Source organism: Mesorhizobium sp. M0174 (assembly GCF_040322275.1).
GTDB lineage: Bacteria > Pseudomonadota > Alphaproteobacteria > Rhizobiales > Rhizobiaceae > Mesorhizobium.
On sequence record NZ_JAMYTB010000008.1, the window covers coordinates 1 to 220,361 of the forward strand.

Genomic DNA, 220,361 nt, shown 5'->3' on the forward strand with positions numbered 1-220,361 from the left:
ACTTGGTGATCGCCGCCGTCAGCGACGTCTTGCCATGGTCGACGTGACCAATCGTGCCAATGTTCACATGAGGCTTAGTGCGCTCGAATTTACCTTTTGCCATAGTCTCTTTCCTTGGACGGCCTGGGACGGCCTGGACCTTCAGTTCAGTCGAATGCGGGGCGATTAGCGACTAAGGCCGAAAAACACAAGTGCCTTGTCGCCGAGCGCGCTCGCCCGCCCGAACGCGTGATCCGGTTTCGGAGAATGTGGCGCGGATATAGGAACGAACAAGGGCAAATGGAATGGTTACGGCGGCGGCTGACGGCTTTGACGGATTTACAGACGGATCTGGCCCATTGCCGCTTTGGCGCCGGTCTGATTTCGTGGGCCGATGCATTTCATCCCGACTGCCATACGAGGCCCGCTGTTCATGGTCGTTTCGACCGGGTCCTACATCGTCAACGATACGATGATGAAGCTCGCAACCGCGGGACTGCCGCCCTATGAGGTGCTGTTCCTGCGCGGCGCGGCGGCAACGTTGTGGGGCATTCCGCTGCTGTTCGTGCTGGGCTATGGCAAGCACATCCCGCTAATCCTCGACGCCAAGGTTTTGCGTAGGAACCTGCTCGAACTGGGTGCGATCCTTTGCTACGTGGTGGCGCTCGCCAACATGCAGATCGCCGATTCCACCGCGCTCGGACAGATCACGCCCTTGCTGATGCTGGTCGGCTCCTCGATGCTGTTTGGCGAACGGATCGGCGGGGTTCGCCTGGCGCTGATCGGGCTCGGCTTTGTCGGCGCGGTGATGGTGGCACAACCGACGATGCAGGGGATTTCGGTTTACGCCCTGCTGGCGCTCGGCAATGCAGCCCTGTCCGCGGCGCGCGATCTGGCCGGGCGCAAGGTCGCTGCCGACGTGCCGGGAATGGTCGTGGCTATTTCCGCGGTGATTGTGGTGCTGGCCGGCGCCGGCGTTGCGCATCTGGTTTCCGAGCGCTGGGTGGTGCCTGAAACCCGTCACCTGCTGCTGATGGGCGGCGCCGGACTGTTCCTGATCTTCGGCCACTTCTTCATCTTCATGGCCTATCGCGTCGGGCCGACCAGCGTGGTGGCGCCGTTCTACTATTGCTTTACCGTCTGGGCGGTGATTTCAGGCCTGGTGGTTTTCCGGCAGCTCCCGAATGCGCTGGCCATCTGCGGTATCCTGCTGGTGGTGGCCAGCGGGTTGACCATCGTCTCGCTCGACGAGCGCAAGCGCCGGTTAACCGTAGTCGCCTAGAGCTGGAGAGGGTGTAGGGACGATCGCCTGAGTGGAGAAGCGTATGGCAAGCCCGGAGAACGGAAACAACCAGAATGCAAGCAACCGCATGCTCGCCGGAAAATGCCTGTGCGGCGCCGTTCAGTACGCGGTGGCGGACGCGTTCGTCTATGCCGCGAACTGCCACTGCTCGAACTGCCGGCGTACCACCGGTTCGGCCTTCAAGCCGTTCGCCGGCATCGAGCGGGACAGGCTGAGCCTGACGAGGGGCGAGGACAATCTCACGATCTTCGGCGACGAAACCGGCCATGACGCGCACTGCAAGACTTGCGGCTCGTTGCTCTATTCGGTGGTCCGCGACGGTGCCTTCGTGCATGTCGCCATGGGAAGCCTCGTCGACGAGCCAACCATCCGCCCGACGCAGCACATCTTCGTCGGCTCCAAGGCGAAGTGGTTCACGATCACTGACGATCTGCCGCAATACAGAGAACACGCGGTCGCCGAAGATGCCGGCGAATAGCTGACCGTTAGAAACGCTCAACCAAACTATCGTTTCGTTTTCGCGTCCGCCGCCAAGGAAATTATACTGTGCTGCGTCACTGAACTTATGTCGCGGAGATTTCTGTGGCATTGCCGCCCGACTGGTTGCCCAATGTTGCGATGAAGCGCGTCGTTTGCCATTGGACGGCAGGCTCGCATTCGGCCGGCGATACCGATAGGGATGCGTATCACATACTGGTCGAGGGGAATGGCCGTTTGGTCAGGGGCCGGCCTTCGATCGCGCTCAATTCGGGTCGGGTAAAACCGGGATATGCCGCGCACACGCTCAACTGCAATGGCGGCTCGATCGGGGTTTCGCTCTGCTGCATGGCCGGGGCGGAGGAAGGCCGTTCGATGCCGGCCGCTATCCGATGACCAAGGCGCAGTGGAACGCGATGACCGCGGTTGTCGCCGAACTCTGCAAATATTGCCGCATCAAGGTCACGCCCAAAACGGTGCTGTCGCATGCAGAAGTCGAGAGCAATCTCGGCATCGAGCAGCGCGGAAAATGGGATTTTACCCGGCTGCCCTTCGATCCGACGATCAGCGGCGCAAGCGCCTGTGGCGAGCGGCTGCGTCGCGATGTGACGGCGGCAATGGGCGCGATGCCCAATCTGCCGGTGAGGATTGGGCGCGATGCCGTATGGCAGCGATTGCTGGAGGAACTATGGCCGATCATGGTGAGAGGGCTGGAAGCCGGCCTCAACACGCTGATCCGCCAGATCCTCAAAAGGGTTAGATAGGCGCTCGGCATTCGGGTGAATGCCGACGCAACTGCCGGTCTGCCCGTTTCTAAAGAGCCCGCCTGCCGGTAAACTGGTGATAAGCCCACAGGACAACTATCGCGCCTATCACGGCCACTATCAGACTATAGATGTTCAGCCCCGTAACGCCCGACGCACCAAAGGCGCTGAAGATCAGTCCGCCGACGATGGCGCCGACGATCCCAAGCACGATATCGAGCACCAGGCCCTGCCCGCTTTTATTGACGATCTTGCTGCCTATGAAGCCGGCGATGACGCCGAGAATAATCCAGCTTAATATTGACATTTTTCCTCTCCGTTCCCCGCACCGGATTACTTCCACATTATTAAGCAAAGCTCAAGCCAACTTGAAAATCATGATTACGGAAAGCTCAAACTGGCTTGAAATTCGCCATGAATGCGTCATTGTCGGAGACGGGCGGGCAATTTGACATGGAGATCCACAATGGGACTGTTTGACAATGCCGTTCCCGGCGGCAACGTCGCCAAGCCGCTGATGATCGCGCTCGGCGCACTTTTGGTGGGAAAAATGCTGAGCAGTGGAAGTTCCGCCCAGCCGGAGGCAGCGCAGAGCCCTGCCCCCGTCCCGCCTGATACAACCGCATCCGCCGACGGCGGACTGCTTGGCGGTCTGGGCGGCCTGCTCGACAAACTGAAGGACGCCGGCCACGGCAACGTCGCCAATTCGTGGGTCGGCACCGGTCAGAACCAGCCGATCAACCCCAACGATCTGGGCAGCGCTCTCGGGCCGCAAATCATTCAGGAGATCGCGCAAAGGACGGGCCTGAATCAGCAGGAATTGCTCCAGCAATTGTCCGCGGCCTTGCCGGGACTTGTCGACCAGCTGACGCCGAACGGGCAAGTGCCGCAGCAGAACCAGCTCGCCTCCATTTTCAGCAAATTCGCGAGCTGACGCCTGTCGCCCAACGCCGCCTGCGGTTCGGGACAACGATATGCGTAAAACACAGATTAAGATGCGCGTCCTTCTGGACGCGCATTGAACGCTCTGAACTATCGGCAACGCGCTTCGCTTGGCGCTGCCTGCTTCGGGATCGTGCGCGAGGTGCGCCGTGGCCTTGGGGAAAATCTGGAGCGGGTAGCGGGAATCGAACCCGCATATTCAGCTTGGAAGGCTGCTGCTCTACCACTGAGCTATACCCGCGCCTTTCAGTCAAGCATCGGATCCGCTCCGACGCTCGCGCTGCGTTTCAGGGCTTCCGGGCCGGCAGTGGTGGAGAGGGTTGGATTTGAACCAACGTAGGCATAGCCAACGGATTTACAGTCCGTCCCCTTTAACCACTCGGGCACCTCTCCAGTCTACCGCCGGAGCCATGCAACGAGGCATCGACGCGTCGCGGCCGCCAAAGCAGCCTTTCCGCGCAGCGCCTTATGGCGGGAGCGTCCAAAACTGTCAACCGCAACAGCCCGGCAAAAAGCGCTGAATTTCACACCTCGCCCGACAAGCAGCTTGTGCGGCTGTATCCATGACCGGACGACACGGCTATAGAACCGGCCATGAGCAACGACAACAAGCCCAAGACCCCTAAAGACACCCACTACGCCAAGCTGCGCCGTGCGCATCGCGACGAGAAGAGCGGCGGCGCGCCGGCGTTCAGGCCGCGCCAGCCGGTGCCGCCCGGCGAGAACCCGGCGGATGGGCTGGTGCGGCTCTACGGGCTGCACACGGTGCGGGCGGCGCTCGACAATCCGCGCCGCAAGATCAAAAAAATGCTGGTGACGCGCAACGCTGCCGAGCGGCTGGCAATCGCCGATCTTGCCGCTTTGCCCTTCAAGGCGGAACTGGTCGAGCCGAAGGACATCGACAAGGTCAGCGGCTCGGATGCCGTGCATCAGGGCGTGCTGATCGAGGCCGAGCCGCTAAAACCCAAGCGCCTCGATGCGCTTGGCGACACCAGGCTGGTGCTGGTGCTCGATCAGATCACCGATCCGCACAATGTCGGCGCGATCCTGCGCTCGGCGGTCGCTTTCGGCGCCGGCGCGCTGATCACCACGGCGCGCCACAGCCCACAGGAATCCGGCGTGCTGGCGAAGTCGGCTTCCGGCGCGCTGGAGCACATCGATCAGATCGAGGTGAAGAACCTCGCCGACGCACTCGGCCAACTGCACGAGGCCGGGTTTCAGACGATAGGGCTGGATTCGGACGGTCCGGCGGAGCTCGAAAAGAGTTTTTCGGGAGAAAAGATCGCATTGGTGCTTGGCGCCGAGGGCAAAGGCCTGCGCCAGAAAACGCGCGAAACGGTGGCGACGCTCGCCCGGCTAGACATGCCCGGCGCCATCCGCTCGCTCAACGTGTCGAATGCGGCGGCGGTGAGCCTTTATGCGGCAAGGAAATTTTTGAAAGAGTGAATGGTGAGACTGCACGTAGGTCGTGACCAAACTCATTACCAACTACTCACTGCTACTTACTATTTACTGCTCACTACTCACTATTCACCCCACTTCACATCCCGCCATCCGCTCCAGCGCCCTGACCAGCGCCGAGTGATCTTCTTTGGCCCCGCCATTCGCCGCGCAGGAGTTGAACAGTTGCTGTGTCGTCGAGGTGTTGGGCAGCGCGACGCCGAGCGCCTTGGCGCCTTCGAGAGCGAGATTAAGATCCTTCTGGTGCAGTTCGATGCGGAAGCCGGGCGCGAAGCTGCGCTTTATCATGCGCTCGCCATGCACTTCGAGGATGCGCGAGGCGGCCAATCCGCCCATCAGCGCTTGCCTGACCTTGGCCGGATCGGCGCCGGCTTTTGAAGCAAAGACAAGCGCTTCGGCGACGGCCTCGATGGTCAGGGCGACGACGATCTGATTGGCGACTTTGGTTGTCTGGCCGACGCCGTTCGGTCCGACCAGCGTGATGTTCTTGCCCATCTTTTCGAACACCGGCCTGGCGCGTTCGAAGGCCCTTTCCTCGCCGCCGACCATGATGGTCAGCGACGCCGCCTTGGCACCGACCTCGCCGCCCGACACCGGCGCATCGAGGTAATCGCAGCCGAGATCGTTGATCTTTTTTGCGAATTCCTTGGTCTCGATCGGCGAGATCGAGCTCATGTCGATGACCAGCTTGCCCCTTGTCAGCCCGGACGCGACGCCGTTTTCGCCGAACAGCACATCGGCGACCTGCGGCGTATCCGGCACCATGGTGATGATGATGTCGGCCATTTTCGCGACGGCGCTGTGGCCAGAGACGGTCTTCAGACCCCTGGCGACGAGATCGGCCGGCGGCTTCGAGCGATGATCGCTGGCGACGACGGTGTAGCCGGCGTCGAGCAGATGCCCCGCCATCGGCGCACCCATGATGCCGAGGCCGATAAAGCCGATGGTTTCCATGTCTTTCTCCGTTTTTTGTAAGGCGGCGATGCGTAGCGTCTATGCCGCCGCCTGCCCGGCCAACTCCCGAAGCCATCCCAGTCCGGCTTCCGTCCCACCCTTCGGCTTGTATTCCGCGCCAACCCAGCCGGAATAGCCGATGCGGTCGATGTGGCTGTACAGGAAGTGAAAATTGATCTCGCCCGTCCCCGGCTCATGACGGCCGGGATTGTCCGCAAGCTGGATATGCGCGATGCGGTCGAGGTTTGCCTCGATGGTACGGGCGAGATCCCCCTCCATGATCTGCATGTGATAGATGTCGTATTGCAGGAACAGGTTCTTCGAGCCGACGCGGTCGATCAGCGCCAGGGCCTGATCCGAGTAATTCAGGAAGAAGCCCGGAATGTCGCGGGTGTTGATCGGCTCGATCAGCAGCCTGATGCCGGCCTGCTCCAGCTTTTCCGCCGCGAAAGCCAGGTTTTCGGTGAACACGTCTTCCAGCACGGAGCGATCGACGCTCTGCGGCGCGATGCCGGCGAGGCAATTGACCTGCTCGCAGCCCAGGGCGTGCGCATAGGTGACGACCTTGGCAATACCTTGCCGGAACTCCGGGATGCGGTCCGGCAGGATCGCAATGCCGCGCTCGCCCTTGGCCCAGTCGCCGGCAGGCAGGTTGAACAGGACCTGCGTCAACCCGTTCTTCTTCAACCTGGCCGCGACGACATCCGGCGCATGGTCATAGGGACCGATATACTCGACGCCCTTGAAGCCGGCGCGGGCAGCGGCATCGAAGCGGTCGAGAAAGTCATGCTCGCCAAAGAGCATCGAAAGATTGGCTGAAAACCGTGGCATGGCAGTAGTTCCTCATATGCGGCTTAATCGAGCATGACGATCGCCGTGGGGGCATCTTCATTGCGCTCGGCAAGCTCCTCGAATTCGGTGATCTTGTCGATTTCGGTGCCCATCGAAACGTTGGTGACGCGCTCGAGGATGAATTCGAGCACCACCGGAACCTGGTGCTCGTCCATCAGGCGCTTTGCCTCTTCGAAGACACCGGCGAATTCCTCCGGCCGGCGCACCCTGACTGCCTTGCAGCCCATCGCCTCGGCAACGGCGACGTGGTCGACGCCATAGCCAGCTTCGGCATCGCCCTGTCGATTAACGTTCTCGAAGGCCAGGCTGACTTCGAAATCCATCGAAAAGCCGCGCTGCGCCTGGCGGATCAGCCCGAGATAGGCGTTGTTCACCACGACATGGATGTAGGGCAATCTGTGCTGCGCGCCGGCCGCCAGTTCCTCGATCATGAACTGGAAATCATAGTCGCCGGACAATGCCACAATGGTGCGGTCCGGATCGGCGGCGCGAACGCCGAGCGCTGCCGGCAATGTCCAGCCGAGCGGCCCGGCCTGGCCGCAATTGATCCAGTTGCGCGGCTTATAGACATGCAGGAATTGTGCCCCGGCGATCTGCGACAGGCCGATCGTGGTGACATAGGTGGTGTCGCGGCCGAACGCCCTGTTCATCTCCTCATAGACGCGCTGCGGCTTCAGCGGCACCTGGTCGAAATGGGTCTTGCGCTTCATCGTCTTCTTGCGCTGCCGGCATTCGCCGGCCCAGCCCGACCAGTCGCGCAATTTCCCGGCGGTCCTCCATTCGGTGGCGACGTCGAGCAGCATTTTAAGCGCCGCACCGGCATCCGAGACGACGCCAAGGTCCGGTGCGAAGACGCGGCCGATCTGCGTCGGCTCGATATCGACGTGGATGAACTTCTTGCCCTTGGTGTAGACATCGACCGAACCGGTGTGGCGGTTGGCCCAGCGGTTGCCGATGCCGAAAACGAAATCGGCCTCGAGCATCGTCGCATTGCCGTAGCGATGCGAGGTCTGCAGTCCGCACATGCCGGCCATCAGGCGGTGGTCGTCGGGGATCGCGCCCCAGCCCATCAGCGTCGGAATGACAGGCACGCCGGTGACTTCGGCGAATTCTATCAACAGGTCCGACGCATCGGCGTTGATAATGCCGCCGCCGGCGACGATCACAGGCTTTTCCGCCGCGTCGAGCATCGTCAGCGCCTTCTCCGCCTGAGCGCGCGACATTGCCGGCTTGAACGGCACCAGCGGCTCGTAGGCATCGATATCGAACTCGATCTCCGCCAGTTGCACATCGACCGGCAGGTCGACCAGCACCGGCCCCGGCCGCGACGAGCGCATCAGATGGAACGCCTTCTGCAGCGCCATCGGCACCAGATAGGGCTCCATGACGGTAACAGCCCATTTGGCGACGGGTGCGGCGATCGCGGCGATGTCGACGGCTTGAAAATCCTCCTTGTTGAGACGTGCCCGCGGCGCCTGCCCGGTGATGCAGAGGATGGGAATAGAATCGGCGGCGGCCGAATAGAGGCCGGTGATCATGTCGGTGCCGGCCGGACCCGAAGTGCCGATGCACAGACCGATATTGCCCGATCTGGCGCGGGTAAACCCTTCGGCCATATGCGAGGCCGCCTCGACGTGCCGCGCAAGGATGTGGCGGATGCTGCCCCTTGCCTTCAGCGCCGAATAAAGCGGGTTGATCGCCGCACCCGGCACGCCGAAGGCACAGGAGATGCCTTCCTTTTCAAGAACGAGAACGGCTGCGTCGACTGCGCGCATCTTGGCCATGTCAGCCTCCACGGAATTGTTGATGGCTGATGATGCCAGTGCGTCGATTATTTTTCAATTTTTTCAGAATATTTTTTCATTTCCAGGGAACGGCTCTTGCTGCTTGAATTGATTGGCCTCCCTGTTTTCCATAAATTCGCTTCGCCGGCCGGTGAAAAACTTTTTCATTGCTTGTTGGGCGAACAGAGCGAAGAATGGCCCGATGGAAACCACCGAAAAACGCCAGCGCGGCCCGCCGCGCGCTTTCAACGGGCCGTCCGAGGCGGCCTCGGTGCAGTCGCTGGACCGGGCGCTGCGCATCCTGGCAATCGTCGCCGATGGCAGCGGCCTGTCGTTGAGCGAGATCGCCGCCAGTTCCGGCCTGCCGGCATCCACCGCCTACCGCATGCTGACGACGCTGGAGAACCATGGCATGGTCGAGTTCGAAGGCACCGACCAGCTGTGGTCGATCGGCGTCGAGACCTATCGCATGGGCGCAGCGTTCCTGCGCCGCCGTAAGCTGGTCGACCGCGCCCGCATCGTCATGCAGGAATTGATGGAGAAGACCGGCGAGACCGCCAATCTCGGCGTCGCCGAGGACGATTGCGTCGTCTTCGTCAGCCAGGTCGAGACGCACCAGGCGATCCGCGCCTTCTTCCGGCCGGGCACGCGCAGTTCCTTCCATGCCTCGGGCATCGGCAAGGCGGTGCTGGCGCATCTCGAGCCGGAACGGGTAGCCACCATACTGCGCCGGGCCGGGCTGGAGCGCTTCACCGAAAACACGTTGTCCGACATCTCGGCGCTCGCCCGCGATCTGGTGACGATCAAGCTGCGCGGCTGGTCGGTCGATGACGAGGAGCGGCATCCAGGTATGCGCTGTGTCGCCGCCGCCATCTTCAACGAATTCGGCGAACCGATCGGCGGCGTCTCGGTCTCCGGGCCGACGGTACGGGTCACACCGGAGCGGCTGGCCGAAATCGGCCCGCTGGTGCGCGATGCAGCAGCGCAGGTGACGAGGATGATCGGCGGCCTGCCGACCCCTCCCGGCCTTGGCAGCGAACCGAGCGCATGGCAGCGCTGACCAGCGCCGAATGGTGCGACATCTGCCAGGATGGCCAGAGCTAGCCCCCGGGCACCGCGCTCTTGGTCGATAGGTCGTAGAAATCAAGCAGCATCGCCAGCCCAACTCCGCAGGCGGTGAAGATGAGGCCGGCAATGAAGATACGATTGGCGCGTTCATAAACGCGCCGTTGTAGAGACGTTATGTCGAGCAGCAACCGCAGCGCTCGTATCTGCAGGGCAATGCCGATCAAAATCGGCACGACGGCGGCCAGGTGATAGATTTCCCATGGTATCGGGTTGGCGGCCCAATGCGTGATGAAGCCCAGCGAGAACGCCAGCAGGATGCCGACGGTGGTGATTGTGCCGTTGCGGAAAACCGTCTCGATCGGCTCTTCGTTCGGATCGTGCTCGCCCAAGCGCCCTCTCTCCCTGTTTCGGCTCGGCAGTAGATTAGGCTGTCGGGAAATCCCTGTACATCGGCAAGAGTGTTGGCGAATGCTGAAGCGGCATCCGATCTCGCCTTAAGCGATGTTCGACAGGACAGAGAGGCTGACGGAGCGCGACTTTATTCCAGCTTGGGTTCCTCGCCCACGGAAGTGGGGAGAGGTGGCGCGGCGAAGCCGCGACGAAGAGTGGACCGCGCCCTACGAAGGCTCCTTTCCGGCCGCGTCGCGGCCACCTCTCCCCGCTTCGGCGGGCGAGGAACCCAGGTCCTAAGAGGTTCGGAGGAACAACCCCTCTGCCCTGCCACTCAGACACGCAGAAAAAGGGGGCAGTCGGGTGCCAGTCTGATACTGTCAGCCGCGACCACGAACGGTCGCGCTGGTCGACAATCCACCGGAACAATCGGCAGGCCTCAGCCCATGCCGGTGATATGGCGAAGCCAGAACGCGAGCGCGATGAAGCCGATGATGGTGGTGACGCCTGTCCAGTCGATATTGGCGCGCTTCAGGTCCTTGACGAGTTTCACCAGGAGAACCCAGGCCACGACGACGAGCGGGAGAATGATGACAAACCTGATCATGCGACTGCCTCGCTGATGCGATTGCACCTTGCATCAATATAGGGAGCGAATTGGCCGTTTTCAGGACGCCCTGGGCGGCAGAACCGGCGCGGTCGCCGGGAACCGAAAAACGGAGTTTTGTCTTTACTGGCGCAGCAAATATGCTAACCGGAGCGCCGTGCCCTTGTAGCTCAGCTGGTAGAGCAGCGGTTTTGTAAACCGAAGGTCGGCGGTTCGATCCCGTCCGGGGGCACCAGCACGGGCTTCTTGAGACCTCCGGGGCGCTTGATATCTGCTCATCCCCGATATCCACAGGCCGGGGCCGTCGGGATCGGTAGCACATCAGCTTCAACGCATATATTCCCTAGCGGAAACCATAGTTCCCTAGCGGAAAACCTAGGAGTCTTCGTTGGAGCAGAAACGCACGACCGCCCCCTTCGTCAGCGGCATGTTTGGTGGCGTTGTCGTCTTCGCCTTGGCGTTCGGCTGCCGTTTCCTGGTAAGTCCCGATCCTGACCCTGCATCACGAGCAACGACAAGCCTGTCAGTCCTGGCCTTCGCCATTTGCTTCGGCGCGGCATTCCTTCGCGAGCATCGGCGCCAGATTGCCGCCGCCAGAGAATTCTTAAGCCGCCCAAGATCGTATTAGGCTGCGGACTCATAAGCGAAGCGACGATCTGATGATCGCCAAGGCCATGCTCGACAAGAAGGCGCCGCTGGCACTTTCATCGGTATTGACGGGCTTTGGCGGCAGCGGCCTGGCGGAGAAACTCTACGAACATTTCAATATGTCGCAAAGGCGATAGTGAAGGCAGCTTGGAGGCAACGCCTCGCGCAGGCGAGGACAATCGCCAGCGCCGAATGTCGGAATTGGGCGCCAGCTCGACGCATTTCATGGCGCCTCCCTCACGCCCAGGCATGAAGCTGTCCTTGTTGGCTCAAGGAGAATTTGCATGCGCGGTCATTGCTTATGTGGCGCTATTGCCTTTGCAGTCGATGGCCCGGCACAGGCCTGCGTGGTCTGTCATTGTGAAAGTTGTCGGCGGCAATGTTCTGCGCCGATGACCACCTATATTGGCGTCTTGAACGGCCAATGGCGATGGCTGGGCAAGCTACCGAAGGTATTCAACTCTTCTCCCGGTGTGGAAAGAACATTTTGCGATCACTGTGGCACGCCGCTGTCCTTCCGCTCAAAGAACATGTCTGATGTCATGCATTTTTTTGCGGCGGCGATGGAGGAGCCAGAAAAATTTGCACCTACGCTGCATGTCGCTTTTGAGGAGAAGCTCCCTTGGTTGAAATTCGCCGACAACCTGCCGACCCGTTTTGGGCCTGACTATACGAAAGATTAGGACGGTACGTACCGGAAGCGTCGGGATCGCCAGAAAGTTCCCGTGAAATTGCCGGCTTAGCCTGAACCAGATCGGGCTCAAGCATCTCCTACCAAGAGACGCCGAGCTCATTCCTGTCTTGCTTTTTGCTGGGCCATAGGTTCGTCCCGCCTCCCGACGGCCACTTAACAGCATTCGATTAAATTGCTCCAGTGTATATTAGCACTCGCTCAATTAAGCGCGCCGACAATGGCCGTGCGGCGGGCCAAAAACCAAAGGGTGTTGTCATGCGAAGTGATTTCGCCGCGGCACGCGAACTTTTGGAATGCGCACAAAACCGCCTCTACGGCGCGGATGAAACGAGCCGACGCGTCAACGAGGCCCTCGACGCGCTGATTGAAGAAATAGCCATCGCGGAATTCCGCAATGCGCCACTGACGGTCGTGCCGTTTCCGCGAGCGCGGCCGCCAAAGCATGTCCGGTAGAGCGCTGATCGCCCGCGTTGACGAAGAGCCGGCAACTAGTGTTTCCGCAATCGCCCGTTCGAGCGTCGTTGAACGACCAACCCTTTGACGATAACTTGCCGGGCCCTGGTGGTCTGAAACTCCGGAGCCGATCCAGGTCACGCTGTGGAGATGTCTACGAGAACAAGGTGACCGGCGAATATGCCGTCATCCTGCGTGGCACCGAAGACCGCGGCCAGGGACCTGGCATCGCTCATCTGACCGCCCGACCGGGAGCCGCAGTGGTGGGCGAGCACTACCACCCGAACCTGACGGAACGGTTTGCCGTCCTCGGCGGCCGGCTCGACGCTCGCATCGCCGGGAAGACTTTGTCCCTGGGGCCAGGCCAATCCGCCACGGTCGAAGCAGGCGTCGCACATGATTGGTGGAACAGCAGCAAAACCGAAGAAGCGCATGTGCTGGTCGAAGTCGACCGGGCGCCAGGTGCAGACAATGTCGACCCGAACCGTTTCGAGCTGCTGATCGGCATGCTCTTCGGCCTGGCCAATGCCGGCAAGGTGGACAGAAAAGGCAGGCCTTCGCCGCTTCAGGCAGCGGTCATCGCCAGGGAATTTGCCGACGTGATCGTCTTCACGCACCCGCCACCTGCTATTCAGCGAGTGGCGCTGGGGATCCTGGCGCCACTCGGCCATCTGCTTGGCTATCGCGCGATCGACCCCGGCTACTGCAAGCCGCACGGGCATGTCACGCCGGCTCCTGAAATCCTCGCTCGAGCAGGCCTACAGGCCGGGTAATCTGGGTCGATGCAGCGCGCCCGGCATTTTTGTCGGCTGCCATACATAGGGCTCGCGGCAAGCTCTATGAAGCACTCGCGACCTGACCGGATATCGCGGCCCGGTCGAACGTGTTTCTCACCCTGACCGACTTGTAGACGTAGGCGACCCAGATCCCGGTCAGGACAAAAGAAACTGCGGGCATTACCAGCGCATCCCCTGCAAGCACCAAGCTCACAGGAGCGCTCATAACCGCTGAGATCCATGTCGTGTCCAGAATAAACACGATTGGTATTGCAAACCACTGATACAGGAACAGCTGCTTGAAACGGGAACTCCGCCGGAGCATTGCAACGAACACAACCAGCTGGAGCACCAGAAACGCCAGCAACAGGGCGACCTCGCCGTAGACCGCCAAGGCGCCGTTGGGGAGCGTCATTAGCTGTCGATAGCCCCCGCTCGAAGAGAACAGCTCAGCCAGCGTGCGGAAAGGTGCCAAGCACTGTCCAATCGCCAGCAGCATAAGCCAGCCTCCAAAACCTACGAGAGCCGAAGGATCCTGTAATGGCTTTGCGGCTGACCGAACGGCAAAGAAAACAGGCACGCCGATCAGCAGCAGCAGTATAGCCCAATGCCAGATGGAAATCCGCATCCAATCCCTCCTTTGATGCCCGTTCAGGTTGTAACAGATTTCAACCTCAACTCAAGAGGCAATATCGAGTGGAAGCGCTGCTTGCAAGATCCGTCAACACTATATTTCTGGCACGACACTTTCCGGCAGGATGCCATGTCGCGAACTCTGATCGTCGTTGGTCTCAGCATAGTCGCCATAGGCCTGCTGTGGCCTTGGTTGGCCCGCTCCGGCCTTGGCAGGCTGCCCGGCGATATCGTGATCGAGCGTGAGAACTTCAGGCTTTATGTCCCTATCACCACGGCGATACTGGTCAGCATCGTGCTCTCGGCCATTCTATGGCTGATCAACCGTTAGGCGATACTCCGGCTGCGGCGATTTGTGTTGCTGGTCCTACTCGCCCTTGATCGTCTTACACCCCAATCGCCGCCACCAATATCCGGTTCTGCCTGCGTATCGCCGTGCGCAATTCTGCAATCCTCGCCTCCTCGCGCTTCACGAACTCGATGAACATCATGTTCATGTTGTTGAAGATGAGTTCGCCGAGCGCGGGACCATCGATGTCGCGGCGCACCAGGCCGAGCGCCTGTAGCCTGGCGATCAGCGCGCGAATCTGCTCGGTCAGTGCCCGGTCGAGCGCCGTGTAGGCCTGGCCGAACGGGCTGTCCGGCAGTTGCGTCGAGATCGCCATCGCCTGCCGCCACATCTCCTTGCTGAGATAATGCAGCGAATGTTCGATATAGATGCCGAGCAGCGTATCGAGAGCGTCGCCGACATTGGCTGGCGGGTTGGCGACGACGCCGCGCCCGGCATTCAGCACCTCGTTGACCTCCATCGAAACGATCGCGCCGAGGATGTCGCCCTTGTTCTGGTAGTAGTTGTAGATCGTGCCGACCGAGACTTCGGCCTGCGCGGCGATAGTTTCGATCTTGGCGCCTTCATAGCCGGCATCGCGGAAAAGCGCCGCCGCCGCCTCGATGATGCGGCGGTGCCGATCCGCCTTCTGCCTTGCCCGCAATCCGCTCATAGCGGCTGTTTGCCACAAAAACAGAATTGACTCAATTTTAGAATTGGTTCAATTTTTTGCTACAAGCCAAAAAGGCAAGGGAGAACACTCGATGTCCGTCAATCCAAAGACCCCCAATCCAACCGTCAGGAATCCGCTTTCCGTTCTGAAGAGCCAGGGCGCGTGTGCCGCGGCAGCACTGCTACTGGCGGCGGGCAGCCTCGCTCAGGCGCAGGACCTCAACGCGCTGATCTGGTGCGATCACGCCGATCCGGCGCTGTTGCAGCCGTTCGAGGAGGCGAACGGCGTCAAGGTCAATGTCAAGGAGTTCGAAGGCACCGGCGCCGGCCTGGCGATCGTCGAACAGTCGCAGCCGGGCGACTGGGACGTGATGGTGATCGACAGCATCGACATACCGCGGGGCGTCGAAAAAGGCCTGTTCGAACCGCTACCGGAAGATAAGCTGCCGCTGGCCGATCTGTTTCCGCAGGTGAAGATGGATAGCTCCACCGTCGTCGACGGCAAGCGTTACGGCATCACCGAAAAGTTCGGCTACAACACGATCGGCTACAACAAGACCAAGGTCGACCCGGCCGACATGCAGTCGCTTGCCGCGCTGACCGGCGACAAATACAAGGGCAAGATCGCCATCTACGATTATTACCTGCCGGTCATCGGCATGGCCGCACTGGCGATCGGTAAGAAGACTGCGGAACTGACGGAAGCCGACCTTCCTGCCATCAAGGAAGAGCTGCTCAAAATGAAGGCCAACGCCAAGCTGGTCGGCGAAGTGACCGCCAGCCAGACGGCGCTGGCGACAGGCGAGGTCGACATACTGGTCGGCGGCGGCGAATGGGTGACGGCTGGGCTGGCCAAGGAAAACCCTGCCCTCGACTTCTCTATTCCGAAAGAAGGCGCGGTGCTGTGGTCGCAGTCGCTGGCAATGTTCAAGGATTCCAAGAACAAGGATCTGGCGCTTAAATTCATCCAGTACATTATGAGCCCCGAAGGGCAGGCGCGGCTCGCCACCTCGTCCTGCTATTGGGGCATGCCGGCCAACAGCAAGGCGGCCCTGAGCGACGAGCAGAAGAAGATCCTGCGCTTCGACGAGCAGCCGGAATTCCTCGCCCGCGCCCAGGCCTATCCGGCGCCGAATGCCGATCTCGACAAGAAGATGCAGGACGTCTGGACCGAAATGCTGCAGGCGCAATGACCGGCTGCCGGTCGTGAACGCCGCCAACAGCGGGCGCGCCCTGCCCTGGGCGCTGGTCACGCCGGCGCTCGGCTGGACGTTGCTGTTCTTCGTGCTGCCCTTCGTCGCCATGGCGGTATCTAGCCTGACGGCGCACGAAGGCGGCGGCTTCACGCTGTCCAACTACAGCCAATTCTTTGCCAATCAGTCCTACTGGCAGGCGATGGTGAACTCGCTACAGGTCACAGCGATCGTCACCATTATCTCGGTGCTGCTTGCCTATCCCTTTGCCTGGATTCTGGCCGAACAGGTGCCGGAGCGCTGGCAGCGGCTGGCGCTGATGCTGGCGGTGCTGCCCTTCTGGACCTCCTATGTCGTGCGCTCCTATTCGTGGCTGCTGGTGCTGGCACAGAACGGCGTCGTCAACCGCGCGTTGACCGGCTCCGGCCTGTTCGGCGAACCGCTGCAACTCGCCAATACGCGTTTGGCCACCATCACCGGCTTCGTGCATTTCTTCGTCATGCTGTTGACGCTGACGATCTTCGCCAATCTGAAGCAGCTCAGCCCCAGCTACCGCAAGGCCGCCGCCGACCTCGGCGCCGGGCCGCTGCGGACTTTCCTGCATGTCGTTCTGCCGCTGACCTTGCCTGGCATCATGGTCGGTGCCTTCCTCACCTTTGTGCTGTGCATCGGCGACTACATCACGCCGCAGATCCTCGGCGGCAACAACGAGCTTTTGATGCCGCAGCTCGTCATGATGCAGATCGGCCGGCGCGGCGACTTTCCGCTCGCCTCGGCGCTGTCGATCATCCTGATGGCGGTGGTCACCATCGCCTACCTCGCCTGCGCCCGCTGGCTGAAGATCGAGCGGGCCTGACCATGCGCGCTTTCATCCGCCTCGTCTCCGGCCTTTACGCCATCGCAATCTACGGCTTCATATTTCTGCCGGTCGTCGTTCTGGTGCTGTTTTCGCTGCAGGCAACCTCGTTTCCGATCCCGCCCTTCACCGGGCCGTCGCTGCGCTGGTACGAGGCCGTGCTCGCCGACACGCGGCTGACTTCGGCGCTGGTCAATTCGCTGCTGGTGGCGGTCGTCTCCTCGGCTGTCGCCGTCACGCTCGGCTTTCTCTCCGCCTGGGGTTTTGCGCGCTTCGCCTTGCCGGGCTCGGGCCTGATGCGCGGGCTGATCACCTTGCCCTTGACCGTCAGCTATCTCATCATCGGCATGGGGCTGCTGGTGCTGTTCAACTGGACCGGCATACCGAAATCGCTACTTGCCGCCGGCATCGGCCATGTCGTGATCAACCTGCCGCTCTGCTTTGCCATCATCTACAGCCAGATGGGCGACCACCAGATCAATATCGAGCGCGCCGCGCGCGATCTCGGCGCCGCCGAATGGAAGGTGCTGCTTTTGATTACCGTACCCGTTATGGCGCCGGCGATCTTCGCCGGCTTCTTCCTGTCGATGACCTTCTCCTGGGACGAATTCGTCATCTCGTTCCTGCTGACGCGCTTCGACACGACGCTGCCGGTCGAGATCTGGAACCTGCTGCGCTCCGGCCTCAATCCCAAGACCAACGCCGTCGGCTCGCTGGTCTTCGCCGTCTCCATCGTACTGGTGGTATTGTTCGAGCTGATGCTGTTGCGGAGGAAGCCGGCATGAGTGCGCCACTGGTCGATATAAGCTCGGTCTCGCATCGCTTCGGCCAGCTCACCGTGCTGAAGAACGTCTCGCTGACGATCGAGCCGGGCAGCTACACGATCCTGCTCGGGCCATCCGGCTCCGGCAAGACGACGCTTCTGTCCATCCTCGGCGGCTTCGTCACACCGAGCGAAGGCAAGGTGCTGATCCGCGGCGAGGACTGCACCGCAGTGCCACCGGCGAAGCGGCCGACGACGACCGTGTTCCAGGATTATGCGCTGTTCCCGCACATGAGCGTCGGCAGCAATGTCGGCTTCGGTCTGCGCATGCAGGGCGTCGATGGCGCAACCCGGGCAGCAAGGGCACGCGAGGCGCTGGCGCTGGTTGGCCTCGCCACCGCCTTCGACAAGAAGCCGCATCAGCTTTCCGGCGGCCAGCGGCAGCGCGTGGCGCTGGCGCGCGCCCTGGTGGTCGAGCCGGCGGTGCTGTTGCTCGACGAGCCGCTCGGCGCGCTCGACCTGAAATTGCGCCGGCAGATGCAGGACGAGTTGAAGGCGATCCAGAAACGCGTCGGCACCGCCTTCATCCACGTCACCCACGACCAGGAAGAGGCGATGGCGCTGGCCGATCATTGCGTGGTGATGAATGACGGGCGCATCGAGGACGAAGGACCGCCCGAGCGTGTCTATGCACGGCCGGCGACGCGCTTTTCCGCGACCTTCATGGGCGAAAGCACGCTGATATCGGGAACGGTGACGGAGGCGAAGAGCGGCAAGCTCACCGTCACCACGAAGCTTGGGTCGCTCTCCGTGCCTGGCACATTGCCGGCCGGCTCGACCGTTGCGCTGGCCGTCCGGCCGGAGCATCTTATCCTCGGCGCAACCAGTGGCGGCGTGGCGCTTGGCACGGTCAAGGTGAGCGATGTCGTCTTTCAGGGCAGCTTCAAGCGTGTTCTGGGGACCTCCGCGACCGACCCGGCGCTGCATTTCATCGCCAAGGTTCCCTCGGCATCGGCCGTCCAGCCGGGCGACGTGGTCGCGGTATCGTGCGATGCTGGCGACATCATCCTGCTTGCGGACTGAACATGAGCACGCTTCCAACCATCGACGCCGGCCACTGGTACGAAACGATCCGCATGGGAGATGACGTGACGCTGATCCACGAGCCGTGGATCAAGCCGTTCTTCCGCTGCAACATCTGGCATGTGCGCGGCCGCGACAGCGATCTTCTGTTCGACACCGGCCTCGGCCATTTCAGCTTGCGGCGCCACGTGCCGCTGCTGACGGAGCGCAAGCTCACCTGCGTGGCCAGCCACACGCATTTCGACCATATCGGCTGCCATCACGAATTTCCCGACCGCTGCGTGCACCCGGCCGAGGCCGGGATCCTCGCCGACCCGCGCAACGAATGGACGGTTGCCGACCGCTATGCCACCGACGAGATGTTCGACGGCATGCCGCAAGGCTGGGACACGAAGCGCTACCGGATCCTGCCCGCACCGGCCGACCGGTTGCTCGAGCAAGGCGATATCCTCGATCTCGGCGACCGTGCCTTCGAGGTGATCCACACGCCCGGTCATTCACCCGGCGGCGTTGCGCTCTACGAAAACAGGACGGGCATCCTGTTTTCCGGCGACATCATCTATGACGGCCCGCTGATCGACGACGTCTATCACTCCGATATCGACGACTATGTCGAAACGCTGCTGCGCCTGCGCGATTTCGATGTCTCGGTCGTGCATGGCGGCCATTTCCCGAGCTTCGGGAGAGTCCGCTATCGCCAGCTTGTCGACGAGTATCTCGCGCAAAAGCGCCAGGCCGGCTGTCATCTGCTCGCCCGTTAAGGACCAGCGTAGTAACGTCAAAGCGCCCTTTGCGGACAGGGTGTCCCCGCCGCGTCGCCGCAGCGTGAGGCGGTGGGCTGCGGTCTAAAACTCTTCTCTTCCGACTGGCGCACCAGTTCCGCGAAAGCCAGGGCAAAACTTGCCAGCATCAGGAAGACGATAATCAAGCGTGCCAGCGGCAATAGATCGGCCTCGACTGGTTAGCCCCCACGCCGCCCGTCCGCTGCCGGCTAACATGATCGATCCGGCTTTACGAGGGCTTAAGGCGGGCCTTAACCATCACATCATTTTGTCCTCCGACACGATGCGCGAGTGCGCCATGTTCGGCCGCCATATCAAGACACCTCCCGCCCTTTGCAGAAATGCCCACCCATGCTAACCCGGCGCTGGCGCGGCCCAGCAACCGGTCGCCGCCAATCGGTCGCCAAACGGTCGTCGCCAATCGGTTGTCGTTGAGAGCCATGAGCAAAACCGCCAACCGTTTCGCCTTCGTCTCATCCGGTACAGCCGACGCCAATGCGGCGCTGGAAAGCCTTTCTGCGCGTTACGGCCAGGCATCCGTCGAAGAAGCTGGGATCGTCGTGGCGCTCGGCGGCGACGGCTTTCTGCTGCAGACCCTGCGTGAGACGATGAGCACGGGAAAGAAGGTCTACGGCATGAACCGTGGCACCATCGGTTTCCTGATGAACGAATACCGCGCCAGCGGCTTGACCGGGCGCATCGCGGCGGCCGTTGCCGAAACGATCCGTCCGCTGGAGATGCAGGCAGTTACGGCGGAGGGCGAGACGATTTCGGCGCTGGCGATCAACGAGGTCGCGCTTTGGCGCCAGTCCTACCAGACCGCCAAGATCCGCATCACCGTGGATGGGCAAGAGCGGCTGGAGGAATTGCACTGCGACGGCGTGATGATTGCGACGCCGGCCGGCTCGACCGCGTACAATCTGTCCGCGCACGGGCCGATCCTGCCGCTCGACGCTCCGCTGCTGGCGCTGACCCCGGTCAGCCCGTTTCGTCCGCGCCGCTGGCGCGGCGCGCTGCTCTCCAACAAGGCGAGCGTGCGTTTCGACATTCTGGAGCCGGAAAAGCGGCCGGTGAACGCCGCCGCCGACCACACCGAGGTCAAGGCGGTGACGACGGTCACGGTAAGGGAATCGCCGACGGCAACGGCGACGCTGCTGTTCGATCCCAATCATTCGTGGAACGAGCGCATTCTCGCCGAACAGTTCAGGTATTGAGCGGGCGCGGCAGCCACTGCGTAAATTAAGCATCGCGATTAAGGTTACGACTTCACAATCGTGCCAATGCCGCCCGTTTGTGTTGACAAATCGTGGGCTTGCGCCTACCTGCAATACCAATCTTGCAGGCGCGCGGCGCTTGCCGCGACTGCTTACGTTGCGCCCCCGAACCAGCCAAAGACCGCCAAACTTGTCCTCAGACACCCAGATCGCTCAAGAAGCGTTGACCTTCGCAGACCTCGGCCTGTCGCCGAAGGTCCTTTCCGCAGTTACCGATGCCGGCTACACCGAGCCGACGCCGATCCAGGCTGGTGCTATCCCGCACGCCTTGCTCGGCAAGGATGTGCTGGGCATTGCCCAGACCGGCACCGGCAAGACGGCGTCCTTCGTCCTGCCGATGCTCACCCGGCTGGAAAAGGGCCGCGCCCGCGCCCGCATGCCGCGCACGCTGATCCTCGAGCCGACGCGCGAGCTCGCCGCGCAGGTCGAGGAAAACTTCGTCAAATACGGCAAGAACCACAAGCTCAACATCGCGCTGCTGATCGGCGGCGTGTCCTTCGACGAGCAGGACAAGAAGCTCGAGCGCGGCGCCGACGTGCTGATCGCGACGCCAGGCCGCCTGCTCGACCATCGCGAACGCGGCAAGCTCCTGCTCAACGGCGTCGAGATCCTCGTCATCGACGAGGCCGATCGCATGCTCGACATGGGCTTCATTCCCGATATCGAGCGCATCTGCGAAATGATCCCGTTCACCAGGCAGACGCTGTTCTTCTCGGCGACGATGCCACCGGAAATCACCAAGCTCACCGAGAAATTCCTGCACGCGCCGGTGCGCGTCGAAGTGTCGAAGGCAGCATCGGCCGCCACCAACATCACCCAGCGGCTGGTGAAATCCGGGCCAAAACCCTGGGACAAGCGCGAGACGCTGCGCAATCTGATGAAGGCCGAGGATGCCGAGCTGAAGAACGCCATCATCTTCTGCAACCGCAAGGTCGAGGTGTCGGAGCTGTTCCGTTCGCTGCTCAAATATGATTTCGACGCCGGCGCTCTGCACGGCGACATGGACCAGCGCGCGCGCATGCAGATGCTGGCCAATTTCCGTGACGGCAAGCTGCGGTACCTCGTCGCTTCGGACGTCGCGGCGCGCGGCCTCGACATTCCCGACGTCAGCCATGTCTTCAACTACGACGTGCCGATCCACGCCGAGGATTATGTCCACCGCATCGGCCGCACCGGCCGCGCCGGACGCTCCGGCAAATCCTTCACCATCGCGACCAAATCGGACACCAAATACATCGACGCCATCGAACGGCTGATCGGCACCAAGATCGAGTGGCATGACGGCGACCTGTCGACAGTCGTCGCCAGCGAGGGCGGCGAGGACGAGGCCCCGCGCCGTGGCCGTGGTGCGCCACGCCGCGCCGGGCGTAAGGACGACGCCAAGGACAGGGGCGAGCGCAAGCCGCGTGAACGCCACGCCAAGCGCAGCGAAGAAGCAGCGCCGGAAGCGGTTAGCGAGGAACAGCCGGTCGTGGCCGAAGCCGCCGTCGCCGATATTGGCGAGCGGCGTACCCGCAAGGAGGCGATCCGCTCGGAAAACAGCGAGCGCCAGGCTTCACCTGAACGGAAGGCTTCCCCCGATCGCAACGAACGGCGCGCGCCCGAACGCGGCGACACCAGGCCGCAGCGCGAGCGCCCTGCCCGCCAGCGCCAGGAAGACAATGACGCGACCGTCGGCTTCGGCGACGACATGCCGGCCTTCATGCGGATCGTCGCCAAGGTCTGATATCCAGCTTGCGCGTCCCACGGCCGCGCGAAGCGTTGCCGCGAGTCAGTCCGGCAGGCCAGCCTTGCGAAGACCTTCGATATATCTGCTGCGATCGTCCGGTCGATAAAACGGCGGCAGCACCTCGGCGAGATTCGAGAGCCGCAGCGAGGGATCGACCTCGCACACCCGGGCCATAGTCTGCTGCGCTTCCGACAGGCGTCCCGCCAGGGCATGACTCGCCGCCACTACACGCATCGCGCTCACGTAGTTCGGTTGGTACCGTAGCGACTTTCCCGCCCAAGCGGCGGCGTCATCGTAGTGGCCGGCACAAAAATGAGCGAGCCCGGTGTTGAATTGCCAAGCGAACAGACGTGGATCCAATGGGCTTAGGCGCATGGCAAGCGCGGCGTGCTCGACGGCCTTGCCTGGCTCGCCAAAGCAAGCCTTGACCCAGCTGCTTAGGCCCCACGCGGCCGCTAGATTCGGGTTGAGAACGAGCGCGCGATCGATGCAAGCCGCACTGTCGTCAAGGTCGCCACCTACGTAGCCGAGGACGTATCCACCGAAGGAAAGCGCAATCGCATCGTCCCTTCCGAGTTCGACCGCTCTCCTGGCCAGTCGAGTAGCCTCGGCATTCTCTTTCGCGCGGTCTGTCATCCAGCCGTTGCTTTTTCGGGTGGCGTAGCACCGCGCCGCCCGCGCATAGGCTGCGGCAAACTCCGGGTCACGGTCGATCGCTTTCATGAAGAGGCGCAAGGCATCGTCGATGGCCGATCTACTAGTGATCGTCCGGTCAAAGGCCGCCAGCCCGCGGAGGTAGTAATCATAAGCGTCGAGGCTTTCTGTCGGCTTGCGTTTGGCACGCTCGATCTCAGCCTCCTCCATTTTCGGTGTGATTGCGCCGACAATACTCGAGGCGACCTGGTCCTGCAGATCGAAGACTTCGGCGAGCGTCCCGTCAAAACGGTCGGCCCAGAGATAGGCCTCCGTCGAGGTGTCGATGAGCTGCCCGGCGATGCGCAGGCGGTCGCCCGCCCGGCGAACACTTCCCTCGACCACATAGCGCACGCCCAGCTCACGCCCGACCTGCTTTATGTCTATGGACCGTCCCCTGTAGGTGAAGCTCGAATTCCGTGCGACTACGAACAGGTGCCGAAAGTGAGCCAAGGCGGTGACAATGTCTTCCACCATGCCGTCGGCAAAATATTCCTGCTCGATATCACCGCTTAGGTTCTGAAACGGCAGCACCGCAATCGATGGCTGGTCGTCGCGCCTCGTCGGGACTGCCAGAACCGGCGCCAGTGATGCGGCGCCAGAGCTTGGCTCCGGCCGCTGATGTTCAGGTCGTTCACGGGACTGCAGGGAAGCCGCCAGCGAGCTTGTCTGCTCTTCAGGCTCGGCGTTCAGATGTTTCCTTAAAGCTGCCCGACACAGCTCGAACTGACGCAAGGCCGCGTTTTCGTGGCCTCGATGAGCATGGATGCGGATCAGCGCCCGATGGGCTGCCTCCGCCGTCGGATCCGAGGCGAGCAATCGCTCCGCGAGCCCTTCGCAGGCCGTCTCTTCGGCTGAGCCGGGTGCGGGCAGCGCCAGGCTCAGCCGGTCGACCAATTGCAGCGCCTTGCGCTGATACTTGCTCAGATACGGTCCAAACCACTCGTCCAGTTCGTCAGGGATGGCTTGCCCGGCAAGCAGCTCACCGCGGTAGAGATCGGCGGCGAAGGCGAGATCGGCGGTTCGGCCCTGCTCCAATTTCCGGTCGAAGATCGAGATGTCCGCCTCATCCGGACCGGCAATAAGCGCAACGGTTTCCTGATCCCCATAGATGTAGACGGCTGCATCCGAGCTGGCGGGGAACGTGCGCCTGATGTCGACCAGCGCTTGCCGCAAACTATTGCGGGCCTGCCCGTTGCTTCGCCCCGGCCAAAAGGCTTCGGAAAGCTGCTCGCGACCATGGCCGCGGCGGCCCGCGAGAACCAGGGCAGCAAAAAGGAGCGAAGTCTTGCGTGTGGCGAACCGGACAGGCCGGTGCTCCGGGGAAGTAACCTCCAGGCCACCAAGCAACCGGATGCGCACAAATCGTCTCCAGACTTTGACCGCGGCGACAGAATAGCATCTCGGTGGATCGATTTAACACCGATTTAACGGCGGATCGCCGGACTTCTCCCAGTTGTTCACGCCCAGCCGAACAGGCCGAAAACGTCTGCGTGGCACGCTCCCATGCGCAAACTCGAAATGGGAGACCAAAACAATGGCTCACTCGGAAACTCGCGCCGCCCGCAGCATGTCCAAACGCTTGCTTGGGTCTAGCTTGAAAGGCGCAGCAATGATGATCGCTGCCTTCACGGGATGGCGGCGGACCGCCGCAAGACGGAGGGCACTGGCAGATTTGACGACCGATCAGTTGAAGGACATCGGTCATTCGGAGGTCCATCAACCCGCACTCGATGCCGCCACGGCTGTTCTAGTCACGAACTTGATGTCAATGAGGTAAGCTCGGCGTTGAGTTTGGTCTGCGCCTAAAGGTTCTTGAGTTCCAGGCGGGATGCCAACAGGTCCAGAAAAGCGCGGACTTTGGCCGAGGATGATCTGCCTTCCGGCCACACGGCGTGTATCGGCACCGGCACTGGCTCGAATTCGGTCAGAGCCAGTTCCAGGCGGCCGTCGTCCACCAGGTGTTTTACCTGCCAAAGCGGCGAGTAGCCCAAACCCAATCCGTGAACCGCGGCTGCATAGATCGATATCATCAAATTTGACCGGAAGGTGCCCGCGACCTTCACCGGCCGGGGCTTGCCTTCTATCTGAAACATCCATTCGCCTGGGCGGCCGTCATCGGTTCGTACGATGCATTCATGCTCGCGCAATTCGAGCGGATGGGCCGGTCGGCCGTGTTGCTGGAAGTAGGCAGGTGCGCCGAACACCACGCGCCGCAGTGCGCCCAGGCGCTTCGCACGTAAATTGGAATCCGGCAAATTGCCGATCCTTACCGCCAGATCGAGACCCTCGGCATCGAGATCGACAAATTCATCGGAAAGCTGGAGGTCAACCTCGACCCGGGGATATGTCCGCATATAGTCGGCGATAACCGGCACGAGGAAGTCCGGGCCGAACAGAACCGGGGCGCTCATGCGCAGGATGCCGGACGGCTCCGACCGTCGATTGGCCGCCTGAAGCCTGGCTTCGTTAATTTCCTCGACGGCGGGTTTGATGCGCTGGAAAAAGGCCGCTCCGGCTTCGCTCGGCGTCGAGCGGCGTGTCGTCCTGTGCAGAAGCTCGACCCCGATTGATTCCTCCAATGTCGCCAGGGCCCGGCTGACCGACTGCAGCGAGCGGTTCAGCCGGCGTGCGGCAGCCGTCAGGCTGCCATGCTCGACAATGGCAATGAAGGCTTCGAAATCATCTATCCGGCTCATCGCTCATTCTCCCGAAAATCGGGAGAAACTATCGCAAATTCGATTAATTGTAACGCAGTTCGCTAGATTTTATCTTCCCTGCACAGGCCGAAAGGCAGACTCGAGGGAAGGAGATCGTCATGCGAACGTCCAGTCCAACCATCCTGGTCGTAGGCGCCGCAGGCCGCGTTGCCGGTTTGGTAGTGCCTGAACTCGTCGGCCGCAATGCCAGGATTCGGGCGCTTGTTCGTGACGCCGCGAGTGCCGAAAAAGCCCGGAAAGCCGGCGCATCCGAGATCGCGATCGGAGATCTGCGCAACCATCAGAGCCTTGAGCAGGCCGTGAAAGGTGTCGACGGTGTCTTTCACATCGGACCGGCCTTTGCTCCCGACGAAGCCGCCATGGGGGTTGCCATGGTTGAGGCGGCGGCGCGAGCAGGCGTTCGGAAATTCGTTTTTTCGTCGGTGATCCAGCCCACCAACACGAGGCTGGAAAACCATGCAAGCAAGGTACCCGTCGAAGCTGCCCTCTATTCGACGAACATGGAATACACCGTTCTGCACCCGGCCAATTTCATGCAGAATATCGCGGCGGCCTGGCCCTCTGTCGTCGAGCATGGCGTTTTCGCCGAGCCGTTTCCAAAGACGGCGAAGCTCGCCCGCGTCGACTACCGCGATGTCGCTGAAGTGGCAGCGATCGCACTGACCGAAGCGCGTTTGTCCTATGCGACCCTCGAGCTGTGCGCCGACGGTATGCACAGCCGCGAAGAGGTCGTCGCCATGATGAGCGAAGAGCTTGGCCGGCCGGTTTCGGCGGGCGAGCCGACATTTCAGGACTGGGCGGCGAAGGCCCGCCTTCCCTATACCGACCGGCAGTTGCAGATGCTGGCCAAAGTACACAGCTACTACGCCAAATACGGCCTCGGCGGGAACAGCCTGACGTTGCGTGCCGTGCTTGGCCGCGAGCCGCGTTCGCTGCGAAGCTTCATTCGAGAATTGGCGCTGCAGACGGCATATGCCGCCTGATCGTCCTCACAATAACGCCTACGCATATTTTCTGATTAGGAGACTTCGATGCAAGCATCACCGGACCAAGCCTTCAAATTGAGAAAGCTGCCGCCCTCCTACGGCGCGGTGGTGATGCCGTTGGTTCTTTCGATTCTGATGTCGTCGATTGTCTCGGCGGTTTCGACGGCAATCGGCGCAGGCTGGACGAACGGGTTTATAGCGGCCTGGAGCTATGCATGGGGCGCTTCATGGCTTGTCGCGTTTCCCAGTCTGCTGATTGTGCTTCCGATCGTGCGCCGGATCGTTGCCGCGATTGTCGATCAACCGGCCCGGTCCTGACATCACGAATGAAGGGTGCCGGCGGCCATAGGGCCGGCATAGCCATTAGAGCGGCCCCTTGCGAGGCCGCTCTAGGTTTGTGCGCTTGCCTCAGGTAAGCGGCGACAGCTGGATCTCGACGCGGCGGTTCTGAGCCCGGCCGGCAGCGGTCGCGTTGGAGGCGATCGGACGCGTCTTGCCGAAGCCGGTGACGGCGAAGCGGCGGGAATCGACGCCCTGTCCGGACAGATAGTTGGCGACCGCCAAAGCACGGCGCTGCGACAGGTCGAAATTGTGCTCGTCGCTGCCGGTCGAGTCGGTGTGGCCGAACACGTCGACCGTGGTCTGGCGGAACTTTTTCAGCACAAGGGCCACTGAATTCAGCACCGGATAGAAACCGGCCTTCACCGCGTCCTGGTCGACGTTGAAGGTAATGTCGGACGGCATATTGAGGATGATCTGGTCGCCGGTGCGTGTGACGCTGACGCCGGTGCCCTGAAGCTGTCGGCGCAGTTCGGCCTCGTTCTGGTCCATGGTGGCACCGATGGCACCGCCGGCAAGCGCGCCGATGCCCGCGCCGATCAGCGCGTTGCGGCGGTCGTTACCGCCGGCTAGCATGCCGAGCCCGGCACCCGCCAAAGCACCGAGACCGGCGCCGGCAGCGGTGTTGGAAACCTTCTGTTCCCCGGTGTAGGGATCGGTGGTGCATGCGCTCACGAGCACAGCCGTCGCCACGACGGCGAGCACAATCTTTTTCATATGGTGGTCCCTCTCCATTCCACGGCCGCGCAACGGCGCACCGCATCAGCCCTTCCAGCGACTTGTAACATGAAATGCGGCGAAAAGCGGACCAGCAAAAGCCGTTGCCGCGGCTTTTCCCGGCCCAATTCCACACGCCTGCGGCGGCTCGTGCGACCACCGCAATTCGACCGGCTACCAGAGATTCTTGCCGTCGATGACCACCACTTCGACCGTGTCGAGATCGAAATCGTCGAACAGCCGCGAGTTCACGCTGATCTTGGGATTGTCGAAATTCGGCTCGCCTGTCGACCAGTCCGGCGTCTCGGTGAAGGTGCCACAGCCGCAGGTGGCGCAAAAACCGTGTTTTATGGTTTTCGATCCCCACTGGTAGAACGAAACATTCTCCGGCGGGCTGGTGAGTCTGAATTGCGATGGGGTGTAATAGGCCCACAACGAACCGCGTTTCGAACAGAAGGAACAGGTGCATCGCGTCACCGTCTGCGGCGCTTGCGAAACCTCGAACGTCGTCGCCTTGCAGTGGCAGCTTGCCTTGATGGTCATGAATTGGTCCCTCACAATGCCGCCGTACGGCAAAGGCAGCATAAAGAAACGCTCCTGACAACTGCCAGTCAGCAGGCCTGTGAGCCTGCGATGCACAGGTTAACAGTGCTAGAGTGCCGATCGAAGGCTCATCGAGCCAACGCCGCCGCACACCCTCGGGTCACCCCGTCGGCAAGCTTTGGGCGTCATGCGCTAATAGGACGATGGCGGCACGAACAGGCAGATGGTCTTTCCGTCATTGGCACCGGCAACGGAGCACCAATGATATTCGCCGTCGGGCGAATTCTTGATCCGCTTGTCGCTATAGGCCACGACCTCCCCGGTTCCTTTGATGACATAGCCCTCCGGACGTTCGCTGATCGATGTCTGAGAGACCTCGCGGCAATCATAGCCCGAGCAGCAAGAGAACGGATAGCTCCAGCCTTGCGGCATGGCCGCGGTCGGTTTGGCATCATGCGCCAGAGCAGGCGCCGCAAATGGAATGGCGGCAGCAATCAAAACCACTGCCGCGACAAGTGAATTCAGGAGTCGGCGCGCCGTGCGGGCGACTGAGGCCGGTCTGGTTGTGAGAGCAGGCATGAGCGCAGTTCCTATCAACGGTTGTCAAGCATCTCGCTTGCCCGTTCCCGGAACGTGTCTTCCCAGTGGCCGGATCGTCAGGTCGCAGATACGCCGCGTCCGGCCATAAATGCTTTTTTCCTCCCCAGCGCATGAATGCTGGGCTGATTCCTTGGTTGGCGCAAGCAATTGCTGTCGCAACCGGACGCCGACCTCTGCAGTCGGAACCAACCTGCCGCCCTGATTGACGAAACCTGGTCAAGCCCGGCAACGGGATCGCCAATAACGGGATTTGGCTCGCGCTGGTTCCAGGCTTGGCACCGGCGGCCCGAGACATCCGCGTCAAAAGCGGAAATCGATTTTGAAGAATCCGATGAAAAACAAAGTTGTAGAACGACAGGTAAGTGCGAATTGAGAGCTCGTCACTCTCGCGCGATGGCCGTAACGCTCGCGTGATGAACCCATATTCCTGCCGGATTGGTGCCCGGCGGCCTCAGTCGATATCGGCCACCGTTTCGCCGGCGCCACCCTCGATCCGCTGCGACAGCGAGGCTTCCATGAAATCGTCGAGGTCGCCGTCGAGCACGCTCGACGGGCTGGTGCTCTCGACGCCGGTGCGCAGATCTTTCACCAGCTGATAGGGCTGCAGCACGTAGGACCGTATCTGGTGGCCCCAGCCAATATCGCTCTTCGACGCTTCGGTGGCGTTCGCCACCGCTTCGCGCTTCTTCAGCTCTTCCTCGTAAAGCCGCGAGCGCAGCATTTCCCAGGCCTTGGCCTTGTTCTTGTGCTGGGAGCGCTCGGCCTGGCAGGCAACCGCGATGCCGGTGGCGAGATGGGTTATGCGCACCGCCGAATCGGTGGTGTTGACGTGCTGGCCGCCCGATCCCGACGACCGATAGGTGTCGATACGGACGTCGGATTCGGAAACGTCGATGTCGATCGTATCGTCGATGACGGGATAGACCCAGACGCTGGCGAAGGAGGTGTGGCGGCGCGCATTGCTGTCATAGGGTGAAATCCGCACGAGACGATGCACGCCCGACTCCGTCTTCAGCCAGCCATAGGCGTTGTGGCCCTTGATCAGCAGCGTGGCGGACTTGATGCCGGCTTCCTCGCCGTCATGCACTTCAAGCACCTCGACCTTGAAGCGCCGGCGCTCGGCCCAGCGCGTATACATGCGCAGAAGCATCGAGGCCCAGTCCTGGCTTTCGGTGCCGCCGGCGCCGGCATGGACTTCCAAATAGCTATCGTTGGCGTCAGCCTCGCCCGACAGCAGCGTTTCGATCTGGCGCGCCTTGGCCTCGCCGCGCATCGAGCGGATCGCCGCTTCGGCCTCCGCGATGACGCCCTCGTCGCCCTCTTCCTCGCCAAGCTCGATGAGGCCGATATTGTCTTCCAGGGCCTGGGTGAGGCCTTTGACCGCGGCAATGCCTTCCTCGAGGCCCTGACGCTCGCGCATCAGCTTTTGCGCTTCCAGCGGCTCGTTCCAGAGGCTCGAATCCTCGGCACGGACGTTCAGGTACTCAAGCCGCTTTATGGCTTGGTCCCAGTCAAAGATGCCTCCTCAGCAGGGTGATTGCCTGCCTGATCTCGTCGACAATGTTTTGCGTTTCCGCGCGCATGGCTGGCTGTTCTGTCCTGTTGCTGGATGGCGGTTTGGTGGCGCGATACATAGGGACGGCACGGTCTCCTGTAAAGCGCCGGCCCTGTAATGTACCGGCCCCTGTAAAGCGGAATGGACCGGCTCGACCATCATCGTCAAGCCGGCCCGACCCGATGCAGCGATTGTCAGTAGAGCCCGCCGCCGCCCGACTGGATGGCCTGGTTGGCCTGCGGCGACAGCGCCCCGCCGGTGGCGTTGGAGCCGTCCGCACCCATGCCGATCACCCAATAACTGTCGGCGGGACCGGTACCCGGCTTGAAGGCTTCGATGATGGTTCCGGCGTCGCCCGCGTTGGCTCGCATGCCGGTCTTGCGATTGATCGCAATCAGCTTCATGCCTTCCGGAACCTTGAAGTCGACATTGGGCGTGCCGTCCAGCGCCACGCGCATGAAATCCTTGAAGATCGGCGCGGCAAGGCCGCCGCCGGTCGCGCCCTTGCCAAGGCCTTTCGGCTGATCGTAGCCCATATAAAGGCCGACAACGAGGTTCGGCGTATAGCCGATGAACCAGGCATCCTTTTCGTCGTTGGTCGTTCCGGTCTTGCCGGCGATGTGACGGCCGAGCTCGTTGATGGTGGCGCCGGTGCCGCGTTGCACGACGCCCTCCATCATCGATGTGATCTGGTAGGCGGTCATCGGATCGAGCACCTGCTCGGAATTGTCGACCAGCTCCGGCTCTGGCTGGTTCTGCCACTCGGCGGCGTTGCAGTTCGAGCATCCGCGTTCGTCCTGCCTAAAGACGGTCTTGCCGTAGCGGTCCTGGATGCGGTCGATCAGCGACGGCTTGATCGACTTGCCGCCATTGGCCATGATCGAATAGGCCGACACCATGCGCATCACCGTCGTCTCGCCTGATCCCAGCGCCATCGGCAGATACGGCGCCAGATGGTCGTAGACGCCGAAACGCTCGGCATACTCCACGACCAGCTTCATGCCCATGTCGTTGGCAAGCCGCACCGTCATCAGATTGCGCGATTTCTCGATACCGGAGCGCAAGGTCGCCGGGCCGGCAACCGTTCCGTCGTAATTCTTGGGCGTCCAGGTCGTGTTGCCGCTCTGGATGGTGATCGGCCCGTCCATGATCACGGAGGCGGGCGTATAGCCATTGTCGAGGGCGGCCGAATAGACGATCGGCTTGAACGACGATCCGGGCTGGCGCATGGCCTGCGTCGCCCGGTTGAACTCCGACTGCGCGTAGGAGAAACCGCCGACCATGGCCAGGACGCGTCCGGTATGCGGATCCATGGCGATCAGGCCGCCTTCCACTTCGGGAACCTGGCGCAAGCTGTAGCTGTTGTCCGAGCCCTCGTTCTTCTGCACGAAAATCACGTCGCCCGGCTTCAGCACGTCGGCCGGCGACTTCGCCTTGACGGTCCTGCCATCGACGACGTGGCGCATGGCGAAGCTCATGTCTTCCTTGCTGACGGTGCCTTCGACGCGGTCCTTGACGATTTCACCGGAGATCTGGCGCGTCGGCTGCAGGCCGATGGACAGGCCGGTGGCAGAGCTGTCGAGCACGACGGCGAGCGACCATTCCGGCACGTCCTCCAATCGCTTGACGTTGCCGAGCGGCACGCCCCAGTCGCCGGAAATGTCGATGCTCGTGACCGGCCCGCGGTAGCCGCGCAACGTGTCGAACTTCATGAGACCGTTCTGCATGGCCTTGCGGGCAATCAGCTGCATCTTCGGATCGAGCGTCGTGCGGACGGAAAGGCCGCCTTCGTAGAGCGCATTCTCGCCATAGCGCGCGATGATCTGGCGACGCACTTCCTCGGTGAAATACTCCCCGGCGAAGAGATAGTTGCCGGTGCGGCGCGGCGTGACGCCGAGCGGCTCGGCCTTGGCCTTCTCGCCTTCTTCATGCGTGACGTAGCCGTTCTCGACCATCTGGTCGATGACCCAGTTGCGGCGCTCCAAGGCGCGATCGGCATGCTTGAAGGGATGGTAGTTGTTCGGCCCCTTTGGCAGGGAGGCGAGATAGGCGGCTTCGGCAACGGTGAGCTCATTCACCGATTTGTCGAAATAGGTGAGTGCAGCACCGGCGACGCCATAGGCGCCGAAGCCGAAGAAAATCTCGTTGAGATAGAGCTCGAGAATGCGATCCTTCGAATAGGCCTGCTCGATGCGGAAGGCGAGGATCATCTCCTTGATCTTACGCTCGTAGGTCTGATCCGAAGACAACAGGAAGTTTTTTGCCACCTGCTGGGTAATCGTCGAGGCGCCGACCTGGCGCTTTCCCGAGCCAACATTCTGCAGGTTGACGACAATGGCGCGGCCAAGGCCGGTCACGTCGATGCCGGGGTGATTGTAAAAATTCTTGTCCTCGGCCGACAGGAAGGCCGCCTTGACACGATCCGGGATCGCCTGAATCGGCAGATAAAGCCGCCGCTCACGCGCATATTCGGCCATCAGCGCGCCATCCGACGCGTGGATGCGGGTCGTCACCGGCGGCTCGTATTTGGCCAGCACCTCATAATCGGGCAGGTCCTTCGACAAATGGCCGATATAGATCGCCACGCCCGCCGCGACCAAAAGGGCCAGCGTCGTGCCGATGCCGAAGAAATAGCCAATGAGACGAATCATACCCGCTCCAGTCCTTGGTTCGGGAATTTCCTAAACGAAGCCGCCCTTCACGCAAGCTTTCGGGACGATCCCAAACCGTAATCGCAAAATCCATGTCGCGACCATGTGGGCAAAATACGGCGGCGCGGGATTTCGGTTTCGAATGCCGGAAATAAAAGCACAGGGTGTTGTCGCCGTGCAACGCTGCTTCAGGTTGTGGGCGCCGGTGGGCATTTCAGCCTCCGGCCCCCGTTCCGCTTCTGGCCGAAGCAAACAGGGCAACGGCATTGGTTATGCTCTGGGTCGCCTTGTTGCGCCAATCGGCGCTGAGCAACTGCGCTTCGTCCTTGGCGTTCGACAGATAGCCGAGTTCGACCAGCACGGATGGAACGTCCGGCGCCTTCAGCACCTTGAAGCCGGCAGAACGCTGCGGGTTGTTGATCAGACCGACGCTGGTGGAAAGCTGGCCGACGAGAGTATGGGCGAAGCTCATCGAAAAATTATGCGTCTCGCGGCGGATCAGGTCGATCAGGATATCGGTCACTTCCTTGCTGTCGTCCTTGATCTCCATGCCGGCGAACTGGTCGGAAAGATTTTCACGGTCGGCAAGCGCCTGCGCCTCGGGATCGGAAGCCTTGTCGGACACGGTGTAGACGGTTGCACCGCGAATGCCCTTGAGGCTGATCGTGTCCGCATGGATCGAGATGAGCAGGTCGGCCTCATGCTGGCGGGCAATGCGCACGCGGTCGTCGAGCCGCAGGAACTCGTCCGTTTCGCGCGTCAGGAACACGTCGTATTTGCCGCTGGCGGCGAGCTTGTCGCGCAGTTCCATGGCAAAGGCGAGCGTCACGTTCTTTTCGACCGTACCGTTCAGGCCCTCGGCACCGCCGTCGATGCCGCCATGGCCGGGATCGACGACGACGGTGAAACGATGGCCCGGATTGGAGACCGGCCCGGTACCGACCCTGCCGGCCTTGTCGGCGGAGACCGTCGAGCCGGTCGTCAGCGCCTGATTGGCGAGCGCTGCGTCGAATTCTCGCTGCGACGCTGCCGACATGTCGATGGCGATGCGGTAGCCGTTGCCGTCACCGTTCTTGAGCACGTCGAGATTGTCGACGGCGAACGGTCCCTTGCCGGTGAGAATCAGCCGCGATTTCCCCTCGCCGAGCTCGCCGTAACGCACGGCGCGGACAAGCCCGCGCGGCTTTACGTCCTTGGCATTGAGGGCGAATCTCGTGGCCGGCAGATCGATGACCAGGCGATCGGGGCCGCGCAGCAGGAACCATTTGATGTCGGGCTCGCGGTCGAAATTGATGACGATGCGCATCTTGGTGGCATCGCCGGCCATCTTGTAGCTTGTGGCAGCAAGCGGTGCGTCGGCAGCACGCGAAAGCGGCGAAAAGACCAGGCAAGCCAGGATCAGCGACAGCAGGCAGGCGGTGCGGAAGAACCAGCCTCCATGATGACGGCCCTTGTCTGCGAAGCTTGCCAGTCCCATCTTTCTACCAGTCGCTCCCGTTTTGGCGTCATGCCCGACCGCTTGTCGAAGTGCCCTGTTGCTTGTCAAAGTGCCGGCAGGCCGCGAACTCGATTAACGATTGGTATCCAGAGAAGGTTAACCAAGCCTTTTCATGGAAGGCTTGGGACCTGTGCTTCCGCTGCGGAACGGCTTTTTGCCGGCATCGGGAATCGGGGTTGCCTTCCAACCCGCCAAATCATAAAAGCGATGGTGGATCACTGCAATCCTGGAACCGTCCTCCTCCGCAGCTTCCTGCTACAGGTCAGACGCAAGACGGCTCCTTTCGCTTCAGGCGAAGAAGGCATCGGTGATCGCGACGATTTTCGCAGGCGTGCTCCCGTGGCGGGGGAATCGCCTGCGTGAGCAAAACGGCCGGGATTGTCCCGTGCCGGCTCTGTATGAGCAAACAAGCTGGTCCGGTTTTTCCCGGGCTTTGGTTCAAAAGGTTCTGCTGGTGACGATGGCTTCAAGCGCAATCATGGAAAGGTCCGCAACAAACCGCGCCACTACGGCTGCGGGCGGCACCGCCATGGCGCTCAGGCAGCGGCCGGCGGACGTTCAATTGTCCGGCACTCATGTTCCAGGTCCACGGCAGCGGGCATTGCCCCGCAAGCTGCGGCAGACGGCTGCCGGGAGGAAACGAAATAATGCCCAACAAAATGCTGATAGACGCCTCCCACCCGGAGGAAACACGCGTTGTCGTCGTTCGCGGTAACCGAATTGAAGAATTCGACTTTGAATCCCAGGACAAGAAGCAGCTCAAAGGAAATATCTATCTCGCCCGCGTAACGCGCGTCGAACCTTCCCTGCAGGCAGCCTTTGTCGAATATGGCGGCAACCGTCACGGTTTCCTCGCCTTCAGTGAAATACATCCCGACTACTACCAGATTCCGGTCGCCGACCGTCAGGCGCTGCTGCGTGCGGAAGCACAGGAAGCCCAGGACGAAGAGGACGAGGAAGCCGCCGAAGGCGAGGACCGCCAGAGCCGCGACCGTGGCAAGCGCGGACGCCGGCGCGGCGGCAAGAGCCGTGACCGCGGCGAGCACAGGCACGAGGCAGGCGCGTCCGACGGCGAGAACGGCGAAGGTGCCGTCGCAGAAAAGCTGGATGCCGCCACCGACAACGAAATCATGTCCGACGTTGCTGGACAGAGCGAGGGTGCAGCCGGACAGAGCGATGAAGTCGCTGATCGCGGCGAGACCGAGCCGTCCGAAGGCGGTTCCAGTTCCATCGCTGCCAGCGTCGATGCCGACGTAATCTCGGAAGCCGTCCCGCAAGTCGAGACAAGCGAAGCCGAGACGGGCGGGGCCGAGACAAGCGGCGAGGCAACCTCCGAAGACAATGATCGCGGCATGCTGGAAGAGGTGCAATCCTCGCATTCGGACGATCACGAGGTCGAATCGGTCGGCGCCGAAGACGCGCTGGAAGAAGTGCGCAACCGCCGCAAGCCGGTGCGCCGCCAGTACAAGATCCAGGAAGTGATCAAGCGCCGGCAGATCCTGCTGGTGCAGGTCGTCAAGGAAGAGCGCGGCAACAAGGGCGCGGCGCTGACCACCTATCTGTCGCTGGCCGGCCGCTATTCGGTGCTGATGCCGAACACGGCGCGCGGCGGCGGCATTTCGCGCAAGATCACCAATGCGCAGGACCGCAAGCGGCTGAAGGAAGTGGTCGCCGATCTCGAAGTGCCGCAGGGCATGGGTGTCATCCTGCGTACGGCCGGCGAAAGCCGCACCAAGGCAGAGATCAAGCGCGACTACGAATATTTGATGCGGCTTTGGGAAAACGTCCGCAATCTGACGCTGCAATCCACGGCCCCTGCCCTGGTTTACGAGGAAGGCAGCCTGATCAAGCGCTCGGTGCGCGACCTTTACAACAAGGATATCGACGAGATCCTGGTTTCCGGCGAAGAAGGCTACCGCGAGGCCAAGGACTTCATGCGCATGCTGATGCCGAGCCACGCCAAGGTGGTTCAGCCGTTCCGCGACACGACGCCGATCTTTGTGCGCAACGGCATCGAAGCGCAGCTCGACCGCATGCTGCAGCCGCAGGTGACGCTGAAGAGCGGCGGCTACATCATCATCAACCAGACGGAAGCGCTGGTCGCCATCGACGTCAATTCGGGCCGTTCCACCAAGGAGCACTCGATCGAGGACACCGCACTTCACACCAATCTGGAAGCTGCCGAGGAAGTCGCCCGGCAATTGAGGCTGCGCGATCTCGCCGGCCTCATCGTCATCGACTTCATCGACATGGAGGAGAACCGCAACAACCGCTCCGTCGAGAAGCGGCTGAAGGATCACCTCAAGAACGATCGTGCCCGCATCCAGGTCGGCCGCATCTCGCATTTCGGCCTGATGGAGATGTCGCGCCAGCGCATCCGTGCCAGCGTGCTGGAATCGACGATGAAGCCTTGCCCGCATTGCGGCGGCACCGGCCATGTGCGCTCCGATTCGTCGGTCGCGCTGATGGTGGTGCGGGCAATCGAGGAATTCCTGCTCAAGGATTCGCGCAGCCACATCACGGTGCGGACGCCGGCAGCGACCGCACTCTATGTGCTCAATCACAAGCGCGGCACGCTGGTGGAATTCGAGCACCGCTTCGGTGTCACCATCACCATCGAAGCCGATGATACGGTCGGTGCACAACACTATGCCATCTTCCGCGGTGCGCTGGCCGAAAAGCCGGAAGGCTTCGTCGAGGCGCGCACCTTCCCGGCCTATGTCGAGCCGGAAGAACCCGAGGACGAGATCGTCATCGAGGAGGAAGACGAGGCACCGGTGCAGGCCGAGCAGCCACGCCTTGCGCAGCAGCCGCAGCAGCCAAGGTCCGGCGAGGACGGCGAAGGCCGCGATCGCAAGCGCCGCAAGCGCCGCAGACGGCGGGGCGGCAAGGATCGTGAACACGGGGATCGTGAACACGGGGATCGTGACCACCGGGACCGCGAACATGGCGCTGCTGTGGAAGGTGCTTCCGTTTCGGCGCCGACAGACGATGCGTTGGTAGCCGCCGGCGACCAAGGCGCCGAAGCGGGCCGTGAAGCGCCGGCCGGTGTTGCCGAAACGGCGGAAGCGGCGGACGACGGTCACGGCAAGAAGCGCCGGCGCGGCAAGCGCGGCGGCAAGCGCAATCGCCGTGAAGACGGCGAGGACAGCGTCGAAGCCAGCGCCGGCGAGCCAGCCGCTATGACGGAAGGTGCCGTGTCGGAAGCAGAGCCCGTGACCGGCGAACCGGAAGGTGCCCCGCCGGCCGAAGAGCTTGCGGTGCTTGCTCCGGCGAACGACGACATGCCGAGCGCCGAAAAGCCGAAGAAGCCGCGCCGCGCCGCCAAGCCGAAGAAGGTTGCGGCGGAAGCAGTTGCCGAGATTGCGGGCGCCGAGACATCGGCTGCCGAGGCCGCCTTCGTGGCTTCCGGCGAGACCCCCGCGCCGGTGTCGCCGGAGACCGAAGTGGCGGCTGCCGAGGAAACGCCGAAGGTCCGGCCGTCGCGGCGCAAGCCCGTACCGGTGGATGCTCCGGTCGTCCCGGTCGTCTCCTCGATCGTTCCCGACGAGGCAAAGACCGAGGAAGCAAAGGCCGAGGACAAGCCAAAGCGTGCCGGCTGGTGGCAGCGGAAGGGTTTTTTCTAAGCCTTTCCGTGCATTAGCCAGACTTTCTGATTAGAAAAGTCCCGCGTCGCCGATCGGCTGCGCGGGATTTTTTTGCCCCAATTGCAGGCGACGACACTATGGTGCGAAGATCGACCAGTTCATTATCTTCGCCAGTTTTTCCAGCGCGGTCGAGCCCAGCCTGGAATTGCCGTTGGCATTGAGGCCAGGCGACCAGACGGCAAGCGAGGCGACGCCCGGCACGATTCCCAATATGCCGCCGCCAACGCCGCTCTTGCCGGGAATGCCGACGCGGAAAGCGAAGTCGCCGGAGCCGTCATAGTGGCCGCAGGTCAGCATCATCGCGCCGATGCGGCGCGCGCGCTCGGCCGAGACGACGGAATGCCCGGTCGCCGGGTTCTTGCCGCCATTGGCGAGGAAGCGGCCGGCCAGGGCCAGTTGCCGGCAGCTCATGGCGATAGCGCAATGGTGAAAGTAAACGCCCAGCGCCAGTTCCGGCGCATGGTGGAGATTGCCGAACGATTTCATGTAATTGGCGAGCGCGAAATTGCGAAAGCCGGTGGCGCGTTCGGACGCCGCGACCTCGCGGTCGACGATAATCGTGTCGTCATCGGCCAGGAACTGGATGAAGCGCAGGATCTCGCCGATCGCCTCGCGCGGCTGATGGCCGGCAAGCAGGATGTCTGAGACCACGATGGCGCCGGCATTGATGAATGGATTGCGCGGAATGCCGTTCTCGTGCTCGAGCTGGACGATCGAGTTGAACGGATTGCCCGAAGGTTCGCGCCCAACCCGCTGCCACAGCGCGTCGCCGACATTGCCGAGCGCCAGCGTCAGCGTGAACACCTTTGAGATGCTCTGGATTGAAAACGCCTCGTCGGCGTCACCCGCGGTCAGCACGCGGCCGTCATTGGTCACCGCGGCGATGCCGAATTTTTTCGGATCGATCTCGCCGAGCTGGGGAATATAGCTGGCGACGTCGCCGCGATCGGTACGCTCCGCCATTTCGGTGGCGACCTCGCGCAAGGCCTGTTCAAGCTGGGGCGCCTGTTCAAGTTGAGACGCCTGTTCAAGCTCCGGCATCGTCGCCCCCGCTACTTCAGCCAGCGTTCGATGCGCGCCATCGCCTCGACCATGTCGTCGTGGCTACCGGCGTAGGAAAAGCGCATCGTGCGATGGCCCTGCAGCGGATCGAAATCGCGGCCGGGCGTCGCTGCCACATGCGCCTCGGCCAGCATCCGGCGCGCAAACGCCATGCTGTCATTGGTGTGCCTGGTGACGTCGCAGAAGGCGTAGAACGCGCCGTCCATGGGCGCGGCCAAAGCAAAGCCGAGCTCCGGCAGGCGTTGCATCAGGAGCTCGCGGTTCCAGGCATAGCGCGCCTTCACCGCTTCCAGCTCTGGCGTCGCCTTGAACGCCTCGATCGCGGCAATCTGGGACAGCTCGGGCGGCGAGATATAGAGGCTCTGGGCGATGCGCTCGACCGGCCGCACCAGTTCCTGCGGCAGCACCATCCAGCCGATGCGCCAGCCGGTCATGCAATAATATTTCGAGAAGGAATTGATCACCGTCACATCCGCGCCGAAAGAAAGCGCGGTCGTGTCTGGCGCCGCATAGGCCAGCCGGTGATAGATTTCGTCCGAGATTACGGCGATGCCGAGCTCTTGGGCCGTCTTGACCAGCGCCTCGAGATCGCTGGCGGGAATGACCGCGCCGGTCGGGTTGGCCGGGCTGGCGAACAGCACGCCCTTCAGAGGTTTTTCGCGATGCGCGGCTTGCAGGTGCTCGGCATGGAGGTAGGCGGCGCCGTCCAACTCGATCTCGGCGATGTCGATGCCGAGCGCGGCCATGATGTTGCGATAGGCCGGATAGCCGGGGGCGGCGATGGCGACGCGATCGCCTGGATCGAACATCGCCAGAAAAGCAAGGTTGAAGGCAGCCGACGATCCGGTGGTGACGGCTATCCGCTCGGGCGAAACGTCAAGCCCGTAATGCTCGCCATAGTGCGCCGCGATCGCCTTGCGCAGACCGGCGAGGCCCAGCGCGTCGGTATAGCCGATGCGGCCTGCTTTCAAGGCATTGGCCGCCGCTACGCGAACCCCGGCCGGCGCCGGATCGGAAGGCTGGCCGACGGCCATGGATACGACCGGCAGGCCGTTGGCTTTCAGCCGATTCGCCTCGGCCAGGATGTCCATGGCGTGGAACGGTTCGACCGCGCCGCGGCGCGAAAGCGAAACAACCATTTTTCAATCCACCACACTTGTCCGCGCGTGCCGGCCATGCTGGCCGCGCCGCACAAATGCCCGATTGGTGTGGGGATCACAAGTTCGGTAAGTTTAGGCTGCTGACTTTTCATCCTTCGCCCACTCGTCTACCAGTGGACCTGCCATGTTGAGCCGACCCAAATCGACGATCGCCAGGACAGCGCGCGCTTTCGCGACGCTTGCGCTTGCCGCGGTGGTCGCCATGGCCGGCTCGGTCGATGCATTTGCGCAGAATGTGCCGGTGGTGCGCGATGCCGAGATCGAAGCGCTGGTACGCGACTACGCGCGGCCGATCTTCAAGGCGGCCGGTCTATCGGGCGACGCCATCAACATCGTGCTGGTCAACGATCAGAGCTTCAACGCCTTTGTTGCCGGGCGCCGCATGTTCATCAATACCGGCGCGCTGATGACGGCCGAAACGCCCAACGAGATTATCGGCGTCATCGCCCACGAGGCCGGCCATATCGCCGGCGGGCATCAGCAGAAACTGCGGGAGCAACTCGAGCGTGCCAAGACGATGGCAATACTGGCGACGCTGCTTGGCGCCGGCGCCATGGTTGCCGGCGCCACCAGCAACAGCCGCGGCCTCGCTGGGGCCGGCATGGGCGTGATGGCCGGCGGCGGCGAGATGGCGCAACGCAGTATCCTAGCCTATCAGCGCACCGAAGAGATGACCGCCGACCGCTCGGCGATAGCTTATCTCAATGCTACCGGCCAGTCCGGCATGGGCATGCTGAAGACGTTCGGCCGTTTCCAGAACGCATTGTCGCTCTCTGGCGCGCAAGTCGATCCCTATCGCATCAGCCATCCGATGCCGCAGGAGCGTATCGCCAATCTCGAAGTGCTGGTGAAGCAGAGCCCTTACGTCGACAAGGTCGACCCGCCGGCACTGCAGCAGCGCCACGATATGATGCGCATCAAGATCGCCGCCTACATGCAAGGCCAGGCGGCGGCGTCACGATTGATGCGCAAGAACCCCGGCAGCCTCGCCTCGCGCTATGGCGACGCGCAGATGACCTATCTTTTCGGCAATCTTGCTTCGGCGCTCACCAAGACCAACGCGCTGATCAAGGAACAGCCGAAAAATCCGTATTTCCAGGAATTGCGCGGCGACATCCTGATGAAGGCGAACCGGCCGAAGGATGCTGCCGACGCCTATGCCAAGGCGGTCAGCCTCGATCCGGCGCGATCCGGGCTGCTGCCGGTCTCTTACGGCCAGGCGCTGATGGCCATCGGCACGGAGGATTCGCTGAAGAAGGCGGTGGCGCAGATCAACACCGGCCTCGGACGGGATCGCGAAAACGCCGACGGATACCGCTATCTGGCACAGGCTTACGGGGAACTCGGGAGCATCCCGGCCGCCGAGCTTGCAACCGCCGAAGGGCATTTCTATTCCGGCGACTACAAGAATGCGAAGATCTTCGCCATGCGGGCGCAGCAGAGCATGAAGCGGGGCGAGCCGGGCTGGCTTCGCGCGCAGGACATTATAAACTACGCACCATTAGGTAAGAAGAAGTGAACCTTTCGGACGCAGGCTGCGACACAGCCAAAGCGAGCGGACCGGAACACGGGCAAGAGGATCGAGGATCATGACCAAGGCAATTCTGCTGGGCACTACCGGAGTGGCAGCGGCTCTCGCCATGCTGGCGTTCGGCTTCGTCGCCGGCAATCCGCAGACGGCGAAGGCCGGCACGGCGCAGCTTGCCCAGACGGCGTCCTCGGGTACCAAGCTCGACCGCACCGAAGTCGAAGGCATCGTCCGCGACTATCTCCTGAAGAACCCGGAAGTGCTTCTGGAAGCACAGCAGGCACTCGAGGCCAAGCAGAAGGAAGAACAGCGCGTCGCCAGTCTCGGCGTCATCAAAGACGCCAAGGACCAGATCTTCAATTCCTCCTTTGACGGCGTTGTCGGCAATCCCAACGGCAAGGTCACTATCGTCGAATTCTATGATTATAATTGCGGCTACTGCAAACGCGCCATCGACGACATGCGCGCGCTGACCAAGGCCGATCCGGACCTGCGCTTCGTGCTCAAGGAATTCCCGATCCTCGGCCCGGATTCGCAGAAGGCGAGCGTCGTCTCGATGGCCTTCCACTTGCTGAAGCCCGAGAAATACGGCGAATTCCATAATGCGCTGCTCGGCGGCCAGGGGCGCGCCACCGAGGCGGCGGCAATCAAGGTGGCGCTGTCGCTCGGCGCCGACGAGACGACGCTGCGCGAAAAGATGAAGGACCCGAGCATCACCGAGGCCTTCTCTAAGACCTATGATCTCGCCACCAAGCTCGCCATCACCGGAACGCCGTCCTACGTGGTCGGCAACGAGGTTGTGTTCGGCGCGCTTGGCCAGGAAGTGCTGGCCGAAAAGATCGAGGCGGCGAAGGCGGCGCTCTGATTAGCGTTCGGGTTTCGATTGGGGCTGCGGGTTTCCGGCGCGGGCCGTTTTCCGGCTGTTGTGGACGGCGAAAGAACGCACTTGCGCTCTTTTCGCCAGCGTCTATGCCCATTATAGAGGGTCCGGCGCGCCGGCTTAGCCGCGCCGGGAAAGGTCGGCATTTTTTGAAAACGGTTTTCGTCCTGAACGGCCCCAATCTCAACGCGCTCGGCAAGCGCGAGCCTGGTATCTATGGCGGCAAGACGCTTGCCGCGATCGCCGACGACTGCAAGCAGGCAGGTGCCGCACTTGGGCTGGAGATCGATTTCCGCCAGTCGAACCATGAGGGCGACCTCGTCGACTGGATCCAGGAGGCCGCCGACAAGGCCGCCGCAATCGTCATCAATCCGGGCGCCTACGGCCATACCTCGATCGCCATTCACGATGCCATCCGCGCCGTCGCGCCGCTGCCGGTAGCTGAGGTGCATCTTTCCAACATCCATGCGCGGGAACCATTCCGCCACGTCTCCATGGTCGCGCCGGTCGCCGTCGGCATGATCTGCGGGTTCGGGCCGCTCGGCTACACGCTGGCGCTGCAGGCGCTGGCTGCACGCCTATGACCGGCCAACAAACAGAAGGCTCGAAAATGTCGATAAAGAAGAACGGTGTTGACCAGCAGCTGATCCGCGATCTGGCGGGCATACTGAACGACACCAACCTGACCGAGATCGAGGTCGAGCTGGGCGATCTGAAGGTGCGCGTCTCGCGGCAGGCGCCGGCCGTCCATGCTGTCGCCGCAGCGCAGCCGGCCCACGCGCCGGCAGCCGCGCAGCCCGCGGCAGCCGCCGTGCCGGCGGCGCCCGACGTGTCGAAGAACGCCGTCGCCTCGCCGATGGTCGGCACAGCCTATCTGGCGCCGTCGCCCGACGCCAAGGCGTTCATCGAGGTCGGACAGAAGGTCAAGGAAGGCCAGACGCTGCTGATCATCGAGGCGATGAAGACGATGAACCAGATCCCCTCGCCGCGCGCCGGCACGGTGACGGCGATCCTGTTCGAAGACGCGCAACCGGTCGAATATGGCATGCCGCTCGTTGTGATCGAGTAGAGCCGGGAACAGGCGAAAGATGTTCCAGAAAATCCTCATCGCCAATCGCGGCGAAATCGCCCTCAGGGTGCTGCGCGCCTGCAAGGAGCTCGGCATCCAGACGGTGGTGGTGCATTCGACCGCCGACGCCGACGCCATGCATGTGCGTCTCGCCGACGAGAGCGTCTGCATCGGCCCGCCGCCGTCGCGCGACAGCTATCTCAACATCCACCAGATCGTCGCCGCCTGCGAGATCACCGGCGCCGACGCAGTGCATCCCGGCTACGGTTTTCTGTCGGAGAACGCCAAGTTCGCCGACATCCTCGCCGCGCACAACATCACCTTCATCGGCCCGACCGGCGACCATATCCGCATTATGGGTGACAAGATCGAGGCCAAGCGCACGGCAAAGCGCCTCGGCATCCCCGTGGTGCCCGGCTCCGACGGCGCGGTCACCGAGGACAAGGAAGCCAAGCGCATTGCCGCCGCGATCGGCTACCCTGTGATCATCAAGGCGTCGGCCGGCGGCGGCGGGCGCGGCATGAAAGTGGCGCATAGCGAGGCCGACCTCGAGGTGGCGCTGCAGACGGCACGCTCGGAGGCGGGTGCGGCCTTCGGCGACGACGCCGTCTACATCGAGAAATATCTGCAGAAGCCGCGCCATATCGAAGTGCAGGTGTTCGGCGATGGCGCCGGGCGCGGCGTGCATTTCGGCGAGCGCGACTGCTCGCTGCAGCGCCGCCACCAGAAGGTCTGGGAAGAAGCGCCCTCGCCGGCGCTCAATGCCGAGGAGCGCGCGCATATTGGCGGCGTCTGCGCCAGGGCCATCGCCGATCTCGGCTATTCCGGCGCCGGCACCATCGAATTCCTCTATGAGGACGGCGAGTTCTATTTCATCGAGATGAACACGCGCCTGCAGGTCGAACATCCGGTGACCGAGGCGATCACCGGCATCGATCTCGTGCACGAGCAGATCCGCGTCGCCTCGGGCGGCGGGCTTTCGGTGCGCCAGGAGGATATCCGCTTCCACGGCCATGCCATCGAATGCCGCATCAACGCCGAGGATCCGCGCACCTTCACCCCCTCGCCAGGCACCATCACCCACTTTCACACGCCGGGCGGCCTCGGTATCCGCGTCGATTCCGGCGTCTATTCGGGCTACAAGATCCCACCCTACTACGACAGCCTGATCGGCAAGCTGATCGTGCACGGCCGCAACCGCGTCGAGTGCATGATGCGGCTGCGGCGCGCGCTCGACGAATTCGTCGTCGACGGCATCAAAACGACGCTGCCGCTGTTTCGCGACCTCGTTGGCAACGCCGACATCGCCAATGGCGACTACGACATCCACTGGCTGGAAAAATACCTGGCCGAAGGCGAGTGATACAGGGGCGAAGCGATGACCCGTCCCTACGCACCCGGTTATCGCATCCCGACCGACCTTTTGCTCAAAGCCTATGCCTCCGGCGTCTTCCCGATGGCCGAAAGCGCCAATGACCCCGAAGTATTCTGGGTGCGGCCGGAGACGCGCGGCATCATTCCGCTCGACGGGTTCCACATACCGAAAAGCCTGAGAAAGACGATCCGCAAGAACCTGTTCGAGTTCCGTATCGATTTCGACTTCGAGGCGACGATCGAGGCCTGCGCCGAAAGGCGCGAGGAACGTCGGTCGACCTGGATCAACGCGCCGATCCGCGAAGCCTATATCGAGCTGCATCGGATGGGCCATTGCCATTCGGTCGAGGCCTGGCACGACGACCGGTTGGTCGGCGGGCTCTACGGCGTATCGCTCGGCCGCGTGTTTTTCGGCGAGAGCATGTTCGCCAGGGAGACCGACGCGTCAAAGGCCTGCCTGGTTCACCTCGTCGAACGCCTGAAGGCGCGCGGCTTTGCACTGCTCGACACGCAGTTCACCACCGAGCATCTCAAACGCTTCGGCGCAATCGACGTGCCGCGCGGCAAGTACGAGAAGATGCTGGCCGAGGCGCTGAAGGGCGAGGCGGTGTTTTTTCCATAACCTGGAGAATGGTTCATCGTTTTTCACAGAATTCCGGACGGAAACCGTTCACTTTTCGTGGAATTGCTCTAGCGGCCAGTCAGCTTTTTGCTGCCGTCACAGCGGCGTCTGTGCGTGGAACATCATCTTCCAGCCATTGACGCGGTGGACATAGCCAGTGCTGACCAGCGCCGCATAGGCTTCGCCATTTTGCCGGGTCGCACGCGCCTCGTAGGTCAGCATGACGATGTCGCTGCCCGGCTCGATGATGCCCTTGAGGTCGATGTCGAGATCGCGCCAGCGGTTCTGGTCCGTGGCGGTTTCGGCCAGATCGGAATTGCTCATCACCCGCGCCATCTGCGGGAAGGCCACCAGGCATTCGGTATCGGCATTGGCCTTGAAGTAGTCGGCGTCGCCGCTCCAGAATCCCCTTTCGATGTCGAGAAGTTCGTTCTTGTTGGCCATCATCATGGCAACCTCCTCCGTAGAGAGGCACCAACGCTCGGGGAACGCGGCGGTTCCGCGGGGCGCGGTATCCGCCGCGCGCTGACAGATTCTAGTTGGTTTTGGGGGCGGCGGGTGCCGGCACGTCGGACTTCTGCTTGCAGCCCTTCAGCCAGATATCATAGACGGCATGCTCGACGGCGTTGATCCCGGGGCTTTCGGCAAACATCCAGCCGGTGAAGATACGGCGTATCTTCCGGTCGAGCGTGATCTCGTCGACCTCGACGAACGAATCCGTCTTCGGCTCTTCGTTTTCGGGCCGCGAATAGCAGATGCGCGGCGTCACCTGCAAAGCGCCGAACTGCACCGTCTCGTCGATATAGACATCGAAGGTGATGATCCGGCCGGTGATCTTGTCGATGCCGGCGAATTCAGCGACGGGATTGGTGAGGCGTTCGGATACTGCCGGTGCTGCAGGCGCTACCGACGCGTCCGGCGCAGGCGGCGCCAATTCCTGCGCAGCGGCAAGCGCCACCATGGAAGCGAGAACGACCGCGGTTAATCCGCCCGTCAAAATTCGGCTGAACATGCTCATGCAAGGTCCGGTGATTTGCGCCCGGGTGATTCTCTTAACGCCAAGGCTAGTTGCTGCTGTCGGATCAGCAAACAGCTAAACAGTAATTGTGGCGACAAAGGACCGCCCGCGTGGGGACCGCCTCCGTGGGGGACCGCGGCCTGTCGCGGCGATCGATCACGAACCGGGCGTCCAGGCGTCGTAGTCGCCCGTCACCTGCGGACGATGCCGGTTGGTCAGCACCGACCCCTTCGGCCGATAGGCTGCGGGGCTGCCGGTGAGGTTCGGCACATGCGGCTTTTGCCAGTCGCGTGGCTTGTAGTCTTCGCTTGGCGGCGGAACGTCTACACGGTGATGGATCCAGCCATGCCAGCCGGGCGGAATCGCCGAGGCTTCCGAATAGTCGCGGTAGATGACCCAGCGGCGGGTGCGGCCTTCCGAATCGACGCCGCCCTCATAGTAGACGTTGCCGACCTCGTCCTGCCCGACCTTCTTGCCATGCCGCCAGGTGTGAAAGCGCGTTCCCAATGTCTGGCTGTTCCACCAGGTGAAAAACTGCAGAAGGAAAGTCTTCATCCAAATCCTCGTGGCAAGTCCTTGTGGCAAGTCCTCGCGGCGGCTGCGGCGCCTGTACCTGCTTATGGCGTCACGGCATTGCGAAGGCAAGGGTCTTGCCGCAACCGGCGAGCAAATGGCTGACGGAAAAGCGATACGTTCATGCTATTTTCGCGGCCGTCCGAAGCAGATGAAATAAGTTGTTGGCAACCTTACGCAGCGTTATTCTAACAGTTGATGCTTCGTTGCCTAGGACGGCAAATGAGAGGGGTTTATGTCATCGCTGGCGGGCACGGCCGGTCGCGCATTGCCGCAGGTCGTTGAGGCGATCTACGATTCGATTGCCGACGTCGACCGCTGGCAGGCGACACTCGAGGCCATCTGCAATCTGGCGGAAGGCCGGCTTGCCATGCTCGCCGTCATCGACACGATCAGCAGCTCTGCGCGGTTTTCGGTATCCTGCGGCGATCCCGCAGTTCTTGAGCCGTTGAAGCATGACTACGGCTCGCAAGTACCGTTCTATGCGGCGGTTCCCAAGATGGAGATCGACGTGCCCTTCACCGTCGATTCGATCTACGCCCTGCAAGGCCCGGATACACGACAGAGATGGCTCGAAAGCCGCATCGTGCGCGAATGGGTACAACCCAACCGGCTGGACGATTTCTTCTGGGTGGCGTTGATGAAGCGGCCGACCCGGATCGGTACGCTAATGGTGGTGACCGACAAGGACAGACGCCAGATTTCCCGCGAGGATCTCGAGCTTGTCTGCCTGCTGGCGCCGCATGTGCGGCGCGCGGTGACCATCGGCGACCTGTTCGAGGCCGAGCGGCGCAAGGCCGAAATCTTCCGCTCCATCATCGAAAGCCTCGACCATCCGGTGCTGATCGTCGCCGAAGACATGACCATCATCTTCGCCAACCCGTCAGCCGAAGCGCTGCTCGCCGAAAACATTTCGGTCGCTTGCGTGCGCGGACAGCTGTCCTTCACCTATGCCAACGCCAACGCCGCGATCGGCCGTGCCGTCCAGCTCGGCACGCGCGACGAATTCGCACTCGGACCTTGCGGCATCAACATTCCCCTGGCCAAGACGGCCGTTCCGGCGGTGGCCCATGTTATGCCGCTGGCGCGGCGTGAAATCTCGGCGCGCATCTCGCAGCGGGCCGCCGCAGCGATCTTCATCGCCGCGGCCGGTTCGACACCGACCCCGGCGCTGGACGCCATTGCGGCGCTGTTCGGACTGACCGCGGCAGAAAGGCGAGTCGCCGGTCACGTTGCCGCCGGCCTGACGCGAAAGGAAATCGCCGCGGCCGGCGGCGTCTCGGACGGCACCGTCAAGTCGCAGCTGGCGACGATCTTCGACAAGACCGGCACCGGCGATCAGCGCGAGCTCGAACTCTTGATGCGCGAATTGTCACCGCCGTTGCGCTCCAGTTGATTTGCGCAGATTCTCGAACCGGCGGTGGTCCAAATGACTCGGCCGGTAAGTTTTTCAACCTTTGCCACCATCGTCCGCAAAATCTGGGAAACGAAACCGGCATCGTTGCAATTCGGCCAAAATCGTGGTGCGGTCGTTCGCGGTCCAGAAACGCAGCACTCTGCTCGGCTGGAAAGAAAATGGTTTCTGGCGCGGATCTCAATCTTTGACACCGACATCTACCAAGCGGCTGCTCCCCTACCTCTTTTTGCTTGGGCTGATCGTAATCGCAGTCGCTTTCCGGCCACTGCTGCCCGTCGACGAAACGCGATATCTCAGCGTCACCTGGGAAATGTATCTGAGCGGACAGATCTTCGTCCCGACGATGAATTTCGCGCCCTATCTGCAGAAGCCGCCTCTGCTGTTTTGGCTTATCGACCTTGTCTGGAAGATTTTCGGCGCCAGCCGGCCGGCCGCGATGCTGGTCATCTTCGCCGCCTCCTCGCTCGTCATCTGGCTGACGACGGCTTTGGCAAAGACCCTGTTTCCGGGCCGCGACGACATCGCACGGCGCATCCCCTGGCTGGTTGCTGGAAGCTGCGTGTTCGTCATCTATTCGACGCTGATCCTATTCGACCTGTTGCTGACGGTCTTTGTGCTCGCCGCGCTGTTGTCGTTGATTGCCTTTGCCCGGAGCGGCAATCGCTGGCAGGCCGTTCTGGCCGGGCTGTTCATCGGCATGGGCGTGCTGACGAAAGGCCCGGTGGTGCTGATCCATATCGGCGCGCCCATCCTGTTCTACCCGTTCTGGCGCGACCGACGGGCGGGACTGACGACACCGAACTTCCTCGCTGGAGTGGGCCTGGCAGTGCTTGCCGCGCTGATTCCGGTGGCGATCTGGCTGGTGCCGGCGACGATCCTGACAAAGGGCAGTTTCGTCTATGATCTGGTCTGGAACCAATCGGCGGGGCGCGTCACCGGCAATTTGCGCAATTCGCACGGCCGGCCGTTCTATTTCTATCTGCTGCTGCTGCCGGTCATGTTCATACCGTGGATCTTCATACCCGAGGTCTGGCGGTTGAAGCTGCGCACGCGGATACGCAGCCTGATCGAGACGAAGTCGCCGGATCTGCGCGCCTTGCGCCTGCTGTCGTTCTCGTTCGTTGCCGTGTTGCTGGCGTTCAGCGCGATATCCGGCAAGCAGCCTCACTATGTCGTGCCGATGTTGCCGTTCGTGACCATCCTGTTCGGCTATTTCATGGCGGAGATCCCGCTCGCCAGGCTGAAAAGCTCGGCCGTCGTCATGCTTGTCATTTTCGGCATCGGCCACGCGGTGGCATCGGCAACCGCGTTCAAACGCTATGACCTGACGCCGCTCGCCAACTTCATCGACGAGCGAAAGGATGCGGACTGGGCCGTGGCTTTCGACTATCAAGGCGAAGTCGGCTTCCTGGCCGGGTTGCAAAGGCCGTTCGAAAGCACCGACAAACCGGAAGAATGGCTTGGCTCGCATCCCAGCGGCTATGTTATTGACAAGGTTTCCAAGGATCCCGGCACTGCAGGGCAAATCGCGTTCCGGCTTCGCGTCGAACGCGGCTATCTCGTCGTGCTGAAGGGACAGCATTGACGATCGTCACCGGTATGCGAGTTCGTCCCCCGCGCGGGAGATGAAGGCGTTGCTGCTTCGTGGTTCCATCGCTCGATAGAACCGGGAGGTATTCATGCGCAAACTCATCTCGACGACGCTTTTTGCCTTATCGCTCGCTGTGGCCGGCCTTGCCGCCGGTCCGGCATGGAGCTTCAAATGTCAGTCCGGAACGATCGGGCAAGGCAGTTGCTCCTGCTCCGGGACCGCCGACTGCACCGATATGCGGCATTCCAAAATGTGCAAGGGCGACCTGAACTGCGGTTCGGGCAAGTGCTCCTGCACGGCTGCATTGGTAGTCGACCCCGGCCCGAAAACCCCCAAGCCCAAGGTCGTCGCGCCGAAGGCGACAACCAAAGGCGTCGTGAAGCAGTAGATGTCCGACCCGAAAGGACGGCGGCTCGACGTCGCTGGGCCGGCCCGATGTTTCGCGGTTCATCCCCCGTGCGGGCGATGAACCGCTATCGAAGAAGTGCTGGCGTCTAGCCGGAGGGTGGTTTCCAACCAGAGAGCGAGGATACCATGTTGAAAACCTGCATGATGCTGTTCTTCTGCCTGATGGCGGCCACCGCGGCCGCCCAGCCGCCGCCTTCGGGGCCGCCGGTTCCTAGTGCGGCACTTGCCCCATGCAACGCCACACAATCGAACAGGCCCTGCAAAGCCGAACTCGGCGTGTTCCTGATCACCAACACCGTCCGCAACCTGGCGCAAGCCAAGGTCGACGCCACCAACGCACAGCTGGCCGCCCAGGGACGATCGTCGCGCGCATCGATCGAATCGCTGAAGCAATGGCGGCCGTCGCGCTTTGCGACGCAGATGCTGAACCAGCCGAACAGCTGGTTTATCAAAGTTCCTTACATCCTGACCATCAAAGTCTCGATCCCTGTGACCTCCGACCGCCACATCGGCATTCCCATAGACGTCAACGTCTTCTGCAGCGGCTGGCAGACCGATTCCAGCCAGGTCATCATCCGCTCGCAACCCGGCCCGGCGAGCTTCGAGGGCGGCAACATCCTCGAGGACGTTTTCAACGTCGGCAATTACATCGACGCGCAGGTACGCAACTCGTTTTCGGCACCCCTACCGGTGACGACGCCGGTTCCAAATTCGAAATGCTCGGCAATAGACGGCTCCGATGCCGGCACGCAGGCTACCGGCGATGATCTCATCTTCTGGACGGTGCCGCGGCGCAACCTGGTGGTGACGGACGCCATAGCCAAGCCGACGGTTGAAGTCACCTTCGACAGCCTCACACGCCTGTCAGCCCGCGACTTCCACAACAATGTCGTCTATGCGGAATCCGAGGCTATAAACCTCAACCTCTACGCCAATGAGGACGGCCTTCAGAAGGCGCTGACCATGCGCGAAGGCGACGCGGCTGCGCTGAACCTTCCCGCAGTACGGCTCGACGCGCGAAAATACGATTCGCTGGTCGTCATCGGCAATGTCGACCAGCCGCCGAACGATCCCAGAGACAGCGCCTTCGCAGTAGCGGCCAAGACTGCGGGATTCGATGCCGGTTCCAAGATCATGCTGATCCCGAAGTGGTATTCGAGGCCGCCGGACCAGTTCAATCCCAAGCCTACATGGATCAGAGTTCCCGCCTATGAGCTGCACTATACGGTGCGCTATCTCAACAGCGGCGAGCTGGCCGTCGATGGTGGAACCAGTACGGTCCGGCCCCCAAAAGTCGCCGTTCCGATAAAGACGCTCATCAAGCCGAAAACGCCCTGACGCGGCCGCTCGCGGATGGCGGCGGCGGTTCAGACCGCTGCCGCCATCCCCCGCGCGGCAGATGCGGCAGCGCTGGCTTCATGGCCTGATCTTGCGGGAACAAACCCGCCGCTGCGCCACGAGCGAGCGGCGCCATCGATGGAGGTGCACGATGCTGCACTTTCCCCACACCATGCCCGCCGTCCGGATCATTGCGGCAATCTCGCTGCTTGCCTTCCCGAACTTCCTGCCGCCGGTCACGATCCCGGCGAACGCGCTGCCGGTCAGCCAATCCTGCCGGATCACCACCTATTACAAGACGGCGGCAAAGGCGACGGAGGTTGGCGTGCGCTCGACGTGCCAGGGCGTTAAAAAATGGGGCGTCACCTCGAAATATTACGAGGTCGAAAAGATCGAAGCCGCTACGCCCCCGCACACGTCGGGCGGCGGCGGCAGCCTGCCGTGCGAGTTTCTCGCCGCCGGCTGCTTCAACCTGCCCGTGAAACGCAACTGAGCGCCAGGCGAACGAGCTAGCCGATCGCCTTCTCCAAAACCAGCGCCGGCAATCCTGAGGCGCCGCCGCAATCGGCCGTGTTGCCGGCGGGCGTGAACCCTCTCGAGCGGTAAAAGGCAACGGCCGGAGCACTTGCTTCCTCGACCTCGACGCGCAGCGTTCGGGCCTCCGGAAAGCTGGCCTCGATCTCGTCCAGCAGGGCCTGGCCGATGCCTTGCCTCTGCCAGGCCGGATGCACGTAAAGCTGGTTCAGCATGACGACCCCGGCATCCGTCGTGGCGGCCGCGAAAGCCATGCCACCGATGCTTTTGCCGTCGTCCGCGACCAGGAATTCCGAGTTCGGTCGTGTCAACCGCGCTTTGAGCGCGGCGATCGAATGCCATTCGTCGGTGATTTCGGTGACCCGCGCCGCGCCGTAGATGGCGTCATAGGTGGCGTGCCATGTCTCCACCAGCAATGCGCGCACCGCCGCAAGATCGCGCTCGCTGGCGGTGCGGACGAACATCCTATTCGATCCCGAGCTTGGCCTTGACCAGCTCGTTGACCACCTGCGGGTTGGCCTTGCCGCCGGTCGCCTTCATCACCTGGCCGACGAACCAGCCGGCCATGGTCGGCTTGGCGCGCGCCTGTTCGACCTTGTCCGGGTTGGCGGCGATCACCTCGTCCACCGCCGTTTCGATAGCCCCGGTATCGGTGACCTGCTTCATGCCGCGGCTTTCGACCAGCTGACGCGGATCGCCGCCCTCGTTCCAGACGATCTCGAACAGATCCTTGGCGATCTTGCCGGAGATGGTGCCCTCCTTGATCAGATCGATGACCGCGCCGAGCTGATCGGGCGAAACCGGAGCATTTTCAATACTCTTGCCGGCTCTGTTCAACGCACCCAGCAAATCGTTGATGACCCAGTTGGCGGCAAGCTTGCCATCGCGACCAGCGGCCACCTTCTCGAAATAGTCGGCGACCGCCTTTTCCGATACCAGGATCGAGGCGTCGTAGGTCGACAGGCCGAGCGAGGAGATCAGCCGTGCCTTCTTGGCGTCCGGAAGTTCAGGCAGGTCCTTTGCCAGCGCATCGACATAGGCCTGGTCGAATTCCAGCGGCAGAAGGTCGGGATCCGGGAAATAGCGATAGTCGTGCGCTTCTTCCTTGGAACGCATCGAGCGCGTTTCGCCCTTATTGGGATCGAACAGCCGCGTTTCCTGGTCGATCTTGCCGCCGTCCTCCAGGATGGCGATCTGGCGGCGCGCCTCGGAGTCGATGGCCTGGCCGATGAAACGGATCGAGTTGACGTTCTTGATCTCGCAGCGCGTGCCGAATTCACCGCCAGGCCGGCGTACCGAGACGTTGACGTCGGCGCGCAGCGAGCCTTCGTCCATGTTGCCGTCGCACGTGCCGAGGTAGCGCACGATGGTGCGCAGCTTGGTGACATAGGCCTTGGCTTCATCGGCGGAGCGCATATCCGGCTTCGAAACGATCTCCATCAGCGCCACGCCGGAGCGGTTGAGATCGACATAGGACATCGTCGCATGCTGGTCGTGCATCGACTTGCCGGCATCCTGCTCCAGATGCAGGCGCTCGATGCCGACCTCGATATCCTCGAACTCGCCCTGCCGGTCGGGGCCGACGGAGACGATCACCTTGCCCTCGCCGACGATCGGTTGCTTGAACTGCGAGATCTGGTAGCCCTGCGGCAGGTCGGGGTAGAAATAGTTTTTCCTGTCGAAGACCGATTTGTGGTTGATCTGGGCCTTCAGGCCCAGACCGGTACGGATCGCCTGCTTGACGCATTCCTCGTTGATCACCGGCAGCATGCCAGGCATCGCCGCATCGACCAGGCTGACATTGGCATTGGGCGCGGCGCCGAAAGTGGTCGAGGCGCCGGAAAACAGCTTTGCCTGCGAGGTCACCTGCGCGTGGACTTCGAGGCCGATGATGATCTCCCAGTCGCCGGTGGCGCCGGGAACCAGGCGCTTGGCGTCGGGCGTGCGGGTATCGATGATGCTCATAAGGGCCTGCATATTGGAATTGCGGATATGCGGAACGCATATTTTGGTGTGCAACTTCGCTAGTGCAAACCGCTTCGCGAGACAAGCGCCAAGCCGCAGGTGCCGACGCGGCACAGGCCCGCAGCTGCCGCGATGGACTGCTATAGCAGCTTGAAAAATTCAAATGGCCGGCAACCCGGCCGCCGCCGCCTCATGCCGTGGCGATATAGGCCCTGATCTCCTCGGCCTCGCGCTCGACATCCTCGATGCGCCGCTTGACCACATCGCCGATCGACACGATGCCGTCGAGCAGCCCGTTCTTTTCCACCGGCAGATGGCGGAAGCGACCCTTGGTCATGATCTCCATCACCTCGTTGACGGTGTGGTTCTCATTGCAGATCTTCACCTTGGGCGTCATCGCCGAGCGGATGGCAAGGTCGAGCGCCGCGGCTCCCTCCTTGGCGAGAACCCGCACCACATCGCGCTCGGAAAGAATGCCGACGATCTTGTGATCGCCGTTGGTGATGACCAGCGCGCCGATCCTGTGTTCGGAAAGCATGCGGATGGCTTCGCTGAGCTTTTCGTTCGGCCCGAGCGTCACCACGTCGTGGCCTTTCGCCTCGAGAATTGCCTTAACAGTCATGGCGTCCTCCTCTGCATTTCCTGCCGGCTCCTGCCCTGGCCGGCTTTCCCTGGGATGAACATGGTGCGCCGCGATCGGTTGCTTTTCAAGTGCGGAGGTCTCAGCTCTCCGGCTCCTCCGTCTGCCGGGGCACCTGCTCTCGCCGATCAAAAAACCGCAGGCCGAAGAAGCCGGCAACAAAGCCGCCAATATGGGCTTCCCAGGCGATCTGGCCGTCAATGCCGGGCGCCAGGCCGAAGAGGCCGGTCGCCAGGTTGATCACCATCCACATGGCGAGAAAGGTGACGACGCCGCGCGAGCGGAGGACCGCCGCCATCGGTAAGGGCCGGCCAGCGAAGGCGGCCCTGCCCGACGAGCGGTCGATGCGGAAGCCGTAGCGCGCCGCCGCGCCCATCATGCCGGAAATCGCGCCGGAGGCGCCGACCAGCGGTGCGTCGCCAAGCGGGTGCATGGCCCAGAACAGCGCCACCGCCGCCAGTCCGGTGGCGGCGAAGAACAGGCTGAAGCGCAGCGCGCCGAAGCGGTTGGCCAACGGTGAGCCGAAGGCCGCAAGCCACACCATATTGATGGCAAGATGGGCAAAGCCGCCATGCAGGAAGGCATAGGTAAAAGGGCTTGAAAACGCGAAGAAATCCAGGTCGAAGCGGCCGGAATAGCGAATCGGCACGAAGGCAGCCCGGACAAGCAGTTCGAAGTCCTGGTCGTCGGTCAGCCAATAGACCCGGATCAGATGGACCGCGACGCAGATGCCGATCACCGCCAGCACCACGGGCGGCAGGTTGAACACCGGCTCGCGGCGCTGCTCCGGTTCGCGGGCGACAGGCCCACCCTGGCCCTGCTCGATCTCCGGTGGGCTTTCTGGGTCACTCATATGGCTTGCACTCAGTCGCTGGATTGGACTTCGCGAGCATGTAGATCACGGCCAACCGAATCACAAACGGCGAATCAGCAGGCCCGAATCGAAAAAGAAGCCGTCCAAGGTTTCCCTTGAACGGCTGGTCGAGCCCCCTTGCTCCCCCTGAACTCTTGACTGAAGTGCTGCCGATCGTCGCAAAACGACCGCTTCTGGAGTGGTTTTTGTGTGCCACAGGGCTGGCAGGCGCGCAACGTAAACTAGTTGTTAACCTTAACCGCCCCGACCCGTGAACAAGTATTAACGATGCTGGCACGCATCCTGCTCCGCAACGCATGTAGGTCTTCGGAGGGCGCCCTTCTGTTCACCGATGGGACATCTGAAGACAGAATGCGCGGAGCAGCATTAGCATGAACCAGACCGGATCGATCACGCTGTTCCATTATTGGAACCGGTTGCGTGACGGACGCCCTGCCCCGAAGCGCTCGGAAGTCGAACCGGCCGACATCAAGTCGCTGCTGGCCGACACGTTCATCCTGGAAAAGGACACGCGCGGCGAAGCGGTGTTCCGGCTCGCCGGCACCAGGCTTTGCGCAGTCTATGGCCGCGAATTAAAGGGATTTTCATTCCCTTCGCTGTGGCGCGAAAAGGACCAGCGGCTGATCTCGAAGCTCACCGACGGCGTCTTCGACCTGAAATCGGCGGCCCTCATTACCTATGAGGGTTTCAGCCGCAATGGCCGCTCCAACAGGTTTGAGCTGCTCGCGCTGCCGCTCGACGGCGGGGTCGAGAGCCCGCGCTGCCTCGGCGTGATAAGCGCCGTCGAAAAGCCCTTCTGGCTGGGCGCGGACCCGGTTTTCGACGCGTTGATCGATTCGATCCGTGTCGTCGATCCCGACAAGGAGCCGATGTTCCTGAAGAACCGGCCGGCGATGGAGGTTCCCTCGCTCGCCCCGTCGGAATACGACCCGCCCGAGACGATTTCGGCGCTCGGCCAGGCCCGCCGCATCCGTCACCTGGTCGTCTTCGACGGCGGACGCGAGGAATGATGCCCAAAGCTTAAAGCAACAGCGCCGGATTTTCCCCTTTGTTAACCTGCTTTGTTGTAGTTTTCCGCTGAAATTCCCCGCATCCATGCGCGGAATGCCGAACGGGGTATGGCAGTGATGAGGTCAGCGGCGGTCGACCATGCACCGTCCCAAGCTGAAAGGCGTAACTTTCAGCGCGTCCGCGTGAAGATTTACGGACGCTTCATGCTGGAAGACCGCACCGAACATCCCTGCCAGGTAGTCGACATGTCGCCCGGCAACGTTTCGCTGCGCACCGAGCGCGCCGGCCTGGCTGGCGAAAAGGTCATTGCCTATATCGATCATATCGGACGCATCGAGGGCGTCATTACCCGCACTTTGCAGGATGGCTTTGCGATGACCGTCATCGCGTCGGAGCGCAAGAGGGACAAGCTCGCCGCGCAACTGACCTGGCTTGCCAACAAGCACGAGCTCGACTTGCCGGAAGACCGCCGCCATGAACGCGTCGCGCCGCGCAACCCGACGAGCGTGCTGCAGCTTGCCGACGGACGCCAGTACCAGTGCCGCATCATCGACCTGTCGCTGTCGGGCGCGGCGATCGAGATCGACGTCAAGCCGGCCATCGGCGTCCAGGTGACGCTGGGCACCATGCGCGGCCAGGTGGTGCGCCATTTCGAAGATGGCATCGCCATCGAGTTCGCCGTCATCCAGCGCCCCGAAACGCTTGATACCGAATTCAGCTCACCGCGCGGCTGACGCGGAAGCGTTAGCGCCATCGGGAAGCGAGGCTGGCGACCTTCGCGCCCCCTCGTCCCGCCATCTTAGCTGTTCGAACGGGGCGACGAAGCATGGGAACGCACCCGGCTGGAATCCATAAACAATTCTATACTTAATTGCATCAAATTTTATGTTTATTCTATTGTTGTTTTACTTAATGTCTACTTCGCGCTTTTGCGTCAAATAAATCCAGCCGTGTCATTGTCTCCTCAAACGGGGAGACGGAATAATGAACAGGATGAGGGGCAAGCTGTTGCTGGCGGCAATAGCGATGCAGCTTTTCGGCTGGGGGACTGCAAACGCGGCGGAGCCGGCCTTCATGCAGACCGGCGGCCGCACCACACAGCCGGTCGGTCACTACGAATTGTGCCAGCAGTTTCCGCGGGAATGCAATCAGAGGACGCCTGACCAGGCACCGGTCGAGCTCACCCGCAAGCTGTGGGCGACGATCGTCAAGATCAACAATTCGGTCAACAGCAAGGTCGCGCCCCGCACCGACATGGAAATGTGGGGCAAGGAGGAAGTCTGGTCCTTTCCCAATAACGGCTTCGGCGACTGCGAGGACTATGCGCTGGAAAAGCGCCGCGAGCTGATGAGCATCGGCGTGCCGGCCGGCGATCTGCTGATGACGGTCGTGCGTCAGCGCAACGGCGACGGCCATGCTGTGCTGACCGTGCGCACCAGTCTTGGCGAGTTCATCCTCGACAATCTCCAGCCCAAGGTGCTGTCCTGGACCAATACCGGCTACACCTATCTGAAGCGCCAGTCCGACCGGAATTCCGGCGCCTGGGTGACGATCAACGACGGCCGCTCCGACGCGGTCGCCAGCGTCCGCTGAGGACGCCAATGCATGTCGCCCAAAAGCGCGTAGCGGTTGTGGGATAACGACATGCATAAAACAGAGGTTAAGTGCGTCGCATGACTTCGCGCTTTAGGAGAAACCCGGTCGAGTCCCCACCCTCCCCGTCCCCAACGACCGGGTTTAAGGAGCCGGCCCCGTCCCCGGGCCGGCTCCACCATTTCCGGCGGAACAACATTTCGATACAGTTATCTCGGCTTTGCCTCCAACCGCGCTTCGTCATCCAAGCTGTCTCACGATCGTTTGTGGGATACGAGCTGCCGTTTGCCGTCGAAACGCTGTTACTTGCCCCTGATACGGAACGCGTCGACAAAGGCGGAAAACGCCGGAGAGGGATGGCGTCGGCTTGGATAGTACAGGTGGTAACCCTGGAACGTCGGGCACCATTTGGTCAGGACTTCCTGAAGAAGGCCACTCTCAATGTGTGGCAGGACGAGTTCGCGCGGTAGATAGGCCAAGCCCACTCCGTCAAGCGCGGCCTGGATCGCCGGCCCCATGTTGTTAAGCGTCAGTTGCCCCTCGACCCGAGCACTGAACTCGCGCGCTCCTTCCCGCAATTCCCATGCATAGACCGATCCTGACGTCGGCAGCCGGTAGTTGATGCAGTTATGGTCGGTCAGCTCCTGCGGCGTCTGCGGCGGTGTCCGGTGGGCGAAGTAACGGGGTGAGCCGACGACAGTGTAGGTCACGTCGGCTCCGATGCGCACGGCTACCATGTCCCGGCCAATGGACTCGCCCAGCCGAACACCGGCGTCGAACTGGCGCTCGACGATGTTGGTGAAGGCGTTATCGACCACCAGCTCGACATTGATATCGGGGAAGTCGCTCAGGAACTTTGGCAGCCGGGCGCGGAAGACAATGTCGACCGAATCGTCGGTGCACACCAGGCGAATGTTGCCGGACGGCCTGTCGCGCAGGACGCCGAGAGCGCTGACCTCAGCCGCGATGCCTTCGAAATGCGGTTCGATGCCTTCCTTGAGGCGTTGACCGGCCGCCGTCGGGGCCACGTCGCGCGTGGTGCGAGACAGAAGACGGACGCCAAGCCGCGACTCCAGCGACTTGATGGTGTGGCTAAGAGCCGAAGGAGTGACGCCGAGCTTGGCGGCTGCTCGGGTGAAGCTCCGCGTCCGGGTGATCTCCAGAAACGCGCGCATTTCGGCGAACTCGTCGCGTGGCATTGATGAGCCTCATTCACAACCACATCAAAATTATACCCGCTAGTCGCATTTGGCCAGCCCGACTACTTAATTCGGGAACGGACAGGAGACTGCCTTATGACCATTGAACTCGCGCTGGGCGAGGCCGCCACTGCTGACAGCACGACGACCCCATGGTCTGCGGTGGTCTGCCTGTCGCTGCTGACCTTCCTTCTAGTCGGACTGGAGTTCCTGCCGGTGAGCCTGCTCACCCCGATCGCTCAGGATCTGGCCGTCTCCGAGGGTCAGGCCGGCCAGGCAATCGCGGTATCCGGATTCTTCGCCGTGGTTACCAGCCTCTTCGGCAACTCGCTGTTGCGAAACGTCGATCGACGGACGGTGGTTCTGCTCCATACGGCAGTGCTGGCCGCATCGAGCCTGGCGGTGGCGGTTGCTCCCAACTTCCTGGTCTTCCTGGCCGGGCGGGCGCTGGTCGGCATCGCGATCGGCGGTTTCTGGTCACTGTCGACGGCCATTCTGGCCCGCTTGGCCCCGGGACCCGACCTGCCCAAGGCCATTGCCTTGCTCCAGGGTGGCACTGCGTTCGCATTGGTGATCGCCGCGCCCGTCGGCAGCTTCCTCGGATCGCTGATCGGATGGCGGGGAACCTTTTTCGTCACTGTCCCCATCGGCCTTGCGGCGCTCGTGTGGCAGTTGGCCGTTCTCCCGAAGATGCTACCGATGGAGGCCGCCTCGGTGTCGAGCATGTTCCGCTTGCTGCGGAATCGCAGATTCGCCATCGGCATGGGCGCAACCGGGCTCGCGTTCATCGGGCAGAACGCGCTCTCGATCTACCTGCGGCCGTTTCTGGAAAACGTGACGGGCCTCGAGGTCAACACCCTCTCAATGGCTCTGTTGGGCGTCGGCCTCGGCGGCCTGGCGGGACTGTCGATCATCGGCCTCATACTCCGGCGGCACCTCACAGCCTTGCTGATCGGGCTGCCGAGTGCACTCGCGGTCTTCGCTCTACTGCTGATTGCCTTTGGACCGTTTGCACGGGCCACGGCCGGCCTGCTGGTTCTTTGGGGACTGTTCGCGACCCCGATCCCGGTGGCGTGGAACACCTGGATGACCACGCTCATCCCTGAAGACCTGGAGGCCGGGGGCGGACTCCAGGTCGCCCTGATCCAGTTCGCGATCGCGGGCGGCGCTATCGCGGGAGGCCTGCTGTTCGACGCGGCCGGCTGGTGGAGCGCCTTCCTTCTCGCCGCCGTCCTGCTCACGGGTTCGGCCTTGCTCGCCGCCTCGGCCGGCCCCCGCACCTGAACTCTTTCAATTCTTGTCTAGGAGAATCTCATGTCCGAAGGAATCGAGAACAAGGTCGTCGTCATCACCGGTGCCAGCAGTGGCCTCGGTGAAGCGACGGCACGCCATCTTGCCGCGCGAGGCGCTTCCGTGGTCCTGGGTGCACGCCGGTCACACCGCATCGACGCGCTTGTCCAGGAACTGACCGCCGCTGGGCTCAAAGCCAAGGCCGTCACTACGGACGTCACCGACGCCGGCCAGGTCCAGAACCTGGTGAACACGGCGGTCCGGGAATTCGGCCGGATCGACGTGATGCTGAACAATGCGGGCCTCATGCCGTTGGCCCCGCTCGAACGGCTCAAGATTGACGAATGGGACCGGATGATCGACGTCAACATCAAGGGCGTCCTTTACGGCATCGCGGCCGCACTTCCGTACATGAAGGAACAGCGATCGGGCCACATTATCAATGTCTCGTCCGTATACGGCCATGTGGTCGACCCGGGTGCGGCGGTCTATTGCGCCACCAAGTTCGCCGTGCGTGCGCTGTCCGAGGGTCTGCGGAAAGAGGTGAAACCCTACAACATCCGCACCACGGTGATCTCGCCGGGCGCTGTCACCACAGAGTTGCTCGAGCACATCAGCGAGAAGGATATCCAGCAGGACACCAGGGACTTCGTGAGCAAGATCGCCGTGGGGCCAGATACGTTTGCCCGCACGGTCGCCTTCGCGATCAACGAGCCCGACGACGTCGATATCAACGAGATCTTGTTCCGGCCGACCGCCCAGCCGGTTTGACTTGGAAGTGGCTATGCTTTCGGTACCCCAAGGCCGGCTCCACCATTTCTGGATCGGCTAGACCTTCTTCAGCCCAGCCCTGAATCGCTTGCCGTTGGCCACATAATGCGCGGCAGAGGCGCGCAGCCTGGCGATTGCGGCTTCGTCGAGCGTCCTGACGACGCGCGCGGGCGAGCCGACGATCAGCGAATTGTCGGGGAATTGCTTACCTTCGGTGACCAGCGCGCCGGCCCCGACCAGCGAGTTGTTACCGATCTTGGCGCCGTTCAGCACGATGGCGCCCATGCCGATCAGGCTGTTGTCGCCGATCGTGCAGCCATGCAGCAAGGCACGGTGGCCGATCGTGCAGCCTTGGCCGACGGTCAGCGGAAAGCCCGCGTCGGTGTGCATGATTGTGTGCTCCTGCACGTTTGTGTCGGCGCCGATGACGATCGGCTCGTCGTCGCCGCGGATAACGACGCCGAACCAGAAGCCGGCATTGCGGCCGATCCTGATATTGCCGATCAGCGTGGCGTTGGGCGCGATCCAGTTGCTGTCGGCGTCCTCGAAGGCGGGCGCTTTTCCGTCAATCGCGTAGATCGGCATTGCTGTCTCCAGATCGTCTCACACCGACAAGCTGCCAGACCCTAGAAGCGAAGCCGCCCAGGACGCAATGGCGATCACCACCATGCCCAGCGCCAGCGCCCAGATGGTCGCCGTACAGCCGCAGGAGATCAGCCCCAGCACCGAGATGCGACGCTCGCGCCAGGCGTCCAGCGCCTCGTTGGCGAACATCAGCGGCCCGGCGCAAGCCGTCGCCGCGAGCGAGCGCAGCATGTGCTTCGACGATACATAGGGCTGGACGAAGGCAAGCTTGCGGCCGGCGATCAGCTCCATCGCCGATCCGGCCAGGCCGCAAGCCGTCAGCCCGGCCATAAAACTGAATATGATTTGTTCGACCGGCCCCATCTTTACCCTCCGTTTACCATAAAATCGCACAGTCGCCTGCAAAAGCTGCGTAGCAAGAGCCGTGCCGCGCCGAAATGTGCCGCTCAGGCACACCCGACGGGACGGTAAACGAGGGCCGCGATGAAGCAGGCAGCCGCCACGGAGGGCCCGCAACTCAGCGTCGTCGATTCGACGCTGATGAAGCGGGTGTTTTATGCGTTCGCGACGCTGGCGCTGCTTTCCGTGGCGATCAGCCTCGGCGGCAAATGGTTCGGCCGCTCGATCGCCATGGCCGGGTACACCGACGACACCACGGTCCACAAGGTCGTCATCGGCAACAACATCATCGCCGTGCCGGCCAATGTCATCCGCTTTGCCCAGGCCCGGCGCGACGGCATCGCCTCACGGCTTGACCTCTATCTGCGCTATCCCGAGATGGACGGCTACAGCGAGGCTGCCCGCAACGACTTCAACCACACCGGACCCAGCAAGGACATCGTCTTCCTGTCGTTCGAGCCGCAGATGATGTCGCGCGACATGAGCGGCCGCTTTGCGCCGATCTACAGTGCGCTGATTGCCAAGCTGGGTACGCCCGGCCCTGGCCGCACGACGCTTTACGCCTTCAGCGAAAAATCGGGCTATCTCAACGAAGTGCTGGCGGTCGCCGACCGCCCCGGCAAGGATCCGTTCGTCGCACGCTGCCTGAGCGGCCCGAGCGCGGACGAATCGCTAGCGCCCTGCGAGCGCGACATCCTGGTCGGCGACAATCTCAGCCTCACCTACCGCTTCCCCCGGGAATTCCTGGGCGACTGGCAGGCGCTCGACGCGGCGATTTCGGGCGAGGCAGCGCGTGTGCTGAAGACCGGGCGGTAAGCAACGAAACGAGCCGTTCCGCAGGGATCCTTCGCGCCCCTCTCTGTCCTGCCGGACATCTCCACGAGGGGGTAGATCGGCCGTCATCTTGGCTTTCGCCAATCTCCAATGTTGCAGGAAGAGCGCAGCGCCGAAGCTGCCAATCTCCCCCCAAGTGGTCCCCAAGTGGGGGAGATGGCCGGCAGGCCAGAGGGAGGCGCTGTCCCGCCGGCGTCTTGCAAGGTTCCGTACCGCCGCTGCGCTTGAGGCGTAGCGGCCAGCTAAATCTCCGGCTCAGGCCAGATCGATGTCGAGGATCGCCATCGAGAAATTATAGTCCCCGTCGTCCTCGTCCTTGAAGACGATGCCGAGGAACTCGTCGCCGACATAGACCTCGGCCGAATCTTCCTTGCGCGGCCGCGCCTTCACTTCGAGTTTGGGATTCTGGAAGGTGCGCTTGAAATAAGCATCCAGCTTTCTGATTTCGTCCGGCTTCAACAGTCTTCTCCGATCGTCGCTTGCTAAAGTGCGTCGCGTCTGAAGAGATCGATGCGACGCGCTTTGAATCCTTCTTCATGCATGTCGCTATCCCAAAACTGCTGGGCACTTTTGGGCGACATGCATTGGTGAGCGCGCTTCTGGCACGTCGACAATGGCCATGTAAAGGCAAGCCGGCACAGGGGGCAGGAATTCAGCCCCCGCCCGAGCACTCAGATGTCGAAGCTGACGACGTGGTCCATCGTCTGCGATGGCAACAGCTGGTCCATCTGCCGCGAAGGCTGATCGCAGCCGGTCTCGCCGACGACGCGGGCCGGCACGCCGGCAACCGTCTTGTTGTGCGGCACTGGCGACAGCACCACCGAGCCGGCCGCGATCTTCGAGCAATGGCCGATCTCGATGTTGCCGAGGATCTTGGCGCCGGCGCCGATCAGCACGCCGTAGCGGATCTTAGGGTGGCGGTCGCCGCCGGCCTTGCCGGTGCCGCCCAGCGTCACGCCGTGCAGGATCGACACGTCGTCCTCGATGACCGCCGTCTGGCCGACGACGAGGCCGGTGGCGTGATCGAGGAAGATGCCCTTGCCGATGCGGGCGGCCGGATTGATGTCGGTCTGGAACACCGAGGACGACCGGCTCTGCAAATACAGTGCAAAATCCTGGCGGCCCTGGTTCCACAGCCAATGCGCCAGCCGGTGCGTCTGGATGGCATGAAAACCCTTGAAGTAGAGCACCGGCATGATGAAGCGGTCGCAGGCCGGATCGCGATCGTAATAGGCCTGGATGTCGACGCGCACCGTCGTCGACCAATCATTGTCGTCGGCCGCCATCGCCTTGAACGTCTGGCGGATGAGGTCGGAGCCGATGTCCTGGTGGGCGAGGCGCTCGGCCAGCCGGTGAATGACCGCTTCTTCCAGGTTTTCCTGGTTGAGGATGGTCGAATAGAGGAACGCCGCCAGCAGCGGATCGCGGTTGACCGCTTCCATCGCTTCGTCGCGAATCGAACGCCAGATCGGATCTACCGGCTGCACCATGGTGGGACGAGAAATCGTAACGCTGTTCATCTGATGTCTCCGGCCACCCAATGTCTCGGCATCCACTGTCTCGGTTGGCGGCTTGCCTATTCTCCGGCCGCACCTATAAACCAGATCATAGCACGGGTGAACTCAATTTTCCTTAGTGCTTCGTCAAATGGATTGGGTTGGCGGAATTTCAAGCAGCCATGGAAAACGCAACCTTGATCGACGAGACCCTGAAGCGCGAGCTTTCCGCGCTCTATGCGGCCGAAGATCGCCACTACCACGACCTTGGCCATATCGAGGCGATGCTGGCGCTAGCCAACGATTACAAGGCATTGCTGCATGATCCTGAAGCAGTCGAAGCGGCGATCTGGTTCCACGACGTGATCTACGACAGCCGCGCCAAGGACAATGAGGCGAGGAGTGCCGCACTTGCCGAGGAGAAGCTCGCCGGCCGCGCCGACGCACGACGCCTCGGCCACATCGCGGCGATGATCACTGCCACTGCCAGCCACGAATTGCCGCCCCTTGGTGACCAGCATTCGGTTCGTGACGCGGCGCTGTTCCTCGACATGGACCTGGCGATCCTGGGTGCTGCGCCTGACGTGTTCGACGCCTACGAACAGGCGGTTCGCCGCGAATACCAGTGGGTCGACGAGCCGATGTGGCGGGCCGGCCGTGCCGCCGTCCTGAAGGGCTTCCTCACCCGCCCGCATATCTTTCACAGCGAGGAATTCCGCCGGCGCTTCGAAACCCAGGCCCGGCAAAACATGGCGCGCTCGCTCCAGGCGCTTGGGCACGGCCCGGGCGGATAGTAGTTCGCGTAGCTCGCGTGCGTCCGCGATATTTGCCCGAAATCAGGTGAATGCGCCAAAAGTCGATGCCATTCCCCACAACATGAACACCCCAGCCGCCAGCGACGCACCATTGACCACGATGCCAGCCAGGCCGAGCACACGATTGTCGTTTGGGCGACCAACGGCCATCAACCCGAAGACCACTCCCGTAAGATGTGCCAAAGGCCCGGCCAGAAAAAATACCGCAGCGAAGAAGCCCGTCGCACTGTTTTGGAGCAGTGGAGACGCGCCGCTCGGCATTGCTATCAACGCGGTGATCGCCATCGCCCCTGCCGCCAAAGCAGCCAGCGCTAGTACGACGGACCATTCGCCGAACCTGCTTTTTGCAATGACGCCCGGCAAAGCGGCGTCGGTCCTTCCCCATTGTGCCATGATACCCCCTGCCCTCCGTTCAGCGCATGGCGGGTTTGAACCGATCCACACGTCGCGCTTATTTACTCCTGTATCGTTGCAAAACCGCTAAGGACCCCAGCTTCAGGCCCAATGGCCGCTTTGGGAGCCGTCCATCAAAGCGGATGCTCGGCATAAAACTCCAGCACACGCTGCTTGAAGGTCTTGTCGCCGACCGCCAGCATATGGTCGCGGCCTTCGATGTGAAAAGCCCTGGCGTTGGGCATCAGAGCGGCGAGTTCATCCGGCGAGCCGCCGATGTCGTCCTTGGTGCCGACGGCGATCAGCGTCGGCTGGGCAATGCGGGCAATGTCGGCCTCGCTCAGCAATTCGCGCGAGGTGGCGATGCAGGCGGCGAGCGCCCGGCGATCGCTGCGGGTCTGATCGGCGAAGGCGCGGAACGAGCGGCCGCGCGGATCGCTGGTGCCTGCCGGATCGTCGACCAGAAGGGCGTTGGCTATCGGATCCCAGTCGCCGACGCCGTCGACCATGCCGATGCCGAGACCGCCGAAGACCAGCGTCGCCACCTTGTCCGGGTTGGAGAGCGCCAGGAACGCCGATATGCGCGCGCCCATCGAATAACCCATGACATGGGCGCGTTCGATGCCGAGATGGTTCAAAAGCGCTGCCGCGTCGGACGCCATTTCTGCCGGCGTGTAGTCGGCTTCGTCATAGCTCTTCGACGACGAGCCATGGCCGCGATTGTCGAAGGCGATCGCACGGTAGCCGGCATCGTTCAGCGTCTTGAACCAGCCGGGCGACACCCAGTTGACGTAATGGCTCGAGGCAAAGCCGTGGATCATCAGCACCGGATCGCCCTGCCCCGATGCCGGTTGGCGGTCAAGGAAAGCAAGGTCGAAACCATCATGGGAGAAGAACTGCATCGGCCGAAGATCCTGCCCGTTCGTTCAGTCGGAATCGACACTCGGCGCGTCGCCCTTGTCGGGCGGCGGCATGGCCGGCCCCGGCGCCGTGCCGATGGCCGGATGGCGCAGCAGGTCGCCGTCCTTAATGCCCTTTTTGGCGGCGGTGCCTGCCTTGAGCTCGAGCACGAAGCGCACCGGTTCGTCCGGCGAGATGATCGCCTCCGACTGCGGCTCGCCTTGCTTGATCGCCCGGATCCGGCCGTCCTGGCCGACGAAGATCAGGTCGAGCGGCATCGGCGTGTTCTTCATCCAGAAGCTCACATCCTGCGGCGCACCGAACACGAACAGCATGCCGTGATTGTCGGCCATGTGCCGGCGGAACATCAGGCCGGCCTCGCGCTCGGCGGGCGTGTCGGCAATTTCGACGGAGAAAGAACGCTCGCCGGCCTTCGTCACCGCGACCAGCGGCGCCGGGTCGACGGGAAGGATCATCGCCTTGCCGTCGGCCGAACTCGGTTGCTGAAAATAGAAGAACGCACTTGCGGCGACGATGAGGAAAATCCCGGCGCAGAGCGCGCCCGCCGTCAGCCGGTTCCTGTGAGCCATATGAAATCCTCGACCGGAACTAATGCGAGACCGGCAAGGTACCCATATCGGGGTGAATTTCGGCAGCCATAAGGCCTTTGTCGCCGCGTCCGAAGCGGACCAGCACCACCTGGCCCGGGCGGAGTTCGGTGATGCCGTAGCGGCGCAGCGTCTCCATGTGGACGAAAATATCCTCGGTGCCCTCGCCCCGGGTCAGAAAGCCGAACCCTTTGGTGCGGTTGAACCATTTCACCAGCGCCCGTTCGAGGCCGCTTTCCGGCGTCACCGCGACATGGGTGCGCTGCTCCTGCATCTCCGCCGGATGGATCGCCGTGGTGACATCCATCGAGAGCACGCGGAAGGCCTGCAGCCCACGCTCGCCCTGCTTGACCAGGCAGACGACGCGGGCGCCTTCAAGCGCGGTCTGAAAACCGTCCTTTCGAAGGCATGTCACGTGGAGGAGGATGTCGCCCGAAGTACCATCATCGGGAAGGATGAAACCGTAGCCCTTGGCCACGTCGAACCATTTGATGGCGCCGGCGATTTCGACGAGATCGGCCGTATCGGCGCTCTCATCCCGCTTCAACGCATCGTTACCGGCCCCGTCCCGCCCCATGAAAGAGGCCTTTTCCCCCATAAGAACGCCCCCTTTTTTCAAGAAACACTGCAACTGATTCTTGGTATCAGATTAACACCGCGGCTTCCGGTGTGTGCAAGACCTGACGTGCCTTTTTTCACGGTTCCGTACAGGAATAGCGGATTTGCCGTTTGCCGGCGCCGGCAAGCGTGGCCGATTGCCCTTTGGCCGGGCCGCCCCTATGGTGCGCCGCAACGCAACATAAGGAGGAAATCATGCGCTATCTGCACACCATGGTCCGCATCGCCGACATCGATGCTTCGCTCGATTTCTACTGCAACAAGCTTGGTCTCAAGGAAGTGCGCCGCCATGAAAACGAGCAGGGCCGCTACACGCTGATCTTCCTCGCCGCGCCCGAAGACGAGCAGAGCGGCATCTCCGAAAAGGCGCCGCTGATCGAGCTGACCTACAATTGGGACCCGGAAGACTACAAGGGCGGCCGCAATTTCGGCCATCTTGCTTATGAGGTCGACGACATCTACGCCACCTGCCAGCGGCTGATGGACAATGGCGTTACCATCAACCGGCCGCCGCGCGACGGCAACATGGCGTTCGTCAAATCGCCGGACGGCATCTCGATCGAGCTGTTGCAGAAAGGTCCGGCCAAGCCGAAGGCCGAGCCGTGGGCGTCGATGCCGAACACCGGCAGCTGGTAACCGATCACGCTATCTTGAGCGGACGCAGGCGGGCGCTGGTTCGGTTTTCGCGTCCGCCTTCCCAAGGAGAATTCATTCATGCCGGCCAGCCATGTCGACGTCGCCACCGAACATGCCAGCCGCTATCTGCAGCAGCTGTGCAAACATTGGGCGCACAAGTTTCCCGTCGAATTCGACCCGAACCACGGCACCATCGATCTGACGCTCGGCCGCACGGTTCTCGATGCGGATCCGGCTGCGCTGCACATTGCGGTGACGACAGATGAAGCTGGCTCGCTCGAGCGCCTGGAAACGGTCGTCGCCGAGCACATCAAGCGCTTCGCCTTCCGTGAAGAGCTGGCATTCGACTGGAAACGCGCTCCGGCCGCGTAGACGACCTGTCAAGCGCGGGCCTTGGCCATCTCGAGCAGCATCAGCACGGTGCGCCAGTTGCGCGCCGTGCAGTGCACCTTCAGAACGCGCGGGATGAGATTGGCAAAGACCGATTTGCCGAGGCCGTCGGGCGCATGCAGGTAGAGCACGTCGCCCTTGATCTCGAAGCGTTCGGGCCCGGTGCATTTTTCCGCCAGCCGGGCGATCTCCTCGGCGGTCGGCCGGCGCTCCAGCGCATAAGCATGCAGCTTGGTCGGCTCGCCGGCCACTTCCGGATAGGGATTGTCCGCCGCCAGCCGCTCGAGCCAGCCGAGATCGCGCACCATGATGCGCGAATGGAAGCCCCATTTCTTCTCGAATTCCGCTTCCAGCCGCCTGGTCAGCATCGCCGCATCGCCGTCTGGCGACCGGAACACGGCGTTGCCGCTCTGCACATGGGTGGCGATATCGGAGAAGCCGAGCTGCTCAAAAAATGACCTGAGTTCCGCCATCTTGACGATGCGATTGCCGCCGACATTGATGCCGGAAAACAGCGCGATAAAAACGTTCGCCGGGGCGTTCGGAAGATCGTTGCTGCTCATATAATGAACCCGGCGAGCGTCTCGTTGTCGGTGATGTCCTGGTAGTGGACGCTCTCGGCGTCGAAATTCGCCTTGAGCAGGTCGAAATTGCGGCGGTTCCTTGGTTTCGATGCCGATCAGCACCGAGCCGAAATTGCGCGCCGATTTCTTCAGATATTCGAAGCGGGCGATGTCGTCGTCGGGGCCTAGCAATTCGAGGAAATCGCGCAACGCGCCGGGCCGCTGCGGAAAGCGGATGATGAAGTATTTCTTCAAGCCCTCGAAGCGCAGCGCCCGTTCCTTCACATCCGGCAGCCGCTCGAAATCGAAATTGCCGCCGGACACCACGGCGACGATGGTCTTGCCCCTGATTTCCTTTTTGGAAAAATCCTTGAGCGCATCGATCGCCAGCGCACCGGCCGGCTCGAGCACGACGCCTTCGACATTGAGCATTTCGATCATGGTCGCGCAGAGCCGGTTTTCCGGGATCAGCCGTACGGCATCGGCAGCAAACTCCTTGAGGTGGCGCAACGGCTCGCGGCCGATCTCGGCCACCGCCGCTCCGTCGACGAAATTGTCGACCTTGGCGAGCTTGACCCGCTTTCCGGCGGCAAGGCTCTCGCTCAGGCTCGGGGCGCCGGCCGGCTCGCAAAAGACGAAGCGCGTTTCGCGGTGCTGGTCGGCGAAATAATGGGTGACGCCGGCGGCCAGGCCGCCGCCGCCGACCGGCAGCATGACAATGTCGGGCATGCGCGCACCGGGCATCTGGCCTGATATCTCGTAGGCGACGGTCGCCTGCCCTTCGATGATGTCCTTATGGTCGAACGGCGGCACCATGTGGGCGCCGGCAGTTTCGGTGAATTCGAGTGCCGCGCGGTAGCAGTCGTCGAAAAAATCGCCGACCAGCCTGATCTCGACGAACTCGCCGCCGAACAGCCGCGTCTTGTCGATCTTCTGCTGCGGCGTGGTCACCGGCATGAAGACGACGCCCTTCTTGCCGAAATGGCGGCAGACGAAGGCAAAGCCCTGCGCGTGATTGCCGGCCGAGGCGCAGACGAACAGCTCGGCAGCGTTGCCGGCGGCAAGCGTCTTGCGGAAGAAGTTGAAGGCGCCGCGGATCTTGTAGGAGCGCACCGGCGTCAGGTCCTCGCGCTTCAGCAGCACCCGCGCGCCGCTCTTCTTCGACAGATAGTCGTTTTCCTGCAGCGGCGTTTCCGGAAAGATCTCGCGCATCGCGGCAGCGGCGGCAGCGACGCGAGAGGAGAAACTGGTCATGGCAAGAGCACCCCACAGGCTAGCCGAATTCGGTCCCGCTATTGCATATCCGGCTTCACGAAGCCATTGTCCGGCCACCCTGAAAGGGTGTTCCCAAAACCTCGTTGGCCGTTAGGAGCGTCTGTTCATGCCTGTCGCATCGGTGGCCCAGAAAACCGTGTCGCTGCCGGAGTTCGGCGAGCCGACGGTGATGCCGCTGCTCCCGCTCGCCACCTATGAGGCCCGCATCAGGGCACTGGTTGCACGCGGCGGCGAAGCGGAGTTCGACGCGTTCGTCGTCTATGGCGACCGCGAACATGCCGCCAATGTTGCCTATCTCTGCGGCTACGATCCGCGCTTCGAGGAGACGCTGCTGGTCATCGTTCCCGACAAGCCGCCGAAACTGCTGGTCGGCAATGAGGGCTGGGGCTATGCCGAGATCTGCGACGGGCCGTACGAGCGCGTGCTCTACCAGACGTTCTCGCTGCCGGCGCAGCCGCGCGACCGCTCGCAAGCGCTCGCCGACATTCTTGCCGATTGCGGCCTGAAGGCCGGCCAGCGCATCGGCGCCATCGGCTGGAAACCGTTCGGTCCCGGCGATGCCGGTTTTGGCGAAACGACGCTCGACCTGCCGTCCTTCATCGCCGACACGCTACGGACGCTTGCCGGCGACAGGGGTGTGATCGTCAACGCGGCGAACCTTTTGATGAACCCTGCCGACGGCCTGCGCGCCATCAACGAGGCCGACCAGCTGGCCGCGTTCGAATTCTCCGCGACCTATTCCTCGCAAGGCCTGCGCAATGTCCTGCAGGTCATCGAACCCGGCATGACCGAATTGCAGGCGGCGCGGCTGATGGGCATCAACGGCCTGCCGCAATGCTGTCACCCGATGCTGTCGGCCGGCAGGCGCGCAGCCTATGGCTTGCCGAGCCCCCGTCTCGACGTCATCAAACGCGGCGACCCGATCACCATGGCCTATGGCATCCAGGGCTCGCTCAACGCCCGCGCCGGTTTTCTGGTCGAGGACGCGGCCGAGCTTCCAACGGGCATCCGGGACTATGTCGAGAAACTGGTCGCGCCCTATTTCTGCGCCGTCGTCGACTGGTATGAGACGGTCGGCATCGGCGTTCCCGGCGGCGCACTGTGGCAAGCGGTGCACGAGCGGATCGGCGATCGGTTCTTCGGCGTAGCGCTCAACCCCGGCCATCTCATCCATATCGACGAATGGATGCATTCGCCGGTATTTTCCGGCTCCGATATCAGATTGAAGTCGGGCATGGCCTTGCAGGTCGACATCATCCCAGCGACCGGCACCGATTATTTCACCACCAACATCGAGGACGGGATCGCGCTGGCAGACGACGCGCTGCGCGAAGAGATCGCCGCGCGCTATCCCGAAGCCTGGCGCCGCATCGAGGCGCGCCGCGCCTTCATGACCGACGTGCTTGGCATAAGGCTGAAGCCGGAAGTGCTGCCGTTTTCCAACATCCCGGCGTTCCTGCCGCCGTTCTGGCTTTCGCGCAACAGTGCGATGGCCGTCGCGAGGCACTGAGCGCATTTCGGCATCCGCGACTTACTTCTGCCGCACTTCGCCTGTCCGGGAGGGGCGGCGGAGGTGGATGGCCTTTGGTCAGGCCGGAGTGGAATTGCTTAAGTGCCCTTGAAGACGATTTGCATCATTGTCCTTGCCGCGCTGCTCGCCGGCTGCGGCGGCCGCCAAACCGAGGAACTGCTCGGCAGCGCCATGATGGCGGTGCCGGTGACGGAAATCGCCGGCAACCACTCGATCTTCATCGCAACGACGCGCAAGCGCTCCGACGATCCCAACAAGGTCTTCGACGGCGAGCGGTCGGCGACGCTGAACTATGCCCGCGTCAACGTCACCGTCCCCGGCATCCACAAGACAGGCCAGATCGAGCGGCGCTCGCGCGGCAAGTCGGACGATCCGGCCAAATACTTCATGGCTTCCGAGGTTGTCGGCTACGACACCCAGCCGAAATTCTCCAGTGCGCTCAGCGCCGACATCGCGGCGCGCGGCGGCCGCGTCATGGTCTTCGTCCACGGCTACAACACCGGCTTCGACGACGCGGTCTACCGCGTCACCCAGATCACCCATGATTCCGGCTATCCGGGCACGCCGGTGCTGTTTTCCTGGGCGTCGGGCGCCAAGACCACCGACTATGTCTACGACAAGGAAAGCGCCAGCGTTGCCCGCGACCAGCTCGAAGTAACGCTGAGAATGCTGGCGCAGACCGGCGCGCGGCGCATCGACATCGTTGCCCATTCGCTGGGAACCTGGGTCACCATGGAGGCGCTGCGCCAGCTCGCCATCACCGGCGACCGCGATCTCGGCGGCAAGCTCGGCGACGTCGTGCTGGCCTCGCCCGACATCGACGTCGACGTGTTCAAGAGCCAGATGCGCCGCTACGGCAAGCCGGACAAGCCGTTCATCCTGCTGCTCTCCGACGACGACCGGGCGCTCAGGCTGTCCGGCCTGATCGCCGGCGCGCGGCCGCGCGTCGGCGACTACAAGGACGCCGCCGACCTCGCCAGCTACGGCGTGTCGGTCGTCGACCTCTCCAGCGTCAAGGGTGCCGACCGTTTCAACCACACCAAATTCGCCGACAACCCGGAATTGGTGCAGTTGATCGGCCAGAAGCTGCGCGAGGATGACGGGTTTGCCAGCGACCGCGAAGTGACGGACCGCATCGCCTCGGTCGGACAATAGCTGCGTTGCGCGGCAGTAACTGTTGACCATCGCCGCACCATCGGAACAGTTTGAACTGGACCGTGCCTACCTCTGCCTCTATCGAATAGGCCAAGACGTCTCCGGCTCGACGTCGCCTTTGCGGGAGCCCGCGTGACCGTGCCTTCGAAGATCTTTCTCGTCGTTGCGTTCGCGCTCGCGCTGGCAGGCTGCGCCGGCCAGAACACGCACGATCTGCTCAACAAGACGACGATCACCGTGCCTGCTTCGGACATTGCGGCGACGCACAAGATCTTCGTCGCCACAACCCGGCAAAAGGCAATGAAAGCGCCCCGGCAGGTGTTCGACGGCGACCGTTCGCCGACCACCAGCTTTGCCAGCGTCGAGGTGACGGTGCCCAAAATTCACCAGCTCGGCGCCATCGAGCGGGTCAAGGGCTCGGCCAACAGCAATCCGGCGAAGGATTTCACGGCGACCGGCGTCACCTTCTACGAAGGCGCGCCGCAATTCGCCAAGGCGGTCGGCGCCGATATCGCCATGCGCGGCGACCGCGCGCTGGTTTTCGTGCACGGCTTCAACAACGGCTTCGACGACGGCATCTACCGGCTGACGCAGATCGCGCATGACACGAAATACCCAGGAACGCCGGTGCTGTTTTCGTGGGCGTCGAGCGGCAAGACGACCGGCTACATCTACGACAAGGAAAGCGCCAATGCGGCGCGCGACGATCTCGAAGCGACGCTGCGCATGCTCGCCAAGAGCCGCGCCAAGAGCATCGACATCATTGCCCATTCGATGGGGACCTGGGTGACCATGGAAGCATTGCGCCAGCTTGCCATCACCGGCGACCGCGACCTCGGCGGCAAGCTCGGCTACGTCATCCTGGCCTCACCCGACATCGACGTCGACGTGTTCAAGAAGCAGATGATCCGCTACGGCAAGCCCGACAAGCCGTTCGCCGTGCTGCTTTCGGGCGACGACCGGGCGCTCAGGCTGTCGACCCTGATCTCTGGCGACAAGCCACGCGTCGGCGACTATGGCGACGCGGCCGACCTCGCCAGCTATGGCGTCTCGGTGGTCGACCTGACCAAGACCAAGGGCGGCGACCGGCTGAACCACGCCAAATTCGCCGACAACCCGTTCCTGGTGCAGCTGCTCGGCGACCGCCTGCGCGCCCCGGCGGGCCTCGCCTCCGAAGAGACCGCGCCGGCCCAGCTCGACAATCTCGGCCAGGGCCTCGGCAAGGCCGTCGGTTCGGTCGCCGAAATCGTCATCACCACGCCGTTCAAAGTGCTGACCATCGCCACCGGCGGGTGAGCGATCGCTGTCGATCGGCCTGCAGCCGCTAATCGCCGACGCTGGCGATTAAACCTAAGCCACCATGCCTTCGTCATCCTAGGGCGGAGCGAACGCGAAGCGGAGCGCAGACCCTGGGATCCATGCCGTTACATCTGCCGAAGATTGCAGCGGTTCGGAATGGCTTGTATCCGCAACAGCGTCAGTTACCTTTCGGCATCGCTGGATTGCCTGCCGGAGCCAAGAGGCGTTCGATTCTGATCCGCCTTCGTGCGCCACAGATGTAACGGCATGGATCCCAGGGTCTTCGCGACGTCGCTTCGCTCCTGCTCCGCCCTGGGATGACGAAGCGACGGATGTTCGGCTAATCTTCAGGGTACGCGATTTACCCCTGAAGGGACCACCGGAAGCGCAGAAAATTGCCATTTGCAGGCCGGCATATCGACAGCGCTAAACGAACAAATCAACCTTCTGGAAGGTCGTCACGTCGATCAAGCCGACGTCGGAAATCCTGAGCTCGGGGATAACGACCAGCGCCAGCAGCGAGTGCTGCATGTAGGCGTTGTTCAGCGAGCAGCCCATCTGCCGCATGGCGTCGCTGAGTTTGTCCGCCTTGGCGGCGACGATTTCCGCCCGCTCGTCCGACATCAGCCCGGCGATCGGCATTTCGACCAGCGCCAGTTCCTTGCCCTTGGAGAACAGCACGACGCCGCCGCCGACCTCGCCAAGCCGGTTCACCGCCAATGCCATGTCCTGCTTGTTGGTGCCAACGACGATGATGTGGTGGGCATCATGCGCCACGCTGGAGGCCATCGCGCAGTCGCCGATATAGCCGAAGCCGGAGACGAAGGCGTTGGTGACGCCGCCGGTGCCCTTGTGGCGTTCGACCAGCGCGATCTGGCAGACATCGTTGCGGCGATCCATGGCGACCAGCCCGTCCTCGACGGCAAGATCGGCCTCCAGCGCCCGCGTCGGCGCCTGGTTTTCGATGACGCCGATGACCCGCACCCGCATTTCGTTGGCGCCCATGGGTGCCGCGATGTCGAAATCGCCTGCCTTGAGCTTCTTGCCGAGCTTGACGGTGTTCTTCGCCGTCCGCGGATAGTTGTAGGCCGGAATGTCGATTTCGAGCTTGCCGCCCTTGGCCAGCCTGACGCCGCGGCCATAGACCTCGTCGATGGTCATTTCGGCGAGGTCGGAGACGATCAGCAGATCGGCGAGCCGTCCCGGCGCGATCGAGCCGATCTCGCGCTCCAGCCGGAAATGCTGGGCGGTGTTGAGCGTCGCCATCTGGATCGCAGTCACCGGCTTCAAGCCCTGGCTGATGGCGTGGCGCACGACCCGGTCCATATGGCCTTCGTGCACCAGCGTACCGGAGTGGCTGTCGTCGGTGCACAGGATGAAGCTGCGCGGGTCGAGTCCGCTCTCCGTCACCGCCTTGATCTGCGAGGCCACGTCATACCAGGCCGAGCCCAGCCGCAGCATCGCCTTCATGCCCTGGCGGACGCGGGCGATGGCATCCTCGGCGCGCGTGCCTTCGTGGTCGTCCTCGGGGCCGCCGGCGACATAGCCGTGGAACGGCAGGCCGAGATCGCGCGAGGCATAATGCCCGCCGACAGTCTTGCCGGCCCTCACCGTCGCCGCGATCTCGCCCGACATCACCGGATCATTGGCGGCGACGCCCGGAAAATTCATCACCTCGCCGAGCCCGACGATGTTCTCCCAGGTCATCGCCTCGGCAACATCGGCGACGGTCAGCTCAGCGCCGGCATGCTCCAGCCCCGGTGCCGACGGCACGCAGGACGGCATCTGCACATGCACGTTGACCGGCATGGCGACCGCCTCGTCATGCATCAGCCGTACGCCCGGCAGGCCGAGCACGTTGGCGATCTCATGCGGATCGATGAACATCGATGTGGTGCCGTGCGGGATCACCGCGCGGCAGAATTCCGTCACCGTCACCATGCCGCTCTCGACATGCATATGCGCGTCGCAAAGCCCCGGCACCAGATAGCGGCCGCCGGCATCGACCACCTTGGTGCCCTGGCCGATGGCGTGGCCGGCATTCGGCCCGCAATAGGCAAAGCGACCGCCGGCGATGGCGATGTCGGTGCCGGCGATGATCTCGCCGGAATGAACGTTGACCCAGCGCCCGTTGCGGATGACGAGATCGGCGGGCTTGCGGCCCATGGCGACATCGACCAGATGCGTCGCCATCTCGGCCCAGGGTTTTGGTTTTGTCGCGTTGGCGGTCTTCGGCATCAACAGGCTCCCGTTTGCCCGACTGTGCCAAGCCGCGAGGGTTTTGACCAGCGAGGAAGCAAGCGCGGACGGCGAAGTTGCAGCTCTCCCCCCTTGAGGGGGAGATGTCGCCGAAGGCGACAGAGGGGGTCGCCGATCCACGCGCGACGACCCCCTCTGGCCTACCGGCCATCTCCCCCTCAAGGAGGGAGATTGATGCGCCACGGCTTTCGCCAATCGCCAAGGGCATTTTGTGCCGGCCGCAGCAACTTTGTTCTTGCTTTGTGCCGGCAGCTATGCTACTAATTTGGCTATGGTGCTAATTGGCTCCAACGACCCGCCCGCCGAGGCGGGTTTTTTGTTTTAGCGTCGTTCATGGCAAAATGGCCCAAGCGGAATATGATTCCGGCTAATCAGCTTTCGCCGCGTTAGCGGATCTTACTGAATCGACGGTCGCGGAGTGTGACGCACTCCATCGTTCTAGCCTTCGGCCGGTTCAATCAATTCGATCCCGAACTGTCACTTCTTGCTCGGGTCGTCTGCCGGGTTGACGTAGGTGATCTTGAATGGCCCCTCGCCATGAACCTCTACGATCGTATCGCTTGTCGTCCAGGCGAAGTGATTCATTCCGGCCGGTGCGACGCCGAAGCCGCCAGCAGTCAGTTCGACGCCTTTCGCCTCGTCGAGCTTATCGCCCATTCCAAAATGGAAGTTGCCGGAAAGCACCGTCATGTATTCCGTGGTGGGATGATTATGTGCGGCAATTTTGTAGCCTGCGGGTGTCTTCAACCGCAGCACAAAGGCGCCGTCCTTTGAGGGATCTCCAGCGACAACAGCCATTTCCGCCCCAGCAGGAATGACAGCAGGAGCAGGACCCCATTTGATGTCTTTGGCGTTCATCGGCATCTCGTCAGCAGACAGAGGCGCCGTCCCAACAAGCAGCAGTGCCAGGGCAGAGGCAAGCTTGAGCATGACAATCTCCCAGTGTCTGTAGACGACGGCGTCGAGTATCGGCGCGCCGATCCACTTGCCGATTGGAGTCTATCAGGCCAGAGCGCCCGAACGCATCCTGCGAACGGGGGACACGCATTCGCGGTAGCCTCGGAAGCTGTCGCTAAAAACATCTCCAGGTGAAACGATTTTGTTTGTATCTCCGTGGGTGAGGCCCTCGCTAGCTTCCAGTGCCAGATTTGTCGACGGCAGAAGACGGCTTGACGGCCTTTGGCTGGCGGCTGAAAAGGGCTGGCCTGCGGACGTGGCGGAATTGGTAGACGCAAGGGACTTAAAATCCCTCGATCTCTGATCGTACGGGTTCGATTCCCGTCGTCCGCACCAGATTGGTCTTCGTTTGATACCCTTCGTAACTGGAGACCAGGGCGCTCGACCCGGTTCTGGCCCCCTCACCTCCCAATCGGGTTCAGCTTCAAATGCTGGATTAAAATAATCGTCTTGGCGTCGATGATCCGACCATCGTGGATGCCGGCCAGCGCCTCGTCGAGCGGCATTTCCAAAACCTCGATGTCCTCGCCTTCGTCATGCGCGCCGCCGCCGTCGGAAATGCGGTCGGCGGGCGAATAGCGGGCGACGAAGAACCAGAGCCGCTCGGTCACGCTGCCGGGGCTCATATAGGGCGAAAACAGCCGCTGCACGTCCTTCAGGCGGTAGCCGAGTTCCTCCTCGGCCTCCTTGCGGATGCAGGTTTCGGGATCGTCTTCGTCGAGCAGGCCGGCGCAGGCCTCGATCAGCGGCTCCTTGTGGCCGGTGACGTAGGCCGGGTAGCGGAACTGCCGCACCAGAAGCACCGTCGACCGCTCGGGATCGAAAGGCAGGATCACCGCACCGTCGCCGCGATCGTAGGTCTGGCGGGTGTGCGTTTCCCATTTGCCGTCGCGCCGGCGATAATCGAAGACGGTCTTTTTCAAAACCGCCCATTCGTCGGAAAGGATTTCCTCAGAGCGGATGCGAATGCGATCTTCCATGGTGGACTCTCTGCTGCCGCGGCAAGGCGTAGCCGCGAACGGCCGTTCGTGCAATCGGTCCACCAATTGGTCCAGCGGCCGTTTCACCGTCTCGTGTCTGGCGCTGGCACAGTCGGCTGCCTAAATAGCGGCAACCCTTTCCGGAGTTTTTTATGACCTCATCGCTTTTCCAGCCGATCACCCTCGATGGCCTCACCTTCCCCAACCGCATCGCGGTCGCGCCGATGTGCCAGTATTCGGCCGAGGACGGCTCGGCCAGCGATTGGCATCTCTATCACTGGATGAACCTGGCGATGTCGGGCGCCGGCATGGTCACCGTCGAGATGACCGATGTCGAACGGCGCGGCCGCATCTCGCATGGCTGTCTCGGCCTCTATTCCGAGGACAATGAGGCGGCGGCGCGACGCACGCTGGATGCAGCCAAGCGCGTCGCCGCGCCGGGCACGAAATTCGGTACGCAACTTGCCCATGCCGGACGCAAGGCCTCCAACCGAAAACCCTGGGAGGGCGGCGGCCCGCTGCACGCCGATCAGGACCCGTGGCCGATCGTATCGGCCTCGGCTATCGCCTACGACACCGGCTGGCAGGTGCCGCGGGCGCTGGAGGACGACGAGATCCTGCAAATCATCGAACGCTTCGCCGACGCGGCGCGGCGGGCCGAGCGCGCCGGCTTCGACTTCATCGAGCTGCATGCCGCGCATGGCTATCTGATCTTCCAGTTTCTGTCGCCGCTTTCCAACCGGCGTACCGACCGCTGGGGCGGCTCGCTGGAAAACCGCATGCGTTTCGCCGTCGAGATCGCCAAGGCGGTAAAGAAGGCGGTGCCCAGGCTGATGCTGGGCGCGCGTCTGTCGATCAAGGAATGGGTCGATGGCGGCTTCGACGTCGAGGATGCGATCGAAGTGACAAAAGCGCTGAAGGAAGCCGGCGTCGCCTATCTCTGCTGCTCGAGTGGCGGCAATTCGCCGTTGCAGAAGCTGCCCTCTGGGCCCGGCTACCAGGTGCATCTGGCCGAAGCGGTGCGTAAGGCCGTCGGCATCCCGACGCGGGCCGTCGGCCTGATCGACGATCCGAAACAGGCCGAGGCGATCGTCGCCGACGGCCGCGCCGACATGGTGGCGCTGGCGCGCGCCTTTCTTGCCGATCCGCGCTGGGGCTGGCGCGCCGCGGCCACCTTCGGCGAAAAAATCCACCCGGCGCCGCAGCTTGCCCGCTCGGTGACGACGATGCAGCACTGGATGAAGGCGGCGAACTGACGGCGGGTTCGTCTCGCTGGGCGGGCCAGCACAGCTTCGCACTGATCCTCTGCCGGTGTAGAGTGGCCGGGGCCGCGGCTGGGCGCGGCGGGTTGGGGGAGCAGAGATATGTCGTTCAGGGGGATTTCCATTGCGGCTGCCGCCGCGGTCGTGGCCGGGCTGTCGTTCGCCGCATCGACGCCGGCCGGGGCGCAATATTGCGAAGGTACGGTTCACGGTCTTTCCAAGCACTACAATCTGGCAACCGGAAGTGGCTTTCTCGCCGTTCGGGCCCGACCGAACTCGTCGTCACGCATGATCGGGCAATTGTTCAACGGCGACCAAACCGAGATCTTCGACCGGCGCGGAAACTGGTACCAGGTCGATTTCGGCGGCCGCACCGGCTGGGCGAATGCGCGCTGGCTGCGCAATGGCTGCGGCTATTGAGCTATTTTCGCCTGAGCTAAAATAGCAGTTGCAACCAAATCGGCCGCTCCGCGTTGGCGGCGATGATGGACAGCAAGCCATTTGAAAAGCCGGTCGTGGTCGAACTCGGCCATGTCGGCAAGTATCGCCACATCCGCAGCGCCCAGGAGGCGGCGGAGTGCCTGATGACGGTCTGGCCACTCAATCGCGGGCCCCGTCATCGTGATGCCCTCGACACTTGCCTAAAAGTGCTGGAAGGTTATCGTTCGACGGCGGATGCGCGCCGGGCACTGATCGAAGCCGCCAGGGAATCGGACGTGCTGGTCGCAGACGACAGGCTGCCAGACGACAGGCTGGCCGACGACAGGCTGCATTGAGGCAACGGGCTTTCAACCGGAGGGTTTCATGGCGAAACTGACCTACAAGATCGTTGAGCATGACGGAGGCTGGGCCTACAAGGTCGGCTCGACATTCTCCGAAACGTTCCCCACCCATCAGGATGCCTTGCGCGCCGCCGAGATCGCTTCGGCCGAACAGCAGGTCGCCGGCAACACCGACGGCATCCAGTACGAGGACGCCGACGGCAACTGGCACGACGAGCTCGCCGACGGCCGCGACCGGCCGCAGACCGAGGTTTCGGATTAGGGCGTGTCGATATCCCAGTGATGCCGGCGTGCTTTACAGGTCGGTTTGGTAGCGCTACCGTCTTACATCGCGCGTGACCGGGGAGGAGCCTGGGCGTCGCCGCGGGCCAGGCAGAAAGCGGTTTCCTTCGAAGTCGTTGCAGGAATCAATCGGGAGGAGATCGATGGCGTCTGTCGCAATCGGCGATGTCTACAAATCATTTGGGACCGTCGAGGTCCTGCACGGGGTCAGCGTCGATATAAACGACGGCGAGTTCGTCACGCTGGTCGGACCTTCGGGTTGCGGAAAGTCGACCCTTCTCAGAATGATCGCCGGCCTGGAAAAGATCTCGCGCGGCCAGATCGCGATCGGCAAACGTGTGGTCAACAACGTTGCGCCAAAGGAGCGCGACGTCGCCATGGTCTTCCAGAACTATGCGCTCTACCCGCATATGACGGTTGCCGAGAACATGGCGTTCTCGCTGATGCTCAAGGGCGTTCCCAAGACGGAGAGCGATGCCGGCGTGCGGCGCGCGGCCGAAATCCTGGGACTGGTGCCGCTGCTCGACCGCTATCCGCGCCAGCTTTCCGGCGGCCAGCGCCAGCGCGTTGCCATGGGTCGGGCGATCGTGCGCGATCCGCAGGTCTTCCTGTTCGACGAGCCGCTATCCAATCTCGATGCCAAGCTCCGGGTGCAGATGCGCGCCGAGATCAAGGAACTGCACCAGCGCCTGAAGACGACGACGGTCTACGTCACCCACGACCAGATCGAGGCGATGACCATGGCCGACAAGATCGTCGTCATGCATGACGGCATCGTCGAGCAGATCGGGCCGCCGCTCGAGCTGTACGACCGGCCGAACAATCTGTTTGTTGCCAGCTTCATCGGCTCGCCCGCCATGAACATGCTCAGGGGCGAGATCGTAAGCGACGGCTCGCCGTCATTTCGCGGCGCCGGAGGGATTTCGGTCCCGTTGGCGTCGGCACTTTCCATCGGCAATGGTGAGCCGGTCGTGCTGGGGATACGGCCCGAGCATTTACGGCTGTCCGACCATCAGGGCATTCCGGTCACCGTCGCGGTGGTCGAGCCGACAGGGTCCGAAGTGCAGCTCATCGGCCGAACCGCCGGCGGCGAGGAGATCGTCGCCAATTTCCGGGAACGGCATTCCTTCACGCCGGGCGAAACCATCCGGCTTACGGCCGAGCCTGGCCTCATCCATCTCTTTCACGGCAAAACCGGACAGCGGTTCGAAACACCCATCGGGCAGTAGGACGGCAAGGACAATAAGCAGGAGGAAGCGAACATGAAATTCACCAGACGCGACGTGATCCGCACCACCGCCGGCGCGGCGGCGGGAGCCTTGGGAAGCCGGTTCATCGGCTCTCCCGCCTTTGCTCAAGAGGGGTTGAAATACAAGCCCGAGGACGGCGCCAAGCTCAGGCTGCTGCGCTGGTCGCCTTTCGTGCAGGGCGACGAGGATCAATGGCTGGCCAACACCAAGCGCTTCACCGAAGCGACCGGCGTCGAGGTCCGCGTCGACAAGGAAAGCTGGGAGGACATTCGCCCCAAGGCGGCGGTCGCCGCCAATGTCGGCTCCGGCCCGGACCTGATGTTCGTCTGGTTCGACGACCCGCACCAATATCCCGACAAGCTGCACGATGTGACGGAACTAGGCGAATATCTCGGCTCGAAATATGGCGGCTGGCACGATGGACCGCACCAATATGCGACACGGCAAGGCAAGTTCCTCGGCCTGCCGCTGGCGACCATCGGCAATGCCATCGTCTATCGCGAAAGCTGGGTGAAGGAGGCCGGCTTCTCAGAATTTCCAAAGGACACGGCAGGCCTGCTCGAGCTTTGCAAGGCATTGCAGGCGAAGGGGCACCCGGCCGGCTTCACGCACGGCCACGGCGTCGGCGACGGCAACAACTACGCGCACTGGCTGCTGTGGAGCCATGGCGGCCAGATGGTCGACGAGAACAGCAAGGTGACGATCAACAGCCCCGAGACGCTGAAGGCGATCGAATACGCGCAGCAACTCTACAAGACCTTCATTCCCGGCACCGAAAGCTGGCTCGACGTCAACAACAACCGCGCCTTCCTGGCCGGCGAATTGAGCGTCATCGCCAACGGCATTTCGGCCTACAACACGGCCAAGATCAACAAGGACAAGGATCCGAAGCTGGCTGAAATAGCCAAGGACATCCGCACCACCAACCTGCCGATCGGCCCGGTCGGAAAATCCGTCGAGCTGTTCCAGGTGACCACGGCCGTGATCTTCGACTACACGCCCTACCCCAACGCGGCCAAGGCCTACCTGCAGTTCATGTTCGAGGATCCGCAAATGTCGCAGTGGATCACGTCATCGGCAGGCTATTGCTGCCAGACGCTCAAAGCCTTCGACAACAACCCGGTTTGGACGGCCGATCCGAACAATGCCGCTTACGCCAAGGCCTCGGCGACGCTGCGGCCCAACGGCTATGCCGGCCCGCTCGGTTATGCCTCGGCGGCGACCATGGCCGACTATGTGCTGGTCGACATGTTCGCCAAGGCGGTGACCGGCCAGGCGACGCCGCAAGAGGCGATGGAAGAGGCCGAAAAGCGCGCCAACCGCTACTATCGCGTTTGAGCCGGCTCGGCCGGGCAGCCATGCTGCCCGGCTTCGAATCGCGCATGGCCGCCCGGCCGTTTACGAAACCTTAGAGGAGCCGACCCATGGCCGTGACCTCCGCCGCCGTTCAGCCGCGTCCCTCGATCTTGTCTCGCATCCTGGCGACCTTGGCCGATAGCCGAAACGCGCTTGGCTTCGGCTTCATGCTGCCGGCGGCGGCACTGCTGCTGGTCTTCCTGACCTATCCGCTCGGGCTCGGCGTCTGGCTCGGCTTCACCGATGCCCGCATCGGCCGCCCCGGCATCTTCATTGGCATCGAGAATTACGAATATCTGTGGGACGACGCCGTCTTCTGGCTCTCCGTTTTCAACACCTTGCTTTATACGATCAGCGCCTCGATCCTGAAGTTCGTGCTCGGCCTCTGGCTGGCGCTTATCCTCAACCAGAACCTGCCGTTCAAATCGTTCTTCCGCGCGATCGTCCTGCTTCCCTGGGTGGTGCCGACGGTGCTGTCGGCCATCGCCTTCTGGTGGATCTACGATTCGCAGTTCTCGATCCTGTCCTGGGCGCTTATGGAAATGGGCCTGATCGACCATCGCATCAATTTCCTCGGCGATCCCGAGAATGCGCGGGCTTCGGTCATCGCCGCCAATGTCTGGCGCGGCATTCCTTTCGTGGCGATCACGCTGCTTGCCGGCCTGCAGACGATTCCGCAGTCGCTCTACGAGGCCGCCACGCTCGACGGCGCCAGCCGCTGGCAATTGTTCCGCTACGTGACGCTGCCGCTGCTGACGCCGATCATCGCCATCACCATGACGTTTTCGGTACTGTTCACCTTTACCGATTTCCAGCTGATCTATGTGCTGACGCGCGGCGGGCCGGTGAATGCCACCCACCTGATGGCGACGCTGTCGTTCCAGCGCGGCATTTCCGGAGGCCAGCTTGGCGAAGGCGCCGCGATCGCAGTCGCCATGATCCCGTTCCTGCTGGCGGCGATCCTGTTCAGCTACTTTGGCCTGCAACGGCGCAAATGGCAGCAGGGCGGCGGAGATTGACATGACCGCGATCGAAACGAGTAAACGCCCGAAAGTCGACGAAGGCGGCATGGGCTACCTGCAGAGCGTGCCGCGCCGCGTGGTGACGGTCTATCTGCCGTTGCTGATATTCGTCATCGTGCTGTTGTTTCCGTTCTACTGGATGACGATCACGGCGGTTAAGCCCAATCTCGAGATGACCGATTACGCCAATTTCAACCCGTTCTGGGTGGTGCATCCGACGCTCGAGCATATCCGCTACCTGCTCTTCGAGACGTCCTATCCGGGCTGGCTGCTCAACACGATCATCATCTCGACCGCCGCCACGTTCCTGTCGCTGCTGGCTGCGGTGTTCGCTGCCTATGCGATCGAACGCTTGAGGTTCTCCGGGGCGCGGCAGGTCGGCCTCGCGGTGTTCCTCGCCTATCTCGTGCCGCCTTCGATCCTGTTCATTCCGCTGTCGGTGATGGTGTTCAACCTTGGGCTTTACGACACGCCCTTCGCTCTCATCCTCACCTATCCGACCTTCCTGATCCCGTTCTGCACATGGCTGTTGATGGGTTACTTCCGCTCGATCCCGTTCGAGCTGGAAGAATGCGCGCTGATCGACGGGGCGAGCCGCTGGCAGATCCTCACCAAGATCGTGCTGCCGCTGTCGGTGCCGGGCCTGATTTCCGCCGGCATTTTCGCATTCACGCTGTCATGGAACGAGTTCATCTATGCCTTGACCTTCATCCAGTCGTCCGAAAACAAGACTGTGCCGGTCGGCGTGCTCACCGAGCTGGTGCGCTCGGACGTCTATGAATGGGGGGCGCTGATGGCGGGAGCGCTGATCGGCTCGCTGCCGGTGGTGGTGCTCTATTCGTTCTTTGTCGAGCACTATGTTTCCTCGATGACCGGAGCCGTGAAGGAATAGCCGATATCCTGATTAGGTTCGGAGGTATTCCCGGCGGCCGGGATGCGCGGGGCGGCACCCTGCCGGCCGAGACCGCGTCCGGGAGGGTGTCAGCCGCTGGTGTCGGACTTCGGCGCAAATGCGCGGTCGGCAATGCGCTCGATGAAAGCGACGACCCGTTCCGGCTCGACGAATTGCGGCATGTGGCCAAGCCCCTCGACAGGTTCGAAATCGAGCCCGCTGATCTTTTCCATCACCGGCCAGCCGTGGATATCGATGCCCAGCACGCGGTCGGAAGCACCAAACAGAATGCCGGCCGGCATGGTGATCTCACCATAGCGTTTCTCGATGCGGCCAAGGTCATGCGCGATGGCCACGACATCGGTCGATGTTGCGTAGAAATGGCTTGGCCTCAGCCCGCACCAGCCGCCGCCCTCGACCATATAGTCGGCCGGCGCCGTCTGTGGCGCGAAGATGAAGGCCAGCGTGCGTTCTGCATATTTGAGAGCCGCGGGGATCGCCACCGTATGAGCCATGATCCGGCGCCGCAGCGGCGAGTTGATGTATAGCGGGCCGAACTTCTCGCGCGCGTCCGGTTCCATATGGGTCAGCGGCGCCAGCAAGGCGACACCGGAAATCGCCTCGGGATGCTCGACAGCCAGCGTCAGTGCGATGGCTCCGCCCAGCGAATGGCCGACGACCAGAGGCTTCTCCAGCCCAAGCGCCTCGATAAAGCGCCGCACGATCTCGGCCTGCTCGGGCAGCCGCCCGCTGGCGCCCCTGGCCCGCACCGAATAACCGGAACCCGGACGGTCGAACGCGATCAGCCGATAGTTCGGGCCGAAAATTCCGAACAGCGTGTGGCGGAAATGATGAAGCTGCGCGCCGAGGCCGTGCAGGAAGACGATCGGCCGCCCCTCGCCCGTCTCGACATAATGAATGCGGTTGCCGTCGATCTCGATGAATTTCCCGCTGGCCGGCACCAGCCTTTCGGCTTTCGCCGCGATCCGCCGTGTCGCCAGCAGAGGATAGGCTGCCACGACGAGCGCCAGCAGAACCAGCGCGCCGGGCAGCCATAGAAGAATCGGTACCGGCATGTCTTGCTCAAGGCTCCAACCCGCACGCAGCATCACCCGCCGAAGGCTCCACTGCAAGGAGGTGGCACAGGTGGATCCGTCGTTTGGCGGCATTGCCGCCGGCCGCCCGCCGCGCTATCTCAGGCGACCCGTTTGCCGGAGCCTGCCATGACCGAAATCGTCACCGCCGCCATGCTCGTCATCGGCGACGAGATTCTGTCCGGCCGCACCAAGGACAGGAATATCGGCCACCTCGCCGATATCATGACGGCGATCGGCATCGACCTGAAGGAAGTGCGCATCGTTCCGGACGAGGAAGACGAGATCGTCGCTGCGGTGAATGCGATGCGCACCCGCTACACCTATGTCTTCACCACCGGCGGCATCGGCCCGACGCATGACGACATCACCGCCGATTCGGTTGCCAAGGCCTTTGGCGTGCCATGCGAATACGACGCCAGGGCCTACGCCCTGCTGGAGGCAAGCTATGCTGCCCGCGGCATCGAATACACGGAAGCGCGCAAGCGCATGGCGCGGATGCCGCGCGGGGCAGACCACATCGACAAGCCAGTGTCGGTTGCGCCGGGCTTTCGCATCGGCAACGTCCATGTCATGGCCGGCGTGCCGGCGATTTTCCAGGCGATGCTCGACAATGTCGTGCCGACGTTGCGGGCCGGCACCAAAATGCTGTCGGCCACCGTGGAATGTCCGTTCGGCGAAGGCCTGATCGGCGGGCCGCTGGGCGACATCCAGAAGGCGCATCCGGAAACGATCATCGGCTCCTATCCGAAATATGGCGACGGCAAATTCTGGACGGAACTGGTGGTGCGCGCCCGCAGCCAGCAGGCGCTGGACTCCGCACGCGCCGATGTAGAGGCTATGGTGGCGGGTTTGATCAAGGCAAACAAGCCGGGCTGATCGGCGTGACGGAACCAAGCATCGCGCAGTGACGTTTGTCACGATGGGATCGCCGTAAGGAGTGAGGGACTGCCATGCGATTCAAGACCATCGTCGCCATATTGCAGAACGAACAGGACGCCGAGCGCGTGCTCGACTGCGCGATCCAGCTGGCCAGCCGGTTCCAGAGTCATCTGATCGGCATCCATGCCGAGGCGCTGCCCGTGCCCTACACCTCGGCCACCGGCTTTCCGGACACCGAGTTCCTGCAAGTTTCGGCCGACATGAACCGGGAGCGCGCCGAGAAGTTGCAGGCCGCCTTTCACAATCGCGTCGAGAATTCCGGCCTGTCCTTCGAATGGCGCAGCCTCGAGAGTTTTTCCGGCGACAGCGCGCTGACCGGCATCTCGACCGTTCGCACCGCAGATCTGATCATCGCCGCCCAACGCGAATCGGGCAGCGACCCGAGCGCCGACGTCGACACGCTGGTCTACGACGCCGGCCGGCCGGTGCTGGTAGTGCCGCACTCGGGTCCGCTGGTGACCAGCTTCAAGCATGTGCTGCTCGCCTGGAACGGCAGCAAGGAAGCCGCGCGCGCGGCCTTCGATGCCCTGCCCTTCATCATCGAGGCCGAGAAGACGGACATCGTCGTCATCGACCCGCCGGATACGCTCGACGAGGCGCCGGAAACGGCCGGCGCGGAAATCGCCGCCTCGCTGTCCAGGCACGGCGCGACCGTCAGCGTCTCGGTGCTGAGGTCCGGCGGCGCCTCGGTCGACGACATCATCCAGACCAGGGTCGCCGAAACGGGTGCGGACCTGCTCGTGCTCGGCGCCTACAGCCATTCCTGGCTGCGCCAGCTGCTGTTCGGCGGGGTCACGCGGACGGTGCTGCGCACCGCACCGGTGGCGGCTTTCCTGTCGCGGTAGCTTCACCGGGATAGCTTTCCACTCCCCTTGCCAAGGCCAAGCCTTTCCAGTTAATTCCGCGCGCATTCCATAGTGTCTGCGCGCGATGCGCGCTTTGCGGAGTGCGCGAAGATGTCCCTGCCCGAAAAAGCCTTCCCGGTCTCCTGGGACCAGTTCCACCGCGATGCGCGCGCGCTCGCCTGGCGGCTTGCCGGCGCCAACAAGGGGCAATGGAAGGCGATCGTCTGCATCACGCGCGGCGGACTGGTTCCGGCCGCCATTATTTCGCGCGAGCTTGGCATCCGCATCATCGAGACGGTCTGTGTTGCCTCCTACCACGACTACACCAGCCAGGGGCAGTTGCAGGTGCTGAAGGAGGTCACGCCGGCGCTGCTCGTGGATGACGGGGCTGGCGTGCTGATTATCGACGACCTCACCGACACCGGCAAGACGGCCGGCATCGTGCGCGCCATGATGCCCAAGGCGCATTTCGCCACCGTCTATGCCAAGCCAAAAGGCAGGCCGATGGTCGACACTTTCGTTACCGAGGTCAGCCAGGACACCTGGATCTATTTCCCCTGGGACATGGGCTTCACCTACCAGAAGCCGATCGCCGACGATCACGCCGGCTGATTCGCGGCACCGCCGCTCATTGTAGCCGGTCGCCCAAGGCACCATCCGCGACCGACAAATGCCCACGTGATGCTCGCGCGGCCGCGCCATCTGGGCGGGACCGGCGCAAATCGGCAGAATTTCGCTGGTCCATGAAACATTTTTTACTTTTATTGCTTATAATTAGCCGTAAGATTCATGAGACGGCAAATGATTCTGGAAGCTGGGGCAAGCTTCTCCGATGTTGACGAGGCCAACGACGCACAACCATCTGGCCGAAAGGGTCCAGCGACTCTTCGGCGCGGTGCCGTCCCGCCTGCAGGTTGCAGCGTTGCCCTGGCGCGATAGCGGGGACGGCGTCGAAATCATGCTGATCACCAGCCGCGATACCGGCCGCTGGGTGCTTCCCAAGGGCTGGCCGGAAGCGAAGGAGCCGCTTTGCGAAGCGGCGGCGCGCGAAGCCGGCGAGGAGGCCGGGCTGCGCGGCACGATCTCGCATCACGAGGCCGGCCGCTATTTCTACGCCAAGGTGCTGGATTCCGGCGAGGAAGTGCCGTGCGAGGTTCTGGTGTTCCCGCTGCAGGTCGACAAGGTCGCCGACCGGTGGAAGGAAAAGCGGGCACGCACCCGCAAGTGGGTCACCGCCGCCGAGGCTGTGGGCATGGTGCATGAACCGGACCTTCGCCAGATCATCGCCCATTTCTGCGCCGATCCACGCCGGTTCTCCTGAGCCCGAGCGGCGCATAGCCGCGGTCAGGTGCCGCGAACGCCATCGCCGAAGCACCTCCGCGCGGCGCCGAACCTTCCTCGCTGCGCTCCGCTTCTATCCCCGTTATCCACATATGTGACACACAAGATGTTGGGGTCATAAAAGCTACGCAAACGAATCCTTGACGGCGCAAAACGAGTCGCCTTTTATAGGCCATGCGCTCCTGTTGAGAGTGCGACCGGAAAAGTTTCGAGGCCGGTCTTTTTCCCGGAATATGTGCGTTTTGATCCGCATTCCCGCCTGTTTACGAGGCCGGCGGAGGCGTGGGATTTTGAAGCCTTGGGGGGCGAAAGGGGAGGATTGTCGGGCTTGAATAAATTGTCTGTTAACACTATATTTAGTGTTTGCAGATAGGTTCGACGCTAGATAATGTGAATTTCCCTCGACCGAGGGCGTTACAAAAAGTTTTCAGTTTTTGAGGGACCCACAGGGTCCGTGAGCATGTTGGACAGCGGCCTCGCAAGAGGTTCGACCGGCAGGGCGGCGGAGACTGTGAAGATGAGAGCCGGGGTTTTCGAACGCCGGCAGACGGCGGGCATGCGCGTTTCGTCAAGAGGGCAGAAATCCTCTGGGAAAAGCGCTATATGTAGACAAAAGGGACCGGACCAATGCGCATCGAGCGTCGTTTCACCAAGCCAGGACAATCTGCCTATGCGGAGATCGAATTCCGCAAGGCGCTTTCCGAGATCAAGAATCCGGACGGGTCGGTGGTGTTCCGCTTGGACAACATCGACGTGCCGGCGCAGTTCTCCCAGGTTGCCGCCGATATCCTGGCGCAGAAATATTTCCGCAAAGCCGGCGTGCCCGCACGGCTGAAGAAGGTCGAAGAGACGCAAGTTCCCTCCTTCCTGTGGCGCTCCGTCGCCGACGAGGCTGAACTGGCCAAGCTGCCGGAAGCCGAGCGCTACGGTTCCGAGACCGACGCCCGCCAGGTCTTCGACCGGCTTGCCGGCACCTGGACCTATTGGGGCTGGAAGGGCGGCTACTTCAAGTCGGAGGAAGACGCCCGCGCCTTTCGCGACGAGCTCGCCTATATGCTGGCCACCCAGCGCGTCGCGCCGAATTCGCCGCAATGGTTCAACACCGGCCTGCACTGGGCCTATGGCATCGACGGTCCGAGCCAGGGCCATTTCTATGTCGACCCGTTCACCGGCAAGCTGACCAAGTCGAAGTCTTCCTACGAGCATCCGCAGCCGCATGCCTGTTTCATCCAGGGCGTGCAGGACGACCTCGTCAACGAGGGCGGCATCATGGATTTGTGGGTGCGTGAGGCGCGCCTGTTCAAATATGGCTCCGGCACCGGCTCGAACTTCTCGTTCCTGCGCGGCGAAGGCGAAAAGCTGTCGGGCGGCGGCCGCTCGTCGGGGCTGATGAGCTTCCTCAAAATCGGCGACCGCGCGGCGGGTGCCATCAAATCGGGCGGCACGACGCGCCGCGCCGCGAAAATGGTCATCGTCGACGCCGACCACCCCGATATCGAGGAGTTCATCGACTGGAAGGTCAACGAGGAGCAGAAGGTCGCCTCGCTGGTCACCGGCTCGAAGATCGTCAAGAAGCATCTCGAAGCGATCATGAAGGCCTGCATCAACTGCGAAGGCAATGGCGACGATTGCTTCGATCCGGCGGTCAACACCGCGCTGAAGCGCGAGATCAAGGCGGCCAAGAAGGACGCGGTGCCGGAGAACTACATCTATCGCGTCATCCAGTTTGCCAAGCAGGGCTACACCTCGATGTCGTTCAAGACCTACGACACCGACTGGGATTCGGACGCCTATCTCACCGTTTCCGGCCAGAATTCCAACAATTCGGTGTCGCTGAAGGACGATTTCCTGCGCGCCGTCGAGCAGGACGGCGACTGGCATCTCACCGCCCGCAAGGATGGCAAGGTGCTGAAGACGCTGAAGGCGCGCGATCTCTGGGAAAAGATCGGCTATGCCGCCTGGGCGTCGGCCGATCCGGGCCTGCATTTCAACACGACGATGAACGACTGGCACACCTGCGCCTCGGCCGGTGCGATCCGGGCGTCCAACCCGTGCTCGGAATACATGTTCCTCGACGACACCGCCTGCAACCTGGCGTCGATCAACCTTCTGCCCTACCGCAATGCCGACGGCACGATCGACATCGCAGCCTACGAGCACACGGTGCGGCTGTGGACCATGGTGCTGGAAATCTCCGTCATGATGGCGCAGTTCCCGTCGAAGGAGATCGCCAAGCTTTCCTACGAGTACCGCACGCTCGGCCTCGGCTACGCCAATATCGGCGGCCTGCTGATGACCTCGGGTATTCCCTATGATTCCGACGAGGGCCGCGCCATCTGCGCCGCCCTCACCGCGATCATGACCGGCACCGCCTATGCCACTTCGGCCGAAATGGCCGCCGAGCTCGGCGCCTTCCCCGACTATGACCGCAATGCGCAGAACATGCTGCGCGTCATGCGCAATCACCGCCGCGCGGCCTATGGCGAAAGGGACGGCTACGAGAAGCTTGCCGTCAACCCGGTGCCGCTGGTCGCCTCGGATCTCAAGCAGCAGGAACTTGCCGACCATGCCAAGGCCGCCTGGGACCGCGCCATCGAGCTCGGCGAGGAGCATGGCTACCGCAATGCGCAGGCAACCGTGATCGCGCCGACCGGCACGATCGGCCTGGTGATGGATTGCGACACCACCGGCATCGAGCCCGATTTCGCGCTGGTAAAATTCAAGAAGCTCGCCGGCGGCGGCTATTTCAAGATCATCAACCGCGCCGTTCCGGAAGCGCTGCGCACGCTCGGCTATTCCGAGAGCCAGATCGCCGAGATCGAGGCCTATGCGGTCGGCCACGGCAATCTCAACCAGGCGCCGGGCATCAACCCCGGCTCGCTCAAGGCAAAAGGCTTTACCGACGACAAGATTGCAGCACTCAACGCCGCATTGAAATCGGCCTTCGACATCAAGTTCGTCTTCAACCAATGGACGTTGGGCGCCGACTGGGTGAAGGAGACGTTTGGCTTCACCGATGAGCAGCTCAACGATTTCTCGTTCGAGATGCTGCCGGCGCTGGGCTTTTCGAAGAAGGACATCGAGGCCGCCAACATCCATGTCTGCGGGGCGATGACCTTGGAAGGCTCACCGTTCCTGAAGGCCGAACACCTGCCGGTGTTCGACTGCGCCAGCCCGTGCGGCAAGATCGGCAAGCGTTCGCTGTCGATCAACAGCCACATCATGATGATGGCGGCGGCGCAGCCCTTCATCTCCGGCGCCATTTCCAAGACCATCAACATGCCGAACGACGCGACGGTGGAAGACGCCAAAGGCGCCTACATGCTGTCGTGGAAGCTGGCGCTGAAGGCCAACGCGCTCTATCGCGACGGCTCGAAGCTGTCGCAGCCGCTCAACGCCTCGTTGCTTGCCGACGTCGAAGACGACGAGGACGAAGCCATCGAGCAGCTGATCGCGGCGCCGGCCGCACAGCGCGCCGTTCAGGTGACCGAGAAGATCGTCGAGCGCGTCGTCGAACGTCTCTACCGCGACCGCGAGAAACTGCCGAACCGCCGCAAGGGCTATACCCAGAAGGCGGTCGTCGGCGGCCACAAGGTCTATCTGCGCACCGGCGAGTTCGATGACGGGCGCCTCGGCGAGATCTTCATCGACATGCACAAGGAAGGTGCGGCCTTCCGGGCGATGATGAACAACTTCGCCATCGCCATCTCGCTCGGCCTGCAATATGGCGTGCCGCTCGACGAATATGTCGAGGCCTTCACCTTCACCAAATTCGAGCCGGCCGGCATGGTGCAGGGCAACGACGCCATCAAGAACGCCACGTCGATCCTCGACTACGTGTTCCGCGAACTGGCCGTCTCCTATCTCGGCCGCCACGACCTCGCCCATGTCGACCAGTCGGATTTCGACAAGACGGCACTCGGGCGCGGCATCAACGAAGGCAAGGCGACGCCCTTCTCCAAGGGGCTGACCCGCGGCGCCTCGCCGGTCAAGCTGGTGTCGGGCGCCGAGCCCAAGGGCTTTGCTGGTTTGGGCTCCGGAACTCCGGCCCGGACCGCCCCGACCGCCTTCTCCGGCTCCAACGTGCTGACGCTGAAGCCGGCCAGTGACGAGGCCATTGCCTACAAGCGCGACTACGAGGAGCGCGCCAGGGAACTGGTCGAGGACATCGTCTACACGGAAGCCTCCGACCCGACGGAGCTGTTCACCGACGAGGCCGCGAAAGAAGCAGCCGAAGCCAAAGCGCTCGCCGCCAACCGGCGCCAGCAATCATTGATGCAGGGCTACACCGGCAACGAATGCTCGGAATGCCATAACTTCACGATGGTGCGAAACGGGACTTGCGAGAAGTGCGATACGTGTGGGGCGACGAGCGGGTGCAGCTGAAGACCTAGTGCAGATCAGATTTAAAACCGGGGGATGTTCATGGCGGCCGTTGATACGGGATGAGATTTCATGACGCAGTTGGAAGTTATTCCACTCAGGATTGTTGAATATCGGCCGGTTCGAACGCATCAAACAATGCACGTTATGGGACGCGCATTGGGCGAGGACGGCAGTTATTATGTCGTGAAGGGCGGAGCGAAGGAGGAACTCGTCCCAGCTACCGAGTGGATATGCAACTCAATCGCGGACTCGCTTAATCTCCCAGTCGCGAGCCCTAAGGTCCTGCAGTCTGCTGATGGCACCCGCATCTATGGCACAAAGGAAATTACTCCCAGACTTCCCGAAATTGAGGCTGCTCGAGTGCTGCTAGGCAGAGCCGGGAACGATATCTTCACTCCTGAAATAGCCAACATCCTCTCTTCGACGTATGCTCTCGATCTAGTGACAGGAAATATCGATCGTCACCAAGATAACTTCATAATCTCGGTCGAGTCGGCGAGCGGAACCGGGCAACAAATTGGGCACGTTCACCTTATTGATTTCGGTTGCTCCGACCTCCTTCAGAATAGCAAAACGCCTTTGCCCCTGGCTCCAATGTCGCCTACCGTTCAGATCGGTCGGCAGATTCGTCGTGCGCATGGATTTGCTAATTCCGCTGCTGACACGCTATTGTCTCGGTTGAGAGATGGCCGCAAATTCCTATTGGAGCGCGCGCTGTTTGGAATGCCAAGCGAATGGTTGTCGAAGGAACAGAGAGAGTCATTTGCAAAGTGGTTTGTGAGCGCGCAATTCGAGCACCGGCTGAAATTGATCGGCGAAGGACTCACTGATGGCACATATTTATAGCTACGCCATCGTTCGGCTAATGCCGTTCGCGCATCGGGGGGAAACACTAAACGTCGGCATTGTCGTTTTCGGCGACATATTGGACGTTCGGTTTAGTGCTTCTCCGTCCTTGCTAGAATATTTCGGTGTCCAAAGCGGGACGCTTGACTGGTTAGCCGAAAATCTTGTCAGTTTGGATGACAGTCAGTTATCGGTAAGCGACCGAGCGAATGAACTCTCTCGTTTTGCCGGCGTTCAATTGTCTGACATCGGCTGGTTCTCGACTGACGATGACCGCCAGTACGAACTGCGGATTTCAGAAATCATTTCGGAATACGTGGAAAAACCAAAGAAGACGAGAGTCCGCAGAGCTTCTTCTAATCTTAGTCGCGATCTAAAGAAGATATTCCAGGAATATCAGATATTCAGCAGCAAGATTGAAGATATTGACAAACATAAAGTGATAGCCAACATGCCGGTTGGCCCCTCTGGAAAGCTTCACGTGGATTTTCTAATTCGAAACGGCGCTTATCACGCAACTGAGACAATCGATTTTCGAAAATCAGAAGATGCTGGCCCCGCAGAACTTAAGAATGCTGCGCTAGCAAATGTCACGTTTCAGCATGCGCGCGAGGTTTTGGGCGGGACAGAAACCCGATGCTACTTGGTGTATGCCGCCTCTTCATTGGTCGAAACAGCAGTGTTTCCAGCCTTAGAGATCGCACGAAAAAACATTTCTGATTCTTTTAACCTAGAGAGCCGCGACGACAAAGCGCGCTATCTAGATGCGATTCTCGCTGCGGCAGGCGTAAATCATTTGTTTAGCTGATGAGTGGTCGCCAGCGCGCGTCTACGGAAAGGCTCCGGAGGAGCGATGACATGCGACACGCGGTGGTGATTGAAAAAGCCGGAAACAATTTTTCCGCTTACGTGCCGGACCTACCCGGCTGCATCGCAACCGGTGCGACGGTGCCTGAGGTTGAAGCCGAAATTCGTGACGCAATACGCCTTCATATCGAAGGCCTGCGGGCCGATGGGCTGGATGTGCCCAAAGCTGTCAGCCTGGCGGAATATGTAGAGGCATAGAGCCGGGCAAAATGTGGTGCTGCAGGGTTGCGGCGTCCCGCTTCGAGTGTCAGAGTCCCGCGATGGTGCGGAATGATTGATCACATAACGGTTGCAGTGAGCGATCTGCAGAAGAGCAAACTCTTCTACGAAAGAGCTTTTGGACCTTTGGGATATCGCCTTTCCTTTGGTAAGCAGGGAGTGTTTTGGGCTTTTGATGTCGGCAGCGGCAGCTTGTTCGAGATTCAACATTCGGACAGCAAACCACCGCTGACCCATGTGCACGTCGCTTTCCGGGTAAATGGCAGGGCAGCAGTTGACGCGTTCTATCGAGCTGCCCTCGACGCAGGTGGCGCAGACAATGGTGTACCCGGCCCGCGTCCGGAATATGCAGAGAATTACTATGCCTGTTTTGTACTTGATCCCGATGGCTACAACATTGAAGCCATGCTCAATGAGCCAGTGACGGAATGACGAGGGGCAATCCTCTCGTCGTCATCCTAGGGCGGAGCAGGAGCGAAGCGACGTCGCGGAGACCCTAGGATCCATGCCGTGCCTTCCGAACAGCGCGGCAGTGCAGAAGGTGCGAAACGCCGGCGGGACAGCGCCCTGCCGGGCATTTCCCCCAGAGAGACCGGCTTCGCCAATCTTCGACGTCGTGAAAGGGCGCTGCCAATCTCGTGGGTGGGAGCGAGGAGCGGAAGCCATTGCTTGGCTTTCCGAGCGACGAATGTCCGGCAGAGCAGAGGAGGCACCGGCACTCGTTCTGCATCGCTGCATTCTTAGGCGACCATCACGGCATGGATCCTAGGGTCTCCGCGACGTCGCTTCGCTCCTGCTCCGCCCTAGGATGACGACCGCGGAGAGGCTTCGGCTAAACACCAAAGCTGGAATAGGCGCGACCGCCCTCATTCCGCCTCAGCCACCATCTGCCGTCCGCCAGTCCAGTCGCGCCAGGCGCGCTCATCGCCACGGAACACGTTGAGGTCGATGCGGCCCCTCACCCCGTGCGACAGGCCGGAGCCGGAATATTGCCAGAACAGCCATTTGCGCCCGGGATAGACCTTTGACGGGTGGGCGGCCACGGCGCGCAGCCAGAATGGATAATCGGGGAAGGCACCCCTGAGATTGTCACGGTAGAAGTCGGGCGCGGTGTAGATGATCGGGCGCTGGCCGTAGTAGCGCTCGAGCTTGTCCATGAACACCTGCATCTTCTCCAGCACCTTTTGCCGCGACGGGCGGCGCTTGCAGCTGGAGTCGCCGTTCCACTCGACGTCGATCACCGGCGGCAGCGCGCCCTCGACCCTCGGCACATTGCGGATGAACCAGTCGGCCTGCTCGCCGGCGGTGCGGCACCAGTAGAAGAAGTGGTAGGCGCCGCGCTTGAGGCCGGCGGCATCGGCACTGCGCCAGTTCCTGGTGAACATCGGGTCGAGATGATCGCCGCCGTCGGTGGCCTTGATGTAGGCGAAATTGGCGCCCTGGGCACGCAGCTTTCCCCAGTTCACATTGCCCTGCCAGCGCGAAACGTCGACGCCGTGGACGGCGAGACGCCTCGGCGAGGATGCCTTGCCGAAATTGATCGGCTTGGCATCGCGAAAACCATAGCGCGTGACCGGTTCGGCAAGCATCGCCGGTGCCGCGCGTGTCAGCCGCTTCGGCGGCGACATCAGCGCGATGACCTCGGCCGGCGGTTCGACGTCCTGATCGGGTACGTCCATCGCGACCGGCTGTTCGTCCTGCTCCTGTTCGGCAAAAGCGGGCGCAGCATCAGTTTTCGCCACGGACGCCACCGGCGCGGGGGGGCGCACAACCGAGCTGGTGGTCTCGCTGGACGGCACTTGCAGCGCATCGACGCCGGAGGTCGACGTGCAGCCGGCAAGGCACAGCGCTGCGATCGAAAAGATGACGACGCCTGATAACCGCATCTGGACCTGTACGCAAAACACAACAGACCGAAGGCAGGACAACGCCGCCGGACAAACCAAGCTGGATTCCTAACAAGAAACTACCAACAAAGTTTGAATCGAATTGTTAGGGCTTTGCATCCGGACGTCGCCCGGACAGAGGTGCGCTATCCCTCCAACCTTCGGCCACGTCGCTGCCTCGGCTTGACAACTCACGGCATGAGATTAGTCTCTACTAATCTTACGGTGTAAGGCACCACGTGGAGGACGTCATGCAGCCCGCCGCCCTGTCAGAATTGCAGCCCGTAGTCCCGCCGGAGCCATGCTCGCCCGCCATCGGGGTCGACGAGATACCTCGCAACCTCAGCCGCGTCATCGAACGCGCCGAGGTCAATGCCTGGCTCGATCTCTATCGCGCCGCCCCGGCAGACTTTGCCGCAAAGCAACGCCTTGCCATCGCCGAAGATGGCGATCTCGTCTGGACCACCTGCACGACGATCCCGTTCATCCATTTCAACTGTGTCAAAAATTTCGGCGTCGAGAGCGCGGCCACCGAGAGCCGGCTCGACGCGTTTCTGGCCCATTATCGCGACGCCGGCATTCTGCGGCCCTGGTTCTACACCAACCCACACACCGAGCCCGCGACGCTCAGCTGCTGGCTCGAGGCGCGCGGCCTGCAACGTCAGGGCGGCTGGGAACGCATCTTTCGCGACGCGACGCCATTGCCCGCTGAGCCGCTTTTCCCGACGGAGGATGCCTCGGTCGAGCGGGTGACGCCGGCAACGGCAAGGGAATGGGCTGGGTTCATCGACAGCCAATATCGGTTGCCGACCTCACCGTGGTTGCTGGCGCTGGCCGGCCGACGCGGCTGGCATCATCACATGCTGCGGCGGGACGGCGCGGTGGCGGCGGTGCGCTCGATGTTCATCGGCGCCGACGGCATGGCCTGGAGCGGCATCGACGCGCCGGTGCCCGGCATCATGGCGCCGAGCTTCGACCTCGATGCAATGCTCGGCGAAGCGATGGTGCGCGACGGACTTGCGGCCGGTGCAAAACTGTTCGTGGCCGATATCGAGGCGCCGCGAGCCGAACGTGACGGGCCGGCGTATCGCAACTATGCGCGCCTCGGCTTCAGGCTCGCTTATTTCCGCAGCCATTACAGCTATTTGCCGGCAAATTCCGGCTGACCGCTTCAAGACCCTAGCTGCACAACCACAGCTTGTGGCAGGTCGTGGCCATGAGGTGGGCCGGCGGTACAAAGTGATCGTTGACCGGCGCATCATCGTCTACCCGGCGGATCTTTTCTTCGAGCAGCGTGCGAAGGTCTGCCGGCTGCACGCGGTCGCGCTCCATTACCAGCTTGATCATCGGATCGCTCAAGAGTTCATCCAGGGTGTTGATGCTGTCGTTCATCCGTCGCCTCCTCGACTGCCTGCCCGCACGCCAATAGATAGGCAGCAATGATGGCCCGCCAATGACGCTTTGCCGGCTATCTCGTGTCGCTTCGGATTAAATTTTGTCCAGATTCCACCTCAAATCGGAGGTGGCGCGCCTTCAAACTGCGGCAGGCCGTCGTCGATCTGCACCCAGGGCTGCTTCGAGGCGGTCCAGATATGCATCTCAGGCCTGAACAACGAGGGATCATCGAGCGAGCCGGTGGTGATGCCGATAATGCCGGCGGAATCGCGCCGGGAAAACATCGTCGTGCCGCAGCGCGGGCAAAAGCCGCGCTTGAGATCGGGCGAGGAATTCACCGTCGCCAGCGGTCCCTCGACCGTCACATCATCGATGCGGAACAGCACGCGCGCGTTGAAGGCGGCACCCAGCGCCTTCTGGCACAACCGGCAATGGCAGACGCGCTCATTGATCGGTGCCGCCTCGGCGCGGTAGCGCACCGCGCCGCACAAACACCCGCCCTGATATCTTGCCATCACCCGCGTCCCTGCCCTGTGAGGATAGGCGGCATACCTATCGATAGGCGTGGCAGCGTCAATTGAAAAGCTTTGATGGCGCCATCTATAGCTGTGATGCGGCCAATACACGATTGGCCGATGCGCCGGGCCAAGGCCCCATGGGCGACGTGCCGGCCATCTCGCGGAAGACGGCCGGCAGACAATTGACTGGGCGTCAGTTCGTTTCGTTGACGACCTCGTCCCAGGTCTTGACCTTGGTCTGGCCATTGAGGAACGGCAGCGCGGCAGCTGTCAGTTCCGGCGCGAAGAACACATCGTAGTGGGTGCGGTTCGGCACGATCGCCAGGCGGTTCTGCGACAGGTTCTCGCGCATCCAGCCGGCGTCCTTCAACCCGCCGCCGAGCATCTGATAGAATTTGATCTCGTGCTCGGGCCGGTACATGTCGCTGTCGCCGAACACCAGCATCACCGGCATTTTCAGCTTCGGCACGTCGGCGGAATAATCGTAGTCCTTGCGCATATAGGCGCCAAGTTGATCGAGCAGTTTCGGAAAATCCTCCGGATGCGGCGCAACCGCGACGTAGGATTTGTACATCGGCGTGTCCTTCATCATGTCGGCCATCGCCGCGCCGACCTGTGCCTGCTGGCCACGCATCTCGGCATAGAAGCCGTCCGCGGCATAGCCGGTCGAGACCAGCACCAGGCGGCGCACCGCTTCAGGCTGCTGGACGGCCATGCGGAAGGCGACGCCGCCACCCAGCGAATAACCCATGACGTCGACCTTGTCGTAGCCGAGTGCCTTGACGATCGCCGCCATGTCGTCGCCCATCGCCTCCAGGCTGAGCGGCCGGTCGCCGAGCGCGGTGCGGCCATGGCCCTGCAGGTCAACGCCGATGACGGTGCGGTTTTCGGCAAGTCTTGGCAGGATCGGCGCGAACATGTCGGTCGTGCCGAGACCGCCATGCAGCAGAAGCAGCGGCTCGCCCTTGCCATAGACGGCGTAATAATAGTTCAGGCCGTTGATCGGCAGCAGGCCGGATTTTTCCGGCGTCGGCAGTGTTGTGGTTGCGGTCGTCATGGCGGGCTTGGCCTCCTCTGCGTTGATGGTGCCCGGCGCGGCAAATAGCGCGGCGGCCGAGGCGAAAATGGCGAAAAATATCGATCTGGACACGTCAGTCTCCCTCTCCCGTTTGCATCAAAGCCGCTTGGCGACCTCCTCAAGCTGTTCGGCGCACTGGCCCCAGCCGTCGTGAAAACCCATTTTCTCGTGCTGTTCGCGGTCGGCGACCGACCAATGCGCGACGCGGGCAATGTAGCGGGTCTTGCCCTCGCCCTCGTCCTCAAAGGTCAGCACGACCGTCATGAACGGCTTTTCGGACGGCTCCCACGCCTTCGTATAGGCATCGGTGAAGACGAGCTTTTTGCCCGGTACGACTTCGAGGAAGATGCCTGGATTCGGGAACTCCTTGCCGTCGGGATCGGCCATGACGACAAGGGTGGAGCCACCGGTCCGCACATCCATTTCGGCGCGCGGCGTCGTCCACGGCTTCGGCGAGAACCATTGCGTCAACAGGTTCGGCTCGGTCCAGCAGCGATAGACGTTCTCGCGCGGCGCATCGATGATGCGGGCGAGAACCAGCTCGCGGTCGGAGTTGGGGGCGATGTCGAGCTTGGTGGTCATGGCGTTCCTCACACGTCGGTTTTGGCTTCCGTGTCTAGGACGAACCAACAAGACGCAAGCCGACACGGTCCGCGAAAAAATCCGCGGGACCGGAGATTCGAGCGACGGAACTGAGTGGCTTCAGTGGCGCTTGGCTTGCACCAGATAGGCGTCGATCTCGGTCTCGCCGAGCCACTTGGCCGCTTCCAGCCGATGCAACCCTTCGACCAGGATATGGCGCTTGCCGTCATGGCGCACCTGGATCGGCATCTTCATGCCGTTTTCCAGAATGTCCTCGGCCAGATGGCGGACGGTCTCGGGATGCAGCGTCTTCTTGCGCGCGGTCGGCACGTAGATATCGTTGACCCTGACCTTTTGCACTCTCAGCATATCGGCTCCCGTGGCGGACAATGCCGCCCTTTGTGAGATAGTCTGTTTGTCAGGCAAGGCCAAGTGAGCAGCCCGGCAATGGCTGGCCCGATCGTTTCCAATTGACGCTTGGCCGGCGGATAGCCGAAATGGCGGCCTTCGACCTTAGCGGTGTCCATGAACCATCTGCCGACCGAGTTTCCCGATTTCGGACTGACGCCGGAGCAGCGACGCCAGGCGGTGCGCAGCCATTACTGGGAATGGCCCGGTATGGATGGCGGGCGCGGCGAAATCTGGTGCTACAGCGACCGTTTTTCCTATCGCCCCGGCGAGATGGTGGCGCTGCATGTCAGTTCGACGGCCGCCGGTTTCGGCATCGCGATCATCCGCGACGGCGGCGCGGAAACGACAATGTTCGAAAGGACCGGGATTGCGGCGCGCTGGCAAGATACGCCGGATCAATGTTCGGTCGAAGGCTGCGGCTGGCAGGCGTCGTTCGAGTTTCGCATCGGCGACGACTGGCCATCCGGCGCCTATCGCGTCACGCTTGAAGCGGACGGTCGCGACGGCAAGCCGATCCGCTGTCATCACCTTTTCATCGTCTCGCCGCAGCCCGGCAAGAAACCCGGCCGCGTGCTGCAGGTCGCGGCCACCGGCACTTGGCTCGCCTACAACACATGGGGCGGTTCCAACCATTACGAAGGCATCACCGGGCCGGCCCGCGACCAGTATGCACGAATGGTGTCGACGCAGCGGCCTTGGTGCCGCGGCTTCGTCGTGCTGCCCAAGGATGCGCCGCGCGTGCCGCTCGAAGTCGCGGTGCCGCCGAAAACCGTGCCGCGCTATCCGCATATGGAATGGGCCTTTGCCACCGGCCATTCGAAGAAATACGCCTCAGCCGGCTGGGCAAGCTACGACAGCCATTTCTTCCGCTTCGCCGAGCGTTCCGGCTACGCCGTCGATCTCGCCAGCCAGCACGACCTGCATTTTTCGCCCGACATCCTCGACGGCTATGACTGCGTCGTCTTCGTCGGCCACGACGAATATTGGACCTGGGAAATGCGCGATGCGGTCGACACCTATGTCGAGCGCGGCGGCCATGCGGCGCGCTTTGCCGGCAATTTCATGTGGCAGACCAGGCTGGAGGACGAAGGCCGCCGGCAGGTCTGCTACAAATACCGCGCCCGCGCCGAGGACCCGGCCTATCGCGGCGGCGATATAAGGCGCGCCACCAATTCCTGGGAAGCGCCGGAAATCGGCCGGCCGGGTGCGGCGACCTTCGGCCTCAACGCGACAAGAGGCGTCTATGCCGGCTGGGGCGGCTGCGCGCCGCGCGGCGTGCGCGGCTTTCCGGTCTACCGGCCGGAGCACTGGGCCTTCGGCGGTACCGGCATCTACTATGGCGACCTGCTCGGCGCCGACAGCCATGTCTATGGCTATGAGGTCGATGGGCTCGATTTCGAGATCCGCGGCGGCCTGCCCTACCCCACGCCCGACAGCGGCGCACCGGACGGCCTGCAGGTGCTCGCGGTCGGCATGGCTGCCCAGGTCGAGGAAAGCGCCGACATTCCGTTCGAGGACCAGTTCCTCGGCGACGAGGACGGCCGCTTCACCGCCGAAACGCTGTTCGGCGAGGCAAGCGACGCCAATCTCGACAAGGTCAAACGCGGCAACGGCATGATCGTCAATTTCCGGCGCGGCAAAGGCGAGGTGTTTCACGCCGGAAGCTGCGAATGGGTTGCCGGCCTGCTAAGGCAGGATGCGATGGTCGAGCGTGTTACCAGAAATGTCCTCGACCGCTATCTCGGAAAGTCATGACATGCTGAAGTCCCCTGCCCCGGAAGCCCGCGAAGCCTCGCATCTGTTCTACCTGTCCAGCCTGCGCCGGCCGCTGATCGACCGCGCCGAAGGCATCTACATGTGGACGCAGGATGGCCGCCGCTTCATCGACGGATCGAGCGGTCCGATGGTTGCCAATATCGGCCACTCCAATCGCAACGTGCTCGACGCGATGAAACGGCAGATGGACCGCGCCACCTTCGCTTACCGTCTGCATTTCGAGAACGAACCGGCCGAGGAGCTCGCGCGGCAGCTGGCCGCCAAACTCCCTGAAGGCATGGACCGCATCTTCTTTGTCTCCGGCGGCTCGGAAGCGACCGAATCCTGCATCAAGCTGGCGCGGCAATGGGCGGTCGCCACCGGCCAGCCCAGCCGTTGGAAGGTGATCTCGCGCTTTCCCTCCTATCATGGTGGCACGCTCGGCGCGCTCGCCGTTACCGGCGACGATGCGCTGTCCGAAACATTTGTGCCGGTGATGCAGATGATGCCGACCGTGCCGGCGCCCATCGCCTGGCGCGACCGCGACAATCTTTCGATGGAACAGCGCGGCATCCGCTACGCCGACATGCTGGAGGAAAAGATTCTCGCCGAGGGACCGCAGAGCGTGCTCGCCTTCATCATGGAGCCGGTCGGCGGCGCTGCCACGGCAGCACTGGTGGCGCCCGACAGCTACTATCCGCGCATCCGCGAGATTTGCGATCGCTACGGCATCCTGCTCATCCATGACGAGGTGATGAGCGGTGCCGGCCGCACCGGAAAATTCCTCGGCGGCGACCACTGGAACTGCAAGCCCGACATCGTCGCGCTGTCGAAGGGGCTGGGCTCGGGCTATGCGCCGGTCGGTGCGCTGGCGGCACCGATGCGGCTGGTGCAGCCTTTGCTCGCATCGGGCGGCTTTCAGCACGGCCATACCTACGCCGGCAACCCGCTCGCCTGCGCCGCCGGGCTCGCCGTGCTCGGCGAGATGGACCGTCTCGACCTGATCGCCAACGCGGCTGTCATGGGCGAGCTATTGATGGACGAGCTGAAGGGATTGGCGAAGCGGTTTCCGTTCATCGCCGACATCCGCGGCAAGGGCCTGCTCACCGGTGCCGAAATGGTCGCCGATCCGGACACGCTGAGGCCGATAGAGCCGGCGAAAAAGGCCACCCAGCGCCTGCTCGACCTCGCCTATGAGCGCGGCCTGATCATCTACGGACGCAAGGTCAAGGGCGGTGTCGACGGCGACAATTTCATGGTCGCGCCGCCGATGATCGTCACCGCCGCGCAGATCGGCGAGATCATATCCATCATCGGCGACTCGCTCGAGGTGCTGGCCGGCGAGCTCGACCTGCCGGTCGAAGGCTGAGAGGCGAACCATGGCGTCGCGCAAAGTCATCATCACCTGTGCCGTCACCGGGTCGGTACACACCCCGTCGATGTCGCCGCATCTGCCCGTGACGCCGGACCAGATCGCCGCAGACGCGATCGCCGCCGCCGAGGCCGGCGCTTCGATCCTGCATCTTCATGCCCGCGACCCTAGGGATGGGCGGCCGACCGCCGACCCCGAGGTGTTCATGCAGTTCCTGCCGCGCATCAAGCAGGCGACCGATGCGGTGATCAACATCACCACCGGCGGATCGTCGCTGATGACGCTCGACCAGCGGCTGGCCGCGCCGCTCAGGGCCGAGCCGGAAATGTGTTCGCTCAATATGGGTTCGATGAATTTCGCGCTGTTCCCGATGCTCGAGCGGCCGCGAGAATGGCAGCACGAATGGGAGCCGAAGCTGCTCGAGGCTACCCGTGACACGATCTTCAAGAACACCTTTGCCGACATGGAGACGGTGCTCGAGAAGCTCGGGCGTGGTTGCGGCACGCGCTTCGAATTCGAGTGCTACGATGTCGGCCATCTCTATTCGCTGGCGCATTTTCGCGATCGTGGACTGGTGTCCGGACCTTTATTCATCCAGTTTGTTTTGGGCATTCTTGGCGGCATCGGCGCCGATCCAGAAAACCTGATCCATATGAAGCGCATCGCCGACAAACTGTTCGGCGACAGCTACCGGTTTTCGGTGCTGGCCGCCGGACGCCACCAGATGCCGATGATCTCGATTGCGGCGGCGATGGGCGGCAATGTCCGCGTCGGGCTGGAGGATAGCCTCTACGAAGGGCGCCAGCTCGCCAAGTCCAATGCCGACCAGGTGCGCCGCATCCGCGGCGTGCTCGACGGATTGTCGCTGGACGTCGCGACGCCGGCCGCGGCGCGGCAGATGCTGGCGCTCAAGGGCGGCGACCGCGTGGCGTTCTGAGATGCGACCGTGACCAACCCACCGTCAAGAGACATTGTCATCCGGCCCGGGACCGTCGAGGACGTCGAAACCATCCACGCCGCGCTCCTGCGGCTCGGCGCGCATGTCGGCGCACATCAGGAGATCACCTCGACAGCTCAGGATCTCCGCACCTATGGCTTTGGCGAAAAGCCTGGCTTCTCGACCCTGATTGCCGAAATCGGTGGCGAATTTGCCGGGCTTTGCCTGTATTTCCCGATCTTCTCGACATGGATGGGACGGCCCGGCGTCTATGTGCAGGACCTCTATGTCGAGGACCGTTTTCGTGGCCGCAGGATCGGCGAACGCCTGCTGCGCCGAGTCGCGGCGCAATGCCGGAAGAGCGGCGGCGCCTATCTCAGGCTGTCCGTCGATACCGACAACGAGACCGCCAAGGCTTTTTACGAACGATTGGGCATTGCCTGGTCCAGCTACGAGCAGGTGCAGAAGATCGTCGGCGACGCCTTTTTCGCCTTTGCCGATGCACCGGAGGAGCCAACATGAAAGCCTTCTATGCCGAAGAACAGAAGCGCCATGACCCGAAGGCGTTCCTCTCGAGCGGCGCGCCGCAGCCCAATCCGGAAAGGCCGGAACGGGTCGAGCGATTGTTGGCCGGCGCAAAGGCTGCCGGCTGCACGATCGAACGGCCGCGGGATCACGGACTCAGCCCGATTGCGGCGGTGCATACGCCGGAATATCTCGATTTTCTCCAGCACATCTTCGCGCGCTGGCAGCGCATCGAGGGCGCCTCGGCCGAGGTCATCCCCAATATCCATCCGATCGCGCGGAACGGCTCCTATCCGGCCTCGGCGGTCGGCCAAGCCGGCTATCACATGGCCGACACCGCCTGCCCGATCTCCGGCGAGACGTGGCAGAGCGCGCTTTGGAGCGCCTGGAGCGCGGTTGAAACCGCCGAGGCGGTGATGTCTGGAGCGCCGGCCGCCTATGCGCTGTGCCGGCCGCCCGGCCATCACGCCTTTGCCGATGTCGCCGGCGGCTTCTGCTTCGTCAACAATTCGGCCGTCGCTGCACAGGTTCTGCGCAAACAGGCGGCGCGGGTGGCGATCCTCGATGTCGACCTCCACCACGGCAACGGCACGCAAGGCATCTTCTATGCCCGGCCGGACGTGCTCACCGTGTCGCTGCATGCCGACCCGGTGCGCTTTTACCCGTTTTTCTGGGGCCATGGCGACGAGCGCGGCGAAGGGCGCGGCCTCGGCTACAATCTCAACCTGCCGCTGCCGCGCAAATCAGGCGATACAACGTTCCTCGAAGCGCTGGAGGCATCGTTCCAGCGCATCAAGGCCTTCTCGCCCGATGCGCTTGTGGTGGCGCTGGGGCTAGACGCCTTCGAAGGTGATCCGTTCGGCGGGCTGTCGGTGAGCACGCCTGGTTTTTCGCGCATTGGCGAGGTGATCGCCGGGCTCGGCTTGCCAACGGTCATCGTCCAGGAAGGCGGCTATCTCTGCGACGAGCTCGGCGACAATCTCACCGCCTTTCTCACCGGTTTTGGCGGCGCCCACAAGCGATGATCCGCCCGCGAGGGCCGCTCAGGATCGTTCCTGCCTCAGCATGGCGACAACGCGGTGCACGCTCTCCAGCGTCTCGTCGATTTCGGCTGAAGTGTTGTAATGAGCGATGCCGATGCGCACCACCCCCTGCTCGGCCGGAATGCCGAGCTGGTGGACGATCTCCCAGGCGTAGTTGTGGCCGGACCACAGGAAGATGTTTTCGGCATTCATCTGCCGCACGATCGTCTCCGGCACGATGCCTTCGACAGTGAACGACACCGTCGGCACACGCTCATTGATCCGCTTCGGATCGGTGATGCCGTGGATGGTCAGGCCGGCAATATCCGACAAACCGTCGATCAGCTGTTGCGCCAGCGGGTTCTCGTAAGCGATTGAAACTTCGAAGGCCTTGGCGATTTTCAGCCGACGCGATCCTTGCGCGCCGGCTGCCGCGCCCAACTCGGCAAAATAATCGACAGCCGCCGACAGGCCGGCCATCAATTCAATTTGCGGCGTGCCGAGCTCGAAGCGCTCCGGCAAGGCATTGGACGAGCAACGGCATTTATACGGCTTAAGCGCATCGATAACGTCCAGCCTGCCCCACAAAATCCCCATATGCGGGCCGAAGAACTTGTAAGCCGAGCAGATCAGGAAATCGCAGCCGAGGTTTTGGACGTCGATCAGGCCATGCGGCGCGAACTGGACGGCATCGACGTAGACCAACGCACCAGCCCGCCTGGCGATGCCGGTCAACGCCTTCACCCGGTTGATCGACCCGGTGAGATTGCTGGCGTAGTTGAGCGCGACGAGCCGCGTCCTCTCGGAAAGCAGCGCGGCGAGCGCCGCCTCTTCGATCTGCCAGCTCTGCTGGTCGAAGGGCAGCCAGCGCACGACAAGGCCAAGGTCTTCTGCCAGTTGCAGCCAAGGCGAGACGTTGCCCTCATGGTCCATGCGGGTGAGGATGATCTCGTCCCCGGGCTTCATCGTGCGGCCGAGCGTTCGCGACATGTGGGAGGTCAATGTCGTCATGTTGGCACCGATGATAATTTCCTGCGGGCTCGCAGCGCCGAGAAAATCCGCCATCGCCAGATGGGCCTCGTCCCCGATGCCTTGTGCTGCAACGGTGGTGTCGAAGAAGCCGCCGAGGTTGGCATTCGTGGTCAGCAAGCAACGCGATACTGCGTCCGCCACCGACTGCGGCACCTGCGTGCCGGCAGGATTGTCGAGATAGATGCGCCGGCGGCCCTTGTCGGTCAGCGACAAGGCCGGAAATTTCGCGCGCACCGCGTCGATCCGGAAGTCCATGGCTGTTCCCCTCTCCTTATGACGATCGGACAACCGCGTCCCGACGCATCAAGGGCACGGATTGCCGACGCGCTGGTGGATCGCATCAACGGCTTTCTGCATGTCCTCGGTCCAGACCACGTCGGCGGAAGAGAGCGCCATTTCGAGTTGCGAAATGGTGGTGGCGCCGATGATGTTCGAGGTGACCAAGGGCCGGTTCGAGACATAGGCATTGGCAAACAGCGCCGGCTCCATGCCGAAGGTGCGCGCCAACCGGTTGTATTCGAGCTGCACGTCGGCAGCATTCGGAGTCTCGTAGCGCTGGCCGCGGTTGAACAACTGCGAGCGCGAGCCCTGCGGCCGCGCGCCATGATCGTATTTGCCGGTCAAATAGCCTTGCGCCAGCGGCGAATAGGCAAGCAGCGACACCTGCTCGCGCTCGCAGACTTCGGCAAGGTTCACCTCGAAGGTGCGATTGACGAAATTATAGGCGTTCTGCAGCGAGGCGACGCGCGGGCCGAGGCCCTTGTCGGCTTCGGCGATGAAACGCATGACGCCCCAGGAATTCTCGTTCGACAGGCCGAAATGGCGGATCTTGCCGGCCTTCACCAGTTCATCAAATACGGCAAGCGTCTCGGCGATCGGCGTCTCGCCTTCCGGCACGCCGGCGGCATCGGAGCGTCGCGGTACGGTGCCGATGCGGTTCGGATTGGCGCCCCACGGCACGTCGCGTTCCGGCCAATGGATCTGATAGAGGTCGATGTAATCGGTGTTGAGCCTGGCGAGTGACTTATCGATAGCGTCGAAGATATCGGCGCGCACCAGCTTAGACGGGCGGTCGCCCCGAAACCAAGTGTTGGCGGTGCGACCAACTACCTTCGAGGCGATGATCACCTGGTCGCGATTGCGCTTCTCCTTCATCCAATTGCCGATGAATGTCTCGGTACGGCCTTGTGTCTCCGCCTTGGGCGGGATCGGATAGAGTTCGGCGGTGTCGATGAAATTGACGCCGCGAGCAAACGCCAGATCCATCTGGGCGTGACCGTCCGCCTCGGTGTTCTGCTGGCCCCAGGTCATCGATCCGAGGCAGATTTGCGACACGAAAAGATCGGTCTGGCCGAGACGGCGTTTGTGCATGGAGTTTCTCCGGCGGGAATTTTGCGCGGCTGCGCGAGGAGGAAGCAATAGCATACAGGAAAGCGTCGCCCGCTTCCAAGCCCACGGATGGAAGGTCAGACGACTTTCCCGGGACGCCGGCGGACAGGGTTTATCCCTGCGGCTAATAAAAAGCCGGACTGCATTTTCATGCAGTCCGGAAGTTCGCCAGGAATGGCGAGGAAAAAACCGGCCAAGTGCCGGCATAGACGCCTACGGTCAAAGCGCCGCAGAAGTTTCGCCGGACCAGCCGAATTATGTCAAAAAAGATCAGGGCAGCATGGCTGCCATGCGAATGCTGCACTGCACAATCGTCATGATCTGCTTATATTGACCGCCTTGGAGGTTCAATAAGGGGCTTGAATCATGGGATTCTTCACTGAAATGTTCGCTCGTCCGCGTCCGCGGGAACAGCTGCGCTATCGAGCGGCGCTGGCGCTGCTCCATTCGATGAGCAATGCCGGTCGCGCCGATATCGGCGTCAAGCCGGCCGATTTCCCGCGCATCGCCCGGGAAATGTCCCTGCGCTAAACAACTGTGAGATATCCGCCGTGGCGGATATCTCCCGAGCGGATCTCAACGCGATCCGAGGAAGATCGACTTGCCCAATGGCACGCCGTTGTGGCGCAGGATGTCGTAGGCGGTGGTCAGGTGGAAATAGAAATTGGGCATGGCGGCATGCAGTAGATACTGCATCCCCGGCATCGAAACCTCGCGTCCCGCAAGCCGCAGTTCGACTATCCTGTCATCTGAACCATCGAATTCGGCCGCCGAAAATGTCGCGAGATAATCGAGCGTCTTGGTAAGGCGGGCCTGCAGATCAGCGAAGTTCGCCTCATTGTCCTCGTATTTTGGCACCTCGCGTCCCGCAAGCCGTGACGGGGCGCCTTTGGCGTGATCGGTGGCAATCTGTACCTGCCTGGTCAGGGCAAACATGTCCGGCGCCAGCCTCGCCGTCAGATACACCTGCGGATCAATCTTGCGATCAGCCGCATTTTGCTCGGCAATGTTCAGCACATTGGCTAGTGCCTTCAGCCTCGCCGAAAATACCGGCACGGATGCTTCATACATTGATATGGTCACAAGAAATCTCCACGCGGCCCGACTGCCGAGGGCGAGAGGTAGCGCCTTCGCAGGCGATTGTTCAAGCGTCACCACGTCGCCGCAATCGATATGATAGGATTTTTCATCGAGTGGAGGTTCCCGATGAGACGCGCCCTTTTTGCAGCGACCGCTTTTGTGTCTCTTGCCATTGCCGGCCAATCGGCGCTCGCCGCAGACGCGCCTTATATCGATGACAGGTCGAATGCCGAAGCGGTCATCCGGTCACTTTATAGTGCCATCAGCCGGCACGAATTCGCGCGCGCCTGGGATTATTTCGGCGACACCAAGCCGGCCAAGGATTTCAATTCCTTCGTCAAAGGCTATGACAGCACGGACACGGTCGAAGTCAAAACCGGTGGCGTATCCGAAGACGGGGCTGCCGGCAGCGTCTACTATAGCGTTCCGGTCGCCATCCGGGCGACGGCCAAGGACGGCAGCGAAAATGTCTTTGCCGGCTGCTATACGCTGCGCCAGATCAACGCCTCGATCCAGGAACCGCCATTTCGCTCGATCTTCATCGATAAGGGTGCGCTGAAACCCTCAAAGGCCGATTTCGAGGATGCGGTGCCGGCAAGCTGCGGCGAAGGACCGCCGCCGCCGAAGAAGGACGCAGCGCTTGAGCAAGCCAAAAAGGCGTTTGCCGCGACTTATGGCGACCAGTGTGACAAGGATCTTTTGGCGCAGGAGCCGGACATTTTCTCGATCCACTATAAGGGCAAGGATGCGTCTGCCAGTGATCCCGAAAGCGAAACGCGGCTTTTCCATTTCGCCTGCTCGGCCGCGGCCTACAACGAAAACTCGATCTATTACATGAGCGACGACGTGCTTGGCGTGAGACAATTGCAGTTCGCCGAACCTGAGATGGACATCCGCTACGAGAACAATGACAGCGACGGCAAATTGCTGGGCATGACCATAGTTGGCTTCCAGACCTCCGGCTGGGCAACTAATTCCGATTACGACGAAGAGACCAAGACGATCACCAGCTTCAACAAATGGCGTGGCATCGGCGATGCCTCTTCATCAGGGACCTATCTGTTTCGCAACGGCGATTTTTCCCTGGTCCAGTACGATGTCGACGCGTCTTATGACGGCGAGGAAAATCCGCAGACGGTCGTCGACTACAATACCGCGCCTTAGGGAGCCTTCGACAACATCCAATTGAGCGTGCCGCGCCAGTCGGTCATGCGGATAGGGGTGCCATGCGTGCCGGTCTCGAAGCGGACGAAGCGGGTCGGATAGGCTTTCGATTTGGCCAGAATCGATCGGAAGAAGGCTTCCTGTTTCTCGATTGGAAACACCGGGTCCTTGCTGCCCTGGCCGAAGAAGACCGGCACACGACGCTTGAAGGCGGGGCTTGAGAAGAAACTCTCGTCCCATAGCGAGCCGAGCAGCAGCAGCCCGTCGATGCGCCCGCCGGTGTCATGGCGGGCGGCCAGCTTCCAGCATATTGAGCCGCCCATCGAGCCGCAGGCGACGAAGATTTTTGCGCTCGGCGATTGTTCGGCATAGTGGTTGATCAGCGCGGCGATCTGGGTGGCACCGGTGTCGCCGAAATCGGAAAAATCCGGCGACAGATAGAGGCCGCCATTGCCGGCCATCAGGTTCTTGATGCGGTTGAAATTGCCGCCGAAGGTGAAGTCGTCGCTGCCCTGCTTACGGCTGCCGCCCTGCCCGTGCAGATAAAGCACGATGATGCTGGCGCCCCCGGTCTTGCCGACGGCAATGTGGCGGACATCGCCTGCATCGGTCGGCAGCAAGAGATCCTGCTGCACCTTACGCACGCCGGTGTCGGTGTATTGCGCGTGTACACGACGCTCAGGCACTTCGTCACGAGCGTTGATGTCGCGCAGCTCACGATAATCGACAACCGTATAGGCGCCGTTGCTCTCGGACGAGAGCGTGCCCGGGTAGGCGAACAGATCGTCCTTGAAGGGTTTGAGTTCGAGAGCGTTGGCGTAGGCGGCACAAGAGAGCGACAAAAGAATCGCCATCAGCAGGGCCGGGAGGCCGGAGGAAGGCAAGCGGAACCGGAAGCAGGAACGAAAGGCCATCCCTCAGCCATGCGTTTTTCGGCTTCGGTTTGTCAATCCTGCAGCACGCCGCCGGCGCCTTCCAGCGCCTCGCGCGTGTCGACGTCGACGGCTGCCCCTTCGCCGATCTCGACATCGATGACATCGAGCCCTTCGGCCTCGACCAGATGGCGGGCGCCGGTATCGCCTTCGAGGTGAGCGATCGCGGCAAACAGCGAACGCGGCAGCAGCACCGGATTGCCGCGCCGCCCGTCGTGCGAGGCCCGCACCACCGATCGGCCTTCGGACCTGCGGAACGCCTCAATCAGCCTGTCGAGGTCGGCCGAGGCGACGCCAGGCATATCGCCGAGGACAATCATGGCGCCGGCGGCGTCGCCGGAAATCTTGGCGATGCCGGCCTTCAGCGACGAAGACAGACCCTCGCCGAAATCCGGATTGTCGGCGAAGGTCACATCGAGGCCAGACAGTGCATCGCGCACGCGCTCGCGCTGGTGGCCAGTGACGACGATGGTGGCCGCGGCTTTCGAACCGACCGCGCGTTCGGCAGTGCGACGGACCAGCGGCTTGCAGTCGAAGAGCGCCAAGAGCTTGTTCGGCCCGCCCATGCGGCTGGAGCGGCCGGCGGCCAGAAGCACGATCTCGACCTTTGGTTCGGCTTTGGCCGGCAATGGCTCGCGCGGCTGCGGCCGCGTCGGAATTTCCATCAACAGCCCGCCGACACCCATGCCGGCAATATCCCTGGCGGTCACGTCGAGACCGGCGATCAGCCGGTCAAGCACCCAGTCGAAGCCGTTCTCCTTGGGACTGCGGGCGCAGCCCGGCGCACCGATGATGCGCTTGCCGCCTAGAGTGCCTAGCACCAGCAGATTGCCGGGATCGACCGGCATGCCGGCGCGGATGACAGTGCCGCCTGCCTTTTCGATGGCAGCGGGAACGACGTCGCCGAAATCGGCCATCGCCGAGGCGCCAAAGATAACCACCATATCGTTGTCGCGGATCAGCGAGGCCGCAGCCTCGGCGACGGGGATAATTTCATGCGAGGTTCGACGCTCCGCCGTCAGCCTGCCGCCCGAACGCGCCAGGCGCGCTTCGGTGACGCGCAGCGTCTTGTCGAGCACGCTGGGTTTGATGCCGGGCAGCACCGTCTGGATGACACCGACGCGCACCGGGTGATAGGCGTTGACCGCAAATATGTCGCCGCCGGCGCAGATCCTTGCCACGGCATCGACCAAAGCGGAGGCGACGGCAAATGGGATGATCTTCACCGTTGCTACCATCTGACCTTTTTCGACCGGCGCATGCTGCGCGAGCGTGGCGATGGTGATCGTCGGATCGACGGCGTTGATGGCGTTGATCATCGCCGCGTCGACGGTGAACATGCCGGCAGCCTGCGCGTGGAGGTTGACCCTACCTGTCGCGGCGGGCTTCGCCTCGATGTTGCGATGGATCATGGATGCGGCGATCTTTTCGGCGGCGACGTCCTCGCTGAGATCATCGGGCGCCAACACCGCCGCTACGACCTCGGAAATGCCAGCGGCCTTCAACAGGGACAAATCCCCGGCGCTTAGCCTGTGCGCCTTGCGGAAGCGGCGCTCTCCGACCTTGGTGGCGTGCGCAAGCACTGCCCCTTCGGCCGTATCGATCGCAACGGGACCAAATTTCACGCGACCGCACCTTTGGATTCGAGGCCGCGGGAGCGAAAGGCGTGGATCGCTTGCGCCAACACCGCGACGGCGATCTCGGCCGGGCTGGCAGCCCCAATGTCGAGGCCGATCGGGGCATGAATGCGGGCGATCTGGTCGGCGGTCGCTCCCGAAGCCAGCAGGCGTTCCACACGTTTGGCGTGGGTCTTGCGGCTGCCGAGCGCGCCGACATAGAAGCAGCCGGCGTCGAGCGCCGCCTTCAGCGCGAAATCGTCGATCTTCGGATCGTGGGTGAGAGCGGCCAGCGCCGTATAGCTATCGAGCGGCTGACGCGTCAGCACATCCTCTGGCCATTCGGCATGCAGCGCGATATCGGGAAAACGATCGGGCGTGGCAAAGGCCGTTCGCGGATCGATGATCTCGACAGGATAGCCGGCGATCCTGGCCATCGGTGCCAGCGCCTGGCTGATGTGGACGGCGCCGATGACCACCAGGCGAGGCTGCGGCAGATGTGCGTTGAGGAAGAAGGTCCGTCCCTCAGCTTCGACCGAACCGGAATTGCCCGTGCGAAATGCCTTGGCGACGGCCGCCCCGAGTTCGCCGGCTACCCGGTCGCCCTCGCGCACGACACGGTCGCGGCCGTCGCCGAGATCGGTGACCAGGATTGCCGCGCGGCGGGCGCGGCGTTCGGCGTTGAGTGTCTTCAGCGCATAGGGATCCATTCGAGATCAACCCAATCTTTCTACATAGACCTTGATGCGGCCGCCGCATGACAGGCCGACTTGCCAGGCGGTCTCGTCTGCGACGCCGAATTCGAGCATTTTGGCCTTGCCGCTATCGATAACATCGACCGCCTCGGCGACCACGGCGCCTTCGACGCAGCCGCCCGAGACGGAGCCGTGGAAATTGCCTTCGGCGTCGATGACCAGGTGGCTGCCGACCGGGCGCGGCGCCGAGCCCCAGGTCTCGACCACGGTGGCAATGGCGACATCCTTGCCGTCCCTCATCCAGCCCTCCGCGATGATCAGCGGGTCGCGGGCCTCATCGAGATAGATACTGCGTTCCATGATTTTCTCCCTGGCAGACATGTGGTTATGCGACGCGCTTCACGCCAGCCTCGATCCACGGGCGCGCGTCGACCGAACGCATAAAAAACAGCACGGTTGCCAGCGACCGGTCCGCCACATAATCCGCACGGGTCAACAGATCGAGCGTCTCGTCGATCGTCCGCGGCGCCGGACGCGGTTTTCAACTCGGTCATCCTGTCTTCGCCGACGCGGCCATCTGAAAGCCTCTACAAAGCGTGGTAGCCGCGGTTGTGATAGATCAGCGGCCGCAAATTATCGCCGATGCGCAAACCTGTAACCTTGCCAAAAAGCACACGGTGGGTGGCCAGATCCTTGGAGTCGATGAGTTCGCAGTCGAAGACGGCGAGCGCACCCTTCAGCGTCGGCGCACCGGTCGAGATCACATCCCATTCGGCCAATGCGAAACGCTCCTCGACCGGCAGGCCGGTAATGCCGGAAAAGCCGATCGACAGCGGCTCCTGATCCGAAGCCAGCGTGTTCAGGGCAAATTTGCCGTTTTCCACGAACGGCTCGTTCTTGGGATTTTCACGATTGAGGCAAACCAGGATGGTTGGCGGCGTGTCCGACACCGAGCAGGCCGCGATCACCGTCGCGCCGCGCCTGCCGGCAGGGCCATCGGTGGTGACCACATGCACATGGCCAGCAAAATGGGCCATCGCGTCGCGGTAGGCCTGCGGCCCGATGTCATTCTTCTTCAGCACCGATGATTTTCCACTAGTCAGAACCAACCGTTATATATGGGGGGATATTGCAGGCCACAAGCGAAGTGCTTGACCTATATCCCGAATTCGCGTGTTGCGCCAAAGCTGGCCAGCCTTTAGGTCTTGACGGCATTGGCGCCGGCAGAACACGCGATCGGCGCGGAGGAATTCTTCGCTCGCATGCGACGTTGGACAACCACAATAGCGGTGCTGGCCTGGCTCTCGGTCGCCGGTAGTGCGAGCGCCGAGACGCTGCGGGTCGGCGTCGCGGCACCTTTGTCGGGGCCGTCGGCAATCCTCGGCAAACAGATCGAGGCCGGCGCGACAATGGCGGCTGAAGCTGACGGTACCGAGATCAGGACGATCGATGACGCCTGCACGGCCGACGGTGGCGCCGCCGCCGCGCGGGAATTCACCGCGGCCAAGGTCAACGTCGTCATCGGGTTTTTGTGCACCGACGCAATCGAGGCGGCTCTGCCGATCCTCAAGGATGCCGGCATACCGGTGATCACAGTCGGCGTTCGCACGGAAAGCCTGACCGACCGGCGCGCCAAGACCGGATGGCCGATCTATCGTCTCGGGCCGCGCGGCGACGACGAGCGCAATGCCGTCGCTGCCATCCTCACCCGCCTATGGCAGACCGAGCTGTTCGCCATAGTCGACGACGGCACGATCTATGGCCGCGAAATGGCCGAGACGTTTCGGGCAGCCGCCGAGCAAGCGGCGCTGAAGCCGGTTTTCGTCGACACGTTCCGGCCGCAGCTCGATAACCAGATTGGCCTGATCGGCCGACTTAGGAAAGCCGGCGCAACGCATGTCTTTGCCGGCGGCGACGGCGATGATGTCGCCATTATGGGCCGGGATGCTGGCCAGCTAAATACCGGCATGGTGTTTGCCGGCGGCGAAGCGTTGCGCGCGCCGCTCGGCGACGTGCCTTATGCCGTCGGCACGCTGATGATCGCGCCGCCCGAATGGGCCGATGTCGCCGACCCCAAGGTGCTGCAGAGCTTTGCCGGACAAAACATCGTGCCGGAAGGTTACACGCTGCCCGCCTATGCCGCGGTCGAGATCGCCAAGTCGGCTTCAGCATTGACGCAAAGCTCCGGCGAGAGGCTGGCCAACGTGCTGACCGCGCATGACTTCACCACGGCGATCGGACCGATCCGCTTTGACGAAAAAGGTGACCTGACGCAAAATCCTTATCGAGCCTTCCGTTTCGACGGCGGCCGTTTCGTGCCGGCGGAGAGCCAATGATGTCCAGCACAGGGATGTTCCATACGGGTCCGCGCAATCTCATCACCGACGTCGCCGGCCTGCGTGTCGGCAATGCGGCGAATGCCAAGCTGAAATCCGGTGTGACCACCGTCATCTGCGACGAACCGGCCGTGGCCGGCGTGCAAATCCTGGGCGGTGCGCCGGGCACCCGCGAAACCGACCTGCTCGAGCCGCACAATTCGATCCACGCCATCCATGCCGTGGTGCTTTCGGGCGGGTCTGCTTTTGGCCTCGACGCCGCGTCGGGGGTGCAGGCAGCACTGCGTGAAAGGGGCATCGGCGTCGAGGTCGGCGGCTTTCGCGTGCCGATCGTGCCGGCGGCGATCCTGTTCGACCTGCGCAATGGCGGCGACAAGGATTGGGGCCGGTATCCGCCTTACCGTGACCTTGGCTACGAAGCCGCGCAAGCCGCTGCGATAGACTTTGCGCTCGGCACTGCCGGCGCAGGTAGCGGGGCTTTGAGTTCCGGCCTGAAGGGCGGGCTCGGCTCGGCCTCGACAGTGCTGGACAGCGGCGTCACCATCGGCGCGCTCGCCGCCGTCAACCCGACCGGCTCGGTGACGGTCGCAGGGACCCGCCATTTCTGGGCGGCGCCGTTCGAGATCGGCGACGAGTTCGGCGGGTTAGGCTATCCCCACCCGATGCCTGACGATGCCAGAAAGGTCCTGCTGAAGTTCCGTGACAAGCATGCGGCAGAACAGGCGGAAACCGGCGCCAACACGACCATCGCCGTGATCGCCACCGATGCGGTACTCACGAAGGCCGCCGCCAAACGTCTGGCGATATCGGCGCATGACGGCTTTGTCCGTGCCATTTGGCCGACGCACACGCCCGCAGACGGCGATCTGGTCTTCGCGCTGGCAACGGGCAAGAGCGGCATCGAGCTCAGGCCCAACGATGCGATCGATCTCTACGCCGCCGCCGGCGCCACGATGGCGCGCGCCATCAGCCGCGGCGTCTTTGCCGCGACGCCGGCCGAGGGCGATCTGTTCCCGGTCTGGTCGTCGCGCTGACCGCGCAGGGCTCATTCGGATTTGCCATAACCGGACTGGACTTATGATCAAGTGGGGTCGGATTTTTCTTCCTCGAACGTGACCGCAACGTCGGAGTTTGCCGACAGCCGCACCTTTTGGCCCTCGACCTCGGCGACAAGGCTGAGAGGAATGAAGTGGTGATGACCCCTGTGAGCGCCCTCACCGCTGTCGCGCTTGGTCAGCTTGATGCGATCTCCGTCAACTTTGTCGACGGTACCGACATGGACCCCGTCGGCGCCGATCACTTCCATACGTTCGCGAATCTTGGCTGCATCTGTCATGGGGGTCTCCCTTATAGCGCCGCGCGCTTTTGAACGCGCAAAGGACGCTCTAAAACATTTTGAATCAATGCACCGTCCCTTCCGAAATCGATCCTGATTTTCGGAAGGCACGATGCGGTGAAGCTGCCGACAATAACAAACGACAGCCGGATTGGATGCATCGACTTTGTGTTTCAGTCAGCACGATCTTTTGACGGCATCGTGATAGGAATTTAACGGCGTCCACCGCCTGAATGGAATTCCCCATGCGAAATCTTGCTCTGTTTGCCGTCTGCCTGCTTGCCCAGCTTGCAACTTTGGCCGCCGCCCACGCAGGCGATGTCGCCGAGCCTGAGATCCTCGGCTTCAGCCGCGATGGCGGGGTCTTTGCCTTCGAGGAATACGGCGTCCAGGACGGATCGGGATTTCCCTATGCAAACCGCTATTATATCGACACGGCCGACGACAGTTTCCTGAAGGGCTCGCCGATCCGTGTCCGGCTCGACGACGAGAATGCCGCGGTGGACGCGGCGCGGCTGCAGGCCCGGCAAAAGGGCGAAGCGATCGTCAGTCAAGCGGAACTGAAGGCAAATCGCGGCATCACCGCCGGCTTCAACCCGGTGACCGAGCTTTCTGCCGATCCCTTCCGCATGGTGGTCAATCCGCGCCCGATCTTTTCGCCGGTCGACGAGCCGCTCGAGTTCCGGCTCGACCAGATCGGCATGAATGACACCGAGCGCTGCCAGAGCCAGGGCGAGATCAATGGCTTTCGCCTGCTGCGCATCGAGGCGAAGGACGGCGGTCAGACGAGCATTATTCACGAGGACAAATCGATCCCGCAAAGCAGAGGCTGTCCGAATGGCTACCAGATCGGCGCGGTTCAGACATTTTCACTGGATAGCCTCAGCGCCTATGCCGTGCTGATCGCAGTGCGCCAATACGGGTTCGAGGGGCCGGACTATCGCTGGATCGCGGTAACCGGTCGCCTGTGACGTTCCCCGCCATGCGCTATCGCGCCCTGTATCGTCTCCGCCGCGCTCTGCCGTCGCTGCGCACGGCATTTGCCGGTGCCTTGCTGTGGGCCATGGCGATGGGCGCCAGCGCGCTGCTCAATCTGCTACAGTACAATTGGGAGACCCCGGCAAAGATCCGCTTCGTCTCGCTGCTTTATGCAGCCGGCGGTGCGCTCGCTTTCCCGATTGGGCTGTTCCTGGCGCGGCTCGTCTCGCTCGGACGCCACTGGGAGATCGCCCTCGCCGCCGCCTTCGTCTGCCTTCTCGCAGCGACGATTGTCGTCACCGGCGGCCTCTTTGGGCTGCAATACCGCTCCTACTATGTCCAATGGCATGCGCCCGCGTTCACCATCACCTGGGTTTTCCAGTTCGTGTTCACGATGTTGACGGCACTCTACCAGTTCGTCGTCCTTGGCATCCGGCTGTATTTTCCGCTCGGTTTCATTGCGCTCGCTGTCGCCAGTGTCTGGTTTGCGCGCCAGCAACGTTGAGCATTTTGCCTGCCTCTGTTAGGACCGGGCAAATGCTCTCGCAAGTCAGGACCGACTGATGATCCCTCGCTACTCCCGGCCGGAAATGGTGGCCATCTGGTCGCCCGAAACCCGGTTCCGCATCTGGTTCGAGATCGAGGCCTACGCCTGCGACGCATTGGCCGAGCTCGGCGTCATCCCGAAGGAGGCCGCCAAGACCATCTGGGAGAAAGGCGGGGCGGCGAAATTCGACGTCGAAGCGATCGACGAGATCGAGCGCGTCACCAAGCATGACGTCATCGCCTTCCTCACCCATCTTGCCGAATTCGTCGGCCCGGATGCCCGCTTCATCCACCAGGGCATGACATCCTCCGACGTTCTCGACACCTGTTTTGCCGTGCAACTCACCCGGGCCAGCGATATCCTCCTGGCCGACATTGACGGGCTGCTTGCGGCGCTCAAGCGCCGCGCCTTCGAGCACAAGGATACGATTACCATCGGCCGCAGCCACGGCATCCATGCCGAGCCGACCACGTTTGGCGTCAAGCTGGCGCAGGCCTACGCCGAATTCTCGCGTTGCCGCGAGAGGCTGGTGCACGCACGCGAGGACATCGCCACCTGCGCCATCTCCGGTGCGGTCGGCACCTTTGCCAATATCGACCCATATGTCGAAGAATACGTGGCCAAGAAACTCGGACTGAAGCCGGAGCCGGTGTCGACGCAGGTGATCCCGCGCGACCGCCACGCGATGTTCTTCGCCACGCTCGGCGTGATCGCCTCGTCGATCGAGCGGCTGGCGATCGAGGTGCGCCATCTGCAGCGCACGGAGGTACTCGAAGCAGAAGAGTACTTTTCACCCGGCCAGAAGGGTTCGTCGGCGATGCCGCACAAGCGCAACCCGGTGCTGACCGAGAACCTAACCGGCCTTGCCCGCATGGTGCGCTCGTTCGCATTGCCGGCGATGGAGAATGTGGCGCTGTGGCACGAGCGCGACATCTCGCATTCCTCGGTCGAGCGCATGATCGGGCCCGACGCGACGGTGACGCTCGATTTCGCGCTCTCACGGCTGACCAGCGTTGTCGACAAACTGCTCGTTTACCCCGACAACATGCTGAAGAACATGAACAAATTCCGTGGCCTTGTGCATTCGCAGCGCGTGCTGCTGGCGCTGACGCAAGCTGGCGTTTCGCGCGAGGACGCCTACCGGCTGGTGCAGCGCAACGCGATGAAGGTGTGGGAGCAAGGCGCTGATTTTCTTGAGGAACTTTTGGCCGACAAGGACGTTGTCGCTGCCCTGCCCGAGGCCGAGATCCGCGAGAAATTCGACTTGGGCTATCATACCAAGCACGTCGATACGATCTTTAGCCGAGTGTTTGGAGAGGCCTGATGATTTCGTCAGCCGGAGATTTCGATTTCCTTGCCCTGCCCGGGCGCGGCAACTCCGGGCCAGATCATTGGATGTCGCATTGGTGCCGGGTGTTCCCCAATTCGAGCCGCGTGCTGCAGGCCGAGTGGGACCGGCCTAAGCCCGGGGACTGGATCGGCCAGGTGGATGCGGCGGTGGCCGCCGCACCGCGCCGCGTCGTGCTACTTGCGCATTCGCTGGCGGTGGCGACGGCGGTGAAGTGGGCTGCTAGTGCCAGTCAAAGCCAACTCGACAAGGTCGCGGCGGCATTCCTGGTTGCCGCGACCAATGTCGAGGATACCGATCCCTCATTCGACGCGGTGCGCCCGTTCGCGCCGATGCCGCTGAAGCGCCTGCCCTTCCCGGCATTGGTGGTGGCGAGCCGCAGTGACCCGCGCGTCACTTTCGACAAGGCGACCGCTTTTGCCGCAGCCTGGGGCGCGGATATCGCCGATGCCGGCGATCTCGGCCATATGGGAAACGAGGCCGGCCTCGGCCTGTGGCCGGCGGGCCTGCTGATGCTTGGCCGCTTGCTTGAAAAGGCGAAGCTCTAACCGAACTACGCCTTGCCGGGAACGGTCCTGATCACCGTGCCCCACGGATCCTCGCGGGTCGTTGCATCAGCCACATTGTCCGAACGCATCTCGACCCAGGCCAAGCCGGAGCGGGCGGGATCGCGGCGGCCGGCACCCGCGCTCTGCCACGCATTTGCGCCAATGTGGTGATGATAGCCGCCGGACGACAAGAACACCGCCGCGCCACCGTATTTTGCCACGGTGTCGAAACCGAACTCCTGATGCCACCATGCTTCGGCTTCTTCCGGTCGGCCGACCCGCAGATGGACGTGGCCGATAATGCTGTTTTCCGGCGCGCCCTGCCAGCCGACATCACCGGCCGGCACTTCGGCAATGACCGACGGAATGTTCAGCCGCTCCGTCGCCATCGCGATCTTGTCGCCATTCCATTTCCAATCCTGGGGGCGGCGGTCGGCATAGATCTCGATGCCGTTGCCTTCCGGGTCGGTAAGATAAAGCGCCTCGCTGACCAGATGATCGGACGCGCCCTCGATGCCAATCTTGCCGGCGATGGCGTGGTTGATCCAGCGGCCGAGATCGACCCGGCTAGGGAGCAGGAAGGCGGTGTGGAAAAGACCGGCGCTGCGCGCGTCATCGGGTTTCGCAGCCGGATCCGCTTCGATGTCGAGCAAAGGGCGATTGACTGCGCCGAGCGTAATCGTGCCGCCGGCGCGGCTCAGTTCCTGCAAACCGACGACTTTGCGATAGTAGGCAGCGAGATTTTCTGCATCGCGCGCCCGTAAGCCGACGCGGGCAACGCTGACCGGGGTCGTTGCGGCAAAAGGCAGTTCGCTCATCAAAGTGCTCCGTTCAGCCGGCGCTCGACAAGCTTCCAAGGGAGGAACCCGGCGCCATCAATCATTCTACGCCGTGTCCGTGCCAAAATCTCGGAACAGCCATTCTTTCCTGGCGACAGATCGTCGATCGGTATCGTTCACACAAGAGCGCAAGAAGCGAACAAGGTGTTCACAATAGCGAGCAGACCGGGCTCATGAGAGGTGCGTTTGCATGTCGCTAATGAGTTTATACCCGGTTGCACCCGACAGCGCCTCTCGCTACATGCGCGCCATGAAAGTCAGGGAAGCAGATATTCTCATCGTGCCGGGCTACACCAATTCCGGCCCCGATCATTGGCAGAGCCGCTGGCAGTCGAAACTATCGACAGCGCGCCGCGTCGAACAGACGGAATGGTCGAAACCGGTGCGCGAGGATTGGACGGCCGGTGTCGCCAAGGCGGTTAACGAGGCCGAGCGGCCGGTCGTCATTGTCGCTCACTCGCTTGGCGTCGCCGCGGTCATCCAGGCATTGTCTCGGTTCGAGCGACCGGTCGCCGGCGCTTTCTTCGTGGCGCCGCCCGATGTCGCCAATCCAAAGATAAAGCCGAGGCACCTGATGACCTTCGGTCCCTATCCGCGCGATCCTCTGCCATTTCCGTCGGTGGTGATCGCCAGCCGCAACGACCCGTTCTGCGCCTTTGGCGTCGCCGAGGACATTGCCGCGGCCTGGGGCTCGCTGTTCATCGACGCCGGCGATGCCGGTCATCTCAACGCGGATTCCGGCTTCGGCCCCTGGCCCGAAGGTTCGATGACGTTCGCGAAATTCCTGACGGATCTCTAGGAAGCGATCGAATCCCTGACGCTGCTCAGCAGGGTCTTTGCCCCAAGCGAAATCAGCGAATGCTCCGAACCCATCGCCAGCAGCCGGTAACCCATCGACACCACGCGACCGGCAATGGCCGGTTCCATTACGTAGATCGCCGCATGCTTGCCGGCCTTGCGGGTGCGCTCGGCGATCGAGGCGACGGTCTCCATCATGCTCTCCAGCGTCGAGCTGACGGTGGTCCCCTTCGACCAGGCGATCGAGAAATCCGACGGGCCGAGGAAGATCCCGTCGATACCCGGCGTGTCGAGGATGCCGTCGAGTGCAGCAAGCGCGGCGCGCGTTTCGACCATGGCGAACGCCATGGTGCGCTGGTTGCTGTCGCGCAGCCAGTCGGCATGATCGCCCTTGCCATGGCGCGGAAAGGCATAGGTGGGGCCCCAGGAGCGCTCGCCGAGCGGCGGGTATTTCATGGCGGCGGCAAACAGCCTTGCGTCCGCCACTGAATTCACCATCGGCGCAATCACAGCCTCGGCGCCGAAGTCGAGCGCGCGGCTGGCCATGTCGAAGCGGCCGACCGGGATGCGCACCAAAGCCGGCTTGTTGGCGGCCAGCACCGGCAGAAGCCCGCGCAGCACGCTGTCCTCGTGATGGCCACCATGCTGCATGTCGAGCGTAACCGCGTCGAATCCTTGTCTGGCCAGTATCTCGACCGTCAAAGCATCCGGCACGCCTGACCATGCGGTGAACAGTGTCTCGTCGGCCGCAAGGCGTGACTTCAGGGACATTGGCGATTTCCTCTTTGGTTGCAACAATTCAGCCGGAAATGACCGCAAAGGCAAAGAAAAACCGCCCGGTTGGGCCGAGCGGTCGATTGGTCCAGCATTCGATCGGTATCGAGAAGGATCAGGTGTTCTTGATCTGCTCGATCGCCTGCGCCATCAATTCATCCATGGTGCGGCGGATCTGATGGTCCGACTGCTCAATGCCGGCCGCATCGAAATCCTTGCGTATCTTGCGGAAAACGTCGTGATCGCCGGCTTCCTCAATGTCGCTGACGACCACTTCCCTGGCATAAGCGTCGGCATCGGTGCCTGACTTGCCGAGCTTTTCGGCAGCCCACAGGCCGAGCGCTCTGTTGCGGCGTGCCGCGGCCTTGAACCGAAGTTCCTCGTCGAATGCGAATTTGCGCTCAAAGCCCTCTTCGCGGTCTTTCATGCTGCTCATGGCATCCCTCCGTGAAATCCGATTCGTCGTGCCAATATGTGTTGCCGGAGCACAAACCAAAAGGGCGCCGGCCGGTCAATATGCTACATTGGTTGCTGCGCTGCGGCATTTCGGTCCCCGAAAGCGGTTGATTGAAAGGATTTGCCGATTGAGCAAACAGTGCGATTGGGATAGACACCGGCATTGAACCCCACCGTCGCCATCTTATTTTAGGCAGACGGACAGGAACTGGTCGCTTGCCGCCTGCCCGCAAATCCAGAGAAAAATCAGATGAAAAATCGCCGCCGCATTTATGAAGGCAAGGCCAAGATCCTTTATGAGGGACCGGAGCCTGGCACGCTGATCCAGTTCTTCAAGGACGACGCTACCGCTTTCAACAAGAAGAAGCATGAAATCGTCGATGGCAAAGGCGTGCTCAACAACCGCATTTCCGAGCACATCTTCAATCATCTCAACCGGATGGGCATTCCGACCCACTTCATCCGCCGGCTCAACATGCGCGAGCAGCTGATCAAGGAAGTCGAGATCATTCCACTCGAAGTGGTGGTGCGCAACGTCGCCGCCGGCTCGCTGGCCAAGCGTCTCGGCATCGAGGAAGGCACCGTGCTGCCGCGCTCGATCATCGAATTCTATTACAAGGCCGATGCGCTCGACGATCCGATGGTCTCGGAAGAGCACATCACCGCCTTCGGCTGGGCGAGCCCGCAGGAGATCGACGATGTCATGGCGCTGGCCATTCGCGTCAACGACTTCCTTTCCGGACTGTTCATGGGCGTCGGCATCCAGCTCGTCGATTTCAAAATCGAATGCGGCCGCCTGTTCGAAGGCGATATGATGCGCATCGTCGTCGCCGACGAGATTTCGCCGGATTCCTGCCGGCTGTGGGATGTGGCGACGCAGGACAAGCTCGACAAGGATCGCTTCCGCCGCGACATGGGCGGGCTGGTCGAAGCCTATCAGGAAGTTGCCCGCCGCCTCGGCATCATGAACGAGAACGAACCGCCGCGTCCGGCCGGGCCGGTGCTGGTCGCATCGACCGACGGCGTCAAAGGCAAGCCGCACTGACGGCTTGCCCGCTCAACAGGTGAACAGGAGCATGTCCAGCGTGATCAAGGCCCGCATTACCGTAACCCTCAAGAACGGCGTGCTAGACCCACAAGGCAAGGCAATCGAGCATGCGCTGTCCGCAATGGGTTTCGGCGGCGTCGGCCAGGTGCGGCAAGGCAAGGTTTTCGATGTCGAGCTTGCCGAGGGCGACAGGGCCAAGGCCGAGGCCGATCTGAAAGCCATGTGCGACAAGCTTCTGGCGAATACGGTGATTGAGAATTACGCGGTGGAGATCGCCTGAGGTGAAATCAGCCGTCGTCCTGCTCCCCGGCCTCAATCGCGACCGCGACATGATCGCGGCGCTGACCAAGATTTCCGGCACGCCGCCGGTCACCGTCTGGCAGACGGACACCGAAATTCCCGATGTCGACCTGATCGCCATTCCCGGCGGCTTTTCCTTTGGCGATTATCTGCGCTGCGGCGCCATTGCCGCGCGCATGCCGGTAATGCGGGCTGTCGCCGAAAAGGCAGCCAAGGGCGTCACGGTCATCGGCGTCTGCAATGGCTTCCAGATCCTGGTCGAGGCCGGCCTGCTGCCGGGCGCTTTGATGCGCAACGCCTCGCTGAAATTCGTCTGCCGCCAGGTGAAGCTGCAGATCGCCAATGCCAACACGATGTTCACCCGCCGCTACCAGCCGGGCCAGATCATCCGCGCACCGGTAGCGCACCATGACGGCAATTATTTTGCCGACGCCGAAACTTTGGCCCGCCTCGAAGGCGAAGGCCAGGTGGTGTTCCGCTATGCCGAAGGCACCAATCCAAACGGCTCGATCAACGACATTGCCGGCATCGTCAACGGCCGCGGCAACGTGCTCGGCCTGATGCCGCATCCCGAAAACCTGATCGAAGCGGCGCATGGCGGCAGCGACGGCCGGGCGCTGTTCGAAGGCGCCTTGGGCATCGCCGCTTGATGCCTTCAATTTTCCTCCTGGAGCGACGGTCATGAAACTCTATTCGCGGCCGTTGTCGCCCTATTCGTCGATCGTGCGGGCGCTGGCCTACATCAAGAACGTGCCGCTCAAGGTCATTGCACCGCCGCCTGGGTTTCCCATCCCCGAGGCATTTCGTGCCATCTCGCCGCTGAACCGGATTCCGGTGCTGATCACCGGCTCGGGCGAAACGATCGTCGAATCGGTGGTGATTGCCGAATATCTGGAGGAGCGCTTTCCCGAGCCAGCGCTGCTGCCCAAGGATTCGAAGGACCGGGCACTGGTGCGCATGTTCGCCCGCATCACCGACCTTGACGTGCTCGCCCCCACGATGAAGCTGTTCGAGCTCTATTTCGTGCCGCAGCGCAACGAGGCGGAGATCAACGCACAGTTCGCCCGATTGCATCACGGGCTTGCGGCAATCGAAGCCCGCATGGCGCATGGCCCGTTTGCACTCGGCGACGACATCTCATTCGCCGATGCGTGGCTGACGCCGACCCGCTTCGTCTTCAACAATTTCAGGGCGACGATCGGCCGCCCCGACCTGCTTGATGCCTATCCGAAATTCGATGCCTATGAGCAAATCGCCTTGCAGCATCCGGCGCTGTCGCGCGTCTGGGGTGAGATGACAGACGGTCTGAAGATCTTTCTGTCCGAACTCGAGATGGGCGCCGCTTGACCATGAGACCGACGACCACGCGCCTCGCCATCGCCACTGCCGCCGGGCTTGCACTCGCCTCCTGCCAGTCAAGCCCGAAGAGCACGCCGGCGCCGGCGAGCAAGAGCGCGTCACTGCTTGCCATGGAGCAGGTGGCAATAGCTGCCCACAAATGTTGGATCGCCAGCAAGGACCCTGCGTTCAAATCCTATCAGATGGCCAACGAGTTGAATTCGTTCAGCGGCACGCCGCGCTTCCTGCTGGTGCCGGCCAAACACTATGGCGGAAAGCCGTTGCTGGTCGTGCAGGCGCAAGGCAATTCGAGCCGCGTCGACGTGTTCGGCCCATTGACGGCGGAACCGCTCGGCGCCCGCATCGGCTCGGACATTGCCCGCTGGCAGGCGGGCAATCCGGCCTGTGGCGCTGCTGCCTAGCCCAATGGGTCGCTTGCTGCAGATCACCGGTCTGGTCGTCGGCCTAGCCGGGCTCGTCCTGCAGCTCTGCATCACCGTCCCGGCATCAATGGAAGCCGGCCGCGGCTTTGTCGGCTCGCTGGTCTTCTATTTCAGCTTCTTCACCATCCTGACCAATATCGGCGCGGTGCTCGTCCATGCCTCGTTGCTGTCGTCAACGGGTTATGCCTGGTTTCCGGCTTTTGCCGCCCCACGGATGCGGGCGGGCGTAGCCGTCGCCATAACGCTGGTTCTCATCGTTTATGCAACGGTCTTGGCGCAGCTTTGGCAGCCGCGAGGGCTGTTCCTGCTCTGCGATGTGCTCCTGCACTATGTGACGCCGGTGTTGTTCGTGCTGTGGTGGCTTGTGGCGGGCGCCGACGGCTCGACGCGGTGGCGTGACATCTCCTGGTGGATGATCTATCCGATCGCGTATCTGGCCTATGTACTGGCGCGGGCGCCAATATCGGGCGAAGTGCCCTACCCGTTCCTCAATGTCGCCAAGAACGGCGCGACGAGCGTCGCCGTCTCGGCCGTGGCCATCACGGGGCTTTTTCTCGTGCTATGTATTGTGGCGGTGCTTGTGGACCGCGGCGTCGCGCGGCTCAGGACGGCGAGCGTCCGCTGAAGCGCTCGAACGCATCAGTCCCAGAACGGCCTCAGACCTTCACGATGGGCATCGCAGCGCGAGATACCGATGTCCTTGAGCTGATCGTCGGTCATCTCGAGCAGGACCAGCCGACTGCGCCGGCGCTCCAGCAGACCATCGATCCATCGGACGAATGACGTGACCACTTGCACGATCCGGCGAACATAGGATCTCCGGCCCGACGAGCGGCTTCCGGTCAATTCAACTGCCGCGTAGCGGATTGTCTCTATTGTACCCATTGTCTTTCTGCCAAGATTGCAATTGTGCCTTTCGTGCGGCCCGCTTCATATGTATTGACTCCCATTTCGGTGCAATGTAAAAAATTGTCACCATGACAACTTGGCTTCCGGACCTGACCGCCCGCACCGGCCCGCTCTATCAGCGGCTTGCCGATTCCATCGAGACGGACATCGACCGCGGCCTGATCGGTGCAGGGGCAAAGCTGCCGCCGCAGCGCGATCTGGCATACGACATCGGCACGACCGTCGGCACGGTCGGCAGGGCCTATCAATTGCTGCGCGAGCGGGGACTGGTCAGCGGCGAGGTCGGCCGCGGAACCTATGTTATCGCTCAACAGTCGGAGAGCGCAAAGCCGGATTTCCTGGGGCCGGTCGAACAAGGCACACGCTATATGGATGCGCCCGGCGACAAGCTGCGCTTCGATAGCACGGCCGCACCGGATGTCGGCCAGGGTGCCATCGTCGCCGACGTGTTGACACGCACGGCGCAAGACCATCCGCATGAGATTTCAAGCTATACTCGTGATTTCCCGGACCGCTGGTTGGAAGCGGGCAGACGCTGGCTGTCGCGCAATTCCTATCGCCCGGCGGCGGATGCAATCGTTCCCACGCTCGGCACCCACGCCGCGGTGATGGCAACCATTGCGGGACTCACCGCCCCCGGCGACTACGTCGTCTTCGAGCACCTCACCTATTCGCAGATCTCCCGCAGTGCCGGCCTGATCGGTCGCCGGACCGCACTGGTGGCGGCTGACGACGAGGGCATAGATCCCCAGGATTTCGAGCGCGTCTGCGCACAAAAGCATCCGAAGATGATTTTTTTGATGCCGACGGCGAAGAACCCGACGCTGACAACGCTGTCGGCATCGCGCCGCGAAGCAATCGCGCATGTCGCCCGTCAATATAACGTCGTCCTGATCGAGGACGATCTCTATGGCGGACTGACCGATGACCCAACGCCTTTAATGGCCGAATATGCTCCCGAACGGACCATCGTTGCCGGCGGCCTGTCGAAATCGGTCGCGGCGGGTGTTCGCGGCGGTTGGCTCGCTTGCCCGCCGGCCTACCGTCACCGCATCCGGGTCGCCCATAAGATGATGACGGGCGGCCTGCCCTTTCTGCTGGCGGAAGTGGGCAGCCGGCTGGTGCTGTCCGGTCAGGCCGCCGAGATGCGCAAGCGCAGCATTGCCGAGATCGGTGCGCGCATCGCGATCGTGCGCGAGACACTCGACGGCTTCGACTTCAAAGCGCTGGACAATGTGCCGTTCGTCTGGCTCACTTTGCCCGACCCGTGGCTTTCCGGCACTTTCAAACAGGCTTGCCTAGAACATGGCGTGCTCATCGATGACGAGGATGAGTTCAAGGCAGGGCGTTCCGAACAGGCCTTTCACGGCGTGCGGTTTGGCATCTCGCAGCCGCGACAGCGGGACGATATCGCGCACGGCGTCGCGGTGATCCGGCGGCTTCTGGACGAGGGCCGCGCCGGCTACGACAGCTTTTCCTGAACCGGCTTGAACCCGGCGGGTCGAGTGGCGATCTTTCGCTACTTGCCGTCAGCTGTTGCTTTCCATCGTTTTAGTCATCCGACGGGGGTGTATCGGCTGCAAAGCTTGCGATAAGACGGGACTCGATCCCAAGGACACAATTGCCGATCATGACCATTTCCAATTCCGTGCCGATCACTCCTGAACTCATTGCCGCGCACGGGCTGAAGCCCGACGAGTACCAGCGCATCCTCGACCTGGTCGGGCGCGAACCGAGCTTTACCGAACTTGGTATTTTTTCGGCGATGTGGAACGAGCATTGTTCCTACAAATCCTCGAAGAAGTGGCTGCGCACGCTGCCGACCACCGGGCCGCAAGTCATCCAGGGCCCGGGTGAGAATGCCGGTGTGGTCGACATCGGCGACGGCGACTGCGTCGTCTTCAAGATGGAGAGCCATAACCACCCCTCCTACATCGAGCCTTATCAGGGAGCTGCGACCGGGGTCGGTGGCATCCTGCGCGATGTCTTCACCATGGGCGCGCGGCCGATCGCGGCGATGAACGCGCTGCGCTTCGGCGCGCCGGATCATCCCAAGACAAGGCACCTCGTTGCCGGCGTCGTTTCCGGCGTCGGCGGCTATGGCAATTCCTTCGGCGTGCCGACGGTCGGCGGCGAGGTCAATTTCGACGCCCGCTACAATGGCAACATCCTGGTCAATGCGTTTGCCGCGGGTCTCGCGAAGACAGACGCAATCTTTCTGTCCGAGGCCAAGGGCGTCGGCCTGCCAGTCGTCTATCTCGGCGCCAAGACCGGGCGCGACGGCGTCGGCGGCGCCACCATGGCTTCGGCTGAGTTCGACGATAAGATCGACGAGAAGCGCCCCACCGTGCAGGTTGGCGATCCGTTCACCGAAAAATGCCTGCTCGAAGCCTGCCTCGAACTGATGGCGTCCGGCGCCGTTATCGCCATCCAGGATATGGGTGCGGCCGGCCTCACCTGCTCGGCGGTCGAGATGGGCGCCAAGGGCGACCTCGGCATCGAGCTCGATCTCGACAAGGTGCCGGTGCGTGAAGAGCGCATGAGCGCCTATGAGATGATGCTTTCGGAGAGCCAGGAGCGCATGCTGATGGTGCTGCGCCCCGAAAAGGAAAAACAGGCCGAGGCGATCTTCCACAAATGGGGCCTCGACTTTGCCATCGTCGGCAGAACCACCGACGATCTGCGCTTCCGCGTGCTGCACCAGGGCGATGAGGTCGCCAACCTGCCGATCAAGGATCTCGGCGACCAGGCGCCGGAATATGACCGTCCCTGGGTCGAACCGAAGAAGCCGGCGCCGCTGGCCGGCGATGCACCTCAAGCCGATGTGGCCGACGCACTGCTCAAGCTGTTGGGGGGACCGGACCTTTCCTCGCGCCGCTGGGTGTGGGAGCAGTACGACACGCTGATCCAGGGCAATTCCCTGCAGCTTCCCGGCGGCGACGCCGGTGTCGTGCGCGTCGATGGCCACCCGACCAAGGCGCTCGCCTTCTCCTCCGACGTGACGCCGCGCTATTGCGAGGCGGACCCTTACGAGGGCGGCAAACAGGCCGTTGCCGAATGCTGGCGCAATCTTACCGCCACCGGCGCTCTGCCGCTCGCGGCCACCGACAACCTCAATTTCGGCAATCCGGAACGGCCGGAGATCATGGGCCAGCTGGTTGGTGCCGTGAAAGGCATCGGCGATGCCTGCCGGGCGCTTGGCTTTCCGATCGTCTCCGGCAACGTCTCCCTCTACAATGAGACCAACGGCCAAGGCATCCTGCCGACACCAACCATCGGCGGCGTCGGGCTGATTGCCGACTGGTCGAAAATGGTGCGGATCGGCTTTGCCGCCGAAGGCCAGATGATCGTGCTGGTCGGCGCGCCGACCATGTGGGGCACGCATCTTGGCCAGTCCGCCTACATGCGCGACATCCATGACCGCGCCGACGGCCCGCCGCCGCCGGTCGATCTCGACCACGAGAAGCGGGTCGGCGACCATGTGCGGGCGCTGATCGGCTCCGGTGTCGTTACCGCGGCGCATGACGTTTCCGACGGCGGCATAGCGGTGGCGCTGGCCGAGATGGCGATGGCCTCCGGCATCGGCGCGACCATTCCCGGCCTGATCGGTACGGATCCGATCCCCGTCTGGTTCGGCGAGGATCAGGGCCGCTACCTGCTGACGCTGTCGATCGATCCGCAGAGCGAGGAATGGGACGCCATTCGCGAACAACAAAGCAGACTCGGCATTTTTGCACCGTGGATCGGCTCGACCGGCGGCAGCGAATTGAAGCTGGGCGAGGCGCGTGCGATACCGGTCAGCGAATTGACCGCCGCCCACGAATCCTGGTTCCCTCGCTTCATGGCAAATGAGGTCGTGGACCCGTGATGTGATCAAGCGGGGCCGTTTCGGTGTGGTTCATCCGCCTTTTCGACCATATCTATGAGATCACGACCTGAACAAGGAATCCTCATATGGCAATGGACGCCCACGACATCGAACGGCTGATCAAGGAAGGCATTCCGGACGCCAAGGTGACCATTCGCGACCTGGCCGGCGACGGCGACCATTATGCGGCTGAGGTGGTGGCCGAAAGCTTTCGCGGCAAAAGCCGCGTCCAGCAGCACCAGATGGTCTATGACGCGCTGAAGGGCAACATGGGCGGCGTACTGCACGCGCTTGCACTGCAGACCAGCGTGCCGGAGTGAGCTCTCTTGCAGTTACCGGCTCGCAAGCTTCTTACCGGTCACGGCAATGATCGGCCCCGCCGGATACTTTCCACCAACAATCATCCGCTCGCCGTTCGACAGCGCCGAAACGGCCCCGTCGAAGAAAAGCGCGTTGGGGCAATCGAGCGCGTCTCGAAACAGTCGCGCGAAGCTGCCGAGGCTGACCTCAGAGCGCGAGATCGCCAGCACGACGGTGTTTTGGTCACGCACGCCGACGCCATTGCGGATATAGCGCGATGTGCCGTTTTGCTCGAAGCGGGGATGAAGCCGGCCGTCGATCACCAGCATCGGGCCGGATTGCGTGGCAAACATCACGTCCAGTCTGGTCGCAGCAAAGGCGCTTGTCTCCATGACCGCCGCCTTGCCGTCCTTCCGGACCAGGAAGACGCCATTCGGTTTCAGGAAGAAATTGCCTTCGCTGTCGGCGACGTTGATCGGCGCCTTCTCCCGGCCGTCTTCGACGAGAAGGCCGACCGGAGTCAGGTCTTGGTGATACATGCCGGCGTTCATGGCGAGCAGCACCGGCCGGCCCTGATCCGCCATCGCCCTGTCGAATTTGTCCAGTGAACCGAAAGCCTTGCCGTCAAGGTCTGCGTGGAACACACCGATGTCATAGTGGCGCAGATCGATTTCGCAGACGACATAGGTGACCGCCTCGAAGCTCGCGTCGCGGCACGGCGCCGGTAATTCACCGCCGACGACGAGAGATGGCTGTCTCGGCGACCTGGCCCACCAGATCAAGGACAGTGCGGCGAACAGAACGGCGAGGAGGAACCCGGCGAGATATCGTCTTTTCATCGCGCCTCGGGAAAGATGGTGGCCAACGCTCTTGGCCCAAGATCAGACGTTCCTTTGCGCCATTTGCATGGCAAGGCGGCAAACATCTTGTTTCGCGCAACCCATGGGTTTATTTGAAGGGTAATGTTCGAGCCTGACTCCCACAGGCATGAAAGGGTATTCCATGAGCGGCATCAACGACTACATCGACAATGAAGTGAAGGGCAACGACGTCGTTCTCTTCATGAAGGGCACGCCCGGCTTCCCGCAATGCGGATTTTCCGGCCAGGTCGTGCAGATCCTCGACTATATCGGCGCCGACTATAAGGGCGTCGACGTGCTGACGTCGGCCGAACTGCGGCAAGGCATCAAGGACTATTCCAACTGGCCGACCATCCCGCAGCTCTACGTCAAGGGCGAGTTCGTCGGCGGCTGCGACATCATCCGCGAGATGTTCCAGGCGGGCGAATTGCAGACCTTCCTCGTCGAAAAGGGCGTCAGCGTCAAAGGCGCCGCCTAACTTCTGTTTCTCGTATGACCTTCCGCCTGCGATTTTCGGGGGTCATGCGCTAAGCGCCGGGGCAGCCCCACCTTGGCAAAAAGTTCTGCCCGCTATCGGGCAATCAACGAATGGATGCGTCGGCCAGCCGGCGCATTTTCGTTTGAGGATCGGACTGGCCGTGGATCAGCAAGCGCAAGCGCAGCAAAAGGCAAGCACCTTGCCCATACCGCGCTGGGAATTCATTGCGCTGTGCGCGGCGCTGATGGCGCTCAATTCGCTGGCCATCGACATTATTTTGCCGGCGCTGCAGCAGATCGGCGCTTCGCTTGGCGTCGAAAACGAAAACCACCGGCAATATGTTGTCACCGCCTATATCCTTGGCTTTGGCGGCGGACAGCTGTTCTTCGGGCCGATCTCGGACCGCTTCGGGCGCCGCGCGCCGCTTGTCGCAGGGCTGGTGATCTACGTCGTGGCGGCCGGCGCTGCGGCAATCGCCCCGTCATTCGCCACGCTTCTGCTATGCCGGGCGGTGCAAGGCATCGGCGCGGCGGCGACGCGCGTCATTGCCGTCTCGATCGTGCGCGATACGTTCGACGGAAGGCGCATGGCCGAAGTCATGTCCTTGATCTTCATGGTGTTCATGGCCATTCCGGTGGTGGCGCCCGGTATCGGCCAGTTCATCATGCTGTTTGCGACCTGGCATGTGATCTTCGTCACCATGGCAGCCGGCGCGCTGATCGTGTCCGCCTGGTCGCTGCTGCGCCTGCCCGAGACACTACACCCCGAATATCGCCGGCCGCTGACGCTGTCCTCCATCATCGGCGGCTTCCGCATCGTTCTCACCAACCGCATCGCGCTCTGCTACGCCTTTGCCAGCACCTTCATCTTCGGCGCCATGTTCGGCTTCATCGCCTCGGCCCAGCAAATCTATGTCAGCGTATTCAATGTCGGCGAGATGTTCCCCGTCATCTTCGCGGGGGTTGCCGGCGTACTTGCTTTTTCGAATTACCTCAACTCGCGCCTCGTCGGCCGCATCGGCATGCGCCGCCTGTCGCAAAGCGCGTTGCTGCTGTTTCTGGCCATCAGCCTTGCCTGGCTGGTCGTTTCCATCGAAATAAAGATGCCGCTCTGGCTCTTCATTACCTTCTTTGCCTGCGCCATGGTCCCGTTCGGCGCGCTGGGCGCGAACTTCAACGCGCTCGCCATGGAGCCGCTGGGTCACCTGGCCGGCACTGCATCGTCGATCCTTGGGTTCATGCAGACATTTCTTGGCGGCATTCTCGGCACGCTAATCGGCCAAGCCTTCAACGGCACGGTGACGCCGCTGGCCGCCGGGTTCTGCAGCGTGTCGGTGGCGGCGCTGCTGATGATCCTGCTGGCCGAGCGCGGCAGACTATTCCAGCCGCATAACCCGCCGGTTTAATACACATTGCGCGTGCGCCTATGATGCACCCTCACTGACCGCGGTGAAGCGAGGGAACAGCGTACGTCCTGCGATTGCTCCACCCATACTGTCGGAAACGGGCAGTGGAAGAGCCTTGTCGAGCGCCTCGAGGACGGAAGCCACAAAGGCCCGGTTGAGCGGACCATCGTCCCCTAGATGGGAGAAAGTGGCGCGCGGCTTGCCAATAAGCGTGCCGTTTCGGCGAATTGAGAACTGCAGCGTCAGGGTCATGCCCGCGGTTCCGGGCGGCGGCTTCCAACAGGCGAAGATTGCGGAGAACATCTCGTCTATGGTGTCGACGGAGTCGGGACTGCGACATGCGCGTTCCCCAGCTCTTGCTTCATTGACACCGGCAACCAAGGCAAGGGCAAAGGCCGTTGCAACAATTGCGGACCGAGGTTTCATTCGAGATCTCCGGTTTCGCACAAGATTGGACACCTTTGGCAGCGAAGAGCTATTCCGCCCAGAGCTCGCGGCGCAGCTCCCGCCAGCTCTCACGGTCCGGCGCGACCAGCAAGCCACCCCCGACATGCGACGGCAGATAGGCGCTGCCGTCGAAGCGCGCGGCATGGCCGCCGGCCTCCGCATGGATCAGCACGCCGGCCAAGTGGTCCCAAGGCATCAGCTTGTTGTAGACGACGAAATGGCCGTGGCCGCTGGCCAGCAGGCGGTATTCGTGGGCGGCGCAGCGATAATTGAACTGCGATAGCGACTTAGTCTGGTTGCGCGCCAAACGTGAGCGGTCCGGCTCGGGCACATAGTGCCATGAGACCGCACCGGTCATTTCCGACATCGGCGCCGGTTTGGCGACATGGACCTTTTCCAGATTGCCATGGGCATGGCGGATATGGCTGCCGGCGCCACTAACGCCGATCAGCCAATCCTTGCCGACGGGGTCGTGAATGATGCCGGCGACCGTCTTGCCCTTGACCACGACGCCAAGCATGACGCCGAACAGCGGCACGCCGGAGGCGAAGTTGAAAGTGCCGTCGACCGGGTCGATGACGAAGGCGAGTTCGGCATCGCCGAGACCGTCGAGCAGCGTCGGGTCGTCGGAGCAGGCCTCCTCGCCGACGATCATTGCGTGGGGATAACGCTGGCGCAGGCTGGCGGTGATGAGCCGTTCGGCATTGACGTCGGCCTCGGTGACGAGATCGGCGGCCGAGGTCTTGCGACGGACGTCGCCCTCGCTCAAACGGCGAAAGCGCGGCATGATCTCGGCGACGGCGGCTTCCGACAGAAGGTCGGCAAGCCAGTCGATCGCGCTATCTTCAAATGTCATCGGGACGCCTGGTGGTGAGGGTTTCGTTGAGGGCGGCGAAATCGAACAGTTTCCTGTCGAGCAGATGCGAACGCCGCACATTGGTCATGGCGCGGATCATCGTGTCCTTGCGGCCGGGCATGCGCTTCTCGATGTCGTCGAGCATCGCCTTCATGGCGTTGCGCTGCAGACCTTCCTGGCTACCGCACAGATCGCACGGAATGATCGGGAATTTCATGGCGCCGGCGAATTTCTCGAGATCGGCTTCCGCACAATAGGCGAGCGGCCGCAGCACCATGACATCGCCTTCGTCATTGAGCAGCTTCGGCGGCATGGCGGCCAGGCGCCCGCCATGGAACAGGTTCATGAAGAAGGTTTCCAGTATGTCCTCGCGGTGGTGGCCGAGCACCAGCGCCGAGCAGCCCTCCTCGCGGGCAATGCGATAGAGATGGCCGCGCCGCAGCCGCGAGCACAGCGAGCAATAAGTGCTGCCCTCGGCCAGCTTGTCGGTGACCACCGAATAGGTGTCCTGATATTCGATGCGATGCGGAATGGCATAGCTGTCGAGATAATCGGGCAATATGTGCTTGGGAAAGTTCGGCTGGCCCTGGTCGAGATTGCAGGCCAACAGCTCGACCGGCAGCAGCCCGCGCCATTTGAGATCAAGCAGCACGGCAAGCAAGCCGTAGGAATCCTTGCCGCCCGACAGAGCGATCAGCCAACGGTCGCCGGGTCTCACCATGGCGAAATCGTCGATCGCCTGGCGGGCAAGCCGCAACAGCCGCTTGCGCAGCTTGTTGAACTCGACGGAGGACGGCACATCGGCAAACAGCGGATGAAAGCCGCCTTCGGCCTCGGCGATCGGGTCAAGCGTTTTGGCGTCTGGCTGCATGTTCACGGCGCGTCGGCCCTAAAGTCCTGTTGCCGCCCGCAGTAGCGCATCGGATCGAAAATCGAAATCGATTTCCGACTCACGTCCCTGAAAAGGACGAAGAAAGAAAAGGCCGCCTGGAGGGGCGGCCTTCGGTTTTGTCGTGACGAACGCGCCGATCAGCGCGAATAGAATTCGACGACCAGATTCGGTTCCATCTGCACGGCAAACGGAACGTCCGCCAAGCCGGGGATGCGCGTGAAAGTCGCGGTCATCTTGTTGTGGTCGGCCTCGATGTAATCGGGCACGTCGCGCTCGGCCAGGCCCACCGATTCCAGCACGATGACCAGCTGCTTCGACTTCTCGCGCACTTCGATGACATCGCCCGGCTTGCAACGGTACGAGCCGATGTTGACGCGCTTGCCATTGACGTTGATGTGGCCGTGATTGACGAACTGGCGCGCCGCAAAGATGGTCGGCACGAATTTGGAGCGGTAGACGACGGCGTCGAGGCGCGATTCGAGCAAGCCGATCAGGTTCTCCGAGGTGTCGCCCTTGCGGCGGTCCGCCTCTTCATAGACCTTGCGGAACTGCTTCTCCGAAACGTCGCCATAGTGGCCCTTCAGCTTCTGCTTGGCGCGCAGCTGCAGGCCGAAATCGGAAAGCTTGCCCTTGCGGCGCTGGCCATGCTGGCCGGGGCCGTATTCACGCTTGTTGACCGGGGACTTCGGGCGGCCCCAGATGTTTTCGCCAAGACGGCGGTCGATCTTGTACTTCGCGGATTCGCGCTTGCTCATCGCATTCCCTTTCAAAACAACACACCCGGAACCTTATGGTCCGGGTGAAGGAAACGCGCCCTCCTCTGGCCTCCGTTTTCGAGACCTGACAGGGTTTTCCACGCAACGCGACGGAAAACCCACGGGACACGTCATTTCAAACAAGACATAGGGAAAGTAAAACCGGCTGCCCAAACGTCTTGCACACATAAAGAAAACCACCGGGCATTGCGGCCCGGTGTTGGTGGGCTGGTTAAACGGAGATTTAACCGCTGTCAAGCTTCTGGCTGGCGCGAGTCGCCGAACCGGATAGTGTTACGGTTGTAGAACGTGCCGGATGTGGCGGGAGGTTGCGCCAGCGGCATCAGGAAGGGACTGAAGTCAGAGGAGCAGGAATTCGCATGAAGAAGTTCTTCCTTACGTTGGTAGGAGCCGCGGTGATGGCCGGCACGATGGCGGTCGCGCCCGAGCCAGCGCAGGCCCGGCATTGGCATGGGCACAGGCATCACCAGGTCTGCCGCATCGTGGTCAAGAAAAAGGTGGTGTGGCGTCACGGTCATCGCAAGGTCATCCGCTACAAAGTGCGGCGCTGCGGGTGGGGCTGGAACTGGTAATTTTCGCCCTCGCCCGTTGAGACTTCATGGCCCGCGGCTCAGCCGCGGGCCTTTTATTGACCGGCATCCGCCGCCAGAATGGTCAGTCGATCAGTGTTTCGACTTCTTTTCCGGCAGGCCTTTGCGCTTGGTCTCGGCGAATTCCTCGAGCTGTTTTTCGCTCATGGATTTATACATTCCCTTCGACGCACCTTTGAGCGCGCCCTTCTTGGTCTCGCCGCGCTTGGCTGACAATGCCGCGCCGGCCGCTTTCTGCTGGGCTTTTGAGGTGGCTGGCATGATGGTTTCTCCCGTTTCCGATGAGAGGAAAACGCATTGTCTGGTGTGATGTTCCCAAAGCGAAAATTGCTTGCGGTCAGGATATCGCCAGGCCAAATCCCTGCATCAGCCGGCGCGTCGGAAAATCGGCGCTGTTCGAGGTGAAGAACGCAAGGTCGGCCCCTTCCGGCAGTGCCTCTCTGCGATAAGCGGCCTCGGTATCGGCAAGCAGCGACAGCGCGCGGCGTGCGATCGCCTCGGCCGGGTCGAGCCAGTCGACCGGCCAAGGTGCTGTCTTGCGCATGCGGTTGGCCAAAAAAGGATAATGGGTGCAGGCAAGCACGACGATGTCGGTGCGCAGCCCGTCATGCTCAACGAAGCACGGCGCGATCTCGGCGCGCACGGCGTCCTCGTCGACAAAACCATCGCGCATATAGGCTTCGGCCAATCCAGCCAGCCTGTCGCTGCCGACCAGGCGGACGTGGCATTTCTGCGCCCACTTGCTGATCAGGTCGCGCGTGTACTGGCGCTTGACGGTGCCGGGCGTCGCCAGCACCGAAACCAGGCCTGAGCGCGTGCGTTCCGCCGCCGGCTTGATGGCCGGCACGGTGCCGACGAAAGGGTGGCCGGGAAACCGCTCGCGCAACGCATCGATGACCAGTGTCGAGGCGGTGTTGCAGGCGATGACCGAAATGGCCGGCGAAAACCGTTCGAGCAGCCTAGCGAACAACTCCAGAATATGTGTTCTCAGCGCCGTTTCCTCCCAGGCGCCGAAGGGGAACGCCGCGTCGTCGGCGACATAGATGAAGCGGCGGTCAGGCATCAGGACGCGCGCCTCACGCAGCACGGTGAGGCCGCCAATGCCGGAATCGAACATCAGGATCGGACGGGCGCTCGACGGATCGGTCATGGTCATTGAGTCACTAAGGGCTGGGAATCACTAAGGGCTGGGGAATTACAAAACGAGATCACGAGAGAAGGCCGGCCTATGCATTTTGCTTCGGCCAATGATGCTTTGTCCCGGCCGCTTCTATGTGGAACCATCATGGCCTTGATGCGGCGAGACGGGTCACACAAGGCCCCGCTTGCCGAAGCCGCCGGCCCGCGGCCGGCCGATTGCCGGAGATGCAGGTTGAGATGCGCGATGGTTCGACGGCACCGGTGCGGCGCGCATGGCGTAGGGCGGAGCCTGGGCCGTCACGCCGGCGGCTGACGCTGAATGGAGCGCCGCGGTGCCGCGTAGCGGCCCGGGCGGGTCGAAATCGTCGAAACTCAGGGATGACGCTATATCGGAAGAGCGACCGCCCGCCGGCCTGGCCGCCAAGATGACGGCCCACAGCCCGACAAGAGCTAATCCCAGCAGGTTAAGACCGGAATGCGAATCTTCGCCGTCGAATTTTACGACAAGAACAGTGCCGGCCTGCAGGATCGCGAACAGCGTCGAGAACACGATATACGACCAAAGGATCCAACCGGACCCTTGCGCGTCGCGGCTTCGACGCCAGGCGAAATTCGCGCGGAACAGAACGATCACCAGCGAGGCGACGAGAACGGCCGCGGCCAGCCCTTCCCTGGAAGGACCTGGTTTCGAATTGGCCAAGCCCTCGATGCCGATGGTCAGCACGACACACAGCACAAAGGTCGCGATTTCCGCAACCAGCAGAGTCACGGAATAGAAGAAAAAGCGAAGACGACCGATATTTGAGCTAAACATTCGAGATCCATCGTTTCGAAAACCATGGGTCAAACCAAATAAAATTCGGTTACTGGTAAGACAGCTGCATTTGCGCGCCTAGTCTTTGTCTTTCGCCCTCGCAGCGCGTGCCGCGGCCGCCGGGAGCCGCCTTGGATCGTCGCCGGGCGATCCGTCGCCGCGCGGCATGGCCGGCGAGAACCTGTCCAGCGATGATATTATTCCGCGCAGCACCTTGAGCTCCGGCTCGGCAAAGCCGGGGCGGGTCAGCACTGCGCGCAAATTGTCGACCATCTTCGGCTTCTTCGCTGCCGGGCGGAAATAGCCGCGCGCCTCCAGTGCACCTTCCAGATACGCAAACAGGCCGTGCAATTCTTCCTTGGCAGCCGGCGGCATTTCAGGGCCGGAAAAGTTGGTCATGGTCTCGTTTTCCAGGCCGGACTTCATCCATTCATAGGACATCAGCAGGGCCGCCTGGGCGATGTTGAGCGAGGAGAAGGCTGGATCGACGGGGAAGGTGACGATCTCGTCGGCAAGGCCGACCTCGTCATTATAGAGGCCGAAGCGCTCGCGGCCGAACAGGATGCCGGTGCGCTGGCCGGCCCGCTGCCGCGCCCGCAGCGCCCTGCCCGCCTCGACCGGACCGCGCACCGGCTTGAAATTGTCGCGCGCGCGCGCCGTGGTGGCGAAGACGAAGTTCAAATCGCCGACCGCCGAGGCCAGGTCGTCGAACACCGTGACGGCATCGATGAGGTGGTCGGCGCGACTTGCGGCGGCACGCGCCTTGTCGCTCGGCCAGCCGTCGCGCGGATTGACGAGCCGCAGCTCGGCAAGCCCGAAATTGGCCATGGCGCGCGCAACCATGCCGATATTCTCGCCGAGCTGCGGCTCGACCAGGATGATCGCCGGTCCGGACGCAGGCGTTCCGGAGGCAAGAGGGGTGTCGGGATCCTGGGTAGCGGCCATGGTTGTCAGTGAACTGCTGTTTGCGGCATTTCGCAGTCCCCTGCCACATTTGGCGGCGAAAATGAAGCTTTGGCAAAGAATGCCGGCACTACGGCGCGGTTCGCCGTTTGCGCGGCCAAAAAGCCTTTGATATACGGGCCGCATCCCAGGGCCGGCAGCCGTGCGGGCAAGGCCGTTCCGTTCCCCAAAAGCGAGGCATTCTTTTCATGGCGAAGATCAAGGTGGCGAACCCGGTCGTCGAACTCGACGGCGACGAGATGACCCGCATCATCTGGCAGTTCATCAAGGACAAGCTGATCCACCCTTATCTCGACCTCAAGCTCGAATATTACGACCTCGGCATCGAGCACCGCGACGCCACCAACGACCAGGTGACCATCGATTCGGCCAACGCCATCAAGAAATACGGCGTCGGCGTGAAATGCGCGACGATCACGCCCGACGAGCAGCGCGTCGAGGAATTCAAGCTGAAGAAGATGTGGAAGTCGCCGAACGGCACCATCCGCAACATCCTCGGCGGCACCATCTTCCGCGAGCCGATCATCATGAAGAACGTGCCGCGGCTGGTGCCCGGCTGGACCAAGCCGATCATCGTCGGCCGCCACGCCTTTGGCGACCAGTACCGCGCCACCGACTTCCGCTTTCCCGGCAAGGGCAAGCTGACGATCAAATTCGTCGGCGAGGACGGCCAGGTGATCGAGCACGATGTGTTCGACGCACCCGGCCCCGGCGTCGCCATGGCCATGTACAATCTCGACGAATCTATCCGCGAATTCGCCCGCGCCTCGCTGAACTATGGCCTGCTGCGTAATTACCCCGTCTACCTCTCGACCAAGAACACAATCCTCAAGGCTTATGACGGCCGCTTCAAGGACATCTTCCAGGAGGTCTACGAGGCGGAGTTCGAAGCCGAATTCAAGGCGAAGAAGCTCTGGTACGAGCACCGGCTGATCGACGACATGGTGGCCTCCAGCCTGAAATGGTCGGGCGGCTATGTCTGGGCCTGCAAGAACTATGACGGCGACGTTCAGTCCGACACGGTGGCGCAAGGCTTCGGCTCGCTCGGCCTGATGACCTCGGTGCTGATGACGCCGGACGGCAAGACCGTCGAGGCGGAAGCCGCGCACGGCACCGTTACCCGCCACTATCGCCAGCACCAGAAGGGCGAGGAGACCTCGACCAATTCGATCGCCTCGATCTTCGCCTGGACGCGCGGCCTCACGCACCGCGCCAAGCTCGACGACAATGCCGAACTGAAGCGCTTTGCCGAGACCCTGGAAAAGGTCTGCATCCAGACGGTCGAGTCCGGCTTCATGACAAAGGATCTGTCGCTGCTGATCGGCCCCGACCAGCCATGGCTTTCGACCACCGGCTTCCTCGACAAGATCGACGAGAATTTGCAGAAGGCGATGGCCTGAGCCCGCGACATGGGCAAGCCCGTCGTCTACGGCGCGGACTACAGCGTCTATGTGCGCATCGTGCGGCTGGTGCTCGAGGAAAAGGGCGTCGGCTACGAGCTGGTGCCCGTCGACGTCTTTGCCGCGGACGGCATTCCCGGCTGGTACTTCGAGCACCAGCCGTTTGGCCGCATCCCGGCCTTCGAACATGACGGCTTTTGCCTCTACGAGACCGGCGCGATTGCGCGTTATGTCGACGAAGCCTTTGACGGCCCGGCGCTGCAGCCGGTCGGAGCCCGGCCTCGAGCACGCATGAACCAGATCACCGGCCTGCTCGACGCCTACGCCTACAGGGCCATGGTCTGGGATGTCGCGGTCGAGCGGCTGGAGAAAACGCCACCCGACGAAGCCGTGATCGCCAACGGGTTGCGGCAGGCGAGAACGGCATTGCAGGCGCTGTCGTCGCTGAAAGCCGGAGGGCCTTGGCTGTTGGGGACGGACCTGACGCTGGCCGACCTGCACGCTGCGCCAATCATCAGCTATTTCGTCAAGGTCGCCGAGGGGCAAGCCCTGCTGGCCGAGTCTGCCGAGCTTCGGGATTGGTGGACCCGCATTGCTGCGCGTGCGAGCGTTGCCGGCAGGCTGACTTAACTCTCGGGCGCATTCATGACTGAACTCTCCCACCAGGACGTACTGACGGTGGCCAGAATAGTCAGAGTCAACCACGCCGGCGAATACGGCGCGATCAGAATCTACTCTGCACAGATTCTTGTCGCGAAGCGTTTCTGGCCGGACTGCGTGCCGTCTTTGTCGCAGATGCTTGGGCACGAGCGCAGCCATTGCGCGGCTTTCCATGCAGCCATGCCGCTGCGACATTCCCGACCGTGCCGCGTGATGCAATTCTGGAGTTGGGGCGGCTGGCTGCTAGGCTTCCTCACTGCCCTGCTCGGCCCGCAAGGCGTCTGGGCCTGCACCGCAGCGGTCGAAGCGGCGGTGCACCGACATCTCGATGATCAGCTGTTCTTTCTAACCGGACGCGATCACGAGTTGCACGGCATCATCCTGTCCATCCGCGAAGAAGAGCTTGCCCATCTCCGTCACGCCGAAGAGCAGTTGAGGTCGCCTGGACCGTTGCTGAACTGCCTGCGCGCAGCGATCTCCGTTACCACCGACTGCCTGATTTGGCTGTCGACCTGGGGCGACTCGACGCGAATGACGCGTGCCCTGAAGGCATCAAGGCATCCCTGATGAGCGCTATGCCGTTCCAGCGGCGCTTCTTCCAGGCCACTGGCCTGCGCCATCTGGCCGCCGCCACGGCCCAAGCGCCATACCGTGATCTTGGCTGAGGCGAAGCAGCCACCGAATTGGCGAGCCGCTCAATCGGGAAGGTAGATTTCCGCCTTCATGAAGGTCTTCGCACGGCCTGTGATCAGCACGCGATCTCCGGCCAGTTCGCATAGCAAATGCCCGCCGCGCTGCGAGCATTGGAATGCCGATACATGCGTCTTGCCGAGCTTTTCAGCCCAGTACGGCACCAATGTCGCATGAATGGAGCCAGTCACCGGGTCCTCGGGAATGCCAGCTCCGGGTACGAAATAACGCGAGACGAAATCATGGGCTTGCCCAGGCGCGGTAATGACCAGGCCGAGAGGATGAAAACGTCCGATCCTGAGCAGATCGGGAACGAAAGATCGCACGGTTGTCTCGTCGGCAAGCTCGACAAACAGGTTCTCGAAATTGCGGAAGCTCGCAACCGGCCGCTGAGGCAATATCGCTTGCAGCGCCGAGGTCAGTTCGTCCTCGACGGGCCGCGGCGGAAAACACGGCAGATCGAGCTGATAGGCGCCTTCCCGCCGGGAAACCCGCAGCTCGCCCACCCGGGTGGCGAAGGCCATTTCGCCCTGACCATCGTATTCCGTAGTCAGCACATGGGCGGCCGCAAGTGTAGCATGGCCACAGAAGTCGACTTCATGAACCGGCGTGAACCAGCGCAAATCCCAACCCTCGCCACTCGGCCGCGCAAACGCGGTTTCAGCAAGATTGTTCTCGTTTGCGATGGCCTGCATCACGTCGTCCGATAGCCAGTCCTCCAAAATGAGAACGGCAGCGGGGTTGCCTTGGAAAGCCCGTTCGGCAAAAGCGTCGACTTGATACATGGTCAACGTTGCCACATCATCCCCGCTGCCACTTCGGCCTGGCCTTACTGGTGCAGATTCACGCAGCTTCCAGCGCCGCCTTCACCGCAGCGATCGCGTCTTCGGCCTTCGAGGCGTCCGGGCCGCCGGCCTGGGCCATATCGGGTCGCCCGCCGCCGCCCTGCCCGCCCAATGCCGCGGACGCGACGCGCACCAGATCGATGGCGCTGAAGCGGCCGGTCAGATCATCGGTAACGGCGACGACGACGCTCGCCTTGTTGTCCTCGCCGGCGCCGACAAAGACGACCACGCCGGAGCCGAGGGACTTCTTGCCGGCATCGGCCAGTGGTTTCAGATCCTTTGGCGAGACGCCCGATACCGCCTTGCCGAGAAAACCGACACCGGCAATGGTTTCGTTTTCCGCAGGCACACCAGCTGGCGAGCGATCGCCCAGCGCCAGCTTCTTGCGCGCCTCTGTCAGCTCCTTTTCGAGCTTCTTGCGCTCGTCGAGCAGCGCCTCGACGCGGGCCGGCACATCGGCCGCCGAAATCCTCAGCGCGGCGGCGGCCGCCTTCAGCCGTTTGTCCTGTTCGTCGAGATGCTTTCTGGCGGCCTCGCCGGTCAACGCCTCGATGCGGCGCACGCCGGCAGCGACCGCGCTGTCGGACACGATGCGCACCAGGCCGATATCGCCGGTCGCCCTGACATGCGTGCCGCCGCATAGCTCGACCGAATAAGGCCGGTTGGCCTTGGCGCCATGCAAGCCCGTGCCCATCGAAACGACGCGCACTTCATCGCCATACTTCTCGCCAAACAGCGCCATGGCGCCCTCGGCGATGGCGTCGTCGACAGACATCAGTCGTGTGATCACCGGGCCGTTCTGAACGACGATCTCGTTGGCCATGCGCTCGACCTCTTCGATCTCGTCCGGCGAGATCGGCTTGTTGTGCGAAATGTCGAAGCGCAGACGCTCGGGCGCGACCAGCGAGCCCTTCTGCGCCACATGGGTACCCAGCACCTCGCGCAGCGCCTCATGGATCAGATGTGTGGCGGAATGGTTCGCGCGCAGCCTGGAGCGCCGCGCGTGGTCCACCTTCAGCTCGACGGTCGCGCCAGTCTTGACAGTGCCATTGGCCACCCTGCCGAGATGGACGAAAAGCCCATCGGCCTTCTTCTGGGTATCGGATATCTCGATCGAGAACCCGTCGCCCGAAATGACGCCGGCATCGCCCATCTGGCCACCGGACTCGCCATAGAACGGCGTCTGGTTGACAACCACGGCAACGGCGTCGCCTTTGCCGGCACTGTCGACGGTCTTGCCGTCCTTGACCAGCGCCTCGATAAGGCCTTCCGCCTGCTCGGTCTCATAACCCAGGAATTCGGTGGCGCCGGTCTCCTCACGCACCGCGAACCATACCGTCTCGGTTGCGGCCTCGCCGGAACCAGCCCAGCTTTTGCGTGCCTCCGCCTTCTGCCGCTCCATTGCCTCGGTGAAGCCGGCAAGGTTGACCGAGATGTTGCGCCGGCGCAGCGCGTCCTGCGTCAGATCGAGCGGAAAGCCATAGGTATCGTAGAGCTTGAACGCTGTCTCGCCATCCAGCATGTCGCCGGAGGCCAGCTTTTCCGTCGCCTCCGAAAGCAAGCCCAAGCCGCGCACCAGCGTCTTGCGGAAACGAGTTTCCTCAAGCTTCAGCGTCTCGGTGATCATCTGTTCGCCGCGCACCAGTTCCGGGTAGGCTTGCCCCATCTCGCGGACCAGCGCCGGCACCAGGCGCCACATCAGCGGATCGCGGGCGCCGAGCAACTGCGCGTGGCGCATGGCGCGGCGCATGATGCGACGAAGCACGTAGCCGCGTCCTTCGTTGGACGGCAGCACGCCGTCGGCGACCAGGAAGCAGGACGAACGCAAATGGTCGGCGATGACCCGGAACGATGCGACGGTGTCCGCATCCGGACCTTTGCCGAGCGCCGACGATGCAGCGTCGATCAGGTGGCGGAACAGGTCGGTTTCGAAGACGCTTTCAACCCCTTGCAGGATGGACGCCATGCGCTCGAGGCCCATGCCCGTGTCGATCGACGGACGCGGCAGGTCGACGCGCTCTTCCTTCGTCACCTGTTCATACTGCATGAACACCAGGTTCCAGAATTCGAGGAACCGGTCGCCATCCTCCTCGGGGCTGCCGGGGGGACCGCCCCAGATATGCTCGCCACGGTCGATGAATATCTCCGAACACGGCCCGCAAGGCCCGGTGTCACCCATTGCCCAGAAGTTGTCCGAAGTCGCGATGCGGATGATGCGATCGTCCGAAAGGCCGGCGATCTTCTTCCAGTACGAGGCCGCCTCGTCGTCGGTGTGGTAGACGGTGACCAGCAGCTTGTCCTTCTTCAGCCCGAACTCCCTGGTGATCAGGTTCCAGGCAAGCTCTATGGCGCGCTCCTTGAAATAGTCGCCGAAGGAGAAATTGCCGAGCATCTCGAAGAAGGTCAGGTGGCGCGCAGTGTAGCCGACATTGTCGAGGTCGTTGTGCTTGCCGCCGGCGCGAACACTCTTCTGGGCAGTCGTGGCGCGCGAATAGGGCCGCTTCTCCAGACCGGTGAAAACGTTCTTGAACTGCACCATGCCGGCATTGGTGAACATAAGCGTCGGGTCGTTGCGCGGCACCAGCGGGCTTGACGCGACGACCTCGTGACCTTCCTTGCGAAAATAGTCGAGAAATGCCGACCGGATCTCGTTGACGCCACTCATGAATACTGCCTTTTCGAGAGAACCGCCGGCTGCCGGCGGAAAATAGACATGGCCTTTTAGCGGTCGCACCGCAGCCTGTCCAGAAACACCAAACGGGCTCAAATCCCCGCTTTCACCAGCGCTTTGAAATGGCTTCTGCCCCGCCGTCAAACGCAAACCGCCGGCACGGGGCCGGCGGTTCGAAACGCATCGATTACGCAAACTCAAAATCAAAACATCAAATCGAAACCCGGCTGAGGCTCCGCGAGGCGTCGCCTGCCCTACATCACCCCAGCGTCGTCCTCGAAACCGTCGTCGCTGCTTTCGGAGCCGCCGTTTTCAAGGAATTTCTCGGCGATCAGCCCGGCATTCTGTCGCAGCGCCAGCTCGATCTCGCGCGCCGTGTCGGGATTATCGCGCAGGAACAGTTTTGCGTTTTCGCGGCCCTGGCCAAGACGCTGCGAATTGTAGGAGAACCAGGCGCCCGACTTTTCGACCACGCCGGCCTTGACGCCGAGATCGACCAGCTCGCCGGTCTTGGAGACGCCCTCGCCATACATGATGTCGAACTCGACCACCTTGAAGGGCGGCGCCAGCTTGTTCTTGACCACCTTGACGCGGGTCTGGTTGCCGACGACCTCGTCGCGATCCTTGACCGAGCCGATGCGGCGGATGTCGAGGCGGACCGAAGCATAGAATTTCAGCGCATTGCCGCCGGTCGTCGTCTCGGGCGACCCGAACATGACGCCGATCTTCATGCGGATCTGGTTGATGAAGATGACCATGGTGTTGGAGCGCGAGATCGAGGCGGTGAGCTTGCGCAGTGCCTGGCTCATCAGGCGCGCCTGCAGGCCGGGCAGCGAATCGCCCATCTCGCCTTCGATTTCCGCCCGCGGCGTCAGCGCCGCCACCGAATCGACCACCAGCACGTCGATGGCGCCGGAGCGCACCAGCGTGTCGCAGATCTCCAGCGCCTGCTCGCCGGTATCGGGCTGCGAGATCAATAGGTTTTCGAGATCGACGCCGAGCTTGCGGGCATAGACCGGGTCGAGCGCGTGCTCGGCATCGACGAAGGCGCAGATGCCGCCCTTCTTCTGGGCTTCGGCCACCGTGTGCAGCGCCAGCGTCGTCTTGCCCGAGCTTTCCGGCCCGTAGATCTCGACGATGCGGCCGCGCGGCAGGCCACCGACGCCAAGCGCGATGTCCAGCCCAAGCGAGCCGGTCGGCACTGTTTCGATCTCGACGACCTGCTCGTTTGCGCCGAGCCGCATGATCGAGCCTTTGCCGAAGGCACGCTCGATTTGCGACAGCGCCGCATCCAGAGCCTTTGATTTGTCCACCGCTTTGTCCTCTACAAGCCGCAAAGAATTCTGAGCCATGATACATCACCCCGTGGTCGTCAATGGAGGCCGGACAATCCCGCAATCCTTAAAAGAATGTACCTCGTTTGTTCTCATTTGTCAATGAGCGGCAAGGATTTGAAAAATAACGGATATCCATATTTGTTCTATTTTTGTTTCGTAAATTTGCTTCCCAATGCCTCCCGCCTCGCATGCGGCGCCGCTGCCGTCACCAACCGAATCGCACCCGCGATTGCAGGGTTCCGCCCAGCGACCTAGTCTCCTCCCGCGCAACAGCAAAGGGCATTTTGCCGGCATGATGAACTCCCCGACGATCCTGGCCGTGGGCGGCGCCTATATCGAGCGGCGCGGCCGGGTTGCCGGCGCCTTCGTGCCAGCCGCCTTGAACCCCGGCACGATGCGCGAGCATGTTGGCGGCGCCGTCTTCAACGCCTTGCGCTGGGCGGTGCGACGCGGCGCCTCGGCCTCGCTGCTTTCGGTGCGCGGCGGCGATGCCCTTGGCGACACGGTCTTGCGCGCCGTCACCGAGGCCGGCATTGCCGACCTGTCGGCGGTGTTCCTCGACCGGGCAACGCCAAGCCATACGATGCTGATCGATAGCGATGGCGGACTGATCGCCGGCCTTGCCGACATGGTGCTCTACGAGCTGGCGCTTCCCAAGCAAATTCGCCGCGCCAAGGTGCGCGAAGCTATCGGTTCGGCCGATGCGATCCTGTGCGACGCCAACCTGCCGTCGACCGCGCTGGAGCGGATGGCGGCACTCGCCGCCGGCAAGGCGGTGTTTGCGCTTGCCGTCTCGCCCAACAGAGCGGCGCGGCTGACGCCGGTGCTCGGACTTCTAGCGCTGGCCTTCATGAACCGGCACGAGGCCGGCGTGATCGCCGGCGTTGACATCGATGCTGACGATCAAGGCGTCATCGACGGCCTGAGACGCGCCGGCCTGAAAAGCGGCGTGGTCACCGACGGCGACGGTCCGGTGCTCGGTTTCGACCAAACCGGCGCGTTCTCGATCTCGCCACGGCCGCTACAAAAACGGACCGACGTTGCCGGCGCCGGCGACGCATTGGCAGGCGCCACGATCGCTGCCCTGCTGCGCGGCCTGACGCTGCGCGCGGCACTGCGCGAAGGCATTGCCGCCGCGGCGCTCGCCGTCGAGCGCGCCGCCTTCACCAGCGCCAGCTTTGCCGAGGCGCTGGCGCTCGTGCCCGCGGCGCGGGAACTGGCGTGAAATGCGGCCCGGAATTGCCGAAGCATGACGCAGCCTATTTGCCGGCGCGCCGTCCTGCCTCGTAGGCACGCCGCGCCCAGATCGCCATCTCGTCTGGATCGTCGAAAGCGCTGTCGGGAACGCTCCAATAGGGCATAGACACGAGCTTGCCGTGGCGCGAGTCGGTGTAGGTCCATTGCCGGCACCCGGCCGCTTCGAAATCCGGCGCGCTTTCGGCGTCCGCCTTCAGCATCAGTTCGCCACGGACGACGATGGCGACGATGACGCCGTCGAAATAGATGCCCTTGCCGCCGAACATCCTGCGGATGCTGACCGGGCCGAGGCCTTCGAAAAGCTCTTCTATGCGCTCGTTGTCCATGCGGCGATCATGTCACCCGGATTTCCCCTTGTCATCGACGTAACCGGCACCATCCTGACAAGTTCAGAATCAAATTTCGTCGGAGTTTTTCATGCCGCTTCTGCTCAAAGGATCTTGCCGGTGCAATGCCGTGCGTTTCGAGGTGGAAAGCCACACGCCCGTGCCGTTCATGCTGTGCTATTGCTCGATCTGCCGCAAGCAGCAGGGCGGCGGCGGTTTCGCCATCAATCTCGGCGCCGATTACGAGACGCTGAAAATCCATGGCAAGCGCCATCTCGGTGTCTATCGCGCCGAGATCGAGGACGACGAGCACCCGCACCGCGAAACCTCGACGGGCGAGCGGAACTTCTGCACGAAATGCGGGACGGCGCTCTGGCTCTACGACCCAACCTGGCCGGAGCTGGTGCATCCCTTCGCCTCGGCGATCGACACAGACCTGCCAAAGCCGCCGGAGAAGGTGCATCTTATGCTGAAATACAAGGCGAACTGGGTCGAGCCGGAGATCGGCAAAAGGGACAAGGTCTTCGACGTCTACCCGGAAGAATCAATTGCCGACTGGCACAAACGAACAGGAATGTGGGTGGATTAGGTCCCTTCTCCCCGTGAACGGAGGAGAAGGAAAGATCAGGCGGAAGCGCGCGCTTCAGCCAAGGCCTTCAAATCGGCCGGCTTCAGTTCGACCGATTCGCCGCAGCCGCAGGCCGAGCTCTGGTTCGGGTTGCGGAAGGTGAAGCCGGTGCGCAGCGTCGTCTGCTCGAAATCCATCTCGGTGCCGAACAGGAAAAGCGCTGCCTCCGGCGCGACATAGACGTGGGCGCCGTCGCGCTCGATGTGGTCGTCCTTGGTGTTGGGTTCGGTCACCAGATCGACGGTATATTCCATGCCGGCGCAGCCACCCTTCTTGATGCCCAGGCGGATGCCATGCGCGTTCTCGCGGGTCGCGACGATCTCGCGGACCCGGTCGGCGGCCTTTTCGGTCATGGTGATGACGGCGAAGCGTCCCATATCGTTCTCCACTTTCACGCGGGTTCAAGGCCTGCGGATCATTCTTACCTAAGATGGTGAAGTTTTCTGCTTACTGCAACCAATTTGGATGTAATTTCAGTTGGCGACAATCGAAGTATGGCGAGAGGCTAAATGCTTGACACCAATCAAACAGTTGAATTTCGGTCATCTCCTGCTCGGCTCGGCCTGCTGGCTGTTATATCGGTAGCGATGACAACTTTAGGCATTGCGCTTGGATGGCGCCTAGTGCCGAATATCGCTCCAGGTAGCTTCAAGCAATTTCTCGGTTGGATAACGGCTATATTGTTCACCGGCACTTTTGTGATCGCTGTGGTGCGTCTTTTCGATTTGAAACGGCCGACGCTAGTTTTGTCGCCTAAGGGCTTTTGGGACGTCCGCCTGTCAGCAGAGTTCATTCCATGGAGTGTCGTGAAGCACATTTCTGAGCGGAGTTACCGGCGACAAAAGTTCCTTTTGGTAGAAGTCCTAGAGAGCGTCTGGCAGAGCCCATCTTTGACCAAAATGGCGCGCTGGAGTCGGGGACCCAATAGAGCGATGGGTTTAGACGCGATGTGTATTGGCACGGGAGACCACGACGTCAAGTTTGACGAGCTGTTCTCAGCGATCACGGCTTATGCCAAAGCATACGGTGCAAGGTCGACTGATCTCAATACCAGCCCACCGCCACCTGTGCCTCTTCCGACATGCGGTCGGGCGACCAGGGCGGGTCGAAGGTCATGTTGACCTCGACACCGGAAACGCCTTCGACGGCGCCGACGGCATTTTCCACCCAACCCGGCATTTCGCCGGCCACCGGGCAGCCGGGTGCGGTCAGCGTCATGTCGATCTTGACCGAGCGGTCGTCCTCGATGTCGATCTTGTAGACAAGGCCAAGTTCGTAGATGTCGGCCGGGATTTCGGGGTCATAGACCGTCTTCAGCGCCGAGACGATGTCGTCGGTCAGCCGCGCCAGTTCGTCGGCAGGAATCGTTGACCCGGAAACCGCCGCATTGGTGGTCATATCCAGTGCCGTGCTTTCGGCGGTGTGGCTGGCATCATCCATGATCGTCACCCGAAGAACTTTCGCGCCTTTTCCAGCGCATCGGCCAAAGCGTCGACTTCGGCCCTGGTATTATACATGCCGAACGATGCCCTGCATGTGGATGTTACGCCGAAGCGTTTCAACAGCGGTTGGGCGCAATGCGTGCCGGCGCGGACCGCCACGCCCTGCCGGTCGATAACCATCGACACGTCATGGGCGTGAATGCCCTGCAGCTCGAACGAGATGATGGCGCCCTTGCCGGGCGCATCGCCGAAGATGCGCAGCGAGTTGATGGCGCGCAGCCGCTGATGCGCATAGTCCTTCAAATCGGCCTCGTGCGCTGCGATGCGCTCACGGCCGATCTTTTCCATGTATTCCAGCGCAGCACCAAGCCCGATCGCCTGCACGATCGGCGGCGTGCCGGCCTCGAAACGGTGCGGCGGGTCGTTGTAGGTGACGATGTCTTGCGTCACCTCCTCGATCATCTCGCCGCCGCCCATGAACGGGCGCATGCGCTCCAGAATATCCTTCTTGCCGTAGAGCACGCCGATGCCCGACGGGCCATAAACCTTGTGGCCGGTGAAGACGAAAAAGTCGCAGTCGAGGTCCTGCACGTCGATCGGCATGTGCACGGCGCTTTGGCTGCCGTCGACCAGCACCGGAATGCCGCGGGCATGGGCGATGCGCACGATCTCCTTGATCGGCGTCACCGTGCCCAGCGCGTTCGACATATGTGTGATAGCAACCAGTTTTGTGCGGTCGGTCAGCCGCTTCTCGAATTCCTCGATGTGGAAGACGCCGAGATCGTCGACCGGCACCCAGACCAGTTTCGCGCCCTGCCGTTCGCGGATGAAATGCCACGGCACGATGTTGGAATGGTGCTCCATGATCGAGAGCACGATCTCGTCGCCTTCGCCGATATTGGGCATGCCGAAACCATAGGCAACCGTGTTGATCGCCGCCGTGGTGTTCGAGGTGAAGACGATGTTGTCGGTGCTCGGTGCGTTGAGGAAACGGCGCACCGTCTCGCGCGCCTTCTCATAGGCGTCGGTCGCAGCATTGGACAGGAAATGCAGGCCGCGGTGGACGTTGGCATATTCCTGGGAATAGGCGTGCTGGATAGCGTCGAGCACGGCCTGCGGCTTCTGCGCCGAGGCGCCATTGTCGAGATAGACCAGAGGTTTGCCGTAAACTTGCCGCGACAGGATCGGGAAGTCGCGGCGGATCGCCTCGACGTCGTAGGGGATGTTTTCGACTTTCTGGTCCATCACAAGCTCTCTCGAGGCATCGCCTCATTCCGTCCAGCACCCCTCATCCGACCGAGCTTCGCTCGGCCACCTTCTCCCACAAGGGGAGAAGGAAGAGCGCCTCTCCTTCTCCCCTTGTGGGAGAAGGTGGCGCCGAAGGCGACGGATGAGGGGTGTTGGCACCAACCCCTCAGTCACCTCTACCCGTGCGTCAAAAACCAATCGTCGAGCCGACGTTCCAGCGCCTCGACGATGGCCTCGTCGTCCAGTTCCTCGATCACTTCGGCGACGAAGGCCTTGACCAGCAAGCCGCGCGCGGTCTTCTCGTCGACGCCGCGCGCCATCAGGTAAAACAGATGGCTGTGGTCGATCTCGGTGACGGTCGCGCCATGGCCGCAGACGACGTCGTCGGCGAAGATTTCGAGTTCCGGCTTGGTCGAGAACTCGCCGTCGTCCGACAGAAGCAGCGTGTTGCAGGCCATCTTGGCGTTGGTCTTCTGCGCATATTGGTGGACGTTGATGCGGCCCTGGAAGACGCCGCGCGCCTTGCCGGTCACCACATTGCGGATGACTTCGGTCGATGCGGTATGCGGCACGGCGTGGTCGAGCACCATGGTGACGTCGGTATGGGTGTCGCCGGCGAGCAGATTGATGCCGCGCAGCGTGAATTCGGCGCCCTCGCCGGTCGTCTTCACAACGACCTCTTGGCGCACCAGTCTGCCGCCGGCATTCATGACGAACAGCGTCAGCTTCGAATTCTTGCCGAGATGCGCCTTGAACTGGGCGAGATGCGTCGCCGTATCCGGCTGCTCCTGCACGACAAGCCATGTCACTTCGGCGCCCTCGCCAAGCACAAGCTGGCTGACCGAACTGACCAGCGCCGCCCCCTCGCCCGCCTGGCGTTCGACGATGACAGCGTTGGCGCCGGCACCGACACGGACGGCCAGGCGTACATGCGTCTGTCCACCGGCCTGCAGATTCTGCAGCTCAAGCGGCTTTTCCAGTTGGGCGCCGTCGGCGATGTCGACGAAATAGCCGTCGGCGACAAAGGCGGTGTTGAGCGCGCCGATGGCGTCGTCGCTGCCATAAGAATCAAGCCCAGATGCTGCGCTGCCGTCGGTCAGCTTCTCCGACAGGCGCTGCACGGCAACGCCTTCGATATCGGGCAGTTTCATATTCGAAACGCCGTTCAGCACCGGCAAAACGCTGGAGCCCTCGACGATCGGCGCAACGGCTTTCGCGACCGCTGCCGGATCGAAGTCCGGCACCGAGATCAGCAGCCGGCGCAGGTCCGTATAGTGCCAGGATTCGACGCGCCGCGTCGGCAGGCCGCTCTTGATCGCCTCGATGGCGTCGTCGCGCTTCAGCATCACCGCGCCGTCGCCGGGCAGCAGCGACAGCCGCTCGCCAAAGGCGTCGATCAGCGCCGTTTCGGCCGGTGTCCGCTGGGGTGTCGTGTGCATATTCATCAGTATCGCCTTGTTTGGCTTGCCTTCCGGGCCTGCTGGCATCTCACGCGGCTTGCCCGATCACGCCGGCATAGCCATTGGCCTCGAGATCGAGCGCAAGCGACTTGTCGCCCGACTTGATCACCTGGCCCCTGTAGAGCACGTGCACCGTATCGGGCACGATGTATTGGAGCAGGCGCTGGTAGTGGGTGATGACGACGATGGCGCGGTCCGGCGAGCGCAGCGTGTTGACGCCGTCCGCGACGATCTTCAGCGCGTCGATATCGAGGCCGGAATCGGTCTCGTCGAGGACGCAAAGCTTCGGCTCGAGAAGCTTCATCTGCAAGATCTCGGCGCGCTTCTTCTCGCCGCCGGAAAAGCCGACATTGAGCGGCCGCTTCAGCATCGCCATGTCCATGTTGAGCGAGGCCGCCGCGTCCTTCACGCGCTTGAGGAATTCCGGGATTTTTAGCGGCTCCTGGCCGCGCGCCTTGCGCTGCTCGTTCATCGCCACTTTCAGGAATTCCATCGTCGCCACGCCCGGTATCTCCATCGGATACTGGAAGGCGAGAAAGATGCCGGCGGTAGCGCGCTCGGCCGGATCCATTTCAAGGATCGACTGGCCGTTGTAGAGGATGTCGCCCTCGGTGACCTCATAGTCCTCGCGGCCGGCGAGGATATAGGACAGCGTCGATTTCCCCGAGCCGTTCGGCCCCATGATGGCGGCGACCTCACCGGCCTTCACCGAAAGATTCAGGCCGCGGATGATCTCGGTGCCGTCATCGACGATACGGGCATGGAGGTTTCTGATTTCAAGCATTATTTTCCACTTTCTTGTTCGCGGTGCCCGGCCTGCGACGGAACTTTTCTAAAAGCTCGAAAAGCGCGTACAAACTTGCTGGTGACCAACATCCAGCCAAAAAACCCAGCCGCGCTTAAGCCTGCAATCGAACCACCAATAGTTTTTGTCGAACTCAAGCCAAACACTGCGCCTATCAACGCCATCACAGCACCACCAACAGCCAATGTCAGCAAGAGCATCAGAACGGCAAATATCAAGCCTTCCACCCGCTTGAACAAATCCATGATCGCCGTTCCAGTTAACTCACCCAACACTCCCCTCAAGACTAATCCCGATCAGCTTCTGCGCTTCGACCGCGAATTCCATCGGCAGTTGCTGGATGACGTCCTTGACGAAGCCGTTGACGATCAGCGCAATCGCCTCTTCTTCCGGGATGCCGCGCTGCATGACGTAGAACTTCTGGTCCTCTGAAATCTTCGAAGTGGTCGCCTCGTGCTCGAACTGCGCGGTCGAATTCTTGGCTTCCATGTAGGGCACGGTGTGTGCGCCGCACTGATCGCCGATCAGCAGGGAATCGCAATTGGTGAAGTTGCGGGCGTTGGTCGCCTTGCGGTGCGCCGAGACCTGGCCGCGATAGGTGTTCTGCGAGAAGCCGGCGGCAATGCCCTTGGAGATGATGCGGCTCGACGTGTTCTTGCCGAGATGGATCATCTTGGTGCCGCTGTCGACCTGCTGATAGCCGTTGGAGACGGCGATCGAATAGAACTCGCCACTAGAATCGTCGCCGCGCAGGATGCAGCTCGGATATTTCCAGGTGATGGCCGAACCGGTCTCGACCTGTGTCCACGAAATCTTCGAGCGATGGCCGCGGCAGTCGCCGCGCTTGGTGACGAAATTATAGATGCCGCCCTTGCCTTCGGCGTCGCCGGGATACCAGTTCTGCACCGTCGAATATTTGATTTCGGCGTCATCGAGCGCGATCAGCTCGACCACCGCGGCATGAAGCTGGTTCTCGTCGCGTTGCGGCGCCGTGCAGCCTTCGAGGTAAGAGACGTAAGCCCCCTCCTCAGCGATGATCAGCGTGCGCTCGAACTGGCCGGTATTCTTCTCGTTCATGCGGAAATAAGTCGACAGTTCCATCGGGCAGCGCACGCCCCTGGGCACGAAGACGAAGGAGCCGTCGGTGAACACGGCCGAATTCAGCGTCGCGTAGAAATTGTCGGAGGTCGGCACGACCGAGCCGAGATACTTCTTCACCAGCTCCGGATGCTCGCGGATGGCTTCCGAGATCGAGCAGAAGATGACGCCGGCCTGCGCCAGCTCCTTCTTGAAAGTGGTGACGACGGAGACGGAATCGAACACCGCATCGACGGCGACGCGGCCCGACTTGTAGACGTTGTCGCTGGCTTCCTCGAGCTCCGACGCATCGGTCTTCTGCACGCCGGCGAGGATTTCCTGTTCCCTGAGCGGAATGCCGAGCTTCTCGTAGACCTTCAGCAGTTCGGGATCGACCTCGCTGAGCGAAGTCGGGCCGGGCGTGCTCTTGGGCGCCGCGTAATAATAAATGTCCTGGAAATCGATTTTGGGATAGTGGACGCGCGCCCATTTCGGCTCGTCCAGCGTCAGCCAGCGGCGATAGGCTTCCAGGCGCCATTCCAGCATCCAGGACGGCTCGTCCTTCTTGGCCGAAATGAAGCGGATAATGTCTTCACTCAGGCCCTTGGGGGCCTTGTCCATCGCGATTTCGGTCTGGAATCCGTATTTATACTGGTCGACATCGATCTTTCGAACTCGATCGATCGTCTCCTGCACAGCAGGCATCAGCGTTCTCCATCCACGCCGGGGTCAAGGCCCGGCAGTTTTCAAACTATGGCACCGCGAACGAGCACCCTTGAGCACCCGCGGCGGCGTAAGTTTCATATAGTGCGTTCATGCCGGAAATTCACCCGGCCAAATTCGAACGCACGGCTCTACCAGGCCACAAGGCCCAAATATTCCTTCGCCGCGCTCAGGCGGCCTTTTCCCTGTTCACCTTTTCCCTACCGGCTTGCCGTGCAACGATCGTCGCCAGCGCCGCGCGAAACAGCTCGATATCCTTGGCGCTGGTCGCGTGGCCGATGGACACACGCAACGCGCCAACGCTATCGCCGTAACCCATGGCTTTCAGCACGTGACTCGGCCCGACTTTGCCCGACGAACAGGCCGATCCGGCCGACAGCGCCACACCGGCAAGGTCGAAGGCGATCTGCGCCGTCTCGGCCTTGATGCCGGGAATAGCGAAGAATGTGGTATTGGCAAGCCTTGCAGCGCCGGTCCCGAAGATTTCGGCGTCCGGAACAAGCGTTTTAACGATCGCCTCGATTTCGTCGCGACGCTGCCGCACCGCTTCGATCGTTTGCAAGCCGGCAGACGCTTCGCTAGCGGCCGCACCAAACCCGGCAATCGCCGCCAGGTTTTCGGTGCCGCCCCGATGGCCCTTTTCCTGGCCGCCGCCGCTGACCAGCGGTTTTGGCATCATCAGGTCCGACGCCGCGACAATGGCGCCGACGCCCTTGGGGCCGCCGATCTTGTGCGACGAGAGAATAAAATAGTCTGCGTAAGCCTCTGATATATCGAGCGGAATGCGGCCGGCTGCCTGCACGGCATCGACGACCAGGATGCCACCCGCCGCCTTGACGATTTCGGCGATGCGGCCGACCGGCTGGATTACGCCGGTTTCATTGTTGGCAGCGTGGATGGCCACCAGCGGTAAGCCTTCGGCCTTGTCATGCTGGGCGAGAGCCTCGGCCAAAACGTCGAGCCTGACGACGCCGTCGGCGTCGACGCCGATCCGTATCACCTGCGCCGCTGGGAAACGCCCGCCGTTCAGCAGGCAAGGATGATCGGCCTCGGACACATAGAGCCGGCTCATACGGACAGCACCGCGCCCCATCTGCCAGTCCGGCGTCAGCAGCGTCGAGGCCGCTTCCGTCGCGCCGGAGGTGAATACGACATGCTCGGCCCTGGCGTTGGCCAGTCGCGCCACATTGCGCCTGGCATCCTCGATCAGCCGCCGCGCAGCGCGGCCCTCGGCATGGACGGAGGACGGGTTGGCGGCGACGTCGAGCGCGGCGACCACCGCCGCGCGCGCGGCGGCAAGCAGCGGCGCGCTGGCATTGTAGTCGAGATAGGCGCGTGCTCCGGCCATTTCCGTCCAACTGGTCCCTTCAAAAGCCGTTCCGCGAAGATAGCGCGTTATTTCCTTGAAATTGCAAGGCAAGACGTCCTATTTACGCGGCTTGCGGCGCGGGTGGCCGAGCCACAGTTTTGGCCGCCCAGTTTTGAACAATTCTAAACTAGCTTCTAGAAAGACGCTCGCCCTGCGTCAAGGCCTAGGGAAAACTGGGGCCAGAGGAAAAGTTGTTCCGGGCGCCGCGCAATTTATGCCAAGTGGAGTATTTCATGCCTGAGGTCATTTTCACCGGTCCGGCCGGCCGTCTGGAGGGTCGCTATCAGCCCTCGAAGGAAAAGAGCGCGCCGATTGCCATCGTCCTGCACCCGCACCCCCAGTTCGGCGGCACGATGAACAACAAGATCGTCTACGACCTCTTCTACATGTTCCAGAAGCGCAATTTCACCACGCTGCGCTTCAATTTCCGCGGCATCGGCCGCAGCCAGGGAGAGTTCGACCACGGCACCGGCGAGTTGTCCGACGCCGCGGCGGCGCTCGACTGGGTGCAGTCGCTGCACCCCGATTCGAAGAGTTGCTGGGTTGCCGGCTATTCGTTCGGCTCGTGGATCGGCATGCAGCTTCTCATGCGCCGGCCGGAGATCGAGGGCTTTATCTCGGTCGCGCCCCAGCCCAATACCTATGATTTCTCGTTCCTGGCGCCATGCCCGTCGTCCGGCCTGATCATCCACGGCGACGCCGACAAGGTCGCGCCGCCCAAGGACGTGCAGGGCCTGGTCGACAAGCTGCACACGCAAAAAGGCATTACCATCACTCAGAAGACCTTGCCCGGCGCCAACCATTTCTTTGCCAACCATGCGGAGCTTCTGATCGAGGAATGCGCGGACTACCTCGACCGCCGGCTGGCCGGGGAACTGTCCGACCCACGGCCGAAGCGGCTGAGATAATCGGCGATGTACCAACCGCCTCACTTCCAGGAAACACGGCCGGACGTCCTGCACGGGCTGATCCGGGCGCATCCGCTTGGCCTGCTGGTGTCGAACGGCACCGAGGGGCCGATCGCCAACGCAATTCCCTTTCTTCTAGACGCGCCCTCCCTGCTCAACGCGGATGTGCCGCCGAACGGCAGGCTGCGCGCCCATCTGGCCAAGGCCAATCCGCAATGGCGGCTTTTGGCCGACAGTCCCCTGGTGCCGGTGCTGGTCGTCTTCCAGGGCGCCGATGCCTATGTGACGCCGTCCTGGTACGAGACCAAGCGTGAAACCGGCAAGGTGGTGCCGACCTGGAACTACGCCATCGTCCAGGTGCGCGGCATCGTCACGGTGATCGAAGACCAGGATTGGCTGGCCGAGCAGATTTCCGATCTGACGATGTCGCAGGAGGGCAGCCGCCCGGCGCCGTGGGCGGTGACCGACGCGCCGGCACCCTTCATCCAGTCACAGATCAAGGGCATCGTCGGCCTGGAAATCGAAATCACCGAAATCAGCGGCAAGTGGAAAGTCAGCCAGAACCGCCCGGCCGGCGACCGCGTCGGTGTCGCCGAGGGGCTCGAGAGCGAGACCGCCAACTCGGCCGACATGGTCCAGTTGGTAAGGTCCTACGGCGGGCTGGACGGCAAGTAGTCTTGCTTGCTTGCTCGACCGGTTCAGGCCGGTGGCGGGCTCAATCGACCTTGGTCATCGCCGCCTTGCGCTCGTTGGCGATCAGCCAGAGATTGCGGATATAGATCAACAGGCCCATGGCCTGGCCGGCGATGAACACCGGATCCTGACGCTGGATGGCGTAGATCAGCAGCAGGCCGCCGCCGAACAGCGAAAAGAACCAGAAGGCAATCGGCACGACGCTGCGCTTGGCTTTTTCCGACGCCACCCACTGCACCAGAAAGCGCATGGTGAAGAAGAACTGGGCGACGAAGCCGAGCAGCACCCAGGCATCGAATTGCTTGACGAAAACATCGTGAAGCCAGGTCGCCAATTCCTGAAGCACGTTACCCATGCCTGATTTCCTCTACTTTGGGCATTCTGCGGCGCCTGCGGCGCAGCCACCAGACGCCGGCAAGATCGAGCACGCCCTGAAGGCCGCGATCGAAGATGCCGTAATTCGATTTGCCGTGACGGCGGGAGCGGTCGACGACATCGCAATGGACGACGCGGTAGCCCTCCTGGATGACCAGCGCTGGAACAAAGCGATGGGTGCCGTCGAAGAAGGGCAATTTCCGCAAAATGTCGGTGTGAATCGCCTTGAGGCCGCAGCCGGTATCCCGCGTCTCGTCGTGCAGGATGGCTTTTCTCAGCCCGTTGGCGAAACGCGACGCCAGTTGCTTGATCTTGCTGTCGCGGCGCTTCAGACGCTGTCCCTGCGCGGCCCCGACTTCGGGACCAGCCTGCCGCAGCGCGTCGATCAACACTGGGATATAACCGGGGTCGTTCTGACCGTCGCCGTCAATGGTGGCGACTATATCGCCCCGCGCCGCCCAGGCGCCTGAGCGCACCGAGAGCGACTGTCCGGCGGATTTTTCATGCCTGAGATGGCGCAGCGGAAACCGGCGAAGCGCTGCCTCTGCTGCAAGCACCGAAGGCGTATCGTCTGTCGAGCCATCGTCGACGACGATGACCTCGAAGTCCCGCCCGGCCATGGCAGTGCCGATCTCGTCGAGCAGAAGCGGCAGGTTCGCCGCCTCGTTCCGGCAAGGAATGACGATGGATATCTCCGGCATCTCGACTCTGTCACAGGATATGGCATTCGATCGATGCCGCGCGGTCCAGAGGAAGAGCCCCGCTGGCGCGGCGCCTCATTACGCCAGCCGAAACAATGACGCAAGCAGGCCGCACGCTATCCGCGCGGACACAAAACCGGATTCCACTTTTGCTGATCGCGCAAAACCATCCGAAGCGTGATCGGACGCAAAACCGGATTCCACTTTTGCTGATCGCGCTTGAGTGCTAAACGCCCGCCTTCATGCACAGCCGGGCCGCGTTCGGCCGGAAGCTTTTCGGGAAAGAAAATGTCCGCCTTCAAATCCGATTTCCTGCGCACCATGAGCGAGCGCGGTTTCATCCACCAGACCTCGGACGATGCCGGCCTCGACCAGCTTTTCGCCACGGAAACGGTGAGCGCCTATATCGGCTTCGACGCCACCGCGAGGAGCCTGCATGCCGGGTCGCTGATCCAGATCATGATGCTTTACTGGCTGCAGCAGACCGGCCACCGGCCGATCGCGCTGATGGGCGGCGGCACCTCGATGATTGGCGATCCGTCGTTCAAGGACGAGGCCCGCAAGCTTTTGACGCCGCAGGATATCGAGAACAATCTCGCCGGCATCCGCCGCAACTTCATGCCCTACCTCAAATTCGGCAGCGGCCCGAACGGCGCCGTCATGATCAACAATGCCGACTGGCTGATGGATATCAACTACGTCAATTTTCTGCGCGATGTCGGCCGGCATTTTTCGGTCAACCGCATGCTGGCCTTCGATTCGGTCAAGCTCCGGCTGGATCGCGAGCAGTCGCTGTCGTTCCTCGAATTCAACTACATGATCCTGCAGGCCTACGACTTCGTCGAGCTCTACAAGCGCCTCGGTTGCCGGCTGCAGATGGGCGGCTCCGACCAGTGGGGCAACATCGTCAACGGTATCGATCTCGGCCATCGCATGGAAGGCGCGCAGCTTTATGCGCTGACGACGCCGCTGCTCACCACCTCGTCCGGCGCCAAGATGGGCAAGTCGGCCTCGGGCGCGGTCTGGCTCGATGCGGAGATGTTGAGCCCGTACGACTTCTGGCAATATTGGCGCAACACCGAGGATGCCGATGTCGGCCGTTTCCTCAAGCTCTATACGACCTTGCCGCTCGCCGAGGTCGCGCGCCTCGAACGGCTCGGCGGCTCGGAGATCAACGAAGCCAAGAAGATCCTCGCCACCGAAATCACCGCCATGCTGCATGGCCGCGGGGCGGCAGAGGAGGCCAGCGAAACGGCGCGCAAGACGTTCGAAGAAGGGGCGCTCGCCGAAACACTGCCAACAGTCGAGGTGGGCAGGGCCGATCTTGAAGCCGGCGTCGGCATATTGTCGCTGTTCGTCACCGCCGGGCTGGCTGCGTCCAACGGCGAGGCACGGCGGCATATCCAGGGCGGCGCCATGCGCCTTAACGATCAGCCCGTGTCAGACGATCGCAGGATGGTGACGCTGCAGGATCTGGGGCCGGAAAACGTCGCAAAGCTGTCGCTCGGCAAGAAGAAGCACGTTCTGGTGCGGCCGGTCTGACCAGGGCCCGCCCTTCCTGTTAGATCTTTTCCGAAACCGGTTTCATCTTGCGGCGCTGGACCTTAGGTTCGGAATCACGGCCGAGGTTAATCGGCTAGCTCCCGAGAATGGCCGAGATGCCATTCGTCTCATCGATCGGAAGGAGCAGGTAGCGCAAATTGCGGACGTTCTGCGGCGCTTCGATGAACGTCTTGTTCGGGGCCGGAAGCGGACCGCCTGCTCGTAGAAGCGAGATCTATACAAGCTGACATTAAGTTCCGCGCGAGCAGCCTCCTGATCTGATCCAAAACGGTCCTTGCCGAGACTGATCCATTGCCTGAAAGCGGACGTAGGTAGAATCGGTGCGCCTGCCCCGGCTTAGGCGACGTTGCGGACGTCCGTTCTCCAAAGTTGTTACGCCGGGTGGACGGGGATGCACGTGCAAGCTGGGGTCAGAACGGGTTATCAACGCGCTTGTCCGCAGCAAGCGCTTCATAATCATGCAATCGCCTCTGTTGTGCGTGACAGGAGGTCTTCCGCCAGCCGTGACGCGGCCTCTCGCGCATCCTGGCGAGCCGCATGATCAATATCGGGTCCAAAGAGGGTCTTCTGGATGATTAGACTGCGGACATCTTCGATACCGATGAAGCGCAACCACGCTTGTATATAAGGTTTTTGAAAATCGAAGCGCTGCGCCGGAGTGATAGATTGCGCTGCATAGTCGAGACCTCGCGCGTAGACTACCACTGCGATCTTATCCCGGAGCAGTCCTCCGAACCCGTGTTCAGGATCGAACGAGAAAAGGATGTCCTTCTGCGATACCAGGTCGATGAAGTGCTTGAGCTTGTAGGGAATGCTGAAATTCCACAGAGGCGTCGACAGCAGGACAATATCCGCCCAGTGCAGTTGTTGCGCCAACTCTTGCAATGTGGCCCATGCCTGCTGTTGAGAAGGGGTAAGCGGCGCGCCGCTGAGCCCCGCATATTTGGCCAACATCGCGTCCACACCGAATTCTGGGAGGTCGACATCCCATAGGTCGAGCGTTGAAATCTCCAAGTCGGGTCGTCGAGCACGATAGCTTTGAACAAAGGCGTCGGCGACCTCACGCGAGGCGGAACGCTCTTTGCGGGGCGAGGAAACGATATGCAGTAGCTTGGTCATGGATCACCCTTGCTCATTGTGACGAACCACATTGCGTCATATTTCAATTCGATATAGAAATTGAGATTATCGACGATATTAATCATGGATCAGAATATATGTTGGAATTGGTCCTGCTCAGGACGTTCGTCGCCGTGTTCGACGAAGGCGGCTTCAGTCGGGCAGGAGCGCGACTAAACCTTACGCAGTCGGCCGTCAGTGGGCACCTGCGCCGTCTCGAGGAGCAGGTCGGAAAGCCCTTACTCAACAGGACGACGCGCTCGCTGGAGATGACACCCGATGGCGAGCGCCTGCTCGCCTATGCCCGGGCGATGCTCGCCCTTAACCGGGATGCTTTGGCCGATCTGGCGCAGGCACCCTTTCACGGCAGGGTTCGCGTCGGCCTCTCGGAAGACTTTGCACAGGTCCCCATCCTTCGCGCCTTGCAGGCATTCGGCGCTGATCGCCCCGGATTGCAGGTCGAGGTGCAAGTCGGGATTCCGAGTGCGCTCCTCTCGAAGATGAAGGAGGGCAACATCGAACTGGTGCTCGGATCACAATGTGAGGGTGAGGAGATGGGGCGCCTCCTGTGGCGCGAGCCTCTTGTCTGGGCATGGGGGGATCGTACCGGCGTGAATCTTCCGGACCCGCTGCCGTTGGCGGTGTTGCCGGAACCTTGCCCCTACAGGGAAGTTGCTCTTGAACGGCTTGCCAAGGCCGGGATCAGCCAGCGCACGGTGATGATCTGCGCAAGCAACTCCAGCCTGAGGGCGGCTGCCATCTCAGGCTTTGCTGTAGCGCCGATGATCGCCAGTCAGCTGAGAAACGGCCTTGTCAGGGTACCCGAAAGCTACGGTCTGCCAGAGTTACCAGAAGCGGAGTTCAGGCTATTTGCCGCATCGAACGGCGATACCTCCGTCCTCGAAGAACTGGCGGAGGCCATCATGAATGCCGTTCCTCGAAGGCACGCTGGCGAGGACTGATCCTGAACTCGCACCGACGTCTGCTTTATGGCTAGTTCCGAATGTCCAGAAATGGCGCAACCGCGCGACCTCCATCATGGTCACAACAATGTCTGCTGTCAGGCAATGGTAACGGTCACCTCAATGGCCGAGATTGCGGCGGGAAGCGGCCATTTAAACCCGGGCTGACGTCAGTCGCCTTTGGATCATGGGCGTGAATTCGCGGGCGGACGAGCGGCCGCTTGAGATCAAAACTCGGTCGCTCGAGGTAATTGGGTTTTGACCTCACCGATACTCGAAGATCGACCTGAAGATCCCGGGCGCTATCACCGATAGCGGATTGACCTCCAGGTTGGGCTTGTTGGCGTTGCCCTTGAGCCTGTAGGTGACGCCGATCAGGCCGCGGTCGCGGCCGTTGCCGAGCAGCGCGCCTATCACCGGCAGTTCGCCGAAGATGCGGTTTACGCCGTAGGCCGGCATGAACGTGCCGGTCATGTCCATGTTGTTGTTCTGGTCGTAGAGCGTGCCCTGGAAGGTGGTGCCGATGCGCGGGCCGCGCAGCACGCCGTTGCGCAGCTTCAGATAGCCACTGCCCTTGTCGATCTCGCTGAAGCCGCGCTCGAATTTCACCCTCGACGTGTCGAGATTGCCCTTGACCGCCTCGTTGAGGCTGCGGCTGTCGCCGGCCGGCGTCGTCGACACGATCGAGGCGAGCTTCGGCTCGTTGACGACAACGAAATTCCTGGCGTCGACCTGGCCCTTCATCGGCCCGTCGCCGGCCCCGGTGAGCGCCAACGTGATCGAGCCGCCTTCCATATGCTCGTAGATGTTGAGGAAGCGCAGTATGGCGCCGGCGTCGGCCGACTTCATGTTGAGCGTTCGCAGGCCGCCGCCGGTCGTGTTGCTGACGGTGATCGCGGCTCCCGAACTTGCGGTGGCGCTCACCTTGAGCCCGTTCACTCTGGAGCCGGCGGCGCTGTAGTCGAGCTTCAGATTCGACAGCACCTCGTCGTGGAAGCCGGTCAGGGAGCTGACGTCGGCGCTGACCGAGATCGCATCGACGCCGGTGGTCTTCGTCGCGGTATCGACATCGGACGTGAATTGCTTGATCAGCGAGCGTGCGTCCAACGCGCTGCCGCTGACCTCGACCGCATAGGCCTTGCCCGACCGCTTCACCGAGACGGCGACGTCGTCGCCCCTGTTCAACGTGACCTTGCTGAACCGGGCCGAGGACAAGGCGCCGTTAATCAGCACGGCGCTGCCGTCGATGGAGAAGGTCTTGCCGTCGAGTTCGAAATTGGACAGCGTCGTGGTGTCGCCGGTCTTCGCCATGGCGAAGACGACCTTGGCGGGAATGCCGGGGCCCTTGCTCCAGCCGGCCCAGGGAATGTCCAGCCTGGCATTGGTCAGGTCGGCCGACACGTTCTGGTAGCCGGCGCCGCTCTTGTCGATTGCCACCTTGATGGTTCCGGAAAGCAGTGTCGACAGGCCAGGCATGGCGCTGGCGCGCGTCTTGTCGTCGAGCACCAGCGCTACTTTACGACTGCGCGGCGGACCGCCATCCCTCAGCGGCTCAATCAGGTCGAGCTCGGCCGGAATCCCGTTGAGCAGTGCCTTGGCCGAGATCACCGCCCGGTCGGGCGCGACCGTGATCGAGCCGTCGGCATGGCTGACCGTCTGGCCCTCGAACGGCTTGGCAAGCGACAGGTCCTTGTAGTCGAGCGCCACCAGCCAATCGAGTTTGGACGAGTCGACACCGGACTGCAGCGGAATATCAGCCTTGACGTGGCCGGTCACCGTGCCGGACAGGTCGTCCGGCAGCAGGCCGACATGGCGCATAGCGTTGATCGGATCAAACGATGCCAGTTCGGCGATTGCCGGCGCCTCGCCGGCGACATCGATGTCGAGCGCGCCGATCACCGGCGGATGGTTCGCCGCCTTGACGGTAAGCGTGCCGTTGCTTGCCGCCACGGTGCGGCCGCTCGGCATATAGACGCTACCCGACGACAGCGCGACGTCGACGTCGTTGCCGTGGAAGCCGACGACGCCGACGGCATCGCGGATCGGCGGAATGCGGCCGGCCGTGTCGAAGCGCGATCCTTCGACCTGGAAGCGGCCGAACACTTCATCGGCGGAAAGCGGCACGCCGTTGCCGAGCCGTCCGGGCACGACCTGGAATTGCAGGCTGCCATTGGCGACGCGGCCGCCGAACAGGTTCTTAAGCACCCACAGCCTGGCATTGCGCGCCGAAAACCACGGCCATAATTGCTTGACGTGCGAGACCGGCATGTCGTGGACATTGAGCGCCACCGATATGCCCGGCGCCTGGTTGGCGACGTATGAAACCGAAGCCGTGCCCAGCACTTCGCTGCCGGGTCCGGACCGGACGCCGATCTGCTCGGCGATCAGCTTTTGGCTCGTCGGCTGGTAGAGGCCGGCAATACGGGCGATGAAGCTGAGCGCCGGCTCCGGCGAATCCGAAGGCGCCAGGGTCGAACCGTCGCTGGTGAGGTCGTAACGATAGGATGGCTCCTCGCCGGCTGTGCCGGTAGCCGGCTTCGGCCCGATCGAACCGGCGAAATCGAAGGTCGAGCGGCCGGTTTTCAGCAGCAAACTGTCGACCTGGATCTTGTTCGACCCGGCGACGAGCGTCGCATCGAGATCGATATCGGCCGGAAGCAGGCCGCGCGAACCGAGATCGAGCACCGATCCGGTCAGCGACAGGGCAGCGGTCAGCCGCGAACCGTTGTCGCCGGTCCCTTCCGACCCCGCCAGCTTCAAGGCGATCGCGCCCAATTTGCCACCTGCTGCCGCAGCGTCGGCGTCCGCCGTCTGGATGCTGGCGTCCAGCATGGTGATGCGTCGCGTCGCCGGATCGCGGGTGGCGGAAGCGGCGATGGTGAGCGCCCTGCCGTCGACATCCGCGTCGGATGAAAACTCCATGCTTCCCGGTCCCGATTGCGAGACTGAGGCGTCGGCGATGGTGACCGACTCGACAGATCCGGTCTCGGGCAGTACCAGCTCGACGTTGCGCAGATCGATCTGGCGCATCGAATCCTCGCGCACCGCATCGAGCGCCCGGTTGAGGTTGGCGAAGACGGCGGCGGAAAGTTTTTCCGGATCGATGAGGCCGTCCTGGTTGCGCAGCTCCGCCGTCCAGTCACCGCCGGACGGCATTGCCGCCATGACGATGTGCGCGTCGGAAATCCGGGCGCTGGTCAGCCGCACCTCGCCCGAAAGCAACGGGATCAGCCGGATGCCAAAGCGGACCCGGCCGGCGTCGGCCATCGGTGTTCCGTCGGCGGTCTTGAGGCTGACGTCGCTGACCTGCAGCGCAATGAAGCTCGACCCGTCAAGCGTCAGCCGGGCCGGTCCGACGGCAACGTCGACATCGAAGCCGGCCAATTTCTCGATTGCCGTTTCGGCTTCCGCGCGAAGCCGCTCCGAGCCGAAGCCGGATACGCCGATCGCGTAGACGCCGGCGGCAGCCAGCAGCACAAGGGCGACGAGGCCGGCAAACAGCCGCGCCATCAAACGGACGCCGCGACCGATCGACGCCTGGCCGAGCGGCGGGACGCGGCACGCGGACGGAAAGGTTCCCAGGTCGGTGATCTCGTCACGCCTGAACCTGATCTTCTCGTGCTGCGGTAGCTCCTGATCCACGCAATCTTCCGTTGAGACGAATTCGATCGTGGACGAATCCTCGCTCGACATTATATCGGTGCAGCCTGGCGCGTAACTTCAAACAAGGGCATCGGTATGGCTGACCTCGACGTGGGCGATGTTGCGCCGCAATTCGATCTTCCGCGCGACGGCGGCGGTTCACTCAGCCTCGCCGCATTGCTGGGAAAACCCATCGTACTCTATTTCTACCCACAGGACGACACCACAAGCTGCACCAACGAGGCGATCGGCTTTTCGCAGTTGAAGCCAGAGTTCGAAAAGGCCGGCGCTGTCGTCATCGGGCTCTCGCCGGACAGCGCCAAGAAACACGACAAATTCAAGGCGAAGTACGATCTGAGCGTCGATCTTGTCGCCGACGAAGAGCGCAAAGTGATCGAGGCTTACCATTTGTGGGTGGAAAAGAAGCTCTACGGCCGCACCTATATGGGCGTCGAGCGGGCGACGTTCCTGATCGGCCGCGACGGACGCATCGCCAGGATCTGGCGCAACGTCCGCGTCAAGGGGCACGCCGAAGAGGTGCTGAACGCGATTCGCGCTCTTTGAGAGCTGCGCCAGGCCGCCGCAATGCGATACCCGTTTTGCGCGAAGACCTTTGCCTGTCGTTCGATCCGGCAAAACTTTGTTAACCCTAATAATGTGTAATCAGGCTCGTCGTTGGTGTCGTAACGAAAGCTTGGTCCCGTGAACGTAGCCAGTCAGTCAGCGGTCTTCGGCAGACGCAAAGAGCCTCACACGGTCATCATCGCCCGGGGCGACCAGATAAGGCATTTCACCATACGCCCGTGGCTTGCGGCATTTTGCGGCTCGGCGCTGGCGGCGATCGTCATCGGCTACCTGCTGGCGACCTCTTATCTGGTGCTGCGCGACGACCTGATCGGCGCCACGACGGCGCGGCAGGCGCGCATGCAGCAGGCCTACGAAGACCGCATCTCGGCACTGCGCAGCCAGGTCGACCGCATCACCAGCCGCCAGCTACTCGATCAGCAGCTGATGGAAACCAAGGTCAGCGAGTTGCTGGAACGGCAGAGCCAGCTCAGCCTGCGTCACGGCCGCCTCGGGCCGATCCTCGAACGAGCCGAAAACGAGGTCGCAACGCCGCCCGTGCCGACGGCAAAGCCGGACGAACATGCCGACGCGACCGGCAGCATCCAGCCGATGGCCTATTCCGTCGCCAGCCTTGCTGCCCCCCTTCCCAGCAACGACACCAGGCCGTTCTCACTGTGGTCGACCCGCGCCGATCCGCTGCCGAGCGAAAGCGCGGCCGACCGGGCAGACAAGCTCTTCGTCTCGATCAACAACTCGCTGAAGGCCATCGAGAGCCAGCAGCTCACCCGCATCGCCACACTTGCCGACAATGCCTACAAAAGCGCCGACGCGATCTCGCAGGCGCTCGAGGCCGCCGGCCTGCCCGTCGATAGCGACTTCGAAAAGAGCGACGTCGGTGGCCCGCTGATACCACTCGACAGCTCGTTGGTCTTCGACAGCAAGGTCAAGGAGTTGGACGAGGCTCTTGATGCGCTGGATCATCTTAAAAAGGAAGCGCGGCGGCTGCCGCTCGCCAACCCCGCGCCCGGCCATAGCGTCACCAGCCCGTTCGGCGTGCGCACCGACCCTATCCTCGGCACGGCCGCCTTGCATTCCGGCATGGATTTCAGGGCGCCGATCGGTATGCCGGCCAAGGTCACGGCAGCCGGCGTGGTCGTCAAGGCCGGCTGGAACGGCGGCTACGGCCGCATGATCGAGGTCGACCACGGCAACGGTTTTGTGACGCGTTACGGGCATCTCAGCGAAATCGACGTCGCCGTCGGACAGAAGCTCGATGCCGGAGACATCATCGGCAAGACTGGCAACAGCGGCCGCTCAACCGGCCCGCATCTGCATTACGAGGTCCGCCACAACGGCGAGGCAATCGATCCGCTGGGGTTTCTGACCGTCGGCAAGAAGGTCGAGCGGTACCTCTAGGGAGCCGGGCTGCTCCCTTCGGGCTCGGCATGACGCCGAAGATCGTGATCGCGGCGGTGATCTGCTTCCTCCCGACGCTGGTCAGCATGATCCGCGGGCTGGACTCGGCCAGCGACAACGAGCACGAACTGTTCCGAGTGCTGTCGGCCACGCGCTGGGAGATCTTGTGGAGCCTGCGCCTGCCAAGAGCATTGCCGATGCTGTTCTCCTCGTTACGAATCGCTTCGGCCACGGCCGTGATCGGAGCCATCGTCGGCGAGTGGATCGGGTCGGACAAGGGCCTTGGCGCGCTCATCATCCAGGCGACCTTCAACTATCAATCAGATCGGCTCTATGCGGCGATCGTGCTGTCGTCGTCCTTGTCAATCGCGATCTTCGCAATCGTGGTTCTGCTGGAGCGCCGTGCCATCCGGTATTGACCATGCCTCTGAGCGGCCATCCGCCAGGTTCGCTCCGTACGGGGTGTCAATTTTATTTTTGAATTCCATTTGACTGAATAAATCTTCGGTGCCAGTCTGACCTCTCTCGAGGGCGCAAGGCATGGCACTGCGGGGAACCAATCAGGAGTTCGGGCGGCCGTATAATCGGCGCATCGTGCTCGAATCCATCCGCCTTCACGGACCGATTGCCCGCGGCGACATTGCAAGACGCGTCGGGCTCACCGTGCAGACGGTGTCGACCATCGTTCGCGAGCTGGAAGAGCACGGTTACGTGTTGTCGCTGCGCGAAGAGCCCAAGGGGCGCGGCCTGCCACCGGCGACGCTGCGCATCAATCCGGAAGGCGGCTATGCCGTCGGCATCCACGTCACCCCGCTGGGCATCAATGCCGCCCTGATCAACCTAAGCGGCGATGTTATCGAGAGCACCTACCGCGAAGCCCCAAATGCAACGCCCGACCACGCTTTCGACCTGATCGGCGCCATGGTGCTCGAATTGACGGCATTGCGGCCCGGTGGCCGCGTTCTCGGCATCGGCATGGCGCTGCCCGGACCGTTCGGCGTGGAGTCCATGAGCTTTGTGGGGCCGACCACCATGACCGGCTGGAAGGATGTGGCGCTGCGCGAGCGGCTGGCCGCCTCAACCGGGCTGCCGGCCTTTTTCGAAACCGACATGGCGGCGGCGGCTATCGGCGAGCGCCTCTACGGCCTCGGGACGGCATATTCCGAATATTACTATCTCTATTTCGGTGTCGGCCTCGGCGGCGTCATGGTGCATGATGGGGCCGCATTGCGCGGCGCCTGGGGAAATGCCGGCGAGATCGGCCACATTCCTGCTGTGCCGGGCGGCGAGCCGTGCCCGTGCGGCAATCGCGGCTGCCTCGAACGGTATCTCTCGCTCGAGGCGCTGCGGCGCCGCAAAATCGCCGACGCCGAGTGGGTGAGCGAGATTGCGCCGATATTCCGCAACGCCGTCACCATCATCGAAAACCTGTTCGACCCCGAAACCATCATCCTCGGCGGACTGGCATCCACCGACCTGCTCGAAAGGCTTGCCGGCGCGGCCGCGCACCTGCCCAATTCGGTCTCGGCGCGAAGCGATCGCACGACGCCCCGCGTCAGCGTCGCACGCGGCGGCCAGCATGCGGTGTTGCGCGGCGCCGCCGCACTTGCCGTTTCGGGGGTGCTTTCGCCGCGCTTCGGCCAGATCTTCACCGCCGAACGCGAACGCGGTCGGGATCTCTTGCATAACAAGGGGATCGCGGCATGAGTGAACCGCTGCTGGTGCTCGACAACGTCGCCAAGAATTACGGCGCCATCGAAGCGCTGAAAGGCATCAGCTTTTCGATCGGCAAGGGCGAAGTGGTGGCGCTTCTGGGCGACAACGGCGCCGGCAAATCGACGCTGGTCAAGATCATTGCCGGCGGCCTCGAGCCGACCTCCGGCCGCATGCTGTTCGAAGGCAAGGAATTCCTGGCCAAATCTCCCGCCGAGGCCAAGGCCGCTGGGATCGAGACGGTCTACCAGGACCTGTCGCTTTGCACCAACGTCGACGTGGTCGCCAATTTCTTCATGGGCCGCGAGATCACCAGGAAGGTTCTCGGCATTCCGGTACTCGACGAGCGCGCGATGGAGCAGGTGGTACAAAGGGCACTGGCCAGCGCCGGCACCCGCATTCCCTCGCTTCGCACCAATGTCGAGCATCTTTCCGGCGGCCAGCGGCAGGCCATCGAGCTCAATCGGTTCGTGCATTTTGGCGGCAAGCTGGTGCTTCTCGACGAGCCGTTCGCGGCGCTCGGCGTCGAGCAGACGCGGCGCGGCCTCGACATGATCCGCCAGGTGGCGAGCCAGGGCATCGGCGTCGTCATCATCACCCATATCATGCAACAGGCCTTCCAGGTCGCCGACCGGATCGTGGTGATCCGGCAAGGTGTCGTGGCTGGCGATGTCGCACGCAACAAAACAAGTCCCGACGCGGTGATCAACATGATCACCGGAGAGACGCTCGCCGGTGCCGGACCGGCGAACTGAGGGACAAATGAGGGGTCCGGCGCAAGAGGAGCGAACGACATGAAGAAAATACTTCTTTCCGTCTTCGGTATCCTGGCACTGGCCTTTGCCACGCTCACGCCGGCATTCGCTCAGTCGAAGGGCACCGTCTACTACATGGTGCCGACATTGCTCGATGAGTTCCAGACCGGCTCGGTGAGCGCGCTGGAACTGTTCCTGAAGCAGGTCGGTTACGAGATGAAGACGCTGAACGCCGACAACAAGACCGACGCGCAGCAATCGCAGATGAACGACGTCATCGCGCTGAAGCCGGCGGCGATCATCCTTGCCGCCGTCGATTTCAATGCGCTGAAGCCGTCGGTCGAGGCGGCCCGTGCCGCCGGCATCCCGGTCGTCGAGTTCGACCGCCAGATAACCTCGACCCCGTCCGACTTCACCTCGGTGGCCGGAACCGTCGAGATCGGCTACGTCGCCGCCGATCAGGCGCAAAAGCTGCTGACCGCGAAGAACGGCTCGGTGAAGGGCAAGATCCTGCAGGTGCTCGGGGATCCGGGCGACCCCTACACGCTCGACATCCAGAAGGGTTTCGAGGAGAAGATGAAGGCGTTCCCGGACGTCAAGATCATCTCGCTGCCGGCTATGCAATGGGAGGCCAGTAACGCCGGCACCATCGTTGCCGACCAGATGCTCGCCAACCCCGACATCGACCTGATCTTCAGCCACGCCGCGCATCTTTCGGTCGCCGCCGTCGCCTCGCTCGAGGCCGCCGGCAAGAAACCGGGCGACGTCATGCTGATGAGCTCGAACGGCGCTCCGGTCGGCCTCGACCTGATCCGCAAGGGCTGGCTCAATGTCGAAGTCGAGCAGCCGCTCTACGCCCAGGCTGCGGCGGTCGCGATGTTCATGGACAAGGTGGTCAACAAGCAGGAGATCAAGCCAGGTGAATATGACGTGCTTGGCCTGAAATCGACCCTGACCAAGGAAGCGTGGGGGCCGAACATCAAGATCCCCGGCGCTGCGATCACCAAGGAAAATGTCGATAACCCGGCCTTCTGGGGCAACATGAAGCCGCCGACCGAAACCATAAAGCCGGTCGAATAGCGAACTCGCCAGAAGCTCCGGGCCATGCCGGCCCGGAGCCCTGCCCTGCAGCTCCGGTGCGTTCGAACGGACGCGCACGGGAATGCTGCAGCAATTTTCAACCGCGCCTGATAGTCCGAAAACCGAGTGGTTTTTCGGGGTCGGCGCCAACCGGATCCTGAGATGAACCCCCGCACGCGCCAAACCCTCGAGTTCATCCTCGACAATCTCGTCTGGTTCATGCTGGTCTTCGTGCTGGTGGTCTTTTCCATCCTTATCCCGAACTATTTTCAGCTCGGCATCTTCGCCAACATCATCGAGGCGTCGAGCGTGCTCGGCGTCATGTCGATCGGCTTGGCGCTGGTCATCATCGCCGGCCATATGGACCTGTCTGTCGAATCGGTGGCGGCGCTCAGCGCCATGGCGGTCGGCATTCTGTTCTGCTCGTCGGGCATCGGCCTTGGCATCCAGTTGCAGCCGCAATGGCTGATGGTTCCGGTTTCGCTGCTCATCGCCCTTGCCGTAGGCGGCCTCATCGGCGTCATCAACGGCTACCTGGTGGTCAAGGTGAAGATGAGTGCCTTCATCATCACGCTGGCCTCCTACATCTGGGTGCGCGGCCTGGTGCTGGTCATTTCCGGCGGCCGCTCGGCACAGGACCTTGCGCCGGCAATCCGCTGGTTCGCCATCCAGCGCCTGGGCGGCCTGCCGCTGACCGCCTGGATCGCCATCGCCTGTTTCATCGTCTTCTCGCTGATCATGGCCAAGACGCCCTTCGGCCGGCACCTGGTCATGATCGGCGGCAACGAGACTGCGACCTTTCGCGCCGGCATCCGCGTCAACCGCAACCTGGTCATAGCCTTCGTTCTCGCCGGCGCCATTGCCGGTCTTGCTGGCTGGCTGCTGGCAATCCGCACCTCCGGCGCAACCGCCAATCTCGGCGTCGGCCTGTTGTTCAATGCCTTCGCCGCGGTCGTCATCGGCGGCGTCAGCCTGAAGGGCGGCGTCGGCACCTTGCCCGGCGTCTATGCCGGCGTGCTGCTGCTCTCGGCCATCAACACAGCGATCAATTTGATGGGCCTGCCGGCCAACTTCACCCAGGTGATCCATGGCCTGCTGGTGCTCGCCGCCGTGCTGCTCGACGCATTCAAGCAGACCATTCGCCAGAGGCTGGCATGACCGGCCGTCTGGAAGATAAGGTCGCGCTGGTCGTCGGAAGCGCACGCGGGATCGGCAAGGCGATCGCACAGCGCTTTGCCGAGGAGGGCGCGAAGCTGGTCCTGGCCGACACCGAGGTTGAGGCCGGGCAAGCGACTGCGGACGAGCTTGGCGCCGCCTTCATTCGCACCGACATCTCGCAGATGGCCGATGCCGAGGCTGCTGTTGCACTGGCGCTCGACCGTCACGGCCGGCTCGACATCATGGTGCAGAATGCCGGAATCTATCCTTGGCAATTGCTGGAAAACACGAGTCCCGACGATTGGGACCGGGTCATGGCGGTGAACTTGCGTGGCAGCTTCATCGCCGCACGCGCGGCGCTGGTGCCGATGAAGGCACAGCATTTTGGCCGCATGCTGTTCACCTCCTCCATCACCGGCCCGCACGTCACCAGCCCCGGTCATGGCCACTATTCGGCGACCAAGGCCGGTATCAACGGCCTCATCCGTTCGGCGGCTCTCGAATTCTCGGCGTACGGCATCACCGTGAACGGCGTCGAGCCCGGCAACATCCTCACCGAAGGCATAGAGCAGCACCGCGGTGCGGCCTTCATCAAGAACATGGAAGACGCCATCCCGCTCGGCCGTCTCGGCAGCCCACGCGATGTGGCCAATGCCTTCCTGTTCCTGGCCTCGGATGACGCCGCCTACATCACCGGCACGACCATCATCGTCGACGGCGGGCAGCTTTTGCCCGAGGGCAAGGATTTCCGGCTGCTGCCGCCATGATCATCGATTTCGGCGGCGGTTTCTTCCTGCGCTGGGCGACCGCCGCCGATCATCCGGCACTTGCGATGATCTGTCTCAAGACCGGCGATGCTGGCAAGGACGCCAGCGGCCGACAGGACGACCCGGACCTGCTCGGCCTGCTCTACACCATTCCCTACCAGGCCCTCGAACCCGATCTGGCCTTTATTATCGATAGCCCGACAGGTGCGGCCGGCTATCTGCTTGGCGCAGCCGAAACAGCCGCTTTCAATGCCAGCCTGGCATCAGACTGGTACCCGGACCTACAGCGGCGCGTGGCAGACCCGGGACCCGACAGCTCACGCTGGCGTGGCAGCGACTGGGCGCGGCACCGGGTCCATCATCCCGATTTCGCTGTCCCGCCTGCGCTGACCGCCTATCCGTCGCACGGCCATATCGACCTGTTGCCGCAAGCGCGCGGGAAAGGCATCGGCAGGCGCGCGATGGCCTTCCTCGAGCAGCGCCTTGCCGCGAGCGGCTCGACCGGCATTCACCTCGAAGTCATGCCGGAGAACGATGGTGCGCTGAAGTTCTATAAGGCGATTGGATTTGAGGTGGTGCAGGACGCTGATTCATCGAAGCGTTGTGTTTATGTGGCGAAACTGATCGCTCACGCTCTGGCGATTGCAGGCTGATCTGCGACAAGCCAATCGCCTAAGTTGCAAAGAACCGGGAGGCCGATGGAAGTACAATGCTGCCGTTCTGCAGCAGCCAGTTGCCCCGTGTGAACACCTTTGCCGCGGGAACGAAACCTTCCTCGCGTGGTCCACCGCAGACACGAAAGTCACCAGCATCAACACAGTGCGGGGCTAATTCGAGTGTGGCGGAGCGGCTAGTTCACTGTGGGCGGCAGGGGAACATTCGCGACCGTTTCCCCGGCCACGATCGAGAACACATAAAGCAGATAGATCGCTAACACCAACAGCGCGAGGAATGAGCCGCTGGCCAAGATTCCCGCAATCGTGGCGCGGCGATACGGTTCGCCTTTTTCCTTCTTGAAGGTGTCTTCTGCGCTACGGGTTGTCTCCACAACCCGTTCGCCCGGAAGCCGGTTTCCTTCAGCCTCCTTAGATATCTTATCGGCGAGATCTCCTGCGATCACCGCATCATCCGCAAGATGACTCGCAAGCCATCCAGGAATATTTTCGCGCCCGCCCATGCTCATATGCAAGTAAGATTTTAGCTTTCTTTTGTGCTCCCTTAAATTACTGTAGGTTTTATCTTTCGGCAATCGTTTGCCACCCAGGTAGCCAGCAGATCAGACTTAGGTCCCACGGGAAAGGCAGTTCGATCAGACCAAAGTCCTACTGTTTATGCGCCCACCCCGGACTGTGAAGCGGTTGGGAGCGGAGATACCGCCGCAACCACGAAACCACTAGTTGCGTCGATCGTGTGCCGGGACAACTCAGTATCGAAGGGTCCATGTGCACGACGGGGACCTTAGCGTCGACAAACCACGTGCCTATTAGCCAATCTCGATACCATCACTCTCGAGACGCCTGCCCTGGCTCTGCGACCTCTTCAGCAGTGAATGTGACGCCTCGATCAGCCGGCGCGACAGGGCGATCGTGTAGCGAAGCTCTTCAATCAGCGCGGTTCCGTGTTCAGTAGCCTGACGGGCACGTGCTGCCTGGTTATTGTCGGGCTTCCGAGGGAATTCTTTCACGCTCCGACCTCCAAACGATGCCAATATTATCGCGAAGACCAGTGCCTGGGCAACGAAGAAGCCCGCCGCATCTTTCCGATGCGGCGGGGCGATCAAGCAGAATGATAAGGGATGCCAGGTAGTTGCGTCTACCAACCGCCAGTTGGACGATTTTCTGACAGTGCAGGCGTGCGAACCGGACATTGCAAAAAGACAATGCCTGAATGGACACGTCGATGGAAAGTGGTGGGCGATGACGGGCTCGAACCGCCGACATCTTCGGTGTAAACGAAGCGCTCTACCAACTGAGCTAATCGCCCGCTCCGGGCCGGACCTTTAAGCAGTTAGGACCGGCTTCGCAAGGACAAATGAACGGCCAGTGGCTTGGCCGGGAGCCGGTTTCGGCTACAAAGTTCGGCTTGTCAAAAAACCTTCTCCTGTTTGCTGTTATGCTGTCCGGGTCCGCTTGACACCCGGTGGCTTACCCCTTATCCACCGCCCCAACGACGAACACGGCTGACACGTGCTCGTCCATGCGCGGGTGTAGCTCAGTTGGTTAGAGTGCCGGCCTGTCACGCCGGAGGTCGCGGGTTCGAGCCCCGTCACTCGCGCCATTTCTCCTTAGGGCCACGTGCCCTTGATGTCGGAGAAATGTCGACGTTGATTTGTCAAAAATCATCTTCTTTCGTGACCCAGTCCAGGTCCACTCCTTTCGAATTCTGGCATTGATCCTCATCCATCGAACTGCCCGCCTGTTTGTGGTCAAGCCAGAAGACAATAGCTTCTCGGAGAAGAGCCGGGTCTAACCCATTCGCTCCCGCTCACAGTCTCATCCCGCAGTGCCGGGCTTCACCCCTTGGCGAGCAGTGCCTCGACTTCCTGCAGCGTCGGCATGGACGGCGCGGTGCCCGGGCGCGTCACCGAGATGCCGGCGACGGCGCAAGCGAAGTGCACCGCCTGCAGGGGTTCGATCCCGCTCGACAGCGCTGCGGCCAGGCCGCCATTGAAGGCGTCGCCCGCGCCGGTGGTCTCGATGACCGGGCCGGCGGCGACCGCTGCGACATGCTCGGAACGGTCGGCCGTGTGCAGCAGCGCGCCCTTTTCGCCGAGCGTCACGACGACAGCGCCCACGCCCTTCTCAAGCAGGCTGTCGGCGGCACGGCGGGCATCGTCGATGGAGGACACCTTGATGCCGGTCAGTTCCTCGGCCTCAGTCTCGTTCGGCGTCACATAGTCGCAAAGTGTATAGATGCGGTCCGGAAGCTTGGCCGCCGGCGCCGGGTTGAGAATGGTGGTCACCCCTGCCCCGCGCGCGATCTCCAGCGCCCGCATCGCCGCCTCGATCGGCTGCTCAAGCTGGGTGACGAAGACGCCGGCCGCGCGGATCAGGCCGGCATTTGCCTCGATATCGGCGGGCGAGATCAGCATCGCCGCACCGGGGCTGACGATGATCGCGTTGTTGCCGCTCGTCTCCTCGATGAAGATATAGGCGGCACCGGTGTAGCTTTCCGGCGTGTCGATGACGGCGCTCTTCACGCCGGCATGCGACCAGGTCTGTCTCGCCATATCGGCAAAGGGATCGACGCCGAGGCGGGTAAGGAAGGTGACATCGGCGCCGAGCCGGCCGGCTGCCACCGCCTGGTTCGAGCCCTTGCCGCCGGGGCCGAGCGTGAAGGACGTGCCCAGGATCGTCTCGCCCATCCGCGGCTGGCGGACGGCGCGGTAGGCCGTGTCGGCGACGAAGACGCCCAATATGACAACCGGCTTCATGACGATCGGTTTCGCCGGCATGCCCCTACTCCGCATCCGGTGGCACGACGCCCTTGCGGAAGGCAAAACAGCCATAGAAGCGGCGCTCGCCGGTCTGGATGACGCAATAGGCCTTCTTGGCGCGTTCGTAGAAGGCGTAGCGCTCGACCGAGATCATCGGCCAGGCCTTGCCCTCGGCCGCATCGATCTCTTTTTGCACTTCCTGCTGCACGGCGGGAATGTCGTCCGGCTTGCCGACGATCTCCATGCGCGCGGCCGCGTCGTCGACGAAGGTGTCCAGCGGATAGAGCGAAAGCACCGCCTTGACCACGTCGGCCGCCGACGCATCGATGCGCAGCAGCCGGCCAAGCACGGTCTGGCGCGCCACCGAATCGGACGGGAAATTGGTGTCGGCGATAATCAGATCGTCGCCGTGGCCCATCGCCCGCAGCGCCTGCAGCACATCGGCATTGAGCAGGGGATTGATTCCTTTGAGCATGGTATTCCTCGCGAAGTTTGCTGGGGCGAAATCAGAGACGCTTTCCGGTCTCTGCGTCGAAGAGATGCACCTGATCGAGCCGCGGTTTCAGGTGCAGTGTGTCGCCCGGCTTGAAGTCGTGGCGTTCACGGAACAGCGCCACCATCTCGCCCTCGCCGAAGCGCAGGAACACCAAAGTCTCGGAACCGGTCGGCTCGACCACCGAAATCTTCGCCGGAACACCATCTGGATGGATTTCGAGATGCTCGGGCCGCACGCCGTAGACGACATTGCGGCCATCTTCCACGGCACTCTTGGCAGCAATCGGGAACGGCGTCCCGGCGATCTCGACGACGGGCTTGTCGCCCTTGCGCACGACGCCCTTGAGCAGGTTCATCGAGGGCGAGCCGATGAAGCCGGCGACAAACAGGTTGGCGGGCCGGTCGAACAACTCCAGCGGCGCGCCGACCTGCTCGATGCGACCGTCGCGCATCACCACGATCTTGTCGGCCATGGTCATGGCCTCGATCTGGTCGTGGGTGACGTAGATGGTGGTGGTCTTCAGTCGTTGGTGCAGTTCCTTGATCTCCGTGCGCATCTGGACACGCAGCTTGGCATCGAGATTGGAGAGCGGCTCGTCGAACAGGAACACCTGCGGGTTGCGCACGATGGCGCGGCCCATGGCGACGCGCTGGCGCTGGCCGCCGGAGAGCTGGCGCGGATAGCGCTTGAGGTAGGGATTGAGGTCGAGGATGTCGGCGGCCCGTTTGACCCGCTCAGTGACCACCGCCGGGTCGGTTTTGCGCAGCTTGAGAGCAAAGGCCATATTCTGCTCGACCGTCTTGTGCGGATAGAGCGCGTAGTTCTGGAACACCATGGCAATGTCGCGCTTGGCCGGCGGCAAATGGTTGACGACGCGCTCGCCGATGGCGATGGTGCCGCCGGAGACTGTCTCCAGCCCCGCTACCATCCTCAGCAACGTGGATTTGCCGCAGCCGGAAGGCCCGACCAGCACCACGAACTGCCCGTCGGCGATGTCGACGCTGACATCGTGCAGAACCTTGACGGTTCCGAACGCCTTGGCCACATTGCGGATCGCGACTTGAGCCATCATTCCCCCTTTGGTTGCCGTGAAGCTAAACAACGCAAACGGCGAGGGCAAGTCGGTCTCTTATAGATAAAAAACCCATTCACGTTGACACCGCACTTCGTTGTGCGAATAGTGACAGTGTCCGGCTTATGACCCTGTTCCGGGCGCACCGGTACGCTTGTCCGGTACTGAATGCCAAGCGTCGCGGGAGGGAGAATTCGGGCCGCTATTTACGGAGTCGCTGTCGTTGGGGAACATAATCGGCGCTCCATCATCTGAACCAAATTCACGATTGACCTTCTGGGAGGAACGAGATGAAAGTCAGCCTTTATAACCAACTTGTCCGCGCCGGGGCCACCCGCCGCGACGTGCTGAAGGGAGCGGCCAGCATGGCCGCCCTCGCCGCGGCGTCTGGCGCCGGGCTTGGCGCCCTGACGCGCCCGGCCGCGGCCGCCGATGACCTGCGTGCGCAGATCCTGCAGATTCCGGGCGTCGGCAAGGGTCAGCCGACCGATGCCGATTTCCAGCAGGTCGGCGAGCTTTGCCTGGGAGCCACCAAGGCCAATGTCAAGGAAGGCGAATTCGCCGGCGTCGAACTCACCTTCATGGGCCTCAACAACCAGAACCTGCACAATGTGCTGTTTCGCGGCTTTCTGAAGCCGTGGGAGACCTATACCGGCGCCAAGATCAACTGGATCGACCTGGCGCAGGCTGACTACAATCCGCGTCTGCAGCAGGCGATCGCTACCAACACTATCGACTTCGACATTGTCGAAATGGGCGCACCGTTCGAAGGCGACGTCTGCGGCAAGGGCCTGACTTCGGAGATGCCCGACTGGGTCAGGACGCAGATCGACATGGACGACCTGGTGGCCTATCTGAAACCTCCCGTCGGCACATGGAACGGCAAGCAGTATCGTGTGACCGTCGACGGCGACGCGCATAACTTCAACTACCGCACCGATGTGTTCGCCGATGCCGATCTCGCCAAGGCGTGGAAGGATGGGGGCGGTGAAGGCGAATGGGGCGTGCCGAAGACCTGGCAGCAAGTGCAGGCGGTGACCAAGTTCCTCAAGGGCAAGCAGGTGAACGGCCAGGACGTCTATGGCTATCTCGATGCGCCCAAGCCCTGGGGCGGTTTCGGCTTCTACTTCCTCGGCAGCCGCGCCAGCGCTTACGCCAAACATCCCGACGACAAAGCTTGGCTATTCGATCCGGACACCATGAAACCGCGCGTCAACAACCCGGCCTGGGTCCGCGCGATCCAGGACGTGATCGATGCATTGCCTTCCGAACCGCAAGATCAGATCAATGCCGACCCGAACCAGACCTGTTTCTCTCAATTCCTCGGCGGCACCGGGTCGATGCTGGTTTGGTGGGGAGACGCTGGCTCGAACGTCAAAACCAACGACTCGTCGGTCGTAGGGGACGTCACCGGCTTCTCGATCCTGCCGGGCTCGGACGATGTCTACAACTCCAAGACCGGCCAGTGGGACAAGCTCGCCAGCGGCCCGAACCATGCGCCGAACTGCGCCTATCTCGGCTGGGGCGTCTACGTCATGGCGCGCGTCGACAGCGACGAAAAGAAGAAGAAGGCCGCCTGGTCCGCCGCCGCTCATCTCGGCGGCAAGGACCTGTCGCTCTGGTGCGCGGCCTATCCGTCGGGTTTCCAGCCCTACCGCAACTCGCATTTCAACATTCCGGAATGGGTGGCGGCGGGCTACGACGAAGCGTTCATAAGCTCATATCTCAAGTCGGAAGCCGACAGCTACAACCATCCGAACGCGGCGATCGAGCCGCGTATCCCCGGCATCTTCCAGTACTACAGCGCCGCCGAGGACATTTTGGCCAACACCTTTGCCGGCAAGATGAAGGCGCAGGAAGGCGCCGACGCCATCGCAGCCGCTTGGGAGAAGATCACCGACCAGATTGGCCGCGACAACCAGATCAAGCTCTACAAGGCCTCGCTCGGCATGTAGGCTGAGATCGTGAAACTTGGTCCGGCAGCGCAAAGCCGCCGGACCTCCGCTTGACCGACTTGGCCTCGACCGGCTCGGCCGGTCATCGAGCCTCCTGTGAACGGGCAAGACGCGTGGCTGACCGGACCCTGGCTGACCAGACTTTGTCGACAAGTGAATGGCCGGCAGGCGCCGTGCCATCCGACCTGATCCCACGGAGCCGCAAACGGCTTGGCTGGGCGCTGATGGCTGCTGCAACGCTCGGCCTTCTGGCGGTGATCGCGCTGCAGATCCTTTACAAGAGCGATGTCGACGCTATCGGCTTCGAGAGCTGGCGGCCGGTGGTCTACGCCTATGTGCTGTGGGGTGTCGCACTCGGCATCGGCCAGGTGCTGACGCGCGGCGAGGACGGCCAGCGCGCGCTGTTCCTGCTGCCGGCGCTGCTGTTCACCATTGCCATGGTGATCTTCCCGACCCTGTTCGGCTTCTACATCGCGCTGACCGATTGGAACCTCAGTTCTTTCAGCGGCCGGAAGTTCAACGGGCTCGACAATTTCTGGCAGATGCTGAACGATGCCTATTATCGCAACGCGCTGTTCAACATGGTGCTCTACGTGCTGGCGGTGTTGGTCGAATATGTGATCGCCTTCGGCCTGGCGCTGCTGCTCAACGCGCAGATCCGGGCGCGAAAATTCTTCCGCGTCGTCTTCCTGCTGCCGCTGATGCTGTCGCCGGTGGCGGTGTCGTGGATGATCGGCAAGTCGTTGATGGAATACCGCTTCGGGCCGGCCGCCACGCTGGCGCGGCATCTCGGCTGGGAAAACCCGGCCTTCTTCTCCAACCCGATCACCGCCCGCATCTCGATCATGGTGCTCGACGCCTGGACCTTCATCCCGTTCATGATGATCATGCTGCTCGCCGGCCTGCAGGCGATGTCGCGCGAAGTGCTCGAGGCGGCGCGTGTCGATGGCGCCAACCCATGGCAGACCTTCTGGCAGGTCACCTTCCCGCTGATGCTGCCGGTCTCGGTGACGGCAGTCATCCTGCGCATCATCTTCAAGCTGAAGCTCGCCGATATCATCATCACCGTCACCTCTGGCGGCCCGGGCGGCGCGACCGATTCAGTGTCGAGCTTCATCTACCGCGAATATCGCGATCGATCGAATGTCGGCTACGGCACGATGCTGGCGATGGCCTATTTGATCATCATCATCGTGTTCGTGACCTGGCTGCTGAAATTCGCCAGCCGCTTCGTGCGCAACGTCAACTGATCGGGCCGGCAAGATGAGCGTTCAGACCACGGACTATGCCGCTTCCGAAATTCGTTCGCCGGCGAGCTTCGTCGCCAACCGCGTCTTCATCTACGGCGCGCTCATCTTCTGGGCCTTCATCTGTCTGTTCCCGATCTATTGGACGATAACCACTTCGTTCAAGACCGCGGTGGACGTCACCCAGGGCCATCTGATTCCGTTCGTCGACTTCCAGCCCGACTGGAAAGGCTGGCGGTCACTCGGCCTCTCTCCGGACTCGATCCTTCGGACGTCGACGGTTCGCGACGAATTTATCAAGCGCTTCATGAATTCGGTCATCACTTCGGTCGGCGCCTCGAGCCTGGCGATCGTCATTGGCAGCCTCGCCGCTTACGGGCTGACCCGCTATCGTTACAAGTTCGCCTGGTTCAGGAACGAGGACATCTCCTTCTTCTTCCTGTCGCAGCTGATCCTGCCGCCGGTGGTACTGGCCTTGCCCTTTCTCGTGCTCTACCGGGAAGTCGGCCTGCTCGACACACGCATCGGGCTGATCCTGCTCTATACGCTGATGGTGCTGCCGATCGTCATCTGGATCATGCGCGACCAGTTCAATTCCATTCCCGTAGAACTGGAGGAGGCAGCACTCGTCGACGGCCTGTCGATCTGGGGCGCTTTCTTGCGCATCGTCATGCCGATCGCGCTGCCGGGCATGGTCGCCGCCTTCATCCTTGCAATGGTGCTGTGCTGGAACGAGTATTTCTTCGCCGCGCTTCTGACCTCGACCGACGCCAAAACCATCCCTGTCATGGTGGCGAGCCAGACCGGCTCACAAGGCATCAACTGGTGGTCGATGGCAGCGCTCGCCACCGCGGCCATCACACCGCTCGCCGTTATCGGCATCGCGCTCGAGCGTTACCTGATCATGGGCATGACGGCGGGCGCGGTGAAATAACTGCGCCAGCCTTCCCTTCTTCCACAACAAGGGAACAACAAGGGAAGAGGGAAAACCGCGCTAACCCGAAAGGGTTGCCCGCAAATGATCGAGGATCATGGCGATCCCTTTTTGCCCCAATTCGGCCGAGGCTTCGGAAGCACTTGCCGTGTACCAGCCGGTGTTGTCGGCGAAGCGGTCGGCATCGACCGCTTCCGGGCACAACGCCAGCATCAGCGACGTCTCGCCGATGCCGGCATGGTCAAACGGGTATTGGGTGTGCATTGAAGCCGGCATCAGCGGATGCACCTGCACCCAGTTGAAGAAATTGCTGCCCTCGGCGTGCTCGGCATAATAGTTGGCCATCGCCGCAGAGCCCCACCAGCCTTCGCCACGTTCTTTCTCCAGGAAGCGGAAGATCGCCTGCCGGCCGGCGGCCTTGAAGGCGAGATCGGTTGGCATGCCGGCAGCAAAATTTTCGGTCTGGTGGTGAATGATGGCGTGGATGTTGCGGAAGCCGATACGCAGCAGGCTGTAGAACAATTCTTCCGCAAATGGCGCCAGCACATTGCCGCCGACCTGCACCGAACCACTGCCCTCCGGTGCTGCAACCGCATAGCTCGCCGCGCCGTAATAGAAGGGCGGCAGAATGACGATCTCGGCTTCTTTTTCGAACAGCTCCAGGCTCTTGATCACCGCCAGCGTGTCCATGCCGACGGCCATGTGCTCGCCATGGTATTCAAGAACACCGAGCGGCAACACGACCGGCCGGTTCTCGACGATCGTCTTGCGGATCTGGTGCGGCAGCATCAATTCGTACCGCATGACAACTACTCCATATTGGTGTGGCGGGCGCGCATCGCTTCAGGCGAGACGCCGGTCAGGTCCCGGAGCTTCAGCACCATCACTTCGAAGAGAACGAACAGCGCGCCTTCGAAGACCGAGCCCATCGGCAGCACGGACGTCTTTTCCGGGCCCTGGTCGTCGGCCATGGTCTGAGCCGGGATAAGCAGTGTGAGGTCGGCCAGCTTTGCGGCAGTGCTGTCGGCTTGCGCGGTGAGCAGCAGGACGGCGGCACCGGCATCGCGTGCGACCCGCATCAAGGTCAGCACCGTCGGCGTCTCACCCGGGCCGGAACTGGCGAGGAAGACATCGCCCGCGCTCAGCGGCGGCGTGGTCATATCGCCGACCACCGAAACCGGCAGACCGAGATGATACAGCCGCATGGCAAAACCTTGACCTGCAGCGCCTCGCGGCCGCAGCCATAGGTGACGATCTTTCTCGCGCCCGCCAAGATGGCGCAAGCGGCGTCGACGCGGCTTTCGTCGATACGCTCCAGCACGGTACCAAGCTCGTTCAGCGCAATCCCACACAGGTTTTCGCCGGCGTCCCTCATGACATTTGCACCAGCTTCCAGGCGCCGGAGAACCACTTGAATATGTCAGTCACATCGGCCCCGAACAGCTCGTTTTCATTCATGCTATCACCGCGAAAATCGGTGTCCAACGACACGCAGTGCTTTTGATGTGCCACAGCCGTGATAGTGTCACGGCAAATCGCAAATGAGGAAACGACAGTATATGAAGACACGGCATTTCGACCGCATCGGCAATGGCGGCATCACCTTCACCGAGCTCGGCTTCGGCACCGCGCCGCTCGGCAATCTCTACCGCGCCGTCTCCGACGAGGATGCCAATGCCACGCTGGAGGCGGCATGGCGGGTCGGCTGCCGCTACTTCGACACCGCGCCGCTTTATGGGCTAGGCCTAGCCGAAACGCGGCTCAATCCGTTCCTGCGTTCGAAGAAGCGCGACGACTACGTGCTGTCCAGCAAAGTCGGACGCATCATGCGCGGCTGTCCGCCGGATCAGCGCACCGGCATCGGCAAATTCTTCGACACCCCTTCGCGCCGCGAGGTCTACGACTATAGCTATGACGGTATCATGCGCTCCTTCGAGGCCTCGCTGGAACGGCTCGGTGTCGACCGCATCGACATCCTCTTCGTGCACGATGTCGACATCTTCACGCATGGCAGCAAGGAAGCCTCGGACCAGCGCATCCAGGAATTCATGAGTTCCGGCTACTATGGATTGCTGGCATTGCGCGACCAGGGCGTGATCAAGGCGTTCGGCGGCGGCATCAACGAGTGGCAGGTTGCCCAGACGCTGGCCGAGCGCGGCGATTTCGATCTGTTCCTGCTTGCCGGGCGCTACACGCTGCTGGAGCAGGAGGCGCTGCAGTCTTTCCTGCCGCTATGCCAGCAACGCGGCATCGGCATCGTTCTCGGCGGGCCTTACAATTCCGGCATCCTGGCAACCGGGCCGAAGCCCGGCGCCTACTACAACTATTCGAAGGCGCCGCAGGACATCATCGACCGCGTCACCCGTATCGAGGCCGTCTGCAAGCGCCACGGCGCGCGCCTGATCGAGGCGGCGCTGCAGTTCCCGCTGCTGCATCCTTCCGTCGTCTCGGTAATCCCCGGCGGCCAGCGGCCTGGCGAAGTCGAAAGCAATCGCTCGCTGCTCGACGCGAAGCTGCCATCGGCGCTGTGGGCCGATCTCAAGAAAGAAGGCTTGATGCGCACGGACGCGCCGACGGCGTAGCGCCGCCTTTTCCAACAGAAAAGAAAAACCGGATATGCCGGTTCTTCTTTTCTCTGAAAGACTTAAGGAGGCGCTTAGTTGACCGCGTCCTTGAGGCCCTTGCCGGCCGAGAACTTCGGCACGGTGCGCGCCGGGATCTTCACTTCCGCACCGGTCTGCGGATTGCGGCCGGTCGACGCGGCGCGTTTTGACACGGTGAAATTTCCGAAGCCGACAAGCCGGACATCGCCGCCCTTTTTCAGTTCGCCGGTGATGACGGAAAACACCGCATCAACCGCCGACTGCGCGTCACCCTTCGAAATACTCGCGGCATCGGCGACAGCGGATACCAGTTCGTTCTTGTTCATAAAAATTCCCTTCCATGAGAAAACCGGAACACTCGACTCATCCGGCAGGAAACGGACTTTAGAAAGAAGCGCCCCGGCAACCAAGTCGAAAAGCGCCAAAAAAGTTGAAAAAAGCCCGGAAATCTGCGGTTCTTCACATGAAAAAGCCGGGCTCAAGGCCCGGCTCTCTCTTTGTGCATTGCAACTTTAGCAAGCGCTAATGCGCCAGCGATTTACCAGCTTCGTCTGCGACATCGACCACGGCCGGCGCATTAACGGGTTCGACCCACTGGATCGGTTCCGGCATACGCACCAGCGCATGGCGCAACACTTCACCGACGCGTGAGACCGGAATGATTTCCATGCCGCTCTTCACGTTTTCCGGAATCTCCGCCAGATCCTTGGCGTTCTCTTCCGGGATCAGCACCTTCTTGATGCCGCCGCGCAGTGCGGCAAGCAGCTTTTCCTTAAGGCCGCCGATCGGCAGCACCCTTCCGCGCAGCGTGATCTCGCCGGTCATCGCCACATCGGCCCTGACCGGGATACCGGTCAGCACCGAAACGATTGCCGTCGCCATCGCCACGCCAGCAGACGGTCCGTCCTTCGGGGTTGCGCCCTCCGGCACGTGGACGTGGATATCGCGCTTGTCGAACAGCGGCGGCTCGACGCCGAAATCGATGGCCCGCGAGCGGACGTAAGAGGCCGCCGCAGAGATCGATTCCTTCATCACGTCGCGCAGATTGCCGGTCACGGTCATGCGGCCCTTGCCGGGCATCATGACGCCTTCCACCGTCAACAGCTCGCCGCCGACTTCCGTCCAGGCGAGCCCGGTGACCACGCCGACCTGATCGTCGCTCTCGACCTGGCCGAAGCGGAAGCGCGGAACACCAAGGTAATCGGCAAGATTGTCCGCCGTGATGTTGATCGTCTTCTTCTTCGTCTTCAGGATCTCGGTCACCGCCTTGCGCCCGAGCTTCATCAGCTCGCGCTCCAGGCTCCTGACGCCCGCTTCGCGGGTGTAGGTCTGGATGATGCCGCGGATCGCGTCCTCGCCGACGGAGAACTCCTTCGGCTGCAACGCGTGGTCGCGGATCACCTTGGGCATCAGGTGACGCTTGGCGATCTCGATCTTCTCGTCCTCGGTGTAGCCAGCGATACGGATGATCTCCATGCGGTCCATCAAGGGCGCAGGAATGTTCAGCGTGTTCGCCGTCGTCACGAACATCACGCTCGACAAGTCGTATTCGACCTCGAGGTAGTGGTCCATGAACGTCGAGTTCTGCTCGGGATCGAGCACCTCGAGCAAAGCCGATGACGGATCGCCGCGGAAATCCTGGCCCATCTTGTCGATCTCGTCGAGCAGGAAGAGCGGATTGGATTTCTTCGCCTTCTTCATCGACTGGATGACCTTGCCGGGCATCGAGCCGATGTAGGTGCGCCGGTGACCGCGGATCTCGGCCTCGTCGCGCACGCCGCCCAGCGCCATGCGGATGAACTCGCGACCAGTCGCCTTGGCGATCGACTTGCCGAGCGAGGTCTTGCCGACACCGGGAGGTCCGACGAGGCACAGGATCGGCCCCTTCAGCTTCTTCTGGCGGCTCTGCACGGCGAGGTATTCGACGATGCGGTCCTTGACCTTGTCGAGGCCGAAATGATCCGTATCGAGCACGTTCTGGGCAAAGGCCAGATCCTGCTTGACCTTGGAGTTCCTGCCCCATGGGATCGACAGCAGCCAGTCGAGATAGTTGCGCACCACGGTCGATTCAGCCGACATCGGCGACATCGTCCGCAGCTTCTTCAGTTCGGCTTCCGCCTTTTCGCGGGCCTCCTTGGAAAGCTTGGTCTTCTTGATACGCGCCTCGATCTCGGCGGCCTCGTCGCGGCCGTCCTCGCCCTCGCCGAGCTCCTTCTGGATCGCCTTCATCTGCTCGTTGAGGTAGTATTCGCGCTGTGTCTTCTCCATCTGGCGCTTGACGCGCGAGCGGATGCGCTTCTCGACCTGCAGCACCGAGATTTCGGCTTCCATGAACCCCATCGCCTTTTCCAGCCGTTCCTTGACGGACAGCGTGGCGAGCATCTCCTGCTTCTCGGGGATCTTGATGGCAAGATGCGAAGCGACCGTGTCGGCGAGCTTGGAATAGTCGTCGATCTGGCTGGCGGCACCCACCACTTCGGGCGAGATCTTCTTGTTCAGCTTGACGTAGTTCTCGAAGTCGGTGACCACGGAACGTGCCAGCGCCTCGACCTCGACCTCTTCCTCATCCGGTTCGACCAGCGCCGCAGCACGGGCTTCATGGAAGTCGGGACGGTCGGTGAACGCGACGATTTTCGCGCGCGAGGCACCTTCGACCAGCACCTTCACGGTGCCGTCCGGCAGTTTCAGCAATTGCAGCACATTGGCGAGCGTGCCGATGTCAAAGATCGCATCGGGCTCCGGATCGTCGTCGGCGGCATTCATCTGGGTCGCGAGCAGGATCTGCCTTTCCTGACCCATCACTTCTTCCAGCGCCTTGATCGACTTTTCACGCCCGACAAAGAGCGGAACGATCATGTGCGGGAACACCACGATGTCGCGCAGCGGGAGGACTGCGAAGACGCCGTCGCTGGGAGCCTTGGATAATTTGGCCATTGTCCAACCTTTCATGTCGCGGCCGCCAATCGGCCAACCGCGAATCTCATATTAACGACCGGGGATCGTTCCGCCTACCACCGTTTGTGACGGGAGTTTTACAGCACAGAATTCGGCACCACGGCCTTCTGCCATTAGTTGGAGGCACTGAGGGTAAAGATCAAGGGTCAACACGGTCCGTACCTCCAATCCGCACCCAGCACGCGGCGCCATACGCGGTGTGCGACAGCAAAACGGCGCCCCGCGGCGCCGTTTCAGAAAAATCCATTGCCGGCTCACGTCAGGCGCTGACGTTGCCCTTCTTTTCCTTCTGCTCGGAATAGATGTAGAGCGGCCTGGCGTTGCCTGACACCACCTCTTCCGAAATAACCACTTCGCGCACGCCTTCCAGTGCTGGCAGCTCGAACATGGTGTCGAGCAGGATCGCTTCCATGATCGAACGCAGGCCGCGTGCGCCGGTCTTGCGCTCGATTGCGCGCTTGGCGATCGCCGAGAGCGCGTTCTCGTGGAAGGTCAAGTCGACATTTTCCATCTCGAACAGCCGCTGATACTGCTTGACCAACGCGTTCTTCGGCTCGGTCAGGATTTGGATCAGTGCCGGCTCGTCGAGATCCTCCAGCGTCGCCAAGACAGGCAGACGGCCGACGAACTCGGGAATGAGGCCAAACTTCAAGAGGTCCTCAGGCTCGACCAGGCGGAAAACATCGCCGGTGCGGCGATCCTCGGGCGAAGCGACGATAGCGCCGAAACCGATCGAGGTCTTCCTGCCGCGATCCGAGATGATCTTGTCCAGCCCGGCGAAAGCGCCGCCGCAGATAAATAGGATGTTGGCGGTGTCGACCTGCAGAAATTCCTGCTGCGGATGCTTCCTACCGCCCTGCGGCGGCACGGAGGCGACAGTGCCTTCCATGATCTTCAAAAGTGCCTGCTGCACGCCCTCGCCCGATACGTCACGGGTGATCGACGGGTTGTCCGACTTGCGCGAGATCTTGTCGATCTCGTCGATATAGACGATGCCGCGCTGGGCGCGCTCGACATTGTAGTCGGCCGACTGCAACAGCTTCAGGATGATGTTCTCGACGTCCTCGCCGACATAACCGGCTTCGGTCAGCGTCGTCGCGTCGGCCATGGTGAAGGGGACGTCGATGATGCGGGCCAGCGTCTGCGCCAGCAGCGTCTTGCCGCAGCCGGTCGGGCCGATCAGCAGGATGTTCGACTTCGCCAGTTCGACATCGTTGTTCTTGCCGGCATGGGCGAGGCGCTTGTAGTGGTTGTGGACGGCCACCGACAGCACGCGCTTGGCGTAGGGCTGGCCGATGACGTAGTCGTCGAGAACCTTGAGGATTTCCTGCGGTGTCGGCACGCCCTCGCGCGACTTCACCATCGAGGTCTTGTTCTCTTCGCGAATGATGTCCATGCACAGTTCGACGCATTCGTCGCAGATGAACACCGTCGGCCCGGCGATCAGCTTGCGCACTTCGTGCTGGCTTTTGCCGCAAAACGAGCAATAAAGCGTGTTCTTGGAATCACCGCTGTTGTTGCCGACCTTGCTCATTTTCCTGTCCTTTCATGGCCGCCCGCCGATGGTCTGGTTGAAAGGGCGCATATTCAATCTATCGCGGGAATCCGCTGCCGCCAGTGCCCCGGCTCCCGCAACGCATTCCGTACGAAACACAAATCGGAAAACGGGGCAATGATTCGAACAACCCCACGCAAAGCTAAGCCGTCGAAAATCAACATAGCCTTAACGTAGGCAATTGCACCCGTCGAGGGAACAGCCAATTGTGGCCGAAATGCCGCAAGCTGCGCCAAAAGCGCGTAATCCCGCCACTCATTGCCACCGCAGGGGCCACCGCGGGACTATAAGGCAATACCTTCGACCGGCTCACGTGACGAAATGACCTTGTCGATGAGGCCGAAATCCCTGGCCTCGTCGGCAGTCATGAAATGGTCACGGTCGAGCGTTCTTTCAATCTCATCGTAGCTCTTGCCGGTGTGCTTGACGTAAACCTCGTTGAGGCGGCGCTTCAGCTTGATGATATCCTGGGCATGGCGCTCGATGTCGGAGGCCTGGCCCTGGAAGCCGCCGGAAGGCTGGTGGACCATGATGCGGGCATTCGGCGTAGCAAAGCGCATGTCCTTGTGGCCGGCAGTCAGGAGCAGCGAACCCATCGATGCGGCCTGGCCGATGCAGAGCGTCGACACGGCGGGCTTGATGAACTGCATGGTATCGTAGATCGCCATGCCGGAGGTGACGACGCCGCCGGGCGAGTTGATATAGAGGTTGATTTCTTTCTTCGGATTCTCCGCTTCGAGGAACAGCAGTTGCGCGCAGACCAGCGTCGCCATGCCGTCCTCGACCGGGCCGGTGATGAAAATGATGCGCTCCTTGAGGAGCCGCGAGAAAATGTCGTAGGCCCGCTCGCCGCGATTGGTCTGTTCGACCACCATCGGAACGAGGTTCATGTAGGTTTCGACGGGGTTCTTCATGGACTATCCCTTTTTGAGGATGGGATTCCGGCGCCGGAGATTTGCAATCGGGCAGAATCGGTTCTGGATCGTTATTGTGTAAATAGGATGCCGGCTCACCCTAGCGCAAGGCCGCCTCTCCTAGCCATCCGGTTAAGTCGAATCAAGGTTTCCAAAGCAAGTTTCGCCCGTCGCCGTGCCGGCAGCCCTCTCCTGCCGTCGGAAGGGCGCTCATGCCTGGCCGGCGTTTAGCGTTTTCTTAACCGCATCGCTTAACGAAAAGTGGTGAAACCGCTTTTTCCAGCCACGGCTTACCCTACAATTCAACGTTGAACTCGCTTCATGCAGTTCAAACAGGGGGAGTGCGATGATCAGGAAAGCTGCTTCCTTGGCCCTTACCGGCATTACCGTTCTCGGCATGGCGTCCGAAACGGCTGCCGGCGGACGCGCGGTCGAATGCTACGAGCAGGTCAACCGGCCGGCCGTCTACGACACGGTCTATGAGGACGTGCTCGTCAGCCCAGCCGGCCAGCAGGTGGAATACGAGGCGCCAATCTACGGAACGCGCGAGCGCGTGGTGCAGATCGCGCCGGTGCGTGTCAGCTACGAGATCGTGCCCGCCATCACCCGCACCATCTACCGCTCCGTGAAGGTTGCTGACGGCGGCTATTCCTGGGAATGGCGCATCATCAATGGCCGCAAGGTGCTGTGCAAGGTCAGGCACAAGGCGCGCTATGAACGCGTGGCCGAAATCGTCGTGGTTGAGCCGGAACGCCGGCGGCGCGTTGTCCTCCCCGCCGAATACGAGAGCGTCGCCGAAGAGGTTCTGGTGCGGCCGGAGCAGCGGCGCATCATCGACATTCCGGCGTCGTATCAGACAGTGGCTCGCCGCTTGGTGGTCAGGGAGGGTTCGTCGAGCTGGCGGCGAGTGCATATTCCGAGGCATTGCCGATACTAGGCGCTCAGGGCGCCTCGGCCCTGAGCCATTTCTTCAGGCCGTCGACATCGTCATTGCCGACGCAGGCCGCAACCCTTCTGCCAACAGCCGCGCCGAACTTGTAGCCGTGGCCGGAGCAGGCCGAGACGACCAGGCATTTGCCTTTCCGGTGGGCCAGGAATCTCTCGTCGACGGTGAAGGTGTAGGCGCAGGTGACCACTTCGGTGACCCTGTACTCCTCGATCCGGGCAATCGGCGGCGAAAACAGGTTGCGGATCGCCTCACCCTCGCCCGGCACCGGCTGGCGGTTCCAGTCGGCATCGCTGGTCGGCACCCTGTGCAGGCCCGAGCCGAATTTCATGCCGGCGCCACCTGTCGGCGGAATTGCGTAGCCGTCGATGGTGCCGCCGACGTTGAGGACGACCGGCGCTGCCTGCCAGGCTGCCTTCAGATCAACCGGCGGTTCGACATAGGCGAGCGCGGTGCGCCAGGTTTTCAGTTCGCCGTCCAGTTCCGGGAACAGTTTCAGGACCCAGGCGCCGGCAGCGACGACGATCCGGTCGGCCTGCATCGTTTCGCCGCTCGCAAGCACGACCTGTCCGGCGTCGGCGTCGATCTCGGCGACCTTGCTGTTTTCGTAGACATTGGCGCCGTTCGCGCGCAGCCACCTGGCGAGGCCCGAAGCGATCTTGCGGCAGTGCAGCGCGCCGCCGTCCGGCGAAAAATATGCATAGCGGAATGAACCAGGTTCTAGGAACGGCCAGCGTTCGACCGCGGCGTCCGGCTCGACCAATTCGAACGGATAATTTCCCGCTTCCATGCCCTCGCGGTATTCCTCCGCCTCATCTCCCGGCTCGCGCGAAATACAGATGAAGCCGCGCGGATCGAGATGGCTTTCACCGAGATCGGCCCACATCTCGTCCCAGGCCTCATAGGCTTCGGTGATCAGCCGGCCGTAGCCCGTTCCGGCCCGGTAGGCGCGGCGAATAATGCGATGGTGGTCGCCGGAGGCGGCGAGCGGATTGGGAATCGATCCCTGCTCGACGATCGAGACGAGGTGACCAGCCTTGACCAGCGACCACGCCGTCGAAAGTCCGGCAATGCCTGCACCGACCACGATCACATTCATGAAAACTGTCCTTCCGCAACCGCTTCGGCGGCTCACCTCACGGCAGGGCCAACATACGGTCTGGCACCAGACTGGCAAGCCGCGCTAATGATCTGGCATGACCGAATTGAAGCCGCCCTACCTTGCCTTTGATCCAGCCACGCGCAGCCTGCGGCTCGATCCGCACGAGCCGGCTTTCTTCCACAATCCATACGAGGCCTACACCTTCCTGCATGGCGCATCGAACGCCTTCTTCTGGGAAGAATTTGGCTTCTGGTGCTTTGGCGGCTTCGACGATGTCAACCGTCTGCTGCGCGATCGCCGCTTCGGCCGCCAGAATCCGGCCGGCATTCCGGACAGCCGAGGCATCGGCCAGGACCGTACGCATCTCAGCGCATTCGACGGCGTCGAGGCCAATTCGATGCTGGAGCTGGAGCCGCCTGTCCACACACGGCTCAGAACGCTGGTCAACCGCGCCTTCGTCTCGCGCCAGATCGAGCGGCTCAGGCCGCGTGTCGAGGCGCTGGCCAACGAACTGATCGACCGCTTCGAACCAGGAGAAGTCGACCTGCTGCCGGCGCTCGCCGCTCCCTTGCCGATCACCATCATTGCCGAGATGCTCGGCGTGCCGGTCGATATGGGGCCGCAGCTGCTCGACTGGTCGCATCGGATGGTCGCCATGTACATGCACGGCCGCACCCGCGAGACCGAAGAGACGGCCAATCGCGCGGCGCGGGACTTTTCGCATTTTTTGCGTGGCTACGTCGCCGAGCGGCGAAAGAGGCCGGGCGACGATCTTCTGTCGCTGCTGATTGCGGCCCAGGAGGACGGCCAGAAACTGTCGGAGGACGAGCTGGTATCCTCGGCCATCCTTTTGCTCAATGCCGGCCATGAGGCAACTGTCCACCAGACCGGCAATGCGGTGCGGTCGATCCTCGCACAGGGCGGCGATCCACGCCGCTTCTTCACCTCGTCGGAAGCAACAGCCGCGACGGTCGAAGAGTGCCTGCGCTTCGACGCGCCGCTGCACATGTTCACGCGCTACGCCTATCAGAAGGTCGAGGCCGGGCCTGGTATCGTCGTCCAGCCGGGCGAGACGATCGGTCTGCTGCTCGGCATGGCCAATCACGACCCGGTGGCCTTTGCCGAGCCCTTCGCCTTCAGGCCGGGCCGCGCCGACCAGAAGAACGTATCGTTCGGCGCCGGCATTCATTTCTGCATCGGCGCGCCGCTCGCCCGGCTCGAATTGCAGGTGTCGCTGAAAACCCTGTTCGACCGGCTACCGCAGTTGCATCTTGCCGAACAGCCGCGCTTGCGCGACACCTATCATTTCCATGGGCTGGAAACGCTCGCCGTGCGCTTTTGAGCATTCGTCCGGCAGGCTCAGCCGCAGGGGTGATTAAAGCTTGATCACATACTCCTTGCGAGTCGTTTCAAACACTTCCCAGCTGCCCTTAAAGCCTGGCCTCAGCACGAAGCTGTCGCCTGCCCTGACAGTGCGCGCATCGCCGCCGTCTTCGGCGATCACCGAAACCCCTGACAGGATGTGGCAGAACTCCCACTCATCATATTCGATGCGCCATTTGCCTGACGTCGCTTCCCAGACGCCGACATAAAGGCCGCCGTCCTGTTCCTCGACATTCCAGGTGCGGAATTTCGGATCGCCCGAAATCAGGCGATCCGGCGCCGGCGCGCCAAGTTCCGGTTCGACGGTGTCGACGCCGACGGAAAGAAATTTCGGCGGGGTCATGGCGATCAAACCTTGGCGAGAGCCTGTTCCAGATCGGCGACGATGTCGTTGACGTCCTCGATACCGACCGAAAGCCTGACCGTGTCCGGCCCTGCCCCCGCGTTGATCTTCTGCTCGTCGGAAAGCTGGCGATGCGTGGTCGATGCCGGGTGGATGACCAGCGACTTGGTGTCGCCGACATTGGCCAGGTGCGAGAACAATTCGAGCGCTTCGACGAATTTGATGCCCGCCGCATAGCCGCCCTTCAACCCAAAGGTGAATACCGCGCCGGCGCCAAGCGGCGAGTACTTCTTCTGCAGCGCATTGTTCTTGTCGCCGGGCAGGCCGGGATAGGACACCCAGGCGACCTTGGGATGGTTGGAAAGCCACCCGGCGACTGCGGCCGCATTGTCGCAGTGGCGCTGCATCCTCAGCGGCAAGGTTTCCAGGCCAGTCAGGATAAGGAATGCATTGAACGGCGAAATCGCCGCGCCGATATCGCGCAGCCCGAGCACGCGGGCGGCAATGGCGAAGGCGAAATTACCGAAGGTTTCGTGCAGGACCAGGCCGCCATATTCGGGGCGCGGCTCCGACAGCATCGGATATTTGCCCGACTTCGACCAGTCGAAGGTGCCGCCGTCGACGATGGCGCCGCCGATGGAATTGCCGTGACCGCCGATGAACTTGGTCAGCGAATGCACGACGATGTCGGCGCCATGCTCGATCGGCCGCAGCAGATAGGGCGAGGCCAGTGTGTTGTCGACGATCAGCGGCAGGCCGTGCTTGCGGGCAATGTCGCCGATCTTCTCGATGTCGACGAAGACGCCGCCCGGATTGGCCAGGCTTTCGATGAAGATTGCCTTGGTTCTGTCGTCGATCTGGCTCTCGAAGCTCGAGATGTCATTGGTGTCGGCCCAGCGCACCTGCCAGCCGAAATTTTTGAAGGCATGACCGAACTGGTTGATCGAGCCGCCGTAAAGCTTTGTCGCTGAAACGAAATTGTCGCCGGGCTGCATCAGATTGTGGAAGACCAGCACCTGCGCGGCATGGCCGGAGGCGACCGCAAGGCCTGCCGTGCCGCCTTCGAGTGCCGCGATGCGCTCTTCCAGCACCGCCTGGGTCGGGTTCATGATGCGGGTGTAGATGTTGCCGAACGCCTTCAGCCCGAACAGCGAGGCGGCATGGTCGGCATCGTCGAAGACGAAGGAGGTGGTCTGGTAGATTGGAGTCGCTCGCGCCCCGGTCGCCGGATCCGGCTTGGCGCCGGCATGGACGGCGAGCGTGTTGAAACCGGGCGTGCGGGCCATCGAAAAACCTCCCTCAATGGTGAATAGTGAATGGTGAATGGTGAATGGTGAATGGTGAATGGTGAATGGTGAATGGTGAATGGCAAAGTCGGCCAGCCCCACCCTGATTGCAAGCGGCTCATATGCCGCCTTGCCGGCCTTCCAGAAAAATCCTTCTATTCACCATTCACCATTCATTTACCTACTTCTGGCGAACGCCGAAACTCTGGAACCCCGGCCGCATCAGCGGCTTCTTCGACGACAGCACGCCTGAATTGACGCCGGTCCAGCCGATCTCGCCGGACAGCTTGCCATATTCGATCTTGGGGCAACGGTTCATCACCACCTTGATGCCGGCGGCTTCGGCGCGTGCGGCCGCCTCGTCATGGCGTATGCCAAGCTGCATCCAGATGACCTTCGGCAGCGGATCGAGCCGCAACACCTCGTCGACAATGCCCGGCACGGCAGCGGAAGCGCGAAACACGTCGACCATATCGACAGGTCCTGGAACGTCGGCGAGTCTGGCATAGGTCATCTGGCCCAGAATCACCTTGCCAGCCTGGCCGGGATTGATCGGGAACACCGAAAACCCTTTGCCGAGCAGATATTTCAGCACGAAATAGCTCGGCCGCACGTCATTGGCCGATGCGCCGACCATGGCGATGGTCTTCACCGAATTGAGGATGCCGGCGATATAGGCGTTGTCGTAGGCGTCGTGGTTCATGCCTCGTCATACAGCGCTTCGGAGTGAGGTGCCAACAGCCGAGCAAGTGGCTTGCAATGGGCCAGGGAGAACGTCGTCAGCCCGGCAGCGAAATCGATCCGTCTTCCGCGATCGGAAAAGCCGGATTGTGCGCGACTTCCCAGACATGCCCGTCCGCATCGGCGAAATAGCCGTACCAGCCGCCCCAGAAGGCGCGCCCGGCCGGCTTGACGATCTTGCCGCCGGCCTTCTCAGCCGCCGCAAGCACTTCGTCGACCTCGGCGTCAGAGCGGGTGTTGTAGGCAAGGTAGACGGCCGAAGGTGCCTTGCTGAAGGTCACGCCCGAATCCTCTTCGGCGCTTTGCCGCGGGAACAGGCCGAGAATGGCGCCGCCCATCTGGAAGAAGGCAACGCCCTCGGTGATCCCGGCATGGCGCTTCAGGCCCATCGCCTCGTAGAAGCGCACCGCGCGGTCAAGATCGTCCGTCGCGATGGTGATGATGGAGATGCGCGGTTCCATATCCGCCTCCTATTCCTCCGGCCATTCCGGCTTGCGCTTGCCGATAAAGGCGCCGATGCCCTCTTCCGCGTCGCGCGCCAGCATGTTCTCGACCATGACGCGCCCGGTGTAACCATAGGCCTCGGCGAGCCCCATTTCCGCCTGCTCATAAAAGGCTTCCTTGCCGATCTTGACGACCAGGGAGGATTTGGACGCAATGGTTTGCGCGTATTTGGTGACAATCTGATTCAGATATTCGCGCGGCACGACGCGGTTGACCAAGCCGAATTCCTTGGCGGTTGCCGCATCGATCGTCTCGCCGGTCAAAAGCATCTCCATGGCGTGCTTGCGCGAGACGTTGCGCGACAGCGCCACCATCGGCGTCGAGCAGAACAGTCCGATATTGACGCCAGGCGTGCAGAAGGTCGCCTCGTGCGAAGCGATGGCGAGGTCGCAGCTGGCGACCAGCTGCAATCCGGCCGCCGTTGCCAGGCCGTCGACTTCGGCGATCACCGGCTTAGGATGGCGAACGATCGCCTGCATCAGTGAAGCGCAGGCGGAAAACGTCTTTTCGAAGAAGCCCCTGCCGCGATCGGCATCGGCGCGGTGCGCGCTCAACTCCTTGAGGTCGTGTCCGGCGCAGAACACCTTGCCGACCGCCCCGAGGACGATGACGCGGACGGATTTGTCGGCCTTGGCGCGGTCGAGTTCCGCCGTCAGCGCCGCCATCACTGCAAGCGAAAGAGCATTGGCCGGCGGATTGGCGAGCGTCAGGCGCAGCACGCCCTTGTCCAGCCTGGAGACGACCGGCCCTTCGGCAACGGCAGGCTTGATGGCGACGATTTCGGCCATAGATCGTTCCTCCGCGATTCCGGATCGATGATGGACTAATCTAGTATGCCGGCTCGCTTCGTCCAACTCCCTCGTCCGCTTCTGCCCTAATGAATGGCTGTTGCCAGAAACGCCACGTCGCGTTCATACATGCAGGGCGCAAACCGGGAGCCTGAAATGCCCGCCCACAGCAATCTCAAGCCGGTGCTGACGGCCGCCGAAATCAATGCGCTGATGGCGACCATTTTCCCGCAGCTCAACGACCAGTTCACCTTTTACGAGGCGTTGGAGGTGTTTCCAGGCGGCTGTGTCGTGCGACTCAATACCGACGAGCGCCATTTGCGTCCCGGCGGCACCGTGTCGGGTTCGGCGCTGTTCACGCTGGCCGACATAGGCGGTTATGTCTGCGTGCTCTCGCATGCCGGGCCGGATGCGCTTTCGGTCACCACCAGTCTCAACATCAATTTTGTCCGCAAGGCCGAGGGTGGTCCTATCGACGGCCATTGCCGCATCCTCAAGCTCGGCAAGAGCCTGATGGTGTTCGATATCGACATCGTCGCCGGCCCGGAGGGACACACGGTAGCGCACGCAACGGGCACCTATTCGATCCCGCCAAAGCGGATTGATGGTGTGGTAAAATAATACCTTTCATCCAAGGCATTGTTTTTGCTGGATTTTGATAGCTTGCTGACATTTCACGCGCCTTGACGCAGTCGCCGTCCTCTCCTATAAGCCCTCACGGAACAGCGGCCCGCAAAGGCCGCCGTTTTGTTATTGGCGGCGGGCAAGCGCCTTTCGCCAATCCAAGCAACAAGAAACGCCTTCTTTTGAAGGTCCGAACCGAAAGCAACAATTCATGGCAACCTTTTCGCAGAAGCCTGCGGATGTGGTGAAGAAGTGGGTGCTGATCGACGCCGAGGGTCTCGTCGTCGGCCGTCTCGCCACTGTCATCGCCAATCATCTTCGCGGCAAGCACAAGCCCACCTTCACCCCGCACGTCGACGACGGCGACAACGTCATCGTCATCAATGCCGACAAGGTGGTGTTCACCGGCAAGAAGTTCACCGACAAGGTCTATTACTGGCACACCGGCCACCCCGGCGGCGTCAAGGAGCGCACCGCGCGCCAGCTGCTCGAGGGTCGTTTCCCCGAGCGTGTCGTCGAGAAGGCCGTCGAACGCATGATCCCGCGTGGCCCGCTCGGCCGTCGCCAGATGAAGAACCTCCGCGTCTATGCAGGCACGGAACATCCGCATGTCGCCCAGCAGCCCGTCGTCCTCGACGTGGCCAAGCTGAACGCCAAGAACAAGAAGGTTTCGTAAGATGGCTGAGCTTTCCTCGCTCGCAGAACTCGGAGCTGCCACCGGCAATACCAACACCCAGCCGGCCGCACCCATCCATGTCCAGAAGCTCGACAAATCGGGCCGCGCCTATGCCACCGGCAAGCGCAAGAACGCCATCGCCCGCGTCTGGGTGAAGCCCGGCTCCGGCAAGATCGTCGTCAACGACAAGGTGTTCGCCGAATATTTCGCGCGCCCGGTGCTGCAGATGATCCTTAACCAGCCGATCATCGCCGCCAATCGCGCCGGCCAGTACGACATCGTTGCCACCGTCATCGGCGGCGGCCTTTCCGGCCAGGCCGGTGCCGTGCGCCACGGCATCTCCAAGGCGCTGACCTATTACGAGCCGGCGCTGCGCGCCGTGCTCAAGAAGGGTGGCTTCCTGACCCGCGACAGCCGCGTCGTCGAGCGCAAGAAGTACGGCAAGGCGAAGGCCCGCCGCTCCTTCCAGTTCTCGAAGCGTTAAACAGATACCTGTTTTCTATCGATTTTTTCAAAGGGGCTGCGTATTTCGCAGCCCCTTTTCTTTGTCGACATAGCAGTCCCGCATCTTCAGGTGACCTATCGTAATATTAGTAGTATCTTAATTACCGGCGCGTTCTATATCCCAGGGCAGCAGCCAACTCCACAGAGCGGGAGCTGTGCACGTTGCGACGCGCCGGTAACCCGACGCTCGCGAAGGAGGAGGCAATGCGCATCCATTCCAGCAGTGTGTTTCTAGCAGCTGTCGCCGCCACTTGGGCATTCGCCGCGCCTGCGGCCGACAAAAGCGACAAGCAGCTGATCGAGAATGCGATTAGAGCGGCACCGGCGGCTGTCGGCAAAAACGCCGCCGTCGTGAATTGGGAGATGAAAACGTTGAGGAAGGGCACCAACGGTTTCACTTGCATCCCGGACGACCCGGGCACTCCCGCCGACGACCCAATGTGCACGGATGAGAACGGGATGGCGTGGATGCACGCGATCATGTCCAAGAAGGAGCCGCCGGCAGGAAAAGTTGGTTTCGCCTACATGCTAAAAGGAGGCGATGCGGCCAGCAATACCGACCCCTTTGCAACCAAGCCGCCGGAGGGGGCCGAATGGCTGCATGATGGTCCGCACGTGATGGTCATGAACGCACCAGACATGATGGCCTTGTATCCCCACGAGCCGAACCCCACACAGCCATACGTCATGTTCCCCGACACGCCCTACGCGCACCTGATGATCCCAGTCAAATAGATCAAGCAAGACCTGCCGCGAAGCGTAGTGGCGGGTCACCCTGAGGGAAGGGAGCCGCGCTTATTTTCGGGCGCGACTCTTCCGGGTGTCAGGGCTGGCCGGCGGACGCCTTGATGAAGTCAATGAACGCCCGCAACGGCGCCGGCACGAGGCGCCGGCCGGGATAGTAAAGGAACGGCCCGGAGAAGCTCTGCCACCAGGGTTCAAGCAGCGGTTCGAGCGCTCCGCTCTCGAAGTGAGGACGTAGCCAATCCTCGAACAGGCTGATGATGCCCGTGCCGGCGATGGCTGCATCGACTTTGAGGTCAGTCGCCCCGCCCAGGGTCACGAGAAGCGGCCCCGTCGGGTCGACCCGCACCACCTCGCCGTCGCGCTCGAATTCCCACGGCGGCATCGCACGGCTGGCAAAGCGGCCGCGCAGGCAGGCGTGGCTGAGCAGGTCGCGCGGGTGTTGCGGCCGGCCATGACGATCCAGGTAGGCCGGGCTGGCGGCGGTGGCGAAGCGCTGCACGCGCGGTCCGATCGGCACAGCGATCATGTCCTGCTCCAGCCGCTCCTCATAGCGAATGCCGGCGTCGCACCCCGCCGCCAGCACATCGACGAAGCTCTCCTCCGAGATCACCTCCAACCGGATGCCTGGATAGGCGGCGAGAAAAGGCGGAACGATGCTGGGCAGTACCAGCCGCGCCGCGCTGACCGGCACATTGAGGCGCAACGTACCTGCCGGCCTGTCGCGAAAGCCGTTCACTACGTCGACGGCCGACTCCACCTCGGTCAAGGCAGGACCGAGCCGCGCCAGCAGGCCTTCGCCGGCTTCCGTTAGGACAACGCTGCGGGTCGTCCGGTTGAGCAGCCTGACACCGAGCTGCGTCTCCAGGCGCCGCACCGCCTCGCTCAAGCCGGACGCACTGCCGCCGCTGGCGCGTGCCGCATCCCGAAAACCTTTGGCGCGCGCTACGGCCACGAAGGCGTTCAGGTCCCCGAGATCAATCTGCATTGTTCGTCATTCCGCACAGCCCGTGCGAATTGTACCCAATTATCATGAGATCGGACAGCGTCTATCTGTGCACCGTTCCTGAAGGAGAAAGACAATGTCCAGTATCGACCAGTCCGGCACATTCATCTTCGGCGACCGCAAAGTCAGACGGCTCGGCTACGGCGCCATGCAGCTCGCAGGGCCCGGCGTCTTCGGCCCACCAAAGGACCACGACGCGGCATTGGCCGTGCTGCGCGAAGCCGTTGCACAAGGCGTCAACCACATCGACACCAGCGACTTCTATGGCCCGCACGTGACCAACCTGTTGATCCGCGAAGCGCTCGCACCCTATCCTGACGACCTCCTTATAGTCACCAAGATCGGCGCCAGGCGCGGCCAGGGCGGATCGTGGCTGCCGGCCTTCTCGGCCCAAGAACTCACCCAGGCGGTGCACGACAATTTGCACAATCTCGGGCTCGACGTGCTGGAGGCGGTCAACCTTCGGATCATGTTCGACGCGCATGGCCCCGCCGAAGGGTCGATCGAGGCGCCGCTTGCGACGCTCGCCGAGCTTCAGCGACAGGGCCTCGTGCGCCACATCGGGCTGAGCAACGTCACCGCTGCGCAGATCGCCGAAGGCCGCAGGATTTGCAAGATCGTCTGCGTGCAGAATCAGTACAATCTGGCGCATCGGGGCGACGATGCCTTGATTGACGATCTCGCCCGCGACGGCATCGCCTATGTGCCGTTCTTCCCGCTTGGCGGCTTCAATCCGTTGCAGTCGTCGACCTTGTCCAAGGTCGCCGCACGCCTCGGCGCCACGCCCATGCAGGTCGCGCTCGCCTGGCTGCTTCGCCGCGCGCCCAACATTCTTCTGATCCCAGGCACGTCTTCCGTCGCGCATCTCAGGGAGAACCTCGCCGCGGGCGATCTCGCGTTGTCCGAAGATGCGATCGAGGAATTGGACAGTATCGCCGGCAATGTCCCCGCTCACGCGTAGCGCCGCAATCGCTCCGGGTCGTGCCGGGCGTTAGTTAATGCTAGCCGTATTCGCCGGCTCGGCCGGGCGCTTCTCACCGGCGTAGGGCACGCGAAAACCGTTCGCCGCCAGCCAACCGATGGCCGCCTTCGGTTCGTCAGTCTGGATGATGGTGGCGCCGCGCTCGACCCAGAAGCCATAAGTCTCGCGCGGCAGGCTGCCCGCAACCGCCAGCTCGTCGCCGCGACCGCCGGCGAGGAAGCCGCCTGGCTTGTTGACGATGGCATAGGTGTCGGCCCAGATGTGCCAGTCGCCCCTCACCGCCAGCGCGCGCATGCGCGAGCTGAACAGCGGGCCGCCGGTCTCCGTCAGCGTCTCTGATCCCATGCGCCAGTTGATCATCTCGACTGCGCGCATCGGGAAGGCCCGGCTGACTTCCTCGGCAAACATGGCGTCGCGAACCGCGTCATCGGCGATGATCGGCATGAACTGGAAGCCGCTGCCGATCTCGGCCATGGCAGCCTTGACCCTGGCGATCCTCTCCGCATTCCACAGGTTCTCTTTGACGATCACCTGTTCGGCCATGCCGAGATCGCGGGCGACGGCGACCATGCCGGCGAGGCTTCCGGTGTCGAGCTTGTTGTCGAGGTTGACGAGAATCCTGTCCCTGGTCGCCACCAGCATCTCGCGCAACGTCGAGACCGTCTCGCCCGTAACGGCGCCGGTGCCTTCGATCACCAATCGGCAGGTCTTGAGTTCGGCCAATGTGCGGTTGACCACCTCGCCCTTGCAGGTCGTGGTGCGGTCAAGCCAGCTGTCATGCATGACGACGAATTCTCCGTCCTTCGAGCGCCTGATGTCGACCTCGACGATTTCGGCGCCCATTGCGATCGACGCCTCGACGGCGGCGATCGAGTTTTCGGGATAGAGCGTCTTGCCGGCCTGCATGCCGCCGGCGCGGTGCGCGGCCACCATCACATGGTCGCGCCATTGGTTGGCGTGCTCGAAACGGTCGAGAATCTGCCTGGCGCGCGTTTCACCCGCCAATGCCTGGCCAAGGGAGACCACCAGCGCCGCGGAAAGCAGAAGGCTCAGCCAAATCGTTCGCATGAGACAAGTCGTTCGCACGAGAATCGCTCCGTACCGGGATCGCACCCCGGTTAAGCGATGCCCGTGACAGGCAGGTGAACGAAGCCGGCTTCGCAAACGCAGGAAAATCAGATCAATGCCGGCCGAAGCAGCCGTTGGCGGCTACTTTCGGTTATTTACCAGGCAATCTCCGGGCCGGCCATGCGGGGTTCGCCTGGCGAGCAAGGATTTGTGACCGGATCGAATGGCCGTGATCCTCCGCAGGGGTCGCAATTCTGAGAATTATGTCCAATAAGGTTGCGCGTCGACGCACAGGAGATCGCTTCATGCCGCCAAGGACCATCGATCACGCCTTCACCACCCGCTCCAGGACGGGCGCGTCGTTTGAGCCGACCTATGCCGGCGCGCTGTCGTTCATGCGGCGCAAATATTCGAAGGACGTGAAGGGCGCCGATGTAGTGGTGTGGGGCATTCCCTTCGATGCGGCGGTCACCAATCGGCCGGGCGCTCGTTTCGGACCGCAGGCGATTCGCCGCGCCTCGGCCATCCTCGACAACGATCCGCAATATCCGTTTTCGCGCGACCTGTTCGAACAGCTTGCTGTGATCGACTTTGGCGACTGCCTGCTCGACAGCGGCAATCACCAGAAGACGCCTGCCACGATCGAGCGCGAAGCGGCGAAGATCTTGAAATCCGGCGCCTTTCTGCTTTCACTCGGCGGCGATCATTTCGTCACCTGGCCGCTGCTCAAGGCGCATGCCGCCATCCACGGCCCGCTGGCCCTGGTGCAGTTCGACGCACATCAGGACACCTGGCCCGACGACGGCAAGCGCATCGATCACGGCTCCTTCGTCGGCCGTGCGGTCAAGGAAGGCATCATCGATCCCGACCGCTCGATCCAGATCGGCATCCGAACCCATGCGCCCGACACATTCGGCATCAAGATCCTATATGGCCATGAAGTGGAGGAAATGCGGGCGTCCGACATCGCCTATGCCATCGTCGACCGTACGGGCGGCAAGAAGACCTACGTCACTTTCGACATCGATTGTCTGGATCCGGCTTTTGCGCCCGGCACGGGAACGCCGGTCGCGGGAGGCCCGTCTTCGGCAAAGATCCTGTCGGTGCTGCGCCAGATCAACCAGGTCGATATCGTCGGCGCCGACGTCGTCGAGGTTGCGCCAGCCTATGATCACGCCGATATAACGGCAATTGCCGGCTCGATGGTGGCCATGCACTATCTCGGGCTGCTGGCGGAACGAAAGGCCCGGCTCGAGGACATGAACCAGAGCAACCACAGCGTTGCCGGATTGAATCAGGCAAGCGGCATATAGCTTTGAGATAACAGGAATTTTGGCAGGCAATGAAACCGAAAATCTTCATCGACGGCGAGCACGGCACCACCGGTTTGCAGATAAGGGCGCTGCTTGCCGAGCGCGGCGACCTGGAAATCATCTCCATCCCGGCCGAACGCCGCAAGGAAACGGCAGCGCGCGCCGAGTTCCTCAATGCCGCCGATGTTGCGATCCTCTGCCTACCGGACGCGGCCGCTAAGGAAAGCGTTTCGCTGATCGCCAATGACACCACCAAGGTGATCGACGCCTCGACGGCGCATCGCGTCGCCGAGGGCTGGGAATATGGTTTCGCCGAAATGGAAAAGGAACAGGCGAAGAAGATCGCTTCGGCGAAGCGCGTCGCCAATCCGGGCTGCTGGCCGCAAGGACCGATCGCGACGCTGCGGCCGCTGGTTGCGGCGGGGCTGTTGCCGGCCAATTTTCCGGTCACCGTCAACGGCATTTCCGGCTATTCCGGCGGCGGCCGGCCGATGATCGAGGATTATGTCGCCAAGGGCGAAGATGCGCCGGAATTCCTGCCCTACGGGCTGACGCTGCAGCACAAGCACGTGCCTGAGCTAAGGACCTATGCCAAGCTTTCGCACGATCCGATCATGCAGCCGGCAGTCGGCAATTTCGCGCAAGGCATGATCACCGTGGTGCCGCTGCAACTCGGCGGCCTCGACCATGTGCCGACCGGCGCCGAGCTTCATGCGGCAATCGCCGATCATTTCGCTTCCATCGATGGCGGCGTGGTCGAGGTGGCGCCGTATCTGCATCAGGAACGCATGCCCGACATCGATCCGGAGATCTACAACGGCACCAACCGGATGAAGCTTTATGTCTTTGCCAATGATAACAGGGCGCAGGCGCTGCTGATTGCCGTCTACGACAATCTCGGCAAGGGCGCCTCGGGCGCCGCTGTGCAGAACATGGATCTGATGCTCGGCCTTTGAATGGATGCGCCGAGATTTCCAAAGCGCTGGAAGGTCGGCGCGCCGGAGCTCATTGCCGAAACGTTCGGTAGCCGCATCTGGAAAGTTGTTCGCGAGGACGGCTCACCGGCAATCGTCAAGGATCTAAAGCCTTTCGACGATGTGGAGGACGAGTTGCGTGGCGAGCATTTCCTCACCTGGCGACGCGGCGAAGGCGCGGTGCGGCTGCTCGGCCGCGACGGCCACCGCATGCTGCTCGAATACGCCGGCGAAATCTCGCTGTCACAGATCATTGCGGATCAGGACGACAATGCCGCCACCGCCATCGCGGCCGAGGTGATGGCAAGACTGGTCTCGCCGTCGAAGCACGCCGCCCCGCCGGACCTTCAGCCGTTGCGGAGACGGTTTTCCAGCCTGTTCAAAAAGGCGAAGGCCGATCGCGCCGCCGGCGAAAAGAGCCTGTATGTCGAAGCTGCCGAAATCGCGGAACGGCTGTTGTCCAATCCGCACGACGTACGGCCGCTGCATGGCGACCTGCATCACGACAACATCATGCACGGTCCACGCGGCTGGCTGGCGATCGATCCGAAGGGCGTCCTCGGCGACCTGGGTTTCGACGCCGCCAACATGTTCTACAACCCACTCGACCGAGATGATCTTTGCCTCGATCCGAGGCGGATCGCCCATATGGCGCAAGTCTTTGGCGCCACGCTCGGCCAGACGGGGCCTGCCGTACTGGACCACGCCGTTGCCTATGGCTGCCTGTCGGCTGCATGGCACCATGAAGATCGCAATGCGGTCGACGAAAACCGCGAGCTGGCGATTGCCGCAGCAATCTGGCGGGTGCGGCTCAGCCTCTGAGAGCGATCTCGTGGGGCAGCGGGTAAGCGCCCTTGGTACCGCGCCAATGCGCAGCGGCGAAGCCCAGCAGAACCAGCGCGAATGCCTGATGCGTCAGGGCCATGTGCAGCGGCACCTGCATCAACAGGGTGCCGATGCCGATCGACGCCTGCACCACGACAATCAGGAACAGCAGCGTCGCGCGTCGGGCATGCGTCGTGCCGGGCAGACGCCGGCGTGTCGCGATCATATGCCAGAGCGCGACCGCGAAGATCGTGTAGGCGCCGATCCGGTGGACGAACTGCACTGTCTTCGGATTTTCGAAGAAATTGCGCCACGCCGGCTCGAGCAGCAGCAGGTCGCCAGGGACCAGCTTGCCGTCCATCAGCGGCCAGGTGTTGTAGCTCAAGCCGGCGTCAAGCCCCGCGACCAGCCCGCCGAGATAGATCTGGACCAGCGCCAGCAGTACCAGAATGCCGGCCAGACGTTGCGTCGAGCGGTCGGCGGCAGGTTCCGAGTGCGGCGCCAGCCCACGCGCGACAACCATGGTCGCCGTGAAGATCAGCGCCGCCAGCGTCAGATGCGTCGCCAGCCGGTATTGGCTGACCGAAACCCGGTCAACCAGGCCGGATGCCACCATCCACCAGCCTATCGCGCCCTGCAGCCCGCCGAGCAGGAGGATGCCCGACAATCTCGTGCCGAGGCCCCGCTCAATGCGGCGCGTCACCCAGAAGAACAGCAGCGGCAGGGCGAAGACCGCGCCGACACTACGTGCCAGGATACGATGCACCCATTCCCACCAGAAGATCGACTTGAACGCCACGATGCTCATGCCCTTGTTGAGTTCGGCATATTGCGGGATCTGCTGGTAGCGCAGGAACTCCTCCTGCCACTCGGAATCGTTGAGCGGCGGGATGACGCCGTGAATCGGCTCCCATTCGGTGATCGACAGGCCGGAATCGGTGAGCCTCGTAGCGCCGCCGACCACCACCAGCGCAAACAGCACGAGCAGCACGACATAGAGCCAACCGCGCACCAGTGCACGATTGCGAACGTCTCGATCGCGGGCGGCGAAGGGCGCGTCGTCGGATATGGCAGCAGCCATGGGTTTGTCCCGGCAGTTGAAGTCGCGGATTGGTGAACCATCGCAACCCGGCTTGCAAGGCCGGGCGACGCGGCACGCCGTCGCGCCGTTTCTGGCGGGTTGCGCGCATTCGCCGTTCGGCCTAAGCGATAGCGATCAACGAGATCGCGCCATGCCCATTCGCCTGAAAAAGCTGATCGGAAGCTTCCTGCTGGTAGTGCTGGTCGTCGTCTATGCGCTGGTCGCCTCGATCGTCGCGGTCGCCCAACTGTCGCAGTCCGGGCCGCTGGCGCACTTCATCTTCTTCCTGCTGAGCGGGCTTTTGTGGGTGCTGCCGGCGATGGGCATCATCAAGTGGCTGATCCTCGAGCCGCGGCCGAAGGGCCGAGGCAACAGTTAAATCGTCACCACCGTCTTGCCAGCATTGGCCAGCGGCGTCGTCACGCCCGACAACATGGTTCGGATGTGGGCGATGCTCTGATAGCGGCCGTTGACTGAAATGCGCGGCAGGGCATGCAGGAACCCGGCATGCTCGGCGCGCAGTACGCCGTGGCGGGTCGTCACCGCCGACGCATAGCCGGCATCGCGGACAAGGCCCACTTCGCGGCGGCCGACTGCGCTGGCATGACCGTAGGGATAGGCGAAATGGCGCGGCTCCTCGCCGAGTTTGGCCTGCAATATGCGCTTGACGTCGCCGATCTCATGCCGCGCGTCGCTCTCGGAAAGCCGCTTCAGATTGCAATGATTGACGCTATGCGCGCCGATCGTCACCAGCGGGTGTCCGGCCATGGTGCGGATCTCGTCCCAGTTCATCAGCGTGCTCGGGCGCGGACCGCCCAACTCGATGCCGTTCGAGCGCGCCAGATCGCGCAACACCGCACGCTGGTCCTGCTCGTGCACCTTCAGCGTCAGATAGGCGTGCAGGCGCGCATTGGCCTGGACTTTTTTTCCCCGATTCGAGCAGTCGATCGTCACCGGGCCGTCCGGCGTCGCCAGCGTCAGGCGATCGCGCGCATTGACGATATCCTCAACCACGTCCCACCACAGATCGGCAGCGCCGTCGATCAGTCCCGGCGCGACGTAGATGGTGATCGGCGCGCCGTGCTTCTCCAGCACCGGCAGCGCCTCGGTCATGTTGTCTCGATAGGCGTCGTCGGCGGTGATCGTCGCGAACTGGCCGTCCTTGTCGCCGGCCTTGATGCGCTCGATCGCCTCGTCCAGCGTGACGAACCTGTAGCCGTTCGCCTTCATGTCGGCGATCACGATATCGAGGAACCCAGGCGCGATGTTCAAGTGTCGGTTGACGCCATTCGGCTTTTCCGGCGTCGCGGTGACCCGATGGAGCATCAGGATGACGCCAACGCCGCCGATAAACGGCTTGGCCAGCGGCGCGAGACCGGAATAGCGGGCGAGATTGAGCGCCAGTTTGCGAATTGCCTCGCCCCCGTCGATCATTCATTCACCTTTTGCGCCTAAGCTCATCAAGCATGGAATGCGCCTGCGCGGACCCCCAATCGCGACGAATACGCCCTAAGGATTGAGGTATGGTTGACGCCACCGCGTCATTTGACGGCAATCAGCTGGCAAGCAACGAGGCGTCGCCGTATGCCTTGCCGGCCGGCAAAGCCGGCTTATCGATCTCGGTTGCCGATAGTGCGGCGCTGGCGGCGTACGCCGAATTCTGCCGTTCGGCGCTTTTTGCCCCGGCGCAGAGCGCAGGCTGGATCCTGAACTGGGCCGCACATACCGGCGCCGACGTCGTCGTTGCGACGCTGCGCGCCGACAACAGGCCGGTTTTCTCGTTAGCGCTGGAGGTCACTCGCAGTGGAGCGTTCCGCGTCGCCCGGTTCATGGGCGGCCGCCATGCCAACGGCAATTTTGCCGCCGCCGACCCGCAATGGCTGGCGAGTGCCGATAGCGCGGCGATCCGCGCTATGCTGGCTGCGATTGGCAAGGCGCGGCGTGATATCGATCTTGTCGCGCTAGAGCGGCTGCTGCCCGATCTCGACGGCGTTGCCAACCCGCTCTCCGCCTTGCCGCATTTTTCGAGCCCCAATCTGTCTCTGGCCGCCGGCCTAGCAGGAGGGTTTGATTCATTGCTCATCCGCGTGAGCGGCAAGCGCAGGCGCAAGAAGCATCGCTCGCAGGCGCGCAAATTCGGGGCCGTCGGCAGCCATTGCCGCATCGAGGCGAGGACTGCGGACGAGGTGAACAGGCTGCTCGATGCCTTTTTCGAGATGAAGGAATTCCGCTTCCGCAAGATGGGCATCGCCAATGTTTTCGGTGAGGCGGAGGTGCGCGCTTTTTTTCGCTCGCTGTTTACCGACGCGCTCCAAGAGGAAGATCCGTCCTTCGTGCTGCATGGGCTGGAAGTCGCCGGCAAGCTTCGTGCGGTCACCGGATCGAGCCGCTCGGGCAAGCGGCTGATCTGCGAATTCGGGGCGATCGCCGAGGACGAACTCGCACACACCAGCCCCGGCGACTTCCTGTTCTTCGAGAACATCCAGGAAGCCTGCGAGGCAGGTTTTGAAATCTATGATTTCTCGGTCGGTGACGAACCCTACAAGCGATTGTGGTGCGATGTCGAAACGCAACATTTCGAGGCGCTGGTTCCGCTGACGCTGAAAGGTCGCGCGCTGGCGCTTGCGCTCAGGCACGGCGCAAGCCTGAAAGCATTCATCAAGCACAGCCCAATGGTCTGGAAGCTGACCAAGCTGCTGCGCCGCAAGGCCGTGGGCCAGACAGCACCGGCCGCAGGCGAAGACGACAGCTGATTTCAATTTGAGAAAAATGCCTCAGGCCGCCGAGCGCCGTCCCGGCATTGGCCCCGGCGCCACATGGCCGATTGGCGTGACCAGCGTTAGGTCGGGATAACCGCTCTCGATGAGCGCGACTGCGGCTTGCGTCACCTGGTCGTCCGGCTCAAGCATGGAGAGCAGCACCTCGGTGCCCTCGCCCACCAGGCGGCTGATGCCTTGCGCGTCGGCCGGCCCGCATTCGACCACAACCAGATCATAGGCCGTGGTTAGCGACTGCATGATGATCGGCAGCCGGTCGGCGGCGCGCATGGCACGGACCGGATCGGCTGTGCCGACGGGAATCACGTGGCAATCCGAATAAAGATCGGGGTGGATCACATCGCTGAACTGCGCTTGCGAGGCGAGCAGATCGGTGATGCCCGGAAACAGCCCGCTGTCCAGCATCGGCCGCGAGGCAGCACCCGAAGCGGTGAGATCAAGCAGCAGCACGCGTAGCCCGGCGTCGGAGACTGCGCGCGCCACCAGCACCGCCGAGGCAGCCGCCTCGTCGCCTTCCGGTGACACGAATATGGCCCGGGCTGCACCGGTGGCGATCAGTTTTTCCGCGGCCTTGTCGATGTCGATCTCGCCGAGGATAGAACGTGCCGGTTCAATGTCTCCAGCAGCCATTTCAGAGTACTCCGGTTCGATTTTCTCGGCAGCCGCTTCCGCCACCGCGACGGGTTCCGGCTCCACTTTGGTTTCAATGATGCTGTCGTCGTCGATCTCGGCGACTGCCGGTTCGGACCGCGCAACCGGCGGGTCGGGCTCGGCCGATGCGCGTTCGGCCTGGACAGCCGGCATCGCAACCTGCTCGATGTGTTCGAAATGGGCACCGGCGGCCGGACGCATGGCACGGCCGGAAAACAGTTCCTGCAGCAACGTGACGATCGCCATGATGAGCAACGAGCCGACAAAGGCCGCGCCGACAATCGGACCAATCTTGGGGAAATAGGGTTCGGTCGGCGCCCGGGCCTCCGAAAATAGGCGAGCGTCAACAGGTAGGTAGTTGCGATCCTTGCGTGCGGCCGCCTGGAGATAGCTGGACGAGTAGAGATCGAGTTGCTGGCGCTTGGTCGCGGCATCGCGCTGCAGCGCATCGAGTTCCACCTGCTCTTCGCCGGCGCGGGCGGACGCCGCCTTCAGCGTGTTGACGTCGGCCACGAGTTGAGCCTCGCGCGCCTTTGCCGTCTCGGCCTGCGCCATCAGACCCTTCATGATCTTTTCCGCTTCGTTGCGGATCTGGCGGTCGAGATCGGCGAGTTGCGACCTCAGCGCCCGGATGCGCGGATGGTTGTCGAGCAAGGTGGTGGAAAGGTCGGCGATGTTGTTCTTGAGTTCGACTTGGCGCTCGCGCAGGCGCTGGATCAGTTCGGACGACAACACCTCCGGAACGGCATCCAGTGAGCCGCCACTGCGCAATGCCCTGCGCACGCTGTCGGCGGTCGCTTCCGCTGAAGCGCGGTTGGCGCGCACCCGTGACAATTCGCTCGACAATTCGGACAGCTGCTGGGTGGCAAGCACCGAATTGTTGCCGCCCATCAAAAGATCGGACTGGGCACGGAATGCGGCAACCTTGGCTTCCGCCTCCTTCACCCGATTCTGCAGATCCGCGATTTCCGGCGCCAGAAAGTCGGTGGCGGCGGAATTCGATTCGAGCTTGGCGTTGCCCTTGGAGGCGATATAGGCGTTTGCAATCGCGTTCGGGATCGCGGCGGCAAGCTGTGGATCCTCTGACGAGAACTCGATTGCGATCGCACGGGTTTTTTCGACGCCATAGACGTTGAGCTTCTCATGCATTGCGTCCAGCACGCGCTCTTCCAGCGGGATCTCGAAGGGATCGCTTTTCAAGCCAACGAGGACAAGGGCGCGGCTCAGCGCCGACATCTTCAGCGCCTCGTCGAATTCGGGCAATTTCGCCAGGTTGAGCTTCGCCGCTACCTGTTTGAGGATGTCGGGGGACGAGATGATCTGGACCTCGGTGGCCACAGCCTCTTCGTCGGGAATCGACCGCTCGTTGCCGTTGGCCCCGGCTGGCCGCGTGAACTCCGATTCTCGAGGCCCGATCTCCAGCTTGGCTGCCGCCTTGTATTCGGGCGTTGCAAGCCAGGCGAGCGCAAAGGCCAGGCCGGTTACAACCAGCGCGACGACAAGGATGCGCAACCAGTTTCGCGCCAGGCTGGCGAAAAGCTGCCTGAGATCGATGTCGACATCTGCGGCCGCGGATTGAACGGACATGCATCCCTGCTCCGGTACTGAGTCAGCATGCACCGTAAACAACTATGGTAACTCAGCCGTTAATATCGCGGTAAGAACCTGTTAGGCTCTACTAACAAGCCGCAAACAAGAGGCTGAAAACGATCTGCATTTGTCGATCCGGCCCGTACCGGCCGCGCGCCTTTACCGGCCATTAACCCTAACAGGACGATAACCGAGCTCGATCGTTAAGGTTTGCCGCAGAGTCGCCGGCTATTCAAAGGTACGTGTCCGCTCATGAAAAGCATTGCTCCCCTTTTCCGCGCGCTGCTTGCCGTATCGATGCTTTCGGGCTGCTCCAGCTACCGGCCGACGCCGGCCGCATTCCATGAAGTTCTCGACCAGCCCTATCGCCTCGGCGCCGGCGACCGCGTCCGCGTCACAGTGTTCGAGCAGGAAGGATTGACCAACACCTACAGTGTCGACCAATCCGGCTATCTCTCGCTGCCGCTCGTCGGCAACGTGCCGGCGCGCGGCCACACCGCCCAGCAGCTCGAGGGCGAGATCGCCGAGAAACTGCGCCAGGGCTATTTGCGGGATCCTGACGTTTCTGTCGAAATCGATCGCTACCGACCGATCTTCGTCATGGGTGAAGTGGGTGCGGCGGGCCAGTATTCCTATGTTCCGGGCCTGACCGTGCAGAAGGCCGTCGCCATCGCCGGCGGGTTCACGCCACGCGCCAACCAGGAGAGCGTCGACATTACCCGCGACATCAACGGCAAGGTGATAACCGGACGCGTGGTGACCTCCGACCCGCTACTGCCCGGCGATACAGTCTATGTTCGCGAACGCCTGTTTTGATGTGCTGACCAAGTGGCGGACACACTCAGGATCGTCCACTGCTTTCGCTCACCGGTCGGAGGCATCTTCCGGCATGTGCGCGACCTGACCGAGGCTCAGGTCGCCGCCGGCCATGCCGTCGGCATCGTCTGCGATTCGACGACGGGCGGCGATTTCGAGGAACGGCTGTTCGAACAGATGAAGGGCAGCCTGGCGCTCGGCATTCACCGCACGCCGATGCAGCGGCATGTCGGGCCAGGCGATCTCGCCTCGGCCCGGCGCACCTATAGGATCATAAAAGAATTGCGGCCGGACGTGCTGCACGGGCATGGCGCCAAAGGTGGCGCCTATGCCCGTCTGTTCGGCTCGTTGTTGCGGGTATCCAGGTCTCGCGTAGCCCGCCTTTATTCGCCGCATGGCGGCTCGCTTCACTATGACGAGACCACCGCCATGGGGAAGCTGTTCTTCGCGCTCGAGCGCTTCATGGCTCGCTTCACCGATTGCCTGCTGTTTGTTTCCGACTATGAGCGACGGACTTATCGCAGGAAGGTCGGCGAGCCGCCCATTCCGAACGCTCTCGTCCACAACGGCCTGCGCGCCGCCGAGTTCGAGCCGGTGCGGACCGAGCACGATGCGGTTGACCTCCTCTATATCGGCATGATGCGAGACCTCAAAGGCCCGGACATCTTCATCGATGCGCTGGGGCTAGCCGCAACACGGCTCGGCCACCCATTGAAGGCGCTGATGGTCGGCGACGGCGACGACCTGCCGCGCTATCGCGCCCAGGTGAGTCAGCGTGGCCTGGACGTCGGCTTCCTGGCGCCGATGCCGGCCAGGCTAGCCTTCACGCTGGCCAAGCTGGTCGTCGTTCCCTCGCGCGCGGAAGCCATGCCCTATATCGTTCTGGAAGCGCTCGCCGCCGGCAAGCCGATCATCGCGACGTCAGTC

General features: G+C 62.3%; 233 protein-coding genes, 6 tRNA genes and 4 pseudogenes (1 of these 243 running past the window's edge). 130 read left to right on the forward strand and 113 right to left on the reverse strand.

The annotated features are described in order from the left end of the window. Positions 1-103 (reverse strand): GTP-binding protein (locus NKJ13_RS17650; protein ID WP_245464554.1); only part of this gene is annotated, 103 nt, incomplete at its 3' end. A gap of 270 nt (positions 104-373) precedes the next feature. On the opposite strand from NKJ13_RS17650, the gene NKJ13_RS17655 reads away from it, so the two are divergent. The 4 genes from NKJ13_RS17655 (at position 374) to NKJ13_RS17670 (ending at position 2,523) form a co-directional block, all read left to right on the forward strand. Beyond that, a complete protein-coding gene (locus NKJ13_RS17655; protein ID WP_352741120.1) occupies positions 374-1,261 on the forward strand; it encodes a DMT family transporter in 888 nt (295 codons plus the stop codon). Positions 1,262-1,304: 43 nt separating this feature from the next. Further along, positions 1,305-1,760: a GFA family protein gene (locus NKJ13_RS17660; protein ID WP_352741118.1), complete on the forward strand. Its 456-nt coding sequence runs from the start codon at positions 1,305-1,307 to the stop codon at positions 1,758-1,760. 104 nt (positions 1,761-1,864) lie between these two features. Continuing rightward, entirely contained in the window at positions 1,865-2,155 is a 291-nt protein-coding gene (locus NKJ13_RS17665; RefSeq protein ID WP_352741116.1) for a peptidoglycan recognition protein family protein, read from the forward strand. Beyond that, positions 2,152-2,523, forward strand: coding sequence for a hypothetical protein (locus NKJ13_RS17670; RefSeq protein WP_352741115.1), 372 nt, complete (start codon positions 2,152-2,154; stop codon positions 2,521-2,523). The genes NKJ13_RS17665 and NKJ13_RS17670 overlap by 4 nt, the downstream gene beginning before the upstream one ends. Positions 2,524-2,572: 49 nt before the next feature. On the opposite strand, the gene NKJ13_RS17675 is transcribed toward NKJ13_RS17670, so the two are convergent. Beyond that, positions 2,573-2,830, reverse strand: coding sequence for a GlsB/YeaQ/YmgE family stress response membrane protein (locus NKJ13_RS17675; RefSeq protein WP_254817133.1), 258 nt, complete (start codon positions 2,828-2,830; stop codon positions 2,573-2,575). A gap of 159 nt (positions 2,831-2,989) precedes the next feature. Between NKJ13_RS17675 and NKJ13_RS17680 the strand changes: the two genes are divergently transcribed. Then, complete coding sequence (locus NKJ13_RS17680; protein WP_254817132.1) at positions 2,990-3,457, forward strand: YidB family protein; 468 nt, start codon at positions 2,990-2,992, stop codon at positions 3,455-3,457. A gap of 175 nt (positions 3,458-3,632) precedes the next feature. On the opposite strand, the gene NKJ13_RS17685 is transcribed toward NKJ13_RS17680, so the two are convergent. Together NKJ13_RS17685 and NKJ13_RS17690 are read right to left on the reverse strand one after the other, a co-directional pair. Then, positions 3,633-3,706, reverse strand: a tRNA-Gly gene (locus tag NKJ13_RS17685). 67 nt (positions 3,707-3,773) lie between these two features. Beyond that, positions 3,774-3,858: transfer RNA gene (locus tag NKJ13_RS17690), tRNA-Tyr, on the reverse strand. 201 nt (positions 3,859-4,059) lie between these two features. Here NKJ13_RS17690 and NKJ13_RS17695 point away from each other — a divergent pair. After that, entirely contained in the window at positions 4,060-4,911 is an 852-nt protein-coding gene (locus tag NKJ13_RS17695; protein WP_352741113.1) for a TrmH family RNA methyltransferase, read from the forward strand. A gap of 84 nt (positions 4,912-4,995) precedes the next feature. Here NKJ13_RS17695 and NKJ13_RS17700 read toward each other — a convergent pair whose 3' ends face one another. Genes NKJ13_RS17700 through gcl form a run of 3 tightly spaced genes read right to left on the reverse strand, consistent with a single transcriptional unit; the run spans position 4,996 to position 8,516 of the window. Beyond that, positions 4,996-5,910 (reverse strand): 2-hydroxy-3-oxopropionate reductase, encoded by a 915-nt coding sequence (locus NKJ13_RS17700; protein WP_502901930.1) that lies wholly within the window; start codon positions 5,908-5,910, stop codon positions 4,996-4,998. Between the two features lie 9 nt (positions 5,911-5,919). Continuing rightward, positions 5,920-6,711, reverse strand: a complete 792-nt coding sequence (gene hyi / locus NKJ13_RS17705) for a hydroxypyruvate isomerase (RefSeq protein WP_352741110.1) — start codon at positions 6,709-6,711, stop codon at positions 5,920-5,922. A gap of 23 nt (positions 6,712-6,734) precedes the next feature. Beyond that, complete coding sequence (gene gcl, locus NKJ13_RS17710; protein ID WP_352741108.1) at positions 6,735-8,516, reverse strand: glyoxylate carboligase; 1,782 nt, start codon at positions 8,514-8,516, stop codon at positions 6,735-6,737. 202 nt (positions 8,517-8,718) lie between these two features. On the opposite strand from gcl, the gene bhcR reads away from it, so the two are divergent. Beyond that, positions 8,719-9,576, forward strand: a complete 858-nt coding sequence (gene bhcR, locus NKJ13_RS17715) for an HTH-type transcriptional regulator BhcR (protein WP_352777925.1) — start codon at positions 8,719-8,721, stop codon at positions 9,574-9,576. 40 nt (positions 9,577-9,616) lie between these two features. Here bhcR and NKJ13_RS17720 read toward each other — a convergent pair whose 3' ends face one another. Further along, positions 9,617-9,973 carry a hypothetical protein gene (locus NKJ13_RS17720; RefSeq protein ID WP_352477490.1) on the reverse strand — a complete coding sequence of 119 codons (357 nt, stop codon included), beginning with the start codon at positions 9,971-9,973 and terminating at the stop codon, positions 9,617-9,619. A gap of 440 nt (positions 9,974-10,413) precedes the next feature. Next, complete coding sequence (locus tag NKJ13_RS17725; RefSeq protein ID WP_292661863.1) at positions 10,414-10,581, reverse strand: hypothetical protein; 168 nt, start codon at positions 10,579-10,581, stop codon at positions 10,414-10,416. Positions 10,582-10,740: 159 nt separating this feature from the next. On the opposite strand from NKJ13_RS17725, the gene NKJ13_RS17730 reads away from it, so the two are divergent. The 4 genes from NKJ13_RS17730 (at position 10,741) to NKJ13_RS17745 (ending at position 11,912) form a co-directional block, all read left to right on the forward strand. Continuing rightward, a tRNA-Thr gene (locus NKJ13_RS17730) sits at positions 10,741-10,816 on the forward strand. Positions 10,817-10,969: 153 nt separating this feature from the next. After that, positions 10,970-11,209, forward strand: coding sequence for a hypothetical protein (locus tag NKJ13_RS17735; RefSeq protein WP_352705025.1), 240 nt, complete (start codon positions 10,970-10,972; stop codon positions 11,207-11,209). A 31-nt stretch (positions 11,210-11,240) separates the two neighbouring features. After that, positions 11,241-11,366, forward strand: coding sequence for a hypothetical protein (locus NKJ13_RS17740; RefSeq protein WP_352777927.1), 126 nt, complete (start codon positions 11,241-11,243; stop codon positions 11,364-11,366). 147 nt (positions 11,367-11,513) lie between these two features. After that, positions 11,514-11,912: a GFA family protein gene (locus tag NKJ13_RS17745; RefSeq protein ID WP_352739757.1), complete on the forward strand. Its 399-nt coding sequence runs from the start codon at positions 11,514-11,516 to the stop codon at positions 11,910-11,912. Positions 11,913-12,121: 209 nt separating this feature from the next. Here the strand turns inward: NKJ13_RS17745 and NKJ13_RS17750 are convergent, their stop codons facing one another. Next, positions 12,122-12,517: a hypothetical protein gene (locus tag NKJ13_RS17750; protein ID WP_352777928.1), complete on the reverse strand. Its 396-nt coding sequence runs from the start codon at positions 12,515-12,517 to the stop codon at positions 12,122-12,124. Between the two features lie 26 nt (positions 12,518-12,543). On the opposite strand from NKJ13_RS17750, the gene NKJ13_RS17755 reads away from it, so the two are divergent. Further along, positions 12,544-13,149, forward strand: a complete 606-nt coding sequence (locus NKJ13_RS17755) for a cupin domain-containing protein (protein WP_352777931.1) — start codon at positions 12,544-12,546, stop codon at positions 13,147-13,149. Between the two features lie 64 nt (positions 13,150-13,213). Here NKJ13_RS17755 and NKJ13_RS17760 read toward each other — a convergent pair whose 3' ends face one another. Further along, positions 13,214-13,780, reverse strand: a complete 567-nt coding sequence (locus tag NKJ13_RS17760; protein ID WP_352705033.1) for a DUF2569 family protein — start codon at positions 13,778-13,780, stop codon at positions 13,214-13,216. Positions 13,781-13,915: 135 nt separating this feature from the next. Here NKJ13_RS17760 and NKJ13_RS17765 point away from each other — a divergent pair, with 135 nt between their 5' ends. Continuing rightward, positions 13,916-14,116 carry a DUF2905 domain-containing protein gene (locus NKJ13_RS17765; protein WP_254817120.1) on the forward strand — a complete coding sequence of 67 codons (201 nt, stop codon included), beginning with the start codon at positions 13,916-13,918 and terminating at the stop codon, positions 14,114-14,116. A 55-nt stretch (positions 14,117-14,171) separates the two neighbouring features. On the opposite strand, the gene NKJ13_RS17770 is transcribed toward NKJ13_RS17765, so the two are convergent. Then, positions 14,172-14,786, reverse strand: coding sequence for a TetR/AcrR family transcriptional regulator (locus NKJ13_RS17770; protein WP_254817119.1), 615 nt, complete (start codon positions 14,784-14,786; stop codon positions 14,172-14,174). Positions 14,787-14,877: 91 nt separating this feature from the next. Here NKJ13_RS17770 and NKJ13_RS17775 point away from each other — a divergent pair, with 91 nt between their 5' ends. The 7 genes from NKJ13_RS17775 to NKJ13_RS17805 all read left to right on the forward strand — a co-directional run bounded on the left by NKJ13_RS17775 (position 14,878) and on the right by NKJ13_RS17805 (position 22,462). Then, the gene (locus NKJ13_RS17775) at positions 14,878-15,978 is read left to right on the forward strand and encodes a polyamine ABC transporter substrate-binding protein (RefSeq protein ID WP_352739753.1); all 1,101 of its coding nucleotides are present in this window, start codon (positions 14,878-14,880) and stop codon (positions 15,976-15,978) included. A 13-nt stretch (positions 15,979-15,991) separates the two neighbouring features. Continuing rightward, positions 15,992-16,834 (forward strand): ABC transporter permease, encoded by an 843-nt coding sequence (locus tag NKJ13_RS17780; RefSeq protein WP_502896212.1) that lies wholly within the window; start codon positions 15,992-15,994, stop codon positions 16,832-16,834. Positions 16,835-16,836: 2 nt separating this feature from the next. Then, positions 16,837-17,619, forward strand: a complete 783-nt coding sequence (locus NKJ13_RS17785) for an ABC transporter permease (protein ID WP_352508551.1) — start codon at positions 16,837-16,839, stop codon at positions 17,617-17,619. Next, positions 17,616-18,680: an ABC transporter ATP-binding protein gene (locus NKJ13_RS17790; RefSeq protein WP_352508552.1), complete on the forward strand. Its 1,065-nt coding sequence runs from the start codon at positions 17,616-17,618 to the stop codon at positions 18,678-18,680. Before NKJ13_RS17785 ends, NKJ13_RS17790 begins: the two co-directional genes overlap by 4 nt. 2 nt (positions 18,681-18,682) lie before the next feature. Beyond that, positions 18,683-19,441, forward strand: a complete 759-nt coding sequence (locus NKJ13_RS17795) for an MBL fold metallo-hydrolase (RefSeq protein WP_352508553.1) — start codon at positions 18,683-18,685, stop codon at positions 19,439-19,441. 461 nt (positions 19,442-19,902) lie between these two features. Then, positions 19,903-20,676, forward strand: coding sequence for an NAD kinase (locus NKJ13_RS17800; protein WP_352649923.1), 774 nt, complete (start codon positions 19,903-19,905; stop codon positions 20,674-20,676). A gap of 190 nt (positions 20,677-20,866) precedes the next feature. Further along, positions 20,867-22,462 carry a DEAD/DEAH box helicase gene (locus NKJ13_RS17805; RefSeq protein ID WP_352477469.1) on the forward strand — a complete coding sequence of 532 codons (1,596 nt, stop codon included), beginning with the start codon at positions 20,867-20,869 and terminating at the stop codon, positions 22,460-22,462. Between the two features lie 45 nt (positions 22,463-22,507). On the opposite strand, the gene NKJ13_RS17810 is transcribed toward NKJ13_RS17805, so the two are convergent. Further along, complete coding sequence (locus NKJ13_RS17810; protein ID WP_352739751.1) at positions 22,508-24,520, reverse strand: BTAD domain-containing putative transcriptional regulator; 2,013 nt, start codon at positions 24,518-24,520, stop codon at positions 22,508-22,510. Between the two features lie 253 nt (positions 24,521-24,773). On the opposite strand from NKJ13_RS17810, the gene NKJ13_RS17815 reads away from it, so the two are divergent. Further along, on the forward strand, positions 24,774-24,938 hold the full coding sequence (locus tag NKJ13_RS17815) for a YjiS-like domain-containing protein (protein ID WP_352508587.1): 165 nt from the start codon (positions 24,774-24,776) through the stop codon (positions 24,936-24,938). 25 nt (positions 24,939-24,963) lie between these two features. Here NKJ13_RS17815 and NKJ13_RS17820 read toward each other — a convergent pair whose 3' ends face one another. Next, positions 24,964-25,857 (reverse strand): LysR family transcriptional regulator, encoded by an 894-nt coding sequence (locus NKJ13_RS17820; RefSeq protein WP_352739749.1) that lies wholly within the window; start codon positions 25,855-25,857, stop codon positions 24,964-24,966. 119 nt (positions 25,858-25,976) lie between these two features. Between NKJ13_RS17820 and NKJ13_RS17825 the strand changes: the two genes are divergently transcribed. Further along, a complete protein-coding gene (locus NKJ13_RS17825) occupies positions 25,977-26,861 on the forward strand; it encodes an NmrA/HSCARG family protein (protein ID WP_352777934.1) in 885 nt (294 codons plus the stop codon). Positions 26,862-26,909: 48 nt separating this feature from the next. Further along, positions 26,910-27,182: a DUF2798 domain-containing protein gene (locus tag NKJ13_RS17830; protein WP_254817107.1), complete on the forward strand. Its 273-nt coding sequence runs from the start codon at positions 26,910-26,912 to the stop codon at positions 27,180-27,182. 90 nt (positions 27,183-27,272) lie between these two features. Here the strand turns inward: NKJ13_RS17830 and NKJ13_RS17835 are convergent, their stop codons facing one another. The 6 genes from NKJ13_RS17835 to NKJ13_RS17860 form a co-directional block, all read right to left on the reverse strand. Then, positions 27,273-27,920 (reverse strand): YiaD family glycine zipper/OmpA-like lipoprotein, encoded by a 648-nt coding sequence (locus NKJ13_RS17835; protein WP_254817106.1) that lies wholly within the window; start codon positions 27,918-27,920, stop codon positions 27,273-27,275. Between the two features lie 174 nt (positions 27,921-28,094). Then, positions 28,095-28,463, reverse strand: a complete 369-nt coding sequence (locus NKJ13_RS17840; RefSeq protein WP_352739745.1) for a GFA family protein — start codon at positions 28,461-28,463, stop codon at positions 28,095-28,097. Positions 28,464-28,655: 192 nt separating this feature from the next. Continuing rightward, entirely contained in the window at positions 28,656-29,042 is a 387-nt protein-coding gene (locus NKJ13_RS17845; RefSeq protein ID WP_352508561.1) for a hypothetical protein, read from the reverse strand. 472 nt (positions 29,043-29,514) lie between these two features. Beyond that, a protein-coding gene (gene prfB, locus NKJ13_RS17850; RefSeq protein ID WP_352451084.1) for a peptide chain release factor 2 occupies positions 29,515-30,646 on the reverse strand; the annotation gives its coding sequence in 2 pieces (ribosomal slippage) (positions 29,515-30,579 and positions 30,581-30,646; 1,131 coding nt in all). A 166-nt stretch (positions 30,647-30,812) separates the two neighbouring features. Further along, the gene (locus NKJ13_RS17855) at positions 30,813-33,269 is read right to left on the reverse strand and encodes a penicillin-binding protein 1A (protein ID WP_352508562.1); all 2,457 of its coding nucleotides are present in this window, start codon (positions 33,267-33,269) and stop codon (positions 30,813-30,815) included. Positions 33,270-33,483: 214 nt separating this feature from the next. Next, complete coding sequence (locus NKJ13_RS17860) at positions 33,484-34,746, reverse strand: N-acetylmuramoyl-L-alanine amidase (protein WP_352508563.1); 1,263 nt, start codon at positions 34,744-34,746, stop codon at positions 33,484-33,486. Between the two features lie 668 nt (positions 34,747-35,414). Here NKJ13_RS17860 and NKJ13_RS17865 point away from each other — a divergent pair. Then, complete coding sequence (locus NKJ13_RS17865) at positions 35,415-38,393, forward strand: Rne/Rng family ribonuclease (protein WP_352739744.1); 2,979 nt, start codon at positions 35,415-35,417, stop codon at positions 38,391-38,393. A 96-nt stretch (positions 38,394-38,489) separates the two neighbouring features. Here NKJ13_RS17865 and NKJ13_RS17870 read toward each other — a convergent pair whose 3' ends face one another. Continuing rightward, a complete protein-coding gene (locus NKJ13_RS17870) occupies positions 38,490-39,455 on the reverse strand; it encodes a glutaminase (protein WP_352739742.1) in 966 nt (321 codons plus the stop codon). An 11-nt stretch (positions 39,456-39,466) separates the two neighbouring features. Continuing rightward, a complete protein-coding gene (locus NKJ13_RS17875; protein WP_352739740.1) occupies positions 39,467-40,615 on the reverse strand; it encodes a pyridoxal phosphate-dependent aminotransferase in 1,149 nt (382 codons plus the stop codon). 145 nt (positions 40,616-40,760) lie between these two features. On the opposite strand from NKJ13_RS17875, the gene NKJ13_RS17880 reads away from it, so the two are divergent. From NKJ13_RS17880 to aat, 6 genes are all read left to right on the forward strand, one after another. After that, positions 40,761-42,155: a M48 family metalloprotease gene (locus NKJ13_RS17880; protein WP_352739738.1), complete on the forward strand. Its 1,395-nt coding sequence runs from the start codon at positions 40,761-40,763 to the stop codon at positions 42,153-42,155. A 70-nt stretch (positions 42,156-42,225) separates the two neighbouring features. Then, the gene (locus NKJ13_RS17885; RefSeq protein WP_352705055.1) at positions 42,226-43,029 is read left to right on the forward strand and encodes a DsbA family protein; all 804 of its coding nucleotides are present in this window, start codon (positions 42,226-42,228) and stop codon (positions 43,027-43,029) included. Positions 43,030-43,193: 164 nt separating this feature from the next. Next, positions 43,194-43,628, forward strand: a complete 435-nt coding sequence (gene aroQ, locus NKJ13_RS17890) for a type II 3-dehydroquinate dehydratase (RefSeq protein ID WP_031211260.1) — start codon at positions 43,194-43,196, stop codon at positions 43,626-43,628. A gap of 26 nt (positions 43,629-43,654) precedes the next feature. Further along, positions 43,655-44,113, forward strand: coding sequence for an acetyl-CoA carboxylase biotin carboxyl carrier protein (accB, locus tag NKJ13_RS17895; protein WP_352477448.1), 459 nt, complete (start codon positions 43,655-43,657; stop codon positions 44,111-44,113). 19 nt (positions 44,114-44,132) lie between these two features. Further along, entirely contained in the window at positions 44,133-45,476 is a 1,344-nt protein-coding gene (gene accC / locus NKJ13_RS17900) for an acetyl-CoA carboxylase biotin carboxylase subunit (protein WP_352477446.1), read from the forward strand. A gap of 15 nt (positions 45,477-45,491) precedes the next feature. Continuing rightward, a complete protein-coding gene (gene aat, locus NKJ13_RS17905; RefSeq protein WP_292662502.1) occupies positions 45,492-46,109 on the forward strand; it encodes a leucyl/phenylalanyl-tRNA--protein transferase in 618 nt (205 codons plus the stop codon). A 96-nt stretch (positions 46,110-46,205) separates the two neighbouring features. Here aat and NKJ13_RS17910 read toward each other — a convergent pair whose 3' ends face one another. From NKJ13_RS17910 to NKJ13_RS17920, 3 genes are all read right to left on the reverse strand, one after another. After that, positions 46,206-46,556, reverse strand: coding sequence for a hypothetical protein (locus NKJ13_RS17910; RefSeq protein ID WP_352705115.1), 351 nt, complete (start codon positions 46,554-46,556; stop codon positions 46,206-46,208). Positions 46,557-46,644: 88 nt separating this feature from the next. Next, the gene (locus NKJ13_RS17915; protein WP_352739736.1) at positions 46,645-47,127 is read right to left on the reverse strand and encodes a DUF2155 domain-containing protein; all 483 of its coding nucleotides are present in this window, start codon (positions 47,125-47,127) and stop codon (positions 46,645-46,647) included. A gap of 156 nt (positions 47,128-47,283) precedes the next feature. After that, complete coding sequence (locus NKJ13_RS17920; RefSeq protein WP_254817092.1) at positions 47,284-47,682, reverse strand: NADH:ubiquinone oxidoreductase subunit NDUFA12; 399 nt, start codon at positions 47,680-47,682, stop codon at positions 47,284-47,286. A gap of 253 nt (positions 47,683-47,935) precedes the next feature. Between NKJ13_RS17920 and NKJ13_RS17925 the strand changes: the two genes are divergently transcribed. The 5 genes from NKJ13_RS17925 (at position 47,936) to NKJ13_RS17945 (ending at position 52,947) form a co-directional block, all read left to right on the forward strand. Further along, positions 47,936-49,096, forward strand: coding sequence for a helix-turn-helix transcriptional regulator (locus tag NKJ13_RS17925; protein ID WP_352739734.1), 1,161 nt, complete (start codon positions 47,936-47,938; stop codon positions 49,094-49,096). Positions 49,097-49,301: 205 nt separating this feature from the next. Then, positions 49,302-50,702, forward strand: coding sequence for an ArnT family glycosyltransferase (locus tag NKJ13_RS17930; protein WP_352777937.1), 1,401 nt, complete (start codon positions 49,302-49,304; stop codon positions 50,700-50,702). A 94-nt stretch (positions 50,703-50,796) separates the two neighbouring features. Beyond that, positions 50,797-51,096 carry a hypothetical protein gene (locus NKJ13_RS17935; protein ID WP_352508571.1) on the forward strand — a complete coding sequence of 100 codons (300 nt, stop codon included), beginning with the start codon at positions 50,797-50,799 and terminating at the stop codon, positions 51,094-51,096. A gap of 146 nt (positions 51,097-51,242) precedes the next feature. After that, the gene (locus NKJ13_RS17940) at positions 51,243-52,454 is read left to right on the forward strand and encodes a hypothetical protein (protein ID WP_352777938.1); all 1,212 of its coding nucleotides are present in this window, start codon (positions 51,243-51,245) and stop codon (positions 52,452-52,454) included. 151 nt (positions 52,455-52,605) lie between these two features. Further along, positions 52,606-52,947 (forward strand): hypothetical protein, encoded by a 342-nt coding sequence (locus tag NKJ13_RS17945; protein WP_352508573.1) that lies wholly within the window; start codon positions 52,606-52,608, stop codon positions 52,945-52,947. 16 nt (positions 52,948-52,963) lie between these two features. On the opposite strand, the gene NKJ13_RS17950 is transcribed toward NKJ13_RS17945, so the two are convergent. The 4 genes from NKJ13_RS17950 to NKJ13_RS17965 all read right to left on the reverse strand — a co-directional run bounded on the left by NKJ13_RS17950 (position 52,964) and on the right by NKJ13_RS17965 (position 56,446). Continuing rightward, positions 52,964-53,452: a GNAT family N-acetyltransferase gene (locus NKJ13_RS17950; protein WP_352508574.1), complete on the reverse strand. Its 489-nt coding sequence runs from the start codon at positions 53,450-53,452 to the stop codon at positions 52,964-52,966. Position 53,453: 1 nt separating this feature from the next. Next, positions 53,454-54,953 carry an Asp-tRNA(Asn)/Glu-tRNA(Gln) amidotransferase subunit GatB gene (gene gatB, locus NKJ13_RS17955; RefSeq protein ID WP_352649222.1) on the reverse strand — a complete coding sequence of 500 codons (1,500 nt, stop codon included), beginning with the start codon at positions 54,951-54,953 and terminating at the stop codon, positions 53,454-53,456. A gap of 190 nt (positions 54,954-55,143) precedes the next feature. After that, positions 55,144-55,575, reverse strand: coding sequence for a CBS domain-containing protein (locus NKJ13_RS17960; RefSeq protein WP_023717464.1), 432 nt, complete (start codon positions 55,573-55,575; stop codon positions 55,144-55,146). Between the two features lie 100 nt (positions 55,576-55,675). Continuing rightward, entirely contained in the window at positions 55,676-56,446 is a 771-nt protein-coding gene (locus tag NKJ13_RS17965) for a rhomboid family intramembrane serine protease (RefSeq protein ID WP_352508576.1), read from the reverse strand. A gap of 392 nt (positions 56,447-56,838) precedes the next feature. Here NKJ13_RS17965 and NKJ13_RS17970 point away from each other — a divergent pair, with 392 nt between their 5' ends. From NKJ13_RS17970 to NKJ13_RS17980, 3 genes are all read left to right on the forward strand, one after another. Beyond that, entirely contained in the window at positions 56,839-57,477 is a 639-nt protein-coding gene (locus tag NKJ13_RS17970) for a PAS domain-containing protein (protein ID WP_352649221.1), read from the forward strand. 117 nt (positions 57,478-57,594) lie between these two features. Next, on the forward strand, positions 57,595-58,212 hold the full coding sequence (locus tag NKJ13_RS17975) for a PilZ domain-containing protein (RefSeq protein WP_254817716.1): 618 nt from the start codon (positions 57,595-57,597) through the stop codon (positions 58,210-58,212). A 259-nt stretch (positions 58,213-58,471) separates the two neighbouring features. Beyond that, positions 58,472-59,071, forward strand: coding sequence for a transglutaminase-like cysteine peptidase (locus NKJ13_RS17980; protein ID WP_352778012.1), 600 nt, complete (start codon positions 58,472-58,474; stop codon positions 59,069-59,071). Between the two features lie 302 nt (positions 59,072-59,373). On the opposite strand, the gene NKJ13_RS17985 is transcribed toward NKJ13_RS17980, so the two are convergent. Further along, positions 59,374-60,270 carry a LysR family transcriptional regulator gene (locus NKJ13_RS17985; RefSeq protein ID WP_352777940.1) on the reverse strand — a complete coding sequence of 299 codons (897 nt, stop codon included), beginning with the start codon at positions 60,268-60,270 and terminating at the stop codon, positions 59,374-59,376. Between the two features lie 96 nt (positions 60,271-60,366). On the opposite strand from NKJ13_RS17985, the gene NKJ13_RS17990 reads away from it, so the two are divergent. Both NKJ13_RS17990 and NKJ13_RS17995 read left to right on the forward strand, forming a co-directional pair. Next, a complete protein-coding gene (locus tag NKJ13_RS17990) occupies positions 60,367-61,554 on the forward strand; it encodes an MFS transporter (RefSeq protein ID WP_352777942.1) in 1,188 nt (395 codons plus the stop codon). 30 nt (positions 61,555-61,584) lie between these two features. Then, positions 61,585-62,331, forward strand: coding sequence for an SDR family oxidoreductase (locus NKJ13_RS17995; RefSeq protein ID WP_352777943.1), 747 nt, complete (start codon positions 61,585-61,587; stop codon positions 62,329-62,331). Positions 62,332-62,388: 57 nt separating this feature from the next. Here the strand turns inward: NKJ13_RS17995 and NKJ13_RS18000 are convergent, their stop codons facing one another. Together NKJ13_RS18000 and NKJ13_RS18005 are read right to left on the reverse strand one after the other, a co-directional pair. Then, the gene (locus NKJ13_RS18000) at positions 62,389-62,916 is read right to left on the reverse strand and encodes a gamma carbonic anhydrase family protein (protein WP_352777946.1); all 528 of its coding nucleotides are present in this window, start codon (positions 62,914-62,916) and stop codon (positions 62,389-62,391) included. An 18-nt stretch (positions 62,917-62,934) separates the two neighbouring features. Next, a complete protein-coding gene (locus tag NKJ13_RS18005; protein WP_352508582.1) occupies positions 62,935-63,279 on the reverse strand; it encodes a DUF6949 family protein in 345 nt (114 codons plus the stop codon). Between the two features lie 120 nt (positions 63,280-63,399). On the opposite strand from NKJ13_RS18005, the gene NKJ13_RS18010 reads away from it, so the two are divergent. Further along, entirely contained in the window at positions 63,400-64,131 is a 732-nt protein-coding gene (locus tag NKJ13_RS18010) for a hypothetical protein (protein ID WP_352777948.1), read from the forward strand. 273 nt (positions 64,132-64,404) lie between these two features. Here the strand turns inward: NKJ13_RS18010 and NKJ13_RS18015 are convergent, their stop codons facing one another. Continuing rightward, positions 64,405-64,608, reverse strand: coding sequence for a DUF3126 family protein (locus NKJ13_RS18015; RefSeq protein WP_023674799.1), 204 nt, complete (start codon positions 64,606-64,608; stop codon positions 64,405-64,407). A 212-nt stretch (positions 64,609-64,820) separates the two neighbouring features. After that, on the reverse strand, positions 64,821-65,669 hold the full coding sequence (gene cysE / locus NKJ13_RS18020; protein ID WP_352649215.1) for a serine O-acetyltransferase: 849 nt from the start codon (positions 65,667-65,669) through the stop codon (positions 64,821-64,823). 158 nt (positions 65,670-65,827) lie between these two features. On the opposite strand from cysE, the gene NKJ13_RS18025 reads away from it, so the two are divergent. Beyond that, positions 65,828-66,439 (forward strand): HD domain-containing protein, encoded by a 612-nt coding sequence (locus NKJ13_RS18025; RefSeq protein ID WP_352777949.1) that lies wholly within the window; start codon positions 65,828-65,830, stop codon positions 66,437-66,439. Positions 66,440-66,481: 42 nt separating this feature from the next. Here NKJ13_RS18025 and NKJ13_RS18030 read toward each other — a convergent pair whose 3' ends face one another. From NKJ13_RS18030 to NKJ13_RS18045, 4 genes are all read right to left on the reverse strand, one after another. Further along, positions 66,482-66,853, reverse strand: a complete 372-nt coding sequence (locus NKJ13_RS18030) for a hypothetical protein (RefSeq protein ID WP_352777951.1) — start codon at positions 66,851-66,853, stop codon at positions 66,482-66,484. A gap of 134 nt (positions 66,854-66,987) precedes the next feature. Then, a complete protein-coding gene (locus tag NKJ13_RS18035) occupies positions 66,988-67,755 on the reverse strand; it encodes an alpha/beta fold hydrolase (protein ID WP_352777953.1) in 768 nt (255 codons plus the stop codon). A gap of 24 nt (positions 67,756-67,779) precedes the next feature. Next, on the reverse strand, positions 67,780-68,343 hold the full coding sequence (locus NKJ13_RS18040) for a DUF192 domain-containing protein (protein WP_352777955.1): 564 nt from the start codon (positions 68,341-68,343) through the stop codon (positions 67,780-67,782). 19 nt (positions 68,344-68,362) lie between these two features. Further along, complete coding sequence (locus NKJ13_RS18045) at positions 68,363-68,959, reverse strand: cold-shock protein (RefSeq protein ID WP_254817705.1); 597 nt, start codon at positions 68,957-68,959, stop codon at positions 68,363-68,365. A 215-nt stretch (positions 68,960-69,174) separates the two neighbouring features. Here NKJ13_RS18045 and gloA point away from each other — a divergent pair, with 215 nt between their 5' ends. Together gloA and NKJ13_RS18055 are read left to right on the forward strand one after the other, a co-directional pair. Next, positions 69,175-69,615: a lactoylglutathione lyase gene (gene gloA, locus NKJ13_RS18050; RefSeq protein ID WP_352509416.1), complete on the forward strand. Its 441-nt coding sequence runs from the start codon at positions 69,175-69,177 to the stop codon at positions 69,613-69,615. A gap of 78 nt (positions 69,616-69,693) precedes the next feature. Continuing rightward, a complete protein-coding gene (locus NKJ13_RS18055; RefSeq protein ID WP_254817703.1) occupies positions 69,694-69,987 on the forward strand; it encodes a DUF2218 domain-containing protein in 294 nt (97 codons plus the stop codon). 8 nt (positions 69,988-69,995) lie between these two features. Here NKJ13_RS18055 and NKJ13_RS18060 read toward each other — a convergent pair whose 3' ends face one another. Together NKJ13_RS18060 and ilvA are read right to left on the reverse strand one after the other, a co-directional pair. Then, positions 69,996-70,568 carry a DUF1697 domain-containing protein gene (locus NKJ13_RS18060; protein ID WP_352777957.1) on the reverse strand — a complete coding sequence of 191 codons (573 nt, stop codon included), beginning with the start codon at positions 70,566-70,568 and terminating at the stop codon, positions 69,996-69,998. Next, a pseudogene (ilvA, locus tag NKJ13_RS18065) lies at positions 70,565-71,822 on the reverse strand (threonine ammonia-lyase IlvA). Before ilvA ends, NKJ13_RS18060 begins: the two are co-directional and overlap by 4 nt. Before the next feature lie 127 nt (positions 71,823-71,949). Between ilvA and NKJ13_RS18070 the strand changes: the two are divergent. The 3 genes from NKJ13_RS18070 to NKJ13_RS18080 all read left to right on the forward strand — a co-directional run bounded on the left by NKJ13_RS18070 (position 71,950) and on the right by NKJ13_RS18080 (position 75,825). Beyond that, entirely contained in the window at positions 71,950-73,353 is a 1,404-nt protein-coding gene (locus NKJ13_RS18070) for a hypothetical protein (protein WP_352777960.1), read from the forward strand. A gap of 102 nt (positions 73,354-73,455) precedes the next feature. Then, positions 73,456-74,529: an alpha/beta hydrolase gene (locus NKJ13_RS18075; RefSeq protein WP_254817699.1), complete on the forward strand. Its 1,074-nt coding sequence runs from the start codon at positions 73,456-73,458 to the stop codon at positions 74,527-74,529. 132 nt (positions 74,530-74,661) lie between these two features. Beyond that, the gene (locus tag NKJ13_RS18080; protein WP_352705096.1) at positions 74,662-75,825 is read left to right on the forward strand and encodes an alpha/beta hydrolase; all 1,164 of its coding nucleotides are present in this window, start codon (positions 74,662-74,664) and stop codon (positions 75,823-75,825) included. Between the two features lie 429 nt (positions 75,826-76,254). Here the strand turns inward: NKJ13_RS18080 and ade are convergent, their stop codons facing one another. Beyond that, positions 76,255-78,066 carry an adenine deaminase gene (gene ade, locus NKJ13_RS18085; RefSeq protein WP_352777962.1) on the reverse strand — a complete coding sequence of 604 codons (1,812 nt, stop codon included), beginning with the start codon at positions 78,064-78,066 and terminating at the stop codon, positions 76,255-76,257. Positions 78,067-78,564: 498 nt separating this feature from the next. Next, complete coding sequence (locus NKJ13_RS18090; protein ID WP_352509427.1) at positions 78,565-79,017, reverse strand: cupin domain-containing protein; 453 nt, start codon at positions 79,015-79,017, stop codon at positions 78,565-78,567. A gap of 277 nt (positions 79,018-79,294) precedes the next feature. Between NKJ13_RS18090 and NKJ13_RS18095 the strand changes: the two genes are divergently transcribed. Next, positions 79,295-79,380 (forward strand) — tRNA-Leu (locus NKJ13_RS18095). Positions 79,381-79,445: 65 nt separating this feature from the next. Here NKJ13_RS18095 and NKJ13_RS18100 read toward each other — a convergent pair. Beyond that, the gene (locus tag NKJ13_RS18100) at positions 79,446-80,024 is read right to left on the reverse strand and encodes an NUDIX domain-containing protein (protein WP_352509429.1); all 579 of its coding nucleotides are present in this window, start codon (positions 80,022-80,024) and stop codon (positions 79,446-79,448) included. A gap of 152 nt (positions 80,025-80,176) precedes the next feature. Here NKJ13_RS18100 and NKJ13_RS18105 point away from each other — a divergent pair, with 152 nt between their 5' ends. The 8 genes from NKJ13_RS18105 to NKJ13_RS18140 all read left to right on the forward strand — a co-directional run bounded on the left by NKJ13_RS18105 (position 80,177) and on the right by NKJ13_RS18140 (position 86,870). Next, positions 80,177-81,280, forward strand: a complete 1,104-nt coding sequence (locus tag NKJ13_RS18105; protein WP_352777964.1) for an NADH:flavin oxidoreductase/NADH oxidase — start codon at positions 80,177-80,179, stop codon at positions 81,278-81,280. A gap of 108 nt (positions 81,281-81,388) precedes the next feature. Beyond that, positions 81,389-81,706, forward strand: a complete 318-nt coding sequence (locus NKJ13_RS18110) for an SH3 domain-containing protein (protein WP_352509431.1) — start codon at positions 81,389-81,391, stop codon at positions 81,704-81,706. Positions 81,707-81,768: 62 nt separating this feature from the next. After that, positions 81,769-82,062, forward strand: coding sequence for a DUF982 domain-containing protein (locus NKJ13_RS18115; protein WP_352467305.1), 294 nt, complete (start codon positions 81,769-81,771; stop codon positions 82,060-82,062). 28 nt (positions 82,063-82,090) lie between these two features. Then, positions 82,091-82,330, forward strand: coding sequence for a DUF2188 domain-containing protein (locus NKJ13_RS18120; RefSeq protein WP_254817690.1), 240 nt, complete (start codon positions 82,091-82,093; stop codon positions 82,328-82,330). 163 nt (positions 82,331-82,493) lie between these two features. Beyond that, positions 82,494-83,579 (forward strand): ABC transporter ATP-binding protein, encoded by a 1,086-nt coding sequence (locus NKJ13_RS18125; protein WP_352477401.1) that lies wholly within the window; start codon positions 82,494-82,496, stop codon positions 83,577-83,579. 33 nt (positions 83,580-83,612) lie between these two features. Further along, complete coding sequence (locus tag NKJ13_RS18130; protein WP_254817688.1) at positions 83,613-84,938, forward strand: ABC transporter substrate-binding protein; 1,326 nt, start codon at positions 83,613-83,615, stop codon at positions 84,936-84,938. A gap of 86 nt (positions 84,939-85,024) precedes the next feature. Further along, the gene (locus tag NKJ13_RS18135; protein WP_254817687.1) at positions 85,025-85,975 is read left to right on the forward strand and encodes a carbohydrate ABC transporter permease; all 951 of its coding nucleotides are present in this window, start codon (positions 85,025-85,027) and stop codon (positions 85,973-85,975) included. A 1-nt stretch (position 85,976) separates the two neighbouring features. Then, the gene (locus tag NKJ13_RS18140; protein ID WP_352738092.1) at positions 85,977-86,870 is read left to right on the forward strand and encodes a carbohydrate ABC transporter permease; all 894 of its coding nucleotides are present in this window, start codon (positions 85,977-85,979) and stop codon (positions 86,868-86,870) included. A gap of 89 nt (positions 86,871-86,959) precedes the next feature. Here the strand turns inward: NKJ13_RS18140 and NKJ13_RS18145 are convergent, their stop codons facing one another. Then, a complete protein-coding gene (locus NKJ13_RS18145) occupies positions 86,960-87,946 on the reverse strand; it encodes an alpha/beta fold hydrolase (protein WP_352738090.1) in 987 nt (328 codons plus the stop codon). Between the two features lie 147 nt (positions 87,947-88,093). Here NKJ13_RS18145 and NKJ13_RS18150 point away from each other — a divergent pair, with 147 nt between their 5' ends. The 9 genes from NKJ13_RS18150 (at position 88,094) to NKJ13_RS18190 (ending at position 97,842) form a co-directional block, all read left to right on the forward strand. Then, positions 88,094-88,843, forward strand: coding sequence for a competence/damage-inducible protein A (locus tag NKJ13_RS18150; protein ID WP_352777967.1), 750 nt, complete (start codon positions 88,094-88,096; stop codon positions 88,841-88,843). Between the two features lie 74 nt (positions 88,844-88,917). Next, positions 88,918-89,751 (forward strand): universal stress protein, encoded by an 834-nt coding sequence (locus NKJ13_RS18155; protein ID WP_352738086.1) that lies wholly within the window; start codon positions 88,918-88,920, stop codon positions 89,749-89,751. Between the two features lie 111 nt (positions 89,752-89,862). Continuing rightward, complete coding sequence (gene gpt, locus NKJ13_RS18160; RefSeq protein ID WP_352474044.1) at positions 89,863-90,363, forward strand: xanthine phosphoribosyltransferase; 501 nt, start codon at positions 89,863-89,865, stop codon at positions 90,361-90,363. Between the two features lie 220 nt (positions 90,364-90,583). Next, positions 90,584-91,072, forward strand: a complete 489-nt coding sequence (locus NKJ13_RS18165) for an NUDIX hydrolase (RefSeq protein WP_352649196.1) — start codon at positions 90,584-90,586, stop codon at positions 91,070-91,072. 647 nt (positions 91,073-91,719) lie between these two features. Continuing rightward, the gene (locus NKJ13_RS18170; RefSeq protein ID WP_352738084.1) at positions 91,720-95,478 is read left to right on the forward strand and encodes a vitamin B12-dependent ribonucleotide reductase; all 3,759 of its coding nucleotides are present in this window, start codon (positions 91,720-91,722) and stop codon (positions 95,476-95,478) included. A gap of 69 nt (positions 95,479-95,547) precedes the next feature. Beyond that, a complete protein-coding gene (locus NKJ13_RS18175) occupies positions 95,548-96,324 on the forward strand; it encodes a hypothetical protein (RefSeq protein ID WP_352738083.1) in 777 nt (258 codons plus the stop codon). Next, positions 96,308-97,132, forward strand: a complete 825-nt coding sequence (locus tag NKJ13_RS18180; protein ID WP_352738082.1) for a DUF3037 domain-containing protein — start codon at positions 96,308-96,310, stop codon at positions 97,130-97,132. The genes NKJ13_RS18175 and NKJ13_RS18180 overlap by 17 nt, the downstream gene beginning before the upstream one ends. Before the next feature lie 50 nt (positions 97,133-97,182). After that, positions 97,183-97,389 (forward strand): type II toxin-antitoxin system HicB family antitoxin, encoded by a 207-nt coding sequence (locus NKJ13_RS18185; RefSeq protein ID WP_352738081.1) that lies wholly within the window; start codon positions 97,183-97,185, stop codon positions 97,387-97,389. Between the two features lie 72 nt (positions 97,390-97,461). Beyond that, positions 97,462-97,842 (forward strand): VOC family protein, encoded by a 381-nt coding sequence (locus tag NKJ13_RS18190; protein ID WP_352738080.1) that lies wholly within the window; start codon positions 97,462-97,464, stop codon positions 97,840-97,842. Between the two features lie 434 nt (positions 97,843-98,276). Here NKJ13_RS18190 and NKJ13_RS18195 read toward each other — a convergent pair whose 3' ends face one another. Continuing rightward, positions 98,277-99,296, reverse strand: a complete 1,020-nt coding sequence (locus NKJ13_RS18195) for a GH25 family lysozyme (RefSeq protein WP_352738078.1) — start codon at positions 99,294-99,296, stop codon at positions 98,277-98,279. A gap of 251 nt (positions 99,297-99,547) precedes the next feature. Between NKJ13_RS18195 and NKJ13_RS18200 the strand changes: the two genes are divergently transcribed. Continuing rightward, positions 99,548-100,462, forward strand: coding sequence for a hypothetical protein (locus NKJ13_RS18200; RefSeq protein ID WP_352738076.1), 915 nt, complete (start codon positions 99,548-99,550; stop codon positions 100,460-100,462). A gap of 13 nt (positions 100,463-100,475) precedes the next feature. Here the strand turns inward: NKJ13_RS18200 and NKJ13_RS18205 are convergent, their stop codons facing one another. The 5 genes from NKJ13_RS18205 to NKJ13_RS18225 all read right to left on the reverse strand — a co-directional run bounded on the left by NKJ13_RS18205 (position 100,476) and on the right by NKJ13_RS18225 (position 103,238). Then, complete coding sequence (locus tag NKJ13_RS18205; RefSeq protein WP_352738073.1) at positions 100,476-100,688, reverse strand: hypothetical protein; 213 nt, start codon at positions 100,686-100,688, stop codon at positions 100,476-100,478. 119 nt (positions 100,689-100,807) lie between these two features. Beyond that, positions 100,808-101,206, reverse strand: coding sequence for a GFA family protein (locus NKJ13_RS18210; RefSeq protein ID WP_352738072.1), 399 nt, complete (start codon positions 101,204-101,206; stop codon positions 100,808-100,810). Positions 101,207-101,402: 196 nt separating this feature from the next. Next, a complete protein-coding gene (locus NKJ13_RS18215; protein WP_352738070.1) occupies positions 101,403-102,359 on the reverse strand; it encodes an alpha/beta fold hydrolase in 957 nt (318 codons plus the stop codon). Between the two features lie 24 nt (positions 102,360-102,383). Next, positions 102,384-102,869: an SRPBCC family protein gene (locus tag NKJ13_RS18220; protein WP_352777969.1), complete on the reverse strand. Its 486-nt coding sequence runs from the start codon at positions 102,867-102,869 to the stop codon at positions 102,384-102,386. Between the two features lie 120 nt (positions 102,870-102,989). Then, on the reverse strand, positions 102,990-103,238 hold the full coding sequence (locus NKJ13_RS18225; protein WP_023674751.1) for a ParB N-terminal domain-containing protein: 249 nt from the start codon (positions 103,236-103,238) through the stop codon (positions 102,990-102,992). A 156-nt stretch (positions 103,239-103,394) separates the two neighbouring features. Between NKJ13_RS18225 and NKJ13_RS18230 the strand changes: the two genes are divergently transcribed. From NKJ13_RS18230 to NKJ13_RS18250, 5 genes are read left to right on the forward strand one after another with little or no spacing between them, the layout of a single operon-like run. After that, on the forward strand, positions 103,395-105,035 hold the full coding sequence (locus tag NKJ13_RS18230; RefSeq protein ID WP_352777972.1) for a N,N-dimethylformamidase beta subunit family domain-containing protein: 1,641 nt from the start codon (positions 103,395-103,397) through the stop codon (positions 105,033-105,035). Between the two features lies 1 nt (position 105,036). Then, a complete protein-coding gene (locus NKJ13_RS18235; RefSeq protein ID WP_352777974.1) occupies positions 105,037-106,404 on the forward strand; it encodes an aminotransferase family protein in 1,368 nt (455 codons plus the stop codon). A gap of 10 nt (positions 106,405-106,414) precedes the next feature. Further along, positions 106,415-107,344, forward strand: coding sequence for a 3,5-dioxohexanoate:acetyl-CoA acetone transferase (kce, locus tag NKJ13_RS18240; protein ID WP_352777976.1), 930 nt, complete (start codon positions 106,415-106,417; stop codon positions 107,342-107,344). Between the two features lie 9 nt (positions 107,345-107,353). Continuing rightward, positions 107,354-107,866: a GNAT family N-acetyltransferase gene (locus tag NKJ13_RS18245; protein WP_352777978.1), complete on the forward strand. Its 513-nt coding sequence runs from the start codon at positions 107,354-107,356 to the stop codon at positions 107,864-107,866. Further along, entirely contained in the window at positions 107,863-108,894 is a 1,032-nt protein-coding gene (locus NKJ13_RS18250; RefSeq protein WP_352777980.1) for a histone deacetylase family protein, read from the forward strand. The genes NKJ13_RS18245 and NKJ13_RS18250 overlap by 4 nt, the downstream gene beginning before the upstream one ends. A gap of 18 nt (positions 108,895-108,912) precedes the next feature. Here NKJ13_RS18250 and NKJ13_RS18255 read toward each other — a convergent pair whose 3' ends face one another. Both NKJ13_RS18255 and NKJ13_RS18260 read right to left on the reverse strand, forming a co-directional pair. After that, the gene (locus NKJ13_RS18255) at positions 108,913-110,178 is read right to left on the reverse strand and encodes a cysteine desulfurase-like protein (protein ID WP_352777981.1); all 1,266 of its coding nucleotides are present in this window, start codon (positions 110,176-110,178) and stop codon (positions 108,913-108,915) included. A gap of 48 nt (positions 110,179-110,226) precedes the next feature. Beyond that, positions 110,227-111,294, reverse strand: a complete 1,068-nt coding sequence (locus NKJ13_RS18260) for an aldo/keto reductase (RefSeq protein WP_352681895.1) — start codon at positions 111,292-111,294, stop codon at positions 110,227-110,229. Between the two features lie 384 nt (positions 111,295-111,678). On the opposite strand from NKJ13_RS18260, the gene NKJ13_RS18265 reads away from it, so the two are divergent. Further along, positions 111,679-111,843, forward strand: coding sequence for a hypothetical protein (locus NKJ13_RS18265; protein WP_352777983.1), 165 nt, complete (start codon positions 111,679-111,681; stop codon positions 111,841-111,843). Between the two features lie 45 nt (positions 111,844-111,888). On the opposite strand, the gene NKJ13_RS18270 is transcribed toward NKJ13_RS18265, so the two are convergent. Then, a complete protein-coding gene (locus tag NKJ13_RS18270) occupies positions 111,889-112,395 on the reverse strand; it encodes a DUF1993 domain-containing protein (RefSeq protein WP_352766959.1) in 507 nt (168 codons plus the stop codon). A gap of 123 nt (positions 112,396-112,518) precedes the next feature. On the opposite strand from NKJ13_RS18270, the gene NKJ13_RS18275 reads away from it, so the two are divergent. After that, on the forward strand, positions 112,519-113,556 hold the full coding sequence (locus NKJ13_RS18275) for a DUF1176 domain-containing protein (RefSeq protein ID WP_352777985.1): 1,038 nt from the start codon (positions 112,519-112,521) through the stop codon (positions 113,554-113,556). Here NKJ13_RS18275 and NKJ13_RS18280 read toward each other — a convergent pair. The 6 genes and pseudogenes from NKJ13_RS18280 to NKJ13_RS18300 form a co-directional block, all read right to left on the reverse strand. Next, complete coding sequence (locus NKJ13_RS18280; RefSeq protein WP_352772732.1) at positions 113,553-114,410, reverse strand: alpha/beta hydrolase; 858 nt, start codon at positions 114,408-114,410, stop codon at positions 113,553-113,555. The two genes, NKJ13_RS18275 and NKJ13_RS18280, sit on opposite strands and share 4 nt — an antisense overlap. A 92-nt stretch (positions 114,411-114,502) precedes the next feature. Further along, on the reverse strand, positions 114,503-116,113 hold the full coding sequence (locus NKJ13_RS18285) for an NTP transferase domain-containing protein (RefSeq protein ID WP_352772735.1): 1,611 nt from the start codon (positions 116,111-116,113) through the stop codon (positions 114,503-114,505). After that, positions 116,110-116,814 (reverse strand): XdhC family protein, encoded by a 705-nt coding sequence (locus NKJ13_RS18290; RefSeq protein ID WP_352474019.1) that lies wholly within the window; start codon positions 116,812-116,814, stop codon positions 116,110-116,112. Before NKJ13_RS18290 ends, NKJ13_RS18285 begins: the two co-directional genes overlap by 4 nt. A 6-nt stretch (positions 116,815-116,820) precedes the next feature. After that, on the reverse strand, positions 116,821-117,159 hold the full coding sequence (locus NKJ13_RS18295) for an XdhC family protein (RefSeq protein ID WP_352777987.1): 339 nt from the start codon (positions 117,157-117,159) through the stop codon (positions 116,821-116,823). An 85-nt stretch (positions 117,160-117,244) separates the two neighbouring features. Further along, positions 117,245-117,353, reverse strand: a pseudogene (locus NKJ13_RS31605) (AAA family ATPase); the annotation flags it as partial. Positions 117,354-117,386: 33 nt separating this feature from the next. Beyond that, on the reverse strand, positions 117,387-117,881 hold the full coding sequence (locus NKJ13_RS18300) for a flavin reductase (RefSeq protein ID WP_352457772.1): 495 nt from the start codon (positions 117,879-117,881) through the stop codon (positions 117,387-117,389). A gap of 180 nt (positions 117,882-118,061) precedes the next feature. Here NKJ13_RS18300 and NKJ13_RS18305 point away from each other — a divergent pair, with 180 nt between their 5' ends. Together NKJ13_RS18305 and NKJ13_RS18310 are read left to right on the forward strand one after the other, a co-directional pair. Further along, positions 118,062-119,135, forward strand: coding sequence for a branched-chain amino acid ABC transporter substrate-binding protein (locus NKJ13_RS18305; RefSeq protein WP_352777989.1), 1,074 nt, complete (start codon positions 118,062-118,064; stop codon positions 119,133-119,135). A gap of 14 nt (positions 119,136-119,149) precedes the next feature. Next, complete coding sequence (locus NKJ13_RS18310; protein ID WP_352778014.1) at positions 119,150-120,169, forward strand: P1 family peptidase; 1,020 nt, start codon at positions 119,150-119,152, stop codon at positions 120,167-120,169. A gap of 47 nt (positions 120,170-120,216) precedes the next feature. On the opposite strand, the gene NKJ13_RS18315 is transcribed toward NKJ13_RS18310, so the two are convergent. Then, positions 120,217-120,471: a DUF2171 domain-containing protein gene (locus NKJ13_RS18315; protein WP_254817658.1), complete on the reverse strand. Its 255-nt coding sequence runs from the start codon at positions 120,469-120,471 to the stop codon at positions 120,217-120,219. Between the two features lie 245 nt (positions 120,472-120,716). Between NKJ13_RS18315 and NKJ13_RS18320 the strand changes: the two genes are divergently transcribed. Genes NKJ13_RS18320 through NKJ13_RS18335 form a run of 4 tightly spaced genes read left to right on the forward strand, consistent with a single transcriptional unit; the run spans position 120,717 to position 123,892 of the window. Continuing rightward, positions 120,717-121,442 (forward strand): DUF2259 domain-containing protein, encoded by a 726-nt coding sequence (locus NKJ13_RS18320; protein WP_352738056.1) that lies wholly within the window; start codon positions 120,717-120,719, stop codon positions 121,440-121,442. Between the two features lie 11 nt (positions 121,443-121,453). Continuing rightward, positions 121,454-121,954 (forward strand): hypothetical protein, encoded by a 501-nt coding sequence (locus NKJ13_RS18325; RefSeq protein WP_352738054.1) that lies wholly within the window; start codon positions 121,454-121,456, stop codon positions 121,952-121,954. 58 nt (positions 121,955-122,012) lie between these two features. Then, positions 122,013-123,320 carry an adenylosuccinate lyase gene (gene purB / locus NKJ13_RS18330; protein ID WP_352477371.1) on the forward strand — a complete coding sequence of 436 codons (1,308 nt, stop codon included), beginning with the start codon at positions 122,013-122,015 and terminating at the stop codon, positions 123,318-123,320. Next, entirely contained in the window at positions 123,320-123,892 is a 573-nt protein-coding gene (locus NKJ13_RS18335) for an RBBP9/YdeN family alpha/beta hydrolase (RefSeq protein ID WP_254817654.1), read from the forward strand. Before purB ends, NKJ13_RS18335 begins: the two co-directional genes overlap by 1 nt. A gap of 5 nt (positions 123,893-123,897) precedes the next feature. Here the strand turns inward: NKJ13_RS18335 and NKJ13_RS18340 are convergent, their stop codons facing one another. Then, positions 123,898-124,710 carry a VOC family protein gene (locus NKJ13_RS18340; protein WP_352738052.1) on the reverse strand — a complete coding sequence of 271 codons (813 nt, stop codon included), beginning with the start codon at positions 124,708-124,710 and terminating at the stop codon, positions 123,898-123,900. A 271-nt stretch (positions 124,711-124,981) separates the two neighbouring features. Here NKJ13_RS18340 and NKJ13_RS18345 point away from each other — a divergent pair, with 271 nt between their 5' ends. Next, a complete protein-coding gene (locus NKJ13_RS18345) occupies positions 124,982-125,530 on the forward strand; it encodes an RBBP9/YdeN family alpha/beta hydrolase (protein WP_352477510.1) in 549 nt (182 codons plus the stop codon). Here the strand turns inward: NKJ13_RS18345 and NKJ13_RS18350 are convergent. Next, positions 125,527-126,300 (reverse strand): HpcH/HpaI aldolase family protein, encoded by a 774-nt coding sequence (locus tag NKJ13_RS18350; RefSeq protein WP_352738050.1) that lies wholly within the window; start codon positions 126,298-126,300, stop codon positions 125,527-125,529. The two genes, NKJ13_RS18345 and NKJ13_RS18350, sit on opposite strands and share 4 nt — an antisense overlap. Before the next feature lie 118 nt (positions 126,301-126,418). Beyond that, entirely contained in the window at positions 126,419-126,739 is a 321-nt protein-coding gene (locus NKJ13_RS18355) for a DUF1476 domain-containing protein (protein ID WP_352506423.1), read from the reverse strand. Positions 126,740-127,009: 270 nt separating this feature from the next. Between NKJ13_RS18355 and purC the strand changes: the two genes are divergently transcribed. Genes purC through NKJ13_RS18385 form a run of 6 tightly spaced genes read left to right on the forward strand, consistent with a single transcriptional unit; the run spans position 127,010 to position 130,513 of the window. Further along, the gene (purC, locus tag NKJ13_RS18360) at positions 127,010-127,804 is read left to right on the forward strand and encodes a phosphoribosylaminoimidazolesuccinocarboxamide synthase (protein WP_023674725.1); all 795 of its coding nucleotides are present in this window, start codon (positions 127,010-127,012) and stop codon (positions 127,802-127,804) included. Between the two features lie 40 nt (positions 127,805-127,844). Further along, complete coding sequence (purS, locus tag NKJ13_RS18365) at positions 127,845-128,087, forward strand: phosphoribosylformylglycinamidine synthase subunit PurS (protein ID WP_352477508.1); 243 nt, start codon at positions 127,845-127,847, stop codon at positions 128,085-128,087. Position 128,088: 1 nt separating this feature from the next. After that, positions 128,089-128,757, forward strand: a complete 669-nt coding sequence (gene purQ, locus NKJ13_RS18370; RefSeq protein ID WP_352738048.1) for a phosphoribosylformylglycinamidine synthase subunit PurQ — start codon at positions 128,089-128,091, stop codon at positions 128,755-128,757. Between the two features lie 31 nt (positions 128,758-128,788). Further along, positions 128,789-129,454 (forward strand): glutathione S-transferase family protein, encoded by a 666-nt coding sequence (locus NKJ13_RS18375; protein ID WP_352738045.1) that lies wholly within the window; start codon positions 128,789-128,791, stop codon positions 129,452-129,454. Between the two features lie 2 nt (positions 129,455-129,456). Beyond that, positions 129,457-129,867: a hypothetical protein gene (locus NKJ13_RS18380; protein ID WP_352738043.1), complete on the forward strand. Its 411-nt coding sequence runs from the start codon at positions 129,457-129,459 to the stop codon at positions 129,865-129,867. Positions 129,868-129,871: 4 nt separating this feature from the next. Then, complete coding sequence (locus NKJ13_RS18385) at positions 129,872-130,513, forward strand: Pr6Pr family membrane protein (RefSeq protein WP_352738041.1); 642 nt, start codon at positions 129,872-129,874, stop codon at positions 130,511-130,513. Between the two features lie 14 nt (positions 130,514-130,527). Here the strand turns inward: NKJ13_RS18385 and NKJ13_RS18390 are convergent, their stop codons facing one another. Further along, positions 130,528-130,773, reverse strand: coding sequence for a DUF1127 domain-containing protein (locus NKJ13_RS18390; protein WP_352738039.1), 246 nt, complete (start codon positions 130,771-130,773; stop codon positions 130,528-130,530). A gap of 92 nt (positions 130,774-130,865) precedes the next feature. On the opposite strand from NKJ13_RS18390, the gene NKJ13_RS18395 reads away from it, so the two are divergent. The 3 genes from NKJ13_RS18395 to NKJ13_RS18405 all read left to right on the forward strand — a co-directional run bounded on the left by NKJ13_RS18395 (position 130,866) and on the right by NKJ13_RS18405 (position 134,985). Then, positions 130,866-132,278, forward strand: coding sequence for an aminotransferase-like domain-containing protein (locus tag NKJ13_RS18395; RefSeq protein WP_352506428.1), 1,413 nt, complete (start codon positions 130,866-130,868; stop codon positions 132,276-132,278). A 149-nt stretch (positions 132,279-132,427) separates the two neighbouring features. Then, positions 132,428-134,665, forward strand: coding sequence for a phosphoribosylformylglycinamidine synthase subunit PurL (gene purL / locus NKJ13_RS18400; protein WP_352738037.1), 2,238 nt, complete (start codon positions 132,428-132,430; stop codon positions 134,663-134,665). 86 nt (positions 134,666-134,751) lie between these two features. After that, positions 134,752-134,985 carry a BolA/IbaG family iron-sulfur metabolism protein gene (locus tag NKJ13_RS18405; protein WP_023798252.1) on the forward strand — a complete coding sequence of 78 codons (234 nt, stop codon included), beginning with the start codon at positions 134,752-134,754 and terminating at the stop codon, positions 134,983-134,985. A 12-nt stretch (positions 134,986-134,997) separates the two neighbouring features. Here NKJ13_RS18405 and NKJ13_RS18410 read toward each other — a convergent pair whose 3' ends face one another. Continuing rightward, positions 134,998-135,804, reverse strand: a complete 807-nt coding sequence (locus NKJ13_RS18410; RefSeq protein WP_352738035.1) for a phosphodiester glycosidase family protein — start codon at positions 135,802-135,804, stop codon at positions 134,998-135,000. Between the two features lie 163 nt (positions 135,805-135,967). Here NKJ13_RS18410 and grxD point away from each other — a divergent pair, with 163 nt between their 5' ends. Beyond that, entirely contained in the window at positions 135,968-136,303 is a 336-nt protein-coding gene (gene grxD, locus NKJ13_RS18415) for a Grx4 family monothiol glutaredoxin (RefSeq protein WP_023674712.1), read from the forward strand. Between the two features lie 205 nt (positions 136,304-136,508). Continuing rightward, positions 136,509-137,708: a multidrug effflux MFS transporter gene (locus NKJ13_RS18420; RefSeq protein WP_502899823.1), complete on the forward strand. Its 1,200-nt coding sequence runs from the start codon at positions 136,509-136,511 to the stop codon at positions 137,706-137,708. A gap of 18 nt (positions 137,709-137,726) precedes the next feature. Here the strand turns inward: NKJ13_RS18420 and NKJ13_RS18425 are convergent, their stop codons facing one another. The 4 genes from NKJ13_RS18425 to rpsD all read right to left on the reverse strand — a co-directional run bounded on the left by NKJ13_RS18425 (position 137,727) and on the right by rpsD (position 140,658). Further along, positions 137,727-138,134 (reverse strand): UCP034077 family protein, encoded by a 408-nt coding sequence (locus NKJ13_RS18425; protein WP_254817643.1) that lies wholly within the window; start codon positions 138,132-138,134, stop codon positions 137,727-137,729. 49 nt (positions 138,135-138,183) lie between these two features. Then, on the reverse strand, positions 138,184-139,011 hold the full coding sequence (locus NKJ13_RS18430; protein ID WP_352506431.1) for an inositol monophosphatase family protein: 828 nt from the start codon (positions 139,009-139,011) through the stop codon (positions 138,184-138,186). Further along, a complete protein-coding gene (gene ttcA / locus NKJ13_RS18435) occupies positions 139,001-139,882 on the reverse strand; it encodes a tRNA 2-thiocytidine(32) synthetase TtcA (protein WP_352506567.1) in 882 nt (293 codons plus the stop codon). The genes NKJ13_RS18430 and ttcA overlap by 11 nt, the downstream gene beginning before the upstream one ends. A gap of 158 nt (positions 139,883-140,040) precedes the next feature. Then, positions 140,041-140,658 (reverse strand): 30S ribosomal protein S4, encoded by a 618-nt coding sequence (gene rpsD / locus NKJ13_RS18440; protein WP_352506432.1) that lies wholly within the window; start codon positions 140,656-140,658, stop codon positions 140,041-140,043. 380 nt (positions 140,659-141,038) lie between these two features. Between rpsD and NKJ13_RS18445 the strand changes: the two genes are divergently transcribed. Further along, positions 141,039-141,251: a hypothetical protein gene (locus tag NKJ13_RS18445; protein ID WP_023674706.1), complete on the forward strand. Its 213-nt coding sequence runs from the start codon at positions 141,039-141,041 to the stop codon at positions 141,249-141,251. A 90-nt stretch (positions 141,252-141,341) separates the two neighbouring features. Here NKJ13_RS18445 and NKJ13_RS18450 read toward each other — a convergent pair whose 3' ends face one another. The 4 genes from NKJ13_RS18450 to NKJ13_RS18465 all read right to left on the reverse strand — a co-directional run bounded on the left by NKJ13_RS18450 (position 141,342) and on the right by NKJ13_RS18465 (position 144,168). Beyond that, positions 141,342-141,530, reverse strand: coding sequence for a DUF3008 family protein (locus NKJ13_RS18450; protein ID WP_023674705.1), 189 nt, complete (start codon positions 141,528-141,530; stop codon positions 141,342-141,344). Between the two features lie 76 nt (positions 141,531-141,606). Continuing rightward, on the reverse strand, positions 141,607-142,419 hold the full coding sequence (murI, locus tag NKJ13_RS18455) for a glutamate racemase (RefSeq protein WP_352477507.1): 813 nt from the start codon (positions 142,417-142,419) through the stop codon (positions 141,607-141,609). A gap of 159 nt (positions 142,420-142,578) precedes the next feature. Beyond that, complete coding sequence (locus NKJ13_RS18460) at positions 142,579-143,223, reverse strand: DUF805 domain-containing protein (RefSeq protein ID WP_352506433.1); 645 nt, start codon at positions 143,221-143,223, stop codon at positions 142,579-142,581. Positions 143,224-143,301: 78 nt separating this feature from the next. Then, positions 143,302-144,168, reverse strand: a complete 867-nt coding sequence (locus NKJ13_RS18465) for an RNA methyltransferase (protein ID WP_352690855.1) — start codon at positions 144,166-144,168, stop codon at positions 143,302-143,304. Between the two features lie 206 nt (positions 144,169-144,374). Here NKJ13_RS18465 and NKJ13_RS18470 point away from each other — a divergent pair, with 206 nt between their 5' ends. From NKJ13_RS18470 to NKJ13_RS18480, 3 genes are read left to right on the forward strand one after another with little or no spacing between them, the layout of a single operon-like run. Then, positions 144,375-145,586, forward strand: coding sequence for an NADP-dependent isocitrate dehydrogenase (locus NKJ13_RS18470; protein ID WP_352506435.1), 1,212 nt, complete (start codon positions 144,375-144,377; stop codon positions 145,584-145,586). Positions 145,587-145,595: 9 nt separating this feature from the next. Further along, positions 145,596-146,216, forward strand: a complete 621-nt coding sequence (locus NKJ13_RS18475; RefSeq protein ID WP_352506436.1) for a glutathione S-transferase family protein — start codon at positions 145,596-145,598, stop codon at positions 146,214-146,216. Between the two features lie 15 nt (positions 146,217-146,231). Next, positions 146,232-146,813: a demethoxyubiquinone hydroxylase family protein gene (locus NKJ13_RS18480; protein ID WP_352506437.1), complete on the forward strand. Its 582-nt coding sequence runs from the start codon at positions 146,232-146,234 to the stop codon at positions 146,811-146,813. Positions 146,814-146,941: 128 nt separating this feature from the next. On the opposite strand, the gene NKJ13_RS18485 is transcribed toward NKJ13_RS18480, so the two are convergent. The 3 genes from NKJ13_RS18485 to recA form a co-directional block, all read right to left on the reverse strand. Next, a complete protein-coding gene (locus tag NKJ13_RS18485; protein WP_352506568.1) occupies positions 146,942-147,721 on the reverse strand; it encodes a PhzF family phenazine biosynthesis protein in 780 nt (259 codons plus the stop codon). A gap of 58 nt (positions 147,722-147,779) precedes the next feature. Continuing rightward, a complete protein-coding gene (gene alaS, locus NKJ13_RS18490) occupies positions 147,780-150,446 on the reverse strand; it encodes an alanine--tRNA ligase (protein WP_352506438.1) in 2,667 nt (888 codons plus the stop codon). A 260-nt stretch (positions 150,447-150,706) separates the two neighbouring features. Further along, the gene (gene recA, locus NKJ13_RS18495) at positions 150,707-151,804 is read right to left on the reverse strand and encodes a recombinase RecA (protein WP_023674696.1); all 1,098 of its coding nucleotides are present in this window, start codon (positions 151,802-151,804) and stop codon (positions 150,707-150,709) included. 277 nt (positions 151,805-152,081) lie between these two features. Here recA and NKJ13_RS18500 point away from each other — a divergent pair, with 277 nt between their 5' ends. Continuing rightward, positions 152,082-153,014 carry a PfkB family carbohydrate kinase gene (locus NKJ13_RS18500; protein ID WP_352777991.1) on the forward strand — a complete coding sequence of 311 codons (933 nt, stop codon included), beginning with the start codon at positions 152,082-152,084 and terminating at the stop codon, positions 153,012-153,014. 34 nt (positions 153,015-153,048) lie between these two features. Here the strand turns inward: NKJ13_RS18500 and NKJ13_RS18505 are convergent, their stop codons facing one another. Then, positions 153,049-153,372, reverse strand: coding sequence for a TfoX/Sxy family protein (locus NKJ13_RS18505; protein ID WP_352506440.1), 324 nt, complete (start codon positions 153,370-153,372; stop codon positions 153,049-153,051). Between the two features lie 91 nt (positions 153,373-153,463). Between NKJ13_RS18505 and NKJ13_RS18510 the strand changes: the two genes are divergently transcribed. Continuing rightward, positions 153,464-153,961 (forward strand): GFA family protein, encoded by a 498-nt coding sequence (locus NKJ13_RS18510; RefSeq protein ID WP_352506441.1) that lies wholly within the window; start codon positions 153,464-153,466, stop codon positions 153,959-153,961. A gap of 35 nt (positions 153,962-153,996) precedes the next feature. Here NKJ13_RS18510 and sufA read toward each other — a convergent pair whose 3' ends face one another. Further along, the gene (gene sufA, locus NKJ13_RS18515) at positions 153,997-154,377 is read right to left on the reverse strand and encodes a Fe-S cluster assembly scaffold SufA (protein ID WP_006206001.1); all 381 of its coding nucleotides are present in this window, start codon (positions 154,375-154,377) and stop codon (positions 153,997-153,999) included. Positions 154,378-154,509: 132 nt separating this feature from the next. On the opposite strand from sufA, the gene NKJ13_RS18520 reads away from it, so the two are divergent. Continuing rightward, a complete protein-coding gene (locus NKJ13_RS18520) occupies positions 154,510-155,121 on the forward strand; it encodes an STM3941 family protein (protein WP_352506442.1) in 612 nt (203 codons plus the stop codon). Here NKJ13_RS18520 and NKJ13_RS18525 read toward each other — a convergent pair. The 7 genes from NKJ13_RS18525 to NKJ13_RS18555 all read right to left on the reverse strand — a co-directional run bounded on the left by NKJ13_RS18525 (position 155,045) and on the right by NKJ13_RS18555 (position 162,103). Continuing rightward, a complete protein-coding gene (locus NKJ13_RS18525) occupies positions 155,045-155,440 on the reverse strand; it encodes an SUF system Fe-S cluster assembly protein (RefSeq protein WP_352458424.1) in 396 nt (131 codons plus the stop codon). The genes NKJ13_RS18520 and NKJ13_RS18525 overlap by 77 nt on opposite strands. A gap of 5 nt (positions 155,441-155,445) precedes the next feature. Continuing rightward, positions 155,446-156,687 carry a cysteine desulfurase gene (locus NKJ13_RS18530; protein WP_352506443.1) on the reverse strand — a complete coding sequence of 414 codons (1,242 nt, stop codon included), beginning with the start codon at positions 156,685-156,687 and terminating at the stop codon, positions 155,446-155,448. Between the two features lie 179 nt (positions 156,688-156,866). Next, the gene (gene sufD / locus NKJ13_RS18535) at positions 156,867-158,135 is read right to left on the reverse strand and encodes a Fe-S cluster assembly protein SufD (RefSeq protein WP_352506444.1); all 1,269 of its coding nucleotides are present in this window, start codon (positions 158,133-158,135) and stop codon (positions 156,867-156,869) included. A gap of 43 nt (positions 158,136-158,178) precedes the next feature. Beyond that, positions 158,179-158,934, reverse strand: a complete 756-nt coding sequence (sufC, locus tag NKJ13_RS18540; RefSeq protein WP_352506445.1) for a Fe-S cluster assembly ATPase SufC — start codon at positions 158,932-158,934, stop codon at positions 158,179-158,181. After that, positions 158,934-159,200, reverse strand: coding sequence for a hypothetical protein (locus NKJ13_RS18545; RefSeq protein ID WP_352506446.1), 267 nt, complete (start codon positions 159,198-159,200; stop codon positions 158,934-158,936). Before NKJ13_RS18545 ends, sufC begins: the two co-directional genes overlap by 1 nt. 19 nt (positions 159,201-159,219) lie before the next feature. Beyond that, positions 159,220-160,737 carry a Fe-S cluster assembly protein SufB gene (gene sufB / locus NKJ13_RS18550; protein WP_352506447.1) on the reverse strand — a complete coding sequence of 506 codons (1,518 nt, stop codon included), beginning with the start codon at positions 160,735-160,737 and terminating at the stop codon, positions 159,220-159,222. A 187-nt stretch (positions 160,738-160,924) separates the two neighbouring features. Then, positions 160,925-162,103, reverse strand: coding sequence for a cysteine desulfurase family protein (locus NKJ13_RS18555; RefSeq protein WP_352506448.1), 1,179 nt, complete (start codon positions 162,101-162,103; stop codon positions 160,925-160,927). 254 nt (positions 162,104-162,357) lie between these two features. On the opposite strand from NKJ13_RS18555, the gene NKJ13_RS18560 reads away from it, so the two are divergent. Further along, the gene (locus NKJ13_RS18560; protein ID WP_023674683.1) at positions 162,358-163,032 is read left to right on the forward strand and encodes an alpha/beta hydrolase; all 675 of its coding nucleotides are present in this window, start codon (positions 162,358-162,360) and stop codon (positions 163,030-163,032) included. 6 nt (positions 163,033-163,038) lie between these two features. Next, the gene (locus tag NKJ13_RS18565; protein ID WP_352506449.1) at positions 163,039-163,707 is read left to right on the forward strand and encodes an FMN-binding negative transcriptional regulator; all 669 of its coding nucleotides are present in this window, start codon (positions 163,039-163,041) and stop codon (positions 163,705-163,707) included. A gap of 40 nt (positions 163,708-163,747) precedes the next feature. On the opposite strand, the gene NKJ13_RS18570 is transcribed toward NKJ13_RS18565, so the two are convergent. The 3 genes from NKJ13_RS18570 to NKJ13_RS18580 form a co-directional block, all read right to left on the reverse strand. Then, positions 163,748-164,080 (reverse strand): lipid-A-disaccharide synthase N-terminal domain-containing protein, encoded by a 333-nt coding sequence (locus NKJ13_RS18570; RefSeq protein ID WP_023674681.1) that lies wholly within the window; start codon positions 164,078-164,080, stop codon positions 163,748-163,750. After that, positions 164,073-164,801, reverse strand: a complete 729-nt coding sequence (locus tag NKJ13_RS18575; protein WP_352477338.1) for a glycosyltransferase family 2 protein — start codon at positions 164,799-164,801, stop codon at positions 164,073-164,075. Before NKJ13_RS18575 ends, NKJ13_RS18570 begins: the two co-directional genes overlap by 8 nt. Before the next feature lie 116 nt (positions 164,802-164,917). Next, positions 164,918-165,103 carry a hypothetical protein gene (locus NKJ13_RS18580; protein WP_352506450.1) on the reverse strand — a complete coding sequence of 62 codons (186 nt, stop codon included), beginning with the start codon at positions 165,101-165,103 and terminating at the stop codon, positions 164,918-164,920. Here NKJ13_RS18580 and tyrS point away from each other — a divergent pair. Further along, a complete protein-coding gene (tyrS, locus tag NKJ13_RS18585; protein WP_352506451.1) occupies positions 165,090-166,343 on the forward strand; it encodes a tyrosine--tRNA ligase in 1,254 nt (417 codons plus the stop codon). The two genes, NKJ13_RS18580 and tyrS, sit on opposite strands and share 14 nt — an antisense overlap. 477 nt (positions 166,344-166,820) lie before the next feature. Here tyrS and NKJ13_RS18590 read toward each other — a convergent pair whose 3' ends face one another. Then, complete coding sequence (locus NKJ13_RS18590; RefSeq protein WP_352689357.1) at positions 166,821-167,483, reverse strand: FMN-dependent NADH-azoreductase; 663 nt, start codon at positions 167,481-167,483, stop codon at positions 166,821-166,823. Positions 167,484-167,581: 98 nt separating this feature from the next. Here NKJ13_RS18590 and NKJ13_RS18595 point away from each other — a divergent pair, with 98 nt between their 5' ends. Then, positions 167,582-168,445 (forward strand): LysR family transcriptional regulator, encoded by an 864-nt coding sequence (locus NKJ13_RS18595; RefSeq protein ID WP_352506453.1) that lies wholly within the window; start codon positions 167,582-167,584, stop codon positions 168,443-168,445. A gap of 264 nt (positions 168,446-168,709) precedes the next feature. Here NKJ13_RS18595 and NKJ13_RS18600 read toward each other — a convergent pair whose 3' ends face one another. Next, positions 168,710-172,087 (reverse strand): AsmA-like C-terminal region-containing protein, encoded by a 3,378-nt coding sequence (locus NKJ13_RS18600; RefSeq protein WP_352506454.1) that lies wholly within the window; start codon positions 172,085-172,087, stop codon positions 168,710-168,712. Between the two features lie 96 nt (positions 172,088-172,183). On the opposite strand from NKJ13_RS18600, the gene NKJ13_RS18605 reads away from it, so the two are divergent. The 9 genes and pseudogenes from NKJ13_RS18605 (at position 172,184) to NKJ13_RS18645 (ending at position 180,196) form a co-directional block, all read left to right on the forward strand. Beyond that, a complete protein-coding gene (locus NKJ13_RS18605; RefSeq protein WP_352506455.1) occupies positions 172,184-172,651 on the forward strand; it encodes a peroxiredoxin in 468 nt (155 codons plus the stop codon). Positions 172,652-172,789: 138 nt separating this feature from the next. Then, the gene (locus tag NKJ13_RS18610) at positions 172,790-174,070 is read left to right on the forward strand and encodes a M23 family metallopeptidase (protein WP_352738024.1); all 1,281 of its coding nucleotides are present in this window, start codon (positions 172,790-172,792) and stop codon (positions 174,068-174,070) included. Positions 174,071-174,087: 17 nt separating this feature from the next. Next, a pseudogene (locus NKJ13_RS18615) lies at positions 174,088-174,489 on the forward strand (ABC transporter permease); the annotation flags it as partial. A 121-nt stretch (positions 174,490-174,610) separates the two neighbouring features. Continuing rightward, positions 174,611-175,777, forward strand: coding sequence for an ROK family transcriptional regulator (locus tag NKJ13_RS18620; protein ID WP_352506457.1), 1,167 nt, complete (start codon positions 174,611-174,613; stop codon positions 175,775-175,777). After that, a complete protein-coding gene (locus NKJ13_RS18625) occupies positions 175,774-176,538 on the forward strand; it encodes an ATP-binding cassette domain-containing protein (protein WP_254817614.1) in 765 nt (254 codons plus the stop codon). Before NKJ13_RS18620 ends, NKJ13_RS18625 begins: the two co-directional genes overlap by 4 nt. Positions 176,539-176,577: 39 nt before the next feature. Continuing rightward, positions 176,578-177,618 carry a sugar ABC transporter substrate-binding protein gene (locus tag NKJ13_RS18630; protein WP_254817613.1) on the forward strand — a complete coding sequence of 347 codons (1,041 nt, stop codon included), beginning with the start codon at positions 176,578-176,580 and terminating at the stop codon, positions 177,616-177,618. Positions 177,619-177,780: 162 nt separating this feature from the next. Continuing rightward, on the forward strand, positions 177,781-178,776 hold the full coding sequence (locus NKJ13_RS18635; RefSeq protein WP_254817612.1) for an ABC transporter permease: 996 nt from the start codon (positions 177,781-177,783) through the stop codon (positions 178,774-178,776). After that, entirely contained in the window at positions 178,773-179,543 is a 771-nt protein-coding gene (locus NKJ13_RS18640) for an SDR family oxidoreductase (RefSeq protein WP_352738022.1), read from the forward strand. The genes NKJ13_RS18635 and NKJ13_RS18640 overlap by 4 nt, the downstream gene beginning before the upstream one ends. Then, on the forward strand, positions 179,540-180,196 hold the full coding sequence (locus NKJ13_RS18645) for a GNAT family N-acetyltransferase (protein WP_352777993.1): 657 nt from the start codon (positions 179,540-179,542) through the stop codon (positions 180,194-180,196). The genes NKJ13_RS18640 and NKJ13_RS18645 overlap by 4 nt, the downstream gene beginning before the upstream one ends. A gap of 197 nt (positions 180,197-180,393) precedes the next feature. On the opposite strand, the gene NKJ13_RS18650 is transcribed toward NKJ13_RS18645, so the two are convergent. From NKJ13_RS18650 to NKJ13_RS18660, 3 genes are all read right to left on the reverse strand, one after another. Further along, on the reverse strand, positions 180,394-180,792 hold the full coding sequence (locus NKJ13_RS18650; protein ID WP_352649095.1) for a hypothetical protein: 399 nt from the start codon (positions 180,790-180,792) through the stop codon (positions 180,394-180,396). A gap of 234 nt (positions 180,793-181,026) precedes the next feature. Continuing rightward, entirely contained in the window at positions 181,027-181,227 is a 201-nt protein-coding gene (locus NKJ13_RS18655; RefSeq protein WP_352738017.1) for a hypothetical protein, read from the reverse strand. Between the two features lie 223 nt (positions 181,228-181,450). Further along, positions 181,451-181,526, reverse strand: a tRNA-Val gene (locus NKJ13_RS18660). 217 nt (positions 181,527-181,743) lie between these two features. On the opposite strand from NKJ13_RS18660, the gene NKJ13_RS18665 reads away from it, so the two are divergent. Then, positions 181,744-181,820, forward strand: a tRNA-Asp gene (locus tag NKJ13_RS18665). A 235-nt stretch (positions 181,821-182,055) separates the two neighbouring features. On the opposite strand, the gene rbsK is transcribed toward NKJ13_RS18665, so the two are convergent. Genes rbsK through NKJ13_RS18680 form a run of 3 tightly spaced genes read right to left on the reverse strand, consistent with a single transcriptional unit; the run spans position 182,056 to position 184,544 of the window. After that, a complete protein-coding gene (gene rbsK, locus NKJ13_RS18670; protein ID WP_352777995.1) occupies positions 182,056-182,997 on the reverse strand; it encodes a ribokinase in 942 nt (313 codons plus the stop codon). A gap of 4 nt (positions 182,998-183,001) precedes the next feature. Beyond that, positions 183,002-183,454, reverse strand: coding sequence for an RbsD/FucU family protein (locus NKJ13_RS18675; protein WP_023674665.1), 453 nt, complete (start codon positions 183,452-183,454; stop codon positions 183,002-183,004). A gap of 31 nt (positions 183,455-183,485) precedes the next feature. Further along, complete coding sequence (locus tag NKJ13_RS18680) at positions 183,486-184,544, reverse strand: ABC transporter ATP-binding protein (protein ID WP_254817606.1); 1,059 nt, start codon at positions 184,542-184,544, stop codon at positions 183,486-183,488. Between the two features lie 293 nt (positions 184,545-184,837). Here NKJ13_RS18680 and NKJ13_RS18685 point away from each other — a divergent pair, with 293 nt between their 5' ends. From NKJ13_RS18685 to NKJ13_RS18695, 3 genes are all read left to right on the forward strand, one after another. Further along, entirely contained in the window at positions 184,838-186,502 is a 1,665-nt protein-coding gene (locus NKJ13_RS18685; protein WP_352738013.1) for an ABC transporter substrate-binding protein, read from the forward strand. A gap of 128 nt (positions 186,503-186,630) precedes the next feature. Beyond that, positions 186,631-187,752, forward strand: a complete 1,122-nt coding sequence (locus tag NKJ13_RS18690) for a carbohydrate ABC transporter permease (protein WP_352506569.1) — start codon at positions 186,631-186,633, stop codon at positions 187,750-187,752. Positions 187,753-187,765: 13 nt separating this feature from the next. Beyond that, positions 187,766-188,683 carry a carbohydrate ABC transporter permease gene (locus NKJ13_RS18695; RefSeq protein ID WP_352506464.1) on the forward strand — a complete coding sequence of 306 codons (918 nt, stop codon included), beginning with the start codon at positions 187,766-187,768 and terminating at the stop codon, positions 188,681-188,683. A 60-nt stretch (positions 188,684-188,743) separates the two neighbouring features. Here NKJ13_RS18695 and NKJ13_RS18700 read toward each other — a convergent pair whose 3' ends face one another. Beyond that, a complete protein-coding gene (locus NKJ13_RS18700) occupies positions 188,744-189,487 on the reverse strand; it encodes a creatininase family protein (protein WP_352738011.1) in 744 nt (247 codons plus the stop codon). 5 nt (positions 189,488-189,492) lie between these two features. Beyond that, positions 189,493-190,058 (reverse strand): annotated as a pseudogene (locus NKJ13_RS18705) (SIS domain-containing protein). Between the two features lie 184 nt (positions 190,059-190,242). Between NKJ13_RS18705 and NKJ13_RS18710 the strand changes: the two are divergent. Beyond that, positions 190,243-191,265, forward strand: a complete 1,023-nt coding sequence (locus NKJ13_RS18710; RefSeq protein ID WP_352738009.1) for an aldo/keto reductase — start codon at positions 190,243-190,245, stop codon at positions 191,263-191,265. A 74-nt stretch (positions 191,266-191,339) separates the two neighbouring features. Here NKJ13_RS18710 and NKJ13_RS18715 read toward each other — a convergent pair whose 3' ends face one another. The 4 genes from NKJ13_RS18715 to NKJ13_RS18730 all read right to left on the reverse strand — a co-directional run bounded on the left by NKJ13_RS18715 (position 191,340) and on the right by NKJ13_RS18730 (position 196,710). After that, entirely contained in the window at positions 191,340-191,612 is a 273-nt protein-coding gene (locus NKJ13_RS18715) for an HU family DNA-binding protein (protein ID WP_006201846.1), read from the reverse strand. Positions 191,613-191,808: 196 nt separating this feature from the next. Beyond that, a complete protein-coding gene (gene lon / locus NKJ13_RS18720; protein WP_254817728.1) occupies positions 191,809-194,220 on the reverse strand; it encodes an endopeptidase La in 2,412 nt (803 codons plus the stop codon). Between the two features lie 280 nt (positions 194,221-194,500). Beyond that, positions 194,501-195,775, reverse strand: a complete 1,275-nt coding sequence (gene clpX / locus NKJ13_RS18725; protein ID WP_006332719.1) for an ATP-dependent Clp protease ATP-binding subunit ClpX — start codon at positions 195,773-195,775, stop codon at positions 194,501-194,503. 305 nt (positions 195,776-196,080) lie between these two features. After that, positions 196,081-196,710, reverse strand: a complete 630-nt coding sequence (locus NKJ13_RS18730; protein ID WP_254817601.1) for an ATP-dependent Clp protease proteolytic subunit — start codon at positions 196,708-196,710, stop codon at positions 196,081-196,083. Positions 196,711-197,056: 346 nt separating this feature from the next. On the opposite strand from NKJ13_RS18730, the gene NKJ13_RS18735 reads away from it, so the two are divergent. Next, entirely contained in the window at positions 197,057-197,647 is a 591-nt protein-coding gene (locus NKJ13_RS18735; RefSeq protein ID WP_352738007.1) for a hypothetical protein, read from the forward strand. A 4-nt stretch (positions 197,648-197,651) separates the two neighbouring features. Here NKJ13_RS18735 and NKJ13_RS18740 read toward each other — a convergent pair whose 3' ends face one another. After that, positions 197,652-198,755: an NAD(P)/FAD-dependent oxidoreductase gene (locus tag NKJ13_RS18740; protein WP_352506469.1), complete on the reverse strand. Its 1,104-nt coding sequence runs from the start codon at positions 198,753-198,755 to the stop codon at positions 197,652-197,654. Positions 198,756-198,852: 97 nt separating this feature from the next. Between NKJ13_RS18740 and NKJ13_RS18745 the strand changes: the two genes are divergently transcribed. After that, complete coding sequence (locus tag NKJ13_RS18745; RefSeq protein WP_352738005.1) at positions 198,853-200,100, forward strand: cytochrome P450; 1,248 nt, start codon at positions 198,853-198,855, stop codon at positions 200,098-200,100. A 33-nt stretch (positions 200,101-200,133) separates the two neighbouring features. Here NKJ13_RS18745 and NKJ13_RS18750 read toward each other — a convergent pair whose 3' ends face one another. The 5 genes from NKJ13_RS18750 to NKJ13_RS18770 form a co-directional block, all read right to left on the reverse strand. Next, positions 200,134-200,484 carry a cupin domain-containing protein gene (locus NKJ13_RS18750; RefSeq protein ID WP_352738004.1) on the reverse strand — a complete coding sequence of 117 codons (351 nt, stop codon included), beginning with the start codon at positions 200,482-200,484 and terminating at the stop codon, positions 200,134-200,136. Positions 200,485-200,489: 5 nt separating this feature from the next. After that, positions 200,490-201,770 (reverse strand): O-acetylhomoserine aminocarboxypropyltransferase, encoded by a 1,281-nt coding sequence (locus NKJ13_RS18755; protein WP_352738002.1) that lies wholly within the window; start codon positions 201,768-201,770, stop codon positions 200,490-200,492. A 181-nt stretch (positions 201,771-201,951) separates the two neighbouring features. After that, complete coding sequence (locus tag NKJ13_RS18760) at positions 201,952-202,473, reverse strand: CoA-binding protein (RefSeq protein WP_352738000.1); 522 nt, start codon at positions 202,471-202,473, stop codon at positions 201,952-201,954. A gap of 76 nt (positions 202,474-202,549) precedes the next feature. Next, positions 202,550-202,972 (reverse strand): VOC family protein, encoded by a 423-nt coding sequence (locus NKJ13_RS18765; RefSeq protein ID WP_352702557.1) that lies wholly within the window; start codon positions 202,970-202,972, stop codon positions 202,550-202,552. A gap of 9 nt (positions 202,973-202,981) precedes the next feature. Next, complete coding sequence (locus tag NKJ13_RS18770; RefSeq protein ID WP_352737998.1) at positions 202,982-203,803, reverse strand: enoyl-CoA hydratase; 822 nt, start codon at positions 203,801-203,803, stop codon at positions 202,982-202,984. 156 nt (positions 203,804-203,959) lie between these two features. On the opposite strand from NKJ13_RS18770, the gene NKJ13_RS18775 reads away from it, so the two are divergent. From NKJ13_RS18775 to NKJ13_RS18790, 4 genes are all read left to right on the forward strand, one after another. Then, complete coding sequence (locus NKJ13_RS18775) at positions 203,960-204,424, forward strand: PaaI family thioesterase (protein ID WP_352751594.1); 465 nt, start codon at positions 203,960-203,962, stop codon at positions 204,422-204,424. 214 nt (positions 204,425-204,638) lie between these two features. Next, entirely contained in the window at positions 204,639-205,103 is a 465-nt protein-coding gene (gene rplM / locus NKJ13_RS18780) for a 50S ribosomal protein L13 (RefSeq protein WP_023674645.1), read from the forward strand. A 1-nt stretch (position 205,104) separates the two neighbouring features. Next, positions 205,105-205,587, forward strand: coding sequence for a 30S ribosomal protein S9 (rpsI, locus tag NKJ13_RS18785; RefSeq protein ID WP_352738314.1), 483 nt, complete (start codon positions 205,105-205,107; stop codon positions 205,585-205,587). Between the two features lie 224 nt (positions 205,588-205,811). Continuing rightward, positions 205,812-206,342, forward strand: a complete 531-nt coding sequence (locus NKJ13_RS18790; protein WP_352703095.1) for a hypothetical protein — start codon at positions 205,812-205,814, stop codon at positions 206,340-206,342. An 88-nt stretch (positions 206,343-206,430) separates the two neighbouring features. Here NKJ13_RS18790 and NKJ13_RS18795 read toward each other — a convergent pair whose 3' ends face one another. Next, positions 206,431-207,339, reverse strand: coding sequence for a LysR family transcriptional regulator (locus NKJ13_RS18795; RefSeq protein WP_352703097.1), 909 nt, complete (start codon positions 207,337-207,339; stop codon positions 206,431-206,433). Between the two features lie 94 nt (positions 207,340-207,433). Between NKJ13_RS18795 and NKJ13_RS18800 the strand changes: the two genes are divergently transcribed. Next, on the forward strand, positions 207,434-208,318 hold the full coding sequence (locus NKJ13_RS18800; protein ID WP_352703099.1) for an aldo/keto reductase family oxidoreductase: 885 nt from the start codon (positions 207,434-207,436) through the stop codon (positions 208,316-208,318). 30 nt (positions 208,319-208,348) lie between these two features. Here NKJ13_RS18800 and NKJ13_RS18805 read toward each other — a convergent pair whose 3' ends face one another. Further along, positions 208,349-209,407 (reverse strand): glycerophosphodiester phosphodiesterase family protein, encoded by a 1,059-nt coding sequence (locus NKJ13_RS18805; protein WP_352777997.1) that lies wholly within the window; start codon positions 209,405-209,407, stop codon positions 208,349-208,351. Positions 209,408-209,712: 305 nt separating this feature from the next. On the opposite strand from NKJ13_RS18805, the gene speB reads away from it, so the two are divergent. Genes speB through NKJ13_RS18820 form a run of 3 tightly spaced genes read left to right on the forward strand, consistent with a single transcriptional unit; the run spans position 209,713 to position 212,516 of the window. Further along, positions 209,713-210,720: an agmatinase gene (gene speB, locus NKJ13_RS18810; protein WP_352477301.1), complete on the forward strand. Its 1,008-nt coding sequence runs from the start codon at positions 209,713-209,715 to the stop codon at positions 210,718-210,720. A 29-nt stretch (positions 210,721-210,749) separates the two neighbouring features. Then, positions 210,750-211,676 (forward strand): N-acetyl-gamma-glutamyl-phosphate reductase, encoded by a 927-nt coding sequence (gene argC, locus NKJ13_RS18815; RefSeq protein ID WP_352506481.1) that lies wholly within the window; start codon positions 210,750-210,752, stop codon positions 211,674-211,676. Next, positions 211,677-212,516, forward strand: a complete 840-nt coding sequence (locus NKJ13_RS18820) for an aminoglycoside phosphotransferase family protein (RefSeq protein ID WP_352506482.1) — start codon at positions 211,677-211,679, stop codon at positions 212,514-212,516. It abuts the gene before it with no gap. Here NKJ13_RS18820 and NKJ13_RS18825 read toward each other — a convergent pair. Further along, positions 212,506-213,600 carry a COX15/CtaA family protein gene (locus NKJ13_RS18825; protein ID WP_352689369.1) on the reverse strand — a complete coding sequence of 365 codons (1,095 nt, stop codon included), beginning with the start codon at positions 213,598-213,600 and terminating at the stop codon, positions 212,506-212,508. The genes NKJ13_RS18820 and NKJ13_RS18825 overlap by 11 nt on opposite strands. A 151-nt stretch (positions 213,601-213,751) precedes the next feature. Between NKJ13_RS18825 and NKJ13_RS18830 the strand changes: the two genes are divergently transcribed. After that, complete coding sequence (locus NKJ13_RS18830) at positions 213,752-213,979, forward strand: DUF2842 domain-containing protein (protein ID WP_254817582.1); 228 nt, start codon at positions 213,752-213,754, stop codon at positions 213,977-213,979. Here the strand turns inward: NKJ13_RS18830 and NKJ13_RS18835 are convergent. Beyond that, positions 213,976-215,034: a polysaccharide deacetylase family protein gene (locus NKJ13_RS18835; RefSeq protein ID WP_352689370.1), complete on the reverse strand. Its 1,059-nt coding sequence runs from the start codon at positions 215,032-215,034 to the stop codon at positions 213,976-213,978. The two genes, NKJ13_RS18830 and NKJ13_RS18835, sit on opposite strands and share 4 nt — an antisense overlap. Positions 215,035-215,123: 89 nt before the next feature. On the opposite strand from NKJ13_RS18835, the gene NKJ13_RS18840 reads away from it, so the two are divergent. Then, positions 215,124-216,353 carry a GNAT family N-acetyltransferase gene (locus NKJ13_RS18840; protein ID WP_352777999.1) on the forward strand — a complete coding sequence of 410 codons (1,230 nt, stop codon included), beginning with the start codon at positions 215,124-215,126 and terminating at the stop codon, positions 216,351-216,353. Between the two features lie 21 nt (positions 216,354-216,374). On the opposite strand, the gene NKJ13_RS18845 is transcribed toward NKJ13_RS18840, so the two are convergent. Continuing rightward, positions 216,375-218,615 (reverse strand): GumC family protein, encoded by a 2,241-nt coding sequence (locus NKJ13_RS18845; protein WP_352689373.1) that lies wholly within the window; start codon positions 218,613-218,615, stop codon positions 216,375-216,377. Between the two features lie 255 nt (positions 218,616-218,870). On the opposite strand from NKJ13_RS18845, the gene NKJ13_RS18850 reads away from it, so the two are divergent. Then, a complete protein-coding gene (locus NKJ13_RS18850) occupies positions 218,871-219,434 on the forward strand; it encodes a polysaccharide biosynthesis/export family protein (RefSeq protein WP_352689375.1) in 564 nt (187 codons plus the stop codon). A gap of 12 nt (positions 219,435-219,446) precedes the next feature. After that, positions 219,447-220,361, forward strand: the 5' portion of a protein-coding gene (locus tag NKJ13_RS18855) for a glycosyltransferase family 4 protein (protein ID WP_352738299.1). The gene runs 210 nt beyond the window's last position; 915 of the gene's 1,125 nt are visible here — the first part of the coding sequence; it begins with the start codon at positions 219,447-219,449; its stop codon lies off the right edge, out of view.

Bases quoted from the DNA above. Each gene is read 5' to 3' on its own strand.
- NKJ13_RS18325 (WP_352738054.1), top strand. From the start codon at position 121,454: ATGCGCTATCGCGCCCTGTATCGTCTCCGCCGCGCTCTGCCGTCGCTG.
- lon (WP_254817728.1), bottom strand. From the start codon at position 194,220: ATGGCCAAATTATCCAAGGCTCCCAGCGACGGCGTCTTCGCAGTCCTC.
- NKJ13_RS18010 (WP_352777948.1), top strand. From the start codon at position 63,400: ATGAAGCAGGCAGCCGCCACGGAGGGCCCGCAACTCAGCGTCGTCGAT.
- NKJ13_RS18410 (WP_352738035.1), bottom strand. From the start codon at position 135,804: ATGAAAAGACGATATCTCGCCGGGTTCCTCCTCGCCGTTCTGTTCGCC.
- rpsD (WP_352506432.1), bottom strand. From the start codon at position 140,658: ATGAGCAAGCGCGAATCCGCGAAGTACAAGATCGACCGCCGTCTTGGC.
- NKJ13_RS18545 (WP_352506446.1), bottom strand. From the start codon at position 159,200: ATGGATTTGTTCAAGCGGGTGGAAGGCTTGATATTTGCCGTTCTGATG.
- NKJ13_RS18070 (WP_352777960.1), top strand. From the start codon at position 71,950: ATGCCTGTCGCATCGGTGGCCCAGAAAACCGTGTCGCTGCCGGAGTTC.
- NKJ13_RS18830 (WP_254817582.1), top strand. From the start codon at position 213,752: ATGCCCATTCGCCTGAAAAAGCTGATCGGAAGCTTCCTGCTGGTAGTG.
- NKJ13_RS18290 (WP_352474019.1), bottom strand. From the start codon at position 116,814: ATGGATCCCTATGCGCTGAAGACACTCAACGCCGAACGCCGCGCCCGC.
- NKJ13_RS17660 (WP_352741118.1), top strand. From the start codon at position 1,305: ATGGCAAGCCCGGAGAACGGAAACAACCAGAATGCAAGCAACCGCATG.
- accB (WP_352477448.1), top strand. From the start codon at position 43,655: ATGTCGATAAAGAAGAACGGTGTTGACCAGCAGCTGATCCGCGATCTG.
- NKJ13_RS18680 (WP_254817606.1), bottom strand. From the start codon at position 184,544: ATGGCTCAAGTCGCGATCCGCAATGTGGCCAAGGCGTTCGGAACCGTC.
- sufD (WP_352506444.1), bottom strand. From the start codon at position 158,135: ATGAATATGCACACGACACCCCAGCGGACACCGGCCGAAACGGCGCTG.
- murI (WP_352477507.1), bottom strand. From the start codon at position 142,419: ATGACCGATCCGTCGAGCGCCCGTCCGATCCTGATGTTCGATTCCGGC.
- NKJ13_RS18770 (WP_352737998.1), bottom strand. From the start codon at position 203,803: ATGGCCGAAATCGTCGCCATCAAGCCTGCCGTTGCCGAAGGGCCGGTC.
- NKJ13_RS17945 (WP_352508573.1), top strand. From the start codon at position 52,606: ATGCTGCACTTTCCCCACACCATGCCCGCCGTCCGGATCATTGCGGCA.
- NKJ13_RS17880 (WP_352739738.1), top strand. From the start codon at position 40,761: ATGTTGAGCCGACCCAAATCGACGATCGCCAGGACAGCGCGCGCTTTC.
- NKJ13_RS18700 (WP_352738011.1), bottom strand. From the start codon at position 189,487: ATGCGGTACGAATTGATGCTGCCGCACCAGATCCGCAAGACGATCGTC.
- NKJ13_RS18385 (WP_352738041.1), top strand. From the start codon at position 129,872: ATGGGTCGCTTGCTGCAGATCACCGGTCTGGTCGTCGGCCTAGCCGGG.
- NKJ13_RS17765 (WP_254817120.1), top strand. From the start codon at position 13,916: ATGTCGCGAACTCTGATCGTCGTTGGTCTCAGCATAGTCGCCATAGGC.
- NKJ13_RS18220 (WP_352777969.1), bottom strand. From the start codon at position 102,869: ATGACCACCAAGCTCGACATCGCCCCCAACTCCGACCGCGAGCTGGTT.
- NKJ13_RS17820 (WP_352739749.1), bottom strand. From the start codon at position 25,857: ATGAGCCGGATAGATGATTTCGAAGCCTTCATTGCCATTGTCGAGCAT.
- NKJ13_RS18685 (WP_352738013.1), top strand. From the start codon at position 184,838: ATGAAAGTCAGCCTTTATAACCAACTTGTCCGCGCCGGGGCCACCCGC.
- NKJ13_RS17815 (WP_352508587.1), top strand. From the start codon at position 24,774: ATGATCGCTGCCTTCACGGGATGGCGGCGGACCGCCGCAAGACGGAGG.
- NKJ13_RS18730 (WP_254817601.1), bottom strand. From the start codon at position 196,710: ATGAAGAACCCCGTCGAAACCTACATGAACCTCGTTCCGATGGTGGTC.
- NKJ13_RS17675 (WP_254817133.1), bottom strand. From the start codon at position 2,830: ATGTCAATATTAAGCTGGATTATTCTCGGCGTCATCGCCGGCTTCATA.
- NKJ13_RS18790 (WP_352703095.1), top strand. From the start codon at position 205,812: ATGCGCATCCATTCCAGCAGTGTGTTTCTAGCAGCTGTCGCCGCCACT.
- NKJ13_RS18850 (WP_352689375.1), top strand. From the start codon at position 218,871: ATGAAAAGCATTGCTCCCCTTTTCCGCGCGCTGCTTGCCGTATCGATG.
- NKJ13_RS18260 (WP_352681895.1), bottom strand. From the start codon at position 111,294: ATGCACAAACGCCGTCTCGGCCAGACCGATCTTTTCGTGTCGCAAATC.
- NKJ13_RS18755 (WP_352738002.1), bottom strand. From the start codon at position 201,770: ATGGCCCGCACGCCCGGTTTCAACACGCTCGCCGTCCATGCCGGCGCC.
- NKJ13_RS17940 (WP_352777938.1), top strand. From the start codon at position 51,243: ATGTTGAAAACCTGCATGATGCTGTTCTTCTGCCTGATGGCGGCCACC.
- NKJ13_RS17825 (WP_352777934.1), top strand. From the start codon at position 25,977: ATGCGAACGTCCAGTCCAACCATCCTGGTCGTAGGCGCCGCAGGCCGC.
- NKJ13_RS18185 (WP_352738081.1), top strand. From the start codon at position 97,183: ATGCGACACGCGGTGGTGATTGAAAAAGCCGGAAACAATTTTTCCGCT.
- gcl (WP_352741108.1), bottom strand. From the start codon at position 8,516: ATGGCCAAGATGCGCGCAGTCGACGCAGCCGTTCTCGTTCTTGAAAAG.
- gatB (WP_352649222.1), bottom strand. From the start codon at position 54,953: ATGAGCATCATCGATACCCGCACGCCCGACGCCAAGCGCCTGGTTCCC.
- NKJ13_RS17920 (WP_254817092.1), bottom strand. From the start codon at position 47,682: ATGAAGACTTTCCTTCTGCAGTTTTTCACCTGGTGGAACAGCCAGACA.
- NKJ13_RS18575 (WP_352477338.1), bottom strand. From the start codon at position 164,801: ATGCCGGAGATATCCATCGTCATTCCTTGCCGGAACGAGGCGGCGAAC.
- NKJ13_RS18025 (WP_352777949.1), top strand. From the start codon at position 65,828: ATGGAAAACGCAACCTTGATCGACGAGACCCTGAAGCGCGAGCTTTCC.
- NKJ13_RS18750 (WP_352738004.1), bottom strand. From the start codon at position 200,484: ATGACCCCGCCGAAATTTCTTTCCGTCGGCGTCGACACCGTCGAACCG.
- NKJ13_RS18380 (WP_352738043.1), top strand. From the start codon at position 129,457: ATGAGACCGACGACCACGCGCCTCGCCATCGCCACTGCCGCCGGGCTT.
- NKJ13_RS17870 (WP_352739742.1), bottom strand. From the start codon at position 39,455: ATGCCGGAGCTTGAACAGGCGTCTCAACTTGAACAGGCGCCCCAGCTT.
- NKJ13_RS18840 (WP_352777999.1), top strand. From the start codon at position 215,124: ATGGTTGACGCCACCGCGTCATTTGACGGCAATCAGCTGGCAAGCAAC.
- NKJ13_RS18530 (WP_352506443.1), bottom strand. From the start codon at position 156,687: ATGGACCAGAAAGTCGAAAACATCCCCTACGACGTCGAGGCGATCCGC.
- NKJ13_RS18140 (WP_352738092.1), top strand. From the start codon at position 85,977: ATGACCGCGATCGAAACGAGTAAACGCCCGAAAGTCGACGAAGGCGGC.
- NKJ13_RS18475 (WP_352506436.1), top strand. From the start codon at position 145,596: ATGGGCAAGCCCGTCGTCTACGGCGCGGACTACAGCGTCTATGTGCGC.
- NKJ13_RS18605 (WP_352506455.1), top strand. From the start codon at position 172,184: ATGGCTGACCTCGACGTGGGCGATGTTGCGCCGCAATTCGATCTTCCG.
- alaS (WP_352506438.1), bottom strand. From the start codon at position 150,446: ATGAGTGGCGTCAACGAGATCCGGTCGGCATTTCTCGACTATTTTCGC.
- purL (WP_352738037.1), top strand. From the start codon at position 132,428: ATGACCATTTCCAATTCCGTGCCGATCACTCCTGAACTCATTGCCGCG.
- hyi (WP_352741110.1), bottom strand. From the start codon at position 6,711: ATGCCACGGTTTTCAGCCAATCTTTCGATGCTCTTTGGCGAGCATGAC.
- NKJ13_RS17975 (WP_254817716.1), top strand. From the start codon at position 57,595: ATGAGGTCAGCGGCGGTCGACCATGCACCGTCCCAAGCTGAAAGGCGT.
- rplM (WP_023674645.1), top strand. From the start codon at position 204,639: ATGGCAACCTTTTCGCAGAAGCCTGCGGATGTGGTGAAGAAGTGGGTG.
- NKJ13_RS18800 (WP_352703099.1), top strand. From the start codon at position 207,434: ATGTCCAGTATCGACCAGTCCGGCACATTCATCTTCGGCGACCGCAAA.
- NKJ13_RS17865 (WP_352739744.1), top strand. From the start codon at position 35,415: ATGCCCAACAAAATGCTGATAGACGCCTCCCACCCGGAGGAAACACGC.
- NKJ13_RS18740 (WP_352506469.1), bottom strand. From the start codon at position 198,755: ATGAATGTGATCGTGGTCGGTGCAGGCATTGCCGGACTTTCGACGGCG.
- NKJ13_RS18055 (WP_254817703.1), top strand. From the start codon at position 69,694: ATGCCGGCCAGCCATGTCGACGTCGCCACCGAACATGCCAGCCGCTAT.
- NKJ13_RS18200 (WP_352738076.1), top strand. From the start codon at position 99,548: ATGCAGCCCGCCGCCCTGTCAGAATTGCAGCCCGTAGTCCCGCCGGAG.
- NKJ13_RS18175 (WP_352738083.1), top strand. From the start codon at position 95,548: ATGACGCAGTTGGAAGTTATTCCACTCAGGATTGTTGAATATCGGCCG.
- NKJ13_RS18155 (WP_352738086.1), top strand. From the start codon at position 88,918: ATGCGATTCAAGACCATCGTCGCCATATTGCAGAACGAACAGGACGCC.
- NKJ13_RS17670 (WP_352741115.1), top strand. From the start codon at position 2,152: ATGACCAAGGCGCAGTGGAACGCGATGACCGCGGTTGTCGCCGAACTC.
- NKJ13_RS18120 (WP_254817690.1), top strand. From the start codon at position 82,091: ATGGCGAAACTGACCTACAAGATCGTTGAGCATGACGGAGGCTGGGCC.
- NKJ13_RS18590 (WP_352689357.1), bottom strand. From the start codon at position 167,483: ATGACCAAGCTACTGCATATCGTTTCCTCGCCCCGCAAAGAGCGTTCC.
- NKJ13_RS18375 (WP_352738045.1), top strand. From the start codon at position 128,789: ATGAAACTCTATTCGCGGCCGTTGTCGCCCTATTCGTCGATCGTGCGG.
- NKJ13_RS17925 (WP_352739734.1), top strand. From the start codon at position 47,936: ATGTCATCGCTGGCGGGCACGGCCGGTCGCGCATTGCCGCAGGTCGTT.
- ade (WP_352777962.1), bottom strand. From the start codon at position 78,066: ATGCCGAAGACCGCCAACGCGACAAAACCAAAACCCTGGGCCGAGATG.
- NKJ13_RS18480 (WP_352506437.1), top strand. From the start codon at position 146,232: ATGACTGAACTCTCCCACCAGGACGTACTGACGGTGGCCAGAATAGTC.
- grxD (WP_023674712.1), top strand. From the start codon at position 135,968: ATGAGCGGCATCAACGACTACATCGACAATGAAGTGAAGGGCAACGAC.
- NKJ13_RS18110 (WP_352509431.1), top strand. From the start codon at position 81,389: ATGTCGTTCAGGGGGATTTCCATTGCGGCTGCCGCCGCGGTCGTGGCC.
- NKJ13_RS18595 (WP_352506453.1), top strand. From the start codon at position 167,582: ATGTTGGAATTGGTCCTGCTCAGGACGTTCGTCGCCGTGTTCGACGAA.
- NKJ13_RS17965 (WP_352508576.1), bottom strand. From the start codon at position 56,446: ATGAGTGACCCAGAAAGCCCACCGGAGATCGAGCAGGGCCAGGGTGGG.
- NKJ13_RS18295 (WP_352777987.1), bottom strand. From the start codon at position 117,159: ATGGAACGCAGTATCTATCTCGATGAGGCCCGCGACCCGCTGATCATC.
- speB (WP_352477301.1), top strand. From the start codon at position 209,713: ATGCCGCCAAGGACCATCGATCACGCCTTCACCACCCGCTCCAGGACG.
- NKJ13_RS17800 (WP_352649923.1), top strand. From the start codon at position 19,903: ATGAGCAAAACCGCCAACCGTTTCGCCTTCGTCTCATCCGGTACAGCC.
- NKJ13_RS18265 (WP_352777983.1), top strand. From the start codon at position 111,679: ATGGGATTCTTCACTGAAATGTTCGCTCGTCCGCGTCCGCGGGAACAG.
- NKJ13_RS18710 (WP_352738009.1), top strand. From the start codon at position 190,243: ATGAAGACACGGCATTTCGACCGCATCGGCAATGGCGGCATCACCTTC.
- NKJ13_RS17855 (WP_352508562.1), bottom strand. From the start codon at position 33,269: ATGATTCGTCTCATTGGCTATTTCTTCGGCATCGGCACGACGCTGGCC.
- NKJ13_RS18170 (WP_352738084.1), top strand. From the start codon at position 91,720: ATGCGCATCGAGCGTCGTTTCACCAAGCCAGGACAATCTGCCTATGCG.
- NKJ13_RS18695 (WP_352506464.1), top strand. From the start codon at position 187,766: ATGAGCGTTCAGACCACGGACTATGCCGCTTCCGAAATTCGTTCGCCG.
- NKJ13_RS17990 (WP_352777942.1), top strand. From the start codon at position 60,367: ATGACCATTGAACTCGCGCTGGGCGAGGCCGCCACTGCTGACAGCACG.
- NKJ13_RS18485 (WP_352506568.1), bottom strand. From the start codon at position 147,721: ATGTATCAAGTCGACGCTTTTGCCGAACGGGCTTTCCAAGGCAACCCC.
- NKJ13_RS18460 (WP_352506433.1), bottom strand. From the start codon at position 143,223: ATGTTTAGCTCAAATATCGGTCGTCTTCGCTTTTTCTTCTATTCCGTG.
- bhcR (WP_352777925.1), top strand. From the start codon at position 8,719: ATGGAAACCACCGAAAAACGCCAGCGCGGCCCGCCGCGCGCTTTCAAC.
- NKJ13_RS18500 (WP_352777991.1), top strand. From the start codon at position 152,082: ATGATGAACTCCCCGACGATCCTGGCCGTGGGCGGCGCCTATATCGAG.
- NKJ13_RS17695 (WP_352741113.1), top strand. From the start codon at position 4,060: ATGAGCAACGACAACAAGCCCAAGACCCCTAAAGACACCCACTACGCC.
- gpt (WP_352474044.1), top strand. From the start codon at position 89,863: ATGTCCCTGCCCGAAAAAGCCTTCCCGGTCTCCTGGGACCAGTTCCAC.
- NKJ13_RS18090 (WP_352509427.1), bottom strand. From the start codon at position 79,017: ATGCTCAAGCTTGCCTCTGCCCTGGCACTGCTGCTTGTTGGGACGGCG.
- NKJ13_RS17950 (WP_352508574.1), bottom strand. From the start codon at position 53,452: ATGTTCGTCCGCACCGCCAGCGAGCGCGATCTTGCGGCGGTGCGCGCA.
- NKJ13_RS18825 (WP_352689369.1), bottom strand. From the start codon at position 213,600: ATGGCTGCTGCCATATCCGACGACGCGCCCTTCGCCGCCCGCGATCGA.
- NKJ13_RS18465 (WP_352690855.1), bottom strand. From the start codon at position 144,168: ATGGCCGCTACCCAGGATCCCGACACCCCTCTTGCCTCCGGAACGCCT.
- NKJ13_RS17655 (WP_352741120.1), top strand. From the start codon at position 374: ATGCATTTCATCCCGACTGCCATACGAGGCCCGCTGTTCATGGTCGTT.
- NKJ13_RS18145 (WP_352738090.1), bottom strand. From the start codon at position 87,946: ATGCCGGTACCGATTCTTCTATGGCTGCCCGGCGCGCTGGTTCTGCTG.
- NKJ13_RS18320 (WP_352738056.1), top strand. From the start codon at position 120,717: ATGCGAAATCTTGCTCTGTTTGCCGTCTGCCTGCTTGCCCAGCTTGCA.
- NKJ13_RS18045 (WP_254817705.1), bottom strand. From the start codon at position 68,959: ATGGGGGAAAAGGCCTCTTTCATGGGGCGGGACGGGGCCGGTAACGAT.
- NKJ13_RS17935 (WP_352508571.1), top strand. From the start codon at position 50,797: ATGCGCAAACTCATCTCGACGACGCTTTTTGCCTTATCGCTCGCTGTG.
- NKJ13_RS18130 (WP_254817688.1), top strand. From the start codon at position 83,613: ATGAAATTCACCAGACGCGACGTGATCCGCACCACCGCCGGCGCGGCG.
- NKJ13_RS18505 (WP_352506440.1), bottom strand. From the start codon at position 153,372: ATGGACAACGAGCGCATAGAAGAGCTTTTCGAAGGCCTCGGCCCGGTC.
- NKJ13_RS18640 (WP_352738022.1), top strand. From the start codon at position 178,773: ATGACCGGCCGTCTGGAAGATAAGGTCGCGCTGGTCGTCGGAAGCGCA.
- NKJ13_RS17745 (WP_352739757.1), top strand. From the start codon at position 11,514: ATGCGCGGTCATTGCTTATGTGGCGCTATTGCCTTTGCAGTCGATGGC.
- argC (WP_352506481.1), top strand. From the start codon at position 210,750: ATGAAACCGAAAATCTTCATCGACGGCGAGCACGGCACCACCGGTTTG.
- NKJ13_RS17840 (WP_352739745.1), bottom strand. From the start codon at position 28,463: ATGACCATCAAGGCAAGCTGCCACTGCAAGGCGACGACGTTCGAGGTT.
- NKJ13_RS18035 (WP_352777953.1), bottom strand. From the start codon at position 67,755: ATGCAGTTCTTCTCCCATGATGGTTTCGACCTTGCTTTCCTTGACCGC.
- NKJ13_RS18005 (WP_352508582.1), bottom strand. From the start codon at position 63,279: ATGGGGCCGGTCGAACAAATCATATTCAGTTTTATGGCCGGGCTGACG.
- NKJ13_RS17960 (WP_023717464.1), bottom strand. From the start codon at position 55,575: ATGACTGTTAAGGCAATTCTCGAGGCGAAAGGCCACGACGTGGTGACG.
- NKJ13_RS18745 (WP_352738005.1), top strand. From the start codon at position 198,853: ATGACCGAATTGAAGCCGCCCTACCTTGCCTTTGATCCAGCCACGCGC.
- NKJ13_RS18310 (WP_352778014.1), top strand. From the start codon at position 119,150: ATGTTCCATACGGGTCCGCGCAATCTCATCACCGACGTCGCCGGCCTG.
- ttcA (WP_352506567.1), bottom strand. From the start codon at position 139,882: ATGCAGCCAGACGCCAAAACGCTTGACCCGATCGCCGAGGCCGAAGGC.
- NKJ13_RS17860 (WP_352508563.1), bottom strand. From the start codon at position 34,746: ATGGGACTGGCAAGCTTCGCAGACAAGGGCCGTCATCATGGAGGCTGG.
- NKJ13_RS18430 (WP_352506431.1), bottom strand. From the start codon at position 139,011: ATGACATTTGAAGATAGCGCGATCGACTGGCTTGCCGACCTTCTGTCG.
- NKJ13_RS18355 (WP_352506423.1), bottom strand. From the start codon at position 126,739: ATGAGCAGCATGAAAGACCGCGAAGAGGGCTTTGAGCGCAAATTCGCA.
- NKJ13_RS18675 (WP_023674665.1), bottom strand. From the start codon at position 183,454: ATGCTCAAAGGAATCAATCCCCTGCTCAATGCCGATGTGCTGCAGGCG.
- NKJ13_RS17885 (WP_352705055.1), top strand. From the start codon at position 42,226: ATGACCAAGGCAATTCTGCTGGGCACTACCGGAGTGGCAGCGGCTCTC.
- NKJ13_RS18230 (WP_352777972.1), top strand. From the start codon at position 103,395: ATGAACCATCTGCCGACCGAGTTTCCCGATTTCGGACTGACGCCGGAG.
- NKJ13_RS17785 (WP_352508551.1), top strand. From the start codon at position 16,837: ATGCGCGCTTTCATCCGCCTCGTCTCCGGCCTTTACGCCATCGCAATC.
- NKJ13_RS18195 (WP_352738078.1), bottom strand. From the start codon at position 99,296: ATGCGGTTATCAGGCGTCGTCATCTTTTCGATCGCAGCGCTGTGCCTT.
- NKJ13_RS17830 (WP_254817107.1), top strand. From the start codon at position 26,910: ATGCAAGCATCACCGGACCAAGCCTTCAAATTGAGAAAGCTGCCGCCC.
- NKJ13_RS18820 (WP_352506482.1), top strand. From the start codon at position 211,677: ATGGATGCGCCGAGATTTCCAAAGCGCTGGAAGGTCGGCGCGCCGGAG.
- purB (WP_352477371.1), top strand. From the start codon at position 122,013: ATGATCCCTCGCTACTCCCGGCCGGAAATGGTGGCCATCTGGTCGCCC.
- NKJ13_RS17790 (WP_352508552.1), top strand. From the start codon at position 17,616: ATGAGTGCGCCACTGGTCGATATAAGCTCGGTCTCGCATCGCTTCGGC.
- kce (WP_352777976.1), top strand. From the start codon at position 106,415: ATGGCGTCGCGCAAAGTCATCATCACCTGTGCCGTCACCGGGTCGGTA.
- NKJ13_RS18560 (WP_023674683.1), top strand. From the start codon at position 162,358: ATGCCTGAGGTCATTTTCACCGGTCCGGCCGGCCGTCTGGAGGGTCGC.
- NKJ13_RS18450 (WP_023674705.1), bottom strand. From the start codon at position 141,530: ATGCCAGCCACCTCAAAAGCCCAGCAGAAAGCGGCCGGCGCGGCATTG.
- NKJ13_RS17770 (WP_254817119.1), bottom strand. From the start codon at position 14,786: ATGAGCGGATTGCGGGCAAGGCAGAAGGCGGATCGGCACCGCCGCATC.
- NKJ13_RS18565 (WP_352506449.1), top strand. From the start codon at position 163,039: ATGTACCAACCGCCTCACTTCCAGGAAACACGGCCGGACGTCCTGCAC.
- NKJ13_RS18470 (WP_352506435.1), top strand. From the start codon at position 144,375: ATGGCGAAGATCAAGGTGGCGAACCCGGTCGTCGAACTCGACGGCGAC.
- NKJ13_RS18180 (WP_352738082.1), top strand. From the start codon at position 96,308: ATGGCACATATTTATAGCTACGCCATCGTTCGGCTAATGCCGTTCGCG.
- NKJ13_RS18390 (WP_352738039.1), bottom strand. From the start codon at position 130,773: ATGGGTACAATAGAGACAATCCGCTACGCGGCAGTTGAATTGACCGGA.
- NKJ13_RS17845 (WP_352508561.1), bottom strand. From the start codon at position 29,042: ATGCCTGCTCTCACAACCAGACCGGCCTCAGTCGCCCGCACGGCGCGC.
- NKJ13_RS18405 (WP_023798252.1), top strand. From the start codon at position 134,752: ATGGCAATGGACGCCCACGACATCGAACGGCTGATCAAGGAAGGCATT.
- NKJ13_RS17760 (WP_352705033.1), bottom strand. From the start codon at position 13,780: ATGCGGATTTCCATCTGGCATTGGGCTATACTGCTGCTGCTGATCGGC.
- gloA (WP_352509416.1), top strand. From the start codon at position 69,175: ATGCGCTATCTGCACACCATGGTCCGCATCGCCGACATCGATGCTTCG.
- NKJ13_RS17995 (WP_352777943.1), top strand. From the start codon at position 61,585: ATGTCCGAAGGAATCGAGAACAAGGTCGTCGTCATCACCGGTGCCAGC.
- NKJ13_RS18760 (WP_352738000.1), bottom strand. From the start codon at position 202,473: ATGAACCACGACGCCTACGACAACGCCTATATCGCCGGCATCCTCAAT.
- NKJ13_RS18115 (WP_352467305.1), top strand. From the start codon at position 81,769: ATGATGGACAGCAAGCCATTTGAAAAGCCGGTCGTGGTCGAACTCGGC.
- NKJ13_RS18555 (WP_352506448.1), bottom strand. From the start codon at position 162,103: ATGGCCGGAGCACGCGCCTATCTCGACTACAATGCCAGCGCGCCGCTG.
- NKJ13_RS17970 (WP_352649221.1), top strand. From the start codon at position 56,839: ATGAACCAGACCGGATCGATCACGCTGTTCCATTATTGGAACCGGTTG.
- NKJ13_RS17795 (WP_352508553.1), top strand. From the start codon at position 18,683: ATGAGCACGCTTCCAACCATCGACGCCGGCCACTGGTACGAAACGATC.
- NKJ13_RS18235 (WP_352777974.1), top strand. From the start codon at position 105,037: ATGCTGAAGTCCCCTGCCCCGGAAGCCCGCGAAGCCTCGCATCTGTTC.
- clpX (WP_006332719.1), bottom strand. From the start codon at position 195,775: ATGAGCAAGGTCGGCAACAACAGCGGTGATTCCAAGAACACGCTTTAT.
- NKJ13_RS18125 (WP_352477401.1), top strand. From the start codon at position 82,494: ATGGCGTCTGTCGCAATCGGCGATGTCTACAAATCATTTGGGACCGTC.
- NKJ13_RS17680 (WP_254817132.1), top strand. From the start codon at position 2,990: ATGGGACTGTTTGACAATGCCGTTCCCGGCGGCAACGTCGCCAAGCCG.
- NKJ13_RS18510 (WP_352506441.1), top strand. From the start codon at position 153,464: ATGCCGCTTCTGCTCAAAGGATCTTGCCGGTGCAATGCCGTGCGTTTC.
- NKJ13_RS18100 (WP_352509429.1), bottom strand. From the start codon at position 80,024: ATGGAAGATCGCATTCGCATCCGCTCTGAGGAAATCCTTTCCGACGAA.
- NKJ13_RS18350 (WP_352738050.1), bottom strand. From the start codon at position 126,300: ATGTCCCTGAAGTCACGCCTTGCGGCCGACGAGACACTGTTCACCGCA.
- NKJ13_RS18805 (WP_352777997.1), bottom strand. From the start codon at position 209,407: ATGCGAACGATTTGGCTGAGCCTTCTGCTTTCCGCGGCGCTGGTGGTC.
- recA (WP_023674696.1), bottom strand. From the start codon at position 151,804: ATGGCTCAGAATTCTTTGCGGCTTGTAGAGGACAAAGCGGTGGACAAA.
- NKJ13_RS18305 (WP_352777989.1), top strand. From the start codon at position 118,062: ATGCGACGTTGGACAACCACAATAGCGGTGCTGGCCTGGCTCTCGGTC.
- accC (WP_352477446.1), top strand. From the start codon at position 44,133: ATGTTCCAGAAAATCCTCATCGCCAATCGCGGCGAAATCGCCCTCAGG.
- NKJ13_RS18715 (WP_006201846.1), bottom strand. From the start codon at position 191,612: ATGAACAAGAACGAACTGGTATCCGCTGTCGCCGATGCCGCGAGTATT.
- NKJ13_RS18280 (WP_352772732.1), bottom strand. From the start codon at position 114,410: ATGGCGATTCTTTTGTCGCTCTCTTGTGCCGCCTACGCCAACGCTCTC.
- NKJ13_RS17775 (WP_352739753.1), top strand. From the start codon at position 14,878: ATGTCCGTCAATCCAAAGACCCCCAATCCAACCGTCAGGAATCCGCTT.
- tyrS (WP_352506451.1), top strand. From the start codon at position 165,090: ATGTCCGCCTTCAAATCCGATTTCCTGCGCACCATGAGCGAGCGCGGT.
- NKJ13_RS18340 (WP_352738052.1), bottom strand. From the start codon at position 124,710: ATGAGCGAACTGCCTTTTGCCGCAACGACCCCGGTCAGCGTTGCCCGC.
- purC (WP_023674725.1), top strand. From the start codon at position 127,010: ATGAAAAATCGCCGCCGCATTTATGAAGGCAAGGCCAAGATCCTTTAT.
- NKJ13_RS18345 (WP_352477510.1), top strand. From the start codon at position 124,982: ATGAAAGTCAGGGAAGCAGATATTCTCATCGTGCCGGGCTACACCAAT.
- NKJ13_RS17835 (WP_254817106.1), bottom strand. From the start codon at position 27,920: ATGAAAAAGATTGTGCTCGCCGTCGTGGCGACGGCTGTGCTCGTGAGC.
- NKJ13_RS18000 (WP_352777946.1), bottom strand. From the start codon at position 62,916: ATGCCGATCTACGCGATTGACGGAAAAGCGCCCGCCTTCGAGGACGCC.
- NKJ13_RS18630 (WP_254817613.1), top strand. From the start codon at position 176,578: ATGAAGAAAATACTTCTTTCCGTCTTCGGTATCCTGGCACTGGCCTTT.
- NKJ13_RS18445 (WP_023674706.1), top strand. From the start codon at position 141,039: ATGAAGAAGTTCTTCCTTACGTTGGTAGGAGCCGCGGTGATGGCCGGC.
- NKJ13_RS18135 (WP_254817687.1), top strand. From the start codon at position 85,025: ATGGCCGTGACCTCCGCCGCCGTTCAGCCGCGTCCCTCGATCTTGTCT.
- NKJ13_RS18845 (WP_352689373.1), bottom strand. From the start codon at position 218,615: ATGTCCGTTCAATCCGCGGCCGCAGATGTCGACATCGATCTCAGGCAG.
- NKJ13_RS17910 (WP_352705115.1), bottom strand. From the start codon at position 46,556: ATGATGGCCAACAAGAACGAACTTCTCGACATCGAAAGGGGATTCTGG.
- NKJ13_RS17980 (WP_352778012.1), top strand. From the start codon at position 58,472: ATGAGGGGCAAGCTGTTGCTGGCGGCAATAGCGATGCAGCTTTTCGGC.
- NKJ13_RS17915 (WP_352739736.1), bottom strand. From the start codon at position 47,127: ATGAGCATGTTCAGCCGAATTTTGACGGGCGGATTAACCGCGGTCGTT.
- NKJ13_RS17985 (WP_352777940.1), bottom strand. From the start codon at position 60,270: ATGCCACGCGACGAGTTCGCCGAAATGCGCGCGTTTCTGGAGATCACC.
- NKJ13_RS18620 (WP_352506457.1), top strand. From the start codon at position 174,611: ATGGCACTGCGGGGAACCAATCAGGAGTTCGGGCGGCCGTATAATCGG.
- NKJ13_RS18525 (WP_352458424.1), bottom strand. From the start codon at position 155,440: ATGGATGATGCCAGCCACACCGCCGAAAGCACGGCACTGGATATGACC.
- rbsK (WP_352777995.1), bottom strand. From the start codon at position 182,997: ATGCCGGCGAAACCGATCGTCATGAAGCCGGTTGTCATATTGGGCGTC.
- NKJ13_RS18425 (WP_254817643.1), bottom strand. From the start codon at position 138,134: ATGAAACCTCGGTCCGCAATTGTTGCAACGGCCTTTGCCCTTGCCTTG.
- NKJ13_RS18795 (WP_352703097.1), bottom strand. From the start codon at position 207,339: ATGCAGATTGATCTCGGGGACCTGAACGCCTTCGTGGCCGTAGCGCGC.
- sufA (WP_006206001.1), bottom strand. From the start codon at position 154,377: ATGGGACGCTTCGCCGTCATCACCATGACCGAAAAGGCCGCCGACCGG.
- NKJ13_RS18765 (WP_352702557.1), bottom strand. From the start codon at position 202,972: ATGGAACCGCGCATCTCCATCATCACCATCGCGACGGACGATCTTGAC.
- NKJ13_RS18225 (WP_023674751.1), bottom strand. From the start codon at position 103,238: ATGCTGAGAGTGCAAAAGGTCAGGGTCAACGATATCTACGTGCCGACC.
- NKJ13_RS18315 (WP_254817658.1), bottom strand. From the start codon at position 120,471: ATGACAGATGCAGCCAAGATTCGCGAACGTATGGAAGTGATCGGCGCC.
- NKJ13_RS18775 (WP_352751594.1), top strand. From the start codon at position 203,960: ATGCCCGCCCACAGCAATCTCAAGCCGGTGCTGACGGCCGCCGAAATC.
- NKJ13_RS18635 (WP_254817612.1), top strand. From the start codon at position 177,781: ATGAACCCCCGCACGCGCCAAACCCTCGAGTTCATCCTCGACAATCTC.
- NKJ13_RS18030 (WP_352777951.1), bottom strand. From the start codon at position 66,853: ATGGCACAATGGGGAAGGACCGACGCCGCTTTGCCGGGCGTCATTGCA.
- cysE (WP_352649215.1), bottom strand. From the start codon at position 65,669: ATGAACAGCGTTACGATTTCTCGTCCCACCATGGTGCAGCCGGTAGAT.
- NKJ13_RS18210 (WP_352738072.1), bottom strand. From the start codon at position 101,206: ATGGCAAGATATCAGGGCGGGTGTTTGTGCGGCGCGGTGCGCTACCGC.
- NKJ13_RS18335 (WP_254817654.1), top strand. From the start codon at position 123,320: ATGATTTCGTCAGCCGGAGATTTCGATTTCCTTGCCCTGCCCGGGCGC.
- rpsI (WP_352738314.1), top strand. From the start codon at position 205,105: ATGGCTGAGCTTTCCTCGCTCGCAGAACTCGGAGCTGCCACCGGCAAT.
- sufC (WP_352506445.1), bottom strand. From the start codon at position 158,934: ATGCTTGAAATCAGAAACCTCCATGCCCGTATCGTCGATGACGGCACC.
- NKJ13_RS18645 (WP_352777993.1), top strand. From the start codon at position 179,540: ATGATCATCGATTTCGGCGGCGGTTTCTTCCTGCGCTGGGCGACCGCC.
- NKJ13_RS18060 (WP_352777957.1), bottom strand. From the start codon at position 70,568: ATGAGCAGCAACGATCTTCCGAACGCCCCGGCGAACGTTTTTATCGCG.
- NKJ13_RS18835 (WP_352689370.1), bottom strand. From the start codon at position 215,034: ATGATCGACGGGGGCGAGGCAATTCGCAAACTGGCGCTCAATCTCGCC.
- NKJ13_RS18040 (WP_352777955.1), bottom strand. From the start codon at position 68,343: ATGGCTCACAGGAACCGGCTGACGGCGGGCGCGCTCTGCGCCGGGATT.
- NKJ13_RS18250 (WP_352777980.1), top strand. From the start codon at position 107,863: ATGAAAGCCTTCTATGCCGAAGAACAGAAGCGCCATGACCCGAAGGCG.
- aat (WP_292662502.1), top strand. From the start codon at position 45,492: ATGACCCGTCCCTACGCACCCGGTTATCGCATCCCGACCGACCTTTTG.
- sufB (WP_352506447.1), bottom strand. From the start codon at position 160,737: ATGCCTGCTGTGCAGGAGACGATCGATCGAGTTCGAAAGATCGATGTC.
- NKJ13_RS17725 (WP_292661863.1), bottom strand. From the start codon at position 10,581: ATGATCAGGTTTGTCATCATTCTCCCGCTCGTCGTCGTGGCCTGGGTT.
- NKJ13_RS18205 (WP_352738073.1), bottom strand. From the start codon at position 100,688: ATGAACGACAGCATCAACACCCTGGATGAACTCTTGAGCGATCCGATG.
- NKJ13_RS18275 (WP_352777985.1), top strand. From the start codon at position 112,519: ATGAGACGCGCCCTTTTTGCAGCGACCGCTTTTGTGTCTCTTGCCATT.
- NKJ13_RS18520 (WP_352506442.1), top strand. From the start codon at position 154,510: ATGCTTGACACCAATCAAACAGTTGAATTTCGGTCATCTCCTGCTCGG.
- NKJ13_RS18570 (WP_023674681.1), bottom strand. From the start codon at position 164,080: ATGGGTAACGTGCTTCAGGAATTGGCGACCTGGCTTCACGATGTTTTC.
- NKJ13_RS18395 (WP_352506428.1), top strand. From the start codon at position 130,866: ATGACAACTTGGCTTCCGGACCTGACCGCCCGCACCGGCCCGCTCTAT.
- NKJ13_RS18105 (WP_352777964.1), top strand. From the start codon at position 80,177: ATGACCTCATCGCTTTTCCAGCCGATCACCCTCGATGGCCTCACCTTC.
- NKJ13_RS17875 (WP_352739740.1), bottom strand. From the start codon at position 40,615: ATGGTTGTTTCGCTTTCGCGCCGCGGCGCGGTCGAACCGTTCCACGCC.
- NKJ13_RS18165 (WP_352649196.1), top strand. From the start codon at position 90,584: ATGTTGACGAGGCCAACGACGCACAACCATCTGGCCGAAAGGGTCCAG.
- NKJ13_RS18190 (WP_352738080.1), top strand. From the start codon at position 97,462: ATGATTGATCACATAACGGTTGCAGTGAGCGATCTGCAGAAGAGCAAA.
- NKJ13_RS18255 (WP_352777981.1), bottom strand. From the start codon at position 110,178: ATGGACTTCCGGATCGACGCGGTGCGCGCGAAATTTCCGGCCTTGTCG.
- NKJ13_RS17740 (WP_352777927.1), top strand. From the start codon at position 11,241: ATGATCGCCAAGGCCATGCTCGACAAGAAGGCGCCGCTGGCACTTTCA.
- NKJ13_RS18150 (WP_352777967.1), top strand. From the start codon at position 88,094: ATGACCGAAATCGTCACCGCCGCCATGCTCGTCATCGGCGACGAGATT.
- NKJ13_RS18625 (WP_254817614.1), top strand. From the start codon at position 175,774: ATGAGTGAACCGCTGCTGGTGCTCGACAACGTCGCCAAGAATTACGGC.
- NKJ13_RS18735 (WP_352738007.1), top strand. From the start codon at position 197,057: ATGATCAGGAAAGCTGCTTCCTTGGCCCTTACCGGCATTACCGTTCTC.